Here is a 230,686-nt window from a genome sequence, read left to right on the forward strand (position 1 = left end):
GGAAGTAGCCGTCGTGCACCTGCCGGCCGGCAGCGCCCTCGTGTTCCAGCCGCGGGGCCTGGTGGGCCTGGTCTGCGACTCTGGCCAGCCGCTGGCGATATCGAGCCACTGGCGCCTGGGCAGCCTGCATGCCTGGCTCACCCTGCAGCTGCGCTTCATCGTCTTTCGCGGCCCCGTCACCCTGATCGTGCGCGGCTGCCGCGGCGTGCGCCTGGAACGCGCGGGCCAGGGCCGCTCCATCAGCCAGTCCGCCACCCTGGGCTTTACTACCGACGTGCTGTACTCGACGCTGCGCAGCGAAACCTTCCTGCCCTACCTGCGCGGCCAGCAGGCGCTGCTCAACGACCGCTTCGACGGCGGCAACGGCGTCTACCTGTACGAAGAAACCCCGCGCCACGGCAAGCAGCCGGGCAAGGTGGGCAGTTGGTTCGAGGGTTTTACGGACGCCATCTTGAAAGTGTTCGGCATCTAGCCGAGGAAACCTTATGAACGACTTCCTGTTTGCCGATTTTCTCGAGGATCAGGCCGTGTATGCGGCACTGCAAGCGTACTGGCAAACGCGCCTGGCCTTCCTCGACGGCCTGTGTTCGCCGTATCTGCGCACCAGCTTTGCCAACGGCCAGCCATTTTATGACGGTAATCCCATCGTCAACCTGGCGGACCGCAACGCCGCAAGGCGGCGCGCATCGTGCAGCAATGCCCGCAGGAGTTCGGCCCCTGCTACACGAGCTTCGGACAAGCCATCGAGCTGGCCGGTAGCGATGGGCACCTTCGTCCGGCGCAGGAAAAGATCATCGTGCTGACCTTGACGCAGGCAACGGCGCAGAGGGCCGGGGATGAACTGCGCGCCTGGTTCATGCCAGGCTAAGGGCGGCGCCATCCGGCACAAAATCGGGCTGCAGCAAGCCGTAGACGTGCAGGTCGACAAATACGCCATTCAGGCATTCCGCCTGCCGCAACACGCCTTCGTGCGCGAATCCCAGCCGTTCGGCCAGCGCCATGCTGGCGTGATTGCCGGCCGCGCACTTCAATTCGACGCGGTGCAATTGCAGCGCGCCAAACGCGTGCGCGAGGACGGCGCGCACCGCCGCGCTGGCGATGCCCCGGCCCTGGAACTGCTGCCCGAGGTAATAGCCGATGCGGGCATTGCGGTCCGCTGTGTCGATGTCTTTCAGGCGGATGCTGCCGCACAAGGCCGTGCCGGAGAAAACATGCCATTCCAGTACCTCGCCGCTGGCCGCGCGGGCGGCGACGGCCTGCAGATAGGCCTGCGCCTCGCCGAACGAGTCCAGCTGCAGCACGGCAGGCAGGTAAGCGCGCAGGTGCTCGCGGTTGTGCGCCACCAGCCCGGCGAGGGTTTCGGCGTGTTCAGGCAAGGTTGGAACAATAGAAATATCAGGAAATTTTGAAGGATTCACGCGCAAAGAGCCCTGACGGGCCGGTAAGTTAAAGAAACGGCACTGGGTTCGCAGGCTAGGCGGCGATCGAATGCGACACCGTCAGCCACTCGCCCGGCTGCAGATTCGCCGCCGCCTCGCGCGTGGCCAGCACGCTGTCCGGGTTCAGGTCGGACCGGTTCAGCTTGTAGGAATAGGCGAAATCGTCGGCATCGAAGGCCTGTCCCGCCTTGACGTAATACTTGAAGCCGACAAACGAGTCGGGATTGGTGACGACCGAATACTCAAGCGTGACATTGTTCATGGCGGGCCTCGTCGGCGATGGTGATACGGCCATTATGCGTCAATTCCTGCGGCGGCGACGCAACGGTCCTTGCGGCAAGTCAATAGCCCTGCCGGCTGCCGGCGCTACAGTAGCCTGAGTCCACCACCGAATGGAAAGCCATGCGCGCCTTGCTCGCGAAAATCAGGAACACACTGGCGCCGCAGGCGGGCCTGCCGGCGGCGGCGCGCATGGAGCGGACGGCGGACCGGCGCGGCCTGCCCGCTTTCGACCCCGGGCCGCAAGCCGTCGTCAAGGCTTGCACGGCCTGGCTATGCGCGGCGCAAGACCATTCCAGTTCACACGACGGCGGGGTCGCGCGCGACTACAGCCTGCTGACGGGCTGGGCTAGCTCCTATCCCGAAACCACCGGCTACATCATCCCCACCATGATCGCCATGGCGCAGCGCGCGGACGACGAGGGTGGGGATGCCCTGCACGCACGGGCGCGCCGCATGCTCGATTGGTGCGTCGCCATCCAGTTCCCCGCAGGCGGTTTCCAGGGCGGCAAGATCGACTCGACGCCGCGCGTGCCCGTCACCTTCAACACGGGCCAGATCCTGCTTGGCCTGGCCGCCGGCGTGGCAGCGTACGGCGCGGCATACGAGGACGCCATGCACCGCGCGGCACGCTGGCTGCGCGACAGCCAGGATGCCGACGGCTGCTGGCGCCGGCATCCGACGCCGTTCGCCAGCGCCGGCGACAAGGCGTATGAAACGCACGTGGCGTGGGGCCTGTTCGAAGCGGACCGCATCGCGCCTGGCCACGGCTATGGCGCGGCGGGCCTGCGCCAGGTCGACTGGGCGCTGACAAAACAGCGTCCCAACGGCTGGTTCGCCTCGAACTGCCTGGACAACCCGCTGCTGCCCCTGACCCATACCATCGGCTACGCCTTGCGCGGCCTGCTCGAAGCGCAGCGCTTTTCGGCCCGCGCCGACCTGCTGGACGCGGCCAAGCGCACCGGCATGGGCGTCGCCAGGGCCGTGGCGGCCGACGGCTACCTGGCCGGCCGCCTCGGCCCGGACTTCCAGCCTGGCGCCGATTACGCCTGCCTCACGGGGTCCGCGCAAAACGCGCATTGTCTGTTCCTGCTGTACCAACTCACGGGCGAGCGGCCCTACCTCGACGCGGCCCGCCGCCTGAACCGTTACGTGCGGCGCTCCGTCAGCATCGACGGTCCCGCGCACGCGCGCGGCGGCGTCAAGGGTTCGTTTCCCGTCGATGGCGACTATGGCAGCTGGGCTTACCTGAACTGGGCCGCCAAGTTCTGCATCGATGCCAACCTGCTGGAAATGCACATTGGCGATGCTTGAGCAGGCCAAACACGCCGCCAGGGCCGCGCTGGAAGCGTGGCGCCGCGCCGCCGGCGCCCGGCAAATGCGCCACGACGCCCCGCACGTGACGCGCGCCGCGCTGGCATCCGGCCTGGCGCGGCTCGGCGTGGCGCCAGGCGATACGCTGTTCGTGCATTCTTCGCTGAAAAGCCTCGGCTACGTGGAAGGCGGTGCGGCAGCCGTCATACGCGCCCTGCAGGACGCCGTCGGCCCGCACGGCACCCTGCTGCTGCCCACCTACTATCTGCCCGGCGGGACCGTGCGCGCCACCTGCGCCATGCCCGGCTATGTGTTCGACCCGCGCCGCCATGGCACGCACATGGGGCGCCTGCCGGAAGCGTTCCTCGCCAGCGGCAATATCCACCGCAGCATCCACCCGACCCACTCCGTATCCGCGTGGGGCCGCCATGCCGACGCTCTGACCGAGGCGCACCACCGCGCACCGTCGATCTTCGGCGTGGGCTCGCCCTGGCAGCGCTTCATCGGCTGCGACCAGGCCAAGGTGCTGGGCCTGGGCATTTCCATGGGACCGGTGACGTTCTATCACGCGCTGGAAGACGCCATGGGCGACGCCTTTCCCGTGCCCGTGTGGGAGGACGATACAAAGCTGCTGGCCTGCCTGGACCACGCCGGCCGGCGCTGGAACGTGCCCGTGCGCCCTTTTGATATGGCAATCGCACAGCGCCGCATCGACCATCCGGGCCGCGGCGACTTGCGCGATTACTTTGCGCGCGAATTCGACGCCGCCGGCCTGCGCGTCAACGGCCAGGTGGGCGATGCCGCGTCGTGGCTCATTCCGGCGCAGGCGTTTTATGACCACCTGCGGCGGCTGGCGTCCGACCACGTGACGATCTACGCGAGCGCGGCGCAACTGGCGGCGCGGCCGATATCGTAGTCATCGCCGCCATGCGCACATAAAAAAACCGCCCGGATCGTCATGACACCGGGCGGTTTTCCTTGGGCTGGCTACAACATCAAGCCTGCGGACTGCCCGCTTTCTTCTCTCTTGCGACGATATACAGCAGCACGATGATGACGGCATACGGCAGCAGCGACAGCGCGTCCGAGTGCAGGCCCGCGTAGAACGGGTTGCCGTGCTCGGCCCAGTCGGCCATCATCTGGTCGAAGTGCGTCAGCACGCCGGCCGTGATGGCGATGATGATGCCGGCCAGCGCGCCGCCGGCGATGTAGCCGGACGCCAGCAGTACGCCCGAACTGCGGTCGCCCGCCAGCTGGCGCTCTTCCTCGTTCAGTTTCGCGTTGTGTTCCAGCTTGTTGTTGCGGCGGTCCGCCAGCCAGCGCACCAGGCCGCCGACGAAGATCGGCAAGGTGGACGACAGCGGCAGGTACACGCCCACCGAAAACGCCAGCGACGGAATGCCGGCCATTTCCAGCACCACGGCGATCATCACGCCGAACAGCACCAGGGTCCACGGCAGCTGCTGGTCGAGGATGCCCTTGATGATGTAGGACATCAGCACGGCTTTCGGCGCATCGTATTTCTTCACTTCCGAACCGTCGGGGCGCTTGCTGTAGTGGCCATTGATGCCCGGGTCGACCAGGTACGCGAGCTGGCCGTCTTCCTTGACGAAGTATTTGCCGGCCGGGCCGCCCACGGTATCGGTCTTTTGCCAGACTTTATACGTATTGTGGTCGCTCTCGGCTTGCGGGCCATGCAGCTCGCCCGTCACCGTCAGCTTCGACGCATCGACCGTCAGGCCAGGCGCGACCTGCGCGGCCGGCACGTAGACGGTGCTCGCCTCGTTCAGCTTCAGCAGAATCGGACCGAGGATCAGTGCCGACGACAAGGCGCCGGCCAGGATCGCGTACTGCTGCAGGCGCGGCGTGGCGCCCACCAGATAGCCGGTTTTCAAGTCTTGCGACGTGGTGCCCGCATTGCTGGCGGCGATGCAGACGATGGCGCCCACCGACAGGGCAGTCACATAGTAACGCCCGCCCGTCCAGCCCATGATGAGGAAGATCAGGCAAGTAAACAGCAAAGTGGCTACGGCCATGCCGGAGATCGGGTTCGACGAGGAACCGATTTCGCCCGTCAGGCGCGACGAGACGGTGGCGAACAGGAAGCCGAAGACGAGGATCAGCAGCGCGCCGAGGAAATTCATGTGCAGCGGCGTGGCGAAGGTGATCACGGCGATGATGGACAGGCAGCCGATGACGACCCATTTCAGGGGGATGTCCTGGTCCGTGCGCAAGGTGGAATCGGTCTTGACGCCCTTGCCGATGCCTTTCAGGCCGGCCGACAGGCTGCGCCAGATCATGGGCATGGCGCGCACCAGCGAAATCAGACCGCCGGCCGCCACGGCGCCCGCGCCGATGTACAGCACGTAAGCGCTGCGCACGTCGTCGGCGCCCATTTCGCTGATCAATTTGGTGCCCGGCGAGAGCACGGTGGTCAGGCTGTCGCCGAAGAACTTGATCATCGGGATCAGCAGCAGATACGACAGCACGCCGCCGGCCGCCATGGTGGCGGCGATGCGCGGGCCGATGATGTAGCCCACGCCCAGCAATTCAGGCGAAATTTCGGCGCCGATGGAGCCGCCCTTGAGCGGCGCGGCAAATTCCACGCCCGGCGTGTCCTTCCAGCCCTTGAACGAGATATTGAAGACTTTATACAGCAAGCCGACGGCAAAACCGCCGAAGATGATCTTGGCGCGGCGCTTGGCGTCCAGCGCGGCGGCCGAATCCTTCTCGATGCTTTCGCCGGCGGCGATGCGCGATTCTTCCGTGGCGGCCGCCTTGAGCACTTCGGCGCAGGCCGTGCCTTCGGGGAATTTGAGTTCCTTGTGCTGGTCGACGATCATGGTGCGGCGCATGGGGATCATCATCAGGATGCCCAGCAGGCCGCCGAGGATACCGACCAGCATGACTCTGGAGATTTCCAGGTCGAAGCCGAGGATCAAAATGGCGGGCATGGTCACGCCCAGGCCGAAGGCCAGCGATTCGCCGGCCGAACCGGCCGTTTGCGTGATGCTGTTTTCCAGGATCGACGAATCCTTGCCGCCCACCTTCTTGGCCAGGCTGAACAGGGTGATGGCGATCACGGCGACGGGAATCGAGGCGCTGACGGTCAGGCCCACTTTCAGCACCAGGTAGAGCGAAGAGGCGCCAAAGACCATCCCCAGGATGACGCCCATGAACAGCGCGCGGAAGGTCATCTCGGGCAGCTTCGCATCGGCCGGAATATACGGCTTCACGGCGCTCGGCATTGCATCTTTTGCCATAAATAAATCCTTAATTTTATAAAATAAACAGCCCGGATCGACGTCCGGGCTATTTGCTTGAAGCCGAGACTATCGCACAGCCGCGTTTCGATGAAAAGGTTTTTTGCAGCCGGTCCCGGCGCCGGGAGCGCCGCCGCATTGGTCTATAATCGCTGCCACCGTGCCCTGCACGCTCACGTGAGACTGCCTTGACTGCCAAACGATCCGGATTTCCCTGGCCTTCCCGCCGCGCCACCGTGCGCGCCATCATCATCGCCGGCTGCGCCGCGCTGGCCGCTGCCCTGCTGCTGGCCGCTTATCTGTTCCTGTACGTGCGCCCCCGCCTGCCCGAGCTGGACGTCATCACCGACTACCAGCCGAAGATCCCGCTGCGCGTGTACACGGCCGACAATGTGCTGATCGGCGAATTCGGCGAAGAGCACCGCGACTTCGTGCCGATCGCGCAAGTGCCGGAAATGATGAAAAAAGCCCTGCTGGCCATCGAGGATGGCCGCTTCTACGAACACCACGGCATCGACTTCGTGCGCGCCGGCGGCGCCGTGCTGTCGAACCTGCGCCACGGCTTCGGCCACGGCGGCGGCTCCACCATCACCATGCAGGTGGCGCGCAATTTCTTCCTGACGCGCGAAAAAGTCGCCTCGCGCAAGCTCAATGAAATCATGCTGGCCCTGAAAATCGAGGCGGCCCTGTCGAAAGAGCAGATTCTCGAGCTGTACATGAACCAGATGTACCTGGGCCAGCGCTCGTTCGGCTTCGGCAGCGCGGCGCAGACGTATTTCGGCAAGCCCTTGTCCGAACTGTCGATCGCGGAAATGGCCATGCTGGCCGGCCTGCCGCAAAACCCGTCGCGCCACAACCCGATCAGCAACCCGAAAAAGGCGCACGCGCGCCAGCAGCTGGTATTGAAACGCATGCGCGAACTCGATTACATCAGCGAAGGCCAGTACCGGCAGGCGCTGGCGCAGCCGCTGCATTTCAATACGCGCGGCAAGCAGGGTTTCGAGACGCACGCCGAATACGTGGCCGAACTGGCGCGCCAGGCCGTCTACGCCCAGTACAAGGAAGACAGCTATACCAAGGGCATCAGCGTCTACACGACGATACTGAAGGCGGACCAGGACGCGGCCTACGCCTCGACGCGCCGCAATGTCATCGCCTACGACCAGCGCCACGGCTACCGCGGCCCGGAAACCTTCATCGACATGCCGGCGGATCCCGAGCAGCGCGACGACGCCATCGATGCTGCACTGCAAAAACGGCCGGACAGCGACGGCCTGATCGCCGCCGTCGTCACGGAGGTGTCCAGCGGCAAGGTGCTGGCCGACACGGGCGACGGCGACGCCAAGACCATCACGGGCGACGGCTTGCGCTTTGCGGCGCCGGCCCTGTCCGCCAAGGCGAGCGCCGGCATCAAGCTGCGCCCCGGCGCCGTGATCCGCATCAGCCAGGATGCCAAGGGCAACTGGGCCATCACGCAAGTGCCGCTGGTGGCCGCCGCCTTCGTCTCGCTCGATGCGGAAACGGGCGCCTACCACGCCATGGTGGGCGGCTTCGACTACAACCTGCAAAAGTTCAACCACGTCACGCAGGCCTGGCGCCAGCCCGGTTCGGCCATGAAGCCCTTCGTGTACTCGGCGGCGCTGGAAAAAGGCTTTTCGCCGGCCACCCTGATCAACGACGTGCCGCTGGAAATGCAGGCGGGCGGCAAGGTGTGGGCGCCGCAGAATGACGATTTCAAGTTCGACGGCCCGATCACCATGCGCTATGCGCTGGCGCAGTCGAAGAACGTGGCCTCGGTGCGCATCCTGCGCGCGCTGGGCGTGGCGTACACGCACGACTTCATGGAAAAATTCGGCTTCGACCCGGCGCGCCAGCCCAGCAACCTGACGATGGCGCTGGGCACGGGTTCCGTCACGCCCGTGCAGATGGCGGGCGCCTACGCCCTGTTCGCCAATGGCGGCCACCAGGTGGAACCGTATCTGATCGACCGCATCGTCGACGCCAGGGGTACGGTATTGATGCAGACCAAACCGCCCGCGACGAACGACGACAAGACCCTGGCGCTCGATCCGCGCAACGCTTTCGTGATGGACAGCATGCTGCGCGAAGTAGCCCGCACGGGCACGGGCGCGGCGGCGACGAAAAAACTGGGACGCAGCGACATCGCCGGCAAGACGGGCACCACCAGCGACGCCGTCGACGGCTGGTTCGCCGGCTATGGCGGCGGCATCGTGGCGGTGGCGTGGATGGGCTATGACGAGCCGAAGTCCCTGGGCGGACGCGAATTCGGTTCCTCGCTGGCCATGCCGATCTGGATCGACTACATGCGCACGGCCCTGTCGACGCGCCCGCAAGTCACGCGCGCCGTGCCGGCGGGCCTGAGCCAGGTCGACGGCGAATGGCTGTACGATGAATTCATCGACATGAATGGGATCAAGACCCTGGATATGGATGTGGAAACGCCGACGGATCCGGCGGCAGTGCCGGAGACGGTGCCGGTTGAGACGAACTGAGGCCGCATGGTCGGGCCGGGAGCCACCGTTACGCCGCGGCCCGTGGCCCGCACCACCCGCCTGGGGCTCCGGCATTGTCGATCACGCTTGCCGGCAATCCGGCCAGTCACAATTTGCCTTGAGAATTTCTCCATCGACAATAATCATGGCAGGATTCTTTTTCCAATCCGCGTCGGACACAGTGAATTTCTCCTTCATTTCAGGCGTCATCAGGCAATCTGAAAACAGCATGGCATTCAGCCTGAATTCCGGCACGAATTTTGACATCTTTTTCGTCCCATCCGGATATTCAACCTGGAATATCACTTCCGTGACCTTCCCCCGCATATCGTTCATACCGCCTCCACATGAATATGCAATACATTCACTTACAAAGCACGGACAATCGGCCAACCGCGCCGCCGATCCGAATGACGCCAATATCGAGATGATTCATACGTCAACCATCGATTAATTTGGAACGCAGCAACATGCGTAACAATAAAACATGGTCGCGCCAAATTTACCCGCATTAAATGCATATGGCACGTTCTGCGGAATGAACATCCAATCGCCGGCCGTCAGTTCAAGCCCCGCGTATTCGATGGAGCCGGACACGATGACCCGTATGCCGTCGCCTTCCTCGTGCTGGTGCTCCTCGACGCCGGCGCCGGCTTGGGCGACGGAGACAAAGAACTGCGCCCCTTTGCCGGTCAACGCGAACGGCAATTGCCATTTCTGGAAGCCAGCAGGAAGCTTGCGGATACTGAGGCTCTCGCGTATGCGCTGCGCAAAGGGATCCCGCGAAGTCAGCACCGTCGTATTTTGCTCGTCCAATCCCAGTTCTTTTCTGGCATGTGCAATCCTTTCAAGCCCGGACTCAAAAGAAATAAACTTGAAATTTTCATTAGACATGGCGCCCCCCAAATAAATTTTCAAATTGAATCAGCAAGAAGGGCAATCCACACCCGACCATTCGACTTTATCCCGGATCATGAAAATATATTTTGATACCAGTCAAATTCGCAGCGCGGAGTATTTTTGAGCATGGCGGCCATTCGAGATAAGGCATGCGGAATAAAAACTTTCACATTTTTAATGTCACGCACGACCAGATCCGCCGAACGCATCGGCGTACCGGCGGCCATCAGGCAGCCGCGTTCCGAGGCAGCGGCATTACTTTCAGGAAAATAGGAGAAGCAGGCCAGCCGAGGGCAAGGCTGCGCCACAGCGAGCAGCGGCAGCTTGATGCAGACAAGGCCCGCAGCGGGGCCATGCCCTGCCGACACGCGCCGCTGCCGGAGCCATGCGGGGACGTTGTGCTAAACGCCGCTCATGCTCAAATACCCGCGCACCGTGCTGACCACGCTATCGGCAAAATCGTCGACATTGACCTTCGCGGCGCGGTACTTCCAGCGTTTCACGTACCAGTCCTGAAACAGGGCCAGGCAGTGCGCGGCCAGCAAGGTGGGGTCGCCCTGCGGCTTCGGCGCGATTTCGGCGATGGTGGCGGCGATCAGGGTCTGCACATACAGTTCCGAATTCTTCGCCATGCTGCGCTGCTCCACCTGCAGCACGCGCGAATCCATGAAGACAAAATAAAACCACGGCTGCAGCACTTCGGACAGGTAGATCGACGAGCGTATCATCGCCTCCAGGCGGTCCAGCGGCGACTTCACGTCCGCAAACAGCAGCGGCAAGGCTTGCGTGGCGTGGCGCACCACGTCCTCGATCATCTCGGCCAACTGATCCTTGCTGGTGATGTAGCCATACAGGCCGCCCATCGACAGCCCCGTCTCGCGGCACAGGTCGCGCAAGCTCATGGCGCGGAAACCCACGTCATTGGCCAGGCGGAAGGTGGCGACGAAGATGCGCTCAAGATTTTTCCAGCGCCGGCTTGCGGCGCTTGACGCCGATGCGTTCCGCGTGGCGGTCAAGAATATATTCCCAGATGTTTTCGCCATTTAAAGGCGTCATCTGCTGAAACTGTTCAAAATTAAAATGGGTCGACAAGTGCATTCCCAAGTAACGGTGTATGAGCAATGTAAGACAGCGCCTGGTCGGCGCTGCAAGACGGCGGGACGGCGGATGCCGGGCCGATTATAGCTCAGGAAAACAACTATTTGACTTTTCAACTATGCAATGGGCGCATAAGCAACGCCAAATTCCCACAGTTATTGCGCTGCATCATGCAATTCACTGCAATTTAAATCCAGCAATGCTACATTCAAGAAACCGAGCGCTCGCTATTTTTAATGCATCGAGAATGTACAGGAGCGCACGGTTCATCGCTACAGCATCGACATTTCCATATTATTCAAATAACGGAGACAAAATGAAGACTCGCTTCTGGCAACTGCTATCCACCCTACTCCTCACCCTCGCCATCCTGCCCGGCAGCGCCGGCGCCGCCGGCTACACGCAAACGAAATACCCGATCGTGCTCGTGCACGGCCTGTTCGGCTTCGACAAGCTGGGTCCCGTCGAATACTTCTATGGCGTGCCCGACGCCCTGCGCAGCGGCGGCGCGCAAGTGTATGTGACCACCGTCTCGGCCGCCAACAGCACGGAAGTGCGCGGCGAGCAGCTGCTGTCGCAGGTGCGGCAAATCCTCGCCGCCACGGGAGCGGCCAAGGTCAATTTGATCGGCCACAGCCACGGCGGCCCCACGGCCCGCTATGTCGCGTCCGTACGGCCTGACCTGGTGGCGTCTGTCACCAGCGTGGCCGGCGTCAACAAGGGCTCCAGGGTGGCCGATATCCTCAGCGGCGCCATTCCCAATACCAGTAACGCGCTGGGCAACGCGCTCGCTTCCCTGATCGGCATTTTGTCGGGCAACAAGGGCTTGCCGCAAAACGCGGGCGCCTCGCTCGCATCGCTGTCCACGGCGGCCGGCTCGCTGGCCTTCAACAGCCGCCACCCGCAAGGCGTGCCCACCTCCGCCTGCGGCGAAGGCGCCTACCAGGTGCAAGGCGTGTACTACTTTTCGTGGAGCGGCGCGCAACCGTACACGAATGTGCTCGACGTGGGCGACCCGGCCCTGGCGGCCATCAGCCTGGCCTTCGGCGGCGTCAAGAACGATGGCCTGGTCAGCAGCTGCTCCAGCCACCTGGGCAAGGTGATCCGCGACGACTACGCCATGAACCACCTCGATGAAGTCAACCAGTTCGTCGGCATCGTCAACCTGTTCGAGACGAACCCCGTCACCGTCTTCCGCCAGCAAGCCAACCGCCTGCAAGGCCTGGGACTGTAAGGAGCCTACGATGCACACGAACGCGAAATGGATCATCGGCGGCAGCCTGGCGGCCCTGGCCCTGTACCTGGCGCTGCGCCCCGGAGAGCCGCCCGCCCCGCCGCCGGAAAAGGCGGAACCGGACCTGTTCGCGTTCGTGCGCTCGATGCAAGGCACGCGGCCCGACGGCAACGTGACGGTGGCCGCCGGCGACAAGCTGGTGGTCGACGCGGAACTGGGCCACCTGTTCGACTACTACCTGGCGGGCCTCGGCGAAAAGCCGCTGGCCGCCATCCGCAGCCAGATCGAGGCGGAACTCGACAAGCGCCTGGCGCCCGTCCCCGCCCGCGAAGCGAAGCGCCTGCTGGGCGCTTATCTGGCCTACAAGCAGGCGCTGGCCGGCGCGGAACAGGCCTTGCCGGCGCAAGCCGATCCCGCCCTGGCGGCGCGCGCGCGCCTGCAAGCGATGCGCGCCCTGCGCGGCAATTATTTTACGGCGGAGGAAAGCGCGGGCCTGTTCGGCGCCAGCGACGCGTATGACGACGACGCCGTGGCGCGCATGGCGATACTCGGCGACGCCACTCTGGACGAGGCGCAGCGCCAGGCGCAACTGGCCGCGCTGGACCAGAAGCTGTCACCGGCCCAGCGCGATGCGCGCGACGCACCGGCCAGGGTGGCGCAGCTGGACGCCTCGGTCAAGGCCTTGCGCGCCCAGGGCGGCGGCGAGAATGAAGTCTACCGCCTGCGCGCGGCCACCTTCACGCCGGCGGCGGCGGCGCGCCTGGCGGAACTGGACCGCGAGGAATCGCAGTGGCAGCAGCGCATCATCGCTTACCAGGCACAGAAGGCGCAGCAGGCCGGCTTGCCCGGCGGCGCGCAGGATGCGGCGGCCCTGCAGCAATTGCGCGACGCCAGTTTCACGCCGGAGGAACAGCGCCGGCTGGGTGCCTACGAATAGCGTTCAAGCCAGCCGCGCCAGCAAAGCTGCCGCCGCCATCACGTCCGTGGTGTCGCGTCCCTGGCGGTAGCCGGCATGGATCGGGGCCAGCACGGCATGCGCAGCGGCGGCGCGGCCCTGCGCCTGCATCACGGCAGCCAGGCTGGTGGCGCAGCGCAGCTCCCAGCCCGGCGCCTGCTGGCCCCGGGCCAGCAGCAGCGCTTCTTCCAGCTGCACGCGCACCGCTTCCAGGCCGGCCGCATCGTCTTGCGCCAGCGCCCGCCAGCGGTGGTGCGCATCGCGGCGCAGCACTTCCGGCGCGCTCCATGGCGCCAGGCCCGTGCGCGCGCGCCGCAGCGCCTGGCTATCGGCGGCCGCGTCGTGCAGGGTGGCCATCAGATCGATCTGTATTGGCCAGCTGCGCACCGAAGGCCAGGGAAACTCCGTCACCGTATCGCCCGCGTCGAGCAGCCGCTGGTAGGCGGCGCCCCAGGCGCTCCAGTACAGCAAACCATAGCGGGCCGCATGCTCGCACAGCAGGCAGGTCCAGGCATGCGCCAGCCCCCGCTGCCCGCACCACAGGGCGACGGGAATGGCATTGATGGCCAGCGCCACGCACAGCGTGACGCCATTGTGCCCGAAGCCCACCGTCACCGCCTCGCGCGCCAGCGCCAGGGCGTCGTCGGGGCAGCCCTGCATCCACAGGCAACGCGCCAGCGTGCCGCGCAGGCAGACCTGGTGATCGGCCAGCAAGGCATTGTTGAAGCCGAGCTGTCCGGCGCCTTCGGGATGCGCGAGCACCATGCGCGCCAGCGCCGCCGACTCCGCGTACCGTCCGCGCAAGTACTCGCCCGCCGAACGCATGCGCGCCAGCACCAGGCGCATCGCCATATCGTCGCGCGCTTCGCACAGGACGGCCAGCTGCTCCACGTAACCGTCGGCGCGCTGGAAATCGGCCAGCTTCAGGCTGCAGACCCACATGCCGCAAATCGCATCAAAGCGGCGGCTGTCATCGTCCATGCGCATGGCCAGCGCATAACCGCGCTGAAACGAACGCAGCATGGTGCCGGTGACGCCCTGCGTATGCAGCAGCAGGTGCGCCAGCGACGCATGCAGCTGCATCTCGCTGCCGGGGTCGTCCAGCGCATGCGCGGCCATGCGCTCGAGCGCCCGCTCGACGCGCACGCGGTATTCATCCATCAGCGACAGCTGATAGAACAGGGTTTGCGCAGCCAGGGTCAGCGCCACGCCCAGCGCCACGTCGCCCTCCTCGCCGAAGGCCCAGTCGATAGCGGCGCGCAAATCATCGACATGGCGGCCGTAGCGCGCGCTCCAGTGGGCCGGCGGCATGTTTTCCCAGTCGGCGGCGATGCGTCCGGCCAGGCCCAGGCAATGGCGCGCATGGCGCAGCAGCACGGCGCCGGCATCCCCGCCCGCCGCCAGCTGCGCGCTAGCATACGCGCGCGTGGTGTCGAGCAGCCGGTAATACACGTGCTGGCGGCAAAATTCGATGCTGACGAGGGACTTGGCCGCCAGGTCGGCCAGCGTGTCGAATATGTCGCAGCCCGCCACGGCGCTGGCCGACTCCAGGCGGAAGCGGCTCTTGAACACGCTCAGCGCCTGCAGCACCTGGCGCTCTTGCGCGTCGAGCAGGCCGTAGCTCCAGTCCAGCGTGGCGCGCAGGGTCTGGTGGCGCAAGGGCATGTTGCGCGCGCCACGCGTGAGCAGGCGAAAGCGGTCGTCGAGCTGGCGGCGCAATTCGTGCAAGCCGAAATGGCCGATGCGCCCGGCCGCCAGCTCCAGCGCCAGCGGGATGCCGTCGAGGCGCCGGCAGATGTCCACCACCACGGGCACATCGGCGTCGGCCAGCACGAAAGCATCGTCGACGGCCGCGCAGCGTTCGCAAAACAGCTGCACCGCGGCGAAATGGCGGGCCGCCGCCGCATCGGGCACGGCATCGGCAGGCGGCAATTCCAGCGCGGGCAGGCGCTGCAGCTGCTCGCTGGTGATGCGCAGCGGCTCGCGGCTGGTGGCCAGCACGTGCAGCAGCGGCGCGCCCTTGAGCAAGGCGTCGGCCAGCGTGGCGGCCGCGCCGATCACGTGCTCGCAGTTATCGAGCACGATCAGCATGTGGCGCGGGCGCAAATAGGCCAGCAAGACCGGCATGGCGTCGCCGGCCGGCACCGCCATCCCCAGCGCCGTGGCCAGCGCCAGCGGCACCAGGCGGCCCTCGTCCAGCGGCGACAGGTCGACGAAACACACGCCGTCGGCATAGCGGCGCAGCACGCGCGTGGCCAGGGCGACGGCCAGGGTGGTCTTGCCGATGCCGCCCGGACCGGCAATGCACAACAGGCGCAATTGCAGCAGCTGGTTGGCCATCGTTTGCAGCACCTCGGCGCGGCCCAGCATGCGCGTCAGCATGACGGGCAGGTTATGCCGCGGCTCGGCACCCGCCGCACCGGGCGCCGGCCGGCCCGTGTGCGCCAGCGGCGCCAGGAAGCCGTAGCCGCGCCCGGGAATGGTGGTGATGTAGCGCTGGCCGTCGCGGCCATCGCCCAGCGCCTTGCGCAGCGCCGCCAGGTGCACGCGCAAGGTCGCGTCGTCGACCACGGCATTGGGCCAGACGATGCTCACCAGTTCATGCTTGTCGACGATGTCGCCGGCGCGTTCCAGCAGGGCCAGCAGCAAGTCCATGGCCCGGCTGCCCAGGCGCAGCGCGCGATCGCCCTCGAATAGCACGCGTTCTAGCGGCAAAAGGCGAAACGGGCCGAATACATAGGCCGGGACGGGACTGTTTATCATTCTTGCGTGGGGGAGAAAGTGTTAAAGCATGCGGCTTGCAGTGGCCATATTCTACTGAGCATCCACGCCAGGCCGCATGGCGCCATGTTTCGGCGCTGTTACATGGCCGGCCGGCACGCCGGCGGCCAGCAGTGCGGCCACGTCGGACGCGCACGCCGGGCGGTGCAGGTAAAAGCCCTGCACCTGCGGGCAACCCAGCCGCCGCAGCCGCGCCAGCTGCCGGGCGTTTTCCACGCCTTCGGCCAGTACCTGCAAACCCAGGCCGCGCGCCAGCGCAATGGTCGAGGCGACGATCACAGTGTCACTATCTGCGCTGCCCAGGTCGCCGATGAAGCAGCGGTCGATCTTGATGGTGTGAATCGGCAGCATCCTGACGTGGCTGAGCCCCGAATGGCCGGTGCCATAGTCGTCGAGCGATATGGCCAGGCCCAGCGCGCGCAACTGGCGCAATACCTGCGTTGCCTGCGCCATATCGTCGATGCAGCAGCTTTCCGTCACTTCCAGTTCCAGCAGGCCGGGCGCGATGGCGTGGCGCCGCAGGCAGCCCAGCACGAAGTCCGGCAAGTGCGGCTGGCACAGCTGGCGCGCCGAGATATTCACCGCGACAGGCACCAAAGGTAGGTCCGCCGCGCGCCACTGCGCCAGCTGGCGGCAAGCCGCGTCGATGCCCCAGTTGCCCAGCGCGACGATGGCGTCAGTCTGCTCGGCCAGGCCGATGAATTCGTTCGGATAGACCAGGCCGTGGCGCGGATGCTCCCAGCGCAGCAGCGCTTCCAGGCCGACCAGGCGCAGCTGCGCCGTATCGAACTTGCCCTGGTAGTGAAAGCGGAATTCGCCGCCGGCGATGGCGCCGTCCAGGCGCGCCTGCAATTCCCGGCCGCGCGCCGATGCCATCGGCTTGCCGCCGCGCCCATCCCGCGCCCGCCACAGCACGGCGCAGCCCAGCGCCAGCGCCGCCAGTGCCACCTGCAGCACGTGACGCGGCTGCGCCCCGTCCAGCCAGATGCCCAGCAGCAAGCAGGCGGCCAGCACAGCGCACAGCAGCGCCCGCGCGCGCGGGCCGTGCCAGAACCTTGCCAGGCGCGCCACTAGGCCAGCAGGCGCGGCACGGCCGGCGCGCTCCGGCGCGGCAAGGCGTCAGCCGGCCCCTGGCGCAGCCGGAATACGCTGACCACCCGCAGCAGGTTCGCCGCCTCGCCTTCCAGCGACTGCGAGGCGGCCGCCGCTTCCTCCACCAGGGCGGCATTCTGCTGCGTCACTTCGTCCATCTGCACCACCGCCTGGCTGACCTGGCCGATGCCCGTGCTTTGCTCGGCGCTGGCGGCCGTGATGTCGGCCACCATCTGGCTCACGCGCCCCACGGCCGCCACCACGTCCTGCATGGTGGCGCCGGCCTGCGCGACGAGGGCCGCGCCCGCGTCGACCTGCCGGGTGGAATTGGCGATCAGGGCGCGGATATCGCGCGCCGCCGCCGCGCTGCGCTGCGCCAGGCTGCGCACTTCCGTCGCCACGACGGCAAAGCCGCGCCCCTGCTCGCCCGCGCGCGCCGCTTCCACGGCCGCATTCAGGGCCAGGATATTCGTCTGGAAGGCCAGCATGTCGATCACGCCGATGATGTCGGCAATCTGCGCCGACGAGGCGCTGATGGCGTCCATCGTGTGGATCACCTGCCCCACGGCGTGCCCGCCCGCGCCGGCGATGTTCGCCGCTTCGACGGCAAGCACGCTGGCATGGCGCGCATTGTCCGCGTTCTGCTGCACGGTGGAGCTGAGTTCCTCCATGGCCGACGCGGTCTGTTCGAGCGAACTGGCCTGCTCCTCCGTGCGCGAGGACAGGTCGCTATTGCCGGCCGCGATCTGCGACGAGGCCGTGGCGATGGTGTCGGTGCCGCTGCGCACCCGCTGCACGATGTCGAGCAGGTTGCCGTTCATGATGCACAGCGCGTCGAGCAGTTTGCCCGTTTCATCGCCGCCGTGGCGGCCGAAGACCGAAGTCAGGTCGCCGGCGGCCACGGTCTGCGCCACCGTCAGGGCATGGCGCAGCGGATCGACGATGCTGCGCGTGACCAGCCAGGCCGTGACGAGCGAAAAGAACACGGCCAGCGCGCTCAGCGCCAGCATCATGTTGCGCGCCGTGGCGTATTCATGGCGCACCTGGGCGCCCGCCTCCTCCATCAGGTCGTGCTGGTGTGTGATCAGGCTTTCCAGCGCCGCCATGTAGCGCAGCTGGTCGCCGCGCACCGTACCGAGCAGCAGCGCCGTCGCTTCGTCGCGCGCGCCCTCTTCCAGCAGGGCCAGCACCTTGTCGCGCCCGCCGTTGAACGCGGCGCGCGCCTGCGTCACGGCCGCCATCAGCGCGCGGCCCTGCGGCGACAGCACCACCTTTTCCAGCTGCGCCAGGCCCTTTTCCGTTTCGCCGCCCGCCTGGGCGATGGTGGCGCGTTCCTGCGCCAGCTGCTGCGGTTCCGTCATCAGCAGCAGGTTGCGCGAGGAGCGCGCGATGATGTTGACATTCTTGATGATGTCGTTGGCCAGCACGGTTTTCGGATATTTATCATCGATCACGTCGCGCATGCGCAGCTCCAGGCTGGACAGGCGCAGCATGCCCAGCGCGGCAGTCGCCAGCAGCAGCAAGGTCAACAATGCAAAGGAGCAGCGCAGGCGCGTGCCGATTTTCATATTTGCCATCTTTATTCGCATCCTTCAGTGTGGTGCATCGGTGATCGCGCCGGGCTCGCATGCAAGGCTGACGGCAATGGCTGCCGCCTGCCACGAATGGCTGGACGCAGCAGGCGGAGGGGTCAGCCGGGGTGTGGCCGAGGCGGGAACAAGGGCGGTACGGCAGGCAGTGTGAGTTATCTCACAAGCAATGTCGCGTTAAGTTTTGAAAAGATTTGCTTAGATGGCAAAAACAGCAGCTATTTATATAACGCTGTTTTTTTAATAAGTAGAAACCGCAGTGCGCGCCTGTGCGCGCATGCAAGAACGGCCGCGCAAGGCGGCCGTCCGGTAGCGCATGCTGGCGCCGTCAATCCGTCAGAACACTTCCCACTCGTCGTCGCGCGGCGCGCTCTGGCGCGCGGATGGCACGGCATGCAGGGCCGGGCGGCCCGCCGTGGGGCGTGATGCAGGACGCTTCGGCGCCGCGCTGGCCACCGCGGCGCGCGGCGCGGCCGGCCTGGCGTTCGCGTTTGCGCGCGCGGCCGGTGCCTGCGCACCATCGAGCTTGAAGACGCTGACCACCTGGGCCAGCTGGCCCGATTGCTCCTGCAGCGATTCGGCCGCGGCCGCCGCTTCTTCCACCAGGGCCGCGTTTTGCTGCGTCACCTGGTCCATCTGGCCGATGGCCTGGTTGATCTGGTCGATGCCCGAGCTTTGCTCCTGCGTGGCCAGGCTGATTTCCGCCATGATGTCATGATGTCGTCACGCGCTGCACGCTGGAGACGATTTCGGCCATCGTGCTGCCCGCTTCGGCCACCAGCTTGCTGCCCGCATCGACGGCCACCACGGAGTCGCCGATCAGGGTCTTGATTTCTTTCGCTGCGCCAGCGGATCTTTGGGCAAGATTGCGCACTTCCGTCGCCACGACGGCAAAGCCGCGCCCCTGCTCGCCCGCGCGCGCCGCCTCGACTGCCGCGTTCAGCGCCAGAATATTCGTCTGGAACGCGATGCCGTCGATGACGGAAATGATGTCGACGATCTTGCGCGAGGAGTCGTTGATGGCATCCATGGTCTCGACCACCTTGCCCACCACGGCGCCGCCCTTCACGGCCACGCCCGAGGCGGAGAGCGCCAGCTGGTTCGCTTGCTGGGCGTTGTCGGCATTCTGCCGCACGGTGGAGGTCAGCTCTTCCATCGACGACGCCGTCTCTTCCAGCGAACTGGCCTGCTCTTCCGTGCGCGAGGACAGGTCCAGGTTGCCGCTGGCAATTTCCGACGACGCCGTGGCGATCGTCTCCGTGCCGCCGCGCACCTGGCTGACGATGTTGACCAGGCTGGAATTCATGTCTTTCAGCGCCTGCAGCAGCTGGCCCGTTTCTTCCGTCGTGTGCACCTCGATATGGCTCGTCAGGTCGCCCGACGCCACCGTTTGCGCCACTTTCACGGCCGAATTGATCGGCTGCGTGATGGCGCGCGTGATGTAGGCGGCGCAGCCCATGCCCACGGCCGAAGCCAGCAAGCCGAGGATAACCATCAGGCTTTCCGAGCGGATCACGGCCGCGCTGCCTTCCTTGACACTGGCGTCGGCCACGCCGTTATTGAGCTTGATGATCTCGTTGAGGGTGGCTTCGGCCTTGCTGAACAGGCTGCGCGAATCCTGGTACTGCTTGTAGAAGGCGACGAACAGCTCCTTCTGCCGCGGCTCGTCGCGGTTGTCGGCCAGCTGGCGCAGGATGGCGCGCACCTTGTCGTCATCGCCCTTCCAGGCGGCCCACTCCTCCAGGAAGCGCTTCCACAGCACGGCTTCCTCGGGCGTTTGCGGCAGCGGCTCGTACAGCTTGCGGCCCGCCTCGATATTCGTCCAGGCCTTGGTGCGCAGCTGCAGCGCTTCCGCGAACTTGTCCTGTGCCTGGTAATTGTTTTCATAGATGGCGGCCGTCAGGGTGGCGGCGGCGACGGCCGTCTGGCCTTCGTTCATCATCATCAGGCCCTGGATCGACGGCAGGCGCACCACGCCGATTTCATTGACGGCGTTGCCCACGGTGGCGATGCCCGTGTAGCCGCTGATGCCCACCACCAGCAAGGCCACCATCATCACGGCGACGAGCGTCGCCAGCTTCCATTTGATCAGTAAATTCTTAAACATGGCTAGGTCCTTTATAAAGTCACGACGACTGCTGGCGAGGTTGGGGCTGGCATGTTCGAGTAAAACAGCTGACACTTGTATAAAGGTGGCGGGGATAGGGCGTACGCTTCGTTACAATTGGCGAGAATTCATAAGGGGAAGCATAGTGGAAAATACACGCGCTGGCTGCTACATACTTGATACAAGACAAGATTTATTTCTTTACTGTGGCGCGTGTTGCACAGCAGCGAAAAAAAAAGGCCCGGCGCCCCGTTTTGGTGCAGAAAATCCCCATGTACCACTATTGGCTACGCAGTTGATAGTCGTATAAGATGAGCAACAAGCAAACAACAGGCAGACCATGGCTTATCCTATCGAACACAAACTGGTGATCGGGGTCGCTTCCAGCGCCCTGTTCGACCTGGCCGAATCGCACCAGGTCTACCTCGACAACGGCCCCGAGGAATACCGCAAGTACCAGGAAACGCATATCGACACGGTCTTGCCGCGCGGCGTGGCCTTCCCCTTCATCCGCCGTTTCCTGAACATCAACAAGCACTATCCGCGCCAGTCGCCCGTGGAAGTGGTGCTGTTTTCGCGCAATTCGCCGGAAACGGGCTTGCGCGTCATGCACTCGATCGCGCACTACGGCCTCGATATCTCGCGCGCCGCCTTCATGACGGGCAAGTCGCCGTATCCTTATCTGCCCGCCTTCAACGCCTCGCTCTTCCTCAGCGCGAACGAGGACGACGTGCGCAGCGCCCTGGCCTGCAACTATCCGGCCGGCCTGGTGCTGCCGTCGCGCACGGAAGACGATGAAAACGACGAGGAACTGCGCGTTGCCTTCGATTTCGACGGCGTGATCGCCGACGACGAAGCGGAAACCGTGTTCAAGCGCAACAATGACGTCGATGAATTCCACGCCCATGAAACCCTGAACGTGGGCACGCCGCACCGCCCCGGCCCACTGGCCGACCTGTTCCAGAAGCTGGCCACCATGCAGCGCCTGGAAGAAAAGGCGCAGCGGCGCGACCCCGGCTACAGAAAGATCCTGCGCATCGCCATCATCACGGCGCGCAACGCGCCCTCGCACGAGCGCGTCGTGACGACCCTGAAAAGCTGGGGCGTGGCGGCCGACGAGACGTTTTTCCTCGGCGGCATGGACAAATCGCGCGTGCTGGCCGTGTTCAAGCCGCATATCTTCTTCGACGACCAGTTGAGCCACCTCAAATCGGCGGGCGGAACCATCCCCATGGTGCATGTGCCGTTCGGGATTGCAAATATCCGTGCGAGCGATGGTCTATAATCTCGCCTGTCAGCGCCGTCACTGGCGGCGCGGCGCGCATCACAGCTGTCCCACTCAACTGCCTCTGCCACTAGTGTCATCGCCTGCATGTCCTTAGACTTAACAAAAGCCCTCCCCAAGCCCGGCAACCGCTATGCGCTGCCCGCCCTGTATGGTTCATCCGACGCCTATGCCCTGGCGCTGGCCGCCCTGGCATTGAAAGCGCGGGGCCAGATGCTGGCCGTGGTGGTGGCGCAGGCCAGCGACGGCCAGCGCCTGCTCGATGAAATCCCCTGGTTTGGCGGCAAGGAACTGCGCTGCCACCTGTTGCCGGACTGGGAAACCCTGCCCTACGACGCTTTTTCGCCGCACCAGGACCTGGTCTCCGAGCGCCTGGCCACCCTGCACGAAATCCAGACGCGCCAGTGCGACGTGCTGATCGTGCCGGCCACCACGGCGCTGGTGCGCCTGGCGCCGCCGTCCTTTTTGGCCGCCTACACCTTCTTCTTCAAGAAGGGCGAAACGCTGGACGAAGCGCGCCTGAAGTCGCAGCTGACGCTGGCCGGCTACAGCCATGTGTCGCAAGTGATGTCGCCCGGCGAATACTCGGTGCGCGGCGGCCTGCTCGACCTGTTCCCCATGGGCTCGGCCCTGCCCTACCGGCTGGACCTGTTCGGCGACACCATCGAAACCATCCGCACGTTTGATGCCGACACCCAGCGCTCGCTGTACCCCGTGCATGAAGTGCGGCTGCTGCCGGGCCGCGAATTTCCCATGGATGAAGCGGCGCGCACCACCTTCCGCAACCGCTGGCGCGAACAGTTCGAGGGCGACCCGTCGCGCTCCGTCGTCTACAAGGACATCAGCAGCGGCATCGCCTCGGCCGGCATCGAATACTATCTGCCCCTGTTCTTCGAACAGACGGCCACCCTGTTCGACTACCTGCCGCCCGACGCCTCGCTGGCCCTGGTGGGCGAGATCGATGCGGCCATCAGCCGCTTCTGGACCGATACCCAGTCGCGCTACCGCTTCCTGAAGGCGGACCGCGAGCGGCCGATTTTGCCGCCCGAAGCGCTGTTCCTGTCCGACGAGCAGTTCTTCGGCCTGGCCAAGCCGTATCCGCGCCTGGCGATTGCGAAGTCGAACGATGCGCTGGCGTCCGAACTGTCGGCGCCGATTCCCAACATCGCCGTCAACCGCCGCGCCGACGACCCGCTGGCCAACCTGCGCAGCTATCTGCTGCAAGCGGGCCGCCGCGTGATGATCTGCGCCGAATCGAACGGCCGCCGCGAAACCCTGCAGCAGTACTTCGCCGAATACGATCTGCAGCTGACACCGGTGGAAGGCAGCGACGGCTTTTTGCAGTCCGATGCCAAGCTGATGCTGGGCGTGGCGCCGCTGCACGCGGGCTTCGAATTGTTCCGGCCCGAGGGCAATCTGGCCTTCATCACGGAAACCGAACTGTATGCCGGCTCCGGCCGCCGCGTCGGCAGCAAGAAACAGGAAGGCGTGACGCAGGTCGAGTCGATGGTGCGCGACCTGTCCGAGCTGAAAATCGGCGACCCGGTGGTGCACATCAACCACGGCATCGGGCGCTACATGGGCCTGACCAGCATGGACCTGGGCGAAGGCGAGACGGAATTTTTGCACCTCGAATACGCGAAGGACACGAAACTGTACGTGCCCGTATCGCAACTGCATGTGATCTCGCGCTATTCGGGCGCCTCGCCGGAAGACGCCCCGCTGCACTCGCTCGGCTCGGGCCAGTGGGAAAAGGCGAAAAAACGCGCGGCCGAACAGGTGCGCGACACGGCTGCCGAGCTGCTCAACCTGTACGCCCGCCGCGCGCTGCGCCAGGGCCACTCGTTCGAATTCTCGTCGCACGACTACCAGCGCTTCGCCGACAGCTTCGGCTTCGACGAAACGCCGGACCAGGCCGAAGCCATCCGCAACGTCATCAAGGACATGACGTCCGGTAAACCGATGGACCGCCTCGTGTGCGGCGATGTCGGCTTCGGCAAGACGGAAGTGGCGCTGCGCGCCGCCTTCATCGCCGTCATGGGCGGCAAGCAGGTGGCGATACTGGCGCCCACCACCCTGCTGGCCGAGCAGCATGCGCAAACCTTCGCCGACCGCTTCGCCGACTGGCCCGTGCGCATCGCGGAACTGTCGCGCTTCCGCACCGGCAAGGAGATCACGCAAGCGTTCAAGGGCATGGCCGACGGCACCATCGACATCGTCATCGGCACGCATAAACTGCTGTCCGATGACGTGAAGTTTACCCGTCTGGGCCTGGTCATCATTGACGAAGAACACAGGTTCGGCGTGCGCCAGAAGGAAGCATTAAAGGCCTTGCGCGCGGAGGTGGACGTGCTGACCCTGACGGCCACGCCGATCCCGCGCACCCTGGGCATGGCGCTGGAAGGCTTGCGCGACTTTTCCATCATCGCCACGGCGCCGCAAAAGCGCCTGGCCATCAAAACGTTCGTGCGCAGCGAGGGCGAAGCCATCATCCGCGAAGCGTGTTTGCGCGAACTCAAACGCGGCGGCCAGATCTACTTCCTGCACAACGAGGTGGAAACCATCCAGAACCGCCTGGCCATGCTGACGGAACTGCTGCCCGAGGCGCGCATCGCCGTGGCGCACGGCCAGATGCATGAGCGCGACCTGGAAAAGGTCATGCGCGACTTCGTCGCCCAGCGCTTCAATATCTTGCTGTGCACGACCATCATCGAGACGGGCATCGACGTGCCGACGGCGAACACCATCATCATGCACCGCGCCGACAAGTTCGGCCTGGCGCAGCTGCACCAGCTGCGGGGACGCGTGGGCCGCTCGCATCACCAGGCCTACGCCTACCTGCTGGTGCACGACGTGCAGGGCCTGACGAAACTGGCGCAGCGCCGCCTGGACGCCATCCAGCAGATGGAAGAACTGGGCAGCGGCTTTTACCTGGCCATGCACGACCTGGAAATCCGCGGCGCCGGCGAAGTGCTGGGCGAGAGCCAGTCGGGCGAGATGACGGAAATCGGCTTCCAGCTGTATTCGGACATGCTCAACGAAGCCGTGCGCTCGCTGAAAGCGGGCAAGGAGCCGGACCTGGCCGCACCGCTGGCGTCGACGACGGAGATCAACCTGCACGTGCCGGCCCTGCTGCCGGCGGACTTCTGCGGCGACGTGCACGAGCGCCTGTCGATTTATAAACGCCTGGCCAACTGCGCCACGCAGGAAAAGATCGACGATATCCAGGAAGAGCTGATCGACCGCTTCGGCAAGCTGCCCGATGCCGTCAAGGCGCTGGTCGAAACGCACCGCCTGCGCATCGCCGCGAAAACCGTGGGCATCGTCAAGATCGACGTGCATGGCGAGGCGGCCACCCTGCAATTCATGGCCAAGCCGCCCATCGACCCGATGCGCATCATCGACCTGATCCAGAAAAACCGCCACATCAAGCTGCATGGCCAGGACAAGCTGAAAATCACGGCCGCCATGCCGGACCTGGCCGCGCGCGTGACGCAGATCAAGACCACCATCAAGCAATTGACGGTGTAGACCATTCAGACCATTTACGCAGAGCTGCCCCATGACCAATACCAAGACCATCACCATGAACCTGATCCTGCAGGGCCTGGACGGCGACAGCGCCCGTCTCGAGCGCATCGCCGCGCTGGCCGCGCCCACGTCCGTCACGCGCCTGGGTCCGAACGCCGTGCGCTGCGAGCAGATCGCCTATTCGCCCGCGCTGCGCCCCACCATCGAAGTGGCGGCCCAGGCGGCACAGCTGGACGCCACCTACATGATGGGACAGCGCGAACTCAGTGAATTCAAGCTGGTGGCGATGGACATGGATTCGACCCTGATCACCATCGAATGCATCGATGAAATCGCCGACATGCAGGGCCTCAAACCGCAAGTGGCGGCCATCACGGAAGCGGCCATGCGGGGCGAACTCGATTTCGCGGCCAGCCTGAAGCAGCGCGTGGCCCTGCTCGAAGGCCTCGATGCGTCGGCCCTGCAGCGCGTCTACGATGAACGGTTAAAACTGTCGCCGGGCGCGGAAACCATGCTGGCGGCCGTGCAGAAGGCCGGCCTGAAAACTCTGCTGGTGTCGGGCGGCTTCACCTTCTTCACCGAACGCCTGAAGGAGCGCCTGGGCCTCGACTACACGCACGCGAACGAACTGGAAATCGTCGACGGCAAGCTGACGGGCAAAGTGTTAGGGGGCATCGTCGACGCCGAGGAAAAGCAGCGCACGGTGGAACGCGTGTGCGCCGAGATGGGTATTGCGCCATCGCAAGCCATCGTCATGGGCGACGGCGCCAACGATTTGAAGATGATGGGCATCGCGGGCCTGTCCGTGGCCTTCCGCGCCAAGCCCGTGGTGCGCTCGCAAGCCGATGTGGCGCTGAACTTTGTGGGACTCGATGGCTTGCTCAACGTCTTGAGCTGAGCCGGGGCCAAGTTCACGGCGCCGGACGGTGCGCGCACGGTTGCATAAGTTTGCTATATTGCAAACTTATATTCACCCCGCCAGCCCACCGTGAAAGAACACCGCATGCCGCCACCGCTGCCAGAAGAGATACAACGCCACCTGGATGTGTTCGTCGCCGCCGCGCAAACGGCCTTCGGTGACGACCTTGCCGCCGCCGTGCTGTTTGGCTCGGCCGCCGACGGCCAGTTGCGCGCCACGTCCGACGTCAACCTGCTGTTGCTGCTCAAGCGCTTTACGCCGCAGGCGGCCGACGCGCTGCGCGGACCCTTGCGCCTGGCGCACGCCGCCATCGATTTGCAGGTGATGTTCCTGCAAGAAAACGAACTGGCCGATGCCGCCGACGCCTTCGCCGTGAAGTTTGCCGACATCATCGCGCGCCACCGGGTCTTGCTGGGCAATGACCCTTTCGCCAGCCTGCGCACCAGCCGCGACGCCGTGCTGCGCCGGCTGCGGCAAGTGCTGCTGAACCAGCAGCTGCGCATGCGCGAACGCTATCTGCTCCTGAGCGTGAACGAAGAGCAGCTGGCCGGCGCCATCGCCGACGCGGCCGGCCCCCTGCGCTCGGCCGCCGCCTCGCTGGCGCAGCTGGAGGGCAAATCTGCGCTGTCCGGCAAGCAGGCGCTCGAAGCGTTTGTCGACCAGCTGGGCGAACCGGCCCTGCACGCCGCCCTGCAAGCCATGTCGGCGGCGCGCGAAACGGCGCGCCTGGCGCCGGGGCAGGCCCTGCCCGCCTTCACGGGCCTGATGACGATTACCGAACGCCTGCGCGAGCACGCGGAGACCATGCGGTGAACGGCGTCAATCCGTTCGACTGGAGCGGGCCGTGGTTCCTGCTGGCCTACCTGATCTTCGGCGCGCTCGTGTACTACGGCGTGCGCGAGCTGCTGATCCGCCAGGAATTGCGCAATCCGCACGCCCAGCTGTCGCTGGCCGACGATCCCTACCGCATCGCCTTCCTGCGCGGCGGCGCCCTCGAAGCCGTGAAGATCGCCGCCATCGTGCTGGTCGACCGCGGCTTGCTGCGCGCCGACGGCCCGCTGCTGGAAACGGCCAGCGCCGACAGCCTGCGCTTCGCCAGCCATGACATCGAACGCGACGTGCTGCGGCTGTACCTGGGCCGCCAGGGCCATAGCAGGGAACTGGCCGTGCAGGCCGAGATGCTGCCATCGTGCCGCGCCTACCAGGAAACCTTGACGCAGCAGGAATTGCTGGTCGGCCCGCCGCTGCTGCGCCGGCGCGAACGCCTCACCTGGGCCGCACACTGGCTGCTGGTGACGGTAGCCGGCGTCAAGGCCGTCATCGCCATCAGCCGCCAGCACTACAACCTGCTGTTCCTGGCGCTGCTGCTGGCGATTTTTCTCCTCATGCTGCGCGGCTTGCGCACCCACGCGACCAGCTGGAGCGCGCAGCGGCTGCTGACCGACCTGCGCATGCTGTTTGGCCGCCTGAACATGCGCGCATCGCGCCTGCAGGCGGGCAGCAACAGCGCCGACATGGCGCTGCTGGCGGCCATCTTCGGCATGGGCGCCCTGCCCCCGTCGGTGTACGCGTATGTCGCCGGGCTGTACCCGGTGCCCCGGCAAAGCTCAGGCGGCGACTCGTCGTCCGGCGGCTCGGGCGACTCGTCATCGGGCGGCGGTGATGGCGGCGGCGATGGCGGCGGCAGCGGCTGCGGCGGTTGCGGCGGTGGCGGCGGCTGTGGCAGTTAATATGGGGGCAACGCGCGACCGCGTCGGCCTGGGCTGGCGCGGCGAACTGGCTGCCGGCATCCTGTCCCACCTGGCGCGGATCGACGTGCTGGAAGTGATCGCCGACGATTATTACCATGCCTCGCGCGCCGGCATCGCCGCCCTGCGCAGCCTGGCGCGCCAGGTGCCCGTCAGCCTGCACGGCGTGGGCATGGGGCTGGCATCGACGATACCCGCCGACCCGCGCCGCCTGCACGCGATGGCGCGCCTGATGAAGGAGGTGCAGGCGGAATCGTGGTCCGAACACCTGAGCTTTGTGCGCGCCGGCGGCGTCGAGATCGGCCACCTGGCGGCGCCGCCGCGCACGCCGCACAGCGCCGCCGGCGCCATCGCCAATATCGGGCTGGCCACGCGCATCGTCGGCAGCGCGCCGCTGATGGAAAACATCGCCACCCTGGTGCAGCCGCCCGCCAGCACCTTGGACGAAGCGCAGTGGCTGACGCGCATCCTTGACGGCGCGCAAGTGCCGCTGCTGCTGGACCTGCATAATCTGTATGCGAACGCCGTCAATTTCGGTCATGACCCGGAGCAAATGCTGCTGCGCCTGCCCCTGGACAGGGTCGGCGCCGTGCACCTGAGCGGCGGCCACTGGATAGCCGCGCCTGGCGGCGCGGCCAGCGCCTGCTGGACGACCATCTGCACGACGTGCCGCCCGAAGTGTTCGCTTTATTGACCCTGCTGGCGCGCCATGCGCCCCAGCCCCTGACGGTGATCGTCGAACGCGACGGCAATTACCCGTCGTTCGAGCACGTGCTGAGCCAGCTGGAGCTGGCGCGCGCGGCCTTGCGCGCGGGGCGCAGCGCATGAGTTCTCCCGCGCTGGAAACCTATCTGGCCAGGCTGTACACGGACGACGCCGTGCTTGGCGCCTTCCTGCTCGCGCCCCATGCGCAAGCCTTGCTGCATGGCTTGTCGCCACAGGAAGCGGAGGCGATGGCGGCGATGGACCGCGTCGGCCTGCAGATGGCGGCGGCCAGCTATCGCAGCAAACGGGCCGGGCGCGCCGGACACGGCAGCCAGGCCCGGCCGGCGCAGCGCTGGTGGCGCCGGCTGCTGGCAGGCTGGATCTGACGCCCTACAACTGCCACAAGCGCAGCGGCAGCAAGCCCCACCAGGCCAGCACCAGCAGCAGTTGCAAGGCCGCCAGCAAGGCGACCCAATCCCATTTCGCCCACGACCCCGCCTCGGCCGCCGTACCGCGGCTGCGCCAGCAGCGCGCCAGGCCGAATGCCGTGGCCAGCGGCAGCGCGCCCGTCGCCAGCGCCAGCAGCACGCTGGCGATGGTGGCGTCGCCCAGGCGCAGGTAGGACTGGAAATAGAAAAACGGCAGCGGCAGGAGCAGCGACAGCAGCGACAGCAGTGGCGCGAACAGATGGTCGCCCCGCCCCAGGCGGCGCAGCGCGGCGCGCCAGACACCCACCACCAGCACGTACAGCAAGCCCGCCACGCCCAGCGCGAGGCTGCCCCACAGCACCAGCATGCGCAGCATCGAGGCGCGCTCATAGCTGCGCAAGCCATCGCTGAGCACATGCTTGCCATCTTCCTGCAGCAGCACGTGCGATGGCGTGCTGCGGTCGCTGGCGCGGAACAGCAAGCCGCCCACCGGTTCCAGTTCCTTCGGCTCGCCCTGGAACGGGATCAGGAACAGCGAATCGCCATCCCATTTGACGCGCGTAAAACCGAAGACGGCATCGACCCAGGCCATGCTGGCCATGGCACCGGGCGACGGCACGTAGACGCCCTGCCAGTTTTCCACCGTGGGCGCGGGCGTGCCCTGCGGGGCCGGCGCGCGCAGGGGCAGCTCCAGGTCGCGCAGCAGCAGGCGGTTGAAGCGTTCATAGTCGGCTGCTTCCGCATCCGTATTGAAGGCCACGAAGAAGGCGCTTTTCTGTTCAGGATACAGGCACAGCATGGCGCGAAAACCCACGGCCGTGCCGGGGTGGCAGGCGCCCACCACATTGTGGCGGTCGCGCACGGCCAGCGCCAGGCCGTGGCCCGTTGCCAGTCCCGCCTGCGCCGCATCCGTGCCGGCCGGCTCGGACAAGGCGCCCATCAGCGCCAGGTCGATGAAGCGCTTGCCTTGCAGCTTGCCGTCGCCCATTAAAAACTGTGCCAGCTTGGCCATATCGGCCGCCGTGGTGGTAAATTGCGCGGCCGGACGCAAGTACTGGGGCACGGCCGGCTGCGCCACGCCATGCTCGAAGTGGCCCATGGCAAGGCGCGGATCGCCTTGGACACCCGCCTGCGTGCTCATTTGGGTGACAAAGGTAAACGTGCTGTCCGCCATGCCCAGCGGCTGCAGCAGCTGCGCATCGAGATAGCGTTCATACGGCTGGCCCGTGACCTTCTCGATGACCATGCCCAGCAAGCCATAGCCCATGTTCGAATACGCGTAGCGGCTGCCGGGCCGGGCGCGCACGCGCAGCAGCTTGCGTCCGCCGTCAAAAGCGGCGGCCAGCGGGGTCTGCGGCGCCGGATTCAGGCTGAATGCCTGCCAGAAGCGCACATTATCGAGGCCGGACGTGTGCGCCAGCAGGTGGCGGATGCGCACGGGGTCGCTGGCCTGCCACGGGTTGTTCAGCGCCAGCTCGGGCAGCACCTGCTGCAGGGGGGCGTGTGTCGAGCGTGAGCTTGTCTTCGCTGACGAGGCGCAAGACGCCCAGCGCCAGCGCCACCTTGCCCACGGAACCCACCTGCATGCGGGTGTCCGCCTGCATCGGTACTTGCTTGGCGGTATCGCGCAGGCCGGACGCGCCGACTTTGACTGTGCCATCGGGCAAGACTTCGCTCCAGACGGCGCCCGCCAGGCCCTCTTCCTTCAAGCCGGCGGCAAACTCCGCCTCCAGGCTGTCGCCGGCGGCATGGGCCACCGTGGCGCACAGCAGCAAGGCCGGCGCGGCGCGCCGCAGCCAGGACCTGGCCCGCGCGGCCAGGGTGGCATATTGATTTCGTTTCAACAATGTATTCTGCCTTTTTGCGTGGACTGCGCTCCCGCGCCGCTTTGCTTGTTACAATTAAAAATTGAGCAACGACGGGAGATTTCATGTCACAAGATATTGTTTTGGATACCCAACTCCAGCAAACCAAAAACCTGGCCTGGTGGTTGTACCTGATACATGGCGCCAGCTTTGTGTTTTCGCTGGGCGCGTTTTCCTTCATTCCGCTCATCATCAATTACGTGAAGCGGGACACGGCGGCCGGGACCTTCGTCTACAGCCATCACAGCTGGATGATCCGTTCCTTCTGGTGGTATGTAGCCTGGATCGTCGTCGGCGCCATCCTGTGGGTCACCATCATCGGCATTCCGCTGGCCTTCCTCGTGTGGGGCGTGGCCTGGCTGTGGAAAGCGTATCGCTTGCTGCGCGGCTTCATCGACCTGAACAACAACACGCCCGTGCCCATGTAAGGACTTGCGGGCAAGCCATCGTGCTTGCCCCGCTGCCGCTACATCGCCGCGAACGCCCGTTCGATATCGCCGATCAGGTCTTGCGGATATTCCAGCCCCACGTTCAGGCGCACGAGCTGGCCCGGCAACTGCCAGCCCTTGCGCATGGCGGCGATGCGGTACGGCATCACCAGGCTGTTCGCGCCGCCCCAGCTGTAGCCAATCTTGAACAACTGCAAGGCATCGACGAAGCGGTCCGTCTGCTGCTCCGTGTAGCGGGCATCGAACAGCACAGAAAACAGGCCGCCCGCACCCGTGAAATCGCGCTGCCAGATGGCGTGGCCCGGGCAATCGGCAAAAGCCGGATGCAGCACCGTGGCAATCTCCGGCCGGCCCTTGAGCCAGGCGGCCACCGCGCGCGCGCCCGCATCGTGGGCGTCGAAACGCAGCTTCATCGTGGGCAAGCCGCGCAGCACCAGATAGGCGTCGTCCGCGCCCACGCCCATGCCCAGACGCATGTGCGCCTGCGCCAGGCGGTCGTGCAGCGCCCGCTCGCGCGTGATCAGCGCGCCCATCAGCACGTCGGAGCCGCCCGACTGGTATTTCGTCAGCGCCTGCATGATGATATCCACGCCCAGGTCGAAGCCACGCAGGGCCAGGCCCGCCGACCAGGTATTGTCCAAAGCCACCAACACGCCGCGCGCGTGGGCTGCCGTGCAGATGGCGGGCAAGTCCGGCACTTCCATGGTCACGGAGCCCGGTGCTTCAGTCCAGATGAGCTTGGTATTGTCCTGGATCAAGCCGGCGATGCCGGCGCCGATGAGCGGATCGTAATAGCGGGCCGTGATGCCGAAATCCTGCGCCAGCCAGCGGCCCAGTTCGCGGTTCGGGTTGTAGATGTTTTCCGGCAACAATACATCGTCGCCCGTTTTGAGCAAGGCGAAATCCGCCATGGCGATGGCCGCCAGGCCCGACGGCGCCAGCAGGCAGTGATTCCCCCCTTCGATCCCGGCCAGCCGCGCTTCCAGCGTGAACGTGGTGGGCGTGCCGTGCAAGCCGTAGGTGTAGGCGTTCTTCTCTTTCCAGTCGCCCGAGCGCATGGCCGCCACGTCCTTGAACAGCACGGTCGACGCGTGATGGATGGCGTTGGGAAAGGCAGCAAAGCCTTGCGGCGCCTGGTAATCGCTGTGGATCAGCGCGGTTTGCGGAGATTTGGGTGTGGTCATGGCGTCAGGAAATAAAAAAGGCGGATCAGCCTGTGCTGATCCGCCTTGATTGTAAGGGCTTATGCCCTTGCCTGCCGTACGTATGACAGAGTGTTACACCTGCATAAAATTTTTATTCTGCGGCGCCCCACAGGTCATGCGCATCCGCGGACGTGATGGTCACGTCGACGAATTGACCGACCGCCAGCTTGCGGTGCGGTTCGAACGGCGGTTTTACATACACGACGCCGTCGATTTCCGGCGCGTCGGCGGACGAGCGGCCCACGCCGCCCGAGCGGGTGACTTCATCGATCAGCACGCGCACGGTCTTGCCGACCTTGGCTTGCAGGCGCTTGCGGGAAATTTCTTCCTGCAGCAGCATCACGCGGCCGCGGCGCTCTTCGCGCAGCTCTTCCGGCACGGGGTTGGCGATGGCGTTGGCGGTCGCGCCTTCGACGGGCGAATACGCGAAGCAGCCCAGGCGGTCGATCTGCGCTTCCTTGAGGAAGTCGAGCAAGTACTCGAATTCCGCTTCCGTTTCGCCAGGGAAACCTGCGATGAAGGTCGAGCGTATCGTCAGGTCCGGGTTGATGGCGCGCCAGGCCTGGATGCGGTCGAGGTTTTTCTCGCCGCTGGCCGGACGCTTCATGCGCTTCAATACGTCAGGATGCGCATGCTGCATCGGGATATCGAGGTAAGGCAGGATATGGCCGCCGCTCATCATCGGGATGATCTGGTCCACGTGCGGGTACGGATACACGTAGTGCAGGCGCACCCAGGCGCCGTAGGACTTGGCCAGCTCGCCCAGCGCTTCCGTCAGCTGCGTCATGTGGGTCTTCACGGGACGGCCATTCCAGAAGCCGGAGCGGAATTTCACGTCCACGCCATACGCCGAGGTATCTTGCGAAATGACCAGCAATTCCTTGACGCCCGACTTGAACAGGTTTTCCGCTTCCATCATCAGTTCGCCGATCGGACGCGAAACGAGGTCGCCGCGCATGGACGGGATGATGCAGAAACTGCACGGTGGTTGCAGCCTTCGGAAATTTTCAGATACGCGTAGTGCTTCGGCGTCAGCTTGACGCCTTGCGGCGGCACCAGGTCGAGGAACGGCGCATGCGGTTTCGGCAAGTGCAAGTGGACGGAATCCATCACTTCGGCCAGCGCGTGCGGACCCGTGACGGACAGCACTTTCGGGTGCACTTTCATGATGATGTCGTCGCCGGCAGCATCTTTCTTGGCGCCCAGGCAGCCGGTCACGATGACTTTGCCGTTTTCCGCCAGCGCTTCGCCGATGGCGTCGAGCGACTCTTGCACAGCAGCATCGATGAAACCGCAGGTATTGACGATCACCAGATCGGCGCCAGCATAGGATTTCGCCGTTTCGTAGCCTTCGGCGCGCAGCTGGGTCAGGATTTGCTCGGAGTCGACCAGCGCTTTCGGGCAGCCGAGCGAGACAAAGCCCACTTTCGGCGCCGCACCTGGCATGGCCAGCATGGCCTCGGGCTGGGCGGAAGGAACGGGATACGGTGAATTTCAGACATAGTTGGCAGCTAGTAATATGGTGAGGCGAATCGGCTATTGTACCCCGAGCCGCCCCTTGCTGACAGAACTATGCTGTTTTGATGACGCAGATACAACTCCCGGGCGATCGAATCACCCGGTGAGCATGTGGCATTGATTACTTCTTGTCGCTTGGAGGAACCGGCGGCACAAACGGGAAGGTGCCGAACAGGTTCTTGCTCTGGCTTTGCATCTGTTCCTGCATCTGCACGAACAGGCTCTTGCTCTGGTCGATGTAGTTGTTCATCATGCCTTGCATCATCGGGCCCTGGACATTCATGAACTGGGTCCACATTTCAGGGCTGAATGGCTTGCCTTCGAAGCTGCCGGCCGAGGTGCCCGTGAATTTGTGCTGGATATCGGTGAACGCCTGCACGTTCTTTTCCAGGTAGGATCCCATCATGCCCTGCATGGCGTGGCCATAGTAGCGGATGATCTGCGACAACACGCTGCTCGAGAACATGGGCGCGCCGTTCGCTTCCTCTTCCAAAATGATCTGCAGCAAGATGCTGCGCGTCAAATCTTCATTGGATTTGGCATCGACGACGGTAAACACCTCATTGTCCAACACCAGCTGCTTGACGTCCGTCAAGGTGATGTAGGAACTGGTTTGCGTGTCGTACAGACGGCGGTTGGGATATTTTTTAATCAGGCGGTCTATACTTTTTTTTGCACTACTCATCACAAGTTCCACTTATTGCGCCGCAGCGCATACTGAGTTAATCCGAAAAAAAAGCGAACGTGGGTCCGCTTTCGCACCTGCCTACGTTTTCCATTATAGAGTGGAAAACGGCTCCATTGCACATCAGGGTAGTAGATTCCCGCATTTATTGCAACGCAACTAAAAGTAGATTCCTGACAAGACCGGAGTTTACCCCGGTCTTGCCCGGCAAAACGCTTTGTGAATTAATCCGCCCTGACTTTAACATACCGCCCCGGCGCCGGCTCGATTGCCGCGTGGCGCTTGTTGCCCGGCTTGCCCGGCGCCTTCACCTGCGCGCCGCCGTGTTCGGCCAGGAAGGCCGCCCATTCGGGCCACCAGCTGCCCACGTGTTCGGTCGCGCCTGCCATCCATTGCTCGGCCGTCAAGGGCCTGGATTTCGCCGTGCGAGGCTTGTCGTTGCTCCAGTAGCTGCGCTTTTTCTTCGACGCCGGATTGATCACGCCGGCGATGTGGCCCGAGGCGCCGAGGATAAAGCGGTTGGCTTTCGGTTTTTTCGGGTTCAGCAAGGCCGTGCTGGCATAGGCCGCGCCCCAGGGCACGATATGGTCTTCGCGCGAACCGTAGATGAACGCGGGCGCATCGATGCTGCTCAGGTCGACCTTTTCGCCTGCCACCGTCAGCTTGTCCGGCACTTTCAGGCTGTTTTCCAGGTAAGTATTGCGCAAATACCAGCAGAACATGGGGCCTGGCAAGCCCGTGCCGTCGCCATTCCAGTACAGCAAGTCGAACGCGGGCGTTTCCTTGCCCTTCAGGTAATTCGACTGCACGTAATTCCACACGAGGTCGTTCGGCCGCAGGCTGGAAAAGGTGCTGCCCAGGTCGCGCCCGGACATCAGGCCGCCCTTGGCCAGCGTTTGCTCGCGCAGCGCCACTTGCGGTTCGTCAATAAAGACGTCGAGCGCGCCCGTATCGCAGAAATCGAGGAAGGTGGTCAGCAGGGTCAGGCTGGCGGCCGGATTCTCGCCGCGCGCCTTTAGCACGGCCAGCGCCGTCGAGACGATGGTGCCGCCCACGCAAAAGCCGAACATGTTCAGCTTGTCCTGGCCGGAGATATCCTGCGTGACCCGGATGGCTTCGATCACGCCTTGCTCCACGTAATCGTCCCACGTCAGGTGCTGCATGCTCAGGTCCGGATTGCGCCAGGACATGAGGAACACGGTATTGCCCTGCTCCACAGCATAGCGCACGAGCGAATTTTCCGGCTGCAAGTCAAGGATATAGAATTTATTGATGCATGCAAGGCGCGGTACCATCAGCAGGGGCCGCTGGTGTACCGTGGCGGTGCTTGGCGTGTACTGGATCAGCTGGAACAAGGCGTTTTCAAACACCACCGTGCCCGGCGTGGTGGCCACGTTGCGGCCCACCTCGAAGGCCGATTCGTCCGACTGCGAAATGCGGCCCTTCTGCATGTCGGCCAGCATGTTCGTCAAACCCTTGGCCAGGCTCTCGCCCTTGGTTTCGATCAGGGTTTGCTGGGCGTCAGGATTGGTGGCAAGAAAGTTGGCGGGCGACATGGCGTCAACGATTTGCTGTACCGCAAAGGCAATCTTTTGCTTCTGGTGCGGCGTCGCTTCCACGGCATCAGCCATGGCGGTGAGAAACTCCGCGTTCAGCAGGTAGGCGGCCGCGTTGAAGGCCGACAGGGGGCTGGCATGCCAGGCGGGCGCGGCGAAGCGGCGGTCTTTCAGCTCCGGCGACTTGCCGGCCATAAAGTCGGCCCACAAGCCCGTCAGCTTGGCCACATAGGCATTTTTCAGTTGCTCGATCGCTTCCGGCTTGATGCTGGCGCCCGCATCCTGCAAAATACCGGCAATCGGATTGCCCTGGGGCTGCGGCACCATGTTGAACCACGTCTTCCACTGCTCAGGATTGCTGATCTGCGCCATCCATTCCTTGGTCATCGCTTGAGGATCGGGCATATTCATAGATGTAAAAGTCCATTAAGAAATTAAAACGTCGTCAAAAATAAATACTTCTGGATCAAAGCATGCAAACTCTTACTGACTGCCAATACCAATGATGCTCATGACCGCTGTTGCCTGGATCTATGTCGTCGGCCTCATGGCGCTGACGGAACCTTCCATCGTCGCCGGGGTGATGACCTTCGTGCTGTACTGCGTCATCCCGCTGTCCATCCTATTCTATCTGACGGGCTCGCGGCGACGCAAACGCAAGGCGGCGCGCATCGCCGAACTGAACGCCCGCGCCCTCGCCTCAGCAGACGATAAAACAAAAACGGCAGACACATAAGTGTCTGCCGTGCAGATTATTTGCGCCAGATCAAACTGGCCTGTCTTCCCGTGACGCCATCGCGCCGGTACGAGTAAAACTGCGCCGCATCGCTGACGGTGCAATATTCCCCGCCGGCTACTTGCGCCACGCCATCATCGCGCAGCAGCATGGTGCGCGCCAGCGCATAGATGTCGGCCAGGTACTTGCCCGGCTTGCCGGCGATGGCGGCAAACGCAGCGGACAACACTTGCCGCTCGGCATCGTCGCGCGCGCCGTCGCGGAACGCTTGCAGCACGTCCTGCCCCACTTCGAATTGCTGCGGACCAATGGCTGGCCCCAGCCAGGCGAGGATCTCCGTCGCGCCCTGCGCGCGCATGCCGTCGACCGTGCGCTGCAAGACGCCGTTGGCCAGGCCGCGCCAGCCCGCGTGGGCCGCGCCGACGACGAGGCCATCGCTTGAGCAAAACAGCACGGGCAGGCAATCGGCCGTCATCACCACGCACACGGCACCAGGCTGCGTTGCCACGCTGGCATCGGCATCGGGCACGCAACCGCGCAGGCTGGCCGCGTCGGCAACGGCCACGCCATGCACCTGCGACAGCCAGGCCGGCTCGGACGGCAAGATTGACGCCAGGCGCGCGCGGTTGGTGGCCACGTGCGCCGGTTCGTCGCCCACGTGCGTACCGAGGTTCAAGCCGCCGCCGCCCTGCCCGTCACCATATGGCCCCTGGCTGACGCCGCCCGCGCGCACGGTCGCCAGCGCGCCCACGTTCGCGGGCAGGCCGGGCCAATGGGGAATAATGCAGGGCAACGGCGACGTCATCAGACCTGTTCCGGCTCGGGAATGCCGGCCGTGGCGATCAATTGCGCGAAATCATCGGCCAGCGGCACGATCCACTCGCACGCTTCCAGCGTGCCCGGATGCACGAGGCCCAGGCGGCGCGCCTGCAGCGCCTGGCGCGAGAACACGGACACCAGGTGCTGCTTGCCGTACACGTAGTCGCCGACCAGCGCAAAGCCCAGGTGCTGCATGTGCACGCGGATCTGGTGCGTGCGGCCTGTTTCCAGGCGGCATTGCATCAGGCTCACGGGACGGCGGTCGAGTTCGCCGCTGCCGATCAATTCATAGTGGGTGATGGCGGGCTTGGCGGTGAAATTCTCCGAGACGGCCATCTTGACCCGGTCGCGCGGGTGGCGCGCGATGGACGCGTCGATGGTGCCCGCCATTTTCGGCGTGCCCCACACGAGCGCGAAATACTCGCGCTTGACGGTGCGCGCCTGCAACTGGCGCACCAGGTCCGTTTGCGAAGCGAGCGTCTTGCCGACGACCATCAGGCCGCTCGTATCCTTGTCCAGGCGGTGCACGATGCCGGCGCGCGGCACGCCGGCCAGCTGCGGGCAGTGGTGCAGCAAGCCGTTGAGCAGGGTGCCCGACCAGTTGCCGGGGCCCGGATGCACGACCAGTCCGGCCGGTTTGTTGATGACGATGATATGCTCATCTTCGTGCACGATGTTCAATTCCATCGCTTCCGGCTTAAAAGCCTCGTCTTCCGGCGCGCTTTGCGGCAGAATGACGATCTTCTCGTCGCCATAGGCGGTCATGTTGCGTTTGGCAACTTTTCCATCGACGGTCACGAAACCGGCTTCCAGCCACAATTGCAAGCGGCTGCGCGAGTATTGCGGCACCAGCTGGGCGATGACTTTATCGAGGCGGTGGCCGCAGGCGTCCGGCGTCAGTTCCAATGTAATCGGGGCCATTTCCTCGAAGACGTCGTCGGCGGCAAAATCGCCGTCAAACGCCTCTTCGGCAGCATGGTCAGAAAGGGAGTCAAACGCGGGGTCAGCCAAATTAGGCTTCGGAGTTAATATCACAGCATTCCCATCGGCTATAATCAGCCTATTGTAAAATCTTGGTTAAAACCTTCTTGCAAAACGTCATGCAAAAAAAATTATCGTTGGTAGTCGCTTCAGTCGTTCTGCTCGGCATGTCCGCTTGCAGCTTGTTGCCTGAAAAAAGTGGATGAGACCAAAAACTGGTCCGTTACGAAATTATACTCGGAGGCGCGTGAAGAAATGGCCGGGCAGCACTATGAAGCTGCAATCGGCCTGTTCCAGAAGCTGGAGGCTAACTATCCTTTCGGCAACTATGCTCTGCAAGCGCAGATGGAGATCGCTTACGCGTATTATAAGGCGGGAGACCAGGCTCAGGCATTGGCAGCCGTCGAACGCTTCATCAAGTTGCATCCGAACCACGCCAATGTGGATTATATGTACTACTTGCGTGGCCTGATCAGCTTTAACGACCAGATCAGCTTCCTGAACTTCCTGTACGAGCAAGACCCGACCGAGCGCGACCCGAAAGCGACGCGCGAAGCGTTTGCCGCCTTCAAGCAACTGGTCGACAAGTTTCCAAATAGTAAATACGCGCCCGATTCCCTGGCCCGCATGAACTATTTGATCGATGCCATGGCGAAATACGAAGTCCACGTGGCCCGTTATTACTACCGCCGCGGCGCCTACCTGGCCGCCGCCAACCGCGCGCAAACGACGGTCAGCGACTTTTCCGCCTCGACCGCCATCGAAGAAGCGCTGTTCATCATGTACCGCTCGTACGACAAGCTGGGCTTGACCGACTTGCGCGACGACACCTTGCGCGTGCTGACCAAGAACTACCCGAACACGGCATTCCTCAGCCCGGAAGGGGTGAACAAGGAACGCAAGTGGTGGAAATTCTGGCAGTAAGTTGCAATAAAAAACCGGGCTAGCCCGGTTTTTTTTACTTATTCACCTACTTTGCGCCGGAACACCCAGCTCTTGTCGTTCGACGCTTCCGGCACGAAGCCATAGCCATCCACGTCGAACTGCTTCAGCTGCTCGGGATCGCGGATCTGGTTGACGGCCGCATAGCGGGCCAGCATGCCGCGCGCGCGCTTGGCGTAGAACGAGATGATTTTATACTTGCCGTTCTTCCAGTCCTCGAACACGGGCGCGATGACGGGCACGTCCAGCAGCTGGCGCGGCTTGACGGATTTGAAATATTCCTCGGAGGCAAGATTTACCAGCGCCTTGGCGCCCTGCTCTTTTGCCGTGCGGTTCAGGCCGTTGGTGATGGTGTCGCCCCAGAACGCATACAAATCCTTGCCGCGCGTGGTCGACAAACGCGTGCCCATTTCCAGGCGGTGCGGGTGGATCAGGTCGAGCGGGCGCAGCAAGCCGTACAGGCCCGATAAAATGCGCACGCGCGACTGGGCGTAGTCGAGCTGGGCCGGCTGCAGGCTGCGCGCCTCGAAACCGGCATATACGTCGCCATTGAAGGCCATGATGGCCTGGCGCGCTTCTTCCAGTTGCGGGGTCCAGGACGCGTAGCGGGCTACGTTGAGGGCCGACAAGGCATCGGAAATGCCCATCAGGCTGCCCACTTCGGCGGGCGAAAACTGGCGCATGCGGGCGATCAGCTGCGCGGAATGGTCGAGAAAATCGGGGGTGCTGTGCAACGAGGTTGTTGGCGGCGTCTCCAGGTCGAGACTCTTGGCGGGCGAAAGCACGATCAACATAAATTATCACTACAGAATAGAATTGCCGACATGATACCTGCTCCACAAAAACTCGTCCTCGACACCAACGTTTGCCTCGACCTGTTCGTCTTCAACGACCCCCGCTGGGCGGGCTTGCTGGCGGCTATGGAAAGCGGCGCCGTGCACGCCATCACGCGTGAAGATTGCCGTGCGGAATATCTGGTCGTATTGCATTACAAACACCTGCCGCTCGATGAAGCCAGCCGCGCCGTTGCCGCCGCCCGCTTCGACGCCCACATCACGGTGGTGGCGCCGTCCGTCTCCGGCGTGCGCCTGCCCGTCTGCACGGACAAGGATGACCAGAAATTCCTCGAACTGGCGCGCGACGCCAACGCCGACATCCTCATCACCAAGGACAAGGCCCTGCTGAAACTGGCCCGCAAGACGGCCAAGGCCGGCATGTTCAGGATCATGGTGCCGGAAGGCTGGGCCTTGCCGGGCTGAGCCGCCAAAGCCCCGCACACAAGGGGGCGCGCTGCGCTAGAATGGGAAACGATTCCACTTTCCGCACCGCGCCCCTACCGTTCATGAACAGCCCATCCCTGCCCCACCTGACTCCCGCACTGGCCACCCGTTTGCCCGCTGTCGGCACCACCGTGTTTACCCGCATGTCCAGCCTCGCGGCCCAGCATGGCGCCGTCAACCTGGGCCAGGGCTTTCCCGACTTCGATTGCGACCCGGCCTTGGTCGAGCTCGTCAGCGACGCCATGCGCGCCGGCCACAACCAGTATCCGATGATGACGGGCGCCGCGCCCCTGCGCGAAGCCATCGCCGCGAAGATCGCCAGCCTGTACGGCCACGGCTACGATGCGGGCACGGAAATCACCGTTACGGCCGGCGCCACGCAGGCGCTGACCACGGCGATTCTGTGCTGCGTGCACCCGGGCGACGAAGTCATCGTCATCGAACCGGCCTACGACAGCTACCTGCCCGCCATCGCGCTGGCCGGCGGCGTGCCCGTGCTGGTGTCCATGCAGGTGAGCGAACAGGGCTACAGCGTGCCGTGGGACAAGCTGGCGGCCGCCGTCAGCAGCAAGACGCGCTTGATCATCATCAATACGCCGCACAATCCGACGGGGACGATCCTGCGCCCGGCCGACGTGGCGGCGCTGGCCGACATCGTGCGCGGCACGCAAATTTTGATTTTGTCCGACGAAGTGTACGAGCACATGGTGTACGACGGCGTGCCGCACGCCTCGCTGTCGCGCAACCCGGAACTGGCGGCGCGCAGCTTCATCGTGTCCAGCTTCGGCAAGACGTATCACGTGACGGGCTGGAAGGTCGGCTATGTGGCGGCGCCCGCGGCCCTGACGGCCGAGTTTCGCAAGGTGCACCAGTACAACGTCTTTACCGTCAACACGCCGATGCAGCACGGCATTGCCGGCTACATGGCGAACCCGCAGCCCTGCCTGGACCTGCCCGCGTTTTACCAGCGCAAGCGCGCGATTTATTCCGCGACGGCCTGGCGGGCAGCCGCTTTACCCTGCTGCCGGCCGACGGCACGTATTTCCAGTGCGTGCGCTACGATGCCATTTCGCAAGAAACCGAAGCGCAGTTCGCCGAATGGCTGACGGCCGAAATCAAGGTGGCCGCCATTCCCGTGTCCGCGTTTTACGCGCAGGGCAAGGAGTCGGGCATCGTGCGTTTCTGCTTTGCCAAGAAAGATGACACCTTGCGCCTGGCGCTGGAGCGCCTGCGCAGCATATAACCAAGCACTGAGCACGGCTCCGCCCCCGCGGGGCAAAGGATGACAGCATGGTACAGCGTCGCATCGGCCCGGCCGACCTGGTTCCCGGCGAACCCCTGCCCTGGGATTTGTTTCTGGCTGACCATAGTGCCGGACCGCAACTACGCAAGGGGCAGATCATCACGGACGGCGCCCAGCTGGGCCGTTTGCTGCAGCTGGGCCTGTACGTGGGCGCGCCGGACCAGCCCTCCGTCTTGCGCCTGCTCAATGAAGCGGCGCAGCGCCTGGAACGGCTGTTGCTGGACATGCGCAGCGAAAGCAATGCCGAGCGCGACGTGCGCGACATCGCCCGCGAACTGCTGCGCGCGCTCGAACACGACGCCGACATCGCCCTGGCCAGCATCCTGCTGAACCAGATCGCCGGCAGCTACGCCGTGCGCCACTGCATCGAAACGGCGCTGCTGGCCATGCTGGTGGGCCGCAGCATGCACAAATCCCACGATGAACTCTTATTGATCGGCGCAGCCGCGCTGACGATGAACGTGGGCATGCTGCGCCACCACGACAGTTTCCAGGACCGGCGCGGTCCCCTGAACGACGAGGAAATGCGCATCGTGCGCCTGCATCCGCAGGAAAGCACGGAATTGCTGCGCTGCGCCGGCGTCGACGACGAGGAATGGCTCAGTTGCGTGCTGCTGCACCATGAAAACGACGACGGCAGCGGCTACCCGCAGGGGCGCACGGCCGATGAAATCCTGCAAAACGCCAAGCTGATCGGCCTGGCTGACCGCTATTGCGCGCGCGTCTCGGCGCGCAACTACCGGCGCTCCATCGTGCCCGACCAGGCGCTGCAGCACATCTTCCTCGACCAGGGCCTGCCCATCGACCCGCTGCTGGGCGAACAGTTCGTCAAGCTGCTGGGCAAATATCCTCCCGGCACATTAGTCCGCCTGCGCAGCGGCGAACTGGGGGTGGTGACGCAGCGGGGCGCCGCCCTGGTCCACCCGCTCAGCGACCCGCTGGGCGCGCCGCTGGCCGCCGCCGACCTGTCGCAGATGACGCCGCGCGACACGGGCGACAGCCAGTTCGCCATCGTTTCGTCGCTGCACGAAGACGATGCCGGCGTGCATTTCAGCATGCGGCACGTGTGGGGCGACGAGGCGCGGCTCTAGCCTCGCCGGGCAAGGCCCCCTGGCACGTCACGGTTTCGGCGGACGGATGCCCGTGTACTGTGCGCTGACGAGCAGCCATTGATTATCGACAAGCCTGGCGACATAGCCGGCGCGCATGGCGAAGGTGCGGCCCGCCCCTTCCTGATTGAGCCGGTAGGACAGCCGCGCCGAGATGAGCGCCGTATCGCCGAAGAGGCGCACCGCCGGCTCATCGACCTGGACTTGCGGACCCGGCCGCTTCTGCTCGGGCGCGTAGAAGGACAGCATTTTTTCACGCGCATCCACCTCGCCGACGGGCGATATTTCCACATAATTCTCGGCCGTGACGGCTTTCAAGGCGGCTTGGTCGAAGCTGCTCTGGGCCTGCGCATGGCGCTGCACCAAAGCCACCAGTTCGGCGTCGGCGGGAGCCGCCTGCGCGCCACCGGTCGCGCCCAAGGTGCCAAGCAGGCAGGTGGAAAGAATATGTGACAGGGTCAATTTCATGCGTATGTCATCCTGGTCGAAGTCATGGAGAAGCGTCCGCTGCTGACTGCGCTTCCGTCAGCATCGAACACCCGCTTGCGGGCAGCCCATCGTGAGTAACCCACTGCATGCTATCGCCTGGCCATTTTCCGGCACATGCCATTGCGACAAACCGCTGGATTGGTGGATTGAAATGCCATTTCGCCGGCGCGGGATGCGCATGGCGATGCTTTCAGAGATGCCCCGCAAGCCCTGCCTCAGCGCGCGTCCGCAGGCGCAGCCAGCAACTTCTGTTTCAGGTCAAGGTTGAGCGCCCACTGCTCTTGCACGGGAATGGCGCGCCGCGAACTGGTCTTGAGGGAACCCTCTTGCGTCCACAGGAATGGATAAAAATTCAGGCATTGCTCGCCGGACAAGGGCAATTCGGGCAATTCGTCAAAGCCCTCCGCGCCGCCAGGCTGCCGGCCGTAAAACTGCCGCAGCTGGCTGGTAAAGGCCCACTCGACAAACGTCGTGAAGCCGATCTCCAGCGCTTCCCACTCCAGTGTCTCGGGAGCAAGGTAATACATATTGCCCTGGTCGTCCCCGAGTGCGCCGCCGTTGATGGCAAAAAAAAGCCACCCAGCACGTCGTCGGCGACCAGCAGAAAACCGTCGGCCTTCCCTTCATTCCAAGTAACAATATCCCGCCCCAGCCTGGCGTGGCCGGACCCCAGTATGCGCAGCCAGCCGTCATCCACCAGGATACCCCCCGTTTCATAGGCTAGCGCGCCCAGGGGCGAACGCGTGGTGACCTGCAGGCTCAGCAGCACATCCGCCCTGCCGGCCGACGGTGGCAGCAATTCCACCGGCAGGTCGGCCTCGCTGGCCCATTGCTTGATCAGCGGAAACGCCGGGTCTTCACTATCGAGTAATTCATTCAATGTACGCATGTAATCTGACCTTATCGATGACCGCTTGCGGCGGCCGGTGAGTGCATGACGAAGCTGCTACTGTCTGGCGGGCACCGCCAGGCATGCCAGCCGCTTGCCCATGGCGTGATCCGGTAGCAATGATGCAACCTGGACACTTTGCAAATTTTACACAGATACCCCGCTGCACGGCCGCACGCTTGCCACGGCAAGCCGGCTTGATGCCGCGCAACTCCCGTGCATTCCCCTGTATCGACCGTTCATCCTGCGCCTGGCGCCATTCGTCGGCCCGCGCTGGCCTGGCCTGGCGGCCGCACTTACCATGCCAATATGACCACTCCACTCCAGTTCAAGTCCGGCCAGTTCTATGGCGACGTGCATCACGGCGCGCGCGGCAGCATCTTCGATATCCGCCGCCTGAAGGCCACGCGCGGCGAGGATGAAGTCGAAACGCACCGGCATGACGATGCCCATTTCGTTTTTGTCCTGTCCGGCACCTATATTTCCAGCGCCCTGCACGCCCCGCCGCGCGCGCCTTCGCCCACCCTCGTCTTCAATCCGGCCGGCACGACGCACCGCGACCGCTTCGTCGATGGCAAGGGCAGTTTCATGACGGTATCGCTCGACCCGGCCCTGCTGTCGGGCGCCGAGGAATTGCATGCGGCCCAGGAGTGCGCCACCGTGCTGCGCGATACGGCCAGCGCGCCCGCCGCGTTCCGGCTGGCGCGCGAGATCGGCCGCGGCGGCGATGGCGCCTTGATGGAAGCGGGCGCGTGGGAAATGCTGGCCAGCCTGCACAGGTCGCCCCGGGAGGCGCGCCCGTCCCTGCCCGGCTGGGCCCACCAGGCGTATGCGGCCGTGATGGACCTGGCCAATGACACGCATCTGCGCATCGCCGACGTGGCCGCCGCCCTCGACGTGCATCCCGTGCACCTGGCCCGCGTCTTCCGCCAGGCATGGGGCTGCTCGCCGGGCGACCTGCTGCGCTGGCGCCGCGTCGAGCAAGCCGGCGGCCTGCTGCGCCGGCCGGAACTGAGCATGGCCGAGGTGGCGCTGAGCGTGGGCTTCGCCGACCAGAGCCACATGACCCGCGCCTTCCAGGCCCGTTACGGCATGACGCCCAGCAACTATCGCCGCCAAATGTTTCAAACGTCCAAGACAATGCCCGATTTGCAAGACTAGACTGCACTTTTCCAACCTCGGAGATACACCATGTTGCGATATCTACCCCTACTTCTGGCCTTCGGCAGCAGCGTCCACGCGGGCGAGCTGGACGGCATCACCACCGCCATCGAAGCGGGCGACTTCAAGCAGGTCACCAGCGTCGTGGTGGCGCAGCATGGCAAGCTGCTCTACGAACACTACTTCGACAAGGACGGCGCGGAAAGCCTGCGCAACACGCGCTCGGTGGGCAAGACGGTGGCGGGCATGCTGGTCGGCCTGGCCATCGAGCGCAAGCTCTTGCGCGCCGACACCCCCGTGCTGCCCTATTTTCCGGAACTGCGCCCGCTGGCCTACACCGACCCGCGCAAGGACAGGATCACGGTCGAGGATTTCCTGACCATGAGCTCGCTGCTCGAATGCGACGACGACAACCAGCATTCGCGCGGCAACGAAGAGCGCATGTATCTGGTGGAAGACTGGAGCCGCTTCGTGGCCGACTTGCCGATCCGCGGCTTTCCAGAATGGCAGCCCCGCCCCGAGCAATCGCCGTACGGCCGCGCCTGGAGCTATTGCACGGCGGGCGTAACCCTGCTGGGACCGCTGCTGGAAAAAGTGAGCGGCCAGAGCGTGCCCGAATTCGCCGCCGCCAGCCTGTTCCAGCCGCTTGGCATCGACAAGGTCAAATGGCAATTTCAGCCCAAGGGCAGCGCCATGACGGGCGGCGGCTTGCAGCTGCGCAGCGTGGATCTGCTGAAGCTGGGCCAGCTCTACCTTGACGGCGGACGCTGGAATGGCAAGCAGGTAATGCCCGCCGACTGGGTCAGGCGCTCGATCGCGCCCCACGCCAACGCGCGCGAAGGCATGGACTACGGTTACCTGTGGTGGCTGCAGCCGTTCACGGCGAATGGCCGCACGGTGCCAAGCTATGGCATGGCCGGTTCGGGCGGCAATAAAGTGCTGGTATTGCCGGAACTCGATGCCGTGGTCGTCATCACCACAACCAACTTCCAGGTGCGCGACGCCCATGGCCTCAGCGAAAAATTGCTGCTGACCAAGCTGATCCTGCCGGCATTGATGCGCCCGTAAACGCCCTTCATTTTGCGGACGCCAGATACGCCCGCAAGCCATGCGTGAGCACAAAGGGAAACACGCTCGCGTGGTCTTCGTCCTCGAAGACGCGCAAACGGGTTTTCAGGCCGGGAAACTTGCGCGATTTCAACTTTCCATCGAACTCGCGCAAATCGGCCAGCATGTCGGCGTCTTCCTCCGCACGCGAACGTTTCTTGCCCGCCGCCAACTTTTCCAGGCCGCCGATGCCGAAGAACACGGACGCGGGCAAGTCCTTGTGGCTGGCCGCATACGCCTGTTCGCGGTCGAACATGACGCCGGCGTCGTACCACAGCGACGGACTGCCTAGGATGTAGTGCTCGAAGGTGCGCGGTTCCGTCAGCAAAAATTGCAGGCCCAGCAGGCTGCCGTAGGAATGGCCGATAAACACCTTGCGCTGCATGTTCGAGCGATAGTTACTGGCGATAAGGGGAAACACCTCGCCCGCGATGAACTGGCCATATGCCTTCGCTTCGCCGAACGCCGGCTGGCGCCCCGGCATGTCCGAGCGGTAATCGTGCTTGCGCGGCGTGGTGGGCGTGTAGTCGCGGCGGCGGCTGTACACCCCGCCATCGCCGTTGGCGTACGACAAGCCGACCACGATGACTTCTTCCATCCCCGCATGCTTGTTCAGGCGCTGCGCGATATTGCGCACGATGGCAAATGAATAATTGGCGTCGGTGACGAACAGCACCGGATAGCGTTTATTTCCCTGCCGATAGGAATCGGGCAAGGCGACATACAGCTGGTAGTCGCGTTTCAGGGCTTGCGCGCGGATGTCGCGCACTTCCGTATTCTCAAGAACGTAGCTGGCAGGCGCGCTGGCGGGAGCGGCCTGGGCGCTGCCGGCCAGGCAGCACAGGACGAGGAGCAGGCTGAGAGGCTTCAAGCTGTTTCTTTCATTGAGGTCAAAATTACTTCGCCGCAGCCGCCGTCAGCTGCACCAGCTTGCGCTCGACGAACGCCTGCAGCTGCGGCGACAGGGTTTGCAAGCCCCTGGCCCGCTCGAACGCCTGGCGCGCCTGGGCCGGGTGATTGTCCGCTTGCAAGGCGATGCCGAGACCCATCCACCAGACGCCGTTGTCGGGCGCCGCCTGCAGGGCCAGCTGGTAGTGTTCCGCCGCCTCGCGGTAGCGCTGCTCGCGCTGCAGCACGCCGGCCAGGAAGGCGTGGTATTCGCCGTTGTCGGCCGCGTACGGCAAGCTGCGCATCAGGGTATCGAGGGCCGCCGCGCCGCCATTGGCCTTGTCCAGCTGCAAACGGGCCAGCATCATCGCCTGCGCCGGCTGTTTCGGGTCCAGCGCCAGGCTCAGCTGCAACTGGCGGGCCGCCTCGTCGGGACGCTGCGCTTCGAGCAGCAGGCGCACCAGGGTTTCGCGCGCGCCCTGGTGGCGCGGGTCCAGCTGCAGGGTCTGCTGCAAGGCCAGCATGGCGTCGGAACGCGGCCATCCTGCAACTGTGCCAGCGCGCGCCGGTATTCATTCTCCACGCGCTGCTGCGGCGTGACTTGTTTTCCATCAATGATGCGTTCGCTGGCGACAGGCACTGCCGTCTTCACCACGGGCGCCACGGCAGCCTTGGCCGGCTTTGCAGTCATGCGGCGCATATCCTCAGCGCGCAGGCTGGCTGGCGCGACCGTCTCCGCGGCCTGGAACACGGGCTCGGGTTCCGCCGCCGGGGCCGCCGCCACGGGCGCTACGGCGACAGGCACGGGCACAGGAACGGGCACGGGCACGGGCACCGGCGCAGGAACTGCGTTGCTGGCCACATTCACCAGCACGGGCGGCACGGGCGGCCGTTTCAGGTAGACCCAGCCCAGGGCGATGGCGGCCGCCGTCAGGCCGGCCGCGCCGCCGAAGACCAGCGCGCGCGAGACGCCCCGCTCGCGTTCGGGCACGGAGCGGATGCCGGCCGCGTCGCCGCGTCCATCGGGGGTGCCGCGGGCATCGAGGTCTTGCAACATCTTGTTAATCAGGCTCATCTACAGGCTCATCTTCGTCATCGGTTCAATAAAGTCCAGCTCAGGCCGCAGGCGGCGGCCAGCACGCCGGCGCCCGCCAGCCACGGCCACGGCCGCTGCCAGAACGGGCGCGGCTTGCTGGCCAGGGTATCGCTGGCGGCCAGCGCCACGTGGCGCCCGCTCACCTGCTGCCGCCCTTCGCCATACGCCACCATCAGCGCCTTGTGCGCCATGATGTTGATCAGGCGCGGAATGCCGCCGGAAGCCTTGTACAGCTTGTTCACGCCGCCACGGCTGAACAGGCGCGCGCCGTCGAAACCGGCCACGCGCAAACGGTGCGCCACATAAAAATCCATGTCGTCGCGCGACAACGGCCCCAGGTGGTAGTGAAAGGTGATGCGCTGCGCCAGCTGGCGGATTTCCGGCAGGGCCAGCTTGACGTCCAGTTCCGGCTGGCCGAACAGCACGATCTGCAGCAGCTTGCGCTTTTCCGTTTCCAGATTCGTCAGCAGGCGCAAGGCTTCCAGGCTATCGACGGGAATCGCCTGCGCTTCATCCAGGCACAGCAGCACGCGCTTGCCCTGCGCCGCCAGGTTGAGCAAACGCAAGTTGAGCGACTTGAGTAGTTGATGCTGATCAGCATCTTTCTCCAGCAACACGTCAAGGTCGTCGGCCAGGGCCAGGATCAGCGAACGGGGCGGCAGGTTCGGATTCGGGATGTAGGCCGTGACGAAGTCCGGCCCCAACGATTGCATGAACTTGCGGCACAAAAAGGTTTTACCAGTCCCCACTTCGCCAGTGATCTTGATGAAGCCCTCGCCGTTGCGCGCCGCCACCAGCAGGGTGTTGAGCGCCTTTTGCGACTGCGGGCCGTTGAAGAAGAAACTGGTATCGGGCGTGAGGCCGAACGGCGCCTCGCGCAAGCCGAAATGGGCCTGGTACATTTAGCGCCGCTCCGACGGACGGCGCGGGTCGAGCGCCTCGATGCGCTTGCCCGAATCGAGCAAGTCCTCGTTCCAGCTGTTGGCGCCATCGACGATGGTCGGCTTGATCAGCACCACCAGCTCGCGCTTCTGGATCACCTGCCCCGTGTTGCGGAACAGCGCGCCCAGCACGGGAAGGTCGCCCGCGCCCGGCACTTGCGAGCGGTCCGCCGTCGTCGCCTGGCGCATCAGGCCGCCGATGGCGACGATGCGGCCATCCTGGCTGCGCACCATGCTGTCCATTTCGGACGTGCTGGAGGCGGCCAGCGGCAGTTTCAGCGAACCGGCGCTGCCCAGGTCGATTTCCTTGCTGATGGTCGACACCTGGCTGACGGACGGGTGCACGTGCAGGATGATGTTGCCATCCGCATCGATCTGCGGCGTCACGTCCAGCACCACGCCGGAAAAGAACGGCTGCAAGGTCACGTTGGGGCTGGTGGTGGCGCCGCTGGCCGTCGTATTCGTCGTGGTCGACACGCCCGTCACGTAAAAACTCGTCCGTGCCGATCTTCAGCACGGCTTTCTGGTTGTTCATGGTGGCGATGCGCGGACTCGACAGCACGTGCACGGACCCTTGCGATTCCAGGAAGGAAATCATGGCGGCGAAATTGGCCGTCTGGAAGGCCAGGCCGAACATGGAGCCGGCCGCATTTGCCGCCGAACTGAGGCCAAAGCCGCTGCTGGCCGTCAGGCCGTTGCCAGTTGTCATGTTGGGCGGCTGGCCGCCATTGAACGGCAGCGGCGCCAGGGTGCCGCCCGGCTGGATGAAGCCCGTCGAGATGCGGTTCGTGTGGCCGCTCTTGATCGAGGCGAACGAGGCCCAGTTGATGCCCGTCTGCGTGTTGTCGTTGAGCTCGACTTCGAGGATTTTTGCTTCCAGGATCACCTGGCGGTCGACGGACAGCTGCGTGGCCTTCAAATACATGTCGACATTGCGCAGCTCTTCCGGCATGGCGCGGATGACGATCACGCCCGACTGCGGGCTGAGCACCACTTTCCGGCCGCCGTCGCTGCTGCCGACGATGGCTTCCAGCGCCGCCTTCAATTCCGGCCAGAAATCCGCCGTCGACGAGGTCGTCAGGTTGCTGCTGTCCAGGGTGCGGCCGCCCTGGCCGCCATTCGTCTGCTGGTTCTGCTCGTTGTTCTGGTTATTGCCCTGGTTGTTATTGCCGCTGTTGCCCGAGCCGCCCGAATTGGTCGAGCCGACCGAACCCACCGACGTCGACGACACGCGCAGGTTGGAACTGCCGCGGCGCGCGCCCGTCAGGTAATTGACGTGGAACAAACGCGTCTGCATGGTCAAGGGCTTGATATAGATCTGCGTGCCCTCGACCTTGTAGTCGTAGCCATACAGCTCGCGCACGGCGTCGAGCGCCTGGAACAGGGTCACGTCCTTCAGATTGGCGGAAATCGTGCCGCCGATGTCGGGATGGACCAGCATGTTGTAGCGCGTGCCGGCCACGATGGAGGTGAAGAACTGGCGCGCTGGCACATTGTTGAAAGCCACGTTGAAGCGCTCGTCGAGCGCGGCGCGGGCCTTCGGCAATTGCTGGGCCAGGGCCGCCACGGGCGGCAGCAGCGCCGCTTCCACGGCGTCCGGCTGGGACGCTGGCGCCGTGGTGGCCGCCGCGCCCTTGACGGCATCGGTGATCGCATTATAGGTGTCGCGCTTGACGGGCGCGACGTTGCAGCCGCCCAGGCCCAGGCTGACGCTGATGACAGCCGCCATCGTACTGATCTTGAACATGCTCGCCTTGTGTTGATTGAGTTGCTTGGCCACTTCTTCTACTCCTGCTTGCGGTCGGTCTTATTGTCGGTCTTGCTGCTGGGATACAGCTTGAAGGTTTCCAGGGATTTTCCACGCCGCAACAGAACGGCCGTGTCGTGTATCTCCGTCACCACGGCATCACCCACCTTGCTGCCGACCCTGACCGTCTGGCCATCGATAACGGCCAGGCGGCGTCCGCCCGGCTGGGTGGAAATGAGCACCGATTGCAGCTGCGGCCGGGCCGCGACAACGGGCGCGGCGCTGGCGGGCGCCCACAGGGCTGCCGGCGGACGCGTCGGGTCGTCGAGCGCCTGTGCCTGCGCGCCCGGCCATGCCAGGCTCAGCATCAAGACAGGCGCCAGCAGTGCGGGAGCAAAGGTCAAAGTGCGATCCATGTGTCGTCCATGCTGAGGGTATGTAAGGTCAGGGTCAGGGTGGCGCCCGGGTAGCTGGCCGCATCAAGGTGGGCAGCGCCCCAGAAGACGCGCGTCGGCATCGCTTGCAGCGCCTGCATGTATTGCACCATGTCCGCATAACTGCCTTGCAGCACCACTTCCACGCCGTGCTGGTGCAGCAACGGTGCCGGGGCCGCCGCCTTGGCGGAGGCGTCGCCGTTCGCGCTATCGGCCTGGTGCGCGCCCACGGCGCTGGCAGGAAGGGTTTTCAGCGACACCACGCGCAGCCCGGCGTGCCGGCGCAGCAAGTGTTCGAGCAAGGTGACCATGCGCTCGGGCGCCACCAGGCCATGCTGTTTCTCGCGCAGCGCCCGCGCCAGGGACGCCGTTTCCGCCTGCAAGGCCACCAGGCGCGTGCGCGCTTCCCGGTCGGGATCGGTGGCATGGGCGAGCATGCTCAGCTCGATTTCCTTGTTCGTCGCGCTCAGCAGACTTTGCTTTTGCGCAATGCTCGCCTCCAGCGCGGCGCGTTTCGCCAGCAAGGGATTGAAGCTCATGAAATAAAACACGAACACGATGGCGGCCGCGCCGGCGCCGAACACCATCAGCCGCTCGCGCAGGCTGAGGGCATCGAAGGCGGTGGCCCATTTCTTCAGCAAGGGCAGCATCAGCGCGTTCCTCCCGCAACAGCTTTGGGCGGCGTGGCGCCGGCGGCGCGGTCGGCCGACTGCAGGCTGAACGCGATATACGGCAGGCTGGCCGCCTTGCCCTCGGCCACGGCCGGCTGCGCCGGCTGGCCGATGTCGAGGCTGGCGAAGGTCTTGCCTTTCAGTATCTCCTGCTGGCCCAGGCGCGTGATGTACGCGGGCAGCAGCGAGGCGTGCAAGGCGCGGCCCTGCAAGCCGAAATCATTGCCGGCGCCGGCGATGTCCACGCCCGTCAGCCATACGCCCTCGACCCTGGCCTGCGCCAGCGCGCGGAAATAGCCGGCATAGCCAAGGGTATTGCCCAGCTTGCCGCTGTCCAGCACGGCCGAAGCGTCCTGCAGCAACTGGCGCTGCGCCTCGACGGCCTCCAGTTCCTGCGCCAGCGCCGGATCTTTCTTGCGTGGAGGAAAATCGCGCAATACCTGGTCGCGCTTCGCCTCGACTTGCGCCAGCGCCGCCTTGACGCCCGCTTCGCGCTGTTCCAGGTCCGCCGTGGCCCGCTGGGCCAGCACGCCCACGGCCAGCAAGAGCAGCGCCAGCGCGCCCAGGCCCAGGCCGGCCGTGCGCGCCGACATATGGTGTTGTTTCAGTTCAAACTGGGGATTGAACAGGTTGATTTGCTGGCTCATGCGCCCTTCCCTTCGTGCTTGCCCGCAGGCAGGCCGACTTCGCGCAAGGCGGCGCCGATGGCCAGGAAGTAGCGCGCCTGCATGGCGGGCGCGCGCAGCTCGGCGGCCTGGGAAAAGTCCAGCACCGTGGCCAGGTCCAGCTGCTCCACCGGCATGTAAAGGTTGTCGGCCAGATACGCGTGCAAGCCATCGGCCGCGCCCGTCATCAGCATCAGGCGCGCCAGCGAAATGAAATGGAACTGGCGGTCGAAATGGTCGAACGAGCGCTGCAGTTCCAGGGTGACGCGGTCGTAATACTGGCTGGCATCGGGCGACTGCAACTGCGCCAGGGTCACGTCGATGCGGCGTGCCTGGTACAGCTCGCCATTGAAGCTCATGGTCAGCAAGCCGCCGTCGCCATCGAAGAACAGCACGGCGATGCCGCGTCCCGGCGTTTCCAGCAAGGTGGCGATATTGCGCTGCGCCATTTCGGGGATGTCGATCACGGACAGGCCGATCTTACATTCGGCATACAGCGCCTGGCGCCGCGACACGGCGCTATTGCGCGCGGCGACGGCAAACACGCTGCTGCCCCGCTGCGTGCCGTTCGGGTCGCCGGGGATGTCGAACACGTCGATGGTGGCTTCGGCCAGGGGAAAGTCCAGCATATCCTTCAGGCGCCAGCCCACGGCCGTCTTCAATTCTTCGCGCGGCACGGCCGGCGCTTCCAGCGACAGCAGCTGGTAATCGCCGCCGGCCAGCACGGTGGTGCAGTGGCGCGCTGCCGCGTGCAGCTCCTTGCCCAGTTTTTCCAGCACCTCGGCCGGCGCCGGCCGCGCGGCCGCCTGGTAGCTGGCGCCGCGCACGCGCGGCATGCCGTCGGCGGGACGTTCGACAACGACAGCGCTGACGCCTTCGCGGCCAAACGCCGTGGCCAGCCAGCCATCATATTTCTTTGCTCTTGCGAATAAACCCATGCGACCTGTCCAGTGTAAGTGCCTGCCCGATCTTGTCGCGCAGTTAATGCATCCAGCCAATTTTAATTCATGAAGCCAACTTTATTGTGTAAAAACAATAAATTAGCGATCTTTTTTTCACCCCGTTGACCTTACTGCGACAGCACGGCTTGCAGGCGGCGCTGGACATAGTCGGGGTTGTTGCCCGGATTCGGACAGCCGGCCGCTCCCGGCTGGTTGCAGGCCGTGGCCGTGATGGTCCAGCTGGTCAAGGTGCCGGGCCTCGTCGCCGTGCTGCATTGCACGCTGACGCTGAACGACGACAGCGTCGTGCCTGCCGGCAAGCTGAACGTGGCCGGGCCGATGCACGCCGCGCCGGCACTCAAGCCGGCGCTGATCTGCCGCTGCAGCCCCCATTCGAGACCGGCGCGGGCGGCCTGCTCGGCGCGCACGCCCTGCACGTCCATCGCCGATTCCGTCTGCTGGAAGGTGGAAATATTCACCATCACGGCCGCCAGCGCGGCCAGCACCACCAGCAGGAAAATGGCCGTGACAAGGCTGAAACCGCGCATGCGGCCCGTGCGGCGGCGTGGCAAGCGCGTCATGGCGTATTCCTCGCCTGTACCTGCTGCACCAGGCGCAGCACGCCCGTATTGCTGTTCGCCACACCCAGGCTCAGGTCGATATTCACCAGGCCCCGCTGCACGTTGGCCAGCACGCCATAGCTGAAACGGCACGCCGCCACCTGGCGCGCCAGCTGGGCGCCTTTTGCCGCGGCCAGCGGCGCGGCGTCCTCCGCCACCGGCTGGCTGGCCACGATGGCATAGCCGGCGTAGCGGGTCAGGGTGCCGGTCGTCAGATTGCACGCATAGGTGACGGGCGTCGACACCACCTGGAAGCGGTTCGATGGCGATGGCAGCGGCGCCGGCGCCGTCGTGAAAGGATAGCTGCCCAAGGTGACGACAGTGCCGGACACGGCCGTCACAGGCGCGCGGTTGCAGCCGGTCGCCGCGCTGCACGCATACGCATTGTTCGGCGCGTAATCCGTGCCCAGGTTGTAGACGACGATCTGGTCGCCCACGCTGATCGCCTGGCGCGCGCCCAGCGCGTTGGCGGGCATGGCGCCGACGACGGTAAAGTTCAATGGAAGGCTGGGGTCGGGAGGGGTCTCGAAGCTCAGCACATTGCCCGGCGCGGCCGCATCGCTGTCGCTCAGGTAGCGCCCGCCCGTCTTGGTCAGCAGCAATTCCAGGAACAGGCCGTCGTTCGACACGCGCACGCTGTTGGGCAGGGCCAGGCGCACGTCGCGCGTCAGGCGGCGCGCCGCCGTATCGGCCGTGTCGGCCAGCGCGGCGCGCGCGGCGGTATCGACATACCCCTGCACGGGAACGCGGATGAAGACGGCGACCATGGCGCCGATGATGCCCGTGATGACGATCACGATGACCATCTCGACGAGGGTAAAGCCGCGCGGGCGGCGCCTGATGTTGAGGATAGTTTTCATGGAATGCTGTTCGGCGCATAGCGCACGCGATAGCCGTCGAGCACGATCTTCTGGTCGGCATACGGCACCGTCACCTGGATACGCAGGCTTTCCGTGGCGGGCAAGCCGTTCAGGGCTTGCTCGGTGATCGTCACCGAGGCAGTGTAATTCTGAGTCCAGGCGTTACCCTGAGCATCCGTCTTGTACTCCTTGGCTGTGCCGTACGCGCTCACGTAATCGTTGACGTTGTCGAAAGGCCGCCCCGCGCCGTTAGGCTCATCGCCCGGCCCTTCCGGAATGGCGCAGCCGGCCGGACTGGTGGCCGTTTGCGCGGCCGGGTCTTGCGGGTCGCAATAGGTAAACCGCGCCAGCTGGATCTCTTCCAGCATGCCTTCGGCAATCGCCAGTGCCTGCTTGCGCAGTTGCGGGTCGGCGCTGTGTTGCGTCGTCAGGCTCATCACGCCCAGGATGGCGGCCGAGGCCAGGCCGACGATGACGATGAACAGCACCAGTTCGATCAGGGTCACGCCGCGCTCACGCCGGCGCCGCTGGCTAATGGACATAGCCCGTCTCCCCTTCGACCGTGACGTTGCGCGTCAGGCCGTCGCCCCGGATACTGATTTGCAGCTGTGCCGGGAAGGTCGATACGGCAGGAAACACATCACCCTTCGCATACGGCTGGCCCAGCGCGTCGAAATAAAAGCCCGCCGTATTGACAGGATTGGTGGACAGGGTGACGCCGGACGGACGGCCTTCGCACAGCCAGTTGCTTTTCACGCAATATTTCAGCGTGTCCTTGCCGCCGCTGTTCCTGCCCGCAGGCGGCAGCACCTTCTGCTCATCGCTGCAGCCGGCATCGAAGCACAGCGCCACGCTGTTCGCATCGATGCTCACAAAGACGGCACGGTTTTGCGCCACCGCCAGCTTTTGCCCGTAGCGCACGATATTCGTCACCTGGTCGGCAAAACTGCGCGCGTCAAAAGTGTCGCGCTGAAAAAACCGGCTCACGGCAAAGGTCGCCAGCAAGCCCGCCAGCACCAGCACGGCCACCAGCTCGATCAAGGTGAAGCCGCGCGCAGGCGTGCGCCGCAGCGACCCTGGCGGCCCTGCCTGGCGATACGGATGCGGAAAGTCTGTCGGTGGCTGCGGCAATGGATGGCCCGTAAAAAAGCCCAACGGGCTGGCGCCTGGGGTTGGGCTGGTGGTGCGCAAGGAAAGCCGGGCGTGGCCTTACTTTCCTTGCAGAGTGCTCGGATATTAATTGCAGGTCGTGGTGCTTGCTTCGACCGTAATCTTCGGCGCGTCGCCTGCCTTGGTCGGAGCAACGTAGGTTACCGTGCATCCCGTGCGGGTTGCATCGGGCTTCACGACACCGCCCGCGAACTTGTAGTCTGGGTCGGTCAGGCCAGCCGCATCGATGATGGTATCAGCAGTCGGATAGCCATAAATACCTGCGATGTCCTTGCCTTCCATCTTCGCGCTGGTAACACCTGAAGCATCGGCAACCGCGCCGCCGACCAGCCACTGCGCATGATACAGCGCCGCACCAGCCTTGATCGCGCCAGCGGCCGCCTGCATCTTGGCCACGCGCGCGCATCGGTCGACATGTCGATAAATTTAGGAATCGCCGTCGCGGCCAGGATGCCGAGGATCACGATGACGACGATCAGTTCGATCAGGGTGAAACCTGCCTGGGCGCCGCTTTTCATACTACGTAAAGACTTGTTCATTCTTGCTTTCTCCAAAATCAAATAAAAACATCAAAACCAAAACTGCTGCTCCACGGCACTCACTTTACTGCCGAGTCCGGCGATTTCCACACCACAATATCGGGTTCCTGGGCGAGCTTGTCAAGATCGGCGTCTGCACTTGGCAAGGTTACCTTAAATTTCACTGCATCACCCCCTTTACTGGGAAAAATATTGCCATTACTAAACAAATAGATGATTTTTTGCTCTTTTTTATCGTACAACCAATTCCCCGCCGGCAATTTTTCCAGGTCCGGCTGCACGAACTCGCCCAGGTAGTTGGCCGGCTTGTCGGTCAGCCAGTCGAACGGGTTTTGCCCTGCCAGCGCCGGCAAGGTCGCGCCGGTCCGCCAGGTACAGGTGCAGCACCTGCACCCGCAAGCTGGTGCGCAAGACGCCCAGCATCTGCGCCACGGCCACCTGCTGCGCCTGTTGCTGGTAATAGCCGACCCGGTTCAAGAATACGGCCGTCAGAAGGGCAAACACGCTCGCCACCACGGCCAGCTCGAACAGGGTGAAACCGCGCTGGCGAAGCGGCTTTGCCATCAGTGCAGGGCCGCCCGGCCCAGGTCCCAGATCGGCAGGAAGATGCCCAGCGCCAGCACCAGCACCATGGCGCCCAGGAAAACGATCAAAATCGGCTCGATCTGCGCCGACAGGGTCTTCAGCTCGTAATCGACTTCGCGCTCGTACATGTCCGCGATCTCGTCCATCAGGTCGTCGAGCGAACCGGATTCCTCGCCCACGGCGATCATCTGCAGCACCACGGGCGTGAAGACGCCGGCCGCCACCGACGTGCGCAAGATGCTTTCGCCCCGCTCGACGCCATCGCGCTCTGTTCCACGCGCGCGCTCAGATACGTGTTGTCCACCGTTTGCGACACCACCGTCAGCGCCTGCACGATGGGCACGCCGCTGGTGCTCGACAGGGCAAAGCTGCGCGCGAAGCGGGCCATCGTGCCCTTCAGGATGATCTTGCCGGCGATCGGCAGGCGCAGCTTGGCGCGGTCCCACTTATATAGCCCCTCTTTCGTGCGCAGCCAGGCGCGCCAGCCGAAAAAGCCGCCCACGCCCAGCAGCAGCAGGATGGGCCAGTACGCCACCGTAAAGCGCGAGGTGCCGATCAGGATGCGCGTCATCAAGGGTAGTTCCGCATGGAAACTGGCGAACACCTTCTCGAACTGGGGAATGACGAAGATATTCACCACGATCATGGCGGCGAGCATGGCAAAGACGACGAAGGTGGGGTAGCGCGTCGCCGTTTTCACGCGCGCGCGCATGTCGCGGTCGAATTCCAGGTGGTTGAACAGGCGCAAGAACACTTCGTCGAGGCCCCCGTCATTTCACCCACGCGCACCATCGACAGGTAGAACGGCGTGAAGATGGCGGGATGGCGCGCCATGGCGGCCGACAGTTCGCGCCCCGCATCGAGCGATTCGCGCACATCCTTGATGATGCGCCCGAACGCGGGGCTGATGGCGGACTCCTGCAAGCCGGCCAGGCCGCGCATGATGGGCACGCCCGCTTTCAGCAGGGTGTACAGCTGGCGGCTGAACAGCTGCACGTCCATGGGCGTGACCTTTTTCTCGGTCAGCTTGTCCCACCAGCCCAGCTGGTTGGCGCCGGCCTTCGTCACCGTCTGTTTGGTCACGCTGATGTCGACGGGCGTGCTGCCGCCCGCCATCAACTGGTCGGCCACGGCGCCGCTGTCGGCGCCTTCCATCACGCCGGTCAGCAGTTCGCCACTGGCGCTGCGCGCCTTGTAGGAGAAAAACGGCACCTCAATCCTCGCTCTGGTTGCTGATGCGCATCGCTTCCATCACCGTCGTGCGGCCCTGGACCACCAGCTGCACGGCGTGGCGGCGCAGGGTGTCGCCCGCCATCTGCGCCGTCGCCACCTTCATGAAGTGCGATGGATCGGCATGGTTGGCGGCGTCGGCCACGGCACGCGTGATTTCCAGCAATTCGTACACGCCCGTGCGGCCCCGGTAACCCATGCCATTGCAATGCGAACAGCCCTTGCCGTGGAAATACTGGTTGCGCTCGACCAGCTCGCCCAGTTCCAGGCGCAGCCATTCGTATTCGTTCGGCGTGGGCTGGTAGGGCGTGCTGCAGCTTTCGCAGATCACGCGCACCAGGCGCTGCGCCAGCACGGCTTGCAGCGAGCTGCCCACCATGTAGCGGGGCACGCCCATGTCCATCAGGCGCAGCGGCGTGCTGATGGCGTCGTTGGTATGCAGGGTCGACAGCACCAGATGGCCCGTCATGGCGGCGCGCAAGCCGATCTGCGCCGTTTCCTGGTCGCGCATCTCGCCGACGAGCACGATATCGGGATCTTGCCGCAAGGCCGAGCGCAGCACCCTGGCAAAGTTCAGCTCGATCTTGTCGTTGACTTGCACCTGGTTAATGCCGGGCAAGCGGTATTCGACCGGATCTTCCACCGTAATCAGCTTTTTTTCCACCGAATTGAGTTCGGACAAGGCGCAGTACAAAGTCGTCGTCTTGCCGCTGCCGGTCGGCCCCGTCACCAGCACCAGGCCGTTCGGGCGGCTGACGATGGCGCGGAACTGCTGCACCAGCTTGGGCGGCATGCCGATGGCGTCCAGGCGCAAGGTCGTGCCGCCCTGGTTCAGCAAGCGCATCACCACCGATTCGCCGTACTGCGTCGGCATGGTGGAAATACGCACGTCGATGCGCTGGTTTTTCACGCGGATGGCGAAACGGCCATCCTGCGGCAGGCGCTTTTCGGAAATATCGAGGTCCGACATCAGCTTTAAACGCAGCGCCAGCGAGCTGGCGATCTTGCTGTCCGCTTCCGTCTGCAGGTGCAGCACGCCGTCGATGCGGAAACGGATCTGCAGCCGGCCTTCCTGCGGTTCGATGTGGATGTCCGAGGCGCGCACCTGCGTGGCATCCTCGAACACCGATTGCAGCAGCTTGACGATGGGCGCCTCTTCCAGGCCCGGATTGGCGGCCAGCGCGCCAAAGTCGACGGACACGTCGCCCAGGTCCTGCTCCAGCTCGCGCGTCAGGGTGGAAATATCTTCCGTGCGGCGGTAGATGCGGTCGATGGCGGCCAGCACTTCCGTTTCATTGACGACGGCCAGCTCGATGTGGCGCTTGACCAGGCGCGCAATTTCATCGTACGCGAACAGGTCCGTCGGATCGGACATGCCGACCAGCAAGCCCTCGCGGCGGTCTTCCAGCACCAGCGCGCGGAAGCGCCGCGCCTGGGTTTCCGGCAGCAGCCGCACCAGTTCGGGATTGATGTTGAAAAACTTCAGATTGATGTAGGGAATGTCGAGCTGGCGCGCCAGCGCGCCCGAAATCTGCTCTTCCGTGACAAAGCCGTGCTCGACAAAAACGCGGCCCAGCTTGCGCCCCGAGCGCTTCTGTTCCGTCAAGGCCTGGCCCAACTGTTCTTCCGTCAGCAATTTCTGCTGCACCAAAATTTCACCGAGCCGGACTTTCTCTGGCCTTGCCATGCTTGCTCCTCGACAGATTCATCAGACGATGCACGCCAGCGGCGCGCGAGGGGTATTTTATTCCAGAACCTGTTGTTTCTTAAAGAAAATACATTCCGCAGCTTGATTTTCGCGCATTTCCACACTCTGCAAGGAAAGACTTGCCGCCCGCCGGCGCCCATGGCAATAATGGCGGCCGTACCCCGTCTTGCCTGCCAACCCTTGCCCCTATGAACGCCTGCGCCATCGAGTTCCACAACGTGCATCTGCAGCTGGCGGGCAGCGCCGTGCTGCGCGGCGTCGACCTGCAGGTGCGCGCGGGAGAACTGTTTGGCCTGGTCGGCGTGAATGGCGCGGGCAAGACTTCCCTGCTGAAATGCCTGCTGGACTTTTGCACGCCCGAGCGCGGCGACATCGCCATCTTCGGCCAGCCGCACCGGCAAGGCGCGGCGCGCCAACCCCTGTCGTTTCTGCCGGAACGCTTCCAGGCGCCCTACTACCTGACGGGCGGCGACTTCCTGCGCTACCTGGCGCGCCTGCACGATGTGCGGCCCGATGCGCAAGCCGTGCAGCAAACACTGGATGCGCTGGACCTGCCCCCGGACGCCCTGCTGCGCCCGGCGCGCGCGTATTCGAAGGGCATGATGCAGAAACTGGGGCTGGCCGCCTGCTTGCTGTCGGGCAAGCCGCAACTGCTGCTGGACGAACCGATGAGCGGACTCGACCCGAAGGCGCGCGCGCAGTTCAAGCAAGTGCTGCGGCAAGCGCGCGCGCAGGGACGCGGCGCGCTGCTCACCTCGCATGCGCTGGCCGACGTGGAAGAGCTGTGCGACCGCATGGCCATCCTGCATGGGGGCCGCATCGTGTTTGCGGGCACGCCAGCCGAATGCCGCGCCCGCCATGGCGGTGCGCAAGACGCCAGCCTGGAACAGGCTTTCCTCAATTGCATCGCGGCATGAACAACCGCGATCAGGCGCCGCCCGGGCGGCCTTACGCGCCCTCGCCGCACGGCATGTATCTGCGCCATTTCGGCTTGCGCACGGCCCCGTTCGGCATCACGCCGGACCCGGCCTTCTTTTATACGGGCAATACGCGGGGCGAACTGCTCGATGCGCTGCTGTACGCCGTCACGCAGGGCGAAGGCATCATCAAGCTGACGGGCGAAGTGGGCAGCGGCAAGACCATGCTGTGCCGCATGCTGGCCGAGCGCCTGCCGCCCCGGGTCGATGTGGTGTACCTGCTCAATCCCCGCCTGGAGCCGGACGACGTCCTGCACGCCATCGCCGCCGAACTGGGCCTGGAACTGGACGGCTGCCGCGCCGACGCCGTGCTGCGCGCCCTGCACGGCGAGCTGATCGCCAGGCATGCGGCCGGGCGCCAGGTGGTGCTGCTGGCCGAAGAGGCCCAAGCCATGCCGGGCGCCACGCTGGAAGCGCTGCGCCTGCTGACGAACCTGGAAACGGCCAGCCACAAGCTGCTGCAAATCGTCCTGTTCGGCCAGCCGGAATTGCAGCACACGCTGGACTTGCCCCAGTTCCGCCAATTGAAGGAGCGCATCACCCACAGTTTTACCGTGCCGCGCCTGCCGCAAGCCTTGCTGAACGACTATCTGGCGTGCCGCCTGGCCGCCGCCGGCCGCACGGCGCCGCTGATGTTTACGCCGGCCGCGCTGCGCCGGCTGGCGCGCGCCGCGCAGGGGATCGTGCGCAGGATCAATATCCTCGCCGACAAGGCCTTGCTGGCCGCGTTTGCGGACGATGCGCAGGCAATCGGCGCGCGCCACGTGCGCCTGGCCATTGCCGACAGCCCCTTCCACCGCCCGCCCTGGCATGCGGGCAAGCTGCTGGCCGGCGCCTTGAGCGCGCTGATGCTGCTGCTGGCCGCCGCGCTGCTGTGGCAATGGCTGGCGCCGCCGTCCAGCCCCCCGTCGCGCGCTACCGCGCACGCCGATGCCCGCGCACCAGCGCCATCCACGCTACTCGACAGCAAGCTGGCCGAATCGCGCGACTGGCTGGCGCGGCAAGGGCCGCGGCAACTGGTGCTGCACATCGCCAGCCTGCCCGCCACCGAGACAGTTGCGGCGGAAACCTTCCTGCGGCAGGCGCAGCAAGCCACCGGCCTGCACGACCTCCACGTGTTTCGCCTGCCCGGCGCCGCCCCCGCAACCGCGCCCGCATCCCCCAATACGCCGCCCACGGCCTCCGCCGCGCGCCTGCTCGTCGTCTATGGCAGCTTTGCCGACCAGGCCAGCGCCGAAGCCGTGTGGGCCAGGCTGGCCCCGGCGTCGCCGCAGAAAATATTGCTGAGCGACATAGACAGTATCCGCACAGAAATAAAAGCCATGGCACCGGCAAAACCGGGGTGGCGCCCCCTGACTTTATTTCGGCATATTGCCTCCCAAGCCTGCACAGCCGATTGCTTTTAAGCGATCATGCTGGGTAAAATTACAAAAGCACAACACGACTCCAAGGGCGAACTTTTCATGACTCAACACCCTATTCCTGTGCTGGCCTCTTGGGTCGCCCTCGCCTGCAGCACCATGCTGGCCGGCTGCGCCACGCATCAAACGCCGCTGTCGCCGGCCCACCTGAATACCGCGCCGCCGCCTGCCGGCGTCATTCCCGAACCGGTGCAGCAAAGCAGCGCGCTGGCCGCGCCCCTGCCGGCGCCCAAGCAGGAAACCTACAGCGTCACCGTGCACAAGGTACCCGTGCAATCGCTGCTGTTTGCGCTGGCGCGCGATGCGGGCATGAATATCGACATCCACCCGCAAATCGAAGGCAGCGTCACCCTGAATGCGCTGAACCAGACCCTGCCGCAACTGCTGGCGCGTATCGGCAAGCAAGTCGACATGCGCTACGAAATCGATGGCAAGAACCTGACGGTGCTGCCCGACGCGCCCGTGTGGCGCAATTACAAGGTCGATTACGTCAACATGGCGCGCAGCACCAACAGCAGCGTCAATATCGCCACGCAAATTTCCACGGCGGGCGGCGGCTCGAACGCCAGCAACCCCGTCGGCAACACGCAGGGCAGCGGCGGCAATGGCAACAACAATTCGACCACGCTGGTCGTGAATCGTTCGGAAAATAACTTCTGGTACAGCCTGGAAAAGAATATCCGCGACCTGCTGCGCGAGACCACGCTCAACGACGTGCAGGTGGACCCGCTGGCGCAGCTGAACCAGCAATTGACGAGCCTGCCCGGCCAGCAGGGGCAGCCGCAGAACCAGGCCGGCAATGTCCCGGCCGCCGGCGCAACGGGCCAGTACGGCGCCCAGGCGCCGATGCAATATGGCAATCCGAATGGCGGCCAGTTTGCGCCAGGCCAGCCAGCGCCCGCCCAGAGCGCGAATCCGGCCAGCCGCTGGACGCGAACGGCATGCCGCTGCTGAAACTGGCCAACAAGGGCAGCCCCTCGTCCGTCGTCGTCAACGTCGAGGGCGGGCTGATCGCCGTGCGCGCCACGGGGCGCCAGCATGAAAAGATCGCCGCCTTCCTCGACGCGGTGTTGCATAGCGCCAAGCGGCAAGTGCTGATCGAGGCGACCATCATCGAAGTGCGCCTGAGCAATGAATATCAGCAAGGCATCAACTGGTCGCGCCTGACGGGCAGCCTGCAGCTGCGGCAGGGGCAAGTGGGCACGGCAGGCCTGTCCAGCGGCGTCGCGCCGAACGCCACGCCCGGCATCTTCCTGCTCAATTATCTGAAAGACAGTTTTTCCACCACCATCCAGCTGCTTGAATCGTTCGGCAAGGTGAAAGTGCTGTCCAGCCCGAAGATCAGCGTACTCAACAATCAGACGGCCATGTTGAAAGTGGTCGACAACAATGTCTTCTTTACCATCAAAGTAACGCCCGCCGTGATCAGCTCGACGGGCACCATCACCACGCCGGCCACGTATGAATCGAAACTGGAAACGGTGCCCGTCGGCTTCGTCATGAGCGTCACGCCGCAGATTTCCGACAGCGATGAAGTGACCCTGAACGTGCGCCCCACCATCACGCGCATCGTCGGCTACGTGCAAGACCCGAATCCGGCCCTGGCCACGGCGAACGTGCAAAGCCGCGTACCCGTGATCCAGGCGCGCGAGCTGGAATCGATCATGAAAGTGGGCAATGGCCAGATCGCCGTGATGGGCGGCCTGATGCAGGATTCCATCGACAATGCCAGGGATGGCGTGCCGGGACTGTCCAGCCTGCCCGTGGTAGGCAATTTGTTTACCTATCGCAATGAGGCGAGCAGCAAGACGGAGCTGGTGATCTTCATGCGCCCCGTGGTGGTCAAGGACGCCAGCGTCGACGGCGATTACCGCGACTACCGCTACCTGCTGCCCGGCCAGGCGCCGCTCAACACCCAGCTGCGTACACGGATGGCGCGCCGGCGCCGGCTGTTCCGCCGCAGGCGCGCCTGCAGGGAGACTTCCCATGAGCTTGCTGATGCAGGCGCTCAAGAAGGCCGAGCGCGCCAAGCAGAACAGCCTTTCCGACGAGGAACTGGAAAAGCCGTCCGAAGCCTACGACCAGGTGCTGGAACTGGCGCCGGCCGACGCCCTGCCGCCCCGTCCCGCGCCCGCCGCAGCGGCGCCCGTGCAGCCGCCAGGCAGCTTGCGCCTGGAGCCGCTGGCGGACGCGCCCGCGCCGCAACCGGCGCCCAGCGCAGCCCAGCCAGGCCCACCACCCGGCCCGCCCCCCGAGCCGCCGCGCGCGCCACCGGAACCGCCGCCCGCCCGGCCCCGCGCCAGCCGCAGCAATCCGCCGCCGAAAGGTCCTGCTGGCCCCATCAGCGTCGATCCGGCCACCGTGCGCCTGGCCGTGCTGCTGGCGATCCTGCTGCTGGTGGCCGCTTCCATGGCGTACTGGTACTGGCGCGCCAGCACCAGCCCCGGCGCGGGCGCCAGCCTGCCCGGCGTGCCCATGCCGCTGACGGATGCCCCGGGCACGGCCGGCGTTGCCGGTCCCGTCGTGGTGCTGCCGGCAACGGGGGCCGCGCCACAGGACGCCCTGCCCTCGCCCGCGACCTTGCCGCCCGACTATCCGCGCGACGCGCGCCAGCCGGCGGCGGCACCGGACCAGCAAGCCATGATACAAGCGGCTGCCCAGGCCGCCGTCGCGGCGCAGCTGGCGCACATGGCGCCGCCACCGCCGCCCAGCCTGCCGCCCGTGGCCGCGCCCGAGAATAGCCAGATCCAGGTGCAGCGCAGCGTCGCCGCGCCGCAAATCAACCCCGGCGTGCAGCAAGCCTACCAGGCTTACAACGGGGGCCAGCTGGGCCTTGCTCGTCAGCAATATGAAACCGTGCTGCGGCAGGATGCGAACAACCGCGACGCGCTGCTGGGCCTGGCGGCCGTGGCCCTGCGCGAGAACCACCAGGGCGCGCAGGCGGCGGCCCTGTACGTGCGTTTGCTGGAAATCAATCCCGATGATGGCGAGGCGTTGGCCGGCCTGATCGGTCTGCGCCAGGGCGACGTGGTGCAGAGCGAGGCAAAACTGAAGGCCATCCTGGCGCGCAACCCCGACAGCGGCCCCGTGCTGTTTGCACTGGGCAATGTGTATGCCAAGCAGCGCCGCTGGAACGAAGCACAGCAGCAATTTTTCCGCGCCTATGGCGCCGCGCCCGGCAATCCCGACTATGCCTTCAACCTGGCCGTGGGCCTGGACCGGCTGAACCAGCCCCGTCTGGCCGCCACGTATTACCAGCGCGCCTTGACCTTGGCGCAAGCCACGCCGGCCGCCTTCGACCAGGCCGTGGCGCAAGCGCGTTTGCGCGAACTGGCGGCCCCCGCGCCAGCAGCGCCGGCCGCGGCCGAGCCGGCCACCATTCCACCCCGTCAGGAATAAGCGCTACATGGCAGAACAGGCAAAAACTTCCGCTGGGCAAGCTATTGATCCAGAAAGGCGTGATCAGCGAAGACCAGTTGCGCATCGCCCTGATCGAGCAGCGGCGCAGCAGCGAACCGCTGGGCAAGCTGCTGATCACCCTGGGTTTCGTCACGGAAGCAACCGTGCGCGAGGCGCTCAGCGAAAACCTGAAACAGGTCAGCGCGGATCTGTCCAGCCTGGTGGTCGATGCCATTGCCTTAAAACTGATCCCGAAGGACGTGGCCAAGCGCTACCGCGTGTTTCCCATCGTCTACGAGCGGCAGGCGGACAATCTGATCCTGGCCATGGCCGACACCAGCAACATCGTTGCGCTCGATCAAATCAGCGCCATGCTGGTCAAGGGCATCACGATTTCCACCGTGCTCGTCAACGAATCGGACATTTCGCGCGCCATCGACCAATATTATGGTTTTGAACTGTCGATCGACGGCATCCTGCACGAGATCGAAACGGGCGAAGTCAGCTATCAGAGCATGGCCTCGCCGTCGGACGAGTACAGCCAGCCCATGGTGCGCCTGATCGACGCGCTGCTGGCCGACGCCGTGCAGAACGGCGCCTCGGACATCCATTTCGAGCCGGAACAGTCGTTCCTGCGCATCCGCTACCGCATCGACGGCATCCTGCGGCAAATCCGCAGCCTGCACAAATCGTACTGGCCGGCCATGGCCGTGCGCCTGAAGGTGATGTCGAACATGAATATCGCCGAGGCGCGCGCGCCGCAGGATGGGCGCATCAGCATCAAGTTTTCCGGGCGGCAAATCGACTTCCGCGCCTCGGCGCAACCCACCACGCATGGCGAAAACGTCGTGCTGCGCGTGCTGGACCGGCAAAAAGGCATCGTCCCGCTCGATGCGCTGGGCCTGGCCGAGGCGGAACTGAATTTGTTGAAACTCATGATCGCGCGGCCCGATGGCGTGATCCTCGTGACGGGCCCGACGGGCAGCGGCAAGACCACCACCCTGTATTCGATACTCAACCATATCAATACGGAAAGCGTCAACATCATGACCCTGGAGGACCCGGTCGAGTATCCGATGAACATGATACGCCAGACCTCCGTCAACGAATCCGTCAAGCTGGGCTTTGCCGACGGCATCCGCTCGATGATGCGGCAAGACCCGGACATTATTTTAGTGGGCGAGATCCGCGACCGCGAAACGGCGGAAATGGCGTTTGCCGCCGCCATGACGGGCCACCAGGTGTATTCCACCCTGCATACGAGCTCGGCCATCGGTTCCGTGGCGCGCCTGCTCGACATCGGCATCTTGCCCGACATCATGGCCGGCAACATCATCGGCATCGTGGCGCAGCGCCTGGTGCGCCGTTTGTGTCCGCATTGCAAGGAAACCGTGATCGCCGACGACGTCGAGCGCCGCCTGCTGGGCCTGGCGGCAGACGCCGCGCCCGTGTCCATCTGCCGCGCCGCCGGCTGCGAGCGCTGCGCGCACCAGGGCTACAGGGGCCGGCTGGCCATCATGGAAATCCTCAAGATGACGGCCGAACTCGATGAATTGACGGCCCGCCGCGCCGGTGTGCGCGAACTCAAGGCCGCCGCGCGCGCGGCCGGCTTCAAGGCCATCGTCGACGACGGCATGCGCCGCGTGCTGGAAGGCGTGACCACGCTGGAAGAAGTGGGCCGCGTGGTCGACCTGACGGAAAGGCTGGCCTGATGCCGCAATATGTCTACCGCGCCATGGATGCCGCCGGCGCCCTGATTCCCGGCAGCATGGAAGCGGCCAACGTGCCGGACCTGGAAGCGCGCTTGCACCGCATGCAGCTCGACTTGATCGATTGCAAGATCACGGGCCAGTATCTGGTGCTGCTGGGCAAGCGCGTCATCCACCGCCGCGACTTGATCAATTTCTGTTTCCACATGGAACAATTGACGGGCGCGGGCGTGCCCATCCTGGAAGGCTTGAACGACTTGCGCGAAAGCACGGATCACCCGCGTCTGCGCGAAGTCGTCACGGACCTGATTGAAAGCATCGAGGGCGGCCTGCCCCTGTCGGGCGCGCTGGCCCAGCATGGCGACATCTTCGATGCCACGTTTACCAGCCTGATCCTTGCGGGGGAACAAAGCGGCAGGATCGCCGAGGTGTTCAAGAACCTGTCCGAAAGTTTAAAATGGCAGGACGAGCTGGCCTCGCAGACGCGCAAGATCGTCATGTACCCCATCATCGTCGCCATCGTCGTGGCGGGCGTGACGTTTTTCCTGATGATCTATTTAGTACCCCAGCTGACGGCCTTCATCCGCAACATGGGCGGCGAACTGCCGCTGCACACGCGCGTGTTGATTGCCGTGTCGAATGTCTTCATCGATTACTGGTATGGGCTGCTGGCCTTGCCCGTGCTGCTGTTTTTTGGCTTGCGCGCGCTCATCCGCAGGAGCGGCGCGGCCCGCTATGCCTGGGATGGCCTGAAGCTGCGCCTGTGGCTGGTCGGCCCCGTGCTGCACAAGATCATCCTGGCCCGCTTCGCCACGTTTTTTGCCCTGATGTATGCTTCCGGCATCACGATCCTCGAATGCATCCGCCTGTCCGAAGGCATCGCCGGCAACCAGGTGGTGGCGGCCGGCCTGCGCCGCGCCGCGCAGCTGATCAGCGAAGGCCATGGCGTGACGGCCGCTTTCCAGCACACGGGCATCTTCCCGCCGCTGGTCATCCGCATGCTGAAGGTGGGCGAAGCGACGGGCTCGCTGGACACGGCCTTGCGCAATGTCAGTTACTTTTACAACCGCGAAGTGAAGGAATTGATTGAAAAAGTGCAAGCCATGATCGAGCCGGCCATGACGGTCATCCTGGGCTTGCTGCTGGGCTGGATCATGCTGTCGGTACTGGGGCCGATCTACGACACCATCAGCACACTCAAGACCTGAGGCCGCCGTGTTCCGCAAACAATTACTCTACATCACCAGCGACGCCCTGTGCGCCTACGACTGGGACCACGGCGTGCTGGGCCAGGGCCACGTCTTCCCCGCCAGCGCGGCCGGGCTGGACGATTTCGCCGCGTGGCTGGAAGACCCGCAGGCGCAGCGGTCGGGCGTGCCCGCCTACCTGCTGACCGACCTCATCGAAGAAGATTTCCAGCGCCAGCTGCTGCCCCACGTGCGCGGCAAGGCGGGCCGCGCACTGCTGGAACGGCGCAAGCAGCAATTGCACCGCGACACGCCCTACCGGGGCAGCACCCTGCTGGGCCGCGAAAGCGAAGGCCGGCATGACGACCAGGTGCTGTTTTTCGCCCTGACCAACCCCACCTTGCTGCAGCCATGGACGGAGGCGCTCGAACACTTGCGCGTGCCCGTGGCCGGCATCTATTCGACCAGCCTGCTCAGTATCGCGCTGGTCAGAAAGCTGTCGATCGCGCACGAACACCTGCTGCTGGTGACGCAGCAATCGGGCGGCTTGCGGCAAAGTTATTACGAAAAGGGCCAGTTGCGCTTTTCGCGCCAGACGGCGACCATCGCGCTCGACGGCGTGGCCGTGAATATCGCCCTGGAAACGGAAAAGACGCGGCAATTTCTCACCAGCACGCGCATGCTGGCGCGCGGCGATGTCTTGAATACCGTCATCCTGGCGCCGGCCGCGCAGATCGCCAAGCTCGAATTGCTGTGCGACAACGGACTGGAAGTGGCTTACCACTTCATCGACCTGCAGCTGGCCGGCGCACGCGTGGGCTTGAAGCAGACGCCGGCACTGGCCGACGAATTGCTGCTGACCTTGCTGGGCAAGCATCCGCCGGCCAGCCACTATCCGCCCGGCGCGCTGGCCCGCTACTACCACTTCCAGCGCGCGCGCAAGACGCTGTACGGCGCCAGCGCGCTGATCGGCACGTCGGCAGCCCTGTGGTGCGCGATCAACTTGCTCGGCGGCATTACCGATAGTGCCAGCACGCAGCGCCTGGCGCAGGAAACGGCGTCCTACCAGGAACGCTACCGCAGCGTCATGTCGACGCAGCCGCCGGCGCCGGCCAAGACGCAGAACATGAAAGTGGCCGTGACCCTGGGCCAGATGATCGCCACCCAGGCGCCGGAACCGGGCCGGTTGCTGGGCATGCTGAGCGCCGCGCTGGACCAGGCGCCGCAGGTTGCGCTGGGCCAGCTGCACTGGCGCGCGGGCCAGGCGCCCGCGCGCGCGGCCGGCGGCCAGCCAGCGCAGCAGCAAAGTGCGGCGGCGCCCGGCAGCGCCCTGGCCGGCATTCCGACAGCGCCGCCGCAGGCGCTGCGCCTGGAAGCGGACGTGGCCATGCCGAACAACGATTACCGCGCCGCCCTGGCCGCCATCACGGCCTTCGCGCAAACCCTGGCGCGCCAGCCGGGCATGCAGGTGACGATCGAGGAAACACCGCTCGACTTGCGTTCCAGCGCGGCCCTGTCCGGCAAGAGCGCCGCGCCGGCGCCGGACAGCCAGGCCCGCTTTACCCTCTTGCTCGCGTGGCAGCCATGAGCGGCCCCGTCAAGCAGCCGCCCCTGCCCGGCATGCAGCGTGCCGCCACGCCCGCGCGCACCCTGCCCGCCTGGCTGGGAGAATTGCACCTGGTGCGCGGCGCCCTGCTGTGCTTTGTCCTGACCCTGCTGGCCGGCGTGGTGCTGCTCAGCCTGAGCGCCGCCTATCGCACGCGCGCAGCGCAAACGCTGGAACTGGCCCGGCACACGCGCGCGGCGGCGGCCACCCTGTTCAACCACGTGGAAGCGGAAAAACAGGAAATCCGCGCCTACGAACCGCAATTTCTCGCCCTGCGCCAGCGCGGCCTGATCGGCGAGGAAAACCGCCTGGCCTGGATCGACGCCATCCGCCGCAGCCAGGAACAGCGCAAATTGCTGCCGATCAGCTATGACATCAGCCCGCAGCAAGCGCTGCCAGTGCCGTTGCCCATGGTGATGGGACAATATCACCTGCGCGGCAGCCGCATGCGCCTGCAGATGGATTTGCTGCACGAGATGGATTTGCTGAACCTGCTGGACGATTTGCGCCAGGCCGGCTATTTCGCCGTGCAGGAATGCACGCTCAAGCGCCATGCAACGGGCGCGGCCGGCGGCGCGCAAGCGCCCGCCCTGGGCGCCGAATGCGAGCTGCTGTGGCTGACCGTCAACAGCGTGCCCGTGCTGGGGCGGCCATGATGCGCACCCCCATCCTGCGCCCCCTCGTCCTGTGCCTGTCCCTGGCCGGCACTGTGCTCACGGCCCAGGCACAAGCACCGGCACCGCAGCTGGGGCGCTTGTTCCTGTCGCCCGCACAGCGCGCCCAGCTCGACGCGCAGCGCTACGGGCCGCCACCGCCCGATCCCGCCCTGGCTGCGCCCCAGCCGCCGCCGCCTCCCGCCCCGCCCGTGGAATTGAATGGCCTGGTGCTGCGCAGCAGCGGCCGCTCCACCGTCTGGCTGAACCAGGAAGCGCAGAACGAGCCGCACAACCGCCTTGCGCGTGGCAAACCCGGCACACTGACCTTGCGTCTGTCGAACGGCCAGGTGGTGCTGCTGCAACCCGGCCAGCGCTACGACCCGGCCAGCGGCACGGTCGCCGAAGCACAGGAGACGCCGCCATGACGCCACGGCGAGCTCATCGCCAACCTCGGCGCCAGCGCGGCGCGGCCCTGTTGCTGCTGGTCGCCGTGCTGGGCCTGGGCGCGGCCAGCCTGCTGATCGGCGCCTTCGGGCGCAACACGGGCGAGGCCGAACGCCAGCAGCGCACCCTGGCCACCCTGGCGCAGGCGCGCGACGCCTTGCTGGGTTTTGCGGCGGCCAATGGCCGCCTGCCCCGCCCGGCCGCTTCCGCCCTCGACGGGCGCGAGCGGGCCGCCGACTGCGCCGGCGACGCCGAATGCAGCGGCTTCTTGCCGTGGGTGACGCTGGGCGTGGACGGCGTCGACGCCTGGGGCAAGCTGCTGCGCTACAGCGTCACGCCCGAAATGGCGCGCGCGCCCATCGTCTCGTCGGCCGCCGTCGCCAACCGGGTCGTGCTTGATCGCAACGCCCGCGGCGAACTGGCCTTCGTGGCGGGACAGGAGCAATGCGACGTCAGCGCCCAGTGCCTGCCCCTGGTGCTGTTCTCGCAAGGCAAGAATCACTACGGCACGGCCGCCAGCGGTGTGACGCAGATCAATACCGCACGCGGCAATCTCGACGAGGCGGCCAACGACCGCGCCAGCCGCAGCTTCATCGCCCGCCCCGCCACCGAACTTGCCGCCCTGCCCGGCGGCGCCTTCGACGACATGCTGACCTGGATCACCTTGCCCACCCTGTACCAACGCATGCGCGCCGCGCGCAATCTGCCATGAGCGCCCGCCCGCACCCTTCGCGCCGCCAGCGCGGTTTTTCCCTGATCGAGATCGCCATCGTGCTCGTCATCGTGGGCCTGATGATAGGCGGCCTGGTCACGCCCTTGACGGTGCAGCTGGAACAGCGCAAGGTGGCCGAGACGCAACAGGCGCTCAACGAAGCGAAGGAAGCGCTGACGGGCTACGCCTTGCGCTACGGCTACCTGCCGTGTCCCGCCATTTCCGCCGCCAATGGCCTGGAAGACCGGCGCGGCACGCGCTGCACGGGCGAAAAACGCGCCGGTTTCCTGCCCTGGGCCACCCTGGGACTACGCCAGGGCGACAGCTGGAACAAGCTGTTCCGCTACAGCGTGACGCCGGCCTTCAGCGACAGCGGCCAGCTCTTCAGCCTGTCCACGCCGCGCGACATCAGCATCGTCACGCGCAATGGCGGCACGCTGCTGCAGGCAACGGCGTTGCAGGACATCCCCGCGATGATCATGTCGCACGGCAAGAACGGCTTTGGCGCCACCAGCGTGCAGGGCCAGCGCCAGGCTGTGCCTTTCAGCAACAATGTCGACGAGCGCAACAATGCATCGAACGCCACCACCTTCATCAGCCGCGCCGCCAGCGGCCCGCAGCAGCCCGGCGGCGAGTACGACGACATCGTCGCCTGGCTGTCGCCGAACATCCTGTTCAACCGCATGGTGGCGGCGCAAAGGCTGCCCCGCTGATGGCCATGTTCCGTCCCGCCCTCACCATCGCCCGCTACACGCTGCTCGAAGCGCTGCGCAGCCGCCTGCCGTGGCTGTTCGTGCTGGCCGCCTGCGCCGGCGCCGGCCTGGCCGGCTTCCTGCAGCAACTGGCGCTGACGGAAAGCGGCGCCGTGCAGGCGGCACTGCTGGCGGCCGCCTTGCGCCTGGCCGGCGTCTTCCTGCTGGCCACTTTTATCATCACCAGCATGGCGCGCGAGGCGGCCGACAGGGGCCTGGAATTGCTGCTGGCCTTGCCCATGCCGCGCGCCGCCTACCTGCTGGGCAAACTGCTGGGCTATGCAGCGCTGGCGGCCGTGCCCGCCGTGCTGTTCGGCCTGCTGATGGCGCTGTTTGCCGCGCCCGCCCACAGCGCGCTGTGGGCGCTGTCGCTGCTGGGAGAATTGTGGATCGTCGCCGCCTTCAGCCTGCTGTGCGCGGCCAGCCTGCAGCAGGCCTTGCCCGCGCTGGCCGCGACTGGCGGTTTCTATGTGCTGGCGCGCATGCTGGGCAGCCTGCAGTTACTCGCGCACGGCCCGCAGGCGGGCGACTCGCTGGTGCAACGGGCCACGGCAGGCGCCATCGACGTGCTGGCCCTGCTCTTGCCCCGCCTCGACGCCTTTGCGCGCACGGAGTGGCTGCTGTACGGCACCGGCGACTGGCAAGCCCTGGCTGGCGTGGCGGCGCAAACGGCCATCTATGTCGGCTTGCTGGCCAGCTGCGCGCTGTGCGACTTTTACCGCAGGAACATCTGATGGCGGCCGCCCAGCGTCCGTGGACCAGCGTGCCGCGCCCCCTGTGCTGGCTGCTGGCGGCCTGCCTGCTGCTGCAGCTGGGCTGGCGCCTGGCGCAGCAGCACGCCCCGGCGCAGGCGCAGCCCCTGCCCGCCGCGCCGCCGGCAGCCGTGGCGCGCCTGGCCAGCCTGGGCGAGCCGCTGGCCATGGCTAAGGCCATGCTGCTGTACCTGCAAGCGTTCGAAGACCAGCCCGGCGTCAGCCTGCCGTGGCGCGAGCTCGACTATGACCGCCTGGCTAGCTGGCTGGAGACGGCGCAAACGCTCGATCCGCGCAGCCAGTACCCGCTGGTGGCCGCCGGCGAGGTGTACGCGGGCGTGGCCGACCCGCAACGCGCGCGCCGCATGCTCGATTTTGTCGCCGCCAGCTTCGCCGCCGACCCGCAGCGCCGCTGGCCCGCCATGGCGCAGGCCGTGCTGATGGCCAAACACCAGCTGCACGACCTGCCGCTGGCGCTCGGCTATGCACGGCAGCTGCGCCGGCTGGCGACGGGGCCGCACGTGCCAGCCTGGGTGCGCGAGATGGAAGCGTTCATCCTGGAAGACATGGACCAGCTCGACAGCGCCCGCCTGGTGATCGGCGGCCTGATCGCCAGCGGCCAGATCAGCGACCCGCACGAGCTGGCTTTCCTCGCGCGCCGGCTCGACGAACTTGCCCAAAAGAAAGCAAAGGCGGCGCCATGAGCCGCCATCCGAAATGCCATGCCCGCCCGACAACATTTGCAGTAAACTGCCATCCCAGACCCCTGCACTTTTTCCCAAGGAATTCCCCATGCCCCCACGCCGCCAGCACGGCTTTACGCTCGTAGAAATCGCCATCGTCCTGGTCATCATCGGCTTGCTGCTCGGCGGCGTGCTCAAGGGGCAAGGCTTGATCGACAGCGCCAAGGTGAAAAACATCATCCAGCAGTCGAATGCGCTGACGGCCGCCGTCAACGCCTACCAGGACAAGTTCCGCGCGCTGCCCGGCGACGATATCCAGGGCACCACCCACGTGCCCAATTCGGCCGGCAACGGCAATGGCGACGGCCAGATCGGCGACGGCCAGCCGCGCGAATTCACGCTGGCGCCGCAGCACCTGGCGCTGGGCGGCTTCATCACCGGTTCCTACAACGGCACTTCGCAATTCATGACCAGCGCCCAGGGCGGCGCCGTCTACCTGTACAACGATGAAGTGGGCGGCCGCGCCGGCAACGGCATCCGTTTCGACAACCTGCCCGAGAGCTACGCGGAGCAGATCGACAGCAAACTCGACGATGGCGTGGCCAGCACGGGCAGCGTCCGGGCGAACGTACCCTACGGCAATACCGGTGCTATCATTCCCCGCACCGCCGTGTTTTTCTGAGCCGCAAGTTACTATCGAAGGAATACCATGCCATTGCACCGTAAATTCATCGTCTCCCTGGCCGCCGCCTGCGCCTTGCTGGCCGGTGGCGCGCACGCCCAGTACGTGGGTCCGACGGCCGGCCCCAGCGCACCCGGCAATGTGGCCGCCATCCTGAAAAATCCCGTCGACGACCAGGCCGTCGTGCTGCGCGGCCATTTGCTGCGCAAGGTGGGCAAGGAAAAATACACCTTCTCCGACGGCACGGCGGAAATCCGCGTGGACATCGACGACAAGGTCTTCATGAACCGCAAGATCGACGCCAAAACACTGGTGGAAATCCGCGGCGAAGTGGAAAAGGACTTCTTGGAAAGCCCGGAAATCGATGTCGACGTGCTGACCGTAGTGCCGTAAGCTGCCTTGCCCTCCCGCCGCCACGGCGGGAGGGGCATCCCCCTCCTCTGTATGCCTTGCGCAACCTTTTTTCCATCCCAGAAACTAGGCTTGTCAGAACAATCAATTTCGTCTAGCATCTTTTCATTCAAGGTCAGCCAGCGCCAGCGCAAGCCTGCCTGTCGACTCATCCATTCTGGGAGCTTTCCGGGTGCAAGATTTGCCTTCGATACGCTCAAGAATTTCATGGCTGGTGCTCGCCTGGGTCATTCCGACGGCGCTCGTGTTTCTCCTGCTCGTGGCGCAAAGCTATACGCGCGAACGCGACCACGTCGTCAGCGAAACGGCACAGGCGGCGCGCGCCGTCTCCGCCGCCGTCGAACGCGACCTGAGCGGCGCACAGATGGCCGCGCGCATCCTGGCCGACTCGCCCGCCCTGCAAGCCGGGGACATCGGCGCCCTGCGGATCCTGGCCGCGCCAGCCTGCTGCAGCCTGGCCTGGCCGTCAGTGCCTTCATCGTGTCCGACGCCAAGGGCCGCCAGCTGGTCAATACGACCCTGCCCGCCAGCCAGGCGCCGCCGCCCTTGCCGCAAAAATGGGCCGCCAGCATGGAGCGCACGCGCGACTACGGCAAGCCGCGCCTGACCAGCCTGGCCACGGCGCCCGACAGCGTGCCGCAACTGGCCCTGAACCTGCCGCTGCCGCTGCCGCTGCCGCGCCATCCGGACGCGGCGGGCGCCGCCTATGTTCTGACGGCCCTGTACCCGCCCGACTACCTGCCCGTGCTGCTGCGCGAGCTGCACTTGCCAGCCTACCTGGGCGCGGCCATCATCAATGCCGACGGCATCAACGTGGCGCGCACCCTGGCGCCGCGGCGCTATGTGGGCCAGCGCAGCGCGGCGCCCCTGCTGGAACAGATACGCCGGGCGCGCGAAGGCGTGGTGCGCCATGCCACGCTGGAAGGCATCGACGTGTATACGGGCTTCCGCCGCGCCCCGGACGCCGCCTGGACGGTGGCCGTCACCATACGCACCAGCACGGTGGCCGATGCCCTGCTGCGCTCGGTAGTCACCGGTTCCGTCATCCTGGCCCTGCTGCTGGCTGCCGGCTTCGCCCTGGCCTGGCGCGTGGGCGGCCGCCTGGCCCGCACCCTGCAGGAACTGACACAGCAGATACAGGCGCTGGCACAGGACAAACCCTTGCTGTCGAACAAGCACGCGGACCGCGAATCGGCTGACATGGCCAGCGCCTTGGGCGCGCTGGAACGCGACCTGCGGCGCCACCGCACGCAACTGGAAAGCCTGGTGGCCGAACGCACGCTGGCCCTGGAAAAATCCACGCGCCTGCTGGAAACCGTGTACGCGACGGCGCCGATCGGCATGCTGTTCCTGGGCCTGGACTTGCGCATCGTCATGATCAACCACTACCTGGCCGCCATCAACGGGGCCAGCGTGGCGCAGCACCTGGGCCGTCCCGTGGGCGCCATGCTGTTCGACGATGCCGTGCGCGCGGACGTGGAACGCTGCGTGCGCCAGGTGCTGGAAACGGGCACTCCCATCGTCGACATCGAACTGAAGGGCCACAGCGGCCGGCAGCGCGAGCAGCTGAGCCACTGGATCGTCTCGTATCACCCGATTTTCGGTCCCGAGCAAGAGTTGCTGGGCGTCTCGGGCCTGTGGCTCGATATCAGCGATCGCAAGCGCAGCGAAGCGGAATTCCGCCGTTCGAAGCACCTGTTCGGCACCATCATCGAAAACATCCCGGCCATGGTCTTCGTCAAGCGCGCCGACAAGCTGAGCTTTGAAATGGTCAACCGCCACGCGGAACTGACCCTGGGACGCTCGCGCGAGCAATTGCTGGGCAAGACCGACCACGATTTCTTCCCGCCGCAGCAGGCGGCCGCCTTCGTCAGCGCCGACCGCAAGCTGCTGGCCACGGGGCAGATGGTGGAAATCGAACAGGAGGCGATCAATACGGCCGACGGCACCACGCGCCACTTCACCACGCGCAAGGTGGTCTTGCGCGACGATGCGGGACGCGCCAGCCATGTGCTGGGGGTATCGATCGATATCACGGAACGCAAGCGCGCCACCGAGGTGCTGCACGCCGCCACCTGGCGCCTGGAGCAGAACGAGCGCTTCATCCGCACCGTCACCGACAACCTGCCCGGCATGGTGTCGTACTGGGGCGCCGATTTGCGTTGCCGCTTTGCAAATAAATTCTATAACGAATGGTTTGGCCGCAGCAGCGCCGAGCTGGCCGGCATCCACATGAGCGAATTGCTGGGGCAGGAACTGTTCGACGTGTATGCGCCCCACGTCGAAGGCGTGCTGGCGGGCCGGCCGCAAAGCTTCGAGCGCGACCTGCTCGATCCCGGCGGCCAGGTATGCCACACGTGGACCAACTACATCCCCGACGTCGACGACAGCGGCGGCGTGCGCGGCTTCTTCGTGCTGGCCTCGGACGTTTCCGAACTCAAGCGCACGGAATTGCGCCTGCACGAGCTGAACGAGCAAATGGTGCGCGCGCGCGACAAGGCCGAGGCGGCCAGCACGGCGAAGAGCGAATTCGTCGCCAACATGAGCCATGAAATCCGCACGCCGATGAACGCCATCATCGGCCTGGCGCGCCTGCTGGAAGAGTCGCCGCTGGAGCGGCGCGAGCGCAGCTATGTCGGCAAAATCCAGATGGCCACGCAGTCGCTGCTCCATATCGTCAATGACGTGCTCGATTTTTCCAAGATCGAGGCGGGACAGATGGTGCTGGAACAGCGCCGCTTCCAGCTCGAACGCATGCTGGGCAGCATAGGCGTCTTGCTGGCCAGCAGCGCCTGGGCGCGCGGCGTGGAACCCGTGTTCGTGCTCGACCCGGGCGTGCCGGACGAAATGATCGGCGACGCCCTGCGCGTGGAACAGATCCTGATCAACCTGGTGGGCAACGCCGTCAAGTTCACCAAGCAGGGCGAAGTGGTGCTGTCCATCGCCATGGTGGCCGAGGATGCGGCCGGCGCCACGCTGGAGTTTTCCGTGCGCGACACGGGCATCGGCATCGGCGCGGCCGAACAGGAACGCATCTTCGACGCGTTTTCCCAGGGCGACAGCGGCACCAGCCGCAAATACGGCGGCACGGGACTGGGGCTGGCCATCTGCCGACGCATGGTGGAATTGATGGGTGGCAAGCTCAGCGTGACTAGCGCGCTGGGCCAGGGTTCGGAATTCCGCTTCAGCTGCCGCTTCGGCAAGGTCGCGCCGCCGCCCGAGCCGCCGCTCAGGACGGCGCCCCGGGTCCTGTCGCTGCTGATCATCGACGACAACGCCAGCGTGCGCGCCATGCTGGAAGGCTGGTGCGCGGCGCAGGGCTGGCACAGCCGCAGCGCCGGCAGCGGCGCGGCCGGCCTGGCCTTGCTGCGCCAGGCCGGTGGCCCGGACGGCTTGCCGCCGGCAGACCTGGTGCTGCTCGACGCGGCCATGCCCGGCATGGACGGCATTTCCATGCTCACCGAAGCGCGCGCCGATGCGCTCCTGGCGCTGCCGCCCGTGATCATGCTGGTGGCCGACCAGGACAGCGAAAACCTCGAGCGCCTGGCCGACAGCCTGATGCTGGCCGGCATCGTCTCGAAACCGGCCACCCCGGCGCGCCTGCTGGCGGCCGTGGCCGCCGTGCGGGATGGACGCAATGGCCGCAGCGCGCCATCCGTGCTGCCCGTTTCCACGCCCCTGTCGGGCTTGCTGGCCGGCATGCGCGTGCTGCTGGTGGAAGACAATGAAATCAACCAGGAAGTGGCCCAATACATTCTGCTGCACTCGGGCGCGCGCGTGGCCGTGGCCGCCAACGGCCGGCTGGCCGTCGACTTGCTCACGAGCACACCGGACGCCTGGGACGTGGTGCTGATGGATTTGCAGATGCCCGTCATGAATGGCTATGAAGCCACCCTGGCCATCCGCGCGCTGGGCTTGCCGGACTTGCCCATCATCGCCATGACGGCCAACGCCATGGACGAAGACCGCCTGCGCGCCATCGCCAGCGGCATGAACGCGCACGTGGCCAAGCCCATCGATGTCGACGAAATGATCGAGACCTTGACCCGGCTGGTGCCGGCGCCCGCGGATGGCGGCAGCAGCGCCGGGCAGGCCGGCAATGCCGTCCCGCACACGCCGGATCTGCCTGCCACGGTACCCGGCATCGACCTGGCAGCGGCCCTGCACCGCTTCGGCGGCGACTACGGCGCCTTCCTGGCGCTGCTCAAGCGCTTTGAGAATTCGCAAGGCGACGCCGTCGAGGAAACACGGCGCCTGCTGGACGCCGGCCAGGCGCCGCAGGCGGCGCAGTTGCTGCACCGCGTGTGCGGCGTGGCGGCCAACCTGGGCGCCTCCCACGTCGCCAGCCTGGCCGGCGAGGCGGAAAAAGCGCTGAAAACGGGACAGGCGCACGCCACGGCCGCCTTGTTGGGACAGCTGGAACTGGCGATGGCGGAAGTCATCGTGGCGGCGCGCACCCTGCCTTCGCCCCTGCGGCGTAGCCAGCCGGCGGCAGACGCGGCCGGCAGCGCACCGGTCGACCTGTACGCCGGCCTGGCCGAGCTGCTCGTCTTGATCCGCAACAACAACCTGAAAGCGCTGGCGCAATTCCACGCCCTGCACCCCGCCCTGCAACAGTCAGACCGGGAAGCGGCGCTGGCGATGGCACATGCGATTGAAACGCTGAATTTTGCCGAGGCGGAAAAACTCGTGCTCGATCAGCTGAAACGAGAGGAAAACAAGTGAGCTGGACTAACCTTGCCATGAACGGGCGCATCCTCATCGTCGATGACGCCATGGAAAACATCCAGATCCTGCACCAGCTGCTGCGCGAGGAACACGACGTGCTGTTCGCCCTGAGCGGAGAAAAGGCGCTGGAAATTGCGCATAATCAGCTGCCGGATTTGATCCTGCTCGACGCTGTCATGCCCGGCATGGATGGCTATGCCGTGTGCAGCGCGCTGCGCGCATCGGCCATCCTCAGCGCCATTCCCGTCATTTTCGTCACGGCCCTGAACCAGCCCGAAGACGAAACGCGGGCGCTGGAAGCGGGCGCCGTCGATTTCATCACGAAGCCGTTCAACGCGGCCGTCGTGCGCGCCCGCGTGCGCAGCCAGCTGACCATCAAGCGGCAGGCCGATGCCATGCGCGAACTGTCGCTGACGGACTCGCTGACGGGCGTGGCCAACCGGCGCAGCTTCAACGAGGCGATGGACAGCGAATGGCGGCGCTGCGCGCGCGACGGCGTGCCGATGGCCCTCATCATGGCCGATATCGACCATTTCAAGGATTACAACGACACGTATGGCCACCAGGCGGGCGACCTGTGCCTGCAGCAGGTGAGCGCCGCCCTGCGCCGCTGCGCCGTGCGCCCGCCCGACCTGCTGGCGCGCTACGGCGGCGAGGAATTCATCATCCTGCTGCCGCAGGAAACGCGCGACGGCGCCGAAGTGGTGGCCCAGCGCATCCTCGACGAAGTGCGCGCGCTGCAAATTCCCCACGCCAGATCGAGCGCCGGCCCCCACGTCACCGTCAGCCTGGGCATGGCCAGCGTCATGCCCACGGAAGGCATGGACCCCAGCGCCCTGATCCGCGCCGCCGACGCCCTGCTGTACCGCGCCAAGCAAACGGGGCGGGACAGGTATTGCGCGTCGGAGGGCGAAGAGTGAAGCCGGCTAACTAGGGATAGCAACGCATCAAAAACTCCGCCACGCACACGGGTTTCGTGTCGCCCTCGCGCTCCATGGTGACGGCCCAGTTCACTTGCGCCCCGTCCGGCACGTCCTCGACGGAAAGAATGTCGAGCCGCGCGCGCAGGCGGCTGCCGACGGGCACGGGGGCGGGAAAGCGCACCTTGTTCAAGCCGTAGTTGATGGCCATGCGGATGCCGGCCATGTGCAGCGCACCCGCAAGCATGGCCGGCAGCAAGGACAAGGTCAGAAAGCCGTGCGCCACGGTGTGCCGCCGTACGGCGACTCGCGCGCGCAGCGCTCCGCGTCCACGTGGATCCACTGGTGATCGTCCGTGGCGTCGGCAAAGGTGTCGATGCGCTGCTGGGTGATGGTCAGCCAGTCGGACACGGCCACGTGCTGCCCCGACAAGGCCTGGAAACCGGCGATGCCGGCAATGTCACGCATGGTGCTCTCCTGCAGGACGGCGGCCGAACATGCCCATGCCCTCCACCGTCGTCACCACTTCGCCATGCTGGTTGCGCACGCTCCACACGGAAATGACGATGCCGCGGTCCGGCTTTGACGCGGACGGGCGCACTTCCTTGACCTGGTAGGTCAGGTGCAGGGTGTCGCCGGCGCGCACGGGCTTGAGCCAGCGGATGCTGTCCAGGCCGGGCGAGCCCATGCTGGACGAATGCTTGAGCAGGTTGTCCACCACCAGGCGCATCATCATGCCGCAGGTGTGCCAGCCGCTGGCGATGACACCCTTGAAGATGGTCTTTTCGGCCGCCGCCGCATGGTCGACGTGGAATGGCTGCGGGTCGAAATCCGTGGCGAAGGCGATGATTTCCCGCTCCGTCACGTGGCGCTGGCCCAGGTCGATTTCCAGTCCCTGCGTAAAGTCTTCGAAATACCAATGCTTGGGTTTGATTTCGGTCAATACGGTCATGCGGTCTCCGTCGGCAAGAAGCCCGGCTGGGCGATAAAGCGCTCGATGTGATGGTCCACGTCGCCCAGGGTCAGGGCGATCATCGAGAGGCGTTTGAAGTGGTGTGCGGCAGGCAATTCATCGGTGACGCCCATGCCGCCATGCAATTGCACGGCTTGCTGGCCGACAAAGGTGGCGGCCAGCCCCACCCTCGCCTTGGCGGCGGACACGGTGCGGCGGCGCTCCGCCGCATCCTCGCTGCCGGCCTTGGCGGCGGCCAGCATGGCCATCGAACGGGCTTGCTCCAGGTGGATGAACATGTCGGCCATGCGGTGCTGCAAGGCCTGGAACTTGCCGATCGGCGCGCCGAACTGCTGGCGCGTCTTCAAGTATTCGAGCGTGGCGGCAAAGATGGCGTCCATGGCGCCCACGGCTTCCGCGCACAGCAAGGCGGCACCATAGTCGAGCGCCGCGTCCAGCACGGGCCAGCCCTGCCCCTTTTGTCCGATCAGCGCATCATGCCCCAGCACCACTTGCACGAGGGTCACGGTGGCGGCGCGCTGGCCGTCGATGGTGCGGTAGTCGCGCACGGAAACGCCGGGCGCGTCAACGGGCACGAGGAACAGCGAAATGCCGTCCGTGTCCATCTGTCCTCCGCCGCTGCGCGCCGAGACGACCAGCGCACCGGCCTGGGCGCCATGGATGACGACGGTTTTCTCGCCGTCGAGCACGAAACCGTCGCCGCTGGCGTTGGCTGTGGTGGCGATATCGTGCATGTCATGGCGCGACTGGCGCTCGCCCAGCGCGCAAGCGAGCTTCAGGCTGCCGCTGGCCACTTGTTCCAGCACGCATCGTGGCCGCCCGCCAACGTGAGGAAGCGCGCGCCCAGCACGGTGGCCAGGTATGGTTCGACCACCAGGCCACGCCCCAGTTCCTGCATCACCAGCAGCATGTCGACGGCCGTGCCGTCGAAACCGCCCGCGCTGGCCGGCAGCGGCAAGGCCGTCATGCCCAGCTCGGCCAGGGTGGCCCAGGCGGCATCGGACGTGCCCGTGGCCGAATGGATGATGGTTTGCCGCGTTTCAAACGGGTAATCTTTGTCGACCCAGCGCTTGAGCGCGTCGGCGAATTGCTGCTGTTCCTGATTGAATTGGAAGTCCATGTCGTCTCCTTGTCGCCTTACAGGCCCAGGATCATCTGCGTGATGATGTTTTTCTGGATTTCATTCGAGCCGCCATAGATCGATGTCTTGCGGTAATTGAAGTAATACGCGGCCAGCGGCGCGGCCAGATCATCGCCGCCCGCGCAATGCGGCGCGCCGCCATCGAGGAATTCCGGATCGAAAGGCAAGGCTTGCGGGCCGATGGCTTCGACCATCAGTTCCGTCAGTTGCTGCTGCAACTCGGAGCCGCGCACCTTCAGCATCGAGGCCTGCGGCCCCGGCCCCTTGCCTTCTTCGCTGATGACGCGCAAGACCGTCATTTCCAGCGCCATCAATTCGATTTCCAGGGTGGCGACCTTGGCGGCAAACGCGGGATCGTGCAGCAGCGGCGCGCCGCGTTTGCTCTGCTGCATGGCCAGCTGCTTGAGGAATGTCAATTCGCGCTTCGAGCGGCCGACGGCGGCGATGCCCGTGCGCTCGTGGCCCAGCAGATACTTGGCGTAGGTCCAGCCCTTGTTTTCCTGGCCGACGAGGTTGCTGACGGGCACGCGCACGTTGTCGAAAAAGACTTCGTTCACTTCATGTTCTTCGTCGAGCATGATGATGGGGCGCACGGTGATGCCCGGCGTTTTCATGTCGATCAACAGGAAACTGATGCCTTCCTGCTTGCGCACCGTGCTATCCGTGCGCACCAGGCAAAAGATCATGTCCGCGTGCTGGCCCAGGGTGGTCCAGGTTTTCTGGCCGTTGACGATGTAATGGTCGCCGTCGCGCTCGGCAGTGGTTTTCAGCGAGGCGAGGTCGGAACCGGCACCGGGCTCCGAATAGCCCTGGCACCACCAGTCGTCGCAATTCAAGATGCGCGGCAGATAATATGCCTTTTGTTCGGCGTTGGCGAAGGCCATGATGACGGGCGCCACCATGTTGATGCCAAACGGCAAAATCGGCGGCGTGGCGGCGCGCGCGCACTCGTCTTCCCAGATGTGGCGCTGCACGGACGTCCAGCCCGTGCCGCCGTATTCGACGGGCCAGGCCGGCGCGGCCCAGCCTTGTTGCGCGACAATCTTGTGCCAGCGTACATAATCGTCCTTGACCAGGCGCAAATGCTGGCGCACCTTGCGCTGCAAGTCCGCCGGCAGATGGGTGTCGAGGAAGGCGCGCACCGTGTCGCGGAAAGCCGTCTCCCCGGCCGTGTAATGCAAGTCCATGTCTGTCTCCTTGTTCTTGTCGGTTGCCGTGATGACTGCACGCAAGGAAGTTCAGCGCACAAAAAAGCACGACCGTTCTCAAGGATTGTACAACAGATTGGGAGCGGCGCCAGGGGTTTTACATGGGCTGGCGCGAAGAGGGAGTTGACTGGAATTGGCCAGCCGCCGCCGACGGCTACCAGTGAGTGCATGCCCGAATGTAATGGCAGACACAGCCGCCATAGCTTCGCGACACAGTCAGGAGTGCATCTCCCAGAGTGAAGGAATAGGCCAAAATGGCATGTACTCATGCCAACCCACGAAGAATGAGAAGACTGCGTGGATTGCCGGCGACGAGGCAAAGGCCAGCAACACATACCAGGCGAACTCGCTGCGCTGCATGCGGAATGCCAGCGGAGGAAGCGCAAGTGTTGCGGCAGCCGGGACGCCATAGTAGACCGGCCATGGAAACCCGGCGGTCGCACCGAACTTGGCAAAACACATGCCGACAACGACGACGACGAAAGCAATGCCGCAAGTCAGGCCAGCGGTCGGCATGACCGGCCTGGCGCGCAAGGTCCAGCGCAGGATGCCGATGAATACAAGCAAGGAAACCACAATGAAGATGAAGAAACGCATCGGTGGCAAATTTATTCCTTCAGTAGGTGTTCATTACAGCCTGCTTTTGGCCATTAGTCGAAGCGCCAAGGAGCCTCGCCCACGTGTGTCGGATTTACTGCTTTATTGTCGATCGATAGCCGAAAAAATCATCGCAAACATGGGTATTGCGGGAATATTCTCTCGCAGCCTAAGGATGATCTTGAATGCACTTCACGCCTTCGGCGACGTGCTCCGCCCAACCGGTTTTATGCGTTGCAAACCATGCCTCAATTTGTGGCTTTGTCGCACCACAATCTAACGCAATTTTTTCAATTTCTTCCGGGCTCTTCGCTGGCGGAGATTCGGTACATCCTGAAATGAAGGATACCAAAACTACGGTACCAACCATAAATTATTGCTCATCAATTTCGTTCCTATCTCATTAGCGCTACCAGCGCGGTCACCTGTTTGAGCGGCTTCGGCAGGATGCGCCCCCAGAGCTTAACGAATTGCCAATAAGAAAAATTCACACATTGTCACATCAATGCGAATATCTGCTGTTGGCCTATTGTGTGGAAAGACGCGGGTAAGCTGAAGTTTAGATAAAAATCCAGGCCGCAATCAGCCATACAAATGCAGCAACACCTGCACGGCCACGATCTTGACGATGGTCATGCTGGGGAAAATCATCGCGTAGCCGAGGTTCGGGCGGTCCGACCTGGCCAGGCGGTTGGCGAATACCAGCACGGCCGGGTTGCCCGTGGCGCCGGCCGCGATGCCGAGCAACTCGGGGAACGGCAGGCGCAGGAAGATCTTGCCCAGGATCACGACGAGGGCCACCACCACCAGCACCGTCACGGCCCCCAGCGCCAGCATGGGCAAGCCGTCGGCGCCCACCTGCTGCACGAAGGGTAAACCAGACGCCATGCCGACGGAAGCGAGGAAAATCGTCAAGCCGTAGTTGCGCATCACCAGGTTGGCCGATAGCGGCAAACGCCAGCTGATCTTGCCGACACGGCCCAGGCGTCCCAGGATCAGCGCCATCACCAGCGGCCCGCCCGCCAGGCCCAGGCTGAACGAGCCTATCCACGGCAAGGGGATAGGCACCAGACCCAGCAGCACACCCAGCACCATGCCCATGCCCAGCGAGACATAGCTGAACTCGGCCGTGGCCGTGATGGAATTGCCGAACAGCTTGCGCACGTCGGCCGCATGTTTCGCTGGCGCAATGGCCATCACCCGGTCGCCGAATTCCAGCGTCAGGAAAGGATGGGGCAGAATCATGGCGTCGCCACGCCGGATGAAGGCGATTTGCAATGGAAAGTCTTTCGACAGGTTCAGTTCGCCCAGGGGCACGCCGACGATTTCCGCGTCCGACACGAACACTTCCGTGCCGTCGAACGCGCTGCGGTCCTTCATCAGCCGGCCCGGGTCCAGGTGGCCCAGCGCCGTACGCGCCGCTTCCACGCCCGCCACCGTGCCAGACACCATCAGCGCATCGCCCACGCCGAGTACCAGCGACGGGTCCGGCAAGCGGTTCTGGTGGCCCTGGCGCACGCCGATCACTTGCACGCCCGCCAGCGGGCCATCGGCCAGCTCGGACAGGGCCGCGCCCGCCAGTTTCGCTTCGTCGATGGTAATTTCCGACACGACGATGGGCGCCGGCGGCGGCGTCAGCACGGGTTTTAGTATCCGCCCGGCCAGGTACAGGCCCAGCATGGGGCCGACGACGCCGAACGGATACGCCACCGCATAGCCGACGGCCGCGTCGCCATTGCCGTGCGACGCTTCCAGCGCCGCCTGCAGGGCGGCCGTGCTGGTCATGGCGCCGGCAAACACGCCGCTGGCCATGCGCAGCGAGATATCGATCCACTGCCCGCCCCAGACGGATACGGCCAGGCCGCCCATGACGGCGGCAAAGGCGATCAGGTTGTGTTTCTGCCCCGCGCCGCGCAAGCCGGCGAAAAACTGCACGCCGTACTGCACGCCTATGCCATACAGGAACAGCAGCAGGCCGATGGAGCCGACCATGGGCGGCGGCACGGAGCCGGGCGCAAAGGCGCCCAGCGCCAGCCCCGCGAACAGCACGCCGCCCACGCCCAGCGAAAAACCGAACACGCTGATGCGCCCCAGCGCATAACCGGCGCCGATGACAAGAAACAGGGCGAGGATGGGTGTGGACTCCAGCGTGTGGCGAAATAATTGAAGCATCAGAAACCTTGGTCTGGGGAAGGCCCAGTTTAGCATGCACAAAAGCAACACGATGGCGATGATGACAAGCAAGCGTGCGCAGGTTTGCGCCTTAAAAACGGGCAAAAAAAAGCCCGCTGCGGGAGCGGGCTGAATCTAATTCCTGTGAGGAAGTAGAGGAGACAGGTGCAATGATGCCGCATCGCAACATACAAATCCAATTGCATGTTGTGATGACAGAAATAGCGTCTATCAATATCTCGTTCAGGCCGCTCCAAAAACGATCAGCGTTCGATCCGATCTTTGCGGGCGAGTGACCAGCACGCGGGCGCGTTCCACCGATACGCAAGTCTGCGGCACAAACCCCGTCGGCAATGTCCCTCCATCGCGCTTGAGCATTTCCGGCTCATTGAACACGTCATAGTCCGCGCGCTTGAAAAGCAACTGTTCGATGCCGGCGTCCCCTTCGGGCATCGGTTTGACAACGATGAGCGACCAAATGCCTTCATCCCCCAGGAATTGCTTTTGCTTAAGGAAGGCGTTGACCCTGTCCGCAGGAGGCGCCGAACCGGGCAGCTCGCTCTGATACATGGTCAGCGGGCACAGCAGCGTGCCGGGCGGCCACCCCATATCAGGCAGCGCGGCGACCGTCTCCGGACGCAACTGGCCCAAGTGGCGATCAAGCGGATGCCGCTCCTCCGAGCATGCGCCGAGCGCCATCAGCGCCAGCATGCCGGCTGCGTAAAACAAAGGTGTCATCAACTTGTCTCCTTGTGCATGGTTTAGCAAGGGTATCTTAAGCGATGCAGCCGTGGCGGCCCGCGCGATAAGGTGCAACGGCAAAAAAAAGCCCGCTGCGGGAGCGGGCTGAATCTAATTCCTGTGAGGAAGTAGAGGAGACAGGTGAATGATGCCGCGTCGCAACATATAAATCCAATTGCATGTTGTGATGACAGAAATAGCTATTCCCTATATCTGCCCTTTCCCCTGCCGTCCTCAGGCGGCGTTATCGGCACGCAAGGTTTTCGCTGCGGCCACCATATTCGCCAGCGCGGGAATCACTTCCTTCCAGCCGCGCGTCTTCAGGCCGCAATCGGGATTCACCCACAGGTGCTGGGCGGGAATGCGCTCGGCCGCCTTGCGCATCAGGCTCACCATTTGTTCCTGGCTTGGAATGTTGGGCGAGTGGATGTCGTAGACGCCGGGGCCGATTGCGTTCGGATAGTTAAAATCGTCGAAGGCGTCGAGCAATTCCATGTCGGAGCGCGACGTTTCAATGGTGATGACGTCCGCATCCATGCCGGCGATCTGCGCGATGATGTCGTTGAATTCCGAATAGCACATGTGCGTGTGGATCTGCGTTTCATCGGCCACGCCATTGGCCGTGATGCGGAACGATTCCACGGCCCAGCGCAGGTACTCGGCCCATTGCGACTTGCGCAGTGGCAAGCCTTCGCGCAAGGCCGCCTCGTCGATCTGGATCACGCGGATACCGGCCCGTTCCAGGTCCTGCACCTCGGCGCGCATGGCCAGCGCCAGCTGGTAGCACGACACGCTGCGGGGCTGGTCGTCGCGCACGAAAGACCAGTTCAGGATGGTGACGGGGCCCGTCAGCATGCCTTTCATCGGCTTGTCCGTCAGCGACTGGGCATAGGTGCTCCACTCGACCGTCATGGCGCGCGGGCGGCTGATGTCGCCGAACAAGATGGGCGGTTTGACGCAGCGCGAACCGTACGATTGCACCCAGCCGAACTGGCTGAAGGCGTAGCCATCGAGCTGTTCGCCAAAATATTCGACCATGTCGTTGCGTTCCGCTTCGCCATGCACGAAGACGTCCAGGCCCAGCGCCTCTTGTTCCCGCACGCAATGGGCGATTTCCGCCTGCATCAGCTGCTTGTAGCCGGCTGCATCGAGCTGGCCGCTGCGGAACTGGCTGCGCGCCTGGCGGATTTCCGCCGTCTGCGGGAAGGAGCCGATGGTCGTCGTCGGATACAGCGGCAGTTGCAGCAGCGCAGCTTGCTTGGCGGCACGCTCGGCATAGCCGCTGGCGCGCTGGCCCAACGTCGCATCGATGCGCGCCACGGCCGCTTTCACGTGCGGATTGTGCACGCGGGTCGACTGCTGGCGCGCTTGCACGGCCGCATGATTGGCGTCCAGCGCCGCCTGCACGGCGGCGCGGCCCTTATTCAGGGCGCCGGCGATGGTGTGCACTTCATCGAGCTTTTGACGGGCAAAGGCCAGCCAGGAGTGGATATCGGCGTCGAGCTTTTGTTCGCTGTCCAGGTCGACAGGCACGTGCAGCAGCGAGCACGACGGCGCGATCCACAGGCGCGATTGCAGGCTGGCATGCACGGGTTCCAGCCATGCCAGCACTTGCGTCAAATCCGTCTTCCAGATATTGCGGCCATTCACCACGCCCAGCGACAGCACGCTGGACGTTGGCAATTGCGCGATGACTTCTTCCACTTCATCGCGGGCGTTAACGGCATCCAGGTGCAGGCCCTGCACGGGCAGCTTGCATGCCAGTGTCAGGTTGTCTTGCAGCTTGCCGAAATACGTGGCCAGCAGCAGTTTGACGTGCTTGACCTTGCTCAAGGCCTCGTAGGCCGTGACGAGCGCCTGCCGCCAGGCGCCGTCGAGTTCCGTGACGAGGACCGGTTCGTCGATCTGCACCCATTCCACGCCTTGCGCGGCCAGTTCCTGCAGCAATTGCACGTAGACGGGCAGCAAGCTTTGCAGCAGCGCCAGCTTGTCGGAGTCGTCCTTGGCCTTGCCCAGCCACAAGTAGGTGACGGGGCCGATCAGCACGGGCTTGGCTTTCACGTTCAGCTGGCGCGCTTGCGCCAGTTGACGCAGCAGGCGGCTGCTGTCGAGCTTGAATTGCGTGTCGGCGGAAAATTCCGGCACGATGTAGTGGTAATTGGTGTCGAACCATTTCGTCATTTCGCCGGCGTGGACGCAGCTGCAATCGCTGTCGCTGGCGGAGCGGCCACGGGCCACACGGAAATAGTTGTCGAGTGCGGCACCGTCCAGGCCGCGCACGCGCTGAGGCAAGTTGCCCAAGGTAAAACTCAGATCCAGCACCTGGTCGTAGAAGGAAAAGTCGCCCACGGGCGCGAAGTCCAGCGCGTGCTGGTCTTGCCAGTGGCGCTGGCGCAACTCGGCGCCCTGGCCTTCCAGCGCGTCCAGGCTGCTTTGGCCCTTCCAGTAGTCTTCCAGGGCGAATTTCAGTTCGCGTTTGGCGCCGATGCGCGGGTAGCCCAGATTGTGTGTCGTGACGGTCATGGCGGTGCTCCTTATGAAGTATGCACACATCATAGAAGGTTCCATCCATTAAAAATAATGATAATATTTTATACATCCATGAATTCTGATCATGTGAAATCATGCTCGAATGCATCTGGCCGTCTTGCGCGGGTCACGCCTGACCCGCTGAAACGGACGACGGCATCGGCTACCTACACTGTGTGACGGCGACAGGCAAAAAAAAAGCCCGCTACGGGAGCGGGCTGAATCTATTTTCTTGGAGGAAGATAGAGGAGACAGATGCATGATGCCGCATTGCAGCATATCAATCCAATTACATGTTGTGATAGTGGAGATATGAATTATCCATATCTCAAACGGACACCGAAAAATGCCGCGCCATCGACAGAGAAATACAGGGCAGCGTAGCGATGATTGTTCAATCCTGGGGCGGCGAACAAAACGCAAAGCGTTGCCGATGCATGCGCAGATAATATTTCTGCTCTTCCTTCAAAACGATGCGCAACGGAGCAGGCAAACCGATGAGTTCGCGATGCCGCCCCAGTAGCGAGGGGGAGCACAGCATGGCGCCATCATCTGCAAAGCTGATCAGGCCCCGATCGAACAAGGCATCCAGGGTCGCGATCAGCGGCAAGCCGTTATGGGGATCAAGCCGCTGCTGATCAGTGGCTCCTTGCCAGGACAGCGCATGCGAAGCACGCAGAACCGGCTCAAGATCGCAACCCGTGACAGCACATTTCCTATCCCACAATGCGAGCAATTCGTCCCGATACCTGCCTTGGCCGAGCCGGGCCTGGCACAGTATTTCTATCTCCGTTGATCGCCCCTTCCCCCTCGAAAGCAAATCATGGATATCATTTTGCTCCACCCTGCTGGCGATCAACGCGAGGATGGCTTCCTTCCCTTTGTTCAAGGCCCCGAAAGCTTGGCGGGGATTGGTGCCGTGAAAAACGACGACTTCGGCCGAGGAAACAGGCGTACTGCGCAGATCCGCATACCAGCGCATCATGCGGTGATACTCTTCTGGCTCATTCGGACTGACCACTCCCCCGCCGCGATACACAATGACTGGCGCGTCATCGAGCACCGTGCCAGCAGCAACAATACCGATCTTGTTTACCCATAACAGCAGGGTGTCACCGCGCTTGGGCCGCTTGATCTTTTCCAGAAACTCGGGGCCGCCACTGGTCACCGCAACGCCCCTGACTAACCATTCATTATGAAAACTGAACTCATTATTTGACGTTGCATCGCTATTGATGAAAAACGTGTCCGCCTCAGGAACTTTTTGCTGTCCTTTGCTGAGATTTTCATGTGCCATGTCGGACTTTCATAGGAGGATAGCCGCGCATTGAAACATGCATTGCCATTCAAGGTCCACAAAATACTCTTCAGACAACAAATATGCATTTCCAGGCAAAAAAAAGCCCGCTGCGGGAGCGGCTGAATCTATTTCCTTGGAGGAGATAGAGGAGACAGATGCATGATGCCGCGTCGCAGCATATAAAACCACTTTATATTCGTGATGTCAGAAATACGCAGCAGTGATATTAAGGGCAACGAAGAATTCCATGTGGCAACTTTTATGCTGCCGCTTCCGCTTTCCCGTCGCCGGAACGCAACATATTCTTGATGCCACGCAAGGCTTGCCGTACCCGCGCCTCGTTTTCGATCAGGGCGAAGCGCACGTATTCATCGCCGTACTCGCCGAAGCCGATGCCGGGCGACACGCTCACCTTGGCTTTTTGCAGCAACAGCTTGGCAAATTCCAGCGAGCCCAGGTGACGATAGGCCTCGGGGATATGCGCCCAGATATACATCGAGGCCTTCGGCTTTTCCACCATCCAGCCCGCTTCATGCAAACCTTTCACCAGCACGTCGCGGCGGCGCTGGTACTGCGCGCAGATTTCCGTCACGCAGCTCTGGTCGCCTTCCAGCGCGGCAATGGCCGCCACTTGCACCGGGGTAAAACTGCCATAGTCGTGGTAGCTCTTGATGCGCGCCAGGGCCGCCACCAGTTCCGCGTTGCCGACCATGAAACCGATGCGCCAGCCCGCCATGTTGTAGCTTTTCGACATGGTGAAAAATTCCACGGCCACGTCGCGCGCGCCGGGTACTTGCATGATGGACGGCGCCTTCCAGCCGTCGAAGGTGATGTCGGCGTAGGCCAGGTCATGGACGACTAAAATATTGTGCTGCTTCGCCAGCGCGACGACACGCTCGAAGAATTCCAGTTCCACGCATTGCGCCGTGGGGTTGGACGGGAAACCCAGCACCATCATCTTCGGTTTCGGGTAGCTTTCGCGGATGGCCCGCTCCAGTTCGGCAAAGAAATCCACGCCCGGCCCCATGCGCACGGAACGGATGTCGGCGCCCGCGATCACGGCGCCCCAGATGTGGATCGGGTAGCTGGGATTGGGTACCAGCACCGTGTCGCCACGGTCGAGCGTTGCCAGCATCAGGTGGGCCAGGCCCTCTTTCGAGCCGATGGTGACGATCGCTTCACTGTCCGGGTCGATGTCGACCTCGTAGCGCTTCTTGTACCAATGTGCAATCGCGCGGCGCAGGCGGGGAATACCCTTGGAGGCGGAATAACCATGCGTGTCGGGGCGTTTCACCGTCTCGACCAGCTTGTCCACGATGTGGGCCGGCGTGGCGCCATCGGGATTGCCCATCGACATGTCGATGATGTCCTCGCCACGGCGGCGCGCGGCCATCTTGAGTTCGGCGGTGATGTTGAAAACGTAGGGGGGAAGACGATTGATGCGCGAAAAGCTGCGCGGAGCTTGGCTGTCGGTCATGGTTATCTCTATACGTAAGCGCCCGGATCCGTCCGAGCGACGTTGGCGCAGTGGCTGCGCCTGCAACGATACTAACCCGGCTTCGCAAGAACTGGCAAGGCCGATTCGGACAAGCTACAATACGCGCTGATCGAAAATGAGCGCACCGGTTGGTAACCCGGTAAGTGCCCGGCACCGTCCGGCATGCTCCCGCCCACGCGGACCCACGGCGCTGACCCTTGGCTGTTACACCAGCCGGGGAGGTGTTCTGGTTCGTGCATTTTCCCGCCGCGCCATCCCTCCCCTGCTTTGATTAGGAATAATAAACGGATGGCAACACACGACACCGCAGTAACTGGCATGACCCTGGACCGCGCCGGCATCGAGCAGCAACTGGCCCTGCCTGTGCGCCACTTCATCGATTGCGCCTTCGACGGCGAAGACCTGTCGCGCCTCGACTTGCAGGGCTGCACCTTTGAACGCTGCACCTTTGCCGACACCAACTTGTTCGCCAGCAAACTGGCGCGCAGCACCTGGCGCCGCTGCCGCGCCGGCAGCGCCGATTTCGAATCCGTCGACGCCGTCGACGCCAGCTTCGAAGGCTGCGACCTGAACAACACGAAATGGCGGCGCGCCAAGCTGGCATCGGCCACCTACCGTGGCTGCAAGCTGACAGGCGCCTCGTTCGAGGAAGCGGCCCACCTGGGCTTGACGTTCGAAGACAGCCTGCTGGTAGGCGCCGACCTGCGCGGCTTCTCGTTCCGCAAGGCAATACTGAAACAGCTGGACTTTTCCGACGCCTACCTGGCCGGCTGCGACTTCCGCGAGGCCGTCTTCGAGGGGGGCAGCCTGCGCAACGCCACCATCAAGCTGGCGAAGTTCCAGGGCGCGGACTTGCGCGGCGCCGATATCGATGGTTTCAAGCTGAGCGAAGCATCCTTGCTGAAAGGCGCCGTCATCACGCATGCGCAGGCGGCCAACTTCATGCGCGCGCTCGATCTGGTGGTGATTTAATCTGCAAAGACAAAAAAAAAGCCCGCTATGGAAGCGGGCTGAATCTATTTCCTTGGAGGAGATAGAGGAGACAAGTGCATCTTGCGGCATCGCGGCATATCACGCCACTTTATCTTCATGATGATAGAAATATCCATCAGTGATAATGAGGCCCCATCAGGGTTTCAAGCCGTGCGGCGCGTGGCCAGCGGTAAAAATTCGCCCAGCCACACCAGCAGGGCCAGGCCCGGAAACGCCATGCCGGTCAACAATGTTGCTTGCCAGCCATAGCTGGCATATACCCAGGCGCCGACGGCCGAGCCGGCCGCGCCGCCGGCAAAGAACAGCGCGAAATACAGGCCGTTCAGGCGGCCTCGCACTTCCGCGCCCAGGCTGAAGATGGCGCGCTGGCCCAGCACAAGATTCGCCGCCACGCCCATGTCGAGCACGATGGACGCGACCACCAGCAAGCCCAGCGCCACGTGTTTCGATTCCGGCGCCAGCATCGGCAAGGCAAACGCGGCGATGCCCAGCGCCAGCGCGGCGGCCGTGGCCGGCAAGGTGTGGCCCGCATCGGCCAGACGGCCGGCGATAGGCGAAGCGACGGCGCCCGCCATGCCCACCAGGGCAAAGATGGCAATGCCCGTTTGCGACAGGCCGAACGCGGGGCTGGCCAGCACCAGCGGCGTGACGGTCCAGAACAGGCTGAAAGCGCCAAACAGGCCCGCGTGATAGGCGGCGCGGCGGCGCAGCACGGGCGTGCCCAGCAGCAAGTGCCACAATGACGCCATCAGGGCAGGATATTTCATGCTGGACACGGGCTGACGCATGGGCAAGGCGCGGCGCAGCACCAGCGCCAGCAGCACCATCAGCACAGCGGCGCCGCCAAACACCACGTGCCAGCTGGCGTGCGCGGCCACCAGCGAGGCCACGGGGCGGGCCAGCATGATGCCCAGCAGCAAGCCGCTGACCACCTTGCCCACCGTTTGCCCCCGCGTCGCTTCCTGCGACAGGTGGGCGGCAAACGGCACGATCACTTGCGCCGCCACGGAACCGAGGCCAATGGCCAGCGCGGCAGCGAGAAAGACGATGGCGCCCGTGGAGAGGGCCGCCGCCACCAGAGCCGTGGCCGTCACCAGCAAGGCCGTGACGATCAGGCGGCGGTTTTCCAGCAAATCGCCCAGTGGCACGACAAACAGCAGGCCCAGGGTATAGCCGACTTGCGTCAGGGTAACGATCAGCCCGGCCGCCTTGGCCGACAAGCCCGTCGAGGCGCTGATGGGCCCGACGAGGGTTTGCGCGTAGTACAGATTGGCGACGATCAGGCCGGAAGCGATGGCCAGCAGCAGCACCATGGCGGGTGAAATATCGTGGGGAGCGGAAGATGAGGCCTTGTTCATGTTGTTTCCTCGGTTCGATAGGGATGTCGCCATTCTAGGCAAAACTATGGCAAAGATAATCAGGGCATAATCCACTTATACTTTTCACATAAAATGAACAATGAGAATGGAAGCTATCCTATGGACAAGATCAAGGCCATGCAGACCTTCGTGCGCATCGTCGAAGCCAACAGTTTTTCGAAGGCGGCCGAAACCTTGAATTTGCCCCGTGCCGCGCTGACGGCCACCCTGCAAAAGCTGGAAGCCTACCTGGGCACGCAATTGCTGCAACGAACCACGCGCCGCTTGTCGCTGACGCCGGAAGGGGCAGATTACTTTCGCCATTGCATTGATATTTTGAAAGCCGTCGATACGGCGGAACTGGCGTTTCGCGGCCCCGACGCGACAAAGCCGCGCGGCTTGCTGCGCATCAATCTACCCAATACGGTGGGACGGCGCCTGATCATCCCCCATATCGCGCAATTCCACGCCGCCTGGCCGGACGTGCAATTGCAGCTGAGCCTGACGGACCGCCTGGTCGACCTGACGCAGGAAGGCATCGATTGCGCCTTGCGCGTGGGCACCTTGCAAGATTCCGCCTTCATCGGCAAGCAGATCGGCCTGATGCGCTTCGTCACGTGCGCCGCGCCCGCCTACCTGGCGCGGCACGGCACGCCGCACACCCTGGCCGACCTGGCCGCGCACCAGGGCATCATGCATTACTCGGGCCGCACGGGCCGCGCCTTCGACTGGGATTTCCTGCAAGGTAAAGAGGTGGTGCGCGTGCAGATGGCCGGCCCCATCGCCGTCAACGACGCGGACGCCAGCGTCGCTTGCGCGCTGCAGGGGCTGGGACTGGCGCAGGCAGCCGTGTACCAGGTGCGCCAGCACCTCGACAGCGGCGCGCTGGTCGCCGTGCTGGCCGACCACCCGCCCACGCCGATGCCCATGTCGCTGCTGACGCCGCAAGGCCGCCTGGCCACGCCCAAGCTGCAGGCGTTTGCCGGCTGGATCACGGCACTGCTGGCGGAAAATACGGATGTGCAGGCGTCCACGCACAGAATCTGAGGCAAAAAAAAGCCCGCTGCGAGAGCGGGCTGAATCTATTTTCTTGGAGGAGAATAGAGGAGACAAGTGCATTATGCTGCATCGCGGCATATCAATCCAATTGATTGTTGGAATGATAGAAATACGCAAAACAGATAACTGATCAGGGCAAAAAAAACCGGCTCCGCAAGGAACCGGTTTTTACTGCGTAAAAAACCTTACTTCGCTGCCGCCACCGGCGTCGCCTTCACATCGGCGGCATATGGCAAGACCTTCGATGCCAGACGGGTATCGGCCTTGATCAGCGCCACTTCGTCGGCCAGGATGCGCGCCGCTTCGTTCAGCAGCACGTCCTTGGCGCTCTTGGCGGCCGTTTCGGCGTCCAGCTCGGCGCTCAGCGCGCGCTCGTCGCCCTGCAAGCCATCGTCGGTGCGCAAGGCGCCCTTCACGGCGGCGATCTGCTTGGCCGTCTTGCTGGCCGCTTTCGCGCCCTTCAGCACGTCTTTCGGATCGGGAATCACCACCAGGTCGTCGGCCGGATTCGAAATTTGCGCGATCAGGCGTTTTTCACGGGCCTTGGCGCGCGCTTCCTGGGCATCGCGCTCCTTGCGGCGCACGGTTTCATTGAGCGAAATCTGGTTTTCCTTGCGCTGCTTGACGACGAGAGCGATGTCATCGAGCAAGTACTGGAAATCCTTGTCCTTGGCCACGCGCGCTTCATGCTTCTTGTCCAGCAACGGCACGATATCCTTCAGGTCGCCCGTCGGTATGTACGGCGCCGGCTTGATGGCCACCCATGGCAAGGCATTGTCATAGCTCGATTCACCGAAGTTTTCCGTGTCCGACATGGCCGGCAGCTTGATGTCGGGGGTGACGCCGCGCAACTGCGTGGTGCCGCCGTTGATGCGGAAGAACTGGGCGATGGTCATTTTCAGCTCGCCGAAACGGGCTTTCTCGCTGCCGCCGAAACGGTCGAGGTTAAACAGCGTCTGCACGGTGCCCTTGCCGAAGCTGCCTTCGCCGATGATGACGCCACGGCCATAATCTTGCACGGCGGCGGCGAAAATTTCGGAAGCGGAAGCGGAGCCGCGGTTGATCAGCACGCCCATCGGGCCATCCCAGGCCAGGCCGGCATTGGTATCGCTTTCCACGTCGACCTTGCCTTCGGCATTGCGCTGCATCACGACCGGGCCCTTGTCGATGAACAGGCCCGTCAGTTCGACGGCTTCGTTCAGCGAACCGCCGCCGTTGTTGCGCAAGTCGATCAGGACGTTGTCGACCTTGTCCTTCTTCAGCTCGGCCAGCAAACGGCTGACGTCGCGCGTCGCGCTTTTAAAATCCTTGTCGCCGCGGCGGCGCGCTTCGAAGTCCTGGTAGAAAGTCGGCAGGGAAATGACGCCGATACGGCGCTTGACGCCGTTGTCGCGCACTTCGATGACTGATTTCTTCGCCGCCTGCTCTTCCATGCTGATTTTCTTGCGCACCAGCGGCAAGACCACGTGCTTGGCGTCCGGGCCGGCGTCGGCAGGCAGGATGTCGAGGCGCACGACGGAATCCTTGGCGCCACGGATCAGCTGCACCACGTCGTCGATGCGCATGCCCAGCACTTCGGTGATGGGGCCGCTTTCGCCCTGCCCCACGCCGACGATGCGGTCGCCCACTTTCAGCTTGCCCGACAAGCCGGCCGGGCTGCCCGGCACGACTTCGCGCACCACCGTGTATTCGTCGCGCGTCTGCAGCACGGCGCCGATGCCTTCGAGCGACAGCCGCATGGCGATGTCGAAGTTGTCCGAAGCGCGCGGGCCCAGGTAATTGGTGTGCGGTTCGATCGACATGGCGTAGGCGTTCATGAAGATCTGGAACACGTCTTCGCTGTTGAGCTTGCGCGAACGGGTCGTGTAGCTTTCATAGCGCTTGTCCAGCGTCTCGCGGATGGCCTTGTCTTCCTTGCCCGCCAGTTTCAGGCGCAGCCAGTCGTTCTTGACGCGCTTGCGCCACAGGTCGCGCACTTCCTCGTCATTCTTCGGCCAGGCGGCCTTTTCGCGGTCGAGCTGGTAGCTCTCGTCGGCGGTAAAGTCGAACTTGGTTTTGAGCAATTCACGCGCATATGCCATGCGCTCGTCGAAGCGTTGCTGGTACAGGTTGTAGATGGCGAACGGCGCCGTCAGGTCTTCGTTGACGATGGCGTCGTCCAGCTTGGTGCGCAAGGGGGCGAAGCGGTCGATGTCGGCTTGCACGAAGAACAGTTTCTCCGCGTCCAGGGATTTGAAATAGCGGTCAAAGATTTTCTCGGACATGGCGTCGTCGAGGGGCATGGCCTTGTAATGGACGCGCGTCAGGACGCGCGATGCCCACAAGGCGGCCTGCGTTTGCTGGGCCAGCGGCTTCATGGTGAGCGGAGGAGCGGCGCTCTTGTCCGTCTGGGCTGCGCCAGCGTGGGCTGACAGGGCAAGCACCAGGGTGACCAGCATCATTTGCTTCTTCATCGGCTTCTCCGAAAATTAGTTGAATCAATTCCAGGCGGCGCAGCTATTCATGCGCCAGCCAGCAAGACAGTAAGGGGAATACACGACTGGTCTGCATATTATTCTACAGGATACGGCCTGGCAGGCTCCCATGGAAGATCAGTTTCTTCCTGGAAGCTTAAACGCGGATTAAAGGCTGCGTCTCATTCATTACAAACTGAAACATTCGTGACAAAAATCGCATCGTTCGCCAGCAACAAATAACAAAAAGCCGAATGGAACACAAAAAGTCAATAGGCTAAAGCGGCAAGTCTTGATCTGGATGATGTTTTTATGCGAAAAAAATGATTCCTGCGGGAAACACTTAGTAACAAATGGCAAGCAACATGCTATCATCGCGCCCTGAAATCCAGCTTGCCTGCGCGCGGTTCCAAAGCCGGCGCGCCTCCGTTTCAACAGCATTCCCCACCAGATCCCCTCCCCGCGTGTCATGTCATGACCAGGAATGGCCGAGCTGATTACCCTTTGCCAGACTCACACTATGCCTACAATTTCGTTCTCCCCCCGCCACTGGAGTGTCGGCGGCAAGATTACCGTCTTCACGTTTGCCCTGGTCAGCCTGATCCTGGCCAGCCTGACTGCCTTGATGAGTATCAACACCTCGCGCGTGCTGGAACAGCGGGCCGAAGCGGCCGTCACCAGCGAACTCAATAGCGTCATGACGACCACGGAAGTGTTTCATACCGCCATGGTCAACGAGGCGGCCAGCTTCGCGCGCCTGTTCGCGGCCGAATTCCCCGGCCCGTTCACGGTCGACACGGGCGCCATGGTAGCCGTGGCCGGCAAGGCCACGCCGGCCCTGGCCAATGGCGGCAAGGTGCTCAACCTCGACACGGCCGTGGTCGACCGCTACACGGCGCAGACGGGCGTGATCGCCACCATCTTTGCCGCCAACGGCGATGAATTCGTGCGCATCAGCACGTCGCTGAAAAAGCAGGATGGCGAACGGGCCATCGGCACCCAGCTCGACCACAACCACCCCAGCTATGCTCCCCTGCGCGCGGGCCAGCGTTTCGTCGGCATGGCAACCTTGTTTGGCAAGCAATACATCACGCAGTACGACCCCGTGCGCGATGCGGCTGGCAAGGTGGTAGGCGTGCTGTTCATCGGCCTCGATATCAGCAAGAATCTGGCCATGTTGAAAGACAAGATTCGCCAGGTCAAGATCGGCCAGACGGGCTACATCTATATCCTCGATACGGCGCCCGGCGCCAATTACGGCCACATGGTGCTGCACCCGAACAGCGAAGGCAAGAGCGCGCTCGAGTTCAAGGCCAGCGACGGCCGCCTGTTCATCCAGGAAATGCTGGCGCAGAAAGACGGCGCCATGCGCTACACGTGGACGGCACCCGGCGAAACGGCTGCCAGCGCGCGCGAAAAGCAGCTGTACTACCGTCAATTCAAGGATTGGCAATGGATCATCGCAGGCGGCACGTTCACGGACGAAATCACCCTGGAGGCGCGCCAGCTGCGCAACCAGTTGGCCATTTCCGGCTTCATCGCCCTGCTCGTCTTCGCCCTGCTGCTGTACTGGCTGGTGCGCACCCTCGTCTCGCGCCCGCTGGCCGCCGCCGAAACGGCCGCTGCGCAAATTGCCGCCGGCGACCTGACGGTGCACCTCGATACCAGCAGCCTGGACGAAATCGGCCGCCTGCTGCGCGCCATGAACCGCATCAGCGACAACCTGTCGCAAGTGGTCGGCAAGGTGCGCGGCAGCGCCGGCAAATCGCCACGGCGTCCGGTGAAATCGCCAGCGGCAACCTGGATTTGTCGAGCCGGACGGAACAGCAAGCCAGTTCACTGGAAGAAACGGCCGCCTCGATGGAGGAACTCAGTTCCACCGTGCGCCAGAACGTCGATCACGCGCAGCAGGCAAGCCGGCTGGCGCACGACTCGGCCAGCCTGGCAGCCGAAGGCGGCGCGGCCGTGGCGCAGGTGGCCAGCACCATGGACGCCATCCGCAGCTCGTCGGGCAAGATCGCCGACATCATCGGCGTCATCGACGGCATCGCCTTCCAGACCAACATCCTGGCCTTGAACGCGGCCGTGGAAGCGGCCCGGGCCGGCGAACAGGGACGCGGCTTCGCCGTCGTCGCCACCGAGGTGCGCACCCTGGCGCAGCGCTCGACGGCCGCCGCGAAAGACATCAAGGATCTGATCCAGGCATCGGCCGGCACGGTGGACCTGGGCCACGCGCAAGTGAGCCAGGCCAGCGCCACCATGGACACGGTGGTGGCCAGCGTGCAGCAAGTGAGCACCATCATGGCGGAAATCGCGCAGGCGAGCGACGAGCAGCGCAGCGGCATCGAGCAAGTCAACCAGGCCATCGCCCAGATGGACCAGGTAACCCAGCAGAACGCGGCCCTGGTGGAAGAAGCGGCCGCGGCCGCCGACGCCTTGCAGGAGCAGGCGCAGGAGCTGAACCAGGTGGTGGGCGTGTTCAAGCTGTAATTCAAACGACAAACAACAGCCTGGTGCTAAGATGGGGATGAATCCACCTTGCCAGGAGACACGATGCACGACGACTATGTTTTAATTGCCCGGCTGTTGATCCCCACGGATGCGCACGTCATCCGCGGCTGCCTGGCAGCGGCCGGCATCGACGTGCTGCTGACGGACGACCAGCACATGCAGGCCGACATGCTGCTGGCAGCCGCCATCGGCGGCGCCCGCGTCATGGTGCGCGAACACGACGTGGCGCGCGCCAATGAAATCCTCGAAATCCTCGCCGCCTTCGAGCGGGGCGATCTGGCGCTGGCGGATGATGCGGACGTGGGAATGCCCGCCGCCGAATAACGAATAACGAATAAGCTTACGAGTAGAAACAGCGCCCGCAAGCCTGGCGGTAACTCTCGTTGCCGCCTATGCTGATCTGCTCGCCTTCCTTGATGCGGCGGCCCTGTTCGTCCACGCGGATGTTCATCGTGGCCTTCTTGCCGCACGTACAAATATTCTTCAACTCTTCGATATCGTCGGCCAGCGCCAGCAGATAGGCCGAGCCGGGGAACGGTTCGCCCTTGAAATCCGTGCGCAAGCCGTAGCAGATGACGGGCACGCCCTTCACTTGCGCCAGCTGGTGCAATTGTTGCACTTGTGCCGTGCTGAGGAATTGCGCTTCATCAACCAGCAGGCACGCCACCTGAGGAATATCGGTGAGGAAATTCGTGTCGGCATGGAAGATATCGACCTGGCGCTGCGGACCCAGGCGCGAAGTGACCCGGCCCACGCCGTAGCGGCTGTCGATGGCGGCCGTGTACAGGCGCACCTGCTGGCCCTGCTCTTCGTAGTTGTGCGCGACCTGCAACAAGGCCGTCGACTTGCCCGCGTTCATCGCGGAATACCGGAAATAAAGTTTTGCCACTGCCGCCTGCCCTGTCTGGTTGATTTTCAATACTATTTTCGAGGCGTGATTATAAATCGCCTTGCCGGCATTGCGGCAGCTTAATACATGCGCCGACAGCGCGGCATGACGCAAAAAAACGGCGCATACTGGGACGATGCAAGCCTCTCCCCATATGCAAATGCCGTATATGCAAGCATTAAAACATTCGTTCGCCGCACTCGTCCCCCCGCCTACACTGCGCGGCACGGAAGGCGGCTCGGGACACGATCCTGAGCGGCTGTTTCTCTGACAGGAGCCACCATGAATGATCGAATGCCATCCCCCTCCCAGCCGCCAGCGCTATACAAGCTGATCGGCAACACCCCGCTGGTCGAAGTCACCAGGCTCGACACGGGCCTGTGCCAGCTGTTCCTGAAACTGGAATCGCAAAATCCCGGCGGTTCCATCAAGGACCGCATCGGCCTGTCCATCATCGAGGCGGCAGAAGCCGACGGCAGCCTGCAGCCGGGCGGCACCATCGTCGAGGCCACGGCCGGCAATACCGGCATCGGCCTGGCCCTGGTGGGCCGCATCAAGGGCTACCGCGTGATTCTCGTCGTGCCCGACAAGATGTCGACGGAAAAAGTGCTGCATCTGAAGGCGCTGGGCGCCGAAGTCCACACCACGCGCTCGGACGTGGGCAAGGGCCATCCCGAGTACTACCAGGATTACGCGGCGCGCCTGGCGCGCGAACTGCCGGGCGCCTTCTTTGCCGACCAGTTCAACAATCCCGCCAACCCGCTGGCCCACGAAACGACGACGGCGCCCGAAATCTGGGAGCAAAGCGGGCATGACGTCGACGCCATCGTCGTCGGCGTCGGTTCGTCCGGCACCCTGACGGGCCTGACGCGCTACTTCCGCAAGGCGCAGCCGAAGCTGGAATTCGTGCTGGCCGACCCGCAAGGCTCCATCCTCACGGAATACATCGACACGGGCAAAGTCAGCGACACGAGCGGCTCGTGGGCCGTCGAAGGCATCGGCGAAGACTTTATCCCGTCGATTGCCGACATGGACAGCGTCACCAAAGCCTACACCATCACGGACCAGGAAAGTTTCGATTCGGCGCGCGCCCTCTTGCGCGCCGAAGGCATCCTGGGCGGCTCGTCCACGGGCACCCTGCTGGCCGCCGCCCTCAAATACTGCCGCGAACAGACTAGCCCGAAGCGCGTCGTCACGTTCGTCTGCGACACGGGGACGCGCTATTTATCTAAAGTCTACAACGATGGCTGGATGCGCGACCAGGGTCTGTTGCAGCGCGCGCTCTCGGGCGACTTGCGCGACCTGATCGGGCGCCGCTACGACGAGGGCGACGTGGTCAGCGTGGCGCCCGGCGACACCCTGCTCACGGCCTTCAACCGCATGCGTGCCAGCGACCTGGCACAGCTGCCCGTCATCGACGGCGGCCAGCTGGTCGGCATTATCGACGAATCGGACTTGCTGCTGCATGTGTCGAGCGACGCCGCGCATTTCGCGGGTCTGGTGGGCGCCACCATGACGACGCAGATCGAAACGCTGGCGCCGTCGAGCGGCTTTCCCGCCCTGCGCGCCACCCTGGACCGGGGCTTGACGGCCGTCGTCGCCGACGAAAGTGCGTTTTACGGCCTGATCACCCGCTTCGACCTTCTCAACCACTTACGCAGGACACTATCTTGAACCAGGAAACCACCCGCAAGAGCCATCTGGCCACGCGTGTCATCCACGCCGGCCAGTCGCCCGACCCGTCGACGGGCGCCATCATGCCGCCCATTTACGCCACCTCCACCTTCGTGCAAGAGAGTCCCGGCGTGCACAAGGGCCTCGATTACGGCCGCTCGCACAATCCCACGCGCTGGGCGCTCGAACGCTGCGTGGCCGACCTGGAAGGCGGCAGCGCGGCCTTCGCGTTTGCCTCGGGCCTGGCCGCCATCTCGTCCGTGCTGGAATTGCTGGATGCGGGCAGCCACATCGTTGCCGGCGACGACATGTACGGCGGCACGTATCGACTGTTTGAAAGAGTGCGCCGCCGCTCGGCCGGCCACGAATTCACGTATGTCGACCTGACGAATCCGGAAAACCTGCTGGCCGCGCTGCGCCCCGAGACGAAAATGGTATGGGTCGAAACGCCGACCAACCCGATGCTGAAACTGGCCGATTTGCGCGCGATTGCCGACATCTGCCGCGAACGGGGCATCATCGCCGTGGCCGACAACACCTTCGCCAGCCCGCTGGTGCAGCGCCCTCTGGAACATGGTTTCGACATCGTCGTGCACTCGACCACCAAGTATTTGAACGGCCACTCGGACATCATCGGCGGCATCGCCATCGTGGGCGCGGAAGAACGCCAGGCCGAATGGCGCGAGCAGCTGGGCTTTTTGCAAAACTCCGTGGGGGCGATCGCAGGGCCATTCGACAGCTTTCTGGCCTTGCGCGGCGTGAAAACCCTGGCCATCCGCATGCAGCGCCATTGCGCAAGCGCCCTGGCGCTGGCGCAGTGGCTGGAACAGCAAAAGGAAGTCAAACAGGTGTTTTATCCGGGCCTGGCGTCGCACCCGCAGCACGCGCTGGCGCAGCGCCAGATGGATGGTTTCGGCGGCATCATTTCCATCGACCTCGACACGGACCTGGCGGGTGCGCGCCGCTTCCTGGAGCGCTGCGAAGTATTCGCCCTGGCAGAAAGCCTGGGCGGCGTGGAAAGCCTGATCGAACACCCTGCCCTGATGACGCATGCCAGCATCCCTGCCGAACAGCGGGCAACACTGGGGATCGGCGATGGCTTGATCCGGCTGTCGGTGGGGATCGAGGATATCGAGGATTTGCGCCATGACTTGCGCACGGCGCTCGACGCGATTTGATCGGCCCGGCGGCTATTTTCCCGGGTGGTAGCGGCGCTCCAGGTGCCGTTCTACCTGTTCCGGATAAAACAGCACCTCCTTGAACTCGCCCCGCGCATACATGGCCGCCTGGTCCTGGAAATGCGGTGACTTCGGATCGCCGCTCTGGCCGCCCGCGAGGATGCTTTTCGCCCTGATGCGGGGGCCGAATTCCACGGCCGCCACGAAGCTGTTGCCACGTTCGCCGTAGATGCGCTTCGTGCGGCTCTTGCTGCTCTGGCCATACGCGGCCAGCGCGCCCCAGTTGCCCGACGCGTAAGGCACGGGCAAGCTGGGCTGCGCATCGTCAAACGGCTGCACGATGTCGCCCGTCAGGCGCTGGAAGCGGTTGATCTCGCCCCACGGCGTTTGCCAGTTGCCGAAATCGCGCTGCAGTTTATCGGCCGCCGTCGCCAGCGCCGCCAGGCGCTGTTCGCCATGCACCTTGTCCGTCGCCATGAAGTCGACCACGGGCACGCCCTGCTCCCTCGCCTGCTTGCCCGCCAGTTCGGCCAGTTCCTGGCCCCAGAACACGGCCAGGGAGGTGGCGGTGGACGTCAGCGAATAGCGCCAGTCCCAGGCCCGCAGCAAGGCGATCTTGTCGGCCAGCGCCAGCCTTTGCGCGCCGCCCGCCGGCAGCGCATCGTAGGCGGCGAACAGCGGCGGCAGCAGCGCTTCGAACGCCGTCAGTTCGCTGTCGTAGGAGGCGGCGATCAGGCTGTCGAGCGTGAACCCTGTTTTATTCTGAAAAACCTTGACGGCATGCAGGCCGCGCGCGTTTTCGCCGTAGACCGACATGTAGGCGGGATAGTCCTGCTGGCGCGGGCTGTGGACCCCGGCCGCCGAATACGGCCAGTTGTTCGTGTTCTTGATCCAGCCATTCTTCGGATTGAACAGGGTGATGGTTTGCGCCACCGTGTGCAGCCCTTTCCATTCCGTGGCCGGGTCGCTGCCGTCGACGGGCTGCTTCCAGTTGAAGCGCGGGTCGCGCACGGGGATGAAATTGCCGTGAAAATAGGCGATATTGCCGTCCGCGTCCGCATACACGGTGTTGTTCGACGAATTCGTGCGCAATTCCATGGTCTTGTAAAACGCCGCATAATCGCGCGCCTTGGTGCGCGTGTACGACTGCATGAGCGCCTTCAAGGGTTCATTCATCAGCCGTACTGCCACCCATTTACCATCCTGCGCGCGCACGATGGGGCCGTGGTGGCTGTAATAGACGGTGATGGTTTTCGAACCCATGGCGCCGTTCGCCAGCTTGTACGGCACGGTAAGCGGCATGGCTTTCAAGGGGCGCAGCCCGCCGTCATAGCGGTAGAACCAGGCACCGTCCCGGTCGACGATGCTTTCCAGGTATTCGTCGATCACGTCGCCGCCGCCCGAGGTATGCATCCAGCCCAGGCGTTCATTGAAGCCCTGGTAGACGAAGAACTGGCCCCAGGTGACGGCGCCGTAGGCGTTCAGGCCTTCGCCGCTGGTGACCTGCACTTCGGGACGGGAAGTAGAACGAGGTGTGCGGGTTGATCATCAGCAGCGCATGGCCATTTTTCGTGATGGCGGGCGCGATGGCGAAGCCGTTCGAGCCGCTGGGCTCCGGCTCCAGACCTGACGCCAACCCGGTTTCCACGCTGGCCAGCGCCACAGGCGCGGTTTGCTGGCCATAAAACGCTTCGAGCTGCGCCAGGTTGACGGATTCGATATCGCCGCCGATGCTGCCCTCGCTGAAACTGAGGGCCATCCACGGTTCGAAACGCGCGATCAGCCTGGGTTTCACCTGCGGATGCGTGGCCAGGTAAAAATTCAGGCCGTCGGCAAACGCATCCATCAACTTGCGCAGCCACGGCGGGCTGGCGCGGTACTGCGCCTGCAGCTCAAGCGGATCGATGAAGAGCTTCATGCGCAGGTCGCGGTACAGTTCCCGCTCGCCCTCCACTTCCGCCAGCCGCCCCATGGCATTGATATAGTTCAATTCCACGCGGGGAAAATCGTCCTCGGCCTGCGCATACATCAGGCCGAAGACGGCATCGGCATCCGTCTTGCCCGTCACGTGGGGAATGCCCCAGGTGTCGCGCGCGATGCTGACGTTGGCGGCCTGCGCCTGCCAACGGGCCACGTCCGTGGCAGAAACGGCGGGCGCCGCCAGCGCGGGAGCACTGGCAACGATGCCGCAGGCGATGGCGGCGAACAGGGCACGGCGAACTGGCATGCACTACTCCAATCGTCAGGATGCGTCGATGAGGGTTGCAATCCGCTGGTTAAGTTCCACATTTTCTGCCTGCAGCTGCGCCACCTTCTGTTTCAAACTGGCGATCTCGCCGCGCAGGCGCTCCGCTTCGGACGGCGCCTGGGCCGCGTTTTCCGCCCATGGCTCGTTGCCCGTTTCCGGCGTGTCCTGCGAAACGTGAGGCGCTTTCGGCTCGCGCGGCGTGCGCGTGGCGGCGCGCTGTTCGCGGATTTCCTTGGCCGCCTGGCGCAGCAGTTTCTTGCCGCCGGCGACGGCCGCCACCTGTTCTTCCGGCGGCAGCGACGCCACGGTGGCCGCCGCATTGATGGAGATCGTGCCTGAACGGACGGCTTCCACCAGTTCCGGCGAGGCCGCTTTCTGGATCTTCTCGATCTGGCTGATCTGGTTGCTGCTCAATCTGGCCGCCTTGGCCACTTCCTCGCGCGTGCTCATTGGCGGTTTCGGCGCGTTTTCGCCATCGGGCGCATCCTGGGCGCTGACGGGCGCCGGGCTGCGCGCGGCGACGATTTCCTTCTTGCGCAAGGCCAGCACGCCGCGCTGGAAGTCCGACACGCTGCGGCGCGCCAGGTGATTGTCGATCATCCACAGCATGACGTCGTCGAGCGAACTAAAACTGGTGTTCTGGATGGTCTTGAATTCGATGCCGTGCTGGCGGCAGATGGCGTAGCGGTTATGCCCGTCGATCAGCACGTCGTTCCACAGCACCAGCGCGTCGCGGCAGCCTTCGGCCAGCAGGCTGCGCTCGAGCGCCGCGTACTCGCTGGCGGTGAGCGGATCGATGTACGACTGCAGCACCTGATTGATAGTGATATTCATGGTTGTCCTCAATATTGCGGCGCGATGGTCCGCGCCGGCACGAATGCTACACCATCCGCCGTGCCTGGCCGGGTAAAATCACGGCGGCACAGCTCATACAAAAACACGGACCATGAAAAGAAAGTACGCCACCGCGATCATTTTTAGCGTCGCCGCCATCGGCTTCACCTGGGTCAGCCCCTACATCGCCATGTACCGCATCAGCATCGCGGCGAAATCCGTGCGCCTGGAAAACCTGGCGCAGCAGGCCGACCTGCCCGCCATCCGCGCCAGCGTGGCGCGCCAGCTGCGCGCGGGCGGCGAAACGGCCAATGACGATGATTTCAAGGAAATGCTCGACACCATCGTCTCGCCGCCCGGCATCACGGTGCTGATCCTGCACGGCAAGCAGGGAGCGGACGGCAAGCGCCACGACTTCGGCATGGCGTACCGTTCGTGGAATGAAGTGGTGCTGCGGCGCAGCGGCGCCGGCCCCGCCGCCAGCCAGTTTTTGCTGCGCCGGCATGGCATCTGGGACTGGAAACTGACGGACATTATCTTGCCGCCGGAATTACTTTAAAGAAACTTGATCTAAAACAACACTTACCTAAACCGCTATGTTGATTTTGGGAAATATTATGTAGAATGCCAACACTTCAGGCGCACCGGGTCGCCAGGCATCCGAGAGATTGCAGATGAAAAGAATGATGCTTCTCGCTGTAGTGGCACTGGTCGCGCTGGCCGGCGTCTTCTATGGCAGCCCGTATTTCACCATGAACAAGATCCGCGCGGCCACCATGGACGAGGATACGCAGGCGCTGGCTGCGCAGATCGACCTGGCCCAGCTGCGCGGCAGCCTGGGGCAGCAACTGCACACCCTGTTCTCGGCGCCGGAAGTGGCCGACGACATCAGCCCCGACGTCATCGACCCTTTGCTCGATACCATGCTGATGCCCGAAGGCATCGTCGCCTTGATGAAGCTCAATGACCGCTACGAAAAGCCCATCGCCAAGGTCAGCGACATCAGCGGCCGCAAGCGCAATACCAAGCCCGACTATAAACTGCGCTACACCTCGTGGAACAGCGTCGTGGTGCAGCGCGCCCACAGCAAAAGCCACATCGGCGAGCTGACCCTGGCGCGCGACGGCCTGTGGCGCTGGAAGCTGGTATCGGTCGCCCTGCCCAAGAACTTGCTGGCCGACGCGTAAGGCGCGGGGCAGGCCTTGCTCCCGGGGCGATCAGCGCCGGTCCGTCACCCTGCCCGTCGTATCGGCAAACCAGCGGCTATGCGACACCACTTGCAGCGCGCCGGCCGCCACCTGCCCCGCCAGCCAGGCCAGCAACTCATCGATAACGGCATACGAAGTCTGATACGTCGACTCGGGCGTCCTGACGATATCGTGGCCGTTGACAAACACAAAGCTGCCGTCGGCCGCCGCCGCCTCGATGGCCGCTTGCACTTGCGCAAAGGTGACGTCGTTCGTCAGGCTCACGGCAGCCGTGTTCAGGATGAAAGCGGCCTTGTCCTTGCCGGTGAAAAATACCTGGTCAAAGCCGCTCTCCGCCGTATAGCCGGCGGCGCGGGCCGACAGGAAGCCGGCGGCGCGCATGGCATCAATGGCCGTATCGGTCCACAGCGATTCGACCCAGGCATGGTGCGATGGCCCATCGCCGCCGATGCCGACCGTGCGCATCTGGTCGCGGCCCACCTGCAGCGCCGTCACATAGTTGGCGGAACCCTGCACCACAACATTGTCGTGCACGCTCTGGTGCAGGATGAAGTCGAACAGGCGCGACGGGTCGTCGAAGCGCAGCTTCATGCGTTCTGCCGACATGTAATCGGGCGTATCCAGCAGGGACGTGACGATAGCAAACGAGGCGGGCAAGCCATAGTACTTCAGCCGCTCCATCAGATACGTATCCCAGGAAGCGAAGCCGTCGTCAAAGGACAGGATCACGGTGGGCATTTTACGCTTCGGCAATGCCGCAAACATGCCCAGCCAGATCGTTTCCGGCTGCGTGGTGGCTGCCGACAGCTGCACCGTAAATTTGCCGCGCGACAGGGTCGCTGCCGTCGGCACGCCTTCGCAATCAAGCGGCGCGTCCAGCTTGGGCACCCACCACTCGTTGTCGATGAACATCACCGTGTCCGCGCCGGCCGAGCCGCCGTAATGCAAGGCATTCAGGGCGCCATACCAGTAATTACTCCATTCGCTATCGCCCAGGTAAATCATGCCGCCGATCTGCATGATGGCGGCATTGGTCGAGCGCAAGGCAAAGGAAAAGCGCCGCAAGTCCCAGCCGAAGGGAATGCGCGGCTGGCCTTTGCCCTCGGCGCCCGAGGTGCCCACGCGCACGACCGTACCGGCAGGCAACCCTGCCGGCAAATCCACGCGCAGGGACGGATAACCGTCCTTGAACGACATGGCGGCATCGAGCGACACCGTGCAGCCTGGCGACACGTCGCTGTCCCAGAAGGACAGGTCGTGCGTGGGCATGAATTCCAGCGGCGTCTGGGTGACCGGCGGCGGAGGCATGGAAAAGCGGGGCGATGCGTCGTGATACTGGCTGGACATGGTACGGCTTTCAAAAGGACTGCGCGCGGCGTCCGGCGGAACCAACGCGGCACGGCAGAAAAGGATCAATAAACATTGCTGGCCAGGTTGCTTCGCCCGGATTGCTTGTCAACTATATCACTTTATTGCCATTATGCAAATTAACAATGGCGGCCGGCCATCACGGCAGCGCCCAAGGCTGCGCGCCACTGCTATCATCAGGCTTTGATTTCCATCGGAGGCTCCATGTCAGACCTGGTACAACACGCACTGGCCCACGCAGGCAAACCGGCCACCACGCCCTGGGTGGTGACCTTGATCAGCGGTGAAAAACTTACCGGCCCGATTTCCCCGCTCAGCGACGGCTGCTACGCCATCGGCCTAGGACAAATCAAGTATTTTTCCAGCGACAAGGTCGCCTGCCTGAATGTATCGGGCGCGGGCGCGTTTCCCATCTGATGACCTCGGCAATGGCCAACGCGCAGGATAATACGCAGGACAGCCTGGCAGCGCACCTGCAGGCGCTGGAAGCGGCGCTGCAAAGCCAGGCGGTGCGCGCCGACAGCGCCAGGCTGGCGGCCCTGCTGGCCGACGAGTTCGTCGAATTCGGCAGCTCGGGCAATCTCTGGACGCGTGCGGCAACCCTGGCGGACTTGCCAGCAGAAGACTTTTGCCCACGCAGCATCCACGATTTTCAAGCCCGCTTGCTGGCCGACGATGTTGCGCTGGTTACCTACCGCTCGCTGCGGCACGCCTGCGGCGCCCTGCCCGCCAGCGCCAGCTTGCGCAGTTCGCTGTGGAAATGGCGCGACGGCCGCTGGCAAATGCTTTTCCACCAGGGCACGCCTGTTCCCGGCTGATCCCCCTCCAGACGCTTTCCGGGCCGCTCAAGCAGCGCCCGGAGCAGCATCCATCCATGCCGAAAAGTTGTTTTTTGGCACGCAAAATCTCGTTGATTTAATGAATTTTCTGTGTCACAATGATTTTAATAAATAAAACAAATAAATTATTGAAATCGATTTTTAAGTAAAACGATCCTCACACCACGAATCCGTGTTCTGGATAGAGAAGCACTGCGTAGGTACGGCCCGCTTGCCACCTGCCCACGCAAGCCCCCTTTCTAATCGTCAACACGTATCTTGGGAGAGACATCATGGATAAATTCACCGTTCGCACCCAGCTCACTCTGGCTTTCGGCCTGCTGGTCTTTTTCCTCATCGGCATATCGATCCTGTCCGTACGGAACCTTTCCAACTTCAACGCCAGTTTTGACCAGTATGTCAACGGCATCACCGCCCGCGCCAATACGGCGCACCGCGTGCGTGACGCGATCGACATGCGTGCCGTGGCGGCCAGGAACCTCGTGCTCGTCACCAAGCCGGAAGACCTGGAGATCGAACGCAAACACGTCTTGCAGGCCCACGCCGATGTCGTCAAGAACATGCAGCATCTGCTGCAGCTGGCACAGCAGCCCCAGGTATCGGACGATGTGCGCGGCGTCATCAACAAGATCGACGGCATCGAAAAACGCTATGCCCCCGTGGCACTGGCCATCGTGGACCTGGCGCTGCAAAAGAAAAACGAACAAGCCATTGCCAAGATGAACGAGGAATGCCGTCCGTTGCTGGCCGCCCTCGTTGCCGCCAGCGATGAGTATTTCGCCCTGACGGACCAGCGTTCCGCCCTCATCCTGCAGCAAGATAACGAAGAATACATTCTCAACAGAAATATCCTCATCGGCGCCAGCTTGCTCTCCATCGTGCTGGCGGCCCTGGCGGGCTGGCTCATCACGCGCAGCCTGCTCAAGGCGCTGGGCGCCGAACCGAAGCAGCTGTGCGACGCCGTCAGCCTGCTGGCCGCTGGGGACCTGACAGGCAAGCTTATCGTTGCGCCAAACGATACGGCCAGCGTGCTGTCGGCCCTGCAGCGCATGCAAGTGTCGCTGACCTCGGTAGTCTCGTCCGTGCGCCAGGATTCCGACACGGTTGCCCTTGCCGCCGCGGAAATTTCTACCGGCAACAGCGACCTGTCGCTGCGCACGGAACAACAAGCCAGTTCACTGGAAGAAACCGCTTCCTCGATGGAAGAACTCACCAGCACCGTGCGCAAGAATGCGGAAAATGCCCGCGAAGCCAATCTGCTGGCCACGACCGCATCGGACGTCGCCAGCAAGGGCGGCGCCGTGGTGGGGCAAGTGATGGGCACCATGGACCTGATCAGCGAATCGTCGCGCAAGATTGTCGACATCATCAGCGTCATCGACGGCATCGCCTTCCAGACCAACATCCTGGCCCTGAATGCCGCCGTGGAAGCGGCGCGTGCCGGCGAACAGGGCCGCGGCTTCGCCGTCGTGGCGACCGAAGTGCGCGGCCTGGCGCAGCGCAGCGCCAGCGCGGCCAAGGAAATCAAGACCCTGATCGACGACTCCGTCAGCCGCGTCGACGCGGGCGCCAGGCTGGCGGCACAGGCGGGCACGACTATGTCGGAAGTGGTCGCCAGTGTCGCCCGCGTCAGCAACATCATCGCTGACATCACGATGGCCAGCCAGGAACAGTCCACCGGGATCGAGCAGATCAATCAGGCGGTGGCGCAGATGGACAGCGTCACGCAGCAAAACGCCTCGCTGGTGGAAGAAGCGGCGGCGGCGGCCGAATCGCTGCGCGACCAGGCCAGCCACCTGGTGCAAACCGTGAGCATCTTCAAGACGCACGACGGCCAGGTCGCGGCACCCGCCCCAGCGCCAGTGCGCGCCAGCCACAAACCGCTGCGCCTGGTACCGGCACCCGCCAGCAGCCCCGTGAAGCGCCAGGCCGCGCCCGCGAAACAGCGCGCGGTGCAGGCGGAAGCCGTGACGGCCGGCGACTGGGAAGAGTTTTAATTGAACAGATCGGGCATGCGGCCACGCATGCCCCGCGTCACACGCACAGGGGGAGAGCCACAGCGGGTCTCCCCCTGTCGCGTTGCAACAACAAGCCCTCACAGCAAAAATCCGCGGCAACTGTTGTATTTCCTGCGTTCCGAGCCCGGCACTACGACAGAATGCACGCGGGTTTTTTGCGCGGCCGCAGGAAACCCCATCACCATGTCCTGCTCCATTTGCGCCCGCGCAGGCCTGCCGGCACTCCACTATGCGCCCGCCCGATATTGACGACAAATACGATTTTATTCACGTATTGAGTCGAAACGCATATAAATAGTCTTGCCTGGAAAATGGCATGAATACCAAAACTTTCCGTGCTAGCATGATTTTTCGTCTAGCGGACTTGCGCCTGCCTGGACCTTTCGAACAACCTTGACCGACAGGAGCCGTTTCATGATGACACCGCATGCCAGCACACACGCCAGCACCATACGCCACACCCTGATAGCTGTGGCAATCGCTGCCGCCTTTCCCCTGCAGGCATTTGGCGCAGGACAGCGTCCCGCCGCCGGCCGCACCAGCGGCGCAGGCCGGCCCTGGCCAGCTGGAAACGGTGATCGTAACGGCCCAGCGGCGCGCGGAAAACATCAAGGACGTACCCATGTCCATCGCCACCCTGAAGGGCGACAAGCTCGACACCCTGACGGCCGGCGGCGCCGACATCCGCTTCCTCAACAGCCGCTCGCCCAGCGTGTCCGTCGAATCGGATTACGGCCGCACCTTCCCCCGCTTCTACATTCGCGGCCTGGGCAATACCGACTTCGACCTGAACGCCTCGCAGCCGGTGGGCCTGGTGATGGATGATGTGGTGCAGGAAAACGCCATGTTGAAAGGTTTTCCCGTGTTTGACGTCGATCAGGTCGAAGTGCTGCGCGGCCCGCAAGGCACCCTGTTCGGCCGCAACTCGCCGGCCGGCGTGATCAAGTTCGATTCCGCCAAGCCCGTCTTCAAGACGGAAGGCTACCTGAGCGGCGGTTTCGGCAAGGATGGCATGAAAAACCTGGAAGGCGCCTACAACGTGCCCGTCAGCGACACGGTCGCCCTGCGCTTTTCCGGCCAGACGCAGCGCCGCGACGACCGCGTGCACAACCCGCGCCCCACCGGCACGCGCGACTTCGAAGGCTATGAAGACAGCGCTGCCCGCCTGCAGGTGCTGGTCAAGCCCACGCGCGACTTCACGGCCCTGTTCAACGTGCATGCGCGCAATCTCGACGGCACGGCCACCCTGTTCCGCGCCAATATCCTGAAGCAGGGCACCAACGACCTGGTCGACGGCTTTGATTATGACAACTACCCCACCGACGGCATCAACCGCCAGCACCTGAAAACCAAGGGCGGCAGCATGCGCCTGAAATGGGACTTGCCCGGCGTCACCCTGCATTCGATCACCGGCTACGAAAAACTCGATTTCTACAGCCGCGCCGACGTCGACGGCGGCTATGGCGCCGTGTACGCGCCGCCGATGGGCCCCGGCTTCATTCCTTTCGTCGTGGAAACGGCCGACGCGATCCCCAACCACAAGCAGATTTCGCAGGAATTCCGCGCCGAATCGTCTGCCCGCGGCCCGCTGCAATGGATAGGCGGCCTGTTCTACTTCAAGGAAGACATCCAGATCGACAGCTTCGGCTTCAACAGCCTGGCGCCCGGCAACCCACAAAGCCCGAATTACGCCACGCAAAACCAGAGCTCGAAGTCGTACGCGGCGTTCGGCTCGCTCAACTACACGGTCTCGGACGCCCTGAAACTGCGCGCCGGCCTGCGCTACACGAGCGACAAGAAGGATTTCTCGGCCAAGCGCGTGGAAGCGACCACGGCCGGTCCCTTCGACTTGCACGACACCTCGCACAACGTCAGCTGGGACTTGAGCGGCACCTATGTGCTCACGCCGGCAACGAATGCCTACGCGCGCATCGCCACCGGCTACCGCGCGCCGTCGATGCAGGGCCGCCTGAACGGCCTGGCCGACCGCCCCTCGTTTGCCGGCGCCGAGAAAGCGCTGTCCGTCGAGGCGGGCATCAAGCAAGACCTGTTCGACAAGCGCGCGCGCCTGAGCCTGGCCGTGTTCCAGTACCGCGTGAAGGACAAGCAGCTGACGGCCGGCAGCGGCGCCGTCAACATGAACCAGCTGATCAACGCCGACAAGGCCACGGGCCGCGGTGTGGAGCTGGACTTCCAGGCGAACCTCAGCGACTCGCTCAGCATGACCCTGGGCGGCAGCTACAACCACACGGAAATCCAGGACAAGAAGCTGTTCGTGCAAAGCTGCGGCAACGCGCAAAACAACCCAGCCAGCGGCTGCACCGTCACCGACCCGCAGGGCCCGTTCAAAGGCACGGCCTACATCGACGGCAACCCGTTGCCGCGCGCGCCGGAATGGCAAACCAACTTCACCCTGAAATACAGCATTCCCCTCGCCAACGGCGAGTTCTACGCCTACACGGACTGGGCCTACCGCACCAGCTACAACTTCTTCCTGTATGAAGCGAAGGAATACAAGGCCAAGGAACTGCTGGAAGGCGGCTTGCGCGTCGGCTACAAATGGGACAAATACGAACTCTCCGCGTACGGCCGCAACATCACCAACCAGATCCAGTCGCTGGGCGCAATCGATTTCGACAACCTGACGGGCATCATCAACGAACCGCGCACGTATGGGGTGCAGTTCAAGGCGGTGTTTTGATAGGTAAACGCTGGCGAATACCAAGCAACGAAGATGCCGCTCGATGCAAGCCGACCGGCATCCCTCCTGTTCACGGGCAGGGGTCATGCATGGCCAGGCAGGCCAGAAATGAAGTCGCAAAGGGCGTCATCAACGAGACCTTTGTTTGTTGCAGCGACCGTTCGCGACATAGCAGCGCTTCGCGCCCAGCCGCGCTCAAGCCCAATAGCCGATAAAAATCCTGGCTATTGGCTACCGGAAAAATCAGGCTGGCAAACAGGCCCAGATTCTCCCGTCCCACCGAAGCGCCAAGCGCGCGCGCCGAGCAATCGGCTATCGCCTCCGAACCGATCTTCAACATGCCATGGGAAAGCTCATGCGCCAATAAAAAGAACATTTCATCGGCCAGGCATTGCGCCATCCTGTCTGCGGATTTTTCCGCCGCCACCACCGTCGCTGCGACATCATCTGTCGTTGACGCCCTTTTGAGCAATTCCGGCCTCAAGTTTTTTTTCAGGTTTTCATTCAAGCTCAAGCGATAGTGCCGGCTGACTGCACAAAAAACCAATGCGGCACGTGGCACGGTCGGAGAAATGTACAGCGTACGTGCATTGGCCTGCGCCTCGGCATTGAACCAGCCTCTGGGGTCGCGCTGCATCGATGCCGCGACAGAGGCAGTCGTGACATTACGGTCGAACAGAACGGTGAGCGGACTCGCGTCTGGTCGCGTCTGCAAAATCAATCGTTGCACTGCCTGCACATTGCTCTGTACCTGCCGTTGCAAGTAAGCAGCTAGAGGGATCTTGTCGTCATCAACATTGCCGAAGCGAAAAGCCTGGCCCAGCATGACAAAATGCATTTCACCCTCGGTGACCTGGAAAGGCAAATTCATTGCCGCGTCAGCCGCCTTGTCGGACTCCGATTTCTGGGCCTTGGAGTTGCTATCGGAAGGCAGCGAAGCACTGGTCGTATTGACGGCAAGGCCAGTCGGCTCACAGCCGGTGATCTGTACACGGACAACCGCATCCAGATACGCGGCAGCCTCGCGCTGGCGCTCGCCAAATGCACGCGCCACGCTCTGCTCTTGGCTATCGCTCCACCGGCTGCAGCCGTAGCTTGGGGCGATTTCATTGCCTGAAGCGACCTCTTCGAGCAAGGCAAAGAACGCCGCGCCCAACGCGCTGTGGTCTACCGCGGGCATTTGTGCCAGCAACTGAGACGGCAGTATCGGTTTGCCATGCTGGGCCAGTGCGTTCACGCGCAGCAAAACGGTGCGTTTGCGCAAAGTAACACTGAGCGCAGCTTCGATCTCGTCCAGCCTGCTCACCACGGCATCAATGCGCGTCAGCATGCTGTGCGTGTCGGACAGCCCGGGCGCCACCGAGCGGCATGAGCATAGCGCGCAAGCCAGCGCCAGCGACAGGCAGCGCGCGTAGATGTTCATCAACGGCCCACACTAGTGATCAGAATCGGCTGGTCGACGTCGACGAGTTCCAGGCGCTGGATACCCCCGGCACCGGATGAAGCGATGCGTAACTCCTTTGATTTGACGCAGACATTCAAGGGCTCGGGAAACTTGGCGCTCAACATATAGGCGGTATTGGACTGGTTGTCGCCGAAGCTCAGTTTGCCTTTGACCATATCGCGCACCGATGCCTCGGCACCAATCTTGCTGAGATCGTCACGCCTGATTTCGTAAGCGGCATTGTCGGCGCGCAGCGCCTCGCGTACCAGGTAATATCGAACGCCGGGTTCAATACGATAGTGCTTGGTATTGGAAAACCAGTTGATAGCCTCGGCTTCAGGCTGTCCTTCGACGATCATCAGCGTGGGCGCCTCGTATTTGCTGCTCACCCACAGCTTGTTGGCGGCGTTGGCGCTCACTTGCGCATCCCATCCGGTGGACTTGGTCAGGATTGCCAACGTCGACATTAACAGGCCAACATTGAAGCTCGTGCTGGCCGTATATTGTGGAAATCCCGCCGGATGCGGACCGCTGGGTTTGATGGTGTCCACCATGCCGATCTGGAACGACGTGCCGGCCTGATCGACAGAAAAGATACTGCCGGCGGCCATCCAGGTGCTGGGCACTGGCAGGCACTGGAAGCCGGTTTTTGGCGGCGTGATGACGACTGGCTCGACTGTCTTCTGTTCCGTGTTACAACCAGCCGACAATATTGAGAACAGCAGCAGTGTAGCGGTGCCATATTGCTGATGGGTTGGACGCATGATGAAAACCTCCCGTTGGTGGATGGACCATGGTGCTCCGGCGGAAGCGCTGCCGGCTTGATCCATGGTCAGCTATCTATGAACGCCGAGTGTGATAAATATCAATCAAACGCTGGCATGATGCGAGAAGATGGAGGCTCCTACCTGCAGGAGGCTGTATGTGGACATGGCGCTTGATGACATCCGCTTGCCTGGCTTGCATGGCGGCCCTGCCGGTGCAAGCTTCCCCAGACGTGCCGGCATCGTGGGCGTTGCATAACAAGGGGGGCCTGATCCCGGTGGATCTGGATCAGATGCAGAGCTACCGCATTCAAGCTGTCGCCGGGCAGGATATCGGCCTGCCAGGGCCGACGCCGGCGACGGCGCGCAAGATCGTCACTATAGCAATCTTCGATACAGGCCTGGATGCCACTCATCCCGCCTTTGCCAAACTGCTTGCCCGAAGTGACACAAGCACACCGCACCTGTCCGCGTCCGGTGATAATGCTGGCTACAGCGATACCGATGGCAGCGGCACGCATCTGGCCGGCATTGTCGCATCGATCTCGCAAGACATTGTCATCATCCCCATGCAGGTATTGCCGCGTGCAAGCAACGCACCAGTCAAACCCCATCTTATTGATGCCGTGTCGGAGCGGATGGGCGTGGATGCCGTGAGCATTCAAGAATTGTCTCAGCGCATGGCTGCTGCCATTCGCAGCCTTGCGGACAGGTCGGTCCAACTAATGCTGCTACCCTTCGGCTGGCCACGCACCGCCGTCACCGACCCGGTCGCGGCGGCAATCGCCGAGGCGCAGGCCCGTGGCGTCCTGGTCGTCGCGGCGGCGGGAAATGATGCATCGACCACGCTGCCCGTCCCCTGTCAGTTAAGCGGCGTCATTTGTGTCGCCGCCAGCCGGCCCGATGGCGCCATCGCCAGTTTTTCGAATATCGGCCCTGGCGTAGATATCGCAGCGCCAGGTGTCGAGATACCGGGGCCGATACCAGTTGGCCACAGATCAATCCGGCAACCGGGATACGCCTACGACAACAGGTCGGGCACCTCCCAGGCCGCAGCCATGGTCGCCGGCGCCGTAGCCCTTTTGCTGTCGCGAGGCATTCCAGCGGCAGACGTTTATCCGCGCTTGGTACTGGGCGCCAGGCCCGTGCTGCCTGAAACCCGAATCATCGAAGGGCCCTTCAACACTAGCGGCCATGCCGTCGACAGCCTGGATCCGCGTGGCATACCGCTGCGATCCGGCCAGCTGGATATCGCTGCCGCCTTGGCGTTGCCCGCGCGGGCCTTGATACTACCGGCGCACAAGGAGGTCAAGCCTATATCTTGGGACGGCGTCGCAAAGACCGTCGCACTGGAGCTGGCACTGAAAAACGTCTGGGAATCGAGTCCTGCTGCGCGCTTCGCGATCACTATCCGGCCCGCCGGCGCCGATATGGTGCTACCATCGGCCACCATCGACCGCGCATCCTTTAACGGTAACTGGCCGACACAACAGGAAAAACGCTTCGCTATCCATTTGCAGCTACCCGACCCGGCGCGTACCGACCGTCCCATTCCGTCCAACCTCGCCTACACGGTAACAGTCAGCATCAATGGCGTCGCACAGCCCCCATTCGACATCGGCGCCACGCTAACCCGGTCTGTCGGTAAGACGATGGGCGGGCCGCACATCACAAGCTACCCGATCAGCGGTAGCCTGGAAGCAGGCATGCAGCTGCGCAGGGTCGAGCAATCCGACCTTGACCGCAGGCCACACGGCTACCTGGCCATGGGGCCCGATCCGGTCAATCCACGCGCAATCCGGCTTGCCTTGGCCACATCGAACAATGGAAAATTAGCGTTTTCCGCACCGACTAGTATTGGAATCAATGGTTTGCTGGAACACTGCCACGTACAACAATACAACAAGCTCGATATCAACTTCGACGGCAAAAGCGAATACATCCTCCTGCTCGCCGAAGACCGGCCTGCCAGCCCGGCCGAATCACCACCCGATCCGCAAGCCGCCCATTTGTTGATACTTGACGAGCAGATGCGCCTGCTAGTCTATCAAAAGATTCAGGATGAGCGTTTTAGCACACCTACGCAAGTTCGCTGGATGAGACTGGGAAATGTCATGCGACCCGCGTGGACTAGCGAGGGCGAACAGTTGGTCCGGGTGTACTCCCCCATCGACCTGCAGGGCCAGGCCCATCCTGGCGAGACGGCCAGAGGCCCCATCAGCCGCAATTTGTATTATCTCGACAATGACTTTCGCGTCGCGCATCTGCAGCTGGATGCGACACTGCACTTGTTTCCGTTTTATTTTGAGGAAACTTATACAGGACAAATACCGCTGTTATTTGCGGAACGGAAAACGCCATGCACATCCGTTTTTTGTTCTGACGTGATGCAACTGGCTATGCTCGAGGATGGGCAACTCCAGCGCGACAAGCGCATGAACAATAGCAAATTTGGTTTTTTCTCGGACACTTTGAACGGCCCTTTGCTCAATCCCGCGCTAGGTGGCCACTTTGCCGGCTTGCATTGGTATGCCAGGGATGCGCACCACCTGCTGAAACTCAGCTTTTTCAACCAGCGTACGCGCCATTTCGACCAGCATATGATCGCTCCCACGCGCGCAGCACTCGATATCGCCATCGCCGTCACCGGTGCATTTCAATCAGAGCGGCAGTCCGCTGCCTTTGTCAATACGGTACACGAGCTGCAATACCATGATTTCAAAACCGGCCAAATCGCGACAAGCAGGCTCAACGCGTACTCATTCCTGGGAGAGCACCGCTATCTGCCACGACAATTTCCTATCGTCATACGCGATGTATCAAAATATGCAGAAGGCCGCCCCGCCTTGCTGATCGCGTCAGGACAAGGCGAATATAGCATCGCCCTGCCCTCCATGACGCAAGCCGGAAAAGGCAATCACATCATCAGCCCGGCTCGCTGGCACTTGCGCAGCAGTGCCGACTGCAAGGCATTGGAAGAGCCTGTCTTCCTGCCGACACCGTCCGTCTATGCACTGGATTTTTTCTGTGGCGACAGGATATTGAGGATCACCTTCGCCGACTGAGCCGACCCACTTGTCGTCATGCCTTGCAGCGCCTGCCGGCAGAAGGTGGTGTAACGCCTATCTCTTGTGCTAGAATCTCGCCGCGCTGCCCGGATGGTGAAACTGGTAGACACTGGAGACTTAAAATCTCCCGCCTGTAAGGGCGTGCCGGTTCGATTCCGGCTCCGGGCACCAGCGCACAGAATTCAGAAACATAAAAAAAAGCCATTAAACCCAATACAATCAACGGTTTAGTGGTTTTTTTACGTCCCGACATTTCCCCTTATTCAGAGTAAATCCGACAAGAACCTGTAGCGATTACGCCAGATTTACGCCGTGATTACGCCCCAACGAGAGGGATGCATGGCTTCGTTCAGGAAACGGGTTGGCGGTTGGCGGGCAGAGATCGCCATCCACGGCACTCGGGAATCTAACACATGCAGCACCATGGCCGAGGCGGTGCAACGCACCGGGCTTCACCGACGAGCCTATGACGACGAAGAGCCAGGCCGTGGCTGTCGCCGCCTACCTCTTCGCCATCGAAACGGCGATGCGAGTCGGAGAAATTTGCGGCCTGATGCCAGCCTGGGTTGACGGCGCCGTCGCCCGCTTGCCTGCCTACCTCGGATCAACAAAAACGGCGTGCGGCGTGACGTGCCGCTATCGACGCGCGCGCTAACTACTGGCGCTGCTGCCGGACTCCGGCGATGCGCCATTGTTCGGTATTGCCGCCTCGCTCGATGCCCTGTTCCGCAAAGCGCACGAACAATCCTGCATCGAAGGGCAAACCCTGCACGACAGCCGGCATGCAGCCATCTCACGATTGAAAATAAAATTAAACGTGCTGGACCTGGCGCGCATGGTCGGCCACAGAGATTTGCGCATGCCCCATATCTATGCCACGAGAGCACCGAGGATATGGCGATCACGCTTGGATAGATAAGGCAGTGATCAGGCAATAAAAAACCGCCCGAATGAACTGAAACCCGAACGTTGGATACCGGTGCCTCTGCGCAGTCACATGGGAGGGAGCCATAAGATGGCTTCTCTGCTGAAGAACTGCTTTTAATCAACATCATTGATTACAGGACGAATAAGCTTCAATGCATGACGCAGCAATGATGTGCATGCAGAGTGGGGCCTCTGTTTCAGTGCATTGCACATCGCTACAAATGTTTTTCAAGATGACCTTATGCCAGGCTTTTTTCTAGTGCTCCACCCATTCATCTTTCTGGATAAGATTTAGAGATTTCATTCGGTTTCCTTAAGAAGCATAGATTAATTCATCGGCCGCCATTCCCTGCGGCGCGTTCATCTGAGACAATATAGTTACTCTCCCAGGCCGCCATCGATCATGCAAAAGAACTTTTCCGACCTTGAATCCCCCGTCAAGAAAAAGCAGATCCGACGCGACAGTGTCCTGTCCATGATCGACAGCGAGTCCCCCTTGGGGCATGTTGCTCGGCACCGCTCGACAGGAAATGGCTGGAGCGGTTCGCCATTCGCCCCTTTGAGACTTCAACCTCACCAAGAAAAGAATTGACCAGCACTTCCCTGGTTCCGGGTATTGCAGTGCAATGCCCACGAACAAACCTGCGACAGTGGCCAAGACTGGGTGATCACGCAGCACACCCAGGCAGGTCGTTGCGTATGCAATCAACCTTTTGGCCTAACCAAATGAAAACAGCTTCCCCAACCTTGCGTCTGTCGCGTGACCGTCTCCGGCTCGTCCTGTCCTTGTCATGGCTATGCGCATTGACAGCCTGTGGCGGTGGAACCTCAGCCTCGGCTCCGACTCTGAGCCCCAGCCCTCCTCCGCCCCCATCGACGTGCGAGAAGTCGCAATGCGCCCCCACGCCCTGACATGGTAACCGCCAGGCACCCTTCGCCACCGGATCACCTATCCACCCAACATCGTTACCTGCGGCTACTCCACCATGTCTACAAACAATTCCAAACGCCAGTTCCTGCGCAATTCGTTCGGCACGATGGCGTCCCTTGCAGCCTTGTCCGCATTTCCGCCAGCGATCCGGCGCGCCCTGGCCATAGAAGCCAATAACGTCACGGGGACGATCAATGATGTTCAGCATGTCGTCATGATCATGATGGAAAACCGCTCATTCGATAGCCACTTCGGCACCTTCAAGGGCGTCCGGGGATACGGTGACCGATTCGTCGCGCCGTCGCCGAACGGGAGCAACATCATGTACCAGACCCATACCCAGCCAAAATCTGCCGGCACGTATATTCCCTTCCATCTTGATGAAACCAAGGGCAACGCGCAACGCGCCGGCAGCGCACCGCACTCATGGGGCGACTCGCAGGCGGCGTGGGATCATGGCCGGATGAATCGTTGGCCAGACTCCAAGGGTTCCCTTTCCATGGGATATTTCGATACGGCGGAGGTGCCGTTTCAACGCGCGCTGGCCGATGCCTTCACCGTCTGCGACCACTATCACTGTGGCATCCACGCGGGGACAATTGCAAACCGGCTGTTCTATTTTACCGGCACAAACGGTCCCAACGGCCGGAACCCCATAGATGGCAAGAAAGTGGAGATAGCGGCACTCGACAACCAGTACAACATCGGCAACAACATCGGGCCTTCGAGCGAAGGATGGACCTGGACGACGTATGCGGACCGCCTGGAAAAGGCCGGAGTGCGCTGGAAGGTGTACCAGAGCCTGGTCGACAACTTTGGTTGCAACGAAATGAGCAGTTTTCGCCACTGGCGCGCTGAAATTGAAAGACTTCCCGCCAATCGCCGTCCGCTCCATGCTCCCTCCTCCGACATCAGACAGGATGTCACCCGCGCCGGCCCATTCTATGACGCCAGCATCGACGACGCCCTCAGCCCGTTGGCCAAGGGATTCCACAACACCATGCCTCACGGCTTCCTGGAAACCTTCCGCGAAGACATCTCCAACGGCAAGTTGCCAGCCGTTTCCTGGATCATTGCGCCTTCGGCCTACTGTGAGCATCCTGGATACTCCAGCCCTGCCCAAGGCGGCTGGTATATCCAGCAGGTTCTCGATGCGCTCACGGCGAATCCTGATGTATGGAGCAAGACCGTGCTGCTGATCAACTATGACGAGAACGACGGTTTCTTCGATCACCTGCCACCGCCGTGCGCGCCCTCGGTCAATCCTGACGGCAGCGTCGCAGGTGCCACTACGCTCGACAAGGCCGACATCGCGGTCGAGTATCACAACCACAAACCGGCGACCAATCTTCAACCAGGCATCGATGGTCGGCCGTACGGCCCAGGAATGCGTGTGCCGATGTGGATCGTCTCACCGTGGAGTCGTGGCGGCTGGGTCAACTCGCAGGTCTTCGACCATACCTCAGTGCTGCAATTTCTTGAGAAGCGGTTTGGCGTCCTCGAGCCGCAGATCAGCGCTTACCGGCGCGCCGTCTGTGGCGACCTGACCTCTTGCTTTAATTTTGTGAACCCGAATACGGGGGCGTTGCCAACGCTTACCGGGCACGGCAGCAAAGCGGATGTGGATGCGCTGGCACTAAGCCAGGGCAAGGCGCGCACGCTGGCGAGACCGTTGGCCTCTACTACAGCCAAGTTACCGGTGCAGACGGCGGGTACCCGTCCATCGCGCGCCCTGCCGTATGTATTACATGTAACGGCTCGCGCCGACGCAGGCGCAGGCGCAAAAAAAGTGACGTTGGTGTTTGCCAACGACAGCAGCAACCAGGCCGGCGCGGTGTTTCACGTGTATGACGAATTGCATCTGGACCGGATCCCGCGGCGCTATGTCGTAGAGGCCGGCAAGACGCTGGAAGGCAGCTGGGAAGTTGCGTCCGATAACGGTGCGTACCGCTTGTGGGTGCTCGGCCCCAACGGCTTTCATCGCCACTTTGCCGGTGACCTCAAGGAACAGGGCGATCCCCGAGGTCCGGAAATTCAAGCCTGCTACATGAGGTGCAGCCCTACTGAACTCGTACTCAAACTGCACAACAAAAGCAGCGCGCGTTGCATATTCACAGTATCGGCAGAAGCATATCGCAGCGATGGCCCGTGGACCATCGAGGTAGCCGCCGGTGAGGTAGGATCGTATCACTGGTCGCTGGCCGACAGCGGCAACTGGTATGACTTCTCCGTTACCTGCAGTACTCAGAAGACTTTCCGGCGCCGCGTCGCGGGACGAATCGAAAATGGCAAGGATTCCGTGAGCGACCCATCCCTGGGACGTTCATAACTCAAAAATTGGTCCTGAATTGACAAGGCTGCGGCGCATGATCCACCCGATATGGAGATGCGCCGTTGTTCCGTACGGCCCCCGGACTCGCCTGCCTCCACTGACGTTTTTACAACACCCCGCCCCCACCCTCCCTTCCCCCAAGCCCCCTCCTGATATAATACTTACAACCAAGCAATACCCCGAAATGTGCGCCTCAAGGCTCCCGCAACCGTCTGTGTACCGCTAGCCCAGCCCATGCGCTCCCTTTTCGACCACGAGATCATCAAACAGCTGCACAGCGGTGCCCGCTCACGGGTTTACCGCGCCAGGGCAGCAGATGGCACGGCGCTGGTCGTCAAGAAACCCAATCAGCAGTTCCCCTCTTTTCAGCAAGTGGCGCAATTCAAGCGCGAATATGCGATCGCGCGCCGCTGCCGCCATCCTGGCGTGGCGCATCCGCTGGCGCTGCAGCTGCACGGCGGGCACTGGACGATGATCGTGGAAGATAGCGGCGGCCAGGCGCTCGACCAGGTGCTGCGCACGCAGCTGGCGGCGCGCAGGACGCCGTCGCAGCCCGCATTGGCGCTGGACGACTTTTTCGACATCGCGCTGCAACTGTGCGCGGCGCTGGAGGCCGTCCATCGTCAGGGCGTGATTCACAAGGATATCAATCCCTCCAACCTGGTGTGGAATGGCGAGCGGCGCCTGCTGCAGCTGATCGATTTCGGCATCGCCTGTGAACTGCCGTACGAAAGCCATGGCATCGTCAATCTCCAGACGCTGGAAGGCACGCTGCGCTACATGGCGCCGGAACAGACGGGGCGCATGAACCGGCGGGTCGATTGGCGCGCCGATTTCTATGCACTGGGCGCCACCTTCTACGAATTGCTGGCCGGCCAGGCGCCGTTCGAGACAGGCGACGAGATGGAACTCGTGCATTGCCACATTGCGCGCAGTCCGGACTGGTCGCACCCGGCGCTGGCAAGCTTGCCGGGCCAGCTGCTGCCGATCATCCAGCGGCTGCTGGAGAAAAATGCCGATCAGCGCTACCAGAGCTTGCAGGGCCTGCGCAGCGACCTCGAAGCATGCCGCGCGAAAAAGCCGGCCCAGGCGCTCAAGCTGTCCGACCACAACGGCCGCTTCCTCGTGCCGCAAACGCTGCATGGGCGCGAGGATGCCATCGCCATGCTGCTGGCGGCGTTTGAACGCAGCACCGCGGGCAGGTGCGAGATACTGCTGGTGGCCGGCCATTCCGGCATCGGCAAGTCGGCAGTCGTCAACGAAGTGCAAAAGCCCATCATCGCCCGGCGCGGCTGTTTCCTGTCCGGCAAATTTGACCAGCTCCAGCGCGACATGCCGTATGCCCCGCTGATCCAGGCCTTCCAGGGGCTGGTGCACCAGCTGCTGGGCCAGCCCGAGGAAACGCTGCGCCAGTGGTCCGCCAAACTGCACGCGGCCCTGGGCAGCGGCATGGGCGTGATCGTCGAACTGATTCCCCAGCTGGCCTTGATCGCCGGCCCCAGCGACACGACGCCCGCGTCGGCGCCGGCACAGGCCCAGCTGCGCCTGGATCGTCTCTTCCCCCGCTTCGTCGAAGTATTCGCCTCTGCCGGGCATCCGCTGGTGCTGTTCCTCGACGACCTGCAATGGGCCGATGCGGCCACGCTGCGGATGATCGAATTGCTGATGGTCTCGTGCGACAAGAGCTGCCTGCTGTTCATCGGCGCGTACCGCGACAACGAAGTGGGTCCCGCGCATCCGCTCATCGCGCTGCGCGACAAGCTGCGCGCGCGCGAGGTACGCCTGTCGACGCTGTCGCTGGGCGCGCTGAGCGAGCCGCAGGTGGCGCAAATGGTTTCGGCCACCGTGCGCGTGGCGGCCCCCGACTGCGCGCCGCTGACCAGCATTTGCTACCGCAAGACGGCCGGCAATCCCTTTTTCCTCAACCAGTTCCTCGTTGCGCTCAATGAAACGGGCCATCTGCGCTACCGGGCCGAGGGCGATTGCTGGGACTGGGACTTGCCCGCGATACAACAGGCCAAATATACCGATAACGTGGTCGAAGTGCTGCTGGAGAAAATCCGCCGCCTGCCCGGCGTCACGCAGCACCTGCTGCAACTGGCCGCTTCCTGCGGCAATCGCTTCACGCTCGACACGCTCGCGCTGGCAACGGAGCGCACGCCCCGGCAAACGCAGCAAGATCTGTGGCCGGCGCTCAGGGCAGGATTGATCCAGCCGCTCGACGAACGCTACAAGTACGTCAATGGCGACACCGATGCGGTCAACAGCGGCGTCGCTTACCGCTTCCTGCACGACCGGGTGCAGCAGGCCGCCTATCTGGTCGCCGATGACGACGGCGCGCGCGCGGCCAACCATCTGCTCATCGGCCGCCTGCTGCTGCGGCATGCGACGCCGGAGCGTCAGGACGAGTCGCTGTTCGAGATCGTCGAGCAGTTCAACGCCGGCCGCGCGCTGATCAACGATGCGGGCGAGCGCCTGCGGCTGGCAACGCTCAATCTGCAGGCCGGCGTCAAGGCACGACGTTCCGCCGCGTTCCAGTCCACCCTGGAGCACATGCGGATCGGTCTCGGCCTGCTGCCGCCACAGGCGTGGGAAGTCCACGCCGGGCTCTGGCTCGACCTGCAGCTCGGTGCTGCCGAAGCGGCCTACCTGTGCGGCCAGTTCGATGCCGCGGAGGCGATCTACCCGCTGGTGCGCGCCCGCGCCCTGAGCCCGCTGCCGCAGCTGCGCTGCATCGCCATCCAGGCGCACCAGTATCAATTGCAGGGCCGCCTGCTTGACGCCATCGCCGTGCAGCGCGACGGCCTGGCGCAGCTGAACATCGACATTCCGCACGAGGTGGCGCACATGAAGGCGCGCTTCGCGGACATTCTCGCCGACATCGGGCGGCTGCCTGGCGCGCATGCGCCCGAGACCTTGCTGGCGGCCGACGACATGTGCGAGCCGGACGCGGTGGCCGCGATGCAGATGATGCAGGGTCTGTGGATGGCCAGCTACTACGCCGGCCAGCAGGATCTCAGCGCGCTGATGGTGGTGTCGATGACGCGGCTGTCCATGCAGCGGGGGAACAGCGATTTCAGCGCAGTCGCCTATGTCGGCTACGCGCTGATGCTGGTTCTGTACGGCGGCGACGTCGCGCGCGGCTACGCCTTCGGCGCGATGGCGATGGCGCTGGCCAGGCGCCGCGACAACCTGCAGACGCGCACGCTCACAGGCCTGATGTTCGGCGCGCTCAGCAACCACTGGACGCAGCCGCTGCGCAGCTCCGACGCCCTGTACGAAGAAGCGTTTGGCTGGGCGCTGGAAATCGCCGATTTCGTCCAGGTCGGCGTGGTGGCGGCCGTGCGCGCCACCGACCGTATCATCCTCGGCGACTACCTGCCGCACCTGATGCACGACATCGAGCACGACCTGGCGCTGATGCGCGCCAACGGCCAGCAGGCGATGGCCGATTGCTGCGTCGCCGCCGCAGTCCAGCCGATCAAGTGCCTGATGGGCCTCCTGCCCCGTCACGACAGCTACGACGATGCTGGCTTCAGCGAGACGCGCTTCCTCGATCGGTATGGCGGCTCGCAGCTGTACCGCGCCTACTTCTTGCAAGGGAAGATACGCAACGCCTATCTGTTCGACGGCGCCGACGCCGAGCTGCTGGCCGGCCAGCTCGGCATCGTCACCCAGATCATGCGCGGCCAGGCCAAGGTTGCCGAGTCCAGCTTCTACGCCGCACTGATCCTGATCCGCGCCTTGCGGCGCGCTCCCGCGCGTCCCGATGCGGGCGATGTGCTGGCCGTGATCGGCACGCTGCAGGGCAATCTGGCCGAGTGGGCCAGGCAGGGCTCGGACAATAGCGCTGCCAAACATCTGCTGGTGATGGCCGAGATGGCACGCTACCGGCAAGACCTGCAGTTGGCCACGCGCTGCTACCAGCAGGCGATCGACGCGGCCGGCCTGGCAGGCTACGTCAACGTGCAAGCGCTGGGCAATGAGCTGTGCGGCGAATGCTGGCATGACCAGGGACAGGCGCGCGTGGCGGCCGTCTTCATCCGCGACGCCATCGCGCGCTACGGCCAGTGGGGCGCGGAGGGCAAGGTGGCGCAGCTGCGGGCGCGCCACACTGCGCTGCTGTCCAGGATGGACGGCCGCAGCACCCAGCCGCATTCAGTCTCCCACACGCACGGCAGTTCCGCGCTCGACCTGGTGTCGCTGCTGAAGGCGGCACAAATCCTGTCGAACGAAGTCGGCCTGCGCAACGTGCTGACGCGCCTCATTTCCATCGTCTGCGAAAACGCCGGCGGACAGGTAGCGCGCCTGCTGCTGCTCGCCGAAGGCAGCAGCTACCAGCTGGAGGCCAATATCGATGGCGATGTCACCACCGTGCTGCAGTCGCGCCAGCTCGACCTGAACGCCGCCAGCGACCCGCAGTTTCCGCTGTCGCTGCTGCGCTACGTCATCCGCACTGGCACCGAGGTGATCGAGGACTCCATCATGGCCGTCTCGCGCTTTGCCGCCGACCCCTACGTGCAATTGCAGCGGCCGCGCGCCGTCATGTGCCTGCCGATCCGGCACGGCGGCCAGATCGGCGGCATCCTGTACTTCGAGAACCGGCTGGCCGACGCCTCGTTCACGGAAGAACGCGTGGCGTTCCTGCGCATGCTCGGCGCACAGGCGATGATCTCGATCTCCAGCGCCAGGCTGCATGACAGCCTGGAGCGGCGCGTTGCCGAACGCACGGAACAGCTGGAGGACGCCAACCGCAAGCTGGCGACCCTGTCCATCACCGACGGCCTGACGGGCCTTGCGAACCGGCGCCATTTCGACGACGTGCTGCGCACCGAATGTGCGCGCGCCACGCGCGTCGGCCAGCCGCTTGCCGTCATCATGCTCGATGTCGACTACTTCAAGCGCTACAACGACCGTCACGGCCACCAGGCCGGCGACGCCTGCCTGGTCCGGGTCGCGCAGGCGCTGGCGGCAGGCATGCGGCGCGCGGGCGACCTGACGGCGCGCTACGGCGGCGAAGAGTTTTCCATCGTGCTGCCGAACACCGGCGCGGACGAAGCGCGCCAGACCGGCGAAGCGCTGCGGCGCGCCATCGAAGCCCTGGGCATCGCCCACGCGAGCGCGGAAGCGCAGCATGTGACGATCAGCGTCGGCATCGCGGTCCAGCCGCCACCGGGCGCCGCCGATCCGGACACCCTGTTGCGCCTGGCCGATGCCGCGCTGTACCAGGCCAAGGATGCGGGGCGCAATTGCGTGGTGCTGAGGACTCTGCCGCCTGGCTGACCGGCATGCGGCGCGTGCCATTTATATCAGGACACGGGGCGGCACCTTACTCGCTGCCATGACTGTTGTCGCGCGCCTGCTCCCGCGCACTTTCCTGCGACGCCAGGCCGTTGAAGAACAGATTGAGCAGCACGGCGACGATGGCGGCCAGCAGGATGCCGCTGTGCAGCAACGGCGACAGGGCCTTGGGCATGTGCTGCGCATACTGTTCCGCCACCAGCGGCAGCATGCCGAAGCCGATAGCCAGGGCGACAATGAACAGGTTGTTGCGGTTGCTCTTGTAGTCGACGCCGGCCAGGATGCGGATGCCGGTGGCGGCGACCATGCCAAACATCACCAGCCCTGCCCCGCCCAGCACGAACGCCGGCACGGCTTCGGCCGTCTGCGCAATCTTCGGAATCACGCCCATCACCAGCAGGATGAGGCCGGCCGCCACGCAGACCCAGCGGCTGCGCACGCCCGTCACGCCCACCAGGCCCACGTTTTGCGAGAACGAGGTGTACGGAAAGGTATTGAAGATGCCGCCGATCAGGGTGCCCAGGCCGTCGACGCGCAAGCCGCGACTGATGTCGGCCTGCGTGATGCGCTTGTCCGTCATCTCTCCCAGCGCCAAAAACATGCCCAGGGACTCGATCATGACGACGATCATCACCAAACTCATGGTCACGATGGCGACCAGGTCGAAGGTCGGCATGCCGAACTGGAATGGCGTGACGATGGCAAAGGCCTTGGCGCCGGCCACCTTGGCGAAATCGGCCTTGCCCAGCGCAAACGACAGGGCCGTGCCGGCGATGATGCCGATCAACACGGCGATATTCGACAGGAAACCGCGGCCATACTTGGCCACCAGCAAGATGACGGCCAGCACGAAGAAGGCGATGCCCATGTTATCCAGCGCGCCGTAGCCGGGGTTGGCGATCAGGGGCACGGGTCCCGCAGGCGCGGGCAAGCCGGCCGCCGTGGCGGCAGCGGCCATCTTGGCGAAAACCGGGTCGGCGATCTGCGCCATGGCCGGCGGCCCGCCCATGGCCCAGTTCACACCCACTCGCATCAGCGACAGCGACACGCCGATCACGGCAATGATGCTGCCGGTGACCACGGGCGGAAACAGGGCCAGCAGGCGGCTGATGAAGGGAGCGATCAGCATGGAGACGACGCCGGCGCCGATCACGGCGCCAAAGATGCCGGTGATACCCAGGGTCGGATTGTTTGCCATGGCCAACATGGGACTGACGGCGGCAAAGGTCACGCCCATCATCACGGGCAGGCGGATGCCGAAATACTTGCCGATGCCCAGGGACTGGATAAGGGTGACGAGGCCGCAGCAGAACAGGTCGGCACTGATCAATGCCGCCACCTGCTCGGGCGGCAGCTTGAGGGCGCGGCCGACGATCAGCGGCACGGCGATGGCGCCCGCATACATGACGAGCACGTGCTGCAAGCCCAGGGTGAACAGTTTGCCGGCTGGCAGGATTTCATCGACGGGCGATGGCGCGGCAGGCACGGTGCCGGGCGCGCTGCGGTGGATGGATTTCAGACGGGGAGTGGCCATTTACGCTCCATTTCCTGGGTTACCGCGCCCCGGATGGGCGCAGGCACAACGGAAAAGCAAGAGAGAAACGGGAAGACAGGAACACACTGGCGGCGAATGAGGCATGCGAAGCTCCTTGGATGGGATGACCAAGGTATGCCATGCACGCATCGTGCCAGGTGGATTGTATACAGGAATTGTGCCGAAAATCACCAGAGATCGCGCAATTTGACGGCGGATGCACCGTTTTCTCGCATGCCGCCCCGCGCCTGCACCAGAAGGCGGCAGCGCTGGCAGGCCATCGGTGACGGGTGAATGAAGCTTGGAACGCCAGTCAAAATCTGCTGCATGTCGTAATTCACGGCCCGCCACGCTCACTGCCTCGGCGGCCACGTACTTCGTGCAGTTGCGCTTCTTGAGCAAACGGGGAGGCGCCGGCCCCTCCTTCCGCTCGCTACGATTTATCAGGCGTTGTCAGGCGTTGTTAGCCCCCGGAGCAGGCATCGAGCAGCATTTCCAGCTGGCGTACATGGGCGGCACGCAATTGCTCGCGCGCCAGCAAAGCTTGCACTTGCTCGAAGATGCCATGGGACGGCACCGGCGGCAAGGCGGGCGCGACGGGGCGCGTGGCTATGCACGACGCACTCATGGGCCAAGCTTCCACCTTCGATGCCGGCACCCATGCAGTACAGCCGCTCAGCAAACTCAGCAGCAATAGCTCGGCGGCGCACTGGCCACTCCGCCGTCCTGCCTGCCACCGCACACTCCGCTCATTCTCACGCGGCGGCCTCATGGCATTTCGCTGGCGATCAGCGCCTCGGCGGCACGGCAGGCATCACCTTCGGACCGCAGCGCCAGGATGCGCGCCGCAGCCGCTTGCGCGTCTGCCTGTCCGGTCTGCGCCTTGGCCAGTGCCTGCCCTACCCGCGCCGACCGGCGCGCGCCCTCCTCCCGCATCGTATTCAACGCCTGGTTCTGGCGCTTCAACACGGCTTGCACCTCCAGCACTTGCGCCGCGCACGCGGCACGGCCCGCCTCATGGCCCCAACGCTGGGCGCAAAACACGGCCGCGCCCAGCAGCAACAGCATGGCCAGGATGCTCAACGACGGCTTCATGCCAGCACCTTGCGCGCTGCTTGATACAGGGCCAGACGCTCGGCCAGGCCATTCACGCCACCATTGATGCGGCGCGTCACCCGTTCCTGGTCGCCCGCATCGGCCAGGTGGTTCAAGCCGCGCGATTGCCAGAACCAGCCCGCCGAGCGACACGCGAAAGTCGCCGCCTCCAGCAACTGCGGCGCCGCCAGCAGGTCGAGGCCCAGCGCCACGCCGCACGCGGCATAATTGGCGCGCCCCGTCACCTGCAGCAAGCCGCGCCCCTTGAAGCGCACGCCATCGCCGGCGATCACATTGCCCAGGTCGGCGCGCCCTTCATAGGCCGCGCCGCTGGCCAGCTCGCGCACGTAACGCAACTGTCCCGATTCGTGACCGACCTGCGCCAGGAACGACGCTTGGCGCAGCGGTGTTCGATCGATGCCGAATTCCATCATCGCCGCATTCAGTGGCACCAGGAACAGTGTAGCGCGGCGGCCGGCCAGCGGCATGATCTGCATCAATTGCGCGCCGGTCACAGCATGCCCCGCACATCCTTGACGGCAGCGGCCGCATCGGCCGCCAGTTCGCCGATGTCCTTGCCGCGCCGCTTGTCGAACCAGCGCACGCAGGCACCCAGCACCCACCAGGCAGGCAAGCCGGCCGCCACCATCAGCGGTGCGGCGATGAATAAAAACCCCGTGGCGGGGTCGCCGCCATACAGGCCCGCCACGGTCTTGGCGCTGTCGAACAGGCTGGGCCACCACGACAGCACGGCGGCCACGAGCACAGGGCCGAGAAAGGTGGAAATGATGATGCTGGAACAAAAACGAATAAATGCCTCCTTGGTGGATTGGGGCCACATGAACATGAAGCCCAGCGACGTGGCGGCGGCGCCGGCCAGCACGGGCACGCCAAACAGTTTGATCAATGCGCCGCCAGCGGCGGTGGTTTCGAGGGCCATGGTTGCCTTTCAGATGGTGGAAATGAAAAAACCCGCCGAAGCGGGTGGAAGTGGTAACAAGTAGATGGCTAGCCAGCAAGCTCAAGCGCAGCAAGCCGGAGTTCCAGCTGATCCTGGCGGGCGGCCTGGCCACGCGCGATAAACAGATTTAATTCATCAGGACGGAAACTGTAGATACTGCCGGCGGGTTGAACTACCGTTCGAGCAGCTTGAACCGCGCCAGGTGCGGTATTTCCCACAGTGAGCACTTCGTCGTGGGCCTCAGCAGTATCCGTGGCTTCATGGTGGTTCACAACAGGTGGGGGCATTTGATCCGGCGGCTGGATCTCTGGGTGCTCGGTGGTTTTTTCACCCCACTCGTCATAGCAAATAAAGCCGTAGGCGAACGGATCGAGCTGGTGGCTTTCCATGACTGCGATTGCCCGCTGCACCGTCATGCCAACATGCTGACGCGCTGCAGCTCCCTTCTCCTTCACCGCATCCAGGAAGCGATACTTACCTATTTCTCTGGCCAGTTGGCTTGCAGCCGCGATTTCGTGCTCAGACATGGCAACGACTGCCGATTTATGCCTGGCATCGGATGTCTGAACCGTACCAGAAGACGCGTATACATTTGTCCAGCGCCGGTTGAAGCTGCCCAACCCAATCACATTGTCTTCGAATGGGTAGACGAAATCTCCTTGCACGCAAAGTATGGCAGTTAAAACACCGGCTCGCTTTACTGCGATATTGAAACCACCCAGTATTGCATTATTATCAAACCAGGCACGTCCATGCTCGATCGCATTGTTATAACTAAAAATATACGATGCCTGGCCCTGCGCCGCATCTAATGCCAGTGCCGAGTAACCCGCGACTGATTTGACGGCCAATGAATTCTGGCCCGGCGCAATTACCTGAAACCCTCCCGGGAACAAGGTCGCGTCTGATGTACTTGTTCTGAAGTAAATGGTCCCGGCACTGCTCGGCTCGTATTTAATCATCGCAAATTGACCATTGGAATTCTTCAGGATATCCGCCGAGGTGGATCCTCCTCCCGATACAGCCTTTGTAATCAGCCGTATGATCGAGCAATTGCCAGTTCCATTGGCCTCATTCACCACATCCAGATACCTGTAGCCAACAACCGGACGCTGCTCTCCCACGCTCACGTTGCCGTTGACACCAAGAGTCATGGTGTTGGCACTACCGGTATAAAACTTCAGGGGAAGGTAACTTCCCGTACCAATTTGTGAGGAAGAAAGCCTGACACTATCGGCTCTGATTACGCCTAGCGAGGCCAAGGAGGTATTCTGCGGATTATCATCGGCATAGGCATTGAATTGGGCGACCGTCCCGGTACCGTTAGGAATCGCACCAACAATCGTGGAACTATTGGCGCTTGTCGTGCGCAACAGCACACGGGCATCGTGAATCGCATTGGAGAAATCCCCGCCGATGACACCGCCAAACACCGCGTTATATGCATTGGCTTTCAATGACAACGCGCTGTCCACCGCGGCGCTAACTGGTTTTGACGCGTCTGCGGTATTGTCTACATTCCCCAGGCCAACATCAACTTTGTTGCCGGAAATAGCCACCTTGGCCAGGCTGGTCGTTGCCGCCTTTTTCAGCTCAAGCTCATTCAGCGCCGCCTGCACATTCGTCGCAATAATCCCCCCCACCGGCGTGCTGCTTATCTGCGACGCCACGTTGGACGGTATCGTCACCCAGGCGCCAGCCTGAAATACGCGCAGGCAGCCGCCGTTCAGCACCGTGTCCCAGTAGGTCGCGCCGGCCAGCAGCGCGCCGCCATTATGGTCAACGTCTGGCGGCAGCGACTTGGCGCCAAGATAGCGCGCGTCGAGCGAAGCAAACGCGGTGCCTGCGGATACGGCTGATGCCGATGCTCTACCCGCATCGGCGCTGGCACTAGTTGCGGAATGTGCTGCCTCCACCGCAGCTGCCGTAGCTGCAGCTGCATTGCGCGGAATATCCGCGATGTCACGAGCAAGCGCCAACTCATTGAGCTTGCGCACATAGTCCGTTTGCCCGGGATAAAAATTGGCTGGCATCAGATTTCCTCTACAGTAATGGATGTGGAATAACGTTCGAATTGCGGCGTGGTGACGGCAATCGCCTCGGGCAGCTTGCCGTACACTTGGTGATCCTGCTCCAGCAAGGGGTCGTCGGATTCCGGAAAGAGGCTGATGAAGACCGGACGCGACTTGCCATTGCCGCGCAAGATGGCCATCAACTTGCTGCGGTCGGGTGGCGACATGGCAGTCAGGCTCAGAGCCAGCTTGCGGCTGCGCGGTCCCACATTCGTCAGCAAATCACCGCCCTCGTTGCGGTAATGCTGGCTGGCGTCGTCGGCCGTCACCGAAGCGCCATAATCGGCATTGCTTTCAGGCGACCAGTACATGCCGGCGACCAGACGCGACGCCTCGATGTAGCCGGCAGGATTGAGCGCGTCATCGATGTCAATTTCCAGCTTTTCCACCCAAGCCGGTGCAAACCAGATGCGCCCGTAGGCGCCGCCGCCAAACGAAAAGGCGTTCACACCCAAGGGTTCAAGACCCCAGTCCCAGGCACCCAGCGGCTGGTGCGCACAGGCCTGCACCGTGCCAGTGTCGAATGCGGGTGTCGAATCGCTCGCCAATACGTAGCCGCGCACACGCAAGGTGGCGGCCGAACTCAAGTTGCAAAATGGCAGCGCTAAGGCGCCGATCAAAGCGGTCGAGGGAAAAACAGCGCGCAGGGTGGCGCTCGTGCCTGTGGATCTCCATACTTCGGATTTAATGTCCGTCAACAGGTTTGCTGCGGTGAGCCCCCCCGACTGGCTCGATGCCGTGATGACGGCCACGTCAGACGCATTGTGGTGGATGATGCGTAAATTCGTCATAACATATTCTTTCCTGTGATTTGCAAAATATCTCTACGGCAGGAAGCTTCCATCTATTACCAGGAATGGCGAAGGATGACTTACCGTTGAGTCTTTACCCCGCTGGCCTTGCGATTCAATCCTCTTGAATGTGAGCCCTGCCGAATATCCCACCGTATTGTTCGCGGTGCGCAAAAGAAAATAGCGGCGATTCGTCAGGATGTAGCCAGGCTCAAGATCAAAATACGAAACATTGTAGAAAGGCGCATTTCCAATGGCGATTGGACGGTCAACGGGAGGAATCCTGACACTTTCACCCAGCGATCCGGACGCAATCGGGAAAGTGATATTCGGCGTGCCAAAATCATGGGTCACGTAGTGCTCCTTACTATGCCGTAAGATCAAACCAAACTTTGAGCGTGCCTGGGATATGGTGGAAAAGGCCCAAACATCTACAGCTTCCTGCCTGTCAAATTTTTCCCAATCTCCTCCGGCACCGCAATACACCCCCACCATATGGACACCATCCTGATACGATGTGCCAAAAATTCCGACACGCCGGCCAAGCGGCAAATCGAACGCCCACAGCACCGGGCGATCCGTGGCAAACGTATATTGGGAATAGCCTGTCTGCCATGCGCCATCCTTGTAGTAAGGCTGCACAATTTTCAAAAAATTCGCTTTACCTATGCAGGCGGTACCAGGGGTATCGCTATCGACAACAAGATCACCAGCGGCATTCAGAATGCGAAGTGTATTTGTCATTTCAAATACACCCCCGCTGTCGTCGTACTGGTTGATGGCAAACCGCTGCTAACGGGAAAAATAAAACGCGGATAGCCAAGTGTTTCGTCATAGGACCACTCCACATGATTTTGCCCATCGCCATACACCACCATCGGCATGCGGCCACGCGGCAAGCCAGGAAAGATGATGGTTTTTCCTGTCGCCGGAATGGCGAATATCCCAAGACAGACTCCGCCTGCCGCCTGCCGTGAATCGAATATCACCCGGCCTGTATCGGTACGGAGTATCAACGCGGCGGCCCTCATAAAGCCATGCCCAGTTCTATCACCGCCCGGCCATCTTTATTGAACACGTAAAATCCGTTCGCATTGAGTTCAATTCGTTGATATCCAGTCACCTCGCTGGGCGTCGAACGCAAATAAAACGTGCCATCCGCATTAATGACGACATTGCCATTGGCGGACTTGCAAGTGTCGCTGAAGGTCAACGCCCCCGTCTTGGTCGAAATCGCCTCCAGCGAGCCAAACTTGGCATAACTCTGGAACGGCGTCGTCCATACAGTCTGCTTCGTCACCGGATCGTAGTTGCCGCTGGACTGAAACCACACCTGCCGTTCCGCCGGTGCGCCATTGATGGCCGCGCCCCAGGGACGCGTCTCGCCCCAGGTACCCACGGGGGGATAGGCGTCGCCCTGTACCGTTACGCTGGCCGGATCGAAGGCCAGCGCATAGCCGTCGATCAGCGTGAAGCACTGACGCGCTGACTTGCCGCTGCTGCCATTCGAGCCAGGCACGCCATTCGCGCCGTCCTGCACTTTATTGACGATCTGCTGCGCCGTGAACGTCACGCCGCTGTCGTGCGTGCAGCAAGGTGGCGGTAACGGTGACCTGCTGCACCGACATGGCGCTATAGGCAAGGCTGCGCATGTTGCCGCTGCCGCTCAGGACGCCGCCAGCGCTACAGCTGAATTGCACCGTGCCGGGCAAATTGATTTGCGTGGCCTTGAAATTGATGGCGGCCGGCGAGCCGGCGCCGCTGGTGCTGACGTGGAACACGGGCGTGTCCACCGTCAGCAGCAGCGCGGCCCCCGCTTCCGGCGCCGTCAACCTTGGTGACGTTGCCTGCAACAGCACGTCGCGGTCATTCATGATGGTACTCATACGACAAACCCCACTTTCACATGTCCAGTCAACCAATCCGGGGCCAGTGATACAACCTGCCCCGCCACGCCGTTTTCCATGCCAAAGCGTGGATGCGTGACTGTCACGGCCTGTCCCAATTCCAGCGCCAGCATCTCCGCCGTGCCGTCGAATTCGTAAACCATGCGCGGCACGCGGCCAATTGCCAGGCGGCGCTGCGCCTCTGCCTCGGCATCGACGCGGCGCAGCAGCATGGTGTCCTGCTGCAGCGGTTCCGCGTCGAGCCGGTAGGCCGCCTGTATCGCACTGTCCGCAAGGGTGGCCGTCAGCCACTCCGTTTCAAACAAATCCTTGTGCTGGACTGGGATACCGGTCAGCAAACCCGTTTGCACGGTCCAGTTCTTGCAGAAGCCCAGCTTGACGGATGCCATCGGTGCGCTGCGGCTGACTGGCGTCAGGCTGCCCGCCACCATGTGCTGCGGCCCTACCTGCGTCGGCGAGCCGGCGGGAGGCAGGCTGATTTGCAGCAGCCGCAGCTGCCCCAGGCGGGACATCACCAGCTGCGCGCCCAAGCTGGACGCCAGCATCTGGCAGGCATTGAGCACATTCGTGCGACCGGCCAGAAACAGGCCCACCGCTTGCGGATGCGCGGCATCAAACGCCGCCAGGTTGGGCGTATCGAGGTCGCCATCGGCAAAGCGGTCGCCCGCCTTGCCGTAGCCTGTCGCCAGGCGCCGCACCAGCGCGGCCACCGTATTGGCATAGGCGCCAGGACGATCGCCCTGCACAGTCACGGTAACTGTCCCGGCAGGCGGCGCCGCCAGGATGACGGTGCCCCTGGCCTTGTCAGCCGCCATTCGTACCGGCAACCCGTTGTCGCGCACTTCGATGATCCCTTGGATGGCGCCGTCATGCACCTGGTACTGCAGCAAGGCCGGATCGGCCAGCAGCGGCGTGATGTTGTGCACCTCGCCAAAGGCCAGCGGCAGCACGGCGTCCTTGTTCGGCGTCGCGCCCCCCAGCTTGGCCTCGCTGACAGGCGTATTCAGGCGTTGCAGCTTGTCGCGCAGTTTCAGGGCCAGCCTGTCACGGCCTTTCGGCGCGATGTCGGCCACCACGCCATTGAAGATCATGCGAAAGTCACCGCGGAGCCAGCGCGGATCGCCGATCCAGGCACGAATCGGACGGTTCATCCACACATCATCGAGCCAGGCATCACGGATGCCGGACGGATTGTGGATCTCGATGTCGCCCGCCGACAGACTGGCCTCGCCGTCCAGCGAAAGCTGTTCGGTGAACTGCATGCCCGTCGAGACGATGGACTGGTACGCCAGGTTCGGCGGCGTATCGTCGGGCGCCGTGACATACGCACCCGTGCTCAGGAAACGGGTACGCTCCTGTCCACCGCTGTACACGGCCACCTCGATCAGCACCAGACGGCGCGCCGAGGGATTGCGCAGCCACGCGGTGAACTGCGCGTCGCTCATGGCCCCATTCAAGGTTTCGTTCATACTATGCTCGCTTTCGATTGACTGGCCCAGACCGTGGCACGGGCCGCTTCCAACGCGCCGGCTGACACCTTGTCGGCGGCACGTTCATTGGCGTCGTAATTGCTGCTGATGATGGCGCCCGTCTGCTGGTCCTGATCGGCGCGCAGCTGACGCACTTCCTCGCGCAAGCCCTTGATCTCTGCCACCAGCGCTTCGTTGACGCCGTCGCCGGCACTGAAATATAACGCTGCATCGCTTGCGCCGCCGGCGCGTCGACCACCACCTCGTCAACGGCGGCAAACGGCATGCCGAAAGCGGACGCGAACTGCATCCCGCCTGTAATATCGACGTTGCCACCTGCCCGCAATGCCGCGCCCAGCGCATCGACCGCTTCCTTGATGCCGACCGCCGTCTTGTTCAAATTGATCAACTGCCCTACCTGCGTGTCGAGGGTCGTCAACTGCTTCTGCGCATCGCTCATCTGCGTGCCGGCAATCGCAGCCAGCGCCGCCAGGTCAGCCTGCACCCGTGCCGCATCGGCCGCATAGGCATCGCTCGATGATTTCACTACTTGGTTCGCCGTCAGGTACGCCGTGGCCGCCGCCGTCAGCGCCGATTGCGCCGCCGCGTCACCCGTCTTCGCCTTGGCAAGCGTTTCCTCATACTGGCGCTGCGCCTCAGCCATTTTCTGCATTGGCGTCAGGGTCGACAAGCTGCCCAGCAGCAGGGAATCCTTGAAAGAGCGGATGCCATCGCCGAAGGTTTTCAGGCGATCGATGGTGGATTTGAGGGCGGAGGATTCCGTCTCGTAGGCGCTGGCGATGTCTTGCCGCGCCTGCAGCTGGTCATATAGCGCCCGGTTGGAAGCATCGACCAAAGTACGCTCGCGGACACGCAATTGCGCCGAAGTCATCGTCATCTGGTCGAGCTTTTCCTGGATGCCCTTGCGCTCGTCGGCGATACCCTGCTCCGATTTTGTCAGGTCTTCCGTCGCCGCATGCGTCTTCGCAAATGCATCGGCCAGTGCCATCAGGCCCGCATACTGCTCGGCGCCCGTCTTGGTGGCCAATGCGCCGGAATTGGCCAGTTGCAAGACCGTGTCCTTGAATTGCGCGCGCGTGGTCACGCTGGCATAGCCCAGGGCTGCCATCTGTTCCGTCACGTGCTTTTGCACTGGCGCCAGGCGCTCGGCTTCGGTCAAGTAGTTTTCGGCAAAGAACGCGGTCCGATTTCCCAGTGCTTCCACACCGCCGGCAGCCTTGACCAACTGCTCGCGTGCCGCCAGGGACGCCACGCCAACGGCGCCGAATGCCTGCTGTGAGGTGCTGCCCAGGGTAGCCAGCACCGCATCGACAACAGCGTAGTGGCCTGCCAGACGCTGCAGCGCGGCGCTCGCCGACTCGCCTTTCATGCTCAGCTGCGACAGCGATGGCACCAGTTCCTTTGCCATCGCATCGCCGACGCCGGTAAAGAAGTCGGCAATGGCTTTCTGGTTCGCGGCGTCGTCCTTGGTCATGACAATATTGAGCGACTGCGTGCGTGTGGCCAGGCTATCCGTGTTGACGCCCAATGTGCTGGCGAAGGCGCCCGTCACCGCCTTCATCTGCGCATACGTATCGCCAAGCGATGCCGCCAGCTCGGCATCGACTTCAGAGCGGTCGGTACCTTTTTTATTCTTGCGGAAAAGGCCGCCTTTCTGGGTCCAGTTCGAATAACTCTCTCCCGTAAAGCCATCGGCACCGAGACTGCCGGAAATGCCGGCGCTGCTGACCTTTTTCTCGCCCATGCCGAACAGACGGTTCGCTGCTCCGCCCAGCAGGCCACCCACCAGCGCGCCCACGGCAGTACCTATCACCGGGAAAACGCTGCCAACGACAGCCCCGATCGCCGTGCCAGCATTGACGATGCCATTGCGGCCATATTCTCCTGAAATCATCTTGCCGCCATACACGCCGCCCATGACGCCGGCGGCGACGCTTGCCGCCGCGCCCGCACCGGTGGCGAATGCGCCATTGGCCCCGGCCGTGTATGGGGTGCCTTGCAGCATGCTCATGCCACGTTGCACGCCATTGGCCACCGAAGTACCAATACCGGAAAGTCCGCTGGACAGTGAATCGTAGATGCCCTTCGCCGAACTCAGGAGCGACTGGATACCGCCGCCGTTGGCCACGCTACCCTGCGCCTGCGCCGCGCCCGGATTCAGGAACGAGGCAAAGCCGGCCGCGATGGGCGACATGATCGGTTGCAGCACGAGGTTGTTGAACATGCTCTTCAACTTGTCCTTGAACATCGTCGCCAGGTTCTTGCCACCTTCGAAGCCATTCATGAAGGCGTCAGTCAGCGATTTTTCAATGTCCTTGGCACTGGCAGCCCAATCATCGGAGGCCTTCTTGGCCGCAGCGGCAGACGCTTCCTTGGCGGCCAGTCCTTCCGTCGCCGTCATGCTGCGCTGCTTGGCATCGATCAGAGCATTCAAATACTCGATCTGGGCCGCATTTTCCTTGCCCACCGCCAACGCCGCGCGCTGTTCCTTCAGCAGCGCCATTTCGTTTTGCGCGATGGCGGCTTTGCTCATGCCATACACCGCTACCAGCTTTTCGCCAGCTTCGGCCTCCTTGACGGCATCGGCAACGGCTTGCGTCCGTGTATCGGACAGCGCTTTCGCGTCTGCCAGCGCCAGCTCCGCCGCTGCCCTGGCCATCTTGTCCACCTCGATCTCGTCGAGATGGGCCTGTATCACCTTGCGCCTGACGTCGAACCCCGCCTGCTGCGACGCGGTCACTTTGCTCGTCCGATCCGCCAGGATTTCTTTCAACCGATAATCGAACTGTTGTGCCTCATTCAGCTCGGCATAACCTTCGGCCTCGCGCTTCAGGTCGCGGGCTTTACCACGCATGTCATCCATCATGGATTCGAAAGGCGTTGGCGGAGCGGGAGGCATCGGCACGCGTGTAGCCGGTCCATTCTTCGGTTTGCCCTCCGCGCCTTGCTCCTCAAGCTGCTTCAGCTTGCCGCGCAGCTCATCGAACTCACTCTGGAGCCTTGCCAGGCTGCTGTCCAACCCGGCCTTGTCCAGGGACTTGTATTTCCCCGTGCGATTGCGCACCGCCTCCATTTCCGTCGATATCTCTATCATGCGCGCGCCAGCCGGGGTATCCAATCCCTGCCCGGACACGCCCAGCTTTGCCAGCTCATTGCGCTTTGCCAGCTGAACCATCTGCTTGTCGAGTTCAGCAATGATATCTTTGGTACTTTTGCGCATGGGCTCTACGGCCTTCTCCGCATTGTCCTTCGATGAATTCCCCCACATATTCCAGGCAGTAACACCTAATCCTACGACAGTCACCAGCAAGCCGATATAACCGCCCATGAATGCCAAGGCTCCCTTCAGCACCCCAGCAGCCACGGATGCAGCGCGCGTTGCAGTCGTTTGCGCCACCAATGCAGCCGCATGGGCCTCGGCGGCAACTGCAGCGCGGGCCTGGGCCGGGATCAGTCCATTGGTGGTCAACGCCAGCGCCACGTCGGCCTGGCTGGCGCGTATCGTCGCTTGCAATTCAGCCACGCGCGCGGTCGCCAGTACCGAGGTGGCGGCGGTCGCCGTCACGTCGGCATTCGCCGCCGCCAGGGTGGATGCAAGCAAGGCCCGGTTGGCCGTGACCTTGCTATACGTAGCCACGACGACGCCGGCAGCCCAGGCGCCAAATTTCGCGGTGGTCAGCGTTTCCAGCACGCCAACGACCAGGGTCAGGTTATTCGACAGAAATTCGAGGCCGCTCGTCATCAGGCGCACGGCGCCGCTCGACTCCGCCTGCCTCGCCGTGAATTCCATCACGTTATTGCTCAAGACTGTAAAGCTGCCGCCGATGGTTTCGAACTGCACGGCTTCCTTGCGCAATTCGCCCAGCGCGTTCGGCAGCGCGATGGCCATCACCTCGGCGGTGATCAATCCTGCGCCTGCAAAACCGGCAAGCGCTTCTTGCGACACGCCCAGACCGGCGGCCATTGCCGCCATGACTTCAGGGGCGGCCTGGCTGATGGCGTTAAATTGCTGGCTGCTCAAGGCGCCATCGGCGAAGGCATCGGACAGCCCCTTGACGGCGGTAGCGGAATCGGCCGCGGAGGCGCCGCTGACCTTGACGCCCAGATTGAGGGCCTCGGTGATGCCGGCCACTTCGGCCTGGCTGATGCCCAGTTTTTTGGTCGCATCGTTCATTTGGGCATACAACCCCGCTGTGGCAGCAAGGTCCGTCTGCCCCGAGGCGGCAATGCGCTTGACGTTGTCGTACGCCTCGCCATATTCCTGCGTGGAACTGGTCGACATGCGCAATTGCGCAGTCAGTTTCGTATATTCGTCGGACAGTTTGACGATCTGGCCGATATTGTTGGAAATACCCAGGCTGGACAGTATCTCCGTGTATTTTTTCGTGACATCTTCAAGTTTGAAAGTCGACTTGGCAGCCCGTTCGCTGGCCTCGCGCATTCGTTCCAGGTCATCTGCGGCAATGCGCACACTGAGCGTATCGATGCGTATCTGTAATGTTTCAATTTCAACGGTCATAATTTACCCATAAAAAAAGCCACCGCAAAGGTGACTGTGCAATCGAGGCCACCTTCGCGACGGCTGTTGTGTTTTCCGTGTCACCTCTGCTGTAAAAATCAGGGCAAAACCAGGGCTAAAGCGAACTGTTTTGATGGGAGATATACGCTGCGTCGAGCTGATCGACCAGTTCCTCTTCCCATACCGTCAGACGGATACGATGCCGCAGTTGCCATGCCAGGATATCCAGGCTGCTCAAGGGATTGACCGCCATGCCGTTCTGCCGCTTGCGGCTCATCTGCACAAAAAACTGCCACACATGCGCCAGTTCAAACGGCAGTTGCGCGCGAACGGGAGCCTGCGGCTCCCGGTAAAGTGGATGGCGCTTCGCGGCATCCAGGTGCTCGCCTTTCGCATTGCCATCGGCCGCCTTTGCCGAACGCTCAAACTGTTCGTCGGCAAAGAGCAGCAAGGCGGTGGCTAGACCGTCAAAAAATTGCCGTCCGCCTCGAGCGCAGCCAGCACTTTTTCCTGCCAGGACGGCATTTTTTCAAAAATCGCCTTCAGCAAAGCCGGGGAAGGTTGTACCGGCACGCCCTTGTCGACGAAACCAGGCATGCCCACCACCACAGCGATGGCGATCTTCATGTTGCGGTTTTCCGCCAGGTCATACAGTTCCGCCGCGCCTTCGTCCGTCTTTGCATCGATTTGCTTGCTTTTTTGCACCGAGCGTTTGATCGCCACCACCGACGTTTCACGGATCACGGCACGGTACTGATCGGAATTTTTGCTGACGATGTCAAAGCCCGCCTTGTGCGCGCCGTCATCGTCAAACAGCACCGACACCAGGTGAACCTGGTCCACAGCCTTGTTGCCATCATTCAACAGGGAGATATCAAAACCAGCCGAGGCGATCATTTGTGCGTTGTTCATATATTTTTTCTTTCTTGATTGAGGTAAAAGTAAAAAGGCCGCCACCAAGGCGGCCCCGGTACAGGTACTAGCCGCTTACAGCGCGCTGTCCTGGATGCTCAAGGTGGTCGCTTCATGCTGCGCGTCGGCGCCCTTGTAGCGCAGGACGTCGAAGGCGCAGGTGACGATCTTGTTTTTCTCGCCGTCGTCGATCTTGGCCGAGGTGATCTTGATGCGGCCCATGGCCAGCGCCAGCACGTCGGCGGTCGGCGCCGTGCCCGACGCCATGGCGTAGGCCAGCGGGATTTCCGTCTCGGACTTGAAGTAGTCGAGGTAGGTGGCGTCCTGCAGCAGCACCGTGAACTGGCCCGAGCCCATCACCTTGCCGCGCGAGGCGGCCGTGGCGTACTTCGAGCCGATCACCGGATCGACCTTGACCTGACCATCGAGCGAGACGGACATGCCGGTGCAGATCTGCGACGGGATGCCGTTCACCGACAGCATCGCCGTGGCGCCCGAGAACTTGCCGGAAACCGGCGCGGCCAGCGGCGTGGGGAAGTACGGCACGGCCGTGGTCGGGCCTTCCGCCTTGCCCATCAGGGTGAAGTCCAGGCTGGTGATGCCGTTCGGCTGCACGGCGATGTCCATCTTGCTGACCAGCTGGTCGACGAAGCTGCGGTGCACGCCGATCTTCGGGTCCTGCACTTCGGCCGTGAACCAGTCGGTGGTGTGGCCGCTCAAGGGGGTGAAGCTGCGCTTGCCCACGGCCGCCACGCCGACCGAGTGCCGGCCGCCTTGACGATCATGGCCGAACCGTCCATGAACTGGCCATTCAGGTTGGTCGCCGTCACCGACGTGACGAAGAAGTTCTTAGCATTGTTGGCGGCGGCCGGCGCCGTCATGCCGGTGATGCGCACCACGCTGCCGGCGCGAAAGCCCTCGGCCAGCCAGGAACCGGCGCTGCGCGTCAGGCCGGAGGCGGCGGCAGCGATGGTGGTTTGCGCGGCAGCGACGCCGCCGGCCGTGAAGTCGCGGCGCAGCAGCGCTGCCATCAGCGGCGCATAGGTGCCGCACGCCGCTTCGGCCTTGATGGCGCCCGTGGTGCGGAAATTGCCCAGGCGGGTATCGCCCTGCTGCTGGCTGGCGTCGATTTCGGCGCTGGCGTATTTGTCCGCTTCCGTGTCGAAGGTGGCCGTGACGCGGGGATAAATCTGGCCGCCGCCGGCGGCGGCCTTGCTGCCTTCGGCGCTTTGTTTGCTGATAACGATCAAGCTGTCGATGCCGTTTGCTGTCGATGCCATAAGTAATACCTTTCGTGGGATGAAAAAAAAGACCACAGCTGTGGTCTTGAGGGGTGGAACTGCCAAGTATCGGGAAAATAAAAAGCCCGCGCGGTGAGGCGGCGGGCTGGCGTCCGGATGGCGCGAGGCCGTGCCGGACGGAATGGGCGAAGGGGGCCATGAAGGCGGTTCGCTGCGCTGATTTCCCCTATCGGTGTCGCGCCGAAAGCGCGTCTATTACGAGTGGAGAAGCATGTGGTCCTGCGGTGTTGCCGGTGTTGCTGTTGCTGCGTGATCGAGACTCTATTGTAGGGGCATTTTTTTCAGGGCCAGGCATATTGCAAAAAACTTTTCAGTGACCCAGGCGGCGCATGGCGCGGGCGCCGTGCGACTGAAAAATGCTTTCCAGCTCGCTGACCATGTCCTTGATGCGTTCGAGCTCGAAACCGCCGGAGCAGCTGATGGCCGCTTCGCCGGCGCCGTGGCAAGCCTTGCAGACGACGGGCGCGCGCCGGCCTGCATGGCGGCGACGACGCCCGTACCATGGCATACCTTGCATTTGCTGTCGAGCCAATGCGCGAGCGAGGCTTCGGCCACGCGGCGGTACAGGGTATTGGCTGCCTGCGCATCCCAGGCCGTATGCGCCTTGACCCAGCGCCGCGCGCGGCCCTTCTGCGTCACTGCCGCCGTCCAGGCGCGCAGCAGCTGCGCCAGGTTGCCCGCATTGCCTTCGAACAGGCGGCTGACGGTGCCGTCCGCGTATTTGACGCGGCACAGCAAGGCGCCCATGTCGCCGGCCAGCGCGGCGGCCGCGATCACGTCCAGGTCGTGGTGGACGGCATCGTCGCGCAGGTTCTGCGACGACAGCGATGCGATGAATTTTTCTGCAAATCCCATGATTTTCTCCTCGTTGATTCTGGTCTTAATTTTCCTGCGCCGGTCCGAACAGGGCCGCCACCAGCGGATCGCGGCGCGCCGCACCGCGTGGCCAGCTGGCCGTGCGGCGCACTGCTGCGGCGGCAGTTCGGCCCAGCCGTCGACCTCGTCGTCCTGCTCGCCCAGCGCATACAGGGCGGGCCGCTGGCGCCCCGGCTCCGTGCAATGGCGCTGCGCCAGGTGAATCTGTCCCATGCCGCACATGTGGCGCAAATAGCGGCTCATGGTGCCCGCATCGAGTCCCAGCAAGGCGGACAATTGCGCCGCGCTGGCCTGGCCCTGCTCGCGAATGTACTGTGCGATGCGGGCGATATGCAGCTGCGACTTCTTGCTGCGTCCCTGTAACTGGCGCCCCTGCCGCGGCACCGCCCTGCTTTCAACCGACTGACTGCTGTTCAACATCTGCCTGACCTCCCGTGGTGTCGCCCACCGGTAAACGCTGTAGTACGTTTGCGACAGGCAACGAGTGGACTTTATCAATCGCTAATGTTAAAGTCAAGCATTTGGTAATTTATCAAACGGTAAATTTCAGGTTTAATGTGGAGATGAATATGTATCAATACAGACGCGACCGCTGCTGGCCCTGATCCGCGAACACTACGACAACACACGCAAGAAGATTTCCGACGTCAGCGGCTGGAGCGAGGCGCGCATCTCGCAAATCCTCTCGCCCACCTACCGCGAGGGACGTGCCTTCAGCGAGAAGATCGCGCGCAAGCTGGAAGCGGACCTGCAACTGGACAGCATGTATTTCGACCAGGGCGCGGCGCCCGACCAGGCGGCGCTGGCCGCACGCGCGCTGGCCGGCGTGCAGCCTGTGGTCGTGGAAGATGGCGAGGACGAGCGTTTCTACCCGATTCGCAAGGTCAAATTGCGCCTGTCGGCCGGGATCACGGGCTTTGCCATCGAACCGGAAACGCACGACGGCAGCACCATCAGCGTGCCGCGCAGCTGGGTCGAGCGCAATGGCTACCACCCAGAAAAACTGGTGGCGATCAAGGTCAAGGGCGAGAGCATGGAGCCGGCCCTGTACGAGGACGACGTGGTGATCATCAATACGGCCGACAACCGGCCGGCCGACGGCATCGTGTTTGCCATCAATTACGAAGGCGAGCCGGTGGTCAAGCGCATGGCGCGCGATATCGGCGAGTGGTGGCTGACGTCGGACAACCCGGACCAGCGCAAATACCACCGCAAGCTATGCCGTGGCAATGAATGCCTGATCGTCGGCCGGGTCGTGCGCAAGGAAAGCGACCGGATCTGAACAGGCGCGACGCGCATCTCAGGGCAAGCGCCATCCCTTGTAGGCGGCGGCATCGTCCATCGGCAGGGGCGCCGCAACGCCGGTGGCATGGGCGAAGCTGACGTAATCGACGATATCGATGCGCACGGCAATATCGTCCTCGCCAGGAGGACAGGTACGCAGCCTGAACGTCAAGGAAACGCAGGACGCTGCTGCGGGTCCGGAGTATTTATGGCCGAATACTTTCCATACGGGCGTAGCGCCCTGCTGGCGTATGCCGGCAAGCCACAGGACGCCAGGCAAGGCCAGCTCGCCAGGACTGCCCCAATCCCATGGCTGGCCCGATACTGCATCAACCCGTGTTGCGTCCCCCAGCTCGGCCATTACCGCCAGCATCGATGGCACCACCGCCCGGTTCTCGGCCATCCCGATCCAGAAACACTCTTCGTCCGCCAGCGGCAGCAGCCATGCACCTGCCGCATTGCGCCCGATTGGCAGCGCACCGAGACTGGCAGGAGGTTGCTCAACCAAACCCGTCGGCGGATAACGGAAACGCTGAAAGGTCAATGTCAAATGCTGCCCCAACGCAAGGCGGCCAGGCGTCATGGCAGCGGCGCGGGTACCAGCAGTTCCAGCGCGGATGGCGGCAGCTGCAATTGCCGCGCCTTCATCTGCCAGGGATCGGCCTGCGCAGGCGGCGCCATGGCCATGGCAGGGACGACAGGCGCAGGCGAAGCGAGGGCCTTGCGCAAGGTAGCGCTTACGGCATTCCGGATATCCGCATCGATAGCCCACGCCATAAACGGTGGCAAGGGGGCAAGCGCCTGTACCCGGCTCCACATGGCGGAAGGAAGGTTGATACGTCCACCTTGCGCAGCCCGCACCAGCAAGGGCCAGCTGCGCGCGAACAGGGGCGGCCCATCGAGCGCCACATCCTGCGGCACCCTGATGTCGGGGCACTGCAGGGCCAGCGCCACCCAGTCAGGGTGCGTGGATCCGAGCAGAGGCAGTAACGATTGCACGACAGGATCGAGTTTGCCCATGGGACGATACCGGTCGCGCTCGAACTCCAGCAGCAACAGGTGGGCGCCTATGAGGCCGAGGATAGGATTGTCTGCATTTTGCAGCAACAGGTCTTCCAGACCATCACTGAGTATGCGCCGTTCGTCGGCAAGCGCCAGACGGGCGTTCTCGGCCAGTTGATCACTGCCATAATCCAACGGAGCGCCCGTTACGACCCTGTGCATCATCAGCGACACACGCGGCCGCACGGATAGCTTGTCCGTGCCGGGGGTACCTCGGCGCAACAGGTACACTTCCAGCCGCCATCCCTTGCGGATAATCAAACTCTGTTCCAGTACGGTGCCATCCTTCAACGTCTGGCGCAGGAAATACGGACCAGGCACCAGCTCCCTGCTGCCCACGGCATACGGATCGGCGTCGCGCTGCAATGCCGCATCGCGCGCGCAATCGAAAACGGTGGTACCGTCGGCATCGACGACGGATACACCGTGCCACGGTTCGCTGTGCATCAACTTGGCATTTCCGCCAGCATAGGCGCGCACCATGAGCAGCAGCACTCCGTTGCCCGCATCGACCGCCTGCCTGCTGGCCGCCTCGAGCGCCCGCATTCGGGCTTCGGTATGCGCCGGCAGCGAGGATGTTGCTCCAGGCAAGGGGACTACCGCCGATGGCGGAAGCGTGACGCTGGCGGCATCGATCGATATATTGTCGCGATCGAGCATGATGACGCGCTGGCTGATGGCGCGGCCGGAGCGCATCTTGATCTTGAACAAGCCGAACGGCAATGACACCGCCAAGCTCCCTGGCTGGCTGTCAACCAGCGACAGGCGCTGATCGATGACAAAGATCTCCGTGGTCAGGTTCCCCGGATCGACCTTGAGGCGGAAGATTTCCTCCACTGCGGGCATCTCGACCTCAGGCCCCGTTTCCTGTACCTGAACCCGCATGTCGCACAGCACTTCAAAGCCCTGCGACAAGCCCAGGGCCGGTACCTGCAGCAAGTAAAGTCCCGGCGCCAGCAACTGCTCCGTTCCATCGACGGTGAACTGCTGCGCGACAGGCGGCACGCCGCTCCACAGCCAGGCGGCATGGCCAAGCGCCTCAGGCGCGAATTCGAACGCCACGCGATAGCGCAATGGTGCGATGCCGCGGGCGAAAACCAGCGCGCGGTCCTCCTGCAGGATTTCAGGTTCCAGCGCGACCTCGCTGCTGGCGCGTTGGTCCTCCGTCATCAGGGCCGACTGGGCATTGCGCACCCAGTCGGCCAGGCTGCGCCCCGTGACCCGGCCGTTATGGTCGGCCGCCGCCCCGCGCAAGCCTTGCAGCAAGGCCCAGGTAAACACCCCGTGCACCTTGCCGTCGGCCGGCATGAGCCTTTCGACCGCCTTCAACGGCCGCTGCGCGGCAAAAGCCACAAAGTTGGCCCGCGGCGGGATGCCGGCATTAATCACGTTCAACAGCGGATCGCGCACCGGCTCGAGCGCCATGCGATCCATGCAGCAGTCCATCCACAGCACGAATTCACGAAACAGTGCGCTGTCCTGCAGCCAGTTGAGCCAACCGGTGGCGTGGATATGGGCATTCATGCGCGGCGTGGCATCGGCGGTAAACAGGCAAGCACTATTGCGCCGGCTCGAAAAACCATGGCCCGTCATGAACAGGTACAGACGCTCCCCCACCTGCATGCTCTTGCGAGCTAGCCGGTTGGCTTCGGCAAGGTCGGCGATCCGCGCCAGCGCCGCCTCCAGTTCGGAGCCCGTGGGCCGGGGCTTGCCCGCCACGACCGCCGCGGCATCGGAAATAATGACGTGGATCGTGCTGTCATCGGCAAAGGCGCCGCCTTGCGGATCCAGCAACCACTCCTTGATGGCATCGACATCGTTAACGGGGCCGAGCAGCCTGGCCGGTTGTTTATCCTCGCCCAGTCCCGGATAGTCGTCAATGCCGATTAATATCGCATGGTCCGGCATATATCCCCCTCGCTTATCGGTAGGTATCTCTGATGAATTTCTTGTCCTGCTCGGACAAGCGGGAATTGAAGCCGACCGAGGTGCCATCCTCCGTCCACGCCAGCGGGATCGGATACATCATGATCGAATCACGATCCAGCTTGGTCGCCACCACCTGATCCAGCGTATACTTCTGGAACATGTTGCGCTCGATCGTATCCATGTCCCAGTTGTTCGGCGGCCCGCTCAGGTCGCGGATCACGGCATCGCGGTTCCATTTGATGCCGCCGTCCCTGGGGTTCATGTGTTCATGCGTCAAGCCGAGCAAATGGCCGAATTCATGCAGTACCACGCTGCGCACTTCCTCATCGCTGGACCCCGTCGTCAGCCAGCCGAAGTTCATCGTCGGCTTCGGTTCCGGTATGCTCCTGCACATGGTGCCCATGTAAGACCACGAACCATTCCCCTGCTGGAATGCGATGCGCACGTCGCTAGGGCCGTGCTGGACGAATGAGAATGTCAGATTCGCCAGCTTGTCCCATTCATTGGCAACCTGGCGCACCCGCTCTTGCAATTCCGCATTGCCCTCAAGAAAACGTATGGTGATGACGCTATGATCCGGCCATTTCGCGTCCCGCAAAAGGACGCCCTTGGTCTGGTGCTCAAGCACCTCGCGCTGCTTGGGGTCGATGTCTTTGCTCGTAAAACAACTGCAATAGTATTGTTTATTCGCCGGCATGGTCGTCTCCCGTCATGGTGAGGATGGATATCAGGACTGGTATGAATAGGGAGAAAACAGCAGTGCAGTGCAGTGCAGTGCAAGCCTGACAGGCAGCGGCCGTATCTCCTTTCCATAAGACGGACGCCAATGAAAAAAGGTTCATTTTTATTTTTTCGCAACTATCGATCGCCTGCGCCTGGGTACGGGCCCATCGTGATGAGGGCCCGTCAGGCCGATCAGACTGCCAGTGCGCTTTGAATGTGCTGCAAGCATGCCGGATCGTCCATCGACGTCAGGTCGCCCGGGCTGCGTCCTTCGCAGATGGCCTGGATCGAACGGCGCAGCAGCTTGCCCGAACGCGTCTTCGGCAGCTGCGCCACGAACAGCACGCGCGCGGGCCGCGCCACGGCGCCCAGCTGACGGTCGACCACGGCCATCACTTCGCGTTCCAGCAGCGCCTTCGCCTCGATGCTGTCGACGCCCTGCGGATTCTTCAGGATCACGAAAGCCATCGCCACCTGGCCTTTGAGCTTGTCCTCCACGCCCACCACCGCCACTTCCGACACGTTCGGATGGCTGGTGATGCTTTCCTCGATCTCGCGCGTGCCCAGGCGGTGGCCGGCCACGTTGATGACGTCATCGGTGCGGCCCAGAATAAAATAATAGCCGTCCGCGTCGCGCACGCCCCAGTCGAAGGTGGAATACACTTGCCGCCCGCCGAAGGTGGACCAGTAGGTGTCGACGAAACGCGCATCGTCGCCGTAGACCGTCTGCATGCAGCAGCCCGGCGGCAGCGGGCCTTCCAGCACCAGCACGCCCTTCTCGTTGGCGCCGCACTCCTCGCCCGTCGCCTCGTTGAGCAGTTTGACCTGGTAGCCGTACATGGCCAGACCCGGACTGCCCAGGCGCGTCGGGGTGTCGGCCACGCCTTTCGCCACCGACAAAATCGGCCAGCCCGTCTCCGTCTGCCAGTAGTTGTCGATGATGTCCACTTTCAGCTCGTCAGCGATCCATTGCGAGGTGGTTTCATCGAGCGGCTCGCCCGCCAGGTACAGCGCCTTCAGGGAGGACAGGTCGTATTTGCGCATCAGTTCCACCGGATGCTTGCGCAGCACGCGGATGGCCGTCGGCGCCGAGAACATGCGCGTGACCTTGTATTTTTCAACGATGCTCCACCAGATGCCCGCATCGGGGCAGATCGGCAAGCCCTCGTACAGGATGGTGGCCATGCCGGCGATCAGCGGGCCATACACGATGTAGGAATGGCCCACCACCCAGCCGATATCCGAGGTGGCAAAGAAGGTTTCGCCGGGCTTGCCGCAGAAGTTGTACTGCATCGACGAGGCCAGCGCCACCGCATAGCCGCCCACGTCGCGCTGCACGCCCTTCGGCTTGCCCGTCGTGCCCGAGGTGTACAGTACGTACGAAGGCTCGTTCGATTCGAGCCAGGCGACGGGCACCCGCGCGTCCAGGTGCTGCTCGCGCAGGGTCGCGTAATCGACGTCGCGGCCCGGCGTCAGTTCCATCGGCACCAGATGGCGGTCGACCAGCAGCACCTGCAGCGGCTTGTGCGCGGCGATGCGGATGGCTTCGTCGAGCAGCGGCTTGTAGGCGATCGCCTTGCCGTTGCGCGAACCGGCATCGGCGGAAAACACCAGCTTGGGCTGTGCATCGTCGATGCGGCTGGCCAGGCTGTTGGCGGCAAAACCGCCGAACACCACGGAATGCACGGCGCCGATGCGGGCGCACGCGAGCATGGCAAACGCCGCCTCGGCGATCATCGGCATGTAGATCAGGACGCGGTCGCCCTTGACGACGCCCAGCGACAGCAAAATGGCGGCGCAGCGTTCCACTTCGCGCTGCAGTTCGCGAAAGCTGTAGCTGCGCTCCGTGTTCGTTTCGGTGGAAATGGCGATCAGCGCGGCGGCGTCGCCCTGGCTGTCCACCCAGCGGTCAACGGCGTTATGGCACAAATTGGTGGTGCCGCCGACGAACCATTTGGCGAAAGGCGGGCGGGAATAATCGAGCACTTGCGAAAACGGGGTGTGCCAGTCGATCTTGTCCGCTTCCTCGCGCCAGAAAGCGTCAGGCGTGTCGATCGAGCGTTGATAAAATGCTGCGAAATTCATGTCTCCTCCGGTGTACGTGCAATTTGTGTTTTTTTGTTCGTGCATGTTCTGCTTATCTGTTCATCTGCTTCCTCCAGTGTGGCTATGCTGTGTGGCGAGCAGCTGCCTTGAAAACAATGCCGGCTGCGCCGCCGCGCAACTGTTGCGTTCCTGCGCGATCCGCGCGCGGTTTTCCTCGAGGCTGGCGTCATCGAGCGGCATGCCAAATTGCCCATCGGCAGGCGCAATATCCTGCGGCGACATCACGCGCTGCAATACGATATCGCCCAGCGCCTTCTTGAAATGTCCGGCCTCCCAATACCAGTGCGTGGCAGTGCCGCGCTCGTTGGCGGCGGGTATCGGCTCGCAGTTGTATGCGCCATAGCCGCTGAAATCAGTGAGGGAAATATGCGCATCCGGGTAGCGCGCCCTGACCGCGCCAATTTCGTGCACCAGCCGTACTTTCCATACTTCGAACAGGGGCCACAGCCCGGCAGCCTCGAACATGGCCAGCATTTGCGCGTGATACGGATAGATCACCAGCTTGATATCGGCCTCGGTGGCCGCCATCGCCAGCAAAAAGGTGCGCAGCAATTGAAAGTCTTCGGTGGCAAGGCCCCGCGTCGATTTGCGGCGCAAGTTGGCGGCGCTTTCCTGCGCCCGCTGCGTGAACATCTTGTGGTAACCATCCCGGCGCGCATGGGCGCCGTACTCCAGCATGGGATTGAAGCCATCGGCCGACAAGGTGGCCGCCTCATCGTCGTGCTGAATGCGCAGCGTCTGCGCCGCATCCCTGACGGAGGCCAGCGAAAAGAGCGCATCGAAGCGCCAGAAGGCGCGGCCATGCGCCGGCGTGGCGGCCGCAGGCGCCGGAAGTGCGGACGGTGCGACGGCGGGATTGAGAAAATCGATGAATTCCACGCCCACGATGACCGTGCGTGGCCGGACGCCGGCCTCGCGCAGTTGCGCAAACTGGCTGGCGGACGTCGCCAGGCCCGTGCCCGGAATCGCCAGATTGTAGCCGGGGCCCAGCGCCGACAAGGCGCCGGCGCGCGGATCGAAGCCGATCTCCGCGCGCGAATTGCCGAGGATGATGAAGCGCGGCTGCCTGCGCAGCGCATGTTCCTGCTTGATCTGGTTCTGGTAGCGGCTCAGGCCCGGCTTGACGGCATTGAAATTATCGCGCCGGACGACGCCATACAGGCCATAAGGGTCGACGACGAAAACGAAGGCGCCCACCAGCACGGCGCCCCCCGCCAGCACCAGCGCCAGTACGGCCAGATAGGATTTGAAAGGGGATGCCGTCATGATGCGCCCTCTCTAGAATTGAAAATACAGGAATTCAGCGGGGCGGTTCAGGGCCAGCATGCTCGCCAGCGCGAGCACGGCGATGGCGGCCGCCCAGGCAGGCGAGGCGCGCCAGGTGAGCCAGGCCCGCAGGTGTCGCCCACCGGCAGAAAAATCCAGCGCCGGATCAAAGTGGCGCATGATCTGCTGCGTATTCGGCATGGAAAAAGTAATCAGCGTGCTACCGCTATCCACGTCCAGCTTTCAATGAACACCGTGCCGCCGCCCAGGTAATAGCCCGTGCCGATGGCGGCCAGCACAGGCTGAAGCGGCAGTAAATGGGGCGCCAGCGCATCGGGCAAGTCCAGGCCAAAGCCGCCCGCCATGCCTTGGATGATTGTCAGGGCGGTTGCCATGTCGGGTGCGCGAAAGAAGACCCAGGCGACGCAGACGGCAATGAAAGTGAGGACCGTCGCCAGGATGTTGCCAACGCGCGTATCGGACGGCAGGTGAAGCTTGCACGCCACCGTGCTCCAGCCCTTGTGGATGGCCAGGTAAGCGCCGTGCAGCGCCCCCCAGACGATAAAATTCCAGCCGGCGCCATGCCACAGGCCGCCCAGCACCATGGTGATCATCAGGTTCAGGTAGCGCCGCGCGGGTCCGCAGCGGTTGCCGCCCAGCGGAATGTACAGGTAGTCGCGCAGGAAACGCGACAGTGTCATGTGCCAGCGGCGCCAGAATTGCGCGATATTGCGCGCTTTATAGGGCGAATCGAAGTTCAAGGGCAGGCGCACGCCGAACAGGCGCGACAAGCCGATGGCCATGTCCGAATAGCCGGAAAAATCGAAGTACAGCTGGAAGGTGTAGGCCAATACGCCGCCCCAGGCGGCCAGCAGCGAGGGCGCGGCAGGGTTATCGAACAGCGGCGCCGCATACGGACCGATGTTATCGGCGACCAGGACTTTTTTCGCCAGGCCGATGAAGAAGATCGTACTGCCGATGGCCACATTCCTGGCCGAGAGGCGAAAGATGCGCCGGTCGGCAAACTGCGGCATCATTTCCTTGTGGTGCAATACGGGGCCGGCGATCAGGTGCGGGAAATAGGTGACAAACAGCAGATAGTGGACAAAGCGGCTTTCCTGCGCCTTGCCCTGGTAGGTATCGACCAGGAAGGCGATCTGCGTAAAGGTGAAAAACGAAATGCCGATGGGCAGGATCACATGCAGGGCGGGCAGCGGCTGCGCCAGCAATTGCGCCACGCTGGCGACGAAGAAGCCCGCGTACTTGTAATACGCAAGCAGGCCCAGATTGGCGGCGATGGCCGCCGTCAACAGCGCCTTGCGGTGCCTGCCGCGTCCAGGCCCGAGCCGGCCCGCGCAGCCGTAGTTGAAGACGATGGAGCCGAGCAGCAGCGGCACATAGCGGTAATCCCACCAGCCGTAGAACAGCAGCGAGGCGCCGGCCAGCCAGGCGGCGGCCCATAACTGGCTGCGCCGTCCCAGGATGAAAAATCCGGCCACCGTGATGGGCAGATAGGCAAACAGGAAGACGTAGGAATTAAATAGCATCGGTTCACCAGTCAGGAAGCGTGGGAGACCGCCACCGCGCGTACATCGCGGCTGACGCTCCCCATTTTCCTTGCCGTTCAGTTTCTTTGCTAGCAGAAATATCAACTTATCTGCATGCGCATCCGCCCATTTGACCTGACAGCTTAAAACGCGTCGCCGGGAATGCGCACAACACCTTCCATCAGCACGCGCGCGCTGCGGCTCATGATGGCCTTGGTGACGCTCCATTGGCCATCGACCTGCTGCGCTTGCGCGCCCACCGTCAGGGTGCCGGAGGGGTGGCCGAAGCGCACCGCGTTGCGGGGACCGCCGCCCGCCGCCAGGTTCACCAGGGTGCCGGGAATGGCCGCTGCCGTGCCGATGGCAACTGCCGCCGTGCCCATCATGGCGTGGTGCAGCTTGCCCATGGACAGGGCACGCACCAGCAGGTCGACGTCGCCCGCTTCCACCTGCTTGCCGCTGGACGAGACATAGCCGGCCGGTTTGGCAACAAACGCCACTTTCGGCGTGTGCTGGCGCTTCGCCGCTTCATCCAGGTGGGAGATCAAACCCATGCGCAGGGCGCCGTGTGCGCGGATGGTCTCGAAACGGGCCAGCGCGACCGGATCGCCGTTGATGGCGTCCTGCAGTTCCGTGCCCGCGTAGCCGATGGCGTCCGCATCGACGAAAATCGTCGGGATGCCGGCGTTGATCATGGTGACTTTCAACACGCCGATGCCGGGCACGTCGAGGTCGTCGACCAGGTTGCCGGTAGGGAACATGGCCGAACTGCCAGCATCGCCGCCCTCCTCGTCCGCGGCCGGGTCGAGAAATTCCAGTTTCACTTCGGCGGCCGGGAAAGTCACGCCATCGAGCTCGAAGTCGCCCGTTTCCTGCACTTCGCCATGCGTCATGGGGACGTGGGCGATGATGGTCTTGCCGATATTGGCTTGCCAGATGCGCACCGTGGCGATGCCATTGGCAGGCACGCGGGCCGCGTCCACCAGGCCGCTGGCAATGGCAAACGAGCCGACGGCGGCCGACAGGTTGCCGCAATTGCCGCTCCAGTCGACGAAAGGCTTGTCGATCGAGACCTGGCCGAACAGGTAGTCAACGTCGTGCTCCGGCTTCGTGCTTTTCGCCAGGATCACCGTCTTGCTGGTGCTCGACGTGGCGCCGCCCATGCCGTCGATCTGCTTGCCGTAGGGGTCGGGGCTGCCGATCACGCGCAGCAGGAGCGCATCGCGCGCGGCGCCCGGCACTTGCGCGCTGGCGGGCAAATCCTGCAGGCGGAAGAACACGCCCTTGCTGGTGCCGCCGCGCATGTAGGTGGCGGGGATCTTAATTTGGGGTACGTGGGTCATGAAATTTCCTGAAAAGCCGGGCAGCGCGCGCCTGCGCGCCACCCGGTGAATGACGAACTGCTTACGCTGCCTTGGACGATTCGAGGAAATCCTGCGCGAATCGTTGAAGAACGCCTCCCGCCTCGTAGATCGACACCTCTTCCGCCGTATCGAGGCGGCAGGTGACGGGCACGTCGACCGTGTCGCCGTTCTTGCGATGGATCAACAAGGTCAGGGTGGAGCGCGGCGTGCGTTCGCCCACGACATCATACGTTTCGCTGCCGTCCAGGCCCAGGGTCTTGCGGTTCACGCCAGGGAGGAATTCCAGCGGCAAGACGCCCATGCCCACCAGGTTGGTGCGGTGAATGCGCTCAAAACCTTCGGCCACGATGGCTTCCACGCCGGCAAGGCGCACGCCCTTGGCGGCCCAGTCGCGCGAGGAACCCTGGCCATAGTCGGCGCCGGCGATGATGATCAATGGCTGCTTGCGCTCCATGTACACCTCGATGGCTTCCCACATGCGCGAGATCTTGCCTTCCGGCTCGATGCGCGTGAGCGAACCGGCCTTCACTTTGCCGTCCTCGATGACCATCTCGTTTTTCAGGGTCGGGTTGGCGAACGTGGCGCGCTGCGCCGTCAAGTGGTCGCCCCGGTGCGTGGCGTAGGAATTGAAGTCTTCCTCGGGCAAGCCCATCTTCGCCAGGTATTCGCCGGCTGCGCTGTCGAGCATGATGGCGTTCGATGGCGACAAGTGGTCGGTGGTGATGTTGTCGCCCAGGACGGCCAGCGGACGCATGCCTTTCAATGGGCGTGCGCCAGCCAGCGCGCCTTCCCAGTACGGTGGCCGGCGGATGTACGTCGTCTGCGGACGCCAGTCGTACAGGGGGCTGACCTTGATGCCGTCGTCCGCCTGCGCGGCGAACATCGGGATGTACACCTTGCGGAACTGCTCCGGCTTGACGCTGGAAGCGACGATGGCGTCGATTTCCTCGTCCGATGGCCAGATGTCCTTTAACAAAATCGGCCTGCCGTCCGCGTCATGGCCCAGCACATCCTTCTCGATATCGAAGCGGATGGTACCGGCGATCGCGTAGGCCACCACCAGCGGCGGCGAGGCGAGAAAAGCCTGTTTCGCGTACGGGTGGATGCGGCCGTCGAAGTTGCGGTTGCCCGACAGGACGGCCGTGGCGTACAGGTCGCGCGACACCACTTCTTCCTGGATCACGGGGTCGAGCGCGCCCGACATGCCGTTGCACGAGGTGCAGGCGAATGCCACCACGCCAAAGCCCAAGTTTTCAAGCTCCGGCATCAGGCCCGCTTCCTGCAGGTACAGTTCCACGGTTTTCGAGCCTGGCGCCAGCGACGATTTCACCCAGGGTTTACGGGTCAGGCCCAGGCGGTTCGCATTGCGCGCGATCAAACCGGCGGCGATCATGTTGCGCGGGTTGTTCGTATTCGTGCAGCTGGTGATGGCGGCGATGATGACGGCGCCGTCCGGCATCTTGCCCGGCTCGTTTTCCACCACGCCGGAAATGCCGCGCGCGGCCAGCTCCGACGTCGGCACGCGGTTGTGCGGGTTCGACGGCCCGGCGATATTGCGCACGACGGACGACAGGTCAAACGTCAGCACGCGCTCGTACTGCGCGTCGGCCAGGCTGTCGGCCCACAGGCCCGTTTCCTTCGCATACAGCTCCACCAGTTTCACCAGTTCGTCGTCGCGGCCCGTCAGCTTCAGGTACTTGATGGTTTGCGCGTCGATGTAGAACATGGCGGCCGTGGCGCCGAATTCCGGCGCCATGTTGGAAATCGTGGCGCGGTCGCCCAGGGTCAGGTGCGACGCGCCTTCGCCAAAGAATTCCAGGTAGGACGAGACGACCTTCTGCTTGCGCAAAAACTCCGTCAGCGCCAGCACGGTGTCGGTCGCCGTGATGCCGGGTTGTGGTTTGCCCGTCAGCTTGACGCCGATGATGTCGGGCAGGCGCATCCACGAGGCGCGGCCCAGCATCACGCTTTCCGCTTCCAGGCCGCCCACGCCGATGGCGATCACGCCCAGCGCGTCGACCATGGGCGTGTGCGAATCCGTGCCCACCAACGTATCGGGATAGGCTACACCATTTTGCACCTGGATCACGGGCGACATGCGCTCAAGATTGATCTGGTGCAAGATGCCATTGCCTGGTGGAATCACATCGACGTTCTTGAACGCTTTTTTCGTCCAGTCGATGAAGTCGAAACGGTCTTCGTTGCGGCGGTCTTCGATGGCGCGGTTCTTGGCGAAGGCGTCGGGGTCGAAACCGCCGCATTCGACGGCCAGCGAGTGGTCGACCACCAGCTGCGTGGGCACGACGGGGTTGACCAGGGCCGGATCGCCGCCCTGGGCCGCGATGGCGTCGCGCAGGCCGGCCAGGTCGACCAGGGCCGTCTGGCCCAGGATGTCATGGCAGACGACGCGGGCGGGAAACCACGGAAAGTCCAGGTCGCGGCGGCGTTCGATGAACTGGCTCAGCGAGGCATTCAGGGTGGCCGGGTCGCAGCGGCGCACGAGGTTTTCCGCCAGCACGCGCGAGGTGTAGGGCAAGGTGGCATAGGCGCCTGGCTGGATCGCATCGACGGCGGCACGCGTGTCGAAGTAGTCTAGCTGAGTGCCCGGCAAGGATTTGCGGTGCAGGGTATTCATGTTGGCGTTCATTATTTGCGGTCCTTGATCGGCACGAATTCCAGGTCTTCCGGACCCACGTAATTGGCGCTCGGGCGGATGATCTTGTTGTCGATGCGCTGTTCGATGATGTGGGCGGCCCAGCCCGAGGTGCGCGAAATGACGAACAGCGGCGTAAACATCGCCGTCGGCACGCCCATCATGTGGTACGAGACAGCCGAGAACCAGTCCAGGTTCGGGAACATGTTCTTGATTTCCCACATGACCGATTCCAGGCGCTCGGCGATGTCGAACATCTTGGTCGATCCCGCTTCCAGCGACAGATTGCGCGCCACTTCCTTGATGACCACGTTGCGCGGGTCGGAAATCGTGTAGACGGGGTGGCCGAAACCGATCACCACTTCCTTGTTGGCGACGCGCTCGCGGATATCCGCTTCCGCTTCATCGGGGTTGTCGTAGCGTTTCTGGATCTCCAGCGCCACTTCGTTGGCGCCGCCGTGTTTCGGGCCGCGCAGCGCGCCGATGGCGCCCGTGATGGCCGAGTGAATGTCCGACCCCGTGCCGGCGATGACGCGGCTGGTGAAGGTCGAAGCGTTGAATTCGTGTTCCGCGTACAGGATCAGCGACGTGTGCATGGCTTTTTCCCACGACGCCGACGGTTTTTCGCCGTGCAGCAGGTGCAGGAAGTGGCCGCCGATCGAGTCGTCGTCCGTTTCCACCTCGATGCGCTTGCCGTTATGACTGTAGTGGTACCAGTACAGCAGCATGGAGCCGAACGACGCCATCAGGCGGTCGGCGATGTCGCGCGCGCCCGGCGCGTTATGGTCGTCTTTTTCCGGCAGGGTGCAGCCCAGCACGGAGACGCCAGTGCGCATCACGTCCATCGGGTGGGCGGCGGCCGGCAGCGCTTCCAGCGCCAGTTTCACGGCCGACGGCAAGCCGCGCAAGGATTTCAGCTTGGCCTTGTAGCCCTTCAGTTCGGCGGCGGTGGGCAGCTTGCCGTGCACCAGCAGATAGGCGATTTCCTCGAATTCGCAGCTGTCGGCCACGTCCAGAATGTCATAGCCGCGGTAGTGCAAATCGTTGCCGGTCTTGCCGACCGAGCACAGCGCCGTGTTGCCGGCGGTGACGCCGGACAGGGCGACGGATTTTTTAGGCTTGAAAGTGGCGGCTTGCGGTGCGGTCATTGTGTTCTCCAGATTGAATAGTCTCGGGTGCGTCACTGCGGGACCGGCATGCGGTCCCTGCTTCTTTACTTATTTCTTTTGCGCGGCGAACAGCGCGTCCAGTTTTTGTTCAAAATCATGGTAGTTGATCGATTCATACAGTTCCATGCGCGTTTGCATGGTGTCGACGACGTTCTTTTGCGTGCCGTCGCGGCGCAGCGCCTGGTAGACGTTTTCCGCCGCCTTGTTCATGGCGCGGAAGGCCGACAGCGGATACAGGGCCAGGCCCACATGGGCGCTGCGCAGTTCGTCCAGCGTGAACAGCGGCGTGGAACCGAATTCCGTGATGTTGGCCAAAATCGGCACGTTGACGGCCTTGGCGAAGGTGGCGTACATGTCCAGATCCGTGATGGCTTCCGGGAAGATCATGTCGGCGCCCGCCTCGACGCAGGCGACGGCGCGTTCCAGTGCCGCTTCCAGGCCATCGACGGCCAGCGCATCGGTGCGCGCCATGATGACGAAGTTCGGGTCCGTGCGCGCATCGACGGCCGCCTTGATGCGGTCGACCATCTCTTCCTTGCTGACGATTTCCTTGCCCGGACGGTGGCCGCAACGCTTGGCGCCCACCTGGTCTTCGATGTGCAGGCCGGCAGCGCCGAACTTGATCATCGATTTCACCGTGCGCGCCACGTTGAAGGCGGACGAGCCAAAGCCCGTGTCGGCATCGACCAGCAGCGGCAGGTCGCACACGTCGGTGATGCGGCGGATATCGGTCAGCACGTCGTCCAGGCTGGAAATGCCCAGGTCGGGCAAGCCCAGCGAGCCAGCCGCGACGCCGCCGCCGGACAGGTAGATGGCTTTATAGCCGGCGCGCTTGGCCAGCAAGGCGTGGTTGGCGTTGATGGCGCCGACGACTTGCAACGGAGATTCTTCCTGGACGGCCTTGCGGAATGCGGCACCTGCTGAGTATTGAGTCATGTGTTCACCTTATGGGTTTCGGATGGTCCCGAATGTTTCATGGAGTGGCTATGAGCATTGGTATTGCAAATGCCGTGCCAGCACCATGCGCCCGCGCGGAAAATGCGCCACGGCACAGTGAAAACCAGGGAAATGGCCACGCAGCGGCGCTGCACGCGCTGTCACGCCAGGGAACAGCGATGTCACGATTCAGGCCAATGATGTTCCAAATATGTTTCAATCATTCCATTTGAAACATCGAAACATGAAACATATGAGACTGCCACCGGGGGCGCGCATAAAAAAACAGCCGGCGGGCGCCGGCTGCAGGTTTGCTGGAAATTCAGGGGCTAAGCCAGCCGCACCAGCGGATTGGCGATGATGTTGTCGATCTGGCGCACGGCTTCTTCGCAGGCGGCGGCAATGGCGCCCTCCTCGTCGTCGCGCACGAACTGCATGGTCGAACCTTCGAATACTTCCAGGCCTTCCGCGGTGGCGCGTTCGATGTCGCAACTGGCCGACCATTTTCCGTCGGTGGTGGGCACGGCCAGGGGAACGATTTCCCAGCCTTTATAGTGAATTTTAGAACTGTTATCCATGGGTGCCTCCTTGGTGACTGACTCAATAGTGGAAATCGTAGCATGAAGCGCTGCCGGCAGCGATGTGTTTCACGCGCCGGCAGGCAATCGGGCTAAACGATTTACGCTGGCTCAAGGACGCAGCAGATTATCGACTTCCGTCTTGGCCACTTCCAGGCCCGCCGTGCAAGCGGTCTCGGGCGCTGCGTAACCGCCCAGGGTGCGGCTGCGCGTGATCGCCTGCGCTTCCGGTTCACCCTCGCGCTGCAGGCGGTAGGTAAAATCCCATAAATCGTCGTTATCCTTTTGCGGGGTCACGGAAATCGTAAATCCCCGGTACTGTTCGCTGCGTGCAGGTATATCGTTCATGAATTCCTCCTTGGAAGAATGAGGTTACCATGCGGCAAGCGCCAGGGTGCGCACGACTGTGACAGGCACATGCGCGCCCGCTTATCTGTTTTTCGCATGTTAAATGTCAATTTGCAGCATTTTTTTTAGCGAACTCTGGCGATATAATGCCATTCCCTGACCGCACTTTTTCGCCGTGATGATCCCACAAATCCAAGCCTTCTTCGACCCGGCCACCGCCACCGTCACCTATGTTGTCTACGAGGCCGATGGGCAGGACTGCGCCATCATCGATTCCGTGCTCGACTATGACCCGAAGGCGGGCCGCACGTCCACCGGCTCGGCCGACAAGGTCATTGCCTTCGTGCGCGAACACGGCTTGCAGTGCCGCTGGCTGCTGGAAACCCACGCGCATGCCGATCATCTTTCCGCCGCGCCCTACCTGCAGCAGCAGCTGGGCGGCGACGTGGCCATCGGCGCCGCCATCCAGACGGTGCAGCAGGCCTTCGCCGCCGTCTATCACCAGAACGGCGCCAAAGCCGACGGCTCGCAGTTCGACCAGCTGTTCGCGCCCGACCAGGTGTTTCATATTGGTAAGTTGGAAGTGCGCGCCCTGCACGTGCCCGGCCACACGCCGGCCGACCGGGCGTACCAGATCGGCGACGCCGTCTTCGTCGGCGACACCCTGTTCATGCCGGACGTGGGCTCGGCCCGCTGCGACTTCCCCGGCGGCTCCGCTACCCTGCTGTACCGCTCCGTGCAGCGATTATTGTCGCTGCCGCCGCAAACGCGGCTGTTCATGTGCCACGACTACCCGCCCAACGGCCGCGCGCCGCGCTGGGAAGTGACGGTGGCCGAACAGCGCGCCAGCAACATCCACTTGCGCGACGGCATCACGGAAGAGCAATTCGTGGCCATGCGTACGGGCCGCGACGCCACCCTGGACATGCCGACCCTGATCCTGCCCGCCATCCAGGTCAACATCAACGCGGGCAAGCTGCCCGAGCCGGAAGACAACGGCGTGCGCTATCTCAAGATACCGCTGAACGCGATCTGATCCCTGCGGGTACCGGTCCCCGCCGCTCCTTCTTTCTTGACATCACGCAAGTTCCACCCCGGGCATTCCGCATACAGTGCAGATTGCCTGAGTTCACTTTGGCGCCGCCTTTTCCTGCTTGACGCTGACGGAGCGCCCGTATGTCGCCCGACCCTACGCTCGATACCAATTGCATCCTGCTCGCCGAAGCCGAAGGCACGGCCTTGTTCAGCCATGCGCTGCTCCAGGCAGTCACGCGCTTGCCGCGTCCCGGCATCATCATCTTTGTGCACGGCGTCAATTCCGACGGCGAATGGTATGAGCAGGCGGAACAAGGCCTGTGCGAAGGCCTGAATGCCCGCCTGAAACGCCGCGACGAGGATCTGGCGATCCCTGGCCCGGCCGCCGGACAGATGCGGGCCGCCACTTACGCACGAGAACTGACGGATGACGGCTTCCTCAACCCCAAGCGCAACGCCACCACCTTCCTGCTGGCGGACGACGCCAACTCTCCCGTGATCCGCTTTCGCTGGGGCTACAAGGCCAACGGTGAAGAGTTGCAGGCATTTGGCGACGGCATCTATCTCAACGAAAAGAATTACTGGGGTGGCGGGCCGTTCGCCAACGGCTGCAGCGCCCTGCCTGACCTGTGGGGCCAGGGCTTGTCGGAGGAATTGTTCCTGTGGATGCATATCCAGCACATGAACCCGACGAATGACCGGCAAGTGTATGCCTGCCCGCCGCGCCCGTATTTTGTGTTCGCCGCCTGGCGCCTGGCGCGTCTCGTACAGTCGATCAGAGCGTGCCAGCACGACGCACCCGTCACCATCGTCTGCCATAGCCAGGGCAATATGGTGGCCATGGCGGCCGCCTTTCTCGGCGAAACGCTGGGGCCGTCCGCCGTGGCCGACAGTTATGTGCTGTGCAACCCGCCCTACAGTCTGCTCGATAGCAATTTCACGGAAAACTGGGTCAGCGGCCATCTGAAGGATGAGCATGGCAATACGGGCCGGCAAAAGTACGCGGCGCGCACGCAAACCTTGAAAGCGTTTTTCAACATCCTGCGCAACCGTTCGGCAATGCAGCAGGATGCCGCCTTTGTCGACGAGTGCAGCGCCAATCGCAAGCCTGAACGCAAGGACAGCTACACGGCCGCGTTCGACCGCGCAGACTACGGCTTGCATGGCTCCACCTATGGCAGGGTCACCCTGTATTTCATTCCGCACGACCAGGTGATTTCGGCCACGCCCGTGCAGGGCATAGGCTGGCGCGGCATGTCGGCACAGGAAATTGCCGATGCGGGCGGTGAAGGCGTCTTCACGCAGCGCGTGTTTGCGCAAAACCACCTTGTCGGCCAAGAAAATGAAAAGGATTACGACATCTGGCAGCGCAATGGCCAGCCCTTGACACCGGACAGCCTCGATTTCTGGCACCCGCGTTCACTGGTCGCCGAGTACTCGATCAAAAAGGGCATGCGGGCCAGCAAAGGCATCGGCCGCAAGATACTGACCTTCCTCTTCGCCCCCATCGTCATCGTGCTCGCCAAGACGGCCGGCACGCGCATCAACGCCCTGCCGCCCAAGACCTGGCGGCTGCCGATGAAGGCGCCCAGGCTGCCCGAGGCATTCCTGCCGCGCTCGAAGCGCTTTGCCGACGCCAGCGAACAATTTGACGAAGGCTGCGATGCCCCCGCCGACTCTCTGCACAAGGACCGCGCCGCCGAAGCCGATGACGCATATGCGCCTTACCGTTCCCAGGGCAAGGGCGACGCGCAGACCGAAGCGGCGTTGCGCTACGAACAGAACGGCATGCTGCGCATGCAGGCCAGGCGCGACGGCTGGGCCGAAAAAGGCAAGCCTGAGACGCCCGTGGACAAGCCGGAGGAGGCTTCCACGGAATTCAAGGCCTGGCGCAAGCAGGAAATCCGGAACTACCTGGCCGCCAACATCGACACCCACGCCACCGATCACTCGACCATCATGACCAATCCCGAGCATGCGCAAAAGGCGCTGGCCTATGACGTGGCGGTGGGGGTGTGCACGATCAGGCAGGAGGAGCTGCGCAAGTTACGGCTGGCGGCGGATTGGAGGTTGTTAGAGCCTCTCATGCCAACGATGATAGCGCCGAATTTTTTGAGTATTACGACAGCGGAGAATTCAAAAAAACATCTTTATATAAATGGGCTAACGCCAAAGACAGCCCTGCCAGAAAACCAAAAAGCATCGTTGACGAGCGCCAGAATGCCAGGCCTGCCGACCCTTCCACCAACTTTGCACTGAGGACTGACGGTGCGTAAGTTCATTGTCACGCCACGCCAGCGACTGGCCTGGGCGCTCGCCACATCTTTCATTGTCATTTGCCTTGCGCTCTGGCTCAACTGGCAAAGCTATGCAGGTCACCAGACTATCCATTCACCTGGAGAACTCATGAAACAGTTCCTTGCGCTGCCCATGCTCGCTGCGTTCACCATGTTTGCGCTATTGACGGCCTGCGCCGTGCAACCTGTGCAGAAGGAAGACGATCTCCCAAAAAACACGACCCATGCTCCCTTCCGGGCACAAGTGGTGGGCCTGCAATGGCTCAATCCACTGCAACGGCTCGACTATCCGACCGAGTGGCAGCTACTATGGACGTTGGGATTGGCCAAGCCCAACAAGAATGACGATATGGTCAGGACGGATCCCAGGGGCTTCGGCACCTTGCAGGCCGTCGCCCCCATTGCCCACGATCTCGATGGGACGGAAACGTTCAAGGGCTATCACTATAAATATGTGCGGAAATTAACCAGCCTATTTCATGACATTTACTACTCCAGCCCCACCTACTTTTATCGAGTCTATCCCAAGGATCAAAAACAGAACTGGCGTGAACTGGCAGGCATCCGCGTCGAATATGCCCTGCCTGCGGGAAAGTTGGACCCAGAAGAAGCAAGAAACACTACGCGCGAACGCATCACCAACACCTTCAGCATCGGCAACGTCAATTTCCCTACCCTCTGGACCCGCGCCACCCCACCCGACGTGCGCATCACCCTGGGCGGCAACAATGCGGGCTTCGTCTCCCTGCAAGCGGCGCTGGCCTATCTGGAAGCGCATCCGCAGCAAACCGTGTGGGTCATGAACTGGGATGCGCCGAGCCGGCCGAAAACCATGCAGATCAATGAAAACCTGGTGCTGCTGGTGCTAGCTGGTCCCGACTACAAGACGGAGCGGGCGGCGCTGGCGTGGATAGGCTATCCGGCCACGAAGAATGTCGCCGATTTTGCACTGGCCAAGGACAAGCCGCCACGCGCCGTGCAGGCGTGGCAGGCCGTGTTTGCCGAGGCGGCGCGCCAGGGCGGCAAGACGGAAGAAAACATCGGCTACGTCATCCACGACGCGAGCAAGAGTCTGCCCACCTCCTCCGACCGCCTGGGCCAGCTGGCGCAGGCGCTGACCCTGGAAGTGCCGGGCTTCGACTTCCTGCCGCAGACCTTCAATACCCCAGCCCTGCTGGGCGAAATGGGCGCCGGCACGGCGCTGACCAATGTCGCCCTGGGCATCGCCCATGCCAACCACGTCGGCCAGCCCGTGCTGGTGGCGGGCACCAGCGATCCCGACAGCGTCACGGGCGTGCTGGTTTCGCCGCCGGCCATCGTGCGCCCCATCAATCACGACCAGCCGTGGTTCCGCGCGCGCGGCGAACACCATGCATACCTGCCGTGGTGGGGCATCCGCCACGATGCAGCGGACGCTATGCAAGGCTATTCAGATTGAAGTCCGAAGGCGACGCGCATCACATGGCGTCAAACGCAATAATAAAATGCAAATGATGCGTCTTCCGCCATACCATATCCCTCAGTAACATGTGGTGACCCTATTCGAGGATCCGCCACGCCATGCCTTCACAATCCAAAACCGCTCCATCCAGCCAGCAGGCCACCGAGGCCGCTGGCGCCAGGCCGCCCGTGCGCGGCGCGCTTGCCAGCCTGTCCCTGGCGATGCTGCTGCCCGCGCTGGGCACCAGCATCGCCAACGTGGGCTTGCCCGACATGGCCAGGGCCCTGCAGGCACCGTTCCAGGATGTGCAATGGATCGTGCTGGCCTACCTGCTGGCCATCACCGCCCTGATCGTCAGCGTGGGCCGCCTCGGCGACATGCTCGGCCGGCGCCGCCTGCTGCTGGCCGGTATCGCCCTGTTTGCCCTTGCCTCCATCCTGTGCGCCCTGGCGCCCACCTTGTGGCTGCTGGTCGCCGCGCGCGCCCTGCAGGGCCTGGGCGCCTCCGTTATGATGGCGCTGACCATGGCCTTTGTCGGCAGCACCGTGCCCAAGGCCAGGACGGGCAGCGCCATGGGCCTGCTCGGCACCATGTCAGCCGTCGGCACCACGCTGGGCCCCGCGCTGGGCGGCCTGCTGATCGCGCATTTCGGCTGGCAAGCCATTTTCCTCGTCAACGTGCCGCTGGCCGGCGTGGCGCTGCTGATGGCCTGGCGCTACCTGCCGGCTGACCAGCGCGGCGCACACGCCAGGCGGCCCGTGTTCGACCACCGCGGCACCGTGCTGCTGGCGTTGACCCTGGGCGCCTATGCGCTGGCCATGACCCTGGGCCGCGGCCATTTCGGCATGCGCGCAACGCGGCGCTGCTGCTGGCCGCCTGCGCGGGCGCCTTCCTGTTTGTCCGCATTGAGCTGAAGGCGCCGGCGCCGCTGATACGCCTGGCCATGCTGCGCGCGCCCGTGCTCAGCGCCGGCCTGGCGACCAGCATGCTCGTGTCGACGGTCATGATGTCGACCCTGGTAGTCGGTCCCTTCTACCTGGCGCGCGGCCTGGGCCTGGGCACGGCCGTCACCGGCATGGTGCTGGCGGCCGGGCCGCTGGTGGCGGCGTTCTGCGGCGTGCCGTCCGGCTGGCTGGTGGACCGCTACGGCGCGCAGCGCATGGGCGGCGCGGGCCTGTGCGGCGCTGCCGGCGCCTGCCTGGTGCTGGCCCTGCTGCCCGCCAGCCTGGGCATCCCCGGCTACGTCGCCCCGATCATGCTGCTCACGGCCAGCTACGCGCTGTTCCAGGCAGCCAACAATACCGCCGTGATGGGCGACATCGCTGCCGACCAGCGCGGCGTCATCTCCGGCATGCTCAATCTGTCGCGCAATCTGGGCCTCGTCACGGGCGCCTCCGTGATGGGTGCCGTCTTCGCCGCCGGCGCCGGCGATATCGCCGGCGCCCAGCCAGCCGCCATGATCCGTGGCATGCACGCCACCTTTGCCGTCGCCAGCGCGCTGATACTCGCCGCGCTGGCCATTTTCGCGCTCGGCCGCGCCCTGGCCAAGCCCCCTACGTCTTCTGGAGACCCCGCATGATGCGCCCCCGTCCGATCCCGTCCCTGCCCGTCCCGCTGTTACTGCTGCTGGCCCTGGCCTGCAGCGCCACCTTGTCAGGCTGCGGCCGCTCCCAGGCCGCGCCTGGCGGTCCGCCGCCCAAGCCCACCGTTTCCGTGGCGCTGCCGGAAACGTCGATGGTGCAGGCAAGCCTCGACTACACGGGCCGCATCGAGCCGTCGCAGCGCGTGGAAGTGCGCTCGCGCGTATCTGGCTACTTGCAGCAGATCGCTTTTCGCGATGGCCAGCAGGTCAAGGCCGGCGATGCGCTGTTCGTCATCGACCCGCGCCCCTTCGCGGCGGCGCGCGACCGCGCCCAGGCCAGCTTGGCCCAGGCCCATGCGCGCAGCAAGCTGGCCACGGCCCAGTTCGAGCGCAGCAGCCGGCTGCAGCAGACGGGCGCGGCCAGCACCGAGGAGCTGGAACGGGCGCGCGGCGAGCTGGAAGGCGCGCAGGCGGCCGTCATGCTGAGCCAGGCGGAATTGCGCAGCGCCGAGCTGGAACTGTCCTTCACCACCATGCGCGCCCCCATCGCCGGCACCGTCTCGGATCGCCGCGTCGATATCGGCAACTACGTGGCCGGCGGCGCGGCGCAGAGCGGCGTGCTGACCACCATCGTTGCGCACGATCCCGTGCGCGCCATGGTCGACTTATCGGAAGCGGATTTCCAGCGCCTGCGCCAGCAAAGCAGGCTACCGGGCAAGGTGCAGCTGGCGCTTGATGGCGGCGGCCCCGCCCAGGAAGCCAGCGTCGACTTTGTCGACAACGAGATCAGCGCCCGCTCGGGCACGGTGCGCCTGCGCGCCAGCCTGGCCAACGCCGACCGCGCCGTCATGCCGGGCAGCTTTGCGCGCGTGCGCATTCCCGTCGGCGCGGCGCAAGAGCGCCTGCTGGTGCCCGACGCCGCCATCCTCAGCGACCAGAATAAAAAGATGGTGTTTGTCGTGGACGCGGCGGGCAAGGTGGCGCCGCGCAAGGTGGAACTGGGCGGCCTGCATGGCGACAGGCAGATCGTGCTGTCCGGCCTCGGACCGCAGGAGCGGGTCATCGTCTCCGGCGTGGCCAAGGTGCGCCCGGGCGACCAGGTCCTGGTGGCCGCTCCCCGCGCCAGCGGCGCATAAGGAGCAAGCATGCGTTTTTCACAATTTTTCATCCGTCGTCCCGTGTTTGCCATCGTACTGTCGATCCTCATCACTCTGGTGGGCGCGGTGTCGGCCATGCGCCTGCCGATCTCGGAATTTCCCGAGATCGTGCCGCCCACGGTGACGGTGAAGGCCAGCTACCCGGGCGCCTCGGCGCAGGAAATCGCCGATACGGTCGCCGCGCCGATCGAACAGGAAATGAACGGCGTCGACGGCATGCTCTACATGTCCTCGCAATCGGTGGGCGACGGCAAGCTGACCATCAGCGTGGTGTTCAAGCCGGGCACCAACATCGAACAGGCGCAGTCGCTGGTGCAGAACCGCGTAGCGGCGGCCGAAGCGCGCCTGCCCGACGCCGTGCGCCGGCTGGGTCTGGCCGTCAAGAAAGCCTCGCCCGACCAGCTGATGGTGGTGCTGTTCGATTCGCCGAAAGGCACGCGCGACCAGCAGTACATCTCCAACTTCATCGGCACCGCCATCAAGGACCAGCTGGCCCGCATCGAAGGCGTCGGCGACATCTACACGCGCGGCGCGCGCGATTTCTCGATGCGCATCTGGCTCGATCCGGCGCGCGTCGCCTCGCTGGGCCTGAGCGCGCCGGAAGTGATCGCGGCGGTACGGCAAGCCAACTCGCAGGTCGCTGCCGGAGTATTGAACCAGCCGCCCGGCGGCAGCGATGGCGCCTACCAGGTGCAGGTACAGGCGCAAAGCCGCTTGCGCGACGTGGCCGAATTCGAGGCCATCATCGTGGCCGCCCATGCCGACGGTGGCGTGGTGCGCCTGCGCGACGTGGCGCGCGTCGAGATGGGCGCGCAGGATTACGCGGAAAGCGGCTTCGTCGACAATCGCACGGCCATCGCGCTGAGCATCAGCCTGCTGCCCGGCTCGAACGCGCTGGCCACCGGCGACCGCGTGCTGGCGCAGCTGGCCAAAATGGAAGCCGATTTCCCGCAGGACGTCGCCTATCACACCTACTACAATCCGACCGAATTCATCCGTTCCTCGATCGACAAGGTGCGCGACACCATCTTCGAGGCGGCGCTGCTGGTGTGCCTGGCCATGCTGCTGTTCCTCGGCTCGTGGCGCGCCGCCATCATTCCCATCCTGGCCATTCCCGTGTCCCTGGTCGGCACCTTCACGGTGCTGGCCGCGATGGGCTATACCCTCAATACCCTGTCGCTGTTCGGCCTGGTGCTGGCCATCGGCATCGTCGTCGATGACGCCATCGTCGTGGTGGAAAACGTCGAGCGCCACATGGAGGAAGGCATGAGCCCCGTCGCCGCGGCGCAGCGCAGCATGAACGAGGTGGGTTTCGCGCTGGTCGCCATCGCGCTGGTGCTGGTGGCCGTGTTCGTGCCGACGGCCTTCATCGATGGCATCTCCGGCATGTTCTACCGCCAGTTCGCCGTCACCATCGCCGCCTCCACCGTGATCTCGGCGCTGGTCTCGCTGACGCTGTCGCCGGCCCTGGCCGCGCTGCTGCTCAAGCCGCAGCTCAATGCCAACAGCCTGGGCGCGCGCTGGATGGCCATCTTCAACCGCGGCTTTTCCCGCCTGACGGGCGGCTACGTGCAACTGACCGAACGCATCCTCTCTCGGCGCTGCTGGTGATGCTGCCCGTGTACCTCGTGCTGGCGGGCCTGACCCTGTGGCGCCTGGACGTCACGCCGCGCGGTTTCGTGCCGCAGCTGGACCGCGGCTATGCCATCGTCTCGATCCAGCTGCCGGCCGGCTCGACCCTGGCGCGCACCAGCGCAGTGGTGCAGGACGCCACGGCACGCCTGATGAGCCACCCTGGCGTGGCCCACACGGCCGCCTTCGTCGGCACCGACGGCGCCACGTTTACGTCGGCGCCCAACACGGCCGTCATCTTCACCATGTTCAAGGACTTCGGCGCGCGCGCCAGCGCTGGCCTGGACGGGCCGGCCATGCTGGGCGCCCTGCGCGGCAAGCTGGCGCCCATCAGCGCGGCGCGCGTGATGGTGATACCGCCGCCTTCCGTGCGCGGCATCGGCACCGGCGGCGGCTTCAAGCTGATGCTGCGCGACACGGGCGGCCTGGGACCGCAAGCCTTGCAGGCGGCCGCGCGCGGCATCGCCGAGGAAGCGGCCAGGCTGCCCTCGGTGACGGGCGCCTTCACGCCGTTCAACGCCATGAGCCCGCAGATCAAGGTTGAACTGGACCGCACCAAGGCCGAATACCTGGGCCTGCCGCTGCTGCGCGTCAACGAGACCCTGCAAAGCTACCTGGCGCCCGTGTTCGTCAACGACATGAACCTGATGGGCCGGGTCTGGCGCGTCACCGCGCAGGCGGACGCGCCCTACCGGCGCAGCGTGGCCGACCTGGCCGCGCTCAAGACGCGCGCCGCCAGCGGCGACATGGTCCCGCTGGGCAGCGTGGCCACCTTCAGCGAAGGCACGGCGCCGTTCCGCGTGCCGCGCTACAACCTGTATCCCGCCGCCGAAATCCAGGGCAGCACCAGGCCTGGCTACTCGACGGGGCAGACCATCGCCGCGATGGAAGAACTGCTCAAGGCGCGCCTGCCGGCCGGCTTCGACTACGAGTGGACGGAACTGGCGCTGCAGGAAAAACACGCGGGCGCCAGCACCGGCATGGTGCTGGGACTGGCCGTGCTGCTGGTGTATTTGCTGCTGGCGGCCCTGTTTGAAAGCTGGCTGCTGCCCCTGTCCGTCGTGCTGATCGTGCCCAGCTGCGTGCTGGCCACGCTGATCGGCGTGTCGTGGCGCGGCCTGGACAACAACGTGCTGACGCAGATCAGCATCATGGTGCTGATCGGCCTGGCGGCCAAGAACGCCATCCTGATCGTCGAATTCGCGCGCCAGGCGATGGCGGCCGGCGCCGATGCGCGCGCAGCGGCCATCGGCGCCGCCCGCACACGCTTGCGGCCCATCCTGATGACGTCGCTGGCTTTCCTGCTGGGCGCGATACCGCTGATGCTGTCTTCCGGTGCGGGCGCGGAAATGCGCCAGTCAATGGGCACGGCCGTCTTCGCCGGCATGCTGGGCGTGACCTTGTCCGGCCTGTTGTTTACACCCTTGTTTTTTACCTTGCTGAGCCGCCGCCGCGCGGCGCCGGCCACGCGCACGGTCGCACTGGGAGAAGCCGCATGAGCCGCATGACAACCCTGAACACGCGCCGCGCCGCGCCGCTGCTGGCGGCGGCCATGCTGGCCCTGGCCGGCTGCAGCGCCGGCACGCCCACGGCGACGCGGGCGCTCGATCCGGCGCAACTGCCGGTCCTTCCCTCGGCGGGCGGCCCGGAACTGCAGGCCGGCGCGCCGCCGGCGCTGTGGTGGCAGGAACTGGGCGATGCCAGGCTGGCGCAGCTGGTGCGGCGCGCCTGGCAAGACAACTACGACGTGCGCATCGCCGCCGCGCGCCTGGCCAGCGCCAGCGCGTTCGCGCAGGCCGCGCGCGGCGCCCGCCTGCCGACGGTGGATCTCGACGCCCAGGCCGGACGCGCGCGCCTGGCGCCGATCGAGGGCGGCGACGGCCAGCCGCACATCGCCTCGCCGGTGCAGTGGAGCGCCGTCTTCAGCTGGGAGCTCGACCTGTTCGGCCGCGTGCGCCACAGCATCGCCGCTGCCGAGGCATCGGCGGACGAACGCGCCGCCGTGCGCGACGACGTGCGGCGCCTGATCCTGGCGCAGGTGGTGGACGCCTACCTGGTGCTGCGCGGCGCGCAGCAGATGCGCGCCAGCCTGCAGGAGCAGCTGTCGAACCAGTCCGGCACCCTGCAACTGGTGCGCGAGCGCGAAAGCGCGGGCCGCGCCGCGCCGGCCGAGCGCATGCGCGCCGAGGCGCAGATGCGCCTGGCCGGCGCCCGCCTGCCCAGCCTGAACGCCGAAGAACGCGTGGCGCGCAACCGGCTGGCGACGCTCACCGGACAGCGTCTCGATGCGCCGGAACTGGCGGCGCTCGACCAGCCGATGCCGCTGGCGCTGCCGCAATCCTTGCTGACGGACGAGCCGGCCCACCTGCTGCTGCGCCGGCCCGACGTGCGCGCGGCCGAACGCGCGCTGGCGGCGGCCAGCGCGCGCGAAGGCGCCGCCAGCGCCGAGCGCTTCCCGCGCATCAGCCTGGGCGCGCTGTTTGGCGCCTCCGGCGTGGCCGGCCACTGGAATGGCGGCGATGCGGCGCGCTGGCAGGCGGGCGCCGCGTTTTCCCTGCCGCTGTTCGACGGCGGCACGCGCCGCGCCCGCGCAAGCGCGGCCGGCGCCGAGGTGCAAGCCGCGCAGGCCGGCTTCGACAAGGCGCTGGCGCTGGCACTGGAAGAAGCCGACAGCGCCATCGCGCAATGGGTGCAGCTGCGCAGCCGCCATGCGCAGCTGCGCCAGGCGCACCAGCTGGCGCAGGAAAGCGCGCGCCTGGCGCGCGTGCGCTACCAGGAAGGCGCGGAAAGCCTGCTGGGCGTGCTCGAAGCGGAACGCATTGCGCTGGCCGCGCAGGAGCAGCTGGTGACGGCGCACCGCGACGTGGCCATCGCCACGGCACGCGGCTACACGGCCATGGCCGGCGGCTTCGACGGGCCCGCGCAGCAGGCCGCTGCCAGCGCCATCAGTCGGCGCTGATCCGGGCCGCGCAGGCGTCGACCACGCAGCCGCGCAGCCAGCGGTGGGCGGGGTCGGCATCCATGCGCGGATGCCACATCAGCGATACGGTCAGGTCGGGCATGCCTAGCGGCAGCGCAAAACTGAACATGCCGGCGCGCAGATTGCCCGTATGCCGTTCCGGCACGGTGGCGATCAGGTCGGAGCCGGCGGCCAGCGCCAGCGCCGCCGTGAAGCCGCCGACGATGCTGGCGATCGTGCGCTGCAATCCCAGCGCGGCCAGCGCGCCGTCCATCGGTCCCGTATCCTGGTCGCGCCGCGCCACCAGCACGTGCTGGCCGGCCGCATAGCGCTCGGCGCTGATGTCGCCTTGCGCCAGCGCATGGCCGCTGCGCACCACGCCGACGAAACGGTCGCCGAACAGCCTGCGCGTGCGCACTTCCGGGCTGGTCAGACTGCCGATCACGCCCGTTTCCAGGTCGATGCTGCCCTCGCGCAGCTGCACGCTTTCGCGGTCGACCTTTTGCACGAAGCGCAGGCGCACGCCGGGCGCCTGCGCGCCGATATGCGCGAGCAGGGCCGGACCGAAATTTTCCACGAAGCCGTCGCTCGAACGCAGCGTGAACGTCTGTTCCAGCTGGCGCGGATCGAGCTGCTCCGCCGGTCCCAGCACGGCCAGCGCCTCGCCCACCAGGTGGCCCACCCGTTCGCGCAACTCCAGCGCGCGCGGCGTGGGCACCAGTTCACGCCCGGCGCGCACCAGCAGCGGATCGCCGGTCGTCTCGCGCAGGCGCGCCAGGGCGCGGCTCATGGCCGAGGGACTCAGACGCAAGCGCCGCGCCGCGCGCGTGACGCTGCCTTCGGCCAGCAGGACATCGAGGGTGATCAACAGGTTCAGATCGGGTAGCGACATTGGCGCTTACTCGCCCTGTTCCGGCGCGCGCCCGATCTCGCCGTCGATATTGGCCAGGAACCAGGCCAGCGACGACATCAGCGCCACGTTGCGCTTGAGGTTTTCCGGGTCGACCTTGTCCAGGGTGTCGGCCGCCGTGTGGTGGTAGTGGAAGTAGCTGTGGCTGTCGACCAGCGGCTCAAAACTGGGCACGCCGCCCGTTTCCAGGCGGTGCAGGTCGCCCGTGCCCAGCGCGTCGCGGCGCGTAAACGCGTGCGCGCCCATCGGCTGCAGGGCGGCCAGCAACGGCGTAAACAGTTTTTCCGCCTTCGCTCCCACGCTGGCCTTGATGCCGAACGGGCGGCCGGCGCCGCTGTCCATCTCGATGGCCGCATATTGTTTGCCGAGCGCCTGCTTGTGGGCCTCGAAATAGGCCTGGCCGCCACGCCCGCCGTTTTCCTCGTTCATCCAGGCGATCACGCGGATGGTGCGGCGCGGGCGGTAGTCGAGCTTTTTCAGGGTTTCCACCACGCCCATGGCCGCCACCACGCCGGCGCCATCGTCGTGGGCGCCCGTCGCCAGGTCCCAGGAATCGAGGTGGCCCGAGACCACCACCACTTCGTCCGCCTTGTCCGTGCCCGGCCATCGGCAATCACGTTGTAGCTGTCCGCTTCCGGCAGGTTTTGCGGCGTCAGGGTCAGGTGCATTTTCAGCGCGCCGCGCGCGGCCAGGCGGCCGATCAGCAAGGCGTCTTCCACGGTGACGGCGGCGGCAGGAATACGTTTATTCTCATCCAGGCCCGTGGCGCCCGCGTGCGGGATGCGGAAATCGGCGCCGCCGACCGAGCGCACCAGCGCGGCGGCCGCGCCCAGGTCCGCCGCTGCCTTCGGGCCGAGGAAGCGCGCGCGCGACCCCTGGCCGTAAGTCACGCCGGCCAGGCCCCGCTCGGCCATTTCCTGGTCGAACGGCGTGTCGATCAGCACAATGGCGCCCTTCACTTCCGGCGCGCGCGCCTTGAGTTCGTCCAGGCTCCTGACGATGATCAAGGGCGCCGTCAGGCCGGCGGCCGGCGTGGCGCCGGAGCCGCCCAGGGCGGTCAGCACCACGCGCTGCGACACGCCCTGCGGACGGCCCGCATAATCGACGATTTCCGCCGTTTCCACGCCGCGCACCCAGTGCGGCACTTTCACGGGCTGCAAGGTAACGGTGGCGCCCAGCTGGCGCATGGTGTCGGCCACCTGCCGCACGGCGGCGGCCGCGCCGGCGGAACCGGACAGGCGCGGACCGATCAGGTCCGTCATGTCGGCCAGGCGGGCGTAGGCCCAGTCGCTGTGCAGCGCCGTGTCGCGCACCTGCGCCAGCGCTTGCGGCGTATTGCCTGGCGCGGCGGCAAAGGCGCCGGCGCTGACGATGCAGCCCAGGGCGATGGATAAAACGGAACGGCGCAGTGGCGCGCCAGTCAGGATGGTATGCATGTAATGTCAATTCCAGTCAACAAGGTCGAAGCGGGTACGCCGTGGCCAGGGGCAAGGCGCGGCTTTCTACGATAGCGTATTTATTCTGTCATTGCAGCAACTTTTGCGGGAGCGATTGCTTCTTTCCCCCAGAGTCGATTACCATCAGGATCCTGATCGCTACCGGATACCGCCATGCTCAAGGGAACCCTCTGTACCGTCCGGCATTTGCAGGCCGCCGACCTGAATACCTATATTTCCCTCGTCAACGACCTGCCCTCGCGCGGCGAGTTTTTCTCGATGCAGTTCAAATCGCCCGAGGCCATGCGGCGCGACTTCCTGCAATCGGGCTTCGTCACCGACGACAGCGAATTGTTCCTCATCGAAGACAAGGCCCAGCACATCATCGGCACGATCACGCATTTCAAGAGCCGCACGCCCGCCTCGCGCGAGATCGGCTACCGCCTGTTCGACCGGCAGCGGGATGGGCAGGGCTACATCAGCGAAGCGACGCGCCTGGTGATCGACTACCTGTTCAACGCCTATCCGTATCACCGGCTGGAGCTGCTGATGGACCCGCTGAACATCGGCTCCGAGCGCATCGCGCAAAAGAACGGCTTTACCCAGGAGGGCTTGATGCGCCAGGCCTTCTTTATCAACGGCGTGATGCGCGATGTCAAAATGTACAGCCTGCTGCGGCCCGAATGGCAGGCGCGCCTGCGCTGACTTGTTACCGCTCCGCCCCGATTGTAATAAGTTGTATTAGACGTGGAACAAGCTTGCGGCAGCAGATATAGTCCAGTGCATGCAGATCATTGTGATCTCGCCGGAATGGAAGGAAATGCCATGTTGAACAAGAAACTCCTGGGTGCGGTAATGGTAGCGGCAGTGGCTGTGTCTTCGGCCGCAGTCGCCGGTGACCGCGACTTCAATACCGTTGCAGGCGCCGTTGTCGGGGCGGCCATTGGCAACAGCACCGGCGGACGCAATGGCGCGATCGTCGGTGGCGTGCTGGGCGCCGCCGTCGGCAACAGCATCAGCACGAATGACCGCTATTACGACCGTGGCGGCTATCGCGGCGGCTACCGCGAAACCTATTACGCGCCTGCGCCGCAACCGGTGTACTACGCCCCGGCCCCGCAGCCCGTGTATTACGCGCCGCCTCCGCGCTACTACGGCCCGCCGGCCGTCGTCTACGTGCAACCGGGCCGCGGCTACTACCGCGACCATGGCCGCCGCGACTACTATGACCGCGGCCACGGCCACGGTCATGGCTGGGGCCATCGTCGCTGATCGGCACCCACCATCCGCTAAAACCTGCGCCAGCCTGCTGCCGCAGGTTTTTTTTGCAGGATAGGCAAGGTATCGCCACCGCACAATATCGGCTAAGCTGTGTCCTATGATCAACATTGCGCCCGCCTGGACCGCACCGACCGATGCATTTAATCAAAGACGCGCTTGACTTCGGCCCCTGGCTCGATGCCGCCGCCGGCACCAGCGTGGGCGCCGGCCCCCTGCCACGGCGCGAAAACCAGGACAACTTCCTGCTGATCGATGCCAGCGGCCATGCCGTCTGCCTGTCGCGCCAGGCGCCGTTTCATTGCCAGGTGCCGGGCTGGCCGCGCGGCCACGTGCGCGCCGCCGTGCTCGACGGCATGGGCGGCCACGGCCTGGGGCGTGAAGCGGCGGAAGCGGCCGTGCAAGGCTTGCTGGCCGTACCCGCCTGCCTTGATACGGCCAGCCTGGCAGCCAGGCTCGACGAGTTGCACACGCGGCTGCAGGACACCTTCGCCAGGACGGCGCCTGCCCAGGCGCGCCCGCCCGGCACCACCCTGACCTTGCTGGAAGTGCCGCCCGGCGAAGCCCCGCTGCTGTATCACGTGGGCGACTCGCGCCTGTATGAAATTGCCGACGGGGTCGCCAGTATCCTCACCGTCGACCACGTGCCGGCCACCGTGTACGCCATGCGCGGCGCCCTCGACGAGACGCGCTGGCGCGCCGCCGTGCACGGCGAACACCATCCGCAAATCTCGCAGGCCTTTATTTTAGGCAACGCCATCAGCGACAGCCTGCAGCTCGACAAGCCGCTGCGCGGCCTCGATGCGGCCGCCTTGCCGCCGTTCCTGGCCCACCTGGGCGACCGCCGCGTGCTGCGCGTGCGCCCCGGCGCCCACTATCTGCTGGCCAGCGACGGTTTCTGGGCCTGCGACGATCCGCTGGCCCTCACGGCCCGCTGGCCCGCCCTGTGTGCCGGCAAGACTGCGGCACAGGCCGTCAGCGCCCTGTTCGACGATTTCCTCTCCCATCCGCCCAAAGGCTTGCATAGCGACAACATTACCGTGTTGGCGCTGCGCTTCGATGCGGCATTCACCGTCCCGGGCGGCTAGCGGCCAGCCGCGCAAGGCGGCATCGTGACGCGAATCGCAACGGGCCGCATAAATGGCGCAACCCGGTGAACCATGGCCGTGGCGCGCGGTCTGACGGAAGGATCTCTCCCAACGTCACCAGGAGCATGCCATGAGCAACAACACCGCTACACCGCAGGCCGGCGCAGCCGGCGCGCCCGACTACGCCGCCATCAAGCAGCGCCAGCAAGCAGGCTGGGCCAGCGGCGACTTCGCCGTCATCGGCGTGACCCTGCAGCCGGTCGGCGAATCGCTGGCCGAAGCGGCCGACATCCGCGCCAACGAAGACGTCATCGACATCGCCGCCGGCAACGGCAACGCCACCCTGGCGGCGGCGCGCCGCTTTGCCCGCGTCGTCTCCACCGATTATGTGCCGGCGCTGCTGGACAAGGGCCGCGCGCGCGCCGAGGCGGAAGGGATGGCCGTGACCTTCCGCGTGGCCGACGCGGAAGCCCTGCCCTTCGCCGATGCCAGTTTCGACGCGGCCCTGTCGACCTTTGGCGTCATGTTTACGCCCGACCACCGGCGCGCGGCAGGCGAAATGCTGCGCGTGCTGCGTCCTGGCGGACGCATCGGCATGGCCAACTGGACGCCGGACGGCTTTATCGGACAGCTGTTCAAGACCATCGGCAAGTATGTGCCGCCCCCGGCAGGCGTGGTGTCGCCGGCCCGCTGGGGCGAAGAAGCGTATGTGCGCGACCTGTTCGGCCACGCGGCCGAGCAGGTGCACAGCCAGCGCAAGGTCTTCAATTTCCGCTATGCCTCCGCTCACCACTGGGTGCAGGTCTTCCGCGATTATTACGGCCCCGTCCACAAGGCCTTTGCCGCGCTCGACACGGCTGGCGCCGAGGCGCTGGAGCAGGAACTGTTCGCCCTGCTCGAACGGCTGAATACGGCAGGTGCCCACTCGCTGGTGGTGCCGGGCGAGTATCTGGAAGTCATCATCGACAAACGGCGCGGGTGAAATACATGCCAAAACAACATATCCAGAAAGATATAAAATGTGTTTTTGAGCAATAGTTTCCATGGCATGCATGGCGAGGTGTGACCAAGGGGATGAATTTGGACAAAAAGAGCGCATTCCGGTGCGGCGAAAGTTGCCAAGCAGGCGCAAAAGCGCGTAAGCTCTCATGTATAACAGAGGGCAAAACGTCCCCGCTCGATTCGAGTCAGAATGTCATGAAAAAATGCAGCAACCCGGAGCACCCGCACTGTACGTTCTGGGTCTTGCCTGGGGAAACAGTCTGCGCGGGCAACCACCTGCAAGCGGCGACTGATCCCAGCAGCTACGACCTGTTGACCGCACTGCGCAGCGCCCGTTCCGAGCCATCGGCAACGGCGCTTCCGCACGCCCGTGCGCATGATGCCGGGCTGCGCGATGCGGTGATACGCGATGCCGCTCAAGCGGTGACCAGCCCTGCGCCAGCCCCGGCCCCCGCCGGCCTGCCGGCATTTACCCCAGTGCCCGTCGCACAGCCGGCCACTGCGCCGGCCTACCAGCCGATTCATGCCCACCTGCACATCAGCGGCTTCGATCCCCGCGCGGCAGGCGGACGGCAAACCCTGAAAATGGAGTTGCGCGGCATGAGCGCCACCTGCGCGCCGCAGCTGACCTTGCGCCTGCGCTCGGACCTGATCCCCCGTGGCTTTGTCCAGCATGATTTCGTGCGCGCCACGCGCGGCGACTGGCGTCCCGTGTTTGTCGAGTTTTCCTCGCGCAACAAGGAACACGGGCAATACCAGATCGAGGTGGAAGTGCACAGCCACGTCGATGGCGCCGTGGCGCAGAAATGGGTATGTACCTTCGTCATCCTCGTGCCGCGCCGCGACGCCACCCTGACGGAAATCCACCAGATCTTCCTCAGCACGCACAAGAACGTGCGCGTGATGGCCGACGATGCCTCGATCGCCCGCGTGACGGGCGGCGATGGCTGCAACCTCGACGTCACCGCGCGCAATGCCGGCATCGCCCACGTGGATTTATCTTCCCCGCAAGGCAAAATCGACATGGGCTTTACCACCATCGCCTGGGACGAAGAGCTGATCGAAGTCGACCTGCCTGCCGCCAGCCACTGCCACCCGCACCCGAGCCAGGCCGCTTGCCTCGTCAATGCGGCGCCGGAAGCGGGCGAACAGCGCCAGATCCGCCTGTTCGCGCTGGAAGAATGCATGCTGGGGCGTTTCGAGCTGGTGGACCCGGAAGCCGATGTGCTGCTCAGCCATTTCAGCCCCGACGGCCAGGACAACAATGGCTTGACGCGCCGCCTGTCGGGGCGCCACGCCCTCATCCGGCGCGGCCAGCAAGGCTTTGAAATCGAGGATGTATCGCGCTACGGCATGCTGCTCGACGGCGTGTGGCCCGGCAAGCACAAGCCCGTCGCCCTGCGCCTGGGCATGCGCATTGAATTGTCCGCCAGCATCAAGGGCATCGTCGTGCTCAGCGTCACGGCCCTGCTCGCGCACGGCGTGATCCTGCACCGCCTCGACCACGGCGCCCGCGCCGAGTGTTTTTACCTGCTGCTGCCCGACACCCAGCCCACTCCGGCCAGCCAGCTGGCCACGCCGCAAGCCGGCTGCCTTCCCGTGCTGTTCCATCGCAACGGCGGTTTCTGGCACCTGGACACGGCCAGCGGCAAGGAAACGGCGCTGGCCCCCGCCACCGCGCTCGATAAACTGAGCGGCTTCGCGCGGCACAACCGCTTCGCCAGCGAACCGTATCCGGAATGCTGGATCATCCGCACCGAAGGCGCGGCGCTGTGCGATAGCACCATGCAAACTGCATAAGAACACTGTTGTAAATCTGCAGTTATCCGCACGGCACTAGCGTGGTATCAGTACGAGAAAAATCATCGACAGGCCCAGAATAAACACCGCTTCCAGCGTAAACACGATGGCGGGAATCTGCAATTCGCGCGGGATTTTCATGGCGACACCTCTTAAAACGTAAGACTGCTTTCAGCATAGCGCGTCCTGCGTCAAATACATTGTCAGCCACACAACACACTTGGCCGGCCGGCATCAGGCGCCGAGTTCGCCATCACGTCCATCCCGACACATAATTTAACAAATTATCGACAGATATTCCGCAAATAGCCCACAGCGACGCCCTTGCGTACTGTATATTCATCCAGTTAATATCCATGACATTTCACAAAGCGCCCAGAGGGCGTTTTACATTTCCTATGGCTTCCAATAAAGCGCATCATGCGACCGGCTGGGCTGCCGGCGTGATCGCCGCGGCCCTGGTCGCGCACGCTGGCGCCGGTGGCCCCTATCAAGTGCTGAGCATGCTCGCCTTTGTCATGGGGGCACTGGGCGGCACGGCGCCGGACTGGCTGGAAGTGGCCTGGTGGGCGCGCACGCACCGGCTGTGGATCACGCACCGTACGTGGACGCACTGGGGCCTGGCCTGGATCGCCCTGCTCGTCTACACCTACCTGCAATTGCCGCACCACCTGTGGGCGCCGCCCCTGTTCGGCTTTGCCGCCGGCGGCATCATGCATCTGCTGGCGGACTGGCCCAATCCGCTGGGCGTGCCGTGGATCTTTCGCCGCCACTCGCTGCGCTGGTGGAAAAGCGGCCGCCACGACATCATCGTCATCATCGCCGCCTGGCTGGCCGCCACCATCGTGGCCGACCACGTGTTTTTCGACGGCATCCACTGGCAGCGCAGCGTGCTGGCGCTGGACAGCCTGCTGCACTGGTCCGCCACGGCCCTGCAGCAAGCCTGGGCGGATCTGCAACAGTGGCAGGAGCGCTGGCGCCTGGGCGGCGGACAGTAATTGACGCCGCCCGCATGGCAATGTGATAATGAGTATCATTCTCAAACAGCCCAGCCAGCCGGCACCCCGCGTTCCGTCAGCCCAGCTCTTCCTTTGCCTGGAGAACGCAGTGAGTACCGTCAGTCCCGTCCATGCCATCCACCTGAAGACCCTGTACAGCGAGCACCACGGCTGGCTGTATGGCTGGCTGCGCGGCAAGCTGGGCAACCGCGCCGAGGCGGCCGACCTGGCGCAGGACACGTTCCTGCGCCTGCTGGGCAAGCGCGAGGCGGCACCGCTGGCACCCCTGCGCGAGCCGCGCGGCTACCTGGCGACCATCGCGCGCGGCTTGCTGATCGACCGCTACCGGCGCCAGGCGCTGGAGCAGGCCTACCTGGAAGCGCTGGCGCAGCAAGCAGAACCAACATCGATGTGCGCCGAAACGCATGCCATCATCATCGAAACCCTGCTCGCCATCGACCGCCTGCTCGACCGCCTGGGCGCGCGCACGCGTACCATCTTCCTGCTGGCGCAAATCGAAGAACTGAGTTACGTGGACATCAGCCGGCGCCTGGGCGTCTCCCTGCCGACCGTGAAAAAGCACCTGGTGCGCGCCTACACGGAATGCCTGATGCTGGCGGCCGCCTGATGTTCGCCTCATCCGCCTCCGCTGCGTCAACCATCCCCCGCAAGGTGCTGGCCGCTGCCGCCCACTGGCATGTGGAGCGCCAGTGCGGCAGCGCCGACCCGGCCGCCCTGCAGGCATGGCGCGACGCCAGCGCCGAGCATGAACGGGCCTGGGAGCTGCTGCAGCGCATGGACGGCCAGCTGGGCGCGATACCGGCAGCGCTGGCGATTCCGGCCCTGCAGGCGGCGCAGCAGCGCCGGCGCGCGGCCGCCAGGATACTCGCCGTGCTGGTCGCGGCCGGCGGCGGCATCGCGCTGGGCCAGGCGGGCTTGCAGTCCGCCCCCTGGCAGGCATTGACGGCGTCCTTGCGCACGGCGCCGGGCCAGCGCCGCCATGTGGCGCTGGCCGATGGCGGGCGCCTGGAAGTCAATACGGACAGCGCCCTGGATGTCGCTTACAGCGCCACGCAGCGCCGTATCCGCCTGCACCATGGCGAAATCATGATCACGACGGCGCCCGATGCGCGCCCCTTCCTCGTCGATACGCCGCACGGCGTGATCCGCGCGCTGGGCACGCGCTTCGGCATACGCTGCGACGGCGATGACAGCACCGTCAGCGTCTTCGAGCACGCCGTGGAAGTGCGCTGCACGGCGCGCCCGGACGCCGTGCGGCGCCTGGAAGCGGGACAGCAGCTGCGTTTCAGCGCCACTGGCGCGGATAGTGTGCAGGCCACGCAAGCGCACCAGGACAGCTGGCTGCGCGGCATGCTGGTGGCGGCCGACTGGCCACTGCAACAGCTGGTGCAGGAACTGGCGCGCTACCGGCGCGGCCGTCTCGTCTGCGACGCCGGCGTGGCGCGGCGCCCCGTCACGGGCACTTACCGGCTCGACGATATCGACGCCGTGCTGGAAAGCCTGTGCGCCTCGCACGGGCTGCAAGTGACGTACTTCACGTGCTACTGGGCCACGGTGGCGGCCCGTTCAACGTAACTATTTTCAGTTTTTTTGCGCCAGGGGTTGGTGTTTTGCCCGGCTGCTTCGGCTTCACAAGTAAGAAGCCGATTCATTGGCCATTTTCTTATCCCTCTGAGCAGAAAGACCGAGCATGCAGCTGACCACCCCCGTTCTCCACCCCGCCGCGCGCGCCATCCGCCTGGCCGTCATCGCCATGGCTTGCACCGCCCCCGCCGCCTTCACCGCCGCGCCCGCCCTGGCGCAAGGCCAGGCCGCCCCTGCAAGCGCGGCGCCGCAAGCCTACGCCGTGCCGGCCGGCCCGCTGGCCACCGCCCTCAACGATTTTGCCGTCGCCGCCGGCGTCAGCCTGTCGACCGATCCCGCGCAGACGCGCGGCTTGCGCTCGTCCGGCGTGCGCGGCAGCTTCAACGTGGCTCAGGGCTTTGCCCAGGTGCTGGCCGGCAGCGGCCTGGAAGCGGTGCAATTGCCGAACGGCGCCTGGGTGCTGCGCCAGGCGGCCGTATCCTCCGCATCAGGGACCGGCACGGAAAAGACCATGGCCCCCGTGGTCGTGAACGCCAGCATGGAGCGCGACCCCGTCAGTGAACACAGCAACTCGTACGCGGCGCGCGCCGTCACCGTCGGCAAGGGCGTGCAAACCCTGCGCGAGATTCCCCAATCCGTCAGCGTCGTCACGCGCCAGAAGATGGATGACCAGAACCTCAACACCATCGACGCCGTGCTGGCCAATACCACCGGCATCACCATGTACGACAGCCCGATGGGCGGACGCTATGTGTATTCGCGCGGCTTCATGGTCGAAACGTACCAGTTCGACGGCGTCAACCGCGCCATGTTTTACCCGCAGGCGAACAGCTTTACCAGCAATACGGCCATGCTCGATCGCGTGGAAATCGTGCGCGGCGCCACGGGCCTGCTGCAAGGCACGGGCTCGCCCGGCGCGGCCATCAACATGGTGCGCAAGCGCCCGCTGGCGGAAAAGCAGGTGCAGCTGGCATTCAGCGCGGGCCGCTGGAACGACGTGCGCGGCGAAGTCGACGTCACCGGCCCCCTGAACGAGTCGGGCAGCATCCGCGGCCGGGCCGTGGCCGCGAGCGAGCAGCGCGATTATTTCTATGATGTGGCCGACAGCCGCACGGACGTGCTGTATGGCGTGCTGGAATTCGACCTGGCGCCGGGCAGCAAGCTGACGACGGGCGCCAGCTACGAAAAACTGAAGTCGACGCCATTCTTCTCCGGCATGCCCCGCTACCTCGATGGCAGCGACCCGAAACTGCCCCGCTCGACCTACCTCGGCGCGGACTGGAACCGCTGGGACAGCCGCCAGACGGCCGCCTTTGCCGAATTCGAACACCGCTTCGATGCCGACTGGTCGCTCAAGGCCAGCGCCAACTACACGCGCGAACAGCATGACGTGAAATACATGTTCAGCCTGGGCGCGCTCAATCCCGCCACCCTGGCCGGCATGATGATGTACACCGGCGTGTTCGACTACGGCAGCACCAACAAGGGCATCGACCTGTCGCTCGATGGCAAATTCAACGCCTTCGGCCGCCGCCACGGCTTCAGCGCCGGCGTCAGCACGAACCGGCTGGAAAGCGACAGCGATTACAGCCTGGCCATGATGAAGCTGCCCAATGGCGCGCTGCAACCGAATCACGGCGTGGCAGAACCGAGCGATGCATGGATACGCAAGGAAAAGTATGGCGGCGCTCACAGCCTGACGACCATGACGCAGACGGGCGCGTATGGCGTGGCCCGTTTCAGCATCAGCGACCCGCTCACCGTGGTGGCGGGCGCGCGCGTGTCGAACTACAAATGGAGCAGCGTGTACCGCGACACGGGCGAGGTGTACATCGACCCGTACCGCGAAAACGGCGTCGTCACGCCATATGGCGGCGTCATTTACGCATTCGACAAGCGCTGGTCCGGCTACGCCAGCGTCTCCGACATCTTCCAGCCGCAAAACCAGCGCACGGCCGAAGGCGCCCTGCTCGATCCGCTGAAAGGCCGCAACCTGGAAGTGGGCGTGAAAGGTGAACTGTTCGACGGCAAGGTCAATACCTCGCTGGCGCTGTTCCGCATCGAGCAGCGCAACCGCGCCGAGGCAGATCTGGTCAATATCTGCACCAGCGGCACCGAATGCTATTTCTCGACGGGCAAGGTGCGCAGCGAAGGCGTCGATGCGGAAATCAGCGGCGAAGTGGCGCCGGGCTGGCAGCTGTTCGCCGGCTACACCCTGAACAATTTTAAATATCTGGAGCAGACCTCGATTGTGGGCGTGATGTTCGCCAGCACCTACTCGCCGCGCCACATGCTGCGCGCGTGGAGCGACTACCGCCTGCCGGGCGCCTTGCAGCAGTGGAGCGTGGGCGGCGGCGTGAACTTCCAGACGGAGAGCTCGCGCACCACGCGCGACGTGACCGTGGCGCAGGGCGCGTATGCCTTGTGGATCGCACGTGCCGCGTACCAGATCGACCGCAACTGGACGGCGTCGCTGTCCGTGACGAACTTGCTCGACAAGCGCTACTACCAGACGGTAAGCGCACCCGCGTGGGGCAATTTCTATGGCGAGCCGCGCAAGGCGCAACTGACCTTGCGCGCGCGGTTCTGAACGATGCCTAGCTTGCCGGGCGCAATGGCGCCTTCGGCAACGGGATGAATTCCGTCTCGCCCGGCACTTGTCCCATGCGCTGGGCGCTCCAGTCGTCGGCCGCCTGCGACAGGCGCTCCCTGCTCGACGAGACGAAGTTCCAGAACAGGAAGCGGTGGCCGTCCAGCGGCTCGCCGCCGATCACGACGAACTGCACCGGGCCGCTGCCTGCCGAGACCACGGGCACGGCACCTGCCTCCAGCAAGGCCATGGTATGCGGCACGAGCGCCACGCCATCGACCAGCACCTCCCCGCTGACCGGGTAAATCGCCGCTTCCGCTGGCAAGCCCTCCAGACGCAATGTGCGCCCCGCCTGCAGCGCCACGTCCAGGTACAAGGTCTGCATGTAGGTGCGCACGGGCGAGGTCTGGCCAAACGCCGTGCCGATCAACACCTTGACGACGGCGCCGTCGAGCGCCACGACGGGAATATCGGCTTGCGGCGTGTGCGTGAAACTCGGTTCATCCTCTTCGTGCGCCTTCGGCAGCGCGGCCCACAGCTGCAAGCCGTGCGTACGGTGCGGCTGGCCCGCCAGGTCCTGCGGCGTGCGCTCGGAATGCACGATGCCGCGCCCGGCCGTCATCCAGTTGATGGCGCCCGGTTCGATGCGCTGGTACGAGCCGATGCTGTCGCGGTGGTCGATCGCGCCCTCGAACAGATAGGTGACGGTGGCCAGGCCGATATGCGGATGGGGGCGCACGTCGTGGTTGGCGTCGGGCGCCACGTCGATGGGGCCGAAATGGTCGAAGAAGATGAAGGGGACGGCCTGTTTGACCGCGGAAGGCAGCAGACGCCGCACGACGAAGCCGCCGCCCAGGTCCTTTTCGTGGCTTTTCAGGATGGCCGCGCTCATGCCAGCACCGTCGTGATTTCCGTGGTGACGGCCGTCATCAGCTTGTGGATCGGGCATTTGCCGGCCACGGCCAGCAATTCCTGGCGCTGCGCATCCGTCAGCTCGCCCGTCAGGTGCAAGGTAGCGGCCAGGCGGTACACGCCCTTGCGCTCTTCGCTGGCATCGCGCTCGGTCGACACTTCCACGTGTTCCAGCGGAATGCCCTTGTGTCTGGCGTACCAGACGACGGTGAGCGCCTTGCAGGCCGACAGGGCCGCGTCGTACAGGTCATGCGGCGACGGGCCGGCATCGCCGCCGCCCTCCTCCACCGAGGCGTCGGCAGAAATGATGTGATCGCGCACGTGCACGATGTGGCGCATGGCTTGCGACTGGTCGCGGATGGCTTTGATGGTCATGGCGTTCCTTGGTGCGTTTGGAAAGCCACAATTTACACCGTTTGGCCGCTTGGCGCAGCCCGCTCCCTGCCAACTTGCCTAATCGAGCGTGCGCGCCACCCTGAAGCCGACGATATCGTTCGACAGCACGGTGGAAAAACCGTTGCGCAGGGCCGAGCGCAGGTAGCGCGGGTGGTACAGCCAGGAGCCGCCGCGCAGGATGCGCCGGCTGCTGTCGCTGCCCTCTTCCCATGCGCTGCCGTCGACGGGCGCGCCTGCGTAATTGTCGTGCACCACGTCCTGTACCCATTCCCACACATTGCCATGCATGTCGAACAGGCCCCAGGAATTCGGCGCGAAGGTGCCCAGCGGCGTGGTGCCGCCCCGGTACACGCCGCGCGGGCCGCCGTTGTACACATACAGGCCATCATAGTTGGCTTGCTCGGTGCTGATCGTGTCGCCCACGTTGAAGGCCGTGCGCGTGCCGGCGCGGCAGGCGTACTCCCATTCCGCTTCGCTGGGCAGGCGGTACTGCCGCCCGGTGCGCTCGCTCATCCACGCCAGGTACAGCTGCGCGTCATTCCAGCTCACGCCCACCACCGGATGCTGGTCGTTCTGCACGAAGCCGGGATTGTCCCAGTCCGTCTCGGAACCGCCCGCCCAGCCGGTCGCCTTGACGAAGGCACGCCATTCGCCCACGCTGACGGGATGCCGGGCCAGCGCGAACGGACGCTCGATGCCGACCCAGTGCTGCGGCGTTTCGCGGTCCAGCCATGACTGCTGCGAACCGGCCTGGATGGCGGCCTTGTGCTCCGTCTCGTGCGCGCCCATCTGGAAACGGCCGCTGGGAATGAGCACCAGTTCCGGCCCCTGCCCAGAGCCATCGAGCCAATCATCGCGCAGGATGCCTTCCGCATTGGCCACCGGTTCCGCGTGCTCCTGCTCTGGCACTGGCGCCGATGCCGGCGCGGGGACGGCGGCGGCGCGGCTGGCCTCCTCGCGGCGCGCCCGTTCCTGCTCCGCGCGGTAGGCAGCTTCCGCCTTGGCGACGATGGCCTTGCGCTGCAATTCCTGGTGCTCCTGCAGCGCCATCGCCGCATCGGCTTCGCGGCGCGCGCGCAGCTGGCCGCGCAGTGCCTCCTTGCGCAGCTTGCGCGCCTCTTCCGCCTCGAAATGGCGCTGCGCTTCCTGCTCGCGGCGCAGTTTATCCTGCCGCTGCTTTTCCAGCGCCGCGGCCTGGATTTCCGCCTTGCGGCGCTGGTCCAGTTCTTCCTGGCGTATCCGGGCCCGCTTGATCTCTTCCTCGCGGGCCTGTTCGGCGGCCAGCGCCGCCTCCTTTTGCTGCTGCGCCGCGCGCGCCTGCTGCTGGCGCGCCTGCTCCGCCAGTTCTTCCGGCGACGGCCCGGCCGCGCGTTCCAGGTTTTCCAGCAAGGCTTGCACGGATTGCGGGCGCAATTCCGGCGTCAGCGAAAAACCGTTCTGCAGCACTTGCCACTGTTGCGCGTTCAGCGCTTGCGGTGCCGACGGCAGATGGCTGGCGCTGCGCGCGTCGTCGAACGGCATGCGCCCTTCCAGCATCTGGTAAATCATCACGGCCACCGCATACACGTCCAGGCGCGGGCTGGGCTGGCGCTGGTTGGCGCCGGCCTCGGGCGCCCGGTAGCCGTGCGTGCCCGCATTCGGCATCTCCAGCGCCAGGCTGCTGTCCGCATTGCGCACGCGCGATGCGATGCCATAGTCGAGCAATTTGACGTCGCCCTTCGCCGTCAGGAAGACATTGCCCGGTTTGATATCGCGGTGTACCAGCTTGTGCTTTTCCCACGCATACGACAGCGCGTCCGCCACCGGCTGCAGCAATTGCTGCACGGTGGACAGGGGCAGCGCGCCCTGGCGCCCCAGGTAATGTTCGAGGTCTTCGCCATCAAGGCATTCCATGATGATGAAATAGCTGGCCGTGGCCGGGTCCTGCGCCCACTCGTAGACGCGCACGATGTTTTCATGCGCGAGCTTGCGCGCCTGCGTCGCTTCCTCGATCAGCAGCTTGGCATGCGTGGCGCTCTGCGTCAGCTGCGGCGGCAAGATCTTCAGCGCCACCATTTCGCTGCTGCCCAGCTCCGCGTGCGTGGCCAGGTCGGTCGCTTGCCACACCTGCCCCATGCCGCCCGTGCCGATCAGCCGTTCGAGCCGGTAGCGGCGGTTTTGCGGGCCGATTTCCTGGCCCGTCATGAAACCCAGCTCCGTGCCCTGGCGTACTGGCAACGGCGCGGCCGCGGGAGCGGCGCCGGGCGGCGCGTACTCGGCGTCGAGGATGGCGTTCTTGCGGCGTTCAAATTCCTGCTCGCTGAGCAGCCCGTCGTCGTGGAGGGCGCGCAGTTCCCGCAGTTTGTCTCGTGCTTTTTGCATCATCTGGGGTGAAACGCTTCCATCAAGGCTGCAGGGCGACACCGCAGGCGGCGCAGAATTTATCTTCCGGGTGGCCCGCGCGCTGCGCATGGCCATTCTTGCAGCGCGCCGGCGCGGCAGCGGCGGGCCGGCCGCGCCAGGCTGCAGCGCCTGCGCCACGGCCACGCCCAGCTGCGCCTGCGCCGACAGGCCGTGCGCGTGCGCCGCGTTCTGCAGGTTGATCAGGTCGAGCTGCTGGCGCCGTTCGCGCTCCGCCTGGCCTTCCAGGTAGCTGCGCTCCTGCGCCACGCTGTCCTGCGCCATGCGCATGGCGTCCAGCGGCGCGACGCTGTTCTCGGCCGCCGCCAGCGCCGCCAGCGCGTGGATCTGCTCGGCGCTCATGCCCGCCTGCAGCTGCACTTTCAGCACTTGCGCCAGCGCGGCCGCATTCTGCCCGGCGGCCATGGCCACCTTGCCCGTGTCGCTCAGCGAGCCGATTTTCTCGATGCGGTCTATGTCGATGCGCGCCAGTTCGGCCGCATGCGCCTGCTGCGCCAGCAGGGCTTCATATTCTCCCTTCCAGCGCGCGTAATCGCTTTCGCGCTGCTGCGCCATGGCCAGCAAGTCGCGCTGCCATTGCGCTTCCTGTTCCAGCTGGCGCAGCTGCTGGCGCTGCTCCTCGATGGCCAGCGCGTCGAGCTGCGCCAGTTGCGTTTGCTGCTGCAGCTGGCGTGCGTGCACGCCGTCCGCCTCGATGGTGCGCAGCAGCTTTTCCTGCTGCGCGATGGCCTCTTCGCGCGCGCCGCCGCGCCGCAGCGCCGCGACCTTTTCCGCGATTTCCGCCGCCTGCACCTGGGCCGCCTCGTCCTTGTGCGCCTCGGCGCGCAGCAATTCGCGCTGGCGCGCCAGCTGCATCTGGTCTTCCCATTCCTGCACCCGCTCGGCCTCGCGCTTGCGCGCCGCATTCGCCAGCATCAGGCCCTGCCAGGCGGCCTGGTGCTGCTCCGCCTCCAGCTGCGCCTCGCGCTGGGCAGCATCCGCCTCCGCCTGGCGCAGGCGCGCCAGCTGGGTGCGGCGGCCCGTCTCGTCGTCGATCAGCAGCGCGCTTTCCACCTGCTGCGCGATCGACTGCAAGTGCACCTGATGCGTAAAACGCTGCTGCGCCAGCTGGATCTGTTCGCGCCCATGCAGCTGCGACAATTCCAGCTCGCTGTGCATCTTGATGGCGGCCAGCGCCCGCACGTGCTCCCAGTTGGCCGCTTCATCGGCGCGCTGCGCGCCCTTCTGCGCCAGCTCCTGTTCCAGCTCGCCCAGCGCCAGCGCGGCGCCGTGGTCGAGCGCCTGGCGCCGCGATTTCGCTTCCAGGATGCGGCCATACAGGTCGATCTGGCGTCCGCGCAGTGCTTGCAGGCGCTCCGCTTCCTGGTGGCCCAGCTCGGCCTTTTCCACCGTCGCATCCTGCCGCAGTTCGGCGCGGCGGTGCGCATGGCGCGCCGCCAGTTCTTCGCGGCGGATGCGCTGCCATTCTTCCTCGTCATACAGCTGGTCGAGCTGCTTCATGCGCTCCAGGCTGTGCTGTTCCAGCGCCTGCGCCGGCAAGCCGCCCAGCCACAAGGTGCCGATGCTGGCGCCGGCATCGCCCTCGCCAGCGCGCTTGTCGTGTCGCAAACTCAGCGTTTCCACGCGCGCCACGGCCAGGCCGGAAGGCGCCAGGCGCTGCGTCAGGGCCGATTGCAGGCGTTCGTTCAATTCCGGGCGCAGGTCGGCATTCGCGTCCATCTCGCGCAGCGCGCGGCTGCCGATGAATTCCAGCGCAATCTGGCGCACGGACGGCAGCAGCAAGGCGTGCAGGTGGGCGCGCGTGACGGCGCCCGGTGCGCGCATGAACTGGCGCGCGAACGCATCGGGCTGGCCCAGCGCGATATCGATACGCAAGGACGCGGCGACGTTGAGCAGTTCCGTGCTGGCCAGCCCGGGCAGATCGAATTCCAGGCTGACGGCACCGGCGCGGGCGATCAGCACTTCGGCCGGGCGCGCCGGCAGCAGCGCGGGCAGGCGGGCGAAGAAGGCGGCGCTGTCGTAGTCGCCGGCCGGTATCAAGGTGAAAGCGTCCGATTGCACGATCCAGGCGCGCGACTCGGCGGGCACCTGCAGGCGGCGCGCGGCGCTGCCGAACAGCGAGGACAGCTCGCGCACGCCGAAGAACAGGGCCAGTTGCCCATCAGCAAGATGCCATTGATTGGCATGCAGCACCGCGTCGCTGTCGGGGGCGCCCAGCGACAAGCCGCATTGCGCGCAATAGCCGGCGGCAGCGCCGTTCTTGTGCTCGCAGCGCGGGCAGCGGGCGCCGCCAAAACCAAACAATTGGAACATATGTGACTCCTGATGAGAATGATTGCGCGCGCTGGCTACCGTAGCGATTCTAGCAGGAGCGCCGGCGGCGCACGCCACATCGCGCAGTGTCAAATAATGCCATGTGGCAATTGCATTCATATGCCCGGATACAGGGCTATTTAGCCCTCAATTCCAGCCGTCGGATCACGGGCCGCCCCCGCCGGCATTTCAGCGCCGTTTTTTTGCAGGCCATCCCGCCAAAACCACGGCTGGTCGCATGCGCATGGCGGGCAGGCGCGCCCTTGGCTACAGTGCATGCATACCCACCCGCCCCCCGAAAGGAACCATCATGAACACGCAAAAAAACGCCCTGAAAAACATGGAAGCCATCTTCACCGTCGCCGTCGCCATCGCCTGCGGCGCCAGCTACGTCAGCTTCATGCAGCCATCGGTTGCCAAAACAGCCGATGTAGCACAGGCGAGCGCCATCCCCGTCGTGGTGGTCAGCGCCAAGCGCCTGACGGAACAGGAAAAGAAAATCTCGCTGATCGAAGAACGGCAAGCCTTGCTGGGCAACGCCACCGCCAGCACCCTGTGAGCCACGCATGACGCCCCCACGCCGCCTGGCGCCAGTTTGAAGACCGCCGCGCCAGGCCGCCATTTGTATCCGCCACGGATACACGGACACACAGCATTGTGTCAATTGTAATAAGTTGAATCAAAGGCGAAAAATCGCCGGCAAGCGCCTATAGTCCATTTCACGCAATCACCGAAATGGAGCACATCATGAAACCCATCGCACTCTACGCAGCAGCCATGCTTGCCATCAGCACCGCGGCCTTCCTGCCCGCGCAGGCCATGGCACAGAATCAGCTCGGCGTCAGCATTGTCGTCGGCAACGCCCCGCCTCCGCCACGGTTTGAAAGCGTGCCCGCGCCGCGCGCCGGCTATGTCTGGGCGCCCGGCTACTGGAACTGGGATGGCCAGCGCCATGTCTGGAACAATGGCGAATGGCTGCGCGAACGGGGTGGCAACCAGTACCGCCGCGCCGCCTGGATACAAGAGAACAACCGCTGGCGCCTGGACCGTGGCGGCTGGGTCGCCACACAGGTGCAGCCCGTGCGCTATGACGAGATCCGCATCGCCCCGCCGCCGCCACGCCGCGAAGCCATCCCGCGCGCCCGCCACGGCTACATCTGGGCGCCCGGCCACTGGGAATGGCGCAGCCAGCGCTACGCCTGGACGCCAGGCGTGTGGATCGCCGAACGCCCCGGCTACGTGTATGCGCCGCCCGCCTGGAACCAGCGCGACGGCCGCTGGCAGATGGAGCAAGGCCGCTGGTCGCCACGCGGCCCGAACGGCGACCGCGACCGCGACGGCATTCCCAACCGCTATGACCGCGACAATGGCAACCGCCACGACCGTGACGGCGACGGCATACCGAACCGCGACGACCGCCGGCCCGATAATCCCCATCGCAATTAATACTCGACTGTAGTCCCCGCCAAGGCCACCCATCGCGGTGGCCTTGTCATTCTCCCGACATATCCGTCCATTAAAATCGCGCGACGAACAATCACACTGCGCGAGAAAGATTCACGATGGCGATGGAAACTGCCGGTTTTACCTACGGCTCGGACACCTCGGGCCTGGTCTGGGGCTTCCTGTTTGGCCGCGACGGGCCGCCGCTGGCGCTCGACTCGACGGCCGCACTGGCCTGGCTGGCCGATGGCGCGGCGCGGCCGGCGCAGGAATTCGTCTGGCTGCATTTCAATTTGTCGCATGCGGCCAGCGAAAAATGGCTGATGACGCACACGCAACTGGCCGACGAATTCTATGAAACCCTGCACCAGGGCTCGCGCTCGACGCGCATCGAACAGGCGGAAAACACTCTGATCGCCGTGGTCAACGATGTGGTGCACAATTTCTCGTTCGAGGCGTCCGACATTTCCACCATGTGGGCCAGCGTGGCGCAAAACCTCGTCATCACGGCGCGCCGCGCCCCGCTGCAGTCGATCGAGCGCCTGCGCCAGGCCGTCATCAAGAACCACGAGCCGATCCGCTCGTCGGTGGAACTGCTGATCCACCTGCTGCGCGACCAGGCCGACGTGCTGGTCAACATCGTGCGCGATGCCGTGGCGCGGGTCGACGATATCGAGGACCACTTGCTGGCAGGACGCCTGGTACCGAAACGCGCAGACCTGGGCGGCATGCGGCGCGTGCTGGTGCGGCTGCAGCGCCTGCTGGCGCCGGAGCCGGCAGCCCTGTTCCGCCTGCTGCAACGCCCGCCTTCGTGGGTGTCGGAGCTGGACAGCCTGGAATTGCGCCAGTCGACGGAGGAATTTTCCGTGGTGCTCAGCGATATGTCCTCGCTGCAGGAACGCATCAAGCTGCTGCAGGAAGAGATCGCCGCCAGCGTCAACGAGGAAAACAGCCGCAGCCTGTTCGTGCTGACCATCGTCACCGTGCTGGCCTTGCCGATCAATATCATCGCCGGCATGCTGGGCATGAATGTGGGGGGAATTCCGCTGGCCCAGCACCCGCAGGGCTTCTGGATCATCGTCGCCATCATCGTCACATTTACCGTCGTGGCGGGATGGCTGGTGGTGCGCGTGCAACGCAATAGTTGACTATTGGAAACACGGCCTGGCAGGCGAACGGCAGGCGCCGTCCGCCGTTACTGCTTGCCGCGCTCAGCGGTGGTATTCGCCGGCCCGCTCGGGCTGGTAGACGATTTCCTCGATCTTCACCTTTACCACGCCGCCCGGCATGGGCCAGGCGATGCTGTCGCCCACGGACAGGCCCAGCAGCGCGCTGCCGACGGGCGCCAGCACGGAAATGCGGTCGGCCTGGCCTTCCACATCCTTCGGATACACGAGCGTCAGGCAGAATTCCTCCTTGTTTTCCACCGTGAAGCGCACGGTGGAATTCATCGTCACGACGGTGGGGGGAATCTCCTGCGGCTCGAGCACTTCGGCACGGCCCAGCTCATCGAGCAAGGCGGCCTTGTCCGGCGACAAGTTATTGCCCAAGGCATACAACAACGCTTCCAGTCGTTCCAGGTCCTGTGACGACAAAATAATTTTTGGTTTTTTTTCCAAGATATCCTCACTATTGATCATTAGGGCGACGTCCGGTTTTGCTGGCGGCAGCTTGCTTGGCCGCGGCAGACAAAATAAACAGCATCAGAACGTCCATCATCAGCGGATTATGGACGAACTCGCGGAGCAAGGCCATAGCGTTCTCGCATTCTTCATTAAAATTTATTAAAATCAATGACTTGCAATGGACCATACGGAGAAAAAGTTAATCCGCGCCGGGATGGCCGGGGGTACTCAAGTTATTCTTCATGACATTTTGTTTACCGGTAGCATGTTTTTAGGGGAAAAAACCTGCCGCCAAAAAAAGGATTAAAATTCAGCTTGCATTATTATTAGAAAGACATGCCCCGCCTTTTCCGCTGATCTTGTCGCCTTCATTGCCGCCACCGGCGTGTGGCATGGACATTAAATTGCCGCGCGCCCTGTACTTTCACGCGGCAAAATGACAATATGTCGGCCTTAGCAACACTTAGCAACACGTTGAGAGTTCCGGCTCACTTCGGTTTTCATCAGACTGGAACGTAAAGTATGGCAGGGCGAGGCGGGATCACACGGGGCGGCGGCAAGCGGGGCCGGAAGGAGACAGCGTCATGATGGCGCCCTTGATGCTGCCTTCCGTGCAGTTGCGCGGCGACCGGATAGCCCGGCTGAACTTGCTGGCTGCGGCGGCCATGCTGGCCATGGCCAGCATGCTGCTGATCCTCTTCCAGTTGTTTTCCCTCCAGGCATCTTTCCAGCGCGATTTGCGCATCCAGGCCGACATGCTGGCGCCCGCCGCCACCCAGGCCTTGCGCCAGGACAATCGTCTGCCAGCGCAGCAACTTCTCGCTTCCCTCCCCGCTGCCCCGCACCTGCGGCAAGCACTGCTCTACAACGCCTATGGCACGCCGATTGTCCGCTATGCGCGCAGCAGCAGCGATGCAGTGCCCGCGGCGCCGCGCAGCGGCATGCACACCGATTATCTGGACGGCAGCGCCGCCATCCTGAAGGCCTTGCCCGGCGGCGGCGCGCTATACCTGCGCGCCAGCCTGGCGCCGCTGTACGCCAGCCTGGGGCAATTTGCCGCCTTCACCCTGCTGGTCTGCCTGTGCGCGTTCGGCCTGACGTTCCTGATGGTGCGCCGCACGCGCACCGCCGCCCAGCATGCGGAAAACCATTTGCACTACCTGGCCCACGTCGATCCCGTCACGCAGCTGCCGAACCGCCATGAATTCAACGACGCCCTGGCCTATGCGCTGGCGCGCGCCGACCGCCAGGACAGCAGCGTGGGCCTGCTGCTGCTGGACCTGGACAACTTCAAGGTCGTCAACGACACGCTGGGCCACCACTGCGGCGACCAGCTGCTCAAGCTCGTTTCCGAACGCCTGGTGGCCATCCTGCGCGGCACCGACATCATCTGCCGCATCGGCGGCGATGAATTCGTCGTCATCGTCGAACCGGCCGACGACGCTTCGGAAATGGCCAGCGTGGCACGCAAGATCCTCGCCGTGCTGGCCGCGCCGTTCGACCTCGAAGGCCACCAGCTGTATGTCAGCGCCAGCATCGGCGTGAGCCTGTATCCGTTCGATGCGCAGGACGTGGCCACCCTGACGCGCAATGCCGATACGGCCATGTACCACGCCAAGCACCAGGGCAAGAACCGCTACGCCGTCTTCAAGGCTGAAATGGAGCTGCGCGCCCAGCGCCGCCTGCGCATGGAAGCGAACCTGCGCCGCGCGCTGCAGAACGAGGAACTGTATCTGCACTACCAGCCGCAGATCGACCTGCGCAGCGGGCGCATCGTCGGCGTGGAAGCGCTGATACGCTGGAACTGCCGCGAAATGGGCCAGCTCAGTCCCGCCGAATTCATCCCCGTGGCCGAGGAAAGCGGCATCATCGTCGACCTGGGACGCTGGGTGCTGCAAAGCGCCTGCCGCCAGGCTGCCAGCTGGTGCAAGGCGGGCCTGCTCGATTCGCTGGAACACGTGGCCGTCAACCTGTCGGCCTGCCAGGCGCGCGACCCGGGACTGATGGACGATATCCGCGCCATCCTGCATGAAACGCAGCTGCCGCATGGCTTGCTGGAGCTGGAAATCACGGAAGGGGTCCTGATGGACAACGTCCACGCCAACGTGGAACTGATGCGGCGCCTGCAGGAAACGGGCATCCACCTGTCGATCGACGATTTCGGCACCGGCTATTCGTCGATGTCGTATTTAAAACGCCTGCCGATCGACCCAGTTAAAGATCGACCGCAGCTTCGTGCACGACCTGCCCGGCGAGGGCGAAGCCATCGTCACGGCCATCATCGCCATGGCGCACAGCCTGCACCTGAAAGTGGTGGCCGAAGGCGTGGAAACGCTGCAGCAGGTGGAGTTTTTGAGAACGGCCGGCTGCGACAACGTGCAGGGTTTCTTCTTTGCGCGCCCGATGACAGCGGCGCAGCTGACGGCATTGCTGCTGGAGCGGCGCGACTGGAGCACGCGCACGATCCTGCCGGCGTAAAAAAAGGGCAGAACCGCTGGTTCTGCCCCTGGCACCTACTTGATATTCATCAAGCCAGCTTGGCCGAATGCTCGCGCGTCGCGTGGAACGTCAGCTTCGGCCAGCGCTCTTCCGTCAGGCGCAGGTTGACGCCCGACGTGGCCAAATAGGCCATGTTGCCGGCCGCATCGTAGGCCACGTTGTGGCCCAGCGCGTTTTCGAAATCCTGCAGGATGCGCTTGTCGTCGCAGCTGACCCAGCGCGCGCTGCTGATGCTGGTGCCTTCGAACACGGCGTCGACGCCGTATTCGTTGAGCAAACGGCTGGCCACCACTTCGAACTGCAGCACGCCGACGGCGCCCAGTACCAGTTCGCCGCCCTGCACCGGCTTGAAGACCTGTACCGCGCCCTCTTCGCCCAGCTGCTGCAAGCCCTTGTGCAACTGCTTGATTTTCAAGGGATTACGGATGCGCACTGAGCGGAAGAAGTCGGGCGCGAAGTACGGAATGCCCGTAAACGTCAGCATCTCGCCTTCGGAAAAACTGTCGCCGATCTGCATGTTGCCATGGTTCGGCAAGCCGATGATGTCGCCAGCGTACGCTTCTTCCACCTGTTCGCGCGAGGAAGCCATGAAGGTCACCACGTTCGACACCTTGATCTCGCGCCCCAGGCGCAAGTGCTTGACCTTCATGCCGCGCTCGAAACGTCCCGAGCACACGCGCAGGAAGGCGATGCGGTCGCGGTGGGCCGGGTCCATATTCGCCTGGATCTTGAAGACGAAACCGGTGAATGGCTGCTCGGTCGGATCGACGGAACGCACGGTCGCGTCGCGCGGGCGCGGCGCCGGCGCCCAGTCGACCAGCGCGGAGAGAATCTCGCGCACGCCGAAGTTGTTGATGGCAGAACCGAAGAACACGGGCGTCTGCACGCCGGAGAGGAATTCCTCCAGGTTGAACGGGTTCGAGGCGCCGTGCACCAATTCGACTTCCATGCGCAATTGATCCATCTCCAGCGGGAACATCTCCTGCAGGCGCGGGTTGTCGATGCCCTTGATGATTTCGAAGGCGCCGTCGGCCTTTTCCTCGCCCGCCTTGAACAGCATGATCTCGTCGTTCAGCAGGTGGTACACGCCGCGGAAGTTCTTGCCCATGCCGATAGGCCAGGTGACGGGCGCGCACTGGATCTTCAGCACCGATTCCAGCTCGTCGAGCAGGTCCAGCGGATCGCGCGTCTCGCGGTCCATCTTGTTCATGAACGTGACGATGGGCGTATTGCGCATGCGGCAGACGGCCAGCAGCTTGATCGTCTGCGCTTCCACGCCCTTGGCCGCATCGATCACCATCAGCGCCGAGTCGACGGCCGTCAGCACGCGGTAGGTATCTTCCGAGAAGTCCTGGTGGCCCGGGGTGTCGAGCAGGTTGACGACGTGGTCGCGGAATTCGAACTGCATCACCGAGGAAGCGACGGAAATGCCGCGCTGCTTCTCGATCTCCATCCAGTCCGACGTCGCGTGGCGGCCCGATTTACGCGCCTTGACGGTACCGGCCATCTGGATCGCGCCCGAGAACAGCAGCAGTTTTTCCGTCAGCGTGGTTTTACCCGCATCCGGGTGGGAAATGATGCCGAAGGTGCGGCGGCGCTGCACTTCGCGCGCGATCACGGCCGGCGCCTTGCTGCTGGCTGGCGCCGCGGCATTGTCCGCGCTGTCGGTGGAATCGGGGGTGTTGATGTCGTTCTCGTTGGCCATATTGGTGGTGACCATAATATGGCCCTCGCAAAAAACCCTCGATTTTACAGAAGGATCGGCCTTCCGTGTGAACTGCTTCACTCTGGCGAACGGCAAAATCGGCTGAGCGAATTGGCCAAGCAGCCGCGCAGTTCATCAAGGGGTCACAATCCGCAGGCAACATTGCACTGCAGAAATGTTGTCACCCTACCCTGGAAACCCGATGAAAATGCTCCTCACCCCCGCCGTCCGACTCATGCAGCGCTTGCGCCTGCTGCCCAAATTCATGCTTGTCTGCCTGGTCTTCCTGCTGCCGCTGGCGCTGGCGACTACCCTGCTGATCTCGGAACTGGGCAAATCGCTGGCCCAGGCGCAGGATGCGCAGCGGGGCGTGGCCTATGTGCGCCAGCTGCAGGAAGGCACGCGCCTGCTGCAGCAGCGGCGCGGCCTCGAGCACTTGCGCCTGAGCGGCAAGGCGGGCATGGACAATACGGCCGTCAATGCGCGCATCACGGCCGCGCTGGCGGCCCCTGGCGCGCCTGCCGGCCGGCGCCGGCCTGCCGCAGGCGGCCGAGCTGACGAAGCAGTGGCAAGCGCTGCTGGGCCGCCAGGCGGGCCTCGCGGCGCGCGACAGCTATGCAGCGCATACGGCGCTGCTGCGCCAGGCGGCCAAGCTGGGCCAGCTGGTGGCCGACCGCTCGCACCTGAGCCTGGACCCGGACGCGGGCGCCAACCACCTGAGCGCCGTATTTACCGCCACCCTGCCCGACCTGGCCGAGAGCCTGTCCGACATCGGCGGGCGCGGCGCCGCCTACATCGACACGGGCCTGTTCGAAGCGAATGAAGACCAGCTCGTCAACGCCAACGCCCTGATCGCGCGCCACGAACTGGAACGCCTGCCGGCCCGCTACGACGAAATCCTCGCCGCCAAGCCGGCATTGCGCGCCAGTCTGCAGCCGGCCCTGAAAGCCGTGCCGGCAGCTCTCGCCTTCCTCGAACGCACGAAGAACGAAGTGACGAATTCCTACGACCAGACGTCAGGCGCGCAATTCCACGCGGCCGGCATGCAGGCGATCGACGCCCTGCACGCGCTGTCCGGCGCCTCCGCGACGGCCCTGGACAGCCTGCTGGCGCAGCGCATCGCCCGCGACGAGGCGCGCCGCGGCCTGATCCTGGCCGCCATGCTGCTGGTGCTGCTGGCCGCCGCCTACCTGTGCGCGGGCTTTTATGCCGCCTTCGCGCGCGACGTGACGCAATTGCGCGTGGCCGTCGGCGCGGCGGCGGCGGGCGACCTGTCGCAGCGCATCACCTCGCAGGCGCACGATGAAATCGGCGACCTGGTGCGCGACTTCGGCGCCATGACGCACGGCCTGGCCACGCTGGTGCAGGAAATCCGCGGCGGCGCGGCCGTCATCGCCGCCGCCGGCGCCGATATCGCCCAGGGCAACGCGGCCCTGTCCGGCCACACGGCCACGCAAGCGGACGCGCTGGGGGCCACCGTGGACTCGATGCGCGAGCTGACGGCCACCGTGGGCCGCAACGAAGCCCACGTAGGACAGGGACGCACCTTGGTGGCGACGGCGGCCGACGTGGCCCTGCGCGGCGGGCACACCGTGGGCGCCGTGGTCGAGACCATGGCCTCGATCAAGGCCAGCTCGCACAAGATCGTCGACATCATCGGCGTCATCAACGGCATCGCCTTCCAGACGAATATCCTGGCCCTGAACGCGGCCGTGGAAGCGGCGCGCGCGGGCGAACAAGGGCGCGGCTTTGCCGTCGTGGCGGCCGAGGTGCGCAGCCTGGCGCAGCGCTCGAACGAGGCGGCGCTGGAAATCAAGCGCCTGATCGGCGATTCCGTCGCCACCGTGGATGCGGGCGGCGACCTGGTCAATGCCGCCGGCAGCACCATGCGGCAAGTCGTCGATGCCGTGCAGCAAGTTGCCGTGGTGATCGGACGCATCAGCAGCGCCGGTGCCGAGCAGAATGGCGAGATCGCCCGCATCAACCAGGCGCTGGCGCAGATCGACGACATGACGCGCCAGAACGCGGGCCTGGTCGACGAGGCGCGCGCCGGTTCGCAGCGCCTGCACCAGGAAGGCGAGGCGCTGACGCAGGCCGTCAGCCGCTTCCGCCTGGGCGAACACGAGGCGCCAGCCACGCGCCAGGCACCCGCGGCGACCGTGCGCGGCGGCTTGCCCAGCGTGCGTCCGGCCGGCCTGTGGAGCGCCAACAAGCCGCGCGTCATATCACAAAATCGCGCAGAACGGCGCAAGGCTAGCTAGTCAAAAGTGTGCACGTAGGACAAGGACTACAATTTCGCCTCAAATGAGACTACAAAGTGGCGACTGCTAATCTTATGTTCGCCACTTACATAAGCTTTTAAAGTAGCTACATCGCGATCTGCACCGCGCGGTCGAAAAAAACGCTGTCACCAAATGGAGACAGCCGCTTCTTTGACCTGCAACGCGGCAATCGCACTCCGATGTAAAAAGCCTGTGAGGAAATACCATGAACCATACTCAACTTAGCACCCCGGTCCAGAAAAGCCAGTTGCTGCCGCGCGCCATGCCGGCGGCCGGACGGGAAATCAAGCTTGCGTCGCGGGTCAGCCTCAGCAGTGCCCAACAGAATGAATTGCTGGCCGCCCTGCCGCGCGCCGCGCTCGAATCGCTGTTCGAAGACCTGGAACTGGTGGAACTGCCTTTCGGCAAGGAACTGTATGCCTACGGCAATAACCTGGAATACAGCTATTTCCCCACCACCGCCATCATTTCCCTGCTGTATGTCATGGAAGACGGCGCCACGACGGAAATCGCCGTCGTCGGCCATGAAGGCGTGGCCGGTGCCTCGCTGCTGGCTGGCGAGCGCGCCATGTGCACGGCTGTCGTGCAAAGCGCCGGCTACGGCTACCGCCTCAAAACGCAGAGCCTGCGCGATGCCTTCAACCAGGGCGGCGCCCTGCCCCAGCTGCTGATGCGCTACACCAACGCCCTGTTTGCGCAAATGGCGCAGAACGCCGTCGGCGGCCGCCACAGCTCGATCGAGCAAAAGCTGTGCCGCTGGCTGCTGGACCGCCTGGACCGTTCGCCATCGAACGAATTGAAAGTGACGCAAGAGCTGATCTCCATCATGCTGGGCGTGCGCCGCGAAAGCATCACGGCCGCCGCCGGCAAGCTGCAGGAAGAAGGCTTGATTCATTACCGCCGCGGCAATATCACGGTGCTGGACCGCGCCGGCCTGGAATGCTATGCGGGCGAGTGCTATAAAGTTGCCAAGACGGAATATGACCGCTTGCTGCGCGACGTTTCACGCTGCTGATCAGGCAAGATAAATAAAAAATGGCCGGGCTGCATGCCCGGCCTTTTTTTGTCTCAAGGAAAATTACGCCTCGGCATCCGCATCGATGTCTTCCGGCTCCGGCGTCAGCGGCAGCGGAATCACGGCTTCCACGCACGTCCCCTTGCCTTCCGGCCCGTGGCGCACCGTGAGCGTGCCGCCCAGCAGCAAGGCCCGCTCGCGCATGCCCAGCAAACCGTGCGACATGGGTTTTTGCAGCGCATCGTCCGTGATGCCGATGCCGTCGTCGATGACGCGCAGCACGAGGCCGTGCTCGTTGCGCTTCAAGGTCACGCTGACCATGCCGGCCCGTGCATATTTGAGGATATTCGTCAGCGATTCCTGCACGATACGGAACAGGGCGATCGTCAAGGTCGCTTCGCGGTTGTCGATATTGATGGCCACGTCCGTTTCGCAGCGAACCGAGCTCATGCGCGCAAAATCCTCGCAATAGCTTTCGATGGCGGCGCACAAACCCAAATTGTCCAGCAGGCTCGGGCGCAGGTCTTCGACGATGCGGCGCTTCAGTTCCACCGTTTCCAGCAAGGTGGCCTTGGCGCGGCGCAATTGCGCGGCCAGTTCCGGCTGCGTATGTGCCAGTTGCTGCGTGACGGCACCCAGGTCCATGCTGATCGAGGTCAAGTTGGCGCCCAGCTCATCGTGCAGTTCGCGTGCCAGGCGCGCCTTTTCCACTTCATTGACGCTGATCAAATGGCGCGACAGTACGGATAACTGCTCGGTACGCTTGCTGACCGTCGATTCCAGGGTGTCATTGGCATTCTGCAATGCATACTCGACGGCCGCGCGGTTCTGGAAGCTGCGCCGCACCAGCTGGTAAAACATGATCAGCACGAGGATGGCCAAGGCATTGATGCCGATGCCGAGCAGCACGGCTTTCTGGTACTCATGGTAAAAGGCGGCGCTGCCGGTCGACAGCGCCTCGTTCTGCTCGCGCGTCATGATCACCACCTGCAGGCGGATCTCGTCCATGGTGGCGCGGTCATCGGTGACACGGGAAATGTTGACGATTTCAGCCAGCCCGCCCTGCTTGTAGACATCGATAGACTGTTGCAGCATCGACATCTTGCGACGGATCAAGCTCTTTAATTGGCCCAGGTTCTTCAGCTGGGTGGGACTGCCTGCAAGCAAGGTTTGCAGCTCGTTGAATTCGTTTTCGATTTCCGTGGATGCCGTCTTCGACGGTCCCAGATAGGTTTCGGAGCCGGAAATGAAATAGCCGCGCAAGCTGCTTTCCGCATCGAGCACGAGCACATTCAAGTACTGCAGGCGGTCAGCCACGCGGGCGCTCTGGCTGAGCAAGGCGTTCGTGCCCTTCAGCGACTGCAGGTTATGGAAGAGACTGAAACCATTGAGTACAAGCAGCAAGGCGCAAGTGACGCACAGGATCGTCTTGTACAGGGGCAGGCGGTGATTCGGGGCCGGTTCAGCGGTGAAATACATCCTGATGTGCATCCTTAGCAAGGTTCGGCGCGGGAGAAGACGCCGGCGCCGGCCAATTATAGTCCTCGCCACAGACTGCTGCACTGCACAAGTCGTGCTGGCCAGCTGGCTGAGCGATCATGTTTCCATGATCGCACCGCAACGCTAGTCAAGCAAATTGTTTTTCATTGCGTAATAGGTCAAGTCGCTGTTGGATTGCAAGCCCATTTTTTCCATGATGCGCGTACGGTAAGTACTCACCGTCTTGATGCTCAGCGACAAGGCCACGCCGATATCGGACACGGTGGCGCCGCGCGCCAGGCGCAGGAAGACCTGGAATTCGCGGTCCGACAATTCCGTGTGCAGTGCGGCATTCGTATCGCGGTCGAACGACTGCGCCAGCAATTCGCCCACGGTGGAGCTGACGTAGCGGCGTCCCTGGAACACGGTGCGCACGGCCGTCATCAGCTCGTCCGCTTCGCATTCCTTGTTCAGATAGCCATTCGCGCCCATCTTGAACAGGTTCAGCGCGTATTGCTGCGCAGGATAGCCGCTGAGGATCAGCACGGGCAATTCCGGCTGGCCCTGGCGGATCGTGCGCAAGGTATCGATGCCGCTCTGATCGGGCATGGCGATATCGAGCAGCAAGACATCACAAATTTCGCGGCGGGCGATATCGAGCGCTTCGCGCCCCGTACCGGCTTCCGCCACCACACTGAAATCGCTTGACGACGAAAAAATCTGTTTGAATCCCAGCTCGTACTATTTGGTGATCATCACAAATGGCAACGCGTATCATTGTTTCCCCTTAAATTTTCCTGGCCTGGGAAAGACTACCGGAACCTGAACGCTGCTCCGGCCTAGCGTCACTAACAAAAACGCAACATTAACATTATATTCAAAACATGGCGTGCCGTACGATACCGGCAGCGCCAGGGCTTGTACCATGCAGTATAGTCAAGCGGTATCGGACAACCCGACCTATATTGGTACAAATCTTATTTTAGCAAGTTTAAAATCGCAATTAATTCATTGCGTATCCACACGCGGTCCAGCGGCGCTTCCTGCGGCACGACGGGCACGGCCGGCAGCACTGGCAACTCATCGGCGATGACATGCGATGCACCACGGCTGTCGAGCTTGTTGCGCGCGCCGCTGATGGTAAAGCCCTGTTCATACAGCAATTCGCGGATGCGGCGTATCAGCAGCACTTCATGGTGCTGATAATAGCGGCGGTTGCCACGTCGTTTGACCGGCTTGAGCTGGGAAAACTCCTGCTCCCAGTAGCGCAATACGTGCGGTTTGACGCCGCACAACTCGCTCACCTCGCCGATCGTGAAATAGCGTTTCGCCGGAATGGGCGGCAAGGCGATCAACTCGGTTTTACTGATGCGCTCGTTCATCGCCACTCACTCAGGCAGCACGTGCCAGCGGACTGGTCTCTTCGACCATGCTTTTCAGCTTCTGGCTGGCATGAAAGGTCACGACACGGCGCGCCGTGATGGGAATCTCTTCACCCGTCTTCGGATTGCGGCCCGGCCGCTGCGGCTTGTCGCGCAACTGGAAATTGCCGAAACCCGACAATTTGACGGCTTCGCCCCGCTCGAGCGCATTGCGGATCTCGTCGAAAAAGGTCTCGACCATATCCTTCGCTTCGCGCTTGTTCAGGCCCACTTGCTCGAACAACAGTTCGGCCAGCTCCGCCTTGGTCAAGGTGGGTAAATCTTTTTCCGCTTCCTGGCGCACTTTGGCAACCAGCATGGCCCGATGTAAATCTGCGGCCAGTGCGGACTGCAGTACGGCGGAATCAACGTCGCTGTTATTAATTTTCCTGCCCTGCCTTTTCTGTGCGCCCGAGCCCGCCACATGGCAAGCTCGTCTACGGTTGACGACGGAAAGGCCGTCACGCAAAAAGCGACGGCCAGTCCGGTAATTACGAACGCAGTTTCGCGTCGTGTCCCTGCTTGGCGGCATCGATCAGGACAGCCATCAGGCCATCGACGACATCGTCTTGCAGGGTGTTTTGAGTATCTTGCAAGCTAATCCGGAAAGCAAGGCTTTTTTCATCCGTTTCCAGCCCTTTTCCACGATATTCATCAAATAAAACAATGGCTTGCACGATACGCGCTGCCGGGCTTGCCTTGGCGGCGGCATGGAAGCTGTCGAGCAGATCCTGCACTGCCACCGATTGCTTGACGACCACGGCCAGGTCGCGGCTGGCGCCAGGGAATTTCGAGATTTCCTGGTACGCGGGCACGACGCGCTGCGTCAGGGCGGCGGCGTCGACTTCGAACAGCACGGGCGCCAGCGGCAAGTCGTACTTTTGCATCCAGCGCGGGTGCAATTCGCCGATGAAACCGATGACCTTGCCGTCGAGTTCCACATTCGCCGAGCGGCCCGGATGCAGGGCCGGGTGTTCCGCCTTGCTGAAACGCAAGACCAGCGGCGCGAACAGCGCTTCCAGGTCCGCCTTCACGTCGAAGAAATCGACCGTGCGGGACGGCTGGCCCCATTGCTCGTCCGCCACCGCGCCGTAGGCCATGGCCGCCACGCGCTTCGGCTGGGCGTAGCCGGCCACCGACAGGGGGCCGTTTTCCACGCTGTCGTCGCGCTGGTAGATGGCGCCCACTTCGAAGATGCGCACGCGGTTGGTCTTGCGGTTCAGGTTGTAGCGCACGTTGGCGATCAGGCTGCCGATCAGCGAGGAACGCATCACGCTCATCTGGCTGGCGATCGGGTTCTGCAATTTGATCGGATTCGTGTTGCCCGAGAAATCGCGCTCCCAAGCCGTATCGACAAAGCTCATGTTAACCACTTCCTGGAAGCCCAGGTCGGCCAGCACATGACGTACCGCAAACAAGGAGCGGGTATTTTCTGGTGCAATCTGCATCACGTTCGCGGCCACGGGCGGCAAGGTCGGGATGTTTTCAAAGCCGTACACGCGCGCCACTTCCTCGATCAAGTCTTCCTCGATCTCGATGTCGAAACGGTAGCTGGGCGACGTCACGGAAAACACGCCGTCGGCCAGGGTGAATGGCAGGGCCAGGCGCGTGAAGATATCGGCGATCAGCTCATCATTGAGCGGCACGCCGATGACTTTTTGCGCGCGCGCCGTGCGCATCGACACGGGCTGGCGTTGCGGCAAGTTCACCACGTGGTCGTCGACGGGGCCGACGGTGGTGGCTGGCGTGCCGCAGATTTCCACGATCAGGGCCGTGATGCGCTCGATGTGCTCGACGGTGGTGGCGAAATCGACGCCGCGCTCGAAGCGGTGCGCCGCATCGGTCGAGAAATTCAAACGGCGGGCGCGGCCTTGAATGGCGTTCGGCCACCAGAATGCCGCTTCCAGGTAGATGCTGTCCGTATCGTCCGACACCGAGCTGGCGTCGCCGCCCATGATGCCGGCCAGCGATTCGATTTCCTGCTCATCGGCAATGACGCCGAGCCACTCGTCGACGGCGATGGTGTTGCCATTCAACAGCTTGACGGATTCGCCCGCCTTGCCCCAACGCACGTCGAGGCTGCCATGGATCTTTGCCAGGTCGAACACGTGGCTGGGACGGCCCAGTTCCAGCATGACATAGTTGGAAATATCGACAAGGGCCGACAGCGGACGCTGGCCGCTGCGCTCGAGGCGCTGCTTCATCCAGTCCGGCGTGGCAGCCTTGGCATTCAAGCCACGGATGACGCGGCCCGTGAAACGGCCGCACAGGTCCGGCGCGCTGATTTTCACGGGCAGGATTTCATCGCTGGAAACCGGCACGGTGCGGAACTGCGGCGCATTCAGCGGTACGCCGGTCAGAGCCGACACTTCGCGCGCCACGCCCAGCACGGACAGGCAGTCCGCCTTGTTCGGCGTCAACTTGATGGTGAATTTCAAGTCGTTGAGCGCAAAGTAATCGCGGAAATTCTGGCCGATCGGCGCGTCGTCCGGCAATTCCATCAAGCCGGCGTTTTCTTCCGACAATTTCAATTCGCGCGCGGAGCACAGCATGCCTTGCGACTCGACGCCGCGCAGCTGGCCCACCTTGATTTCAAACGGCTTGCCATCGGCGCCGGGCGGCAATACGGCGCCGGCCATCGCGCAGACGACTTTCAAGCCCGGGCGCACGTTCGGCGCGCCGCAGACGATGTTGAGCATGGTGCCCGTGCCGACGTCGACCTGGCACACGTTCAGGCGGTCCGCGTTCGGATGTTTTTCCATCTCCAGGACCAGGCCCACCACCACGTTCGAGAACGGCGGGGCGACGGGATCGACGTCCTCGACTTCGAGACCGGACATGGTCAGCAGATGGGCCAGTTCGTCCGAAGTCATCTTCGGATCGACCATGGTACGGAGCCAGTTTTCGGAAAATTGCATAATCAAGCTTTCAAATGTTCAATGCGCGAGCATGCAAGGGCACGCTCCAGCGCATCGAGTGACATGGAATAATGAAACGCCTTAGTTAAACTGCTTGAGGAAGCGCAAATCACCCTCGTAAAACAGACGCAGGTCGTTGATGCCATAGCGCAGCATCGTCAAGCGTTCCAGGCCGGAGCCGAAAGCAAAACCGATGAATTTCTCGGGATCGAGGCCAAAGTTCTTCACCACGCTCGGATGCACCTGGCCGGCGCCCGACACTTCCAGCCAGCGGCCTTTCAGCGGACCCGAACCGAAGGCGATGTCGATCTCGGCCGACGGTTCCGTAAACGGGAAGTACGACGGACGGAAGCGCACTTGCAAGTCGTCCGTCTCGAAGAAGGCCTTGACGAAGTTCAGGTAGACGCCCTTCAGGTCGGCAAAGCTGATGTCTTCGGCGATCCACAGGCCTTCGACCTGGTGGAACATCGGCGAATGGGTGGCGTCGCTGTCGACGCGGTAGGTGCGGCCCGGCGCGATGACCTTGATCGGCGGCGTGTGCGTGCGCGCATAGCGCACCTGCATCGGGCTCGTGTGCGTGCGCAGCAGCAAGGGCTTGCCATCGGTGTCGTTGCCGTCGATGTAGAAGGTATCCTGCATGGAACGGGCCGGATGGTTTTCCGGGCTGTTCAGCGCCGTGAAGTTGGTCCAGTCGTTCTCGATTTCGGGGCCGTCGGCCACGTCGAAGCCGATCGAACGGAAGATTTCCTCGACCCGCTCCCACGTGCGCATGACGGGATGGATGCCGCCGGGCATGCGGCCACGGCCTGGCAGGGTCACGTCGATCGCTTCGGCGTTCAGACGGCCTTGCATTTGGGCATCAGCCAGCGCATCACGGCGCGCCGTCAGCGCGTCCTCGATCTGCACTTTGACGGCGTTGATCAGGGCGCCCTGCGCCTTGCGCGCGTCCGGGTCCAGTTTGCCCAGGCCCTTCATCATTTCAGTAATCTGGCCAGTCTTGCCCAGGTAGCGGGCTTTGGCGTTTTCAAGTGCGGCAGCGTCTGCGGCGGCGATAAAGTCAGCCTGGGCCGAGACGACGAGTTCTTCTAGGGAGTTCATGCGGCTTTTCCTGTTTTGGAAATCAATCCTGGATTTAGTAATCTAGAACCCAACAATCAAAAACGGAAACGGGGCATAAGGTTCACACCCCTGCCCCGCTCTTTATAACGTCACCCTACGGATGACGTTGTGCAATGACCGATGCTTACGCAGCGATTTTTGCTTTCACTGCGTTGACAATCGCAGCGAATGCTGGCTTGTCCATCACAGCCATATCGGCCAGGACTTTACGGTCCAGTTCGATATTTGCTTTTTTCAAGCCGTTCATGAATACGCTGTACGTTACGCCATGCTCACGGGAAGCGGCGTTGATACGGGCGATCCACAGGCGGCGGAAAACGCGCTTCTTGTTGCGGCGATCGCGGTAAGCGTATTGGCCAGCGCGCATAACTGCTTGCTTGGCAACACGGTATACACGGCTGCGGCGACCACGGTAGCCTTTAGCTTGAACAAGAATCTTCTTATGACGGGCACGAGCTGTAACCCCACGTTTTACTCTAGGCATAGTAACTCCTTAAATTGAGTGTGAGATTAAGCAGTCGGCATCATGCGCATGACGGATGTGACATCCGATGCGTTGATGTTACGGGTACCGCGCAACTGACGTTTGTTTTTGGTGGTTTTCTTGGTCAGGATGTGGCGTTTGAACGCGTGACCCGACTTGACTGTTCCACCTGGACGCACGCGAAAACGTTTTTTCGCGGAGCTTTTGGTCTTCATTTTAGGCATAGCAATCTGTCCTCTTACGGACAGCTCCATTTATAACAGGATTGCAGGTGGCAACACGACGCTGCGCTTAGATGCCTGCTTTCACATGTTGTGCAGCGGATGCGAGTCCGCTACAGTTCACGCGGCCCGCACATTGCTGAGCGGGCCGCGCAAATTCTGCCTGGAATCCGGTGTCGCACCAATGCTGGCACAAACCACGTCGATCCACAGTAAGGCACCTATCAAAATCTACTACGCGTCGAAATCTGCGGCTTGCGATGCTCACTGTACCTTCGTACAGTTGCGCTTCTCAACCACAACTTCCTTCCGCTCGCTACGGTTTTGCCAGGTGCCGTAAAACGCTATTGTAGCTTACTTCTTCTTCTTAGGCGAAAGAACCATGATCATTTGGCGGCCTTCCATCTTCGGGAACTGCTCGACCTGGCCGTACGGCTCCAGATCGGCTTTCAGACGTTCCAGCATGCGGAAGCCAATATCCTGGTGCGCCATCTCGCGACCGCGGAAACGCAAGGTGATCTTGGTTTTATCGCCGTCTTCAAGGAACTTGATGAGATTACGCAACTTGATATTGTAGTCACCATCATCAGTCCCCGGACGGAATTTAACTTCCTTCACGAGGATGATCTTTTGCTTCAATTTGGCTTCGTGAGCTTTCTTCTGCTCCGAATACTTAAATTTGCCGTAGTCCATCAAACGGCACACCGGTGGCTGCGCGGTAGGCGCAATTTCCACCAAGTCGACGTTTGCCTCTTCCGCCAGGCGGAAGGCTTCAGCCAAACTTACGATACCGAGTGGCTCGTTATCGACCCCGCTTAAACGCATTTCAGGGGCAGTGATTTCGCCATTGATGCGATGTGACTTGTCAGTAGCTATTGTAATTTCCTTTAAAAATCTTGTAAGACGGTCGTGCAGCGAGTTTCCTCGTCAGGCCTTGGTGTCGACTTCATGTTTGAGTCGCTCAATCAGGGCATCGACGGACATGACGCCCAGATCGACATTGCCCCGCGCCCGCACGGCCACTGTATTCGCATCCCGCTCTTTGTCGCCAATTACTAAGATGTAAGGCAATTTTTGTACGGAATGTTCACGTATTTTATAGGTAATTTTCTCGTTACGCAAATCAGCCTGCACGCGCAGCCCCGCTTTGCGCAGTTTTGTTGTAACTTCCTGTACATAATCGGCTTGAGCGTCGGAAATATTCAACACCGACACCTGCACCGGCGACAACCACAACGGCATGGCGCCCGCATAGTGTTCGATCAGGATGCCGATGAAACGTTCCAGCGAACCCACGATCGCGCGGTGCAGCATGATCGGCACCTGGCGCGTGTTGTCCACGGCCACGTATTCGGCACCCAGGCGGCCCGGCATCGACGGGTCGATCTGCACTGTGCCCACTTGCCATGCGCGGCCCAGGCTGTCTTTCAGGTGGTATTCGATCTTCGGACCGTAGAACGCGCCCTCGCCTGGCAACTCCGTCCACTCCACGCCGCAGGCGCGCAGGGCCGAACGCAGGGATTCCTCGGCGAAATCCCACGATTCTTCCGTGCCGATGCGGTTATCGGGACGCAAGGCCAGCTTCACGTCGATATTCGTAAAGCCGAACGCCGTGTACACATCCATCGCCTGCTGGTGGAAAGCCGTCACTTCGCCGGCGATCTGCTCTTCCAGGCAGAAGATGTGGCCATCGTCCTGCGTAAAGCCGCGCACGCGCATCATGCCGTGCAAGGCGCCGGACGGCTCGTTGCGGTGGCATTGACCGAATTCGCCGTAGCGCAATGGCAAGTCGCGGTAGCTGCGCATGCCATTGTTGAAAATCTGGATGTGGCCGGGGCAATTCATCGGCTTCAGCGCATAGGCGCGGTTTTCCGATTCCGTGATGAACATGTTTTCACGGTAATTATCCCAGTGACCGGTTTTTTCCCACAGGCCACGGTCGAGGATTTGCGGCGCCTTGACTTCCTGGTAGCCGTTGACCTGGTACACATTGCGCATGTATTGCTCGACTTGCTGCCAGATCGACCAGCCTTTCGGGTGCCAGAAGATCAGGCCTGGCGCTTCTTCCTGGAAATGGAAGAAATCGAGCTGCTTGCCCAGTTTGCGGTGATCGCGCTTCTCCGCCTCTTCCAGATTGTGCAGGTACAGTTCCTGGTCTTCCTTCTTGGCCCAGGCCGTGCCATAGATACGCTGCAGCATCTCGTTTTTCGAGTCGCCGCGCCAGTAGGCGCCGGCCAGCTTCATCAGCTTGAAGACTTTCAGCTTGCCCGTCGATGGCACGTGGGGGCCGCGGCACAAGTCCGTGAACTTGCCTTCGGAATACAGCGACACTTCCTGGTCGGCCGGGATCGAGCCGATCAGTTCAGCCTTGTAGGCTTCGCCGATACTATTGAAGTATTCAATCGCTTCGTCGCGCGCGACAACCTTGCGCGTGACTTGCTCATCCTTCTTGGCCAGTTCCGCCATTTTCTTTTCGATCGCGACCAGATCTTCCGGCGTGAACGGACGCTTGTAGGCGAAGTCATAATAAAAGCCGTTGTCGATCACGGGACCGATGGTCACTTGCGCGTCCGGGAACAATTCCTTGACGGCATACGCCAGCAAGTGGGCCGTCGAGTGGCGGATCACTTCCAGGCCGTCGGCGTCCTTGTCCGTGACGATCGCCAGTTCCGCGTCTTGCTCGATCAGATAGGAGGTATCGACCAGCTTGCCATCGACCTTGCCCGCCAGGGCAGCCTTGGCCAGGCCGGTACCAATATTGGCCGCAACCTGGGCCACGGTGACCGGGCCGTCGAATTGACGGGCGGAACCATCGGGAAGTCGGATTGTAAGCATATTGATCTCCATATCGGCGCTGGCGCCAGGTAAAACTGCAATGTGATGGGTAAAATACTGAAAGGAAAACGCAGACGCAAAAAAACGCGGACTAGCCGCGTTTTTCACTTTCTTGAGACAAAGGAAACCCGTTCGACTAGCGTCACTCCCAAAGCCTGGTAGTAGTTCGCGGCGTCATAACCGGTTCACCCTTTCTCTCTAACTGCATTCTGGTGGGCGGTGAGGAATTCGAATCCCCGACCCCTTGGATGTCGACCAAGTATTCTAACCAGCTGAACTAACCGCCCGTAAAACTTTTTTGATCATTGTATTTCAAATGACCGCTTGCGGCTTGCGCCAGCTTAAAAACCATCTACTGCCAAATTCTGGTGGGCGGTGAGGAATTCGAATCCCCGACCCCTTGGATGTCGACCAAGTATTCTAACCAGCTGAACTAACCGCCCCGAAGACCAGCATTATAGAGAGGCTTTCCCAGAATGACAAGGGCTGTTTTACAGGAAACTTTAATCTCTTTTTCATCCGCTTCCCGGGCGTCAGCCTCCTTTATATAGAGACGGCCCGGCGCACGCGGAATGCCGCTAGAATCGGGGCATGAACTCCACCATATTAGCCTGGCTGAAAACCCTGAGCCGCATCTGCGGTTTTGAAACGGCCGACTCCTTCCCTCCCAACCACCCATATGCGCGCACGCGCTGGAATGCCGCGTATTTCGATATCGCTTCCGACGTGAAGCCCGACGAGATGGAGCGGCGTCTGTGCGCGGCCATCGCCAACACGCCTAGCGTCTTCGCCTACATCAGCAATCCCACGCCGCGCATGCAGCGCGCGCTGCTGAACGTGATCCACGACCGGCTGCGCCGCCAGCCGGGCGCGGGCGCCACGGACCTGGTCTTGTTATTGATCAATGCCTATGCCAGTCCCCACATCGCGGAAGCCGTGCCCGGCCTGCGCGCCCTGATCTACAACACGGAACAGGAAGACACGAGCCTGCGCGTGCATGCGATCCTGGAGTTACTGGTGGGCACGCCGCGGGGGCTCGATGTGATCGATATGTAGTCGTCACGCATGATTAGCCGGCACATAACGCGCCCGCAAACGCATGAACGGCGTTTCCACCAATCTATACAGGAGCCAGCCCGTCAAGATACTGACGACGATACTGATCAGTATCGCCGGCGCGCCGTCCGCGCCATACCCCATCTCCTGCAAGAGCGGCCGCAGCAGGATGCACAGTTGCTTGTGCAACAGATAAATCGCATATGACCACAACGCCAGGCTGGCCGCGCCCGGCACGCGCAGTTGATATAGCGCACTGCCGGGACTGAGCGCGGCGATCAGCAGCAAGGTAAAACTGGCGGCCAGGGCCGGATAGCCGAACACCGTCACCGCATAACCATAGTGATCGGTGAGAAACACGTAAAACATCAGCGCCGTGCCCGCGATTCCCGCCAGCAAGGTGCGGTTGCCGTAGGCGGTCAGGCGCACCCAGGCGGCAGGATGGTGGTTTTTCAGCAGCGCCAGCGCCACGCCCGCCACCAGCTCGTCGAAGCGGCACCACGACGCGTAATAGATATACTTGTAATAGCCGAGGCCGCCACGCGGCACTTGCACGTACTCCTCCCACAGATACGCGCGCACCAGCATGCCGACGATCAAGCTGGCGGCCACGGCCAGCCACGCCCACAGCAAGGACTTGCGGCAGGCGGCGATCGCCAGCGCCACGGCCGGCAACAGCACATAGAACTGCTCTTCCACGCACAGCGACCACGCATGGGAAAACGCCGTGCCCGGCGTCAGGTTGATGTTTTGCGTAAACGTCAGGAATTTCCAAAGGGGCAATAACGCGCTGTCGCCACGGAACGCGGGCCACAAATAGTACAGGGCCAGCACGACATAGAAATTGGGCAAGGTACGCAGGAAGCGCCGCGCATAGAAGCGGGGCAAGGAAAATCCATGCTCGCTGCGCAAGGCGACAAAGATCTGGTTGCCGATCAGATAGCCGCTGAGGGCAAAGAACAAGTCCACGCCCACCCAGCCGATTTCTCCCCAGAAACCAAACGCCCCGCCCTCGCTGACGAACAGCAAATAATGGTTCATGAAGACGAGCACGATGGCCAGCGCGCGCAAGGTGTCGAGGCCATACAGGCGGGAAGGATGGGACGTACTGGACATGGAATCGGCAAGGGAAAACAACGGTGGCGCCGATCATGCCACGCCAGAGTGCACATGGCCACATTTTTGCAGGCGTGCACGGCGAATCCCGCTAAAATATGCCGACCCCGCTTTCCCTTCCCGCAACAGCATAGGATATGTCCAGCATGAGCAGCGCACTCCACTTCAAGTCCATCAACTACACGGGCCAGGGCAGCGGCCCGCGCCTGATCGTCACGGGCGCCGTGCACGGCAATGAAACCTGCGGCACCAAGGGCATCCACCGCGTGATGGCTGAACTCGACAGCGGCGCCCTCTCCATCGTGGCCGGCAGCGTCACCTTCGTGCCCATCACCAACCCGCTGGCCTACGCCAAGGGCGTGCGCAGCGGCGACCGCAACCTGAACCGCAATCTGTTTCCGAACGACAATCCGCAGGATTTCGAAGACCGCATCGCCAACTGGCTGTGCCCGTTGCTGGGCCAGCACGACGTGCTGCTCGACTTGCACTCGTTCAATGCCGACAGCCAGCCCTTCGTCATGGTGGGGCCGCGCAACAACGATGGCCCGCTGCAACCGTTCCAGCATGAAGACAAGGAACGCGCGCTGGCGCGCCGCCTGGGCGTGCGCCGCTTTGTCGACGGCTGGCTGCATGCGTATGGCCAGGGCGTGCAGCGCCGCCTGGGCAATAGCGACCAGGTTGGCCTGGTCTTGCGCTATGGCGTGGGCACGACCGAATACATGCGCTCGACGGGCGGCTACGCCCTGACCCTGGAATGCGGCCAGCACGCCGACCCGGCCGCGCCGGACGTCGCCTACCGCGCCATCAAGAATACCCTGGCCTTTTTAGGCTTCATTGATGCACCGCAACCGGAACCCATCGCCGACGCCGACATGGAAGCGCTGAACATGGTCGTCGTGCACGACAAGCTGCATGCAAACGACCGCTTCATCAAGACCTGGTCCAGTTTTGACAAGGTAAAACAGGGCGAGCAGATCGGCGTGCGCGCGGACGGCACGCCCGTGACGGCCGAATTCGACGCCTACATCCTGTTCCCGGACGTCAACGCGCAAGCCAATGCCGAGTGGTATTACCTGGCGCGGGTGGCCAGCAGCTTTTAATTAGTGGCCGACGGACTTGGAAAACAGGTTGATGACCAACACGCCGGCAATGATCAGCCCCAGGCCGATCAAGGCCGGCGTATCGAGGCTTTGCTTGAACCAGAACCAGCCCACGGCGGAAATGAGCACGATGCCCACGCCGGACCAGATCGCGTAGACGATGCCGGTAGGAATGACCTTCAGGGTCAGCGACAAGCACCAGAAGGCGATGCTGTAGCCGATCACGGTGATGACGCTGGGCCACAGGCGGCTGAAGCCTTCAGACGCCTTCAAGGCGCTGGTGGCGATGACTTCGGCGATGATGGCGATAGCCAGGTAGAAATACGTCATGGCGAGACTCATGCGGGCATCCTTTATTGTGGGCTGAGCAGTTTTAAGCCCAGGATGCCCGACACGATCAGGGCGATGCAGGCGATGCGCGCGGCGCTGGCCGGTTCGCCCAGCACCATGATGCCAAAAATGGCCGTGCCCACGGTGCCGATGCCCGTCCAGATGGCGTAGGCCGTGCCCAGCGGCAAGGTGCGCAAGGCCAGGCCCAGCATCACCACGCTGCCCAGCATGGACACCGCCGTCAAGACGGATGGCACGAGGCGGGTAAAGCCGGCGCTATATTTGAGGCCGATGGCCCAGCCGATTTCCAGCAAACCCGCCAATACCAGAATGATCCACGCCATCTATTTCTCCCGAGGCGGCAGGGTCGTCCCCGCCATGCAGCCCCCACATCGAGCGGGGTCGTCCCCACAGGAGCAAAGGGAAAAGTATACCATTGGGTGAAAACTCTTGCCGCCAGAACATTTTTCTGCCGCTGTTGCCCCAAAATATGCTGATAGAAGCATAATTGGGCATCCACTCACTCTCGGGAAAAATGATGCTACTGCTGGCCCAAATCCTTACTGCCCTCATCCTGCTGCTGCACGTCTACATCGTGCTGCTGGAAACCGTGCTGTTCGATGCGCGCGGACGCAAGGTGTTTGGCCTGAGCAAGGAAAAAGCGGAGATCGTGCGCCCCGCCATGTCGAATCAGGGCTGCTACAACGGCTTTCTCGTGGCCGCGCTGGCGCTGGGCTTTTTCCATCCGGACGCGGCCATCGCCCAGGCATTCACCGTCTTCGGCCTGGGCTGCATCGCCGTGGCAGGCGTGTGGGGCGCCGCCACCGTCATGACGCGCATCCTTTACCTGCAAACCGTGCCCGCCGTCATCGCCCTGCTGCTGCTCCACTTCGCCTGATCCCTGCCTGAAAAATCCACTGGCCAGCACGTTTTTTACTTATATCGTAATATACCGATATTGAAATTCACAAAAGACGATACATATATCGTTTGAAGACGAACATCGACCAGGAGAAACAGCATGGACATCGACGCCATCCACAAGGCGCTGGCCAATCCCGTACGGCGGCAGATCCTGCAGTGGCTGAAAGAGCCGGAACAGTATTTTTGCGAACAAGACCATCCGCTCGACTTCGGCGTCTGCGCCGGCCTGATCGACCGCCGGCTGGGGCTGTCGCAATCGACGGTCTCGGCGCACCTGGCCACCTTGCAAAAGGCCGGCTTGATTTCCACCAGAAAAGTTGGCCAATGGAGCTTTTTCAAGCGCAATGAAGCCACCATCGAGGCTTTTCTGGAGCACATGCAGCAAGGTTTGTAAGCATCCCCATCTCAACGCCGCCGGAGCGGCATTCACAAGGACAATCATGGCAACTTTATTCGACCCCATTACCATTGGCAGTTTGCAACTGAAAAACCGCATCATCATGGCGCCGCTGACACGTTCGCGCGCCGGCAACCCGGGCCGCGTGCCCAACGCCCTGATGGCCGAGTACTACACGCAGCGCGCTTCGGCCGGCATGATCATCTCGGAAGCGACGGCCGTCACGCCGCAGGGCGTGGGCTATGCCGACACGCCCGGTATCTGGTCCGACGAACAGGTGGAAGGCTGGAAACACATCACCCGCGCCGTACATGAAGCAGGCGGCCTGATCGTCCTGCAACTGTGGCATGTGGGCCGCATTTCCGCTCCCCTCTTCCTCGATGGCGACTTGCCCGTGGCGCCCAGCGCCATCAAGCCGGCCGGCCATGTCAGCCTGGTGCGCCCGCAACAGGAATTCGTCACGCCCCGCGCACTGGACACGGAAGAGATTCCAGGCATCGTGGCGGCGTATCGCCTGGGCGCAGAAAATGCGAAAAAAGCCGGCTTCGACGGCGTGGAAATCCACGGCGCCAATGGTTACTTGCTCGACCAGTTTCTGCAAGACAGCACCAACTTGCGCACCGACAACTATGGCGGTTCGATTGAAAACCGCGCCCGTTTGATGCTGGAAGTGACGGACGCGTGCATCGCCGTCTGGGGCGCGGACAAGGTCGGCATGCACCTGGCGCCACGACGCGATGCACACGACATGGGCGACTCCGACCCGCGCGCCACCTTCGGCTATGTCGCGCGCGAACTGGGCAAACGGGGCATCGCCTTCATCTGCGCCCGCGAAGCGCTCGGTGACGACCGCCTGGGCCCCTACCTGAAGCAGGAATTTGGCGGCGTGTACATTGCCAACGAGAAAATGGACAAGGCGGCGGCCGAAGCCTTGCTGGCCAAGGGCGAAGCCGATGCCGTGGCCTTCGGCCTGTGGTTCATTGCCAACCCCGACCTGCCCATCCGCCTGCACAGCGATGCGCCGCTCAATCCGCTGAACCCGGCCACCCTGTACGCGCCGGACGCCGCAGGCTACACGGACTACCCGGCACTAGCGGCACGGGCTTAAACAACATACATGGCCCCCCTGAGCGGTGGCAGCGGCACTTGTCGCTGTTGCCTGCCCCTCAGCGCCATCGGCGCCGTGCCGGCCGGGCCGGACGGCGCGCCTGTACGCTGCTGAAAACACGGCGTATCACCTCGGCCGGCACCGCGTGCTCGCGCAAGTAGGCCATCGCGACCGTGCGGCCCAGGGCGTGATGAAAAACGCCACGCCACGCTCGACGAGCTCTGCCATCACTTTGTCCGTTCGGACATTGTTTCCATGTACATCATTGACACTGTTTTTCATGCCATGGCTCCCTGTCGGATGAATCAACACTACGTCAAGTTTTGACCACATACTGTGCATTTAGTGCCCGGCACAGGATGCAAGCATGGGTAAAATGACAGTACAACCAGCCCCGACACCGCATGAATAGCGGCCTCGGCTGCTTGTCGCCACCGCCAGCCCCGTATAGAATGCCTGCGCAGAATTTTGCTTCAAGGAAAATGGCCACCAGCGCCATCCCATTAAGAACAGTGTCACTGAAGGGTATCAATGGACGATTTATTTGTACAAGCGGGCGACTTGCCAACCTGGCACCAGCGCAGCGCGCTGCGCGTGCTGCACCTGTTTGGCTGGCGCATGCGCTTCCGTCCCCTGCCGGGGCCGCGCGGCATCGCCGTCGTCTACCCGCACACGTCCAACTGGGATTTCATGTGGGCCTGTTCGGCAAATGGGCACTGTCGCTGCCGTTCCGCTGGCTGGCCAAGGATTCGCTGTTCCGCGGCCCCATGGGCAAGGTGCTGCGCTACCTGGGTGGCGAACCCGTCGACCGCAGCACCACCAGCGGCACGATACAGCGTCAGGCCGAACGCATGCTGGCCGCCGACTGGTACTGGCTGGCGATCACGCCGGAAGCGACGCGCAGCTACCGTCCGAACTGGAAAAGCGGCTTTTATCACCTGGCGCTGGCCGCCAAGGTGCCGTTGTTGCTCGTCTACATCGATTACCCGAACAAGGTGCTGGGCGTCGTCGACCATCTGTATTTGACGGGCGACAAGGACGCCGACATGGCGGCGATTGCCGCCGTGTATGCGGGCCACCAGGGTTTACATCCGGAAAAGGCGGCGCCCATCGTGCTGTCCGACAAGCGCCCCGGCGCTTAAGCCGCTCAAGCAACCCCCATCAGCACCACGCCGGCGGCCGTCAAGGCCACGCCGGCCACGCGCAACAGGCGCTCGGCCAGTACCTGGCCGATGCAGCGTCCCGCCCACAGCAGCACGGCCGAGGCCAGCAGGAAGCCGCACGCGGCCGAGGCGGCCGGCAATTCCTGTCCATGCGCATTGCCATGCGCCAGCGCAAACATACCCACGAGCAACATACCGAGCCAGTTCGGCAAGGCCAGCGCCAGCGCGATGGCAAGTCCCGCCAGCGCCACTGTGGCGGCGATGCCCGTTTCCAGCCCAGGCACCGTCAATCCGACCATGCCGGCCAGCGCGCCCAGCAGCATCATGCCGACAAACGTGGCGGGCTGTGCCAGGCTGCGGCGCTGCTGGCCGCCCCAGAGACCCACGCCCAGCATGGCCAGCAAATGGTCGATACCCGTGAATGGATGGGCAAAACCGGCCAGGAAGCCCACGCTGTCGCCATGGCCGGGGTGGGCCATGGCCGGCAAGGCCAGCAAGCACAAGGCCGCCACGGCGGCCGTTTTTGTCATCAGTCTTGCACTCATTGCAGCTCCTTGCCTGGTTGATCGAGCAAACCTTGCTCGCGGATAAAATCGATGACCACCTGCACGCCATCGCCGCTGCGCAGGTTGGTGAATACGAAGGGGCGTTCGCCGCGCATGCGCCTGGCGTCCTGCGCCATCACGTCGAGGTTGGCGCCCACGTACGGCGCCAGATCCGTCTTGTTGATAATGAGCAAATCGGAGCGCGTGATGCCGGGTCCGCCCTTGCGCGGGATTTTTTCGCCGCCGGCCACGTCGATCACGTAAATGGTCAAGTCCGACAGTTCCGGGCTGAAGGTGGCGGCCAGATTGTCCCCGCCCGACTCGACCAGGATCAGGTCGAGATTCGGGAAATCAGCCTGCATGCGCGCAATGGCTTCCAGGTTGATGGACGCATCCTCGCGGATGGCCGTGTGCGGGCAGCCGCCCGTTTCCACGCCCATCAGGCGCTCGGCCGGCAAGGCGTCGGCGCGCAGCAGGATTTCCATGTCTTCCTTGGTGTAAATGTCGTTCGTGATGACGGCCATGTCGTAGCGTTCGCGCATGCCCTTGCACAGCATTTCGCACAGAGCGGTCTTGCCCGAGCCGACGGGGCCGCCGATGCCTACGCGCAGGGGGTTTGAGGTAATCGATGTCATGTTGTAGTCTCTCGTGGTAGTGTTCAGGAGCGGTACAGTCGGCTGTACTGCACTTCGTGGCGCATCGACAGCAGCGACAGGCCAGGCGCCCAGTTGCCCATCTCGTCGTCTGCCAAGGTTTGCGCCGTCAGGGCTGCCGCTTCCAGGTCGGGCCGCAGCGACAGCAGCAAACGCTGGCCCGCCACCTGCCCCAGCGGCACGGATTTCACGCAGACGAGCACCTGGTTTTCCGCCCAGGCGAACAGCATGGCCAGCAGCGCCTCTTCGCGCGGAATCGCCAGCGCCGCCACGGCGCACGCATACGCGGTGGGCAGCGCCACCTCCAGCTGGCCCTGCAGCATGTCGATCAAGACGCCGTCGGCCACGCCCAGTTCGGCCAGCAATTTGGTCAATGAGTACCCCATCTGGATGGTTTCGGCGCGAAATTCCGCCGTGTCGCGCGAAGCGATGAAACGCTCGCTCCAGCGCTGCACGGCGCACAAATCCTGCGCTGCAAACGCCTGCATCAAGCGCCAGCACAAAGGCGCTTCCCAGCGCGCCACTACCTGCGCCAGATGCTGCGCGATCCATTCGCGCGCCGTGGCTGCATCCGTCACCAGGCCGGACTCCAGTGCCGCTTCCAGCCCCTGCGAATAGCTGTAGGCGCCGATCGGCAAGGCCGGGCTGGCGAACTGCAGCAGATGCAGCAGGGCCGAGGCCTGCATCAGACGGTGCCCGGCGTATCACTGGGGCGGTGGATTTTCTGCCGCAGCGGCACGGGTGCCAGCAAATGCTGGCCGTGGCCGTCGTGGTGGCCATGGCCGCCGCCGTAGGCGCCCGCTTCCGGCTCGAACGGCGCGTCTTCCTCCGTCACGGTCGCCTGCAAGCCTTCCAGCATCTCCTTCAACACCACGTCCTTGCGGATGCGCAAAAAGCCGTCGCCCACCTGCGCCTGCGTGTGGCGGTTCCCCAGGTGGAAAGCGCAGCGCAGCAGCGTGTGCGCATCCGCGCACTGCACCAGATAGGTCGCTTCGCGCGCGGCGACGATCCGCACCACCTGCCCGCCTGGCCCCGTCATGCGCTCGCCGTCGCGCAGCACCGTGCCGCGCACGGTGAACACGGCCACGTCGGCGCCATTCGACAGCACGGCGCGCAGCCGGCATTTTTCGCGCTGGTCGTAGGGCAGTATCAGTTGCGCGGTGGGCGCGCGCCCATCGTCGGGACCTAATTTGGTATGCAAAGTGAGCATGATGTCTCCCCCTTAAAATAGAAAATAGCGCTGCGCCATCGGCAGTACGGCGGCCGCCTCGCACACGAGCAGCTGGCCGTCGGCGCGCACGGCGTAGGTTTCCGGGTCCACTTCCATGTGCGGCGTGGCGCCGTTGTGGATCATGTCGTGCTTGCGCAGGCCGCGCATGTTTTTCACGGCGATGACGGATTTATTGAGTTTGAGCTGGTGCCCGATATCGAGCTCGTAGGCCGCCTGCGACACAAACGTAAACGACTTTTTCAGGCCGCCGCCGAAGGCGCCGAACATCATGCGGTAGTGCACGGGCTGCGGCGTGGGTATCGAGGCGTTCGGGTCGCCCATCTGCGCGGCGGCGATCATGCCCCCCTTGAGTATCATCGACGGCTTGACGCCGAAAAACGCCGGCTTCCACAGCACGATGTCGGCGATCTTGCCCGCCTCGATGGACCCCACCACGTGCGAAATGCCGTGCGTGATGGCCGGGTTGATCGTGTACTTGGCGATGTAGCGCCTGGCGCGGAAATTGTCGCTGCGCGCCGTGTCGGGCGCCAAGGCGCCCCGCTGCACCTTCATCTTGTGCGCCGTCTGCCAGGTGCGCATGATCACCTCGCCCACGCGGCCCATCGCCTGCGAATCGGACGACATCATGGAAATGGCGCCGATGTCGTGCAGGATATCTTCGGCGGCGATGGTTTCGCGGCGGATGCGCGACTCGGCAAAGGCCACGTCTTCGGCAATCGCCGGGTCCAGGTGGTGGCATACCATCAGCATATCCAGGTGCTCGTCGAGCGTGTTGACGGTGAACGGGCGCGTGGGATTCGTCGACGACGGCAGCACGTTCGATTGCCCGACGGCGGCGATGATGTCGGGCGCATGGCCGCCGCCTGCCCCTTCCGTGTGAAACGTGTGGATGGTGCGGTCCTTGAAGGCGGCCAGGGTATGTTCGAGGAAGCCCCCCTCGTTGAGGGTGTCGCTGTGCAGCGCCACCTGGATATCCATGCGGTCGGCGACGGACAGGCAATTGTCGATGGCGGCCGGCGTGCTGCCCCAGTCTTCATGCAGTTTCAGGCCGATGGCGCCCGCGCGCACCTGCTCTTCCAGGGGCAGCGGCAGGCTGACGTTACCTTTACCCATGAAGCCCAGGTTCATGGGAAAAGCGTCGGCGGCCGCCAGCATGGCGTGCAGATGCCACGGTCCCGGCGTGCAGGTGGTGGCGGCCGTGCCCACGGCCGGCCCCGTGCCGCCACCGAGCATGGTGGTCACGCCGCTCATCAGCGCTTCCTCGATCTGCTGCGGGCAGATGAAGTGGATGTGCGTGTCGACGCCGCCGGCCGTGACGATCATGCCCTCGCCGGCGATGATCTCGGTGGCGCCGCCGATGGCGAGCATGACGCCGGGCTGGATGTCGGGGTTGCCCGCCTTGCCGATGCCGAAGATCAGGCCATTTTTCAGGCCGATGTCGGCCTTGACGATGCCCCAGTGGTCGAGGATGACGGCATTCGTGATGACGGTGTCCATCACCTCGGCCGCGCAGCGCTGCGACTGGCCCATGCCGTCGCGGATGACTTTACCGCCGCCGAATTTCACCTCTTCGCCGTAAATCGCGTAATCATGCTCGATCTCGATGAACAGTTCCGTGTCGGCCAGGCGGATGCGGTCGCCCTTGGTGGGGCCGAACATCTCGGCATACGCGCTGCGGGGAATGCTGGCCATCTCAATCCTTTCCCGGTGGTGTGTCCTGCAGTTCGCCCATCACTGCGCCATTGAAGCCGTAGACCTTGCGCTCACCCGCCAGCGCCACCAGTTCGACGGTGCGCTGCTGGCCCGGCTCGAAGCGCACGGCCGTGCCGGCCGTGATGTTCAGCCGCATGCCGTAGGCGCGCCAGCGCTCGAAGGCCAGCGCCGGGTTGACTTCGAAAAAGTGAAAGTGCGAGCCCACCTGGATTGGCCGGTCGCCGCGGTTGGCCACCACCACGGTGGCCGTGGCGCGTCCGGCATTCAAGCTGATTTCGCCTTCTTCCAATTGGTATTCGCCTGGGGTCATGAGGGCCTCCTGTCAATGTCGCTTGTAGGGTTACGGTATCGGGTGGTGCACGGTCACCAGCTTGCTGCCGTCGGG

Annotated in this window: 204 protein-coding genes, 3 tRNA genes and 12 pseudogenes (2 of these 219 running past the window's edge); 92 read left to right on the top strand and 127 right to left on the bottom strand. The window is 63.7% G+C overall.

Annotation, left to right across the window (positions count from 1 at the left end):
* Both ACQVLG_RS26090 and ACQVLG_RS26095 read left to right on the top strand, forming a co-directional pair.
* Positions 1-472 carry the end of a hypothetical protein gene (locus ACQVLG_RS26090; protein ID WP_474291704.1) on the top strand. Its footprint begins 1,232 nt before the window's first position, so 472 of the gene's 1,704 nt are visible here — the last part of the coding sequence; the start codon falls outside the window, past its left edge; it ends in the stop codon at positions 470-472.
* Between the two features lie 13 nt (positions 473-485).
* The gene (locus ACQVLG_RS26095; protein WP_474291705.1) at positions 486-803 is read left to right on the top strand and encodes a hypothetical protein; all 318 of its coding nucleotides are present in this window, start codon (positions 486-488) and stop codon (positions 801-803) included.
* A 51-nt stretch (positions 804-854) separates the two neighbouring features.
* On the opposite strand, the gene ACQVLG_RS26100 is transcribed toward ACQVLG_RS26095, so the two are convergent.
* Together ACQVLG_RS26100 and ACQVLG_RS26105 are read right to left on the bottom strand one after the other, a co-directional pair.
* The gene (locus ACQVLG_RS26100) at positions 855-1,376 is read right to left on the bottom strand and encodes a GNAT family N-acetyltransferase (RefSeq protein ID WP_474291706.1); all 522 of its coding nucleotides are present in this window, start codon (positions 1,374-1,376) and stop codon (positions 855-857) included.
* A gap of 97 nt (positions 1,377-1,473) precedes the next feature.
* Entirely contained in the window at positions 1,474-1,701 is a 228-nt protein-coding gene (locus ACQVLG_RS26105; protein WP_230539487.1) for a hypothetical protein, read from the bottom strand.
* Between the two features lie 140 nt (positions 1,702-1,841).
* Between ACQVLG_RS26105 and ACQVLG_RS26110 the strand changes: the two genes are divergently transcribed.
* Together ACQVLG_RS26110 and ACQVLG_RS26115 are read left to right on the top strand one after the other, a co-directional pair.
* Positions 1,842-3,032, top strand: a complete 1,191-nt coding sequence (locus ACQVLG_RS26110; protein ID WP_474291707.1) for a prenyltransferase/squalene oxidase repeat-containing protein — start codon at positions 1,842-1,844, stop codon at positions 3,030-3,032.
* Positions 3,025-3,948, top strand: a complete 924-nt coding sequence (locus ACQVLG_RS26115) for an AAC(3) family N-acetyltransferase (RefSeq protein ID WP_474295802.1) — start codon at positions 3,025-3,027, stop codon at positions 3,946-3,948. Before ACQVLG_RS26110 ends, ACQVLG_RS26115 begins: the two co-directional genes overlap by 8 nt.
* A gap of 79 nt (positions 3,949-4,027) precedes the next feature.
* Here ACQVLG_RS26115 and ACQVLG_RS26120 read toward each other — a convergent pair whose 3' ends face one another.
* The gene (locus tag ACQVLG_RS26120; RefSeq protein WP_474291708.1) at positions 4,028-6,295 is read right to left on the bottom strand and encodes an OPT family oligopeptide transporter; all 2,268 of its coding nucleotides are present in this window, start codon (positions 6,293-6,295) and stop codon (positions 4,028-4,030) included.
* A gap of 188 nt (positions 6,296-6,483) precedes the next feature.
* Here ACQVLG_RS26120 and ACQVLG_RS26125 point away from each other — a divergent pair, with 188 nt between their 5' ends.
* Positions 6,484-8,808, top strand: coding sequence for a penicillin-binding protein 1A (locus ACQVLG_RS26125; protein WP_474291709.1), 2,325 nt, complete (start codon positions 6,484-6,486; stop codon positions 8,806-8,808).
* Positions 8,809-8,889: 81 nt separating this feature from the next.
* Here ACQVLG_RS26125 and ACQVLG_RS26130 read toward each other — a convergent pair whose 3' ends face one another.
* From ACQVLG_RS26130 to ACQVLG_RS26145, 4 genes are all read right to left on the bottom strand, one after another.
* Positions 8,890-9,144 carry a hypothetical protein gene (locus tag ACQVLG_RS26130; RefSeq protein ID WP_230539482.1) on the bottom strand — a complete coding sequence of 85 codons (255 nt, stop codon included), beginning with the start codon at positions 9,142-9,144 and terminating at the stop codon, positions 8,890-8,892.
* Between the two features lie 114 nt (positions 9,145-9,258).
* Positions 9,259-9,702 carry a cupin domain-containing protein gene (locus ACQVLG_RS26135; RefSeq protein WP_474291710.1) on the bottom strand — a complete coding sequence of 148 codons (444 nt, stop codon included), beginning with the start codon at positions 9,700-9,702 and terminating at the stop codon, positions 9,259-9,261.
* A gap of 77 nt (positions 9,703-9,779) precedes the next feature.
* The gene (locus ACQVLG_RS26140; RefSeq protein ID WP_474291711.1) at positions 9,780-10,076 is read right to left on the bottom strand and encodes a hypothetical protein; all 297 of its coding nucleotides are present in this window, start codon (positions 10,074-10,076) and stop codon (positions 9,780-9,782) included.
* Between the two features lie 33 nt (positions 10,077-10,109).
* Positions 10,110-10,724, bottom strand: a complete 615-nt coding sequence (locus tag ACQVLG_RS26145) for a TetR/AcrR family transcriptional regulator (protein WP_474291712.1) — start codon at positions 10,722-10,724, stop codon at positions 10,110-10,112.
* Between the two features lie 398 nt (positions 10,725-11,122).
* Between ACQVLG_RS26145 and ACQVLG_RS26150 the strand changes: the two genes are divergently transcribed.
* Both ACQVLG_RS26150 and ACQVLG_RS26155 read left to right on the top strand, forming a co-directional pair.
* A complete protein-coding gene (locus ACQVLG_RS26150; protein WP_474291713.1) occupies positions 11,123-12,040 on the top strand; it encodes a lipase family alpha/beta hydrolase in 918 nt (305 codons plus the stop codon).
* Between the two features lie 10 nt (positions 12,041-12,050).
* Positions 12,051-12,977, top strand: a complete 927-nt coding sequence (locus ACQVLG_RS26155) for a lipase secretion chaperone (protein WP_474291714.1) — start codon at positions 12,051-12,053, stop codon at positions 12,975-12,977.
* A gap of 3 nt (positions 12,978-12,980) precedes the next feature.
* Here ACQVLG_RS26155 and ACQVLG_RS26160 read toward each other — a convergent pair whose 3' ends face one another.
* From ACQVLG_RS26160 to ACQVLG_RS26175, 4 genes and pseudogenes are all read right to left on the bottom strand, one after another.
* Positions 12,981-15,695: an ATP-binding protein gene (locus tag ACQVLG_RS26160; RefSeq protein WP_474291715.1), complete on the bottom strand. Its 2,715-nt coding sequence runs from the start codon at positions 15,693-15,695 to the stop codon at positions 12,981-12,983.
* 114 nt (positions 15,696-15,809) lie between these two features.
* The gene (locus ACQVLG_RS26165; RefSeq protein WP_230539475.1) at positions 15,810-16,847 is read right to left on the bottom strand and encodes a putative bifunctional diguanylate cyclase/phosphodiesterase; all 1,038 of its coding nucleotides are present in this window, start codon (positions 16,845-16,847) and stop codon (positions 15,810-15,812) included.
* Complete coding sequence (locus tag ACQVLG_RS26170) at positions 16,847-18,445, bottom strand: methyl-accepting chemotaxis protein (RefSeq protein WP_329958050.1); 1,599 nt, start codon at positions 18,443-18,445, stop codon at positions 16,847-16,849. Before ACQVLG_RS26170 ends, ACQVLG_RS26165 begins: the two co-directional genes overlap by 1 nt.
* A 348-nt stretch (positions 18,446-18,793) precedes the next feature.
* Positions 18,794-20,564: pseudogene (locus ACQVLG_RS26175) on the bottom strand (methyl-accepting chemotaxis protein).
* Between the two features lie 340 nt (positions 20,565-20,904).
* Here ACQVLG_RS26175 and ACQVLG_RS26180 point away from each other — a divergent pair.
* The 8 genes from ACQVLG_RS26180 (at position 20,905) to ACQVLG_RS26215 (ending at position 29,138) form a co-directional block, all read left to right on the top strand.
* On the top strand, positions 20,905-21,849 hold the full coding sequence (locus tag ACQVLG_RS26180) for a 5'-nucleotidase (RefSeq protein ID WP_474291716.1): 945 nt from the start codon (positions 20,905-20,907) through the stop codon (positions 21,847-21,849).
* Between the two features lie 87 nt (positions 21,850-21,936).
* On the top strand, positions 21,937-25,380 hold the full coding sequence (gene mfd / locus ACQVLG_RS26185) for a transcription-repair coupling factor (RefSeq protein WP_474291717.1): 3,444 nt from the start codon (positions 21,937-21,939) through the stop codon (positions 25,378-25,380).
* Positions 25,381-25,435: 55 nt separating this feature from the next.
* Positions 25,436-26,278: a phosphoserine phosphatase SerB gene (gene serB, locus ACQVLG_RS26190; RefSeq protein WP_474295804.1), complete on the top strand. Its 843-nt coding sequence runs from the start codon at positions 25,436-25,438 to the stop codon at positions 26,276-26,278.
* A 105-nt stretch (positions 26,279-26,383) separates the two neighbouring features.
* A complete protein-coding gene (locus tag ACQVLG_RS26195) occupies positions 26,384-27,112 on the top strand; it encodes a nucleotidyltransferase domain-containing protein (RefSeq protein WP_474291718.1) in 729 nt (242 codons plus the stop codon).
* On the top strand, positions 27,109-28,029 hold the full coding sequence (locus ACQVLG_RS26200) for a TIGR04222 domain-containing membrane protein (protein WP_474291719.1): 921 nt from the start codon (positions 27,109-27,111) through the stop codon (positions 28,027-28,029). Before ACQVLG_RS26195 ends, ACQVLG_RS26200 begins: the two co-directional genes overlap by 4 nt.
* 1 nt (position 28,030) lies before the next feature.
* Positions 28,031-28,741 (top strand): MbnB/TglH/ChrH family RiPP precursor modification enzyme, encoded by a 711-nt coding sequence (locus ACQVLG_RS26205; protein WP_474291720.1) that lies wholly within the window; start codon positions 28,031-28,033, stop codon positions 28,739-28,741.
* The gene (locus tag ACQVLG_RS26210) at positions 28,714-28,875 is read left to right on the top strand and encodes a hypothetical protein (RefSeq protein ID WP_474291721.1); all 162 of its coding nucleotides are present in this window, start codon (positions 28,714-28,716) and stop codon (positions 28,873-28,875) included. The genes ACQVLG_RS26205 and ACQVLG_RS26210 overlap by 28 nt, the downstream gene beginning before the upstream one ends.
* Positions 28,872-29,138: a hypothetical protein gene (locus tag ACQVLG_RS26215; protein ID WP_474291722.1), complete on the top strand. Its 267-nt coding sequence runs from the start codon at positions 28,872-28,874 to the stop codon at positions 29,136-29,138. Before ACQVLG_RS26210 ends, ACQVLG_RS26215 begins: the two co-directional genes overlap by 4 nt.
* A gap of 4 nt (positions 29,139-29,142) precedes the next feature.
* Here the strand turns inward: ACQVLG_RS26215 and ACQVLG_RS26220 are convergent, their stop codons facing one another.
* Positions 29,143-30,666: a serine hydrolase domain-containing protein gene (locus ACQVLG_RS26220; RefSeq protein WP_474291723.1), complete on the bottom strand. Its 1,524-nt coding sequence runs from the start codon at positions 30,664-30,666 to the stop codon at positions 29,143-29,145.
* Positions 30,575-31,024, bottom strand: coding sequence for a serine hydrolase (locus ACQVLG_RS26225; protein WP_474291724.1), 450 nt, complete (start codon positions 31,022-31,024; stop codon positions 30,575-30,577). The genes ACQVLG_RS26220 and ACQVLG_RS26225 overlap by 92 nt, the downstream gene beginning before the upstream one ends.
* A gap of 86 nt (positions 31,025-31,110) precedes the next feature.
* On the opposite strand from ACQVLG_RS26225, the gene ACQVLG_RS26230 reads away from it, so the two are divergent.
* Complete coding sequence (locus tag ACQVLG_RS26230) at positions 31,111-31,473, top strand: DUF4870 family protein (RefSeq protein WP_230539466.1); 363 nt, start codon at positions 31,111-31,113, stop codon at positions 31,471-31,473.
* A 38-nt stretch (positions 31,474-31,511) separates the two neighbouring features.
* Here ACQVLG_RS26230 and ACQVLG_RS26235 read toward each other — a convergent pair whose 3' ends face one another.
* The 4 genes and pseudogenes from ACQVLG_RS26235 to ACQVLG_RS26250 form a co-directional block, all read right to left on the bottom strand.
* Entirely contained in the window at positions 31,512-32,678 is a 1,167-nt protein-coding gene (locus ACQVLG_RS26235; protein ID WP_474291725.1) for a cystathionine beta-lyase, read from the bottom strand.
* A 112-nt stretch (positions 32,679-32,790) separates the two neighbouring features.
* Positions 32,791-34,145 (bottom strand): annotated as a pseudogene (gene rimO, locus ACQVLG_RS26240) (30S ribosomal protein S12 methylthiotransferase RimO).
* A gap of 193 nt (positions 34,146-34,338) precedes the next feature.
* Positions 34,339-34,902 (bottom strand): polyhydroxyalkanoate synthesis repressor PhaR, encoded by a 564-nt coding sequence (gene phaR / locus ACQVLG_RS26245; RefSeq protein ID WP_219116002.1) that lies wholly within the window; start codon positions 34,900-34,902, stop codon positions 34,339-34,341.
* A 224-nt stretch (positions 34,903-35,126) separates the two neighbouring features.
* Positions 35,127-36,869 carry a PHA/PHB synthase family protein gene (locus ACQVLG_RS26250; protein ID WP_474291726.1) on the bottom strand — a complete coding sequence of 581 codons (1,743 nt, stop codon included), beginning with the start codon at positions 36,867-36,869 and terminating at the stop codon, positions 35,127-35,129.
* A gap of 91 nt (positions 36,870-36,960) precedes the next feature.
* Here ACQVLG_RS26250 and ACQVLG_RS26255 point away from each other — a divergent pair, with 91 nt between their 5' ends.
* Positions 36,961-37,194 (top strand): hypothetical protein, encoded by a 234-nt coding sequence (locus tag ACQVLG_RS26255; protein WP_227741988.1) that lies wholly within the window; start codon positions 36,961-36,963, stop codon positions 37,192-37,194.
* Positions 37,195-37,210: 16 nt separating this feature from the next.
* On the opposite strand, the gene pgeF is transcribed toward ACQVLG_RS26255, so the two are convergent.
* On the bottom strand, positions 37,211-37,999 hold the full coding sequence (gene pgeF / locus ACQVLG_RS26260; protein WP_474291727.1) for a peptidoglycan editing factor PgeF: 789 nt from the start codon (positions 37,997-37,999) through the stop codon (positions 37,211-37,213).
* Entirely contained in the window at positions 37,999-39,024 is a 1,026-nt protein-coding gene (locus ACQVLG_RS26265; RefSeq protein WP_034781141.1) for an RluA family pseudouridine synthase, read from the bottom strand. Before ACQVLG_RS26265 ends, pgeF begins: the two co-directional genes overlap by 1 nt.
* Positions 39,025-39,113: 89 nt before the next feature.
* On the opposite strand from ACQVLG_RS26265, the pseudogene ACQVLG_RS26270 reads away from it, so the two are divergent.
* Positions 39,114-39,918 (top strand): annotated as a pseudogene (locus ACQVLG_RS26270) (outer membrane protein assembly factor BamD).
* Positions 39,919-39,956: 38 nt separating this feature from the next.
* Here the strand turns inward: ACQVLG_RS26270 and yaaA are convergent.
* Positions 39,957-40,730 (bottom strand): peroxide stress protein YaaA, encoded by a 774-nt coding sequence (yaaA, locus tag ACQVLG_RS26275; RefSeq protein ID WP_474291729.1) that lies wholly within the window; start codon positions 40,728-40,730, stop codon positions 39,957-39,959.
* Positions 40,731-40,760: 30 nt separating this feature from the next.
* Between yaaA and ACQVLG_RS26280 the strand changes: the two genes are divergently transcribed.
* From ACQVLG_RS26280 to ACQVLG_RS26290, 3 genes and pseudogenes are all read left to right on the top strand, one after another.
* Complete coding sequence (locus ACQVLG_RS26280) at positions 40,761-41,195, top strand: putative toxin-antitoxin system toxin component, PIN family (RefSeq protein WP_474291730.1); 435 nt, start codon at positions 40,761-40,763, stop codon at positions 41,193-41,195.
* An 83-nt stretch (positions 41,196-41,278) separates the two neighbouring features.
* Positions 41,279-42,459, top strand: a pseudogene (locus tag ACQVLG_RS26285) (pyridoxal phosphate-dependent aminotransferase).
* 47 nt (positions 42,460-42,506) lie between these two features.
* Positions 42,507-43,610: an HD-GYP domain-containing protein gene (locus tag ACQVLG_RS26290; RefSeq protein WP_474291731.1), complete on the top strand. Its 1,104-nt coding sequence runs from the start codon at positions 42,507-42,509 to the stop codon at positions 43,608-43,610.
* A 27-nt stretch (positions 43,611-43,637) separates the two neighbouring features.
* Here ACQVLG_RS26290 and ACQVLG_RS26295 read toward each other — a convergent pair whose 3' ends face one another.
* The 3 genes and pseudogenes from ACQVLG_RS26295 to ACQVLG_RS26305 form a co-directional block, all read right to left on the bottom strand.
* A complete protein-coding gene (locus tag ACQVLG_RS26295; protein WP_474291732.1) occupies positions 43,638-44,096 on the bottom strand; it encodes a nuclear transport factor 2 family protein in 459 nt (152 codons plus the stop codon).
* Positions 44,097-44,332: 236 nt separating this feature from the next.
* A complete protein-coding gene (locus ACQVLG_RS26300) occupies positions 44,333-44,644 on the bottom strand; it encodes a DUF2625 family protein (protein WP_474291733.1) in 312 nt (103 codons plus the stop codon).
* A 98-nt stretch (positions 44,645-44,742) separates the two neighbouring features.
* Positions 44,743-45,006, bottom strand: a pseudogene (locus tag ACQVLG_RS26305) (DUF2625 family protein); the annotation flags it as partial.
* A 309-nt stretch (positions 45,007-45,315) separates the two neighbouring features.
* On the opposite strand from ACQVLG_RS26305, the gene ACQVLG_RS26310 reads away from it, so the two are divergent.
* Both ACQVLG_RS26310 and ACQVLG_RS26315 read left to right on the top strand, forming a co-directional pair.
* Positions 45,316-46,167, top strand: a complete 852-nt coding sequence (locus tag ACQVLG_RS26310; RefSeq protein WP_474291734.1) for a helix-turn-helix transcriptional regulator — start codon at positions 45,316-45,318, stop codon at positions 46,165-46,167.
* Between the two features lie 30 nt (positions 46,168-46,197).
* Complete coding sequence (locus ACQVLG_RS26315) at positions 46,198-47,235, top strand: serine hydrolase domain-containing protein (protein WP_474291735.1); 1,038 nt, start codon at positions 46,198-46,200, stop codon at positions 47,233-47,235.
* A 7-nt stretch (positions 47,236-47,242) separates the two neighbouring features.
* On the opposite strand, the gene ACQVLG_RS26320 is transcribed toward ACQVLG_RS26315, so the two are convergent.
* From ACQVLG_RS26320 to ACQVLG_RS26345, 6 genes and pseudogenes are all read right to left on the bottom strand, one after another.
* A complete protein-coding gene (locus ACQVLG_RS26320) occupies positions 47,243-48,145 on the bottom strand; it encodes an alpha/beta hydrolase (RefSeq protein WP_474291736.1) in 903 nt (300 codons plus the stop codon).
* Between the two features lie 25 nt (positions 48,146-48,170).
* A complete protein-coding gene (locus ACQVLG_RS26325; RefSeq protein WP_474295806.1) occupies positions 48,171-48,683 on the bottom strand; it encodes a tetratricopeptide repeat protein in 513 nt (170 codons plus the stop codon).
* The gene (locus ACQVLG_RS26330) at positions 48,566-49,237 is read right to left on the bottom strand and encodes a hypothetical protein (protein ID WP_474291737.1); all 672 of its coding nucleotides are present in this window, start codon (positions 49,235-49,237) and stop codon (positions 48,566-48,568) included. The genes ACQVLG_RS26325 and ACQVLG_RS26330 overlap by 118 nt, the downstream gene beginning before the upstream one ends.
* A 17-nt stretch (positions 49,238-49,254) precedes the next feature.
* Positions 49,255-50,160, bottom strand: coding sequence for an ExeA family protein (locus ACQVLG_RS26335; RefSeq protein WP_474291738.1), 906 nt, complete (start codon positions 50,158-50,160; stop codon positions 49,255-49,257).
* Positions 50,161-50,685, bottom strand: a complete 525-nt coding sequence (locus tag ACQVLG_RS26340) for a type II secretion system protein GspD (RefSeq protein ID WP_474291739.1) — start codon at positions 50,683-50,685, stop codon at positions 50,161-50,163.
* A gap of 547 nt (positions 50,686-51,232) precedes the next feature.
* A pseudogene (locus tag ACQVLG_RS26345) lies at positions 51,233-51,640 on the bottom strand (STN domain-containing protein); the annotation flags it as partial.
* Positions 51,641-51,695: 55 nt separating this feature from the next.
* Between ACQVLG_RS26345 and ACQVLG_RS26350 the strand changes: the two are divergent.
* Positions 51,696-51,860 (top strand): hypothetical protein, encoded by a 165-nt coding sequence (locus ACQVLG_RS26350; RefSeq protein ID WP_474291740.1) that lies wholly within the window; start codon positions 51,696-51,698, stop codon positions 51,858-51,860.
* Positions 51,861-51,984: 124 nt separating this feature from the next.
* Here the strand turns inward: ACQVLG_RS26350 and ACQVLG_RS26355 are convergent, their stop codons facing one another.
* The 14 genes and pseudogenes from ACQVLG_RS26355 to ACQVLG_RS26420 form a co-directional block, all read right to left on the bottom strand.
* On the bottom strand, positions 51,985-52,362 hold the full coding sequence (locus ACQVLG_RS26355) for an MSHA biogenesis protein MshK (protein ID WP_230539452.1): 378 nt from the start codon (positions 52,360-52,362) through the stop codon (positions 51,985-51,987).
* Positions 52,347-53,030 carry a type II secretion system protein GspM gene (gspM, locus tag ACQVLG_RS26360; RefSeq protein ID WP_230539451.1) on the bottom strand — a complete coding sequence of 228 codons (684 nt, stop codon included), beginning with the start codon at positions 53,028-53,030 and terminating at the stop codon, positions 52,347-52,349. Before gspM ends, ACQVLG_RS26355 begins: the two co-directional genes overlap by 16 nt.
* Positions 53,030-53,698, bottom strand: coding sequence for an MSHA biogenesis protein MshI (locus tag ACQVLG_RS26365; RefSeq protein ID WP_474291741.1), 669 nt, complete (start codon positions 53,696-53,698; stop codon positions 53,030-53,032). The genes gspM and ACQVLG_RS26365 overlap by 1 nt, the downstream gene beginning before the upstream one ends.
* Positions 53,695-54,654, bottom strand: a complete 960-nt coding sequence (locus ACQVLG_RS26370; RefSeq protein WP_230539449.1) for a type IV pilus biogenesis protein PilM — start codon at positions 54,652-54,654, stop codon at positions 53,695-53,697. The genes ACQVLG_RS26365 and ACQVLG_RS26370 overlap by 4 nt, the downstream gene beginning before the upstream one ends.
* A gap of 131 nt (positions 54,655-54,785) precedes the next feature.
* Positions 54,786-55,238: an agglutinin biogenesis protein MshP gene (locus ACQVLG_RS26375; protein ID WP_230539448.1), complete on the bottom strand. Its 453-nt coding sequence runs from the start codon at positions 55,236-55,238 to the stop codon at positions 54,786-54,788.
* A complete protein-coding gene (locus ACQVLG_RS26380) occupies positions 55,235-56,137 on the bottom strand; it encodes a prepilin-type N-terminal cleavage/methylation domain-containing protein (RefSeq protein ID WP_474291742.1) in 903 nt (300 codons plus the stop codon). The genes ACQVLG_RS26375 and ACQVLG_RS26380 overlap by 4 nt, the downstream gene beginning before the upstream one ends.
* Positions 56,134-56,679, bottom strand: coding sequence for a type IV pilus modification PilV family protein (locus ACQVLG_RS26385; protein WP_474291743.1), 546 nt, complete (start codon positions 56,677-56,679; stop codon positions 56,134-56,136). The genes ACQVLG_RS26380 and ACQVLG_RS26385 overlap by 4 nt, the downstream gene beginning before the upstream one ends.
* On the bottom strand, positions 56,669-57,328 hold the full coding sequence (locus ACQVLG_RS26390; protein ID WP_474291744.1) for a pilus assembly FimT family protein: 660 nt from the start codon (positions 57,326-57,328) through the stop codon (positions 56,669-56,671). The genes ACQVLG_RS26385 and ACQVLG_RS26390 overlap by 11 nt, the downstream gene beginning before the upstream one ends.
* A 45-nt stretch (positions 57,329-57,373) precedes the next feature.
* Positions 57,374-57,703 carry a hypothetical protein gene (locus tag ACQVLG_RS26395; RefSeq protein WP_474295908.1) on the bottom strand — a complete coding sequence of 110 codons (330 nt, stop codon included), beginning with the start codon at positions 57,701-57,703 and terminating at the stop codon, positions 57,374-57,376.
* A gap of 68 nt (positions 57,704-57,771) precedes the next feature.
* Positions 57,772-57,846, bottom strand: a pseudogene (locus ACQVLG_RS26400) (prepilin-type N-terminal cleavage/methylation domain-containing protein); the annotation flags it as partial.
* A gap of 59 nt (positions 57,847-57,905) precedes the next feature.
* Positions 57,906-58,127 (bottom strand): hypothetical protein, encoded by a 222-nt coding sequence (locus ACQVLG_RS26405; protein WP_474291745.1) that lies wholly within the window; start codon positions 58,125-58,127, stop codon positions 57,906-57,908.
* Positions 58,078-58,410 carry a type II secretion system protein gene (locus tag ACQVLG_RS26410; RefSeq protein WP_474291746.1) on the bottom strand — a complete coding sequence of 111 codons (333 nt, stop codon included), beginning with the start codon at positions 58,408-58,410 and terminating at the stop codon, positions 58,078-58,080. Before ACQVLG_RS26410 ends, ACQVLG_RS26405 begins: the two co-directional genes overlap by 50 nt.
* A pseudogene (locus tag ACQVLG_RS26415) lies at positions 58,410-59,643 on the bottom strand (type II secretion system F family protein). Before ACQVLG_RS26415 ends, ACQVLG_RS26410 begins: the two are co-directional and overlap by 1 nt.
* 1 nt (position 59,644) lies before the next feature.
* The gene (locus tag ACQVLG_RS26420; protein ID WP_230539442.1) at positions 59,645-61,348 is read right to left on the bottom strand and encodes a GspE/PulE family protein; all 1,704 of its coding nucleotides are present in this window, start codon (positions 61,346-61,348) and stop codon (positions 59,645-59,647) included.
* A 209-nt stretch (positions 61,349-61,557) separates the two neighbouring features.
* Between ACQVLG_RS26420 and ACQVLG_RS26425 the strand changes: the two genes are divergently transcribed.
* The 19 genes from ACQVLG_RS26425 (at position 61,558) to ACQVLG_RS26515 (ending at position 82,408) form a co-directional block, all read left to right on the top strand.
* Positions 61,558-62,286: an ABC transporter ATP-binding protein gene (locus ACQVLG_RS26425; RefSeq protein ID WP_230539441.1), complete on the top strand. Its 729-nt coding sequence runs from the start codon at positions 61,558-61,560 to the stop codon at positions 62,284-62,286.
* On the top strand, positions 62,283-63,752 hold the full coding sequence (locus tag ACQVLG_RS26430; RefSeq protein ID WP_474291747.1) for an ExeA family protein: 1,470 nt from the start codon (positions 62,283-62,285) through the stop codon (positions 63,750-63,752). Before ACQVLG_RS26425 ends, ACQVLG_RS26430 begins: the two co-directional genes overlap by 4 nt.
* Positions 63,753-63,809: 57 nt before the next feature.
* A complete protein-coding gene (locus ACQVLG_RS26435) occupies positions 63,810-64,721 on the top strand; it encodes a secretin N-terminal domain-containing protein (protein ID WP_474291748.1) in 912 nt (303 codons plus the stop codon).
* Positions 64,709-66,508 (top strand): type II secretion system protein GspD, encoded by a 1,800-nt coding sequence (locus ACQVLG_RS26440; protein WP_474291750.1) that lies wholly within the window; start codon positions 64,709-64,711, stop codon positions 66,506-66,508. Before ACQVLG_RS26435 ends, ACQVLG_RS26440 begins: the two co-directional genes overlap by 13 nt.
* Complete coding sequence (locus ACQVLG_RS26445) at positions 66,408-67,166, top strand: tetratricopeptide repeat protein (RefSeq protein ID WP_474291751.1); 759 nt, start codon at positions 66,408-66,410, stop codon at positions 67,164-67,166. Before ACQVLG_RS26440 ends, ACQVLG_RS26445 begins: the two co-directional genes overlap by 101 nt.
* A 59-nt stretch (positions 67,167-67,225) precedes the next feature.
* Positions 67,226-68,878: a GspE/PulE family protein gene (locus tag ACQVLG_RS26450; protein WP_474291752.1), complete on the top strand. Its 1,653-nt coding sequence runs from the start codon at positions 67,226-67,228 to the stop codon at positions 68,876-68,878.
* Positions 68,878-70,083, top strand: coding sequence for a type II secretion system F family protein (locus ACQVLG_RS26455; protein WP_474291753.1), 1,206 nt, complete (start codon positions 68,878-68,880; stop codon positions 70,081-70,083). The genes ACQVLG_RS26450 and ACQVLG_RS26455 overlap by 1 nt, the downstream gene beginning before the upstream one ends.
* 7 nt (positions 70,084-70,090) lie before the next feature.
* A complete protein-coding gene (locus ACQVLG_RS26460) occupies positions 70,091-71,650 on the top strand; it encodes a hypothetical protein (RefSeq protein ID WP_474291754.1) in 1,560 nt (519 codons plus the stop codon).
* Positions 71,647-72,324 carry a hypothetical protein gene (locus ACQVLG_RS26465; RefSeq protein ID WP_474291755.1) on the top strand — a complete coding sequence of 226 codons (678 nt, stop codon included), beginning with the start codon at positions 71,647-71,649 and terminating at the stop codon, positions 72,322-72,324. Before ACQVLG_RS26460 ends, ACQVLG_RS26465 begins: the two co-directional genes overlap by 4 nt.
* A complete protein-coding gene (locus ACQVLG_RS26470) occupies positions 72,321-72,749 on the top strand; it encodes a hypothetical protein (protein WP_474291756.1) in 429 nt (142 codons plus the stop codon). Before ACQVLG_RS26465 ends, ACQVLG_RS26470 begins: the two co-directional genes overlap by 4 nt.
* A complete protein-coding gene (locus tag ACQVLG_RS26475) occupies positions 72,746-73,480 on the top strand; it encodes a hypothetical protein (RefSeq protein WP_474291757.1) in 735 nt (244 codons plus the stop codon). The genes ACQVLG_RS26470 and ACQVLG_RS26475 overlap by 4 nt, the downstream gene beginning before the upstream one ends.
* Positions 73,477-74,193, top strand: a complete 717-nt coding sequence (locus tag ACQVLG_RS26480; protein WP_474291758.1) for a type II secretion system protein — start codon at positions 73,477-73,479, stop codon at positions 74,191-74,193. Before ACQVLG_RS26475 ends, ACQVLG_RS26480 begins: the two co-directional genes overlap by 4 nt.
* 5 nt (positions 74,194-74,198) lie before the next feature.
* A complete protein-coding gene (locus ACQVLG_RS26485; protein ID WP_474291759.1) occupies positions 74,199-74,966 on the top strand; it encodes an ABC transporter permease subunit in 768 nt (255 codons plus the stop codon).
* Entirely contained in the window at positions 74,966-75,688 is a 723-nt protein-coding gene (locus ACQVLG_RS26490; protein WP_474291760.1) for a hypothetical protein, read from the top strand. Before ACQVLG_RS26485 ends, ACQVLG_RS26490 begins: the two co-directional genes overlap by 1 nt.
* Before the next feature lie 88 nt (positions 75,689-75,776).
* A complete protein-coding gene (locus ACQVLG_RS26495) occupies positions 75,777-76,349 on the top strand; it encodes a prepilin-type N-terminal cleavage/methylation domain-containing protein (protein ID WP_230539428.1) in 573 nt (190 codons plus the stop codon).
* Positions 76,350-76,376: 27 nt separating this feature from the next.
* Positions 76,377-76,742: a YgiW/YdeI family stress tolerance OB fold protein gene (locus tag ACQVLG_RS26500; RefSeq protein ID WP_230539427.1), complete on the top strand. Its 366-nt coding sequence runs from the start codon at positions 76,377-76,379 to the stop codon at positions 76,740-76,742.
* A gap of 232 nt (positions 76,743-76,974) precedes the next feature.
* Complete coding sequence (locus tag ACQVLG_RS26505; RefSeq protein WP_474291761.1) at positions 76,975-77,367, top strand: hypothetical protein; 393 nt, start codon at positions 76,975-76,977, stop codon at positions 77,365-77,367.
* Positions 77,368-78,101: 734 nt separating this feature from the next.
* Positions 78,102-81,485, top strand: coding sequence for a PAS domain-containing protein (locus ACQVLG_RS26510; protein ID WP_474295808.1), 3,384 nt, complete (start codon positions 78,102-78,104; stop codon positions 81,483-81,485).
* Positions 81,482-82,408, top strand: a complete 927-nt coding sequence (locus ACQVLG_RS26515; protein WP_230539425.1) for a diguanylate cyclase domain-containing protein — start codon at positions 81,482-81,484, stop codon at positions 82,406-82,408. The genes ACQVLG_RS26510 and ACQVLG_RS26515 overlap by 4 nt, the downstream gene beginning before the upstream one ends.
* A gap of 10 nt (positions 82,409-82,418) precedes the next feature.
* Here ACQVLG_RS26515 and ACQVLG_RS26520 read toward each other — a convergent pair.
* The 5 genes and pseudogenes from ACQVLG_RS26520 to ACQVLG_RS26540 all read right to left on the bottom strand — a co-directional run bounded on the left by ACQVLG_RS26520 (position 82,419) and on the right by ACQVLG_RS26540 (position 86,327).
* Positions 82,419-82,876, bottom strand: a pseudogene (locus ACQVLG_RS26520) (MaoC family dehydratase).
* A complete protein-coding gene (locus ACQVLG_RS26525) occupies positions 82,869-83,360 on the bottom strand; it encodes a MaoC family dehydratase (RefSeq protein ID WP_474291762.1) in 492 nt (163 codons plus the stop codon). Before ACQVLG_RS26525 ends, ACQVLG_RS26520 begins: the two are co-directional and overlap by 8 nt.
* A pseudogene (locus ACQVLG_RS26530) lies at positions 83,357-84,501 on the bottom strand (acyl-CoA dehydrogenase family protein). The gene ACQVLG_RS26525 and the pseudogene ACQVLG_RS26530 overlap by 4 nt, the downstream one beginning before the upstream one ends.
* Positions 84,502-84,518: 17 nt before the next feature.
* Positions 84,519-85,709 (bottom strand): acyl-CoA dehydrogenase family protein, encoded by a 1,191-nt coding sequence (locus ACQVLG_RS26535; protein WP_474291763.1) that lies wholly within the window; start codon positions 85,707-85,709, stop codon positions 84,519-84,521.
* 237 nt (positions 85,710-85,946) lie between these two features.
* Positions 85,947-86,327 (bottom strand): hypothetical protein, encoded by a 381-nt coding sequence (locus ACQVLG_RS26540; protein ID WP_474291764.1) that lies wholly within the window; start codon positions 86,325-86,327, stop codon positions 85,947-85,949.
* Here ACQVLG_RS26540 and ACQVLG_RS26545 point away from each other — a divergent pair.
* A complete protein-coding gene (locus ACQVLG_RS26545) occupies positions 86,308-86,607 on the top strand; it encodes a hypothetical protein (protein ID WP_474291765.1) in 300 nt (99 codons plus the stop codon). The two genes, ACQVLG_RS26540 and ACQVLG_RS26545, sit on opposite strands and share 20 nt — an antisense overlap.
* A gap of 302 nt (positions 86,608-86,909) precedes the next feature.
* Here ACQVLG_RS26545 and ACQVLG_RS26550 read toward each other — a convergent pair whose 3' ends face one another.
* From ACQVLG_RS26550 to alaC, 5 genes are all read right to left on the bottom strand, one after another.
* The gene (locus ACQVLG_RS26550) at positions 86,910-88,499 is read right to left on the bottom strand and encodes an aspartate:alanine exchanger family transporter (RefSeq protein WP_474291766.1); all 1,590 of its coding nucleotides are present in this window, start codon (positions 88,497-88,499) and stop codon (positions 86,910-86,912) included.
* A gap of 243 nt (positions 88,500-88,742) precedes the next feature.
* Positions 88,743-89,237, bottom strand: a complete 495-nt coding sequence (locus ACQVLG_RS26555) for a hypothetical protein (RefSeq protein ID WP_474295810.1) — start codon at positions 89,235-89,237, stop codon at positions 88,743-88,745.
* A 237-nt stretch (positions 89,238-89,474) separates the two neighbouring features.
* Complete coding sequence (gene metE / locus ACQVLG_RS26560) at positions 89,475-91,763, bottom strand: 5-methyltetrahydropteroyltriglutamate--homocysteine S-methyltransferase (RefSeq protein ID WP_474291767.1); 2,289 nt, start codon at positions 91,761-91,763, stop codon at positions 89,475-89,477.
* Between the two features lie 400 nt (positions 91,764-92,163).
* On the bottom strand, positions 92,164-93,066 hold the full coding sequence (locus ACQVLG_RS26565) for an HNH endonuclease (protein ID WP_219136559.1): 903 nt from the start codon (positions 93,064-93,066) through the stop codon (positions 92,164-92,166).
* Positions 93,067-93,328: 262 nt separating this feature from the next.
* Positions 93,329-94,546 carry an alanine transaminase gene (gene alaC, locus ACQVLG_RS26570; protein ID WP_230539416.1) on the bottom strand — a complete coding sequence of 406 codons (1,218 nt, stop codon included), beginning with the start codon at positions 94,544-94,546 and terminating at the stop codon, positions 93,329-93,331.
* A gap of 339 nt (positions 94,547-94,885) precedes the next feature.
* On the opposite strand from alaC, the gene ACQVLG_RS26575 reads away from it, so the two are divergent.
* Positions 94,886-95,539 (top strand): pentapeptide repeat-containing protein, encoded by a 654-nt coding sequence (locus ACQVLG_RS26575; RefSeq protein ID WP_474291768.1) that lies wholly within the window; start codon positions 94,886-94,888, stop codon positions 95,537-95,539.
* Positions 95,540-95,703: 164 nt separating this feature from the next.
* On the opposite strand, the gene ACQVLG_RS26580 is transcribed toward ACQVLG_RS26575, so the two are convergent.
* On the bottom strand, positions 95,704-96,918 hold the full coding sequence (locus tag ACQVLG_RS26580; RefSeq protein ID WP_474291769.1) for an MFS transporter: 1,215 nt from the start codon (positions 96,916-96,918) through the stop codon (positions 95,704-95,706).
* Between the two features lie 120 nt (positions 96,919-97,038).
* On the opposite strand from ACQVLG_RS26580, the gene ACQVLG_RS26585 reads away from it, so the two are divergent.
* Entirely contained in the window at positions 97,039-97,965 is a 927-nt protein-coding gene (locus tag ACQVLG_RS26585; RefSeq protein WP_474291771.1) for a LysR family transcriptional regulator, read from the top strand.
* 197 nt (positions 97,966-98,162) lie between these two features.
* Here the strand turns inward: ACQVLG_RS26585 and ACQVLG_RS26590 are convergent, their stop codons facing one another.
* Positions 98,163-100,430, bottom strand: coding sequence for a carboxy terminal-processing peptidase (locus tag ACQVLG_RS26590; protein ID WP_474291772.1), 2,268 nt, complete (start codon positions 100,428-100,430; stop codon positions 98,163-98,165).
* 625 nt (positions 100,431-101,055) lie between these two features.
* On the opposite strand from ACQVLG_RS26590, the pseudogene ACQVLG_RS26595 reads away from it, so the two are divergent.
* Both ACQVLG_RS26595 and ACQVLG_RS26600 read left to right on the top strand, forming a co-directional pair.
* A pseudogene (locus ACQVLG_RS26595) lies at positions 101,056-102,920 on the top strand (methyl-accepting chemotaxis protein).
* A gap of 63 nt (positions 102,921-102,983) precedes the next feature.
* On the top strand, positions 102,984-103,265 hold the full coding sequence (locus ACQVLG_RS26600) for a putative signal transducing protein (RefSeq protein ID WP_474291773.1): 282 nt from the start codon (positions 102,984-102,986) through the stop codon (positions 103,263-103,265).
* A 16-nt stretch (positions 103,266-103,281) separates the two neighbouring features.
* On the opposite strand, the gene ACQVLG_RS26605 is transcribed toward ACQVLG_RS26600, so the two are convergent.
* Positions 103,282-103,830, bottom strand: a complete 549-nt coding sequence (locus ACQVLG_RS26605) for a thymidine kinase (protein ID WP_086144846.1) — start codon at positions 103,828-103,830, stop codon at positions 103,282-103,284.
* 282 nt (positions 103,831-104,112) lie between these two features.
* Between ACQVLG_RS26605 and ACQVLG_RS26610 the strand changes: the two genes are divergently transcribed.
* Positions 104,113-105,504, top strand: a complete 1,392-nt coding sequence (locus ACQVLG_RS26610; protein ID WP_474291774.1) for a pyridoxal-phosphate dependent enzyme — start codon at positions 104,113-104,115, stop codon at positions 105,502-105,504.
* Positions 105,501-106,682: a trans-sulfuration enzyme family protein gene (locus ACQVLG_RS26615; protein WP_474291775.1), complete on the top strand. Its 1,182-nt coding sequence runs from the start codon at positions 105,501-105,503 to the stop codon at positions 106,680-106,682. Before ACQVLG_RS26610 ends, ACQVLG_RS26615 begins: the two co-directional genes overlap by 4 nt.
* Positions 106,683-106,694: 12 nt before the next feature.
* Here ACQVLG_RS26615 and ACQVLG_RS26620 read toward each other — a convergent pair whose 3' ends face one another.
* Genes ACQVLG_RS26620 through ACQVLG_RS26630 form a run of 3 tightly spaced genes read right to left on the bottom strand, consistent with a single transcriptional unit; the run spans position 106,695 to position 109,764 of the window.
* On the bottom strand, positions 106,695-108,191 hold the full coding sequence (locus tag ACQVLG_RS26620; protein WP_474291776.1) for a penicillin acylase family protein: 1,497 nt from the start codon (positions 108,189-108,191) through the stop codon (positions 106,695-106,697).
* Positions 108,109-108,909, bottom strand: a complete 801-nt coding sequence (locus tag ACQVLG_RS26625; RefSeq protein ID WP_474291777.1) for a penicillin acylase family protein — start codon at positions 108,907-108,909, stop codon at positions 108,109-108,111. Before ACQVLG_RS26625 ends, ACQVLG_RS26620 begins: the two co-directional genes overlap by 83 nt.
* Before the next feature lie 15 nt (positions 108,910-108,924).
* Complete coding sequence (locus ACQVLG_RS26630; RefSeq protein WP_474291778.1) at positions 108,925-109,764, bottom strand: hypothetical protein; 840 nt, start codon at positions 109,762-109,764, stop codon at positions 108,925-108,927.
* A gap of 112 nt (positions 109,765-109,876) precedes the next feature.
* Here ACQVLG_RS26630 and ACQVLG_RS26635 point away from each other — a divergent pair, with 112 nt between their 5' ends.
* Positions 109,877-110,323, top strand: coding sequence for a DUF2939 domain-containing protein (locus ACQVLG_RS26635; RefSeq protein WP_474291779.1), 447 nt, complete (start codon positions 109,877-109,879; stop codon positions 110,321-110,323).
* Between the two features lie 115 nt (positions 110,324-110,438).
* Complete coding sequence (locus tag ACQVLG_RS26640; protein ID WP_474291780.1) at positions 110,439-110,951, top strand: DUF2939 domain-containing protein; 513 nt, start codon at positions 110,439-110,441, stop codon at positions 110,949-110,951.
* Between the two features lie 30 nt (positions 110,952-110,981).
* On the opposite strand, the gene ACQVLG_RS26645 is transcribed toward ACQVLG_RS26640, so the two are convergent.
* Entirely contained in the window at positions 110,982-112,319 is a 1,338-nt protein-coding gene (locus ACQVLG_RS26645) for a polysaccharide deacetylase family protein (RefSeq protein ID WP_474291782.1), read from the bottom strand.
* Between the two features lie 225 nt (positions 112,320-112,544).
* Between ACQVLG_RS26645 and ACQVLG_RS26650 the strand changes: the two genes are divergently transcribed.
* The 4 genes from ACQVLG_RS26650 (at position 112,545) to ACQVLG_RS26665 (ending at position 117,898) form a co-directional block, all read left to right on the top strand.
* Entirely contained in the window at positions 112,545-112,757 is a 213-nt protein-coding gene (locus ACQVLG_RS26650) for a hypothetical protein (RefSeq protein WP_010399127.1), read from the top strand.
* Positions 112,758-112,768: 11 nt separating this feature from the next.
* Positions 112,769-113,158 (top strand): nuclear transport factor 2 family protein, encoded by a 390-nt coding sequence (locus tag ACQVLG_RS26655; RefSeq protein ID WP_474291783.1) that lies wholly within the window; start codon positions 112,769-112,771, stop codon positions 113,156-113,158.
* A 293-nt stretch (positions 113,159-113,451) separates the two neighbouring features.
* Positions 113,452-115,176 carry a methyl-accepting chemotaxis protein gene (locus ACQVLG_RS26660; protein WP_474291784.1) on the top strand — a complete coding sequence of 575 codons (1,725 nt, stop codon included), beginning with the start codon at positions 113,452-113,454 and terminating at the stop codon, positions 115,174-115,176.
* A gap of 526 nt (positions 115,177-115,702) precedes the next feature.
* Positions 115,703-117,898 (top strand): TonB-dependent receptor, encoded by a 2,196-nt coding sequence (locus tag ACQVLG_RS26665; RefSeq protein ID WP_474291785.1) that lies wholly within the window; start codon positions 115,703-115,705, stop codon positions 117,896-117,898.
* A 70-nt stretch (positions 117,899-117,968) separates the two neighbouring features.
* Here ACQVLG_RS26665 and ACQVLG_RS26670 read toward each other — a convergent pair whose 3' ends face one another.
* Positions 117,969-119,324 (bottom strand): hypothetical protein, encoded by a 1,356-nt coding sequence (locus ACQVLG_RS26670; protein WP_474291786.1) that lies wholly within the window; start codon positions 119,322-119,324, stop codon positions 117,969-117,971.
* Positions 119,321-120,172 (bottom strand): hypothetical protein, encoded by an 852-nt coding sequence (locus ACQVLG_RS26675; protein WP_474291787.1) that lies wholly within the window; start codon positions 120,170-120,172, stop codon positions 119,321-119,323. The genes ACQVLG_RS26670 and ACQVLG_RS26675 overlap by 4 nt, the downstream gene beginning before the upstream one ends.
* 92 nt (positions 120,173-120,264) lie before the next feature.
* On the opposite strand from ACQVLG_RS26675, the gene ACQVLG_RS26680 reads away from it, so the two are divergent.
* From ACQVLG_RS26680 to ACQVLG_RS26690, 3 genes are all read left to right on the top strand, one after another.
* The gene (locus tag ACQVLG_RS26680; RefSeq protein ID WP_474291788.1) at positions 120,265-123,171 is read left to right on the top strand and encodes a S8 family peptidase; all 2,907 of its coding nucleotides are present in this window, start codon (positions 120,265-120,267) and stop codon (positions 123,169-123,171) included.
* 87 nt (positions 123,172-123,258) lie between these two features.
* A tRNA-Leu gene (locus ACQVLG_RS26685) sits at positions 123,259-123,345 on the top strand.
* A gap of 295 nt (positions 123,346-123,640) precedes the next feature.
* Positions 123,641-123,829: a hypothetical protein gene (locus ACQVLG_RS26690; protein WP_474291789.1), complete on the top strand. Its 189-nt coding sequence runs from the start codon at positions 123,641-123,643 to the stop codon at positions 123,827-123,829.
* Here ACQVLG_RS26690 and ACQVLG_RS26695 read toward each other — a convergent pair whose 3' ends face one another.
* Positions 123,830-123,958, bottom strand: coding sequence for a hypothetical protein (locus ACQVLG_RS26695; RefSeq protein WP_474291790.1), 129 nt, complete (start codon positions 123,956-123,958; stop codon positions 123,830-123,832).
* A gap of 1,129 nt (positions 123,959-125,087) precedes the next feature.
* On the opposite strand from ACQVLG_RS26695, the gene ACQVLG_RS26700 reads away from it, so the two are divergent.
* Positions 125,088-127,361 (top strand): phosphocholine-specific phospholipase C, encoded by a 2,274-nt coding sequence (locus tag ACQVLG_RS26700; protein WP_474291791.1) that lies wholly within the window; start codon positions 125,088-125,090, stop codon positions 127,359-127,361.
* A gap of 237 nt (positions 127,362-127,598) precedes the next feature.
* Positions 127,599-132,647 carry a diguanylate cyclase domain-containing protein gene (locus ACQVLG_RS26705; RefSeq protein WP_474291792.1) on the top strand — a complete coding sequence of 1,683 codons (5,049 nt, stop codon included), beginning with the start codon at positions 127,599-127,601 and terminating at the stop codon, positions 132,645-132,647.
* 46 nt (positions 132,648-132,693) lie between these two features.
* On the opposite strand, the gene ACQVLG_RS26710 is transcribed toward ACQVLG_RS26705, so the two are convergent.
* The 19 genes from ACQVLG_RS26710 to ACQVLG_RS26800 form a co-directional block, all read right to left on the bottom strand.
* Positions 132,694-134,199 (bottom strand): nucleobase:cation symporter-2 family protein, encoded by a 1,506-nt coding sequence (locus ACQVLG_RS26710; RefSeq protein WP_474291793.1) that lies wholly within the window; start codon positions 134,197-134,199, stop codon positions 132,694-132,696.
* A 188-nt stretch (positions 134,200-134,387) separates the two neighbouring features.
* Positions 134,388-134,540, bottom strand: a complete 153-nt coding sequence (locus tag ACQVLG_RS26715; protein WP_474291794.1) for a hypothetical protein — start codon at positions 134,538-134,540, stop codon at positions 134,388-134,390.
* A gap of 122 nt (positions 134,541-134,662) precedes the next feature.
* Complete coding sequence (locus tag ACQVLG_RS26720) at positions 134,663-134,827, bottom strand: hypothetical protein (protein ID WP_474291795.1); 165 nt, start codon at positions 134,825-134,827, stop codon at positions 134,663-134,665.
* A 140-nt stretch (positions 134,828-134,967) separates the two neighbouring features.
* Positions 134,968-135,294 (bottom strand): hypothetical protein, encoded by a 327-nt coding sequence (locus ACQVLG_RS26725; protein ID WP_474291796.1) that lies wholly within the window; start codon positions 135,292-135,294, stop codon positions 134,968-134,970.
* Positions 135,291-135,809, bottom strand: a complete 519-nt coding sequence (locus ACQVLG_RS26730) for a glycoside hydrolase family 19 protein (protein WP_474291797.1) — start codon at positions 135,807-135,809, stop codon at positions 135,291-135,293. Before ACQVLG_RS26730 ends, ACQVLG_RS26725 begins: the two co-directional genes overlap by 4 nt.
* Positions 135,806-136,234, bottom strand: a complete 429-nt coding sequence (locus ACQVLG_RS26735; protein ID WP_034785835.1) for a hypothetical protein — start codon at positions 136,232-136,234, stop codon at positions 135,806-135,808. Before ACQVLG_RS26735 ends, ACQVLG_RS26730 begins: the two co-directional genes overlap by 4 nt.
* 68 nt (positions 136,235-136,302) lie before the next feature.
* The gene (locus ACQVLG_RS26740) at positions 136,303-138,288 is read right to left on the bottom strand and encodes a hypothetical protein (protein WP_474291798.1); all 1,986 of its coding nucleotides are present in this window, start codon (positions 138,286-138,288) and stop codon (positions 136,303-136,305) included.
* Positions 138,288-139,079, bottom strand: a complete 792-nt coding sequence (locus ACQVLG_RS26745; protein ID WP_474291799.1) for a hypothetical protein — start codon at positions 139,077-139,079, stop codon at positions 138,288-138,290. Before ACQVLG_RS26745 ends, ACQVLG_RS26740 begins: the two co-directional genes overlap by 1 nt.
* Before the next feature lie 72 nt (positions 139,080-139,151).
* A complete protein-coding gene (locus ACQVLG_RS26750) occupies positions 139,152-139,862 on the bottom strand; it encodes a hypothetical protein (RefSeq protein WP_230539386.1) in 711 nt (236 codons plus the stop codon).
* Positions 139,859-140,134 (bottom strand): hypothetical protein, encoded by a 276-nt coding sequence (locus ACQVLG_RS26755; RefSeq protein WP_474291800.1) that lies wholly within the window; start codon positions 140,132-140,134, stop codon positions 139,859-139,861. The genes ACQVLG_RS26750 and ACQVLG_RS26755 overlap by 4 nt, the downstream gene beginning before the upstream one ends.
* Positions 140,135-140,145: 11 nt before the next feature.
* Positions 140,146-140,691: a hypothetical protein gene (locus ACQVLG_RS26760; RefSeq protein WP_474291801.1), complete on the bottom strand. Its 546-nt coding sequence runs from the start codon at positions 140,689-140,691 to the stop codon at positions 140,146-140,148.
* Positions 140,660-140,992, bottom strand: coding sequence for a hypothetical protein (locus tag ACQVLG_RS26765; protein ID WP_474291802.1), 333 nt, complete (start codon positions 140,990-140,992; stop codon positions 140,660-140,662). Before ACQVLG_RS26765 ends, ACQVLG_RS26760 begins: the two co-directional genes overlap by 32 nt.
* Positions 140,993-141,000: 8 nt before the next feature.
* Entirely contained in the window at positions 141,001-142,494 is a 1,494-nt protein-coding gene (locus ACQVLG_RS26770) for a hypothetical protein (protein ID WP_474291803.1), read from the bottom strand.
* Between the two features lies 1 nt (position 142,495).
* Positions 142,496-147,034, bottom strand: a complete 4,539-nt coding sequence (locus tag ACQVLG_RS26775; protein WP_474291804.1) for a tape measure protein — start codon at positions 147,032-147,034, stop codon at positions 142,496-142,498.
* 115 nt (positions 147,035-147,149) lie between these two features.
* Complete coding sequence (locus ACQVLG_RS26780) at positions 147,150-147,485, bottom strand: phage tail assembly chaperone (RefSeq protein WP_474291805.1); 336 nt, start codon at positions 147,483-147,485, stop codon at positions 147,150-147,152.
* Positions 147,486-147,493: 8 nt separating this feature from the next.
* Positions 147,494-147,994, bottom strand: coding sequence for a hypothetical protein (locus ACQVLG_RS26785; RefSeq protein ID WP_474291806.1), 501 nt, complete (start codon positions 147,992-147,994; stop codon positions 147,494-147,496).
* Between the two features lie 27 nt (positions 147,995-148,021).
* On the bottom strand, positions 148,022-148,690 hold the full coding sequence (locus ACQVLG_RS26790; RefSeq protein WP_474291807.1) for a phage tail tube protein: 669 nt from the start codon (positions 148,688-148,690) through the stop codon (positions 148,022-148,024).
* A complete protein-coding gene (locus tag ACQVLG_RS26795) occupies positions 148,663-149,226 on the bottom strand; it encodes a phage tail tube protein (protein ID WP_474291808.1) in 564 nt (187 codons plus the stop codon). The genes ACQVLG_RS26790 and ACQVLG_RS26795 overlap by 28 nt, the downstream gene beginning before the upstream one ends.
* Before the next feature lie 282 nt (positions 149,227-149,508).
* Positions 149,509-150,543, bottom strand: coding sequence for a FeoC-like transcriptional regulator (locus tag ACQVLG_RS26800; RefSeq protein WP_474291809.1), 1,035 nt, complete (start codon positions 150,541-150,543; stop codon positions 149,509-149,511).
* A 343-nt stretch (positions 150,544-150,886) separates the two neighbouring features.
* Between ACQVLG_RS26800 and ACQVLG_RS26805 the strand changes: the two genes are divergently transcribed.
* Positions 150,887-151,405 (top strand): S24 family peptidase, encoded by a 519-nt coding sequence (locus ACQVLG_RS26805; RefSeq protein ID WP_474291810.1) that lies wholly within the window; start codon positions 150,887-150,889, stop codon positions 151,403-151,405.
* An 18-nt stretch (positions 151,406-151,423) separates the two neighbouring features.
* Here the strand turns inward: ACQVLG_RS26805 and ACQVLG_RS26810 are convergent, their stop codons facing one another.
* From ACQVLG_RS26810 to ACQVLG_RS26870, 13 genes are all read right to left on the bottom strand, one after another.
* On the bottom strand, positions 151,424-151,990 hold the full coding sequence (locus ACQVLG_RS26810; RefSeq protein ID WP_474291811.1) for a hypothetical protein: 567 nt from the start codon (positions 151,988-151,990) through the stop codon (positions 151,424-151,426).
* The gene (locus tag ACQVLG_RS26815; RefSeq protein ID WP_474291812.1) at positions 151,987-154,377 is read right to left on the bottom strand and encodes a caspase family protein; all 2,391 of its coding nucleotides are present in this window, start codon (positions 154,375-154,377) and stop codon (positions 151,987-151,989) included. The genes ACQVLG_RS26810 and ACQVLG_RS26815 overlap by 4 nt, the downstream gene beginning before the upstream one ends.
* A gap of 13 nt (positions 154,378-154,390) precedes the next feature.
* On the bottom strand, positions 154,391-155,095 hold the full coding sequence (locus ACQVLG_RS26820; protein ID WP_230539373.1) for a M12 family metallopeptidase: 705 nt from the start codon (positions 155,093-155,095) through the stop codon (positions 154,391-154,393).
* Positions 155,096-155,313: 218 nt separating this feature from the next.
* The gene (locus ACQVLG_RS26825; protein WP_474291813.1) at positions 155,314-157,251 is read right to left on the bottom strand and encodes a propionate--CoA ligase; all 1,938 of its coding nucleotides are present in this window, start codon (positions 157,249-157,251) and stop codon (positions 155,314-155,316) included.
* Between the two features lie 15 nt (positions 157,252-157,266).
* Entirely contained in the window at positions 157,267-158,493 is a 1,227-nt protein-coding gene (locus ACQVLG_RS26830) for a hypothetical protein (protein WP_474291814.1), read from the bottom strand.
* Between the two features lie 12 nt (positions 158,494-158,505).
* Complete coding sequence (locus tag ACQVLG_RS26835) at positions 158,506-158,694, bottom strand: hypothetical protein (RefSeq protein WP_474291815.1); 189 nt, start codon at positions 158,692-158,694, stop codon at positions 158,506-158,508.
* Positions 158,695-158,705: 11 nt separating this feature from the next.
* Complete coding sequence (locus tag ACQVLG_RS26840) at positions 158,706-160,040, bottom strand: MBOAT family O-acyltransferase (protein WP_474291816.1); 1,335 nt, start codon at positions 160,038-160,040, stop codon at positions 158,706-158,708.
* Positions 160,041-160,183: 143 nt separating this feature from the next.
* Positions 160,184-161,383: a 2-methylaconitate cis-trans isomerase PrpF gene (gene prpF, locus ACQVLG_RS26845; RefSeq protein WP_474291817.1), complete on the bottom strand. Its 1,200-nt coding sequence runs from the start codon at positions 161,381-161,383 to the stop codon at positions 160,184-160,186.
* Between the two features lie 61 nt (positions 161,384-161,444).
* Positions 161,445-164,039 (bottom strand): Fe/S-dependent 2-methylisocitrate dehydratase AcnD, encoded by a 2,595-nt coding sequence (gene acnD, locus ACQVLG_RS26850; protein WP_474295812.1) that lies wholly within the window; start codon positions 164,037-164,039, stop codon positions 161,445-161,447.
* An 11-nt stretch (positions 164,040-164,050) separates the two neighbouring features.
* Positions 164,051-165,205, bottom strand: coding sequence for a bifunctional 2-methylcitrate synthase/citrate synthase (gene prpC, locus ACQVLG_RS26855; protein WP_230539368.1), 1,155 nt, complete (start codon positions 165,203-165,205; stop codon positions 164,051-164,053).
* 69 nt (positions 165,206-165,274) lie between these two features.
* Positions 165,275-166,162 (bottom strand): methylisocitrate lyase, encoded by an 888-nt coding sequence (gene prpB, locus ACQVLG_RS26860; RefSeq protein WP_034783951.1) that lies wholly within the window; start codon positions 166,160-166,162, stop codon positions 165,275-165,277.
* A 329-nt stretch (positions 166,163-166,491) separates the two neighbouring features.
* Positions 166,492-166,740, bottom strand: coding sequence for a hypothetical protein (locus ACQVLG_RS26865; RefSeq protein WP_086144807.1), 249 nt, complete (start codon positions 166,738-166,740; stop codon positions 166,492-166,494).
* Positions 166,741-166,851: 111 nt separating this feature from the next.
* Positions 166,852-167,088, bottom strand: a complete 237-nt coding sequence (locus ACQVLG_RS26870) for a hypothetical protein (protein WP_230539367.1) — start codon at positions 167,086-167,088, stop codon at positions 166,852-166,854.
* A gap of 178 nt (positions 167,089-167,266) precedes the next feature.
* Between ACQVLG_RS26870 and ACQVLG_RS26875 the strand changes: the two genes are divergently transcribed.
* The 9 genes from ACQVLG_RS26875 to ACQVLG_RS26915 all read left to right on the top strand — a co-directional run bounded on the left by ACQVLG_RS26875 (position 167,267) and on the right by ACQVLG_RS26915 (position 179,191).
* Positions 167,267-168,124 carry an MBL fold metallo-hydrolase gene (locus ACQVLG_RS26875; RefSeq protein ID WP_474291818.1) on the top strand — a complete coding sequence of 286 codons (858 nt, stop codon included), beginning with the start codon at positions 167,267-167,269 and terminating at the stop codon, positions 168,122-168,124.
* Between the two features lie 140 nt (positions 168,125-168,264).
* Positions 168,265-170,382 (top strand): T6SS effector phospholipase Tle3 domain-containing protein, encoded by a 2,118-nt coding sequence (locus ACQVLG_RS26880; RefSeq protein WP_474291819.1) that lies wholly within the window; start codon positions 168,265-168,267, stop codon positions 170,380-170,382.
* 147 nt (positions 170,383-170,529) lie between these two features.
* Positions 170,530-171,858, top strand: a complete 1,329-nt coding sequence (locus ACQVLG_RS26885; protein ID WP_474291820.1) for a hypothetical protein — start codon at positions 170,530-170,532, stop codon at positions 171,856-171,858.
* Between the two features lie 122 nt (positions 171,859-171,980).
* On the top strand, positions 171,981-172,775 hold the full coding sequence (locus ACQVLG_RS26890; RefSeq protein WP_474291821.1) for an MFS transporter: 795 nt from the start codon (positions 171,981-171,983) through the stop codon (positions 172,773-172,775).
* A gap of 23 nt (positions 172,776-172,798) precedes the next feature.
* Entirely contained in the window at positions 172,799-173,440 is a 642-nt protein-coding gene (locus ACQVLG_RS26895; RefSeq protein WP_474295814.1) for an MFS transporter, read from the top strand.
* Entirely contained in the window at positions 173,437-174,579 is a 1,143-nt protein-coding gene (locus tag ACQVLG_RS26900; RefSeq protein ID WP_474291822.1) for an efflux RND transporter periplasmic adaptor subunit, read from the top strand. Before ACQVLG_RS26895 ends, ACQVLG_RS26900 begins: the two co-directional genes overlap by 4 nt.
* Before the next feature lie 9 nt (positions 174,580-174,588).
* The gene (locus ACQVLG_RS26905) at positions 174,589-176,211 is read left to right on the top strand and encodes an efflux RND transporter permease subunit (protein WP_474291823.1); all 1,623 of its coding nucleotides are present in this window, start codon (positions 174,589-174,591) and stop codon (positions 176,209-176,211) included.
* Complete coding sequence (locus tag ACQVLG_RS26910; protein ID WP_474295815.1) at positions 176,211-177,731, top strand: efflux RND transporter permease subunit; 1,521 nt, start codon at positions 176,211-176,213, stop codon at positions 177,729-177,731. The genes ACQVLG_RS26905 and ACQVLG_RS26910 overlap by 1 nt, the downstream gene beginning before the upstream one ends.
* On the top strand, positions 177,728-179,191 hold the full coding sequence (locus ACQVLG_RS26915) for an efflux transporter outer membrane subunit (RefSeq protein WP_474291824.1): 1,464 nt from the start codon (positions 177,728-177,730) through the stop codon (positions 179,189-179,191). The genes ACQVLG_RS26910 and ACQVLG_RS26915 overlap by 4 nt, the downstream gene beginning before the upstream one ends.
* Here the strand turns inward: ACQVLG_RS26915 and ACQVLG_RS26920 are convergent.
* From ACQVLG_RS26920 to ACQVLG_RS26930, 3 genes are read right to left on the bottom strand one after another with little or no spacing between them, the layout of a single operon-like run.
* Complete coding sequence (locus ACQVLG_RS26920) at positions 179,178-180,083, bottom strand: LysR family transcriptional regulator (protein ID WP_474291825.1); 906 nt, start codon at positions 180,081-180,083, stop codon at positions 179,178-179,180. The genes ACQVLG_RS26915 and ACQVLG_RS26920 overlap by 14 nt on opposite strands.
* A gap of 6 nt (positions 180,084-180,089) precedes the next feature.
* A complete protein-coding gene (locus ACQVLG_RS26925; RefSeq protein WP_474291826.1) occupies positions 180,090-180,680 on the bottom strand; it encodes a M20/M25/M40 family metallo-hydrolase in 591 nt (196 codons plus the stop codon).
* The gene (locus ACQVLG_RS26930) at positions 180,578-181,537 is read right to left on the bottom strand and encodes a zinc-binding metallopeptidase family protein (protein ID WP_474291827.1); all 960 of its coding nucleotides are present in this window, start codon (positions 181,535-181,537) and stop codon (positions 180,578-180,580) included. Before ACQVLG_RS26930 ends, ACQVLG_RS26925 begins: the two co-directional genes overlap by 103 nt.
* A 174-nt stretch (positions 181,538-181,711) precedes the next feature.
* On the opposite strand from ACQVLG_RS26930, the gene ACQVLG_RS26935 reads away from it, so the two are divergent.
* The 9 genes from ACQVLG_RS26935 to ACQVLG_RS26975 all read left to right on the top strand — a co-directional run bounded on the left by ACQVLG_RS26935 (position 181,712) and on the right by ACQVLG_RS26975 (position 191,898).
* Entirely contained in the window at positions 181,712-182,242 is a 531-nt protein-coding gene (locus ACQVLG_RS26935; protein WP_474291828.1) for a GNAT family N-acetyltransferase, read from the top strand.
* Positions 182,243-182,410: 168 nt separating this feature from the next.
* Entirely contained in the window at positions 182,411-182,809 is a 399-nt protein-coding gene (locus ACQVLG_RS26940; protein WP_346267568.1) for a glycine zipper 2TM domain-containing protein, read from the top strand.
* A gap of 143 nt (positions 182,810-182,952) precedes the next feature.
* Entirely contained in the window at positions 182,953-183,903 is a 951-nt protein-coding gene (locus ACQVLG_RS26945) for a PP2C family protein-serine/threonine phosphatase (RefSeq protein ID WP_474291829.1), read from the top strand.
* A 130-nt stretch (positions 183,904-184,033) separates the two neighbouring features.
* Complete coding sequence (locus tag ACQVLG_RS26950) at positions 184,034-184,885, top strand: class I SAM-dependent methyltransferase (protein WP_474291830.1); 852 nt, start codon at positions 184,034-184,036, stop codon at positions 184,883-184,885.
* A gap of 215 nt (positions 184,886-185,100) precedes the next feature.
* The gene (locus ACQVLG_RS26955; protein ID WP_474291831.1) at positions 185,101-186,705 is read left to right on the top strand and encodes an FHA domain-containing protein; all 1,605 of its coding nucleotides are present in this window, start codon (positions 185,101-185,103) and stop codon (positions 186,703-186,705) included.
* Between the two features lie 398 nt (positions 186,706-187,103).
* On the top strand, positions 187,104-187,703 hold the full coding sequence (locus tag ACQVLG_RS26960; protein ID WP_474291832.1) for a metal-dependent hydrolase: 600 nt from the start codon (positions 187,104-187,106) through the stop codon (positions 187,701-187,703).
* 109 nt (positions 187,704-187,812) lie between these two features.
* A complete protein-coding gene (locus ACQVLG_RS26965) occupies positions 187,813-188,331 on the top strand; it encodes a sigma-70 family RNA polymerase sigma factor (protein WP_230539353.1) in 519 nt (172 codons plus the stop codon).
* The gene (locus tag ACQVLG_RS26970; protein ID WP_474291833.1) at positions 188,331-189,299 is read left to right on the top strand and encodes a FecR domain-containing protein; all 969 of its coding nucleotides are present in this window, start codon (positions 188,331-188,333) and stop codon (positions 189,297-189,299) included. The genes ACQVLG_RS26965 and ACQVLG_RS26970 overlap by 1 nt, the downstream gene beginning before the upstream one ends.
* 115 nt (positions 189,300-189,414) lie before the next feature.
* The gene (locus ACQVLG_RS26975; RefSeq protein ID WP_474291834.1) at positions 189,415-191,898 is read left to right on the top strand and encodes a TonB-dependent siderophore receptor; all 2,484 of its coding nucleotides are present in this window, start codon (positions 189,415-189,417) and stop codon (positions 191,896-191,898) included.
* Positions 191,899-191,905: 7 nt separating this feature from the next.
* Here the strand turns inward: ACQVLG_RS26975 and ACQVLG_RS26980 are convergent, their stop codons facing one another.
* The 3 genes from ACQVLG_RS26980 to ACQVLG_RS26990 all read right to left on the bottom strand — a co-directional run bounded on the left by ACQVLG_RS26980 (position 191,906) and on the right by ACQVLG_RS26990 (position 197,919).
* Complete coding sequence (locus ACQVLG_RS26980) at positions 191,906-192,790, bottom strand: pirin family protein (RefSeq protein WP_474291835.1); 885 nt, start codon at positions 192,788-192,790, stop codon at positions 191,906-191,908.
* On the bottom strand, positions 192,787-193,185 hold the full coding sequence (locus ACQVLG_RS26985; protein WP_230539349.1) for an OsmC family protein: 399 nt from the start codon (positions 193,183-193,185) through the stop codon (positions 192,787-192,789). Before ACQVLG_RS26985 ends, ACQVLG_RS26980 begins: the two co-directional genes overlap by 4 nt.
* A 78-nt stretch (positions 193,186-193,263) precedes the next feature.
* Positions 193,264-197,919 (bottom strand): SUMF1/EgtB/PvdO family nonheme iron enzyme, encoded by a 4,656-nt coding sequence (locus ACQVLG_RS26990; protein ID WP_474291836.1) that lies wholly within the window; start codon positions 197,917-197,919, stop codon positions 193,264-193,266.
* A gap of 310 nt (positions 197,920-198,229) precedes the next feature.
* Here ACQVLG_RS26990 and ACQVLG_RS26995 point away from each other — a divergent pair, with 310 nt between their 5' ends.
* From ACQVLG_RS26995 to ACQVLG_RS27005, 3 genes are all read left to right on the top strand, one after another.
* Positions 198,230-198,478: a hypothetical protein gene (locus ACQVLG_RS26995; RefSeq protein ID WP_230539346.1), complete on the top strand. Its 249-nt coding sequence runs from the start codon at positions 198,230-198,232 to the stop codon at positions 198,476-198,478.
* 188 nt (positions 198,479-198,666) lie between these two features.
* Positions 198,667-199,365: a YXWGXW repeat-containing protein gene (locus ACQVLG_RS27000; RefSeq protein WP_474291837.1), complete on the top strand. Its 699-nt coding sequence runs from the start codon at positions 198,667-198,669 to the stop codon at positions 199,363-199,365.
* A 116-nt stretch (positions 199,366-199,481) separates the two neighbouring features.
* Positions 199,482-200,510: a transporter gene (locus tag ACQVLG_RS27005; RefSeq protein WP_474291838.1), complete on the top strand. Its 1,029-nt coding sequence runs from the start codon at positions 199,482-199,484 to the stop codon at positions 200,508-200,510.
* A 63-nt stretch (positions 200,511-200,573) separates the two neighbouring features.
* Here ACQVLG_RS27005 and rnk read toward each other — a convergent pair whose 3' ends face one another.
* Positions 200,574-200,981: a nucleoside diphosphate kinase regulator gene (gene rnk / locus ACQVLG_RS27010; protein ID WP_162835757.1), complete on the bottom strand. Its 408-nt coding sequence runs from the start codon at positions 200,979-200,981 to the stop codon at positions 200,574-200,576.
* A gap of 10 nt (positions 200,982-200,991) precedes the next feature.
* Positions 200,992-201,117, bottom strand: a complete 126-nt coding sequence (locus ACQVLG_RS27015) for a hypothetical protein (RefSeq protein ID WP_474291839.1) — start codon at positions 201,115-201,117, stop codon at positions 200,992-200,994.
* A gap of 454 nt (positions 201,118-201,571) precedes the next feature.
* Here ACQVLG_RS27015 and ACQVLG_RS27020 point away from each other — a divergent pair, with 454 nt between their 5' ends.
* Positions 201,572-203,614 carry a putative bifunctional diguanylate cyclase/phosphodiesterase gene (locus ACQVLG_RS27020; RefSeq protein WP_474291840.1) on the top strand — a complete coding sequence of 681 codons (2,043 nt, stop codon included), beginning with the start codon at positions 201,572-201,574 and terminating at the stop codon, positions 203,612-203,614.
* Here ACQVLG_RS27020 and ACQVLG_RS27025 read toward each other — a convergent pair.
* Complete coding sequence (locus ACQVLG_RS27025; protein WP_230539635.1) at positions 203,515-205,191, bottom strand: peptide chain release factor 3; 1,677 nt, start codon at positions 205,189-205,191, stop codon at positions 203,515-203,517. The two genes, ACQVLG_RS27020 and ACQVLG_RS27025, sit on opposite strands and share 100 nt — an antisense overlap.
* A gap of 181 nt (positions 205,192-205,372) precedes the next feature.
* Positions 205,373-205,627, bottom strand: coding sequence for a hypothetical protein (locus tag ACQVLG_RS27030; RefSeq protein ID WP_474291842.1), 255 nt, complete (start codon positions 205,625-205,627; stop codon positions 205,373-205,375).
* A gap of 43 nt (positions 205,628-205,670) precedes the next feature.
* Between ACQVLG_RS27030 and ACQVLG_RS27035 the strand changes: the two genes are divergently transcribed.
* Together ACQVLG_RS27035 and ACQVLG_RS27040 are read left to right on the top strand one after the other, a co-directional pair.
* Positions 205,671-207,452 (top strand): methyl-accepting chemotaxis protein, encoded by a 1,782-nt coding sequence (locus ACQVLG_RS27035; RefSeq protein ID WP_474291843.1) that lies wholly within the window; start codon positions 205,671-205,673, stop codon positions 207,450-207,452.
* 226 nt (positions 207,453-207,678) lie between these two features.
* Positions 207,679-208,488, top strand: a complete 810-nt coding sequence (locus ACQVLG_RS27040; protein ID WP_230539342.1) for a Crp/Fnr family transcriptional regulator — start codon at positions 207,679-207,681, stop codon at positions 208,486-208,488.
* A gap of 63 nt (positions 208,489-208,551) precedes the next feature.
* On the opposite strand, the gene ACQVLG_RS27045 is transcribed toward ACQVLG_RS27040, so the two are convergent.
* The 12 genes and pseudogenes from ACQVLG_RS27045 to ACQVLG_RS27100 form a co-directional block, all read right to left on the bottom strand.
* Positions 208,552-209,967 carry a sensor histidine kinase gene (locus tag ACQVLG_RS27045; RefSeq protein WP_474291844.1) on the bottom strand — a complete coding sequence of 472 codons (1,416 nt, stop codon included), beginning with the start codon at positions 209,965-209,967 and terminating at the stop codon, positions 208,552-208,554.
* A gap of 144 nt (positions 209,968-210,111) precedes the next feature.
* A pseudogene (locus tag ACQVLG_RS27050) lies at positions 210,112-210,745 on the bottom strand (response regulator).
* A 199-nt stretch (positions 210,746-210,944) separates the two neighbouring features.
* On the bottom strand, positions 210,945-211,349 hold the full coding sequence (locus ACQVLG_RS27055) for a MerR family transcriptional regulator (RefSeq protein ID WP_230539340.1): 405 nt from the start codon (positions 211,347-211,349) through the stop codon (positions 210,945-210,947).
* Between the two features lie 10 nt (positions 211,350-211,359).
* The gene (locus tag ACQVLG_RS27060; RefSeq protein ID WP_010399205.1) at positions 211,360-211,707 is read right to left on the bottom strand and encodes an integration host factor subunit alpha; all 348 of its coding nucleotides are present in this window, start codon (positions 211,705-211,707) and stop codon (positions 211,360-211,362) included.
* Between the two features lie 172 nt (positions 211,708-211,879).
* Positions 211,880-214,306 carry a phenylalanine--tRNA ligase subunit beta gene (gene pheT / locus ACQVLG_RS27065; protein ID WP_474291845.1) on the bottom strand — a complete coding sequence of 809 codons (2,427 nt, stop codon included), beginning with the start codon at positions 214,304-214,306 and terminating at the stop codon, positions 211,880-211,882.
* 81 nt (positions 214,307-214,387) lie between these two features.
* Complete coding sequence (pheS, locus tag ACQVLG_RS27070) at positions 214,388-215,404, bottom strand: phenylalanine--tRNA ligase subunit alpha (RefSeq protein WP_010399212.1); 1,017 nt, start codon at positions 215,402-215,404, stop codon at positions 214,388-214,390.
* A gap of 145 nt (positions 215,405-215,549) precedes the next feature.
* Positions 215,550-215,909, bottom strand: coding sequence for a 50S ribosomal protein L20 (gene rplT, locus ACQVLG_RS27075; protein WP_010399214.1), 360 nt, complete (start codon positions 215,907-215,909; stop codon positions 215,550-215,552).
* A 26-nt stretch (positions 215,910-215,935) separates the two neighbouring features.
* A complete protein-coding gene (gene rpmI, locus ACQVLG_RS27080) occupies positions 215,936-216,133 on the bottom strand; it encodes a 50S ribosomal protein L35 (RefSeq protein WP_038493025.1) in 198 nt (65 codons plus the stop codon).
* A gap of 351 nt (positions 216,134-216,484) precedes the next feature.
* Positions 216,485-217,045 carry a translation initiation factor IF-3 gene (infC, locus tag ACQVLG_RS27085; protein ID WP_205711303.1) on the bottom strand — a complete coding sequence of 187 codons (561 nt, stop codon included), beginning with the start codon at positions 217,043-217,045 and terminating at the stop codon, positions 216,485-216,487.
* A gap of 12 nt (positions 217,046-217,057) precedes the next feature.
* Complete coding sequence (gene thrS / locus ACQVLG_RS27090) at positions 217,058-218,965, bottom strand: threonine--tRNA ligase (protein WP_230539337.1); 1,908 nt, start codon at positions 218,963-218,965, stop codon at positions 217,058-217,060.
* A gap of 210 nt (positions 218,966-219,175) precedes the next feature.
* Positions 219,176-219,252, bottom strand: a tRNA-Val gene (locus ACQVLG_RS27095).
* A gap of 79 nt (positions 219,253-219,331) precedes the next feature.
* Positions 219,332-219,408, bottom strand: a tRNA-Val gene (locus ACQVLG_RS27100).
* A 148-nt stretch (positions 219,409-219,556) separates the two neighbouring features.
* Between ACQVLG_RS27100 and ACQVLG_RS27105 the strand changes: the two genes are divergently transcribed.
* On the top strand, positions 219,557-220,021 hold the full coding sequence (locus tag ACQVLG_RS27105) for a hypothetical protein (RefSeq protein ID WP_474291846.1): 465 nt from the start codon (positions 219,557-219,559) through the stop codon (positions 220,019-220,021).
* Positions 220,022-220,024: 3 nt separating this feature from the next.
* On the opposite strand, the gene ACQVLG_RS27110 is transcribed toward ACQVLG_RS27105, so the two are convergent.
* Positions 220,025-221,137 (bottom strand): acyltransferase family protein, encoded by a 1,113-nt coding sequence (locus ACQVLG_RS27110; RefSeq protein ID WP_474291847.1) that lies wholly within the window; start codon positions 221,135-221,137, stop codon positions 220,025-220,027.
* 137 nt (positions 221,138-221,274) lie between these two features.
* On the opposite strand from ACQVLG_RS27110, the gene ACQVLG_RS27115 reads away from it, so the two are divergent.
* Positions 221,275-222,237, top strand: coding sequence for a M14 family metallopeptidase (locus tag ACQVLG_RS27115; RefSeq protein WP_442908046.1), 963 nt, complete (start codon positions 221,275-221,277; stop codon positions 222,235-222,237).
* Here ACQVLG_RS27115 and ACQVLG_RS27120 read toward each other — a convergent pair whose 3' ends face one another.
* Both ACQVLG_RS27120 and sugE read right to left on the bottom strand, forming a co-directional pair.
* Positions 222,238-222,567, bottom strand: coding sequence for an SMR family transporter (locus ACQVLG_RS27120; RefSeq protein WP_070280339.1), 330 nt, complete (start codon positions 222,565-222,567; stop codon positions 222,238-222,240).
* A gap of 23 nt (positions 222,568-222,590) precedes the next feature.
* Positions 222,591-222,911, bottom strand: coding sequence for a quaternary ammonium compound efflux SMR transporter SugE (sugE, locus tag ACQVLG_RS27125; protein ID WP_070217981.1), 321 nt, complete (start codon positions 222,909-222,911; stop codon positions 222,591-222,593).
* 191 nt (positions 222,912-223,102) lie between these two features.
* Between sugE and ACQVLG_RS27130 the strand changes: the two genes are divergently transcribed.
* From ACQVLG_RS27130 to ACQVLG_RS27145, 4 genes are all read left to right on the top strand, one after another.
* On the top strand, positions 223,103-223,465 hold the full coding sequence (locus tag ACQVLG_RS27130; RefSeq protein WP_474291848.1) for a DUF1304 domain-containing protein: 363 nt from the start codon (positions 223,103-223,105) through the stop codon (positions 223,463-223,465).
* Positions 223,466-223,588: 123 nt separating this feature from the next.
* Positions 223,589-223,885 (top strand): ArsR/SmtB family transcription factor, encoded by a 297-nt coding sequence (locus ACQVLG_RS27135; protein WP_230539332.1) that lies wholly within the window; start codon positions 223,589-223,591, stop codon positions 223,883-223,885.
* 46 nt (positions 223,886-223,931) lie between these two features.
* Positions 223,932-224,996, top strand: a complete 1,065-nt coding sequence (locus ACQVLG_RS27140; RefSeq protein ID WP_230539331.1) for an alkene reductase — start codon at positions 223,932-223,934, stop codon at positions 224,994-224,996.
* Between the two features lie 692 nt (positions 224,997-225,688).
* On the top strand, positions 225,689-226,138 hold the full coding sequence (locus tag ACQVLG_RS27145) for a 1-acyl-sn-glycerol-3-phosphate acyltransferase (RefSeq protein WP_474291849.1): 450 nt from the start codon (positions 225,689-225,691) through the stop codon (positions 226,136-226,138).
* A gap of 5 nt (positions 226,139-226,143) precedes the next feature.
* Here ACQVLG_RS27145 and ACQVLG_RS27150 read toward each other — a convergent pair whose 3' ends face one another.
* The 7 genes in view from ACQVLG_RS27150 to ACQVLG_RS27180 are tightly spaced (at most 30 nt apart) and all read right to left on the bottom strand, a layout consistent with a single transcriptional unit that may run on beyond the window.
* Positions 226,144-226,704, bottom strand: coding sequence for a HupE/UreJ family protein (locus tag ACQVLG_RS27150; protein ID WP_474291850.1), 561 nt, complete (start codon positions 226,702-226,704; stop codon positions 226,144-226,146).
* A complete protein-coding gene (gene ureG, locus ACQVLG_RS27155; RefSeq protein WP_086144768.1) occupies positions 226,701-227,339 on the bottom strand; it encodes an urease accessory protein UreG in 639 nt (212 codons plus the stop codon). Before ureG ends, ACQVLG_RS27150 begins: the two co-directional genes overlap by 4 nt.
* 23 nt (positions 227,340-227,362) lie before the next feature.
* Positions 227,363-228,043, bottom strand: coding sequence for an urease accessory protein UreF (locus tag ACQVLG_RS27160; RefSeq protein ID WP_474291851.1), 681 nt, complete (start codon positions 228,041-228,043; stop codon positions 227,363-227,365).
* Positions 228,043-228,567 carry an urease accessory protein UreE gene (ureE, locus tag ACQVLG_RS27165; protein ID WP_230539326.1) on the bottom strand — a complete coding sequence of 175 codons (525 nt, stop codon included), beginning with the start codon at positions 228,565-228,567 and terminating at the stop codon, positions 228,043-228,045. Before ureE ends, ACQVLG_RS27160 begins: the two co-directional genes overlap by 1 nt.
* Positions 228,568-228,579: 12 nt before the next feature.
* A complete protein-coding gene (gene ureC, locus ACQVLG_RS27170) occupies positions 228,580-230,280 on the bottom strand; it encodes an urease subunit alpha (RefSeq protein WP_474291852.1) in 1,701 nt (566 codons plus the stop codon).
* A gap of 1 nt (position 230,281) precedes the next feature.
* On the bottom strand, positions 230,282-230,611 hold the full coding sequence (locus ACQVLG_RS27175) for an urease subunit beta (protein ID WP_035819980.1): 330 nt from the start codon (positions 230,609-230,611) through the stop codon (positions 230,282-230,284).
* 30 nt (positions 230,612-230,641) lie between these two features.
* Positions 230,642-230,686 carry the 3' portion of an urease subunit gamma gene (locus tag ACQVLG_RS27180; protein WP_034751936.1) on the bottom strand. Its footprint extends 258 nt past the window's final position, so 45 of the gene's 303 nt are visible here — the last part of the coding sequence; its start codon lies off the right edge, out of view; the stop codon is at positions 230,642-230,644.

It is taken from the genome of Janthinobacterium sp. TPC_1 (genome assembly GCF_056037845.1).

Coding starts and splice junctions, on each gene's coding strand:
- ACQVLG_RS26095 (WP_474291705.1), top strand. CDS start 486: ATGAACGACTTCCTGTTTGCCGATTTTCTCGAGGATCAGGCCGTGTAT.
- ACQVLG_RS26105 (WP_230539487.1), bottom strand. CDS start 1,701: ATGAACAATGTCACGCTTGAGTATTCGGTCGTCACCAATCCCGACTCG.
- ACQVLG_RS26110 (WP_474291707.1), top strand. CDS start 1,842: ATGCGCGCCTTGCTCGCGAAAATCAGGAACACACTGGCGCCGCAGGCG.
- ACQVLG_RS26115 (WP_474295802.1), top strand. CDS start 3,025: ATGCTTGAGCAGGCCAAACACGCCGCCAGGGCCGCGCTGGAAGCGTGG.
- ACQVLG_RS26120 (WP_474291708.1), bottom strand. CDS start 6,295: ATGGCAAAAGATGCAATGCCGAGCGCCGTGAAGCCGTATATTCCGGCC.
- ACQVLG_RS26130 (WP_230539482.1), bottom strand. CDS start 9,144: ATGAACGATATGCGGGGGAAGGTCACGGAAGTGATATTCCAGGTTGAA.
- ACQVLG_RS26135 (WP_474291710.1), bottom strand. CDS start 9,702: ATGTCTAATGAAAATTTCAAGTTTATTTCTTTTGAGTCCGGGCTTGAA.
- ACQVLG_RS26150 (WP_474291713.1), top strand. CDS start 11,123: ATGAAGACTCGCTTCTGGCAACTGCTATCCACCCTACTCCTCACCCTC.
- ACQVLG_RS26155 (WP_474291714.1), top strand. CDS start 12,051: ATGCACACGAACGCGAAATGGATCATCGGCGGCAGCCTGGCGGCCCTG.
- ACQVLG_RS26170 (WP_329958050.1), bottom strand. CDS start 18,445: ATGGCAAATATGAAAATCGGCACGCGCCTGCGCTGCTCCTTTGCATTG.
- ACQVLG_RS26180 (WP_474291716.1), top strand. CDS start 20,905: ATGGCTTATCCTATCGAACACAAACTGGTGATCGGGGTCGCTTCCAGC.
- mfd (WP_474291717.1), top strand. CDS start 21,937: ATGTCCTTAGACTTAACAAAAGCCCTCCCCAAGCCCGGCAACCGCTAT.
- serB (WP_474295804.1), top strand. CDS start 25,436: ATGAACCTGATCCTGCAGGGCCTGGACGGCGACAGCGCCCGTCTCGAG.
- ACQVLG_RS26195 (WP_474291718.1), top strand. CDS start 26,384: ATGCCGCCACCGCTGCCAGAAGAGATACAACGCCACCTGGATGTGTTC.
- ACQVLG_RS26205 (WP_474291720.1), top strand. CDS start 28,031: ATGGGGGCAACGCGCGACCGCGTCGGCCTGGGCTGGCGCGGCGAACTG.
- ACQVLG_RS26215 (WP_474291722.1), top strand. CDS start 28,872: ATGAGTTCTCCCGCGCTGGAAACCTATCTGGCCAGGCTGTACACGGAC.
- ACQVLG_RS26230 (WP_230539466.1), top strand. CDS start 31,111: ATGTCACAAGATATTGTTTTGGATACCCAACTCCAGCAAACCAAAAAC.
- ACQVLG_RS26235 (WP_474291725.1), bottom strand. CDS start 32,678: ATGACCACACCCAAATCTCCGCAAACCGCGCTGATCCACAGCGATTAC.
- phaR (WP_219116002.1), bottom strand. CDS start 34,902: ATGAGTAGTGCAAAAAAAAGTATAGACCGCCTGATTAAAAAATATCCC.
- ACQVLG_RS26250 (WP_474291726.1), bottom strand. CDS start 36,869: ATGAATATGCCCGATCCTCAAGCGATGACCAAGGAATGGATGGCGCAG.
- ACQVLG_RS26255 (WP_227741988.1), top strand. CDS start 36,961: ATGATGCTCATGACCGCTGTTGCCTGGATCTATGTCGTCGGCCTCATG.
- pgeF (WP_474291727.1), bottom strand. CDS start 37,999: ATGACGTCGCCGTTGCCCTGCATTATTCCCCATTGGCCCGGCCTGCCC.
- yaaA (WP_474291729.1), bottom strand. CDS start 40,730: ATGTTGATCGTGCTTTCGCCCGCCAAGAGTCTCGACCTGGAGACGCCG.
- ACQVLG_RS26280 (WP_474291730.1), top strand. CDS start 40,761: ATGATACCTGCTCCACAAAAACTCGTCCTCGACACCAACGTTTGCCTC.
- ACQVLG_RS26290 (WP_474291731.1), top strand. CDS start 42,507: ATGGTACAGCGTCGCATCGGCCCGGCCGACCTGGTTCCCGGCGAACCC.
- ACQVLG_RS26295 (WP_474291732.1), bottom strand. CDS start 44,096: ATGAAATTGACCCTGTCACATATTCTTTCCACCTGCCTGCTTGGCACC.
- ACQVLG_RS26300 (WP_474291733.1), bottom strand. CDS start 44,644: ATGTATTACCTTGCTCCCGAGACACTGGAGTGGGAAGCGCTGGAGATC.
- ACQVLG_RS26310 (WP_474291734.1), top strand. CDS start 45,316: ATGACCACTCCACTCCAGTTCAAGTCCGGCCAGTTCTATGGCGACGTG.
- ACQVLG_RS26315 (WP_474291735.1), top strand. CDS start 46,198: ATGTTGCGATATCTACCCCTACTTCTGGCCTTCGGCAGCAGCGTCCAC.
- ACQVLG_RS26330 (WP_474291737.1), bottom strand. CDS start 49,237: ATGAGCCTGATTAACAAGATGTTGCAAGACCTCGATGCCCGCGGCACC.
- ACQVLG_RS26335 (WP_474291738.1), bottom strand. CDS start 50,160: ATGTACCAGGCCCATTTCGGCTTGCGCGAGGCGCCGTTCGGCCTCACG.
- ACQVLG_RS26355 (WP_230539452.1), bottom strand. CDS start 52,362: ATGGATCGCACTTTGACCTTTGCTCCCGCACTGCTGGCGCCTGTCTTG.
- gspM (WP_230539451.1), bottom strand. CDS start 53,030: ATGCTGCCCTTGCTGAAGAAATGGGCCACCGCCTTCGATGCCCTCAGC.
- ACQVLG_RS26365 (WP_474291741.1), bottom strand. CDS start 53,698: ATGAGCCAGCAAATCAACCTGTTCAATCCCCAGTTTGAACTGAAACAA.
- ACQVLG_RS26370 (WP_230539449.1), bottom strand. CDS start 54,654: ATGGGTTTATTCGCAAGAGCAAAGAAATATGATGGCTGGCTGGCCACG.
- ACQVLG_RS26375 (WP_230539448.1), bottom strand. CDS start 55,238: ATGACGCGCTTGCCACGCCGCCGCACGGGCCGCATGCGCGGTTTCAGC.
- ACQVLG_RS26380 (WP_474291742.1), bottom strand. CDS start 56,137: ATGAAAACTATCCTCAACATCAGGCGCCGCCCGCGCGGCTTTACCCTC.
- ACQVLG_RS26385 (WP_474291743.1), bottom strand. CDS start 56,679: ATGTCCATTAGCCAGCGGCGCCGGCGTGAGCGCGGCGTGACCCTGATC.
- ACQVLG_RS26410 (WP_474291746.1), bottom strand. CDS start 58,410: ATGGCAAAGCCGCTTCGCCAGCGCGGTTTCACCCTGTTCGAGCTGGCC.
- ACQVLG_RS26420 (WP_230539442.1), bottom strand. CDS start 61,348: ATGGCAAGGCCAGAGAAAGTCCGGCTCGGTGAAATTTTGGTGCAGCAG.
- ACQVLG_RS26425 (WP_230539441.1), top strand. CDS start 61,558: ATGAACGCCTGCGCCATCGAGTTCCACAACGTGCATCTGCAGCTGGCG.
- ACQVLG_RS26430 (WP_474291747.1), top strand. CDS start 62,283: ATGAACAACCGCGATCAGGCGCCGCCCGGGCGGCCTTACGCGCCCTCG.
- ACQVLG_RS26435 (WP_474291748.1), top strand. CDS start 63,810: ATGACTCAACACCCTATTCCTGTGCTGGCCTCTTGGGTCGCCCTCGCC.
- ACQVLG_RS26440 (WP_474291750.1), top strand. CDS start 64,709: ATGCCGCTGCTGAAACTGGCCAACAAGGGCAGCCCCTCGTCCGTCGTC.
- ACQVLG_RS26445 (WP_474291751.1), top strand. CDS start 66,408: ATGATACAAGCGGCTGCCCAGGCCGCCGTCGCGGCGCAGCTGGCGCAC.
- ACQVLG_RS26455 (WP_474291753.1), top strand. CDS start 68,878: ATGCCGCAATATGTCTACCGCGCCATGGATGCCGCCGGCGCCCTGATT.
- ACQVLG_RS26465 (WP_474291755.1), top strand. CDS start 71,647: ATGAGCGGCCCCGTCAAGCAGCCGCCCCTGCCCGGCATGCAGCGTGCC.
- ACQVLG_RS26470 (WP_474291756.1), top strand. CDS start 72,321: ATGATGCGCACCCCCATCCTGCGCCCCCTCGTCCTGTGCCTGTCCCTG.
- ACQVLG_RS26475 (WP_474291757.1), top strand. CDS start 72,746: ATGACGCCACGGCGAGCTCATCGCCAACCTCGGCGCCAGCGCGGCGCG.
- ACQVLG_RS26480 (WP_474291758.1), top strand. CDS start 73,477: ATGAGCGCCCGCCCGCACCCTTCGCGCCGCCAGCGCGGTTTTTCCCTG.
- ACQVLG_RS26485 (WP_474291759.1), top strand. CDS start 74,199: ATGTTCCGTCCCGCCCTCACCATCGCCCGCTACACGCTGCTCGAAGCG.
- ACQVLG_RS26490 (WP_474291760.1), top strand. CDS start 74,966: ATGGCGGCCGCCCAGCGTCCGTGGACCAGCGTGCCGCGCCCCCTGTGC.
- ACQVLG_RS26495 (WP_230539428.1), top strand. CDS start 75,777: ATGCCCCCACGCCGCCAGCACGGCTTTACGCTCGTAGAAATCGCCATC.
- ACQVLG_RS26500 (WP_230539427.1), top strand. CDS start 76,377: ATGCCATTGCACCGTAAATTCATCGTCTCCCTGGCCGCCGCCTGCGCC.
- ACQVLG_RS26510 (WP_474295808.1), top strand. CDS start 78,102: ATGCTGTTCCTGGGCCTGGACTTGCGCATCGTCATGATCAACCACTAC.
- ACQVLG_RS26525 (WP_474291762.1), bottom strand. CDS start 83,360: ATGACCGTATTGACCGAAATCAAACCCAAGCATTGGTATTTCGAAGAC.
- ACQVLG_RS26535 (WP_474291763.1), bottom strand. CDS start 85,709: ATGGACTTGCATTACACGGCCGGGGAGACGGCTTTCCGCGACACGGTG.
- ACQVLG_RS26545 (WP_474291765.1), top strand. CDS start 86,308: ATGAAGATGAAGAAACGCATCGGTGGCAAATTTATTCCTTCAGTAGGT.
- ACQVLG_RS26540 (WP_474291764.1), bottom strand. CDS start 86,327: ATGCGTTTCTTCATCTTCATTGTGGTTTCCTTGCTTGTATTCATCGGC.
- ACQVLG_RS26550 (WP_474291766.1), bottom strand. CDS start 88,499: ATGCTTCAATTATTTCGCCACACGCTGGAGTCCACACCCATCCTCGCC.
- ACQVLG_RS26555 (WP_474295810.1), bottom strand. CDS start 89,237: ATGACACCTTTGTTTTACGCAGCCGGCATGCTGGCGCTGATGGCGCTC.
- metE (WP_474291767.1), bottom strand. CDS start 91,763: ATGACCGTCACGACACACAATCTGGGCTACCCGCGCATCGGCGCCAAA.
- ACQVLG_RS26565 (WP_219136559.1), bottom strand. CDS start 93,066: ATGGCACATGAAAATCTCAGCAAAGGACAGCAAAAAGTTCCTGAGGCG.
- alaC (WP_230539416.1), bottom strand. CDS start 94,546: ATGACCGACAGCCAAGCTCCGCGCAGCTTTTCGCGCATCAATCGTCTT.
- ACQVLG_RS26575 (WP_474291768.1), top strand. CDS start 94,886: ATGACCCTGGACCGCGCCGGCATCGAGCAGCAACTGGCCCTGCCTGTG.
- ACQVLG_RS26580 (WP_474291769.1), bottom strand. CDS start 96,918: ATGAACAAGGCCTCATCTTCCGCTCCCCACGATATTTCACCCGCCATG.
- ACQVLG_RS26585 (WP_474291771.1), top strand. CDS start 97,039: ATGGACAAGATCAAGGCCATGCAGACCTTCGTGCGCATCGTCGAAGCC.
- ACQVLG_RS26590 (WP_474291772.1), bottom strand. CDS start 100,430: ATGAAGAAGCAAATGATGCTGGTCACCCTGGTGCTTGCCCTGTCAGCC.
- ACQVLG_RS26600 (WP_474291773.1), top strand. CDS start 102,984: ATGCACGACGACTATGTTTTAATTGCCCGGCTGTTGATCCCCACGGAT.
- ACQVLG_RS26610 (WP_474291774.1), top strand. CDS start 104,113: ATGAATGATCGAATGCCATCCCCCTCCCAGCCGCCAGCGCTATACAAG.
- ACQVLG_RS26625 (WP_474291777.1), bottom strand. CDS start 108,909: ATGCCAGTTCGCCGTGCCCTGTTCGCCGCCATCGCCTGCGGCATCGTT.
- ACQVLG_RS26630 (WP_474291778.1), bottom strand. CDS start 109,764: ATGAATATCACTATCAATCAGGTGCTGCAGTCGTACATCGATCCGCTC.
- ACQVLG_RS26635 (WP_474291779.1), top strand. CDS start 109,877: ATGAAAAGAAAGTACGCCACCGCGATCATTTTTAGCGTCGCCGCCATC.
- ACQVLG_RS26640 (WP_474291780.1), top strand. CDS start 110,439: ATGAAAAGAATGATGCTTCTCGCTGTAGTGGCACTGGTCGCGCTGGCC.
- ACQVLG_RS26645 (WP_474291782.1), bottom strand. CDS start 112,319: ATGTCCAGCCAGTATCACGACGCATCGCCCCGCTTTTCCATGCCTCCG.
- ACQVLG_RS26650 (WP_010399127.1), top strand. CDS start 112,545: ATGTCAGACCTGGTACAACACGCACTGGCCCACGCAGGCAAACCGGCC.
- ACQVLG_RS26655 (WP_474291783.1), top strand. CDS start 112,769: ATGGCCAACGCGCAGGATAATACGCAGGACAGCCTGGCAGCGCACCTG.
- ACQVLG_RS26660 (WP_474291784.1), top strand. CDS start 113,452: ATGGATAAATTCACCGTTCGCACCCAGCTCACTCTGGCTTTCGGCCTG.
- ACQVLG_RS26675 (WP_474291787.1), bottom strand. CDS start 120,172: ATGGATCAAGCCGGCAGCGCTTCCGCCGGAGCACCATGGTCCATCCAC.
- ACQVLG_RS26680 (WP_474291788.1), top strand. CDS start 120,265: ATGTGGACATGGCGCTTGATGACATCCGCTTGCCTGGCTTGCATGGCG.
- ACQVLG_RS26690 (WP_474291789.1), top strand. CDS start 123,641: ATGACGACGAAGAGCCAGGCCGTGGCTGTCGCCGCCTACCTCTTCGCC.
- ACQVLG_RS26695 (WP_474291790.1), bottom strand. CDS start 123,958: ATGCCGGCTGTCGTGCAGGGTTTGCCCTTCGATGCAGGATTGTTCGTG.
- ACQVLG_RS26700 (WP_474291791.1), top strand. CDS start 125,088: ATGTCTACAAACAATTCCAAACGCCAGTTCCTGCGCAATTCGTTCGGC.
- ACQVLG_RS26705 (WP_474291792.1), top strand. CDS start 127,599: ATGCGCTCCCTTTTCGACCACGAGATCATCAAACAGCTGCACAGCGGT.
- ACQVLG_RS26710 (WP_474291793.1), bottom strand. CDS start 134,199: ATGGCCACTCCCCGTCTGAAATCCATCCACCGCAGCGCGCCCGGCACC.
- ACQVLG_RS26720 (WP_474291795.1), bottom strand. CDS start 134,827: ATGAGTGCGTCGTGCATAGCCACGCGCCCCGTCGCGCCCGCCTTGCCG.
- ACQVLG_RS26725 (WP_474291796.1), bottom strand. CDS start 135,294: ATGAAGCCGTCGTTGAGCATCCTGGCCATGCTGTTGCTGCTGGGCGCG.
- ACQVLG_RS26735 (WP_034785835.1), bottom strand. CDS start 136,234: ATGGCCCTCGAAACCACCGCCGCTGGCGGCGCATTGATCAAACTGTTT.
- ACQVLG_RS26740 (WP_474291798.1), bottom strand. CDS start 138,288: ATGCCAGCCAATTTTTATCCCGGGCAAACGGACTATGTGCGCAAGCTC.
- ACQVLG_RS26750 (WP_230539386.1), bottom strand. CDS start 139,862: ATGACAAATACACTTCGCATTCTGAATGCCGCTGGTGATCTTGTTGTC.
- ACQVLG_RS26765 (WP_474291802.1), bottom strand. CDS start 140,992: ATGAATGACCGCGACGTGCTGTTGCAGGCAACGTCACCAAGGTTGACG.
- ACQVLG_RS26770 (WP_474291803.1), bottom strand. CDS start 142,494: ATGAACGAAACCTTGAATGGGGCCATGAGCGACGCGCAGTTCACCGCG.
- ACQVLG_RS26775 (WP_474291804.1), bottom strand. CDS start 147,034: ATGACCGTTGAAATTGAAACATTACAGATACGCATCGATACGCTCAGT.
- ACQVLG_RS26795 (WP_474291808.1), bottom strand. CDS start 149,226: ATGGCATCGACAGCAAACGGCATCGACAGCTTGATCGTTATCAGCAAA.
- ACQVLG_RS26800 (WP_474291809.1), bottom strand. CDS start 150,543: ATGTTGAACAGCAGTCAGTCGGTTGAAAGCAGGGCGGTGCCGCGGCAG.
- ACQVLG_RS26805 (WP_474291810.1), top strand. CDS start 150,887: ATGTATTTCGACCAGGGCGCGGCGCCCGACCAGGCGGCGCTGGCCGCA.
- ACQVLG_RS26810 (WP_474291811.1), bottom strand. CDS start 151,990: ATGACGCCTGGCCGCCTTGCGTTGGGGCAGCATTTGACATTGACCTTT.
- ACQVLG_RS26815 (WP_474291812.1), bottom strand. CDS start 154,377: ATGCCGGACCATGCGATATTAATCGGCATTGACGACTATCCGGGACTG.
- ACQVLG_RS26820 (WP_230539373.1), bottom strand. CDS start 155,095: ATGCCGGCGAATAAACAATACTATTGCAGTTGTTTTACGAGCAAAGAC.
- ACQVLG_RS26825 (WP_474291813.1), bottom strand. CDS start 157,251: ATGCACGAACAAAAAAACACAAATTGCACGTACACCGGAGGAGACATG.
- ACQVLG_RS26830 (WP_474291814.1), bottom strand. CDS start 158,493: ATGACGGCATCCCCTTTCAAATCCTATCTGGCCGTACTGGCGCTGGTG.
- ACQVLG_RS26835 (WP_474291815.1), bottom strand. CDS start 158,694: ATGCCGAATACGCAGCAGATCATGCGCCACTTTGATCCGGCGCTGGAT.
- ACQVLG_RS26840 (WP_474291816.1), bottom strand. CDS start 160,040: ATGCTATTTAATTCCTACGTCTTCCTGTTTGCCTATCTGCCCATCACG.
- prpF (WP_474291817.1), bottom strand. CDS start 161,383: ATGACCCACGTACCCCAAATTAAGATCCCCGCCACCTACATGCGCGGC.
- acnD (WP_474295812.1), bottom strand. CDS start 164,039: ATGAATACCCTGCACCGCAAATCCTTGCCGGGCACTCAGCTAGACTAC.
- prpC (WP_230539368.1), bottom strand. CDS start 165,205: ATGACCGCACCGCAAGCCGCCACTTTCAAGCCTAAAAAATCCGTCGCC.
- prpB (WP_034783951.1), bottom strand. CDS start 166,162: ATGACTCAATACTCAGCAGGTGCCGCATTCCGCAAGGCCGTCCAGGAA.
- ACQVLG_RS26865 (WP_086144807.1), bottom strand. CDS start 166,740: ATGGATAACAGTTCTAAAATTCACTATAAAGGCTGGGAAATCGTTCCC.
- ACQVLG_RS26870 (WP_230539367.1), bottom strand. CDS start 167,088: ATGAACGATATACCTGCACGCAGCGAACAGTACCGGGGATTTACGATT.
- ACQVLG_RS26875 (WP_474291818.1), top strand. CDS start 167,267: ATGATCCCACAAATCCAAGCCTTCTTCGACCCGGCCACCGCCACCGTC.
- ACQVLG_RS26880 (WP_474291819.1), top strand. CDS start 168,265: ATGTCGCCCGACCCTACGCTCGATACCAATTGCATCCTGCTCGCCGAA.
- ACQVLG_RS26885 (WP_474291820.1), top strand. CDS start 170,530: ATGAAACAGTTCCTTGCGCTGCCCATGCTCGCTGCGTTCACCATGTTT.
- ACQVLG_RS26890 (WP_474291821.1), top strand. CDS start 171,981: ATGCCTTCACAATCCAAAACCGCTCCATCCAGCCAGCAGGCCACCGAG.
- ACQVLG_RS26900 (WP_474291822.1), top strand. CDS start 173,437: ATGATGCGCCCCCGTCCGATCCCGTCCCTGCCCGTCCCGCTGTTACTG.
- ACQVLG_RS26905 (WP_474291823.1), top strand. CDS start 174,589: ATGCGTTTTTCACAATTTTTCATCCGTCGTCCCGTGTTTGCCATCGTA.
- ACQVLG_RS26910 (WP_474295815.1), top strand. CDS start 176,211: ATGCTGCCCGTGTACCTCGTGCTGGCGGGCCTGACCCTGTGGCGCCTG.
- ACQVLG_RS26915 (WP_474291824.1), top strand. CDS start 177,728: ATGAGCCGCATGACAACCCTGAACACGCGCCGCGCCGCGCCGCTGCTG.
- ACQVLG_RS26920 (WP_474291825.1), bottom strand. CDS start 180,083: ATGTCGCTACCCGATCTGAACCTGTTGATCACCCTCGATGTCCTGCTG.
- ACQVLG_RS26930 (WP_474291827.1), bottom strand. CDS start 181,537: ATGCATACCATCCTGACTGGCGCGCCACTGCGCCGTTCCGTTTTATCC.
- ACQVLG_RS26935 (WP_474291828.1), top strand. CDS start 181,712: ATGCTCAAGGGAACCCTCTGTACCGTCCGGCATTTGCAGGCCGCCGAC.
- ACQVLG_RS26945 (WP_474291829.1), top strand. CDS start 182,953: ATGCATTTAATCAAAGACGCGCTTGACTTCGGCCCCTGGCTCGATGCC.
- ACQVLG_RS26950 (WP_474291830.1), top strand. CDS start 184,034: ATGAGCAACAACACCGCTACACCGCAGGCCGGCGCAGCCGGCGCGCCC.
- ACQVLG_RS26955 (WP_474291831.1), top strand. CDS start 185,101: ATGAAAAAATGCAGCAACCCGGAGCACCCGCACTGTACGTTCTGGGTC.
- ACQVLG_RS26960 (WP_474291832.1), top strand. CDS start 187,104: ATGGCTTCCAATAAAGCGCATCATGCGACCGGCTGGGCTGCCGGCGTG.
- ACQVLG_RS26970 (WP_474291833.1), top strand. CDS start 188,331: ATGTTCGCCTCATCCGCCTCCGCTGCGTCAACCATCCCCCGCAAGGTG.
- ACQVLG_RS26975 (WP_474291834.1), top strand. CDS start 189,415: ATGCAGCTGACCACCCCCGTTCTCCACCCCGCCGCGCGCGCCATCCGC.
- ACQVLG_RS26980 (WP_474291835.1), bottom strand. CDS start 192,790: ATGAGCGCGGCCATCCTGAAAAGCCACGAAAAGGACCTGGGCGGCGGC.
- ACQVLG_RS26985 (WP_230539349.1), bottom strand. CDS start 193,185: ATGACCATCAAAGCCATCCGCGACCAGTCGCAAGCCATGCGCCACATC.
- ACQVLG_RS26990 (WP_474291836.1), bottom strand. CDS start 197,919: ATGTTCCAATTGTTTGGTTTTGGCGGCGCCCGCTGCCCGCGCTGCGAG.
- ACQVLG_RS26995 (WP_230539346.1), top strand. CDS start 198,230: ATGAACACGCAAAAAAACGCCCTGAAAAACATGGAAGCCATCTTCACC.
- ACQVLG_RS27000 (WP_474291837.1), top strand. CDS start 198,667: ATGAAACCCATCGCACTCTACGCAGCAGCCATGCTTGCCATCAGCACC.
- ACQVLG_RS27005 (WP_474291838.1), top strand. CDS start 199,482: ATGGCGATGGAAACTGCCGGTTTTACCTACGGCTCGGACACCTCGGGC.
- ACQVLG_RS27015 (WP_474291839.1), bottom strand. CDS start 201,117: ATGGCCTTGCTCCGCGAGTTCGTCCATAATCCGCTGATGATGGACGTT.
- ACQVLG_RS27020 (WP_474291840.1), top strand. CDS start 201,572: ATGATGGCGCCCTTGATGCTGCCTTCCGTGCAGTTGCGCGGCGACCGG.
- ACQVLG_RS27025 (WP_230539635.1), bottom strand. CDS start 205,191: ATGGCCAACGAGAACGACATCAACACCCCCGATTCCACCGACAGCGCG.
- ACQVLG_RS27035 (WP_474291843.1), top strand. CDS start 205,671: ATGCGCGCATCACGGCCGCGCTGGCGGCCCCTGGCGCGCCTGCCGGCC.
- ACQVLG_RS27040 (WP_230539342.1), top strand. CDS start 207,679: ATGAACCATACTCAACTTAGCACCCCGGTCCAGAAAAGCCAGTTGCTG.
- ACQVLG_RS27045 (WP_474291844.1), bottom strand. CDS start 209,967: ATGTATTTCACCGCTGAACCGGCCCCGAATCACCGCCTGCCCCTGTAC.
- ACQVLG_RS27055 (WP_230539340.1), bottom strand. CDS start 211,349: ATGAACGAGCGCATCAGTAAAACCGAGTTGATCGCCTTGCCGCCCATT.
- ACQVLG_RS27060 (WP_010399205.1), bottom strand. CDS start 211,707: ATGCTGGTTGCCAAAGTGCGCCAGGAAGCGGAAAAAGATTTACCCACC.
- pheT (WP_474291845.1), bottom strand. CDS start 214,306: ATGCAATTTTCCGAAAACTGGCTCCGTACCATGGTCGATCCGAAGATG.
- pheS (WP_010399212.1), bottom strand. CDS start 215,404: ATGAACTCCCTAGAAGAACTCGTCGTCTCGGCCCAGGCTGACTTTATC.
- rplT (WP_010399214.1), bottom strand. CDS start 215,909: ATGCCTAGAGTAAAACGTGGGGTTACAGCTCGTGCCCGTCATAAGAAG.
- rpmI (WP_038493025.1), bottom strand. CDS start 216,133: ATGCCTAAAATGAAGACCAAAAGCTCCGCGAAAAAACGTTTTCGCGTG.
- thrS (WP_230539337.1), bottom strand. CDS start 218,965: ATGCTTACAATCCGACTTCCCGATGGTTCCGCCCGTCAATTCGACGGC.
- ACQVLG_RS27105 (WP_474291846.1), top strand. CDS start 219,557: ATGAACTCCACCATATTAGCCTGGCTGAAAACCCTGAGCCGCATCTGC.
- ACQVLG_RS27110 (WP_474291847.1), bottom strand. CDS start 221,137: ATGTCCAGTACGTCCCATCCTTCCCGCCTGTATGGCCTCGACACCTTG.
- ACQVLG_RS27115 (WP_442908046.1), top strand. CDS start 221,275: ATGTCCAGCATGAGCAGCGCACTCCACTTCAAGTCCATCAACTACACG.
- ACQVLG_RS27120 (WP_070280339.1), bottom strand. CDS start 222,567: ATGACGTATTTCTACCTGGCTATCGCCATCATCGCCGAAGTCATCGCC.
- sugE (WP_070217981.1), bottom strand. CDS start 222,911: ATGGCGTGGATCATTCTGGTATTGGCGGGTTTGCTGGAAATCGGCTGG.
- ACQVLG_RS27130 (WP_474291848.1), top strand. CDS start 223,103: ATGATGCTACTGCTGGCCCAAATCCTTACTGCCCTCATCCTGCTGCTG.
- ACQVLG_RS27135 (WP_230539332.1), top strand. CDS start 223,589: ATGGACATCGACGCCATCCACAAGGCGCTGGCCAATCCCGTACGGCGG.
- ACQVLG_RS27140 (WP_230539331.1), top strand. CDS start 223,932: ATGGCAACTTTATTCGACCCCATTACCATTGGCAGTTTGCAACTGAAA.
- ACQVLG_RS27150 (WP_474291850.1), bottom strand. CDS start 226,704: ATGAGTGCAAGACTGATGACAAAAACGGCCGCCGTGGCGGCCTTGTGC.
- ureG (WP_086144768.1), bottom strand. CDS start 227,339: ATGACATCGATTACCTCAAACCCCCTGCGCGTAGGCATCGGCGGCCCC.
- ACQVLG_RS27160 (WP_474291851.1), bottom strand. CDS start 228,043: ATGCAGGCCTCGGCCCTGCTGCATCTGCTGCAGTTCGCCAGCCCGGCC.
- ureE (WP_230539326.1), bottom strand. CDS start 228,567: ATGCTCACTTTGCATACCAAATTAGGTCCCGACGATGGGCGCGCGCCC.
- ureC (WP_474291852.1), bottom strand. CDS start 230,280: ATGGCCAGCATTCCCCGCAGCGCGTATGCCGAGATGTTCGGCCCCACC.
- ACQVLG_RS27175 (WP_035819980.1), bottom strand. CDS start 230,611: ATGACCCCAGGCGAATACCAATTGGAAGAAGGCGAAATCAGCTTGAAT.